The sequence below is a fragment of the Microbacterium hibisci genome, assembly GCF_015278255.1.
Classification (GTDB): Bacteria; Actinomycetota; Actinomycetes; order Actinomycetales; family Microbacteriaceae; genus Microbacterium; species Microbacterium hibisci.
Genome location: NZ_JADIJC010000002.1, coordinates 85,601 through 314,183 on the forward strand (window position 1 = coordinate 85,601; position 228,583 = coordinate 314,183).

General features: G+C 70.4%; 207 protein-coding genes, 3 tRNA genes and 2 pseudogenes (1 of these 212 only partly in view). 117 read left to right on the top strand and 95 right to left on the bottom strand.

Annotated features, from left to right (window positions below; genetic code table 11):
- Positions 1-752: glycoside hydrolase N-terminal domain-containing protein (locus IM770_RS04555; protein ID WP_239065819.1), on the bottom strand; the 752-nt coding region annotated here is incomplete at its 3' end.
- 118 nt (positions 753-870) lie between these two features.
- On the opposite strand from IM770_RS04555, the gene IM770_RS04560 reads away from it, so the two are divergent.
- From IM770_RS04560 to IM770_RS04575, 4 genes are all read left to right on the top strand, one after another.
- Positions 871-2,922 (top strand): beta-galactosidase, encoded by a 2,052-nt coding sequence (locus IM770_RS04560; RefSeq protein WP_203579958.1) that lies wholly within the window; start codon positions 871-873, stop codon positions 2,920-2,922.
- Entirely contained in the window at positions 2,919-5,270 is a 2,352-nt protein-coding gene (gene yicI / locus IM770_RS04565; RefSeq protein ID WP_203579959.1) for an alpha-xylosidase, read from the top strand. The genes IM770_RS04560 and yicI overlap by 4 nt, the downstream gene beginning before the upstream one ends.
- Entirely contained in the window at positions 5,267-7,819 is a 2,553-nt protein-coding gene (locus IM770_RS04570) for a glycoside hydrolase family 3 C-terminal domain-containing protein (RefSeq protein ID WP_239065790.1), read from the top strand. The genes yicI and IM770_RS04570 overlap by 4 nt, the downstream gene beginning before the upstream one ends.
- Positions 7,820-8,553: 734 nt before the next feature.
- Complete coding sequence (locus IM770_RS04575) at positions 8,554-8,832, top strand: GlsB/YeaQ/YmgE family stress response membrane protein (RefSeq protein WP_203579960.1); 279 nt, start codon at positions 8,554-8,556, stop codon at positions 8,830-8,832.
- Between the two features lie 117 nt (positions 8,833-8,949).
- On the opposite strand, the gene pgm is transcribed toward IM770_RS04575, so the two are convergent.
- Positions 8,950-10,593, bottom strand: coding sequence for a phosphoglucomutase (alpha-D-glucose-1,6-bisphosphate-dependent) (gene pgm / locus IM770_RS04580; protein ID WP_203579961.1), 1,644 nt, complete (start codon positions 10,591-10,593; stop codon positions 8,950-8,952).
- Positions 10,594-10,688: 95 nt separating this feature from the next.
- On the opposite strand from pgm, the gene pheA reads away from it, so the two are divergent.
- On the top strand, positions 10,689-11,666 hold the full coding sequence (gene pheA / locus IM770_RS04585; RefSeq protein ID WP_203579962.1) for a prephenate dehydratase: 978 nt from the start codon (positions 10,689-10,691) through the stop codon (positions 11,664-11,666).
- A 35-nt stretch (positions 11,667-11,701) separates the two neighbouring features.
- Here the strand turns inward: pheA and IM770_RS04590 are convergent, their stop codons facing one another.
- Complete coding sequence (locus IM770_RS04590) at positions 11,702-12,787, bottom strand: LLM class flavin-dependent oxidoreductase (protein WP_203579963.1); 1,086 nt, start codon at positions 12,785-12,787, stop codon at positions 11,702-11,704.
- A 50-nt stretch (positions 12,788-12,837) separates the two neighbouring features.
- Positions 12,838-13,479 carry an NADPH-dependent F420 reductase gene (locus IM770_RS04595; protein WP_203579964.1) on the bottom strand — a complete coding sequence of 214 codons (642 nt, stop codon included), beginning with the start codon at positions 13,477-13,479 and terminating at the stop codon, positions 12,838-12,840.
- A gap of 114 nt (positions 13,480-13,593) precedes the next feature.
- On the opposite strand from IM770_RS04595, the gene IM770_RS04600 reads away from it, so the two are divergent.
- Positions 13,594-14,580 carry an aldo/keto reductase gene (locus tag IM770_RS04600; protein WP_203579965.1) on the top strand — a complete coding sequence of 329 codons (987 nt, stop codon included), beginning with the start codon at positions 13,594-13,596 and terminating at the stop codon, positions 14,578-14,580.
- Between the two features lie 21 nt (positions 14,581-14,601).
- Here the strand turns inward: IM770_RS04600 and IM770_RS04605 are convergent, their stop codons facing one another.
- Positions 14,602-15,957, bottom strand: a complete 1,356-nt coding sequence (locus tag IM770_RS04605; RefSeq protein ID WP_203579966.1) for a cryptochrome/photolyase family protein — start codon at positions 15,955-15,957, stop codon at positions 14,602-14,604.
- Positions 15,958-16,199: 242 nt separating this feature from the next.
- Between IM770_RS04605 and IM770_RS04610 the strand changes: the two genes are divergently transcribed.
- From IM770_RS04610 to IM770_RS17835, 5 genes are all read left to right on the top strand, one after another.
- Positions 16,200-17,207, top strand: coding sequence for a LacI family DNA-binding transcriptional regulator (locus IM770_RS04610; protein WP_203579967.1), 1,008 nt, complete (start codon positions 16,200-16,202; stop codon positions 17,205-17,207).
- Between the two features lie 623 nt (positions 17,208-17,830).
- On the top strand, positions 17,831-19,507 hold the full coding sequence (locus tag IM770_RS04615) for a glycoside hydrolase family 13 protein (protein ID WP_203579968.1): 1,677 nt from the start codon (positions 17,831-17,833) through the stop codon (positions 19,505-19,507).
- Between the two features lie 86 nt (positions 19,508-19,593).
- The gene (locus tag IM770_RS04620; RefSeq protein ID WP_203579969.1) at positions 19,594-20,961 is read left to right on the top strand and encodes an ABC transporter substrate-binding protein; all 1,368 of its coding nucleotides are present in this window, start codon (positions 19,594-19,596) and stop codon (positions 20,959-20,961) included.
- Positions 20,962-21,026: 65 nt separating this feature from the next.
- Positions 21,027-22,013, top strand: a complete 987-nt coding sequence (locus IM770_RS17830) for a carbohydrate ABC transporter permease (protein WP_239065791.1) — start codon at positions 21,027-21,029, stop codon at positions 22,011-22,013.
- Complete coding sequence (locus tag IM770_RS17835; protein WP_307785377.1) at positions 22,010-22,939, top strand: carbohydrate ABC transporter permease; 930 nt, start codon at positions 22,010-22,012, stop codon at positions 22,937-22,939. The genes IM770_RS17830 and IM770_RS17835 overlap by 4 nt, the downstream gene beginning before the upstream one ends.
- 42 nt (positions 22,940-22,981) lie before the next feature.
- Here the strand turns inward: IM770_RS17835 and IM770_RS04630 are convergent, their stop codons facing one another.
- Positions 22,982-24,454, bottom strand: coding sequence for a diacylglycerol kinase family protein (locus IM770_RS04630; protein ID WP_203579971.1), 1,473 nt, complete (start codon positions 24,452-24,454; stop codon positions 22,982-22,984).
- 96 nt (positions 24,455-24,550) lie between these two features.
- Here IM770_RS04630 and serS point away from each other — a divergent pair, with 96 nt between their 5' ends.
- The 3 genes from serS (at position 24,551) to IM770_RS04645 (ending at position 27,015) form a co-directional block, all read left to right on the top strand.
- On the top strand, positions 24,551-25,834 hold the full coding sequence (gene serS / locus IM770_RS04635) for a serine--tRNA ligase (RefSeq protein WP_203579972.1): 1,284 nt from the start codon (positions 24,551-24,553) through the stop codon (positions 25,832-25,834).
- A complete protein-coding gene (locus IM770_RS04640) occupies positions 25,831-26,796 on the top strand; it encodes an HAD hydrolase family protein (RefSeq protein WP_203579973.1) in 966 nt (321 codons plus the stop codon). The genes serS and IM770_RS04640 overlap by 4 nt, the downstream gene beginning before the upstream one ends.
- Before the next feature lie 134 nt (positions 26,797-26,930).
- Positions 26,931-27,015 (top strand) — tRNA-Ser (locus IM770_RS04645).
- 16 nt (positions 27,016-27,031) lie between these two features.
- Here IM770_RS04645 and IM770_RS18140 read toward each other — a convergent pair.
- Positions 27,032-29,029 (bottom strand): DUF4012 domain-containing protein, encoded by a 1,998-nt coding sequence (locus IM770_RS18140; RefSeq protein WP_203579974.1) that lies wholly within the window; start codon positions 29,027-29,029, stop codon positions 27,032-27,034.
- 248 nt (positions 29,030-29,277) lie between these two features.
- Between IM770_RS18140 and IM770_RS04655 the strand changes: the two genes are divergently transcribed.
- From IM770_RS04655 to IM770_RS04675, 5 genes are all read left to right on the top strand, one after another.
- The gene (locus tag IM770_RS04655) at positions 29,278-30,570 is read left to right on the top strand and encodes an LCP family protein (RefSeq protein ID WP_203579975.1); all 1,293 of its coding nucleotides are present in this window, start codon (positions 29,278-29,280) and stop codon (positions 30,568-30,570) included.
- A 35-nt stretch (positions 30,571-30,605) separates the two neighbouring features.
- A complete protein-coding gene (locus IM770_RS04660) occupies positions 30,606-31,877 on the top strand; it encodes an LCP family protein (RefSeq protein WP_239065792.1) in 1,272 nt (423 codons plus the stop codon).
- A 171-nt stretch (positions 31,878-32,048) separates the two neighbouring features.
- A complete protein-coding gene (locus tag IM770_RS04665; protein ID WP_203579977.1) occupies positions 32,049-33,344 on the top strand; it encodes a GGDEF domain-containing protein in 1,296 nt (431 codons plus the stop codon).
- A 215-nt stretch (positions 33,345-33,559) separates the two neighbouring features.
- A tRNA-Ser gene (locus IM770_RS04670) sits at positions 33,560-33,648 on the top strand.
- 644 nt (positions 33,649-34,292) lie between these two features.
- Complete coding sequence (locus IM770_RS04675) at positions 34,293-35,273, top strand: hypothetical protein (protein WP_203579978.1); 981 nt, start codon at positions 34,293-34,295, stop codon at positions 35,271-35,273.
- A 178-nt stretch (positions 35,274-35,451) separates the two neighbouring features.
- Here the strand turns inward: IM770_RS04675 and IM770_RS04680 are convergent, their stop codons facing one another.
- From IM770_RS04680 to IM770_RS04690, 3 genes are all read right to left on the bottom strand, one after another.
- A complete protein-coding gene (locus IM770_RS04680; RefSeq protein WP_203579979.1) occupies positions 35,452-37,635 on the bottom strand; it encodes a family 16 glycosylhydrolase in 2,184 nt (727 codons plus the stop codon).
- A gap of 21 nt (positions 37,636-37,656) precedes the next feature.
- Entirely contained in the window at positions 37,657-38,346 is a 690-nt protein-coding gene (locus IM770_RS04685; protein ID WP_203579980.1) for a glycosyltransferase family 32 protein, read from the bottom strand.
- A gap of 182 nt (positions 38,347-38,528) precedes the next feature.
- Positions 38,529-40,130 carry a carbamoyltransferase C-terminal domain-containing protein gene (locus tag IM770_RS04690; RefSeq protein ID WP_203579981.1) on the bottom strand — a complete coding sequence of 534 codons (1,602 nt, stop codon included), beginning with the start codon at positions 40,128-40,130 and terminating at the stop codon, positions 38,529-38,531.
- Between the two features lie 235 nt (positions 40,131-40,365).
- Here IM770_RS04690 and IM770_RS04695 point away from each other — a divergent pair, with 235 nt between their 5' ends.
- Together IM770_RS04695 and IM770_RS04700 are read left to right on the top strand one after the other, a co-directional pair.
- Positions 40,366-40,860, top strand: coding sequence for a hypothetical protein (locus tag IM770_RS04695; protein WP_203579982.1), 495 nt, complete (start codon positions 40,366-40,368; stop codon positions 40,858-40,860).
- A gap of 1,064 nt (positions 40,861-41,924) precedes the next feature.
- A complete protein-coding gene (locus IM770_RS04700) occupies positions 41,925-46,028 on the top strand; it encodes a hypothetical protein (RefSeq protein ID WP_203579983.1) in 4,104 nt (1,367 codons plus the stop codon).
- A gap of 264 nt (positions 46,029-46,292) precedes the next feature.
- Here the strand turns inward: IM770_RS04700 and IM770_RS04705 are convergent, their stop codons facing one another.
- Positions 46,293-47,132, bottom strand: coding sequence for a hypothetical protein (locus tag IM770_RS04705; RefSeq protein ID WP_203579984.1), 840 nt, complete (start codon positions 47,130-47,132; stop codon positions 46,293-46,295).
- A 44-nt stretch (positions 47,133-47,176) separates the two neighbouring features.
- Positions 47,177-47,347: a PIN domain-containing protein gene (locus IM770_RS04710; RefSeq protein WP_203579985.1), complete on the bottom strand. Its 171-nt coding sequence runs from the start codon at positions 47,345-47,347 to the stop codon at positions 47,177-47,179.
- 268 nt (positions 47,348-47,615) lie between these two features.
- Between IM770_RS04710 and istA (IM770_RS04715) the strand changes: the two genes are divergently transcribed.
- From istA (IM770_RS04715) to IM770_RS04740, 7 genes and pseudogenes are all read left to right on the top strand, one after another.
- On the top strand, positions 47,616-49,295 hold the full coding sequence (gene istA, locus IM770_RS04715) for an IS21 family transposase (RefSeq protein ID WP_203579986.1): 1,680 nt from the start codon (positions 47,616-47,618) through the stop codon (positions 49,293-49,295).
- A complete protein-coding gene (gene istB, locus IM770_RS04720) occupies positions 49,292-50,104 on the top strand; it encodes an IS21-like element helper ATPase IstB (protein WP_203579987.1) in 813 nt (270 codons plus the stop codon). Before istA (IM770_RS04715) ends, istB (IM770_RS04720) begins: the two co-directional genes overlap by 4 nt.
- Before the next feature lie 131 nt (positions 50,105-50,235).
- On the top strand, positions 50,236-51,624 hold the full coding sequence (locus IM770_RS04725) for a DUF1214 domain-containing protein (protein ID WP_203579988.1): 1,389 nt from the start codon (positions 50,236-50,238) through the stop codon (positions 51,622-51,624).
- 178 nt (positions 51,625-51,802) lie between these two features.
- Positions 51,803-52,258: a hypothetical protein gene (locus tag IM770_RS04730; protein WP_203579989.1), complete on the top strand. Its 456-nt coding sequence runs from the start codon at positions 51,803-51,805 to the stop codon at positions 52,256-52,258.
- Positions 52,255-52,767: a DnaJ domain-containing protein gene (locus IM770_RS04735; protein WP_203579990.1), complete on the top strand. Its 513-nt coding sequence runs from the start codon at positions 52,255-52,257 to the stop codon at positions 52,765-52,767. Before IM770_RS04730 ends, IM770_RS04735 begins: the two co-directional genes overlap by 4 nt.
- 255 nt (positions 52,768-53,022) lie before the next feature.
- A pseudogene (locus tag IM770_RS17845) lies at positions 53,023-53,124 on the top strand (DUF2510 domain-containing protein); the annotation flags it as partial.
- A 165-nt stretch (positions 53,125-53,289) separates the two neighbouring features.
- Positions 53,290-53,976 carry a hypothetical protein gene (locus IM770_RS04740; RefSeq protein WP_239065897.1) on the top strand — a complete coding sequence of 229 codons (687 nt, stop codon included), beginning with the start codon at positions 53,290-53,292 and terminating at the stop codon, positions 53,974-53,976.
- A gap of 180 nt (positions 53,977-54,156) precedes the next feature.
- Here IM770_RS04740 and IM770_RS04745 read toward each other — a convergent pair whose 3' ends face one another.
- From IM770_RS04745 to IM770_RS04755, 3 genes are all read right to left on the bottom strand, one after another.
- Positions 54,157-54,594 carry a hypothetical protein gene (locus IM770_RS04745; RefSeq protein ID WP_203579992.1) on the bottom strand — a complete coding sequence of 146 codons (438 nt, stop codon included), beginning with the start codon at positions 54,592-54,594 and terminating at the stop codon, positions 54,157-54,159.
- A gap of 297 nt (positions 54,595-54,891) precedes the next feature.
- Entirely contained in the window at positions 54,892-55,206 is a 315-nt protein-coding gene (locus IM770_RS04750) for a hypothetical protein (protein WP_203579993.1), read from the bottom strand.
- Between the two features lie 248 nt (positions 55,207-55,454).
- Positions 55,455-55,847: a hypothetical protein gene (locus IM770_RS04755; protein ID WP_203579994.1), complete on the bottom strand. Its 393-nt coding sequence runs from the start codon at positions 55,845-55,847 to the stop codon at positions 55,455-55,457.
- A gap of 239 nt (positions 55,848-56,086) precedes the next feature.
- Here IM770_RS04755 and istA (IM770_RS04760) point away from each other — a divergent pair, with 239 nt between their 5' ends.
- From istA (IM770_RS04760) to IM770_RS04785, 7 genes and pseudogenes are all read left to right on the top strand, one after another.
- Positions 56,087-57,301 (top strand): IS21 family transposase, encoded by a 1,215-nt coding sequence (istA, locus tag IM770_RS04760; protein ID WP_203579995.1) that lies wholly within the window; start codon positions 56,087-56,089, stop codon positions 57,299-57,301.
- Positions 57,301-58,101: an IS21-like element helper ATPase IstB gene (istB, locus tag IM770_RS04765; RefSeq protein ID WP_203579996.1), complete on the top strand. Its 801-nt coding sequence runs from the start codon at positions 57,301-57,303 to the stop codon at positions 58,099-58,101. The genes istA (IM770_RS04760) and istB (IM770_RS04765) overlap by 1 nt, the downstream gene beginning before the upstream one ends.
- An 826-nt stretch (positions 58,102-58,927) precedes the next feature.
- Complete coding sequence (locus IM770_RS04770; protein ID WP_203579997.1) at positions 58,928-59,449, top strand: DUF1877 family protein; 522 nt, start codon at positions 58,928-58,930, stop codon at positions 59,447-59,449.
- Between the two features lie 68 nt (positions 59,450-59,517).
- A pseudogene (locus IM770_RS04775) lies at positions 59,518-59,907 on the top strand (DUF3375 family protein); the annotation flags it as partial.
- Positions 59,908-59,945: 38 nt separating this feature from the next.
- Positions 59,946-60,104 (top strand): hypothetical protein, encoded by a 159-nt coding sequence (locus tag IM770_RS18240; RefSeq protein WP_372430659.1) that lies wholly within the window; start codon positions 59,946-59,948, stop codon positions 60,102-60,104.
- 102 nt (positions 60,105-60,206) lie between these two features.
- Complete coding sequence (locus tag IM770_RS18145; protein WP_053547126.1) at positions 60,207-60,731, top strand: helix-turn-helix domain-containing protein; 525 nt, start codon at positions 60,207-60,209, stop codon at positions 60,729-60,731.
- 26 nt (positions 60,732-60,757) lie between these two features.
- Entirely contained in the window at positions 60,758-61,159 is a 402-nt protein-coding gene (locus tag IM770_RS04785) for a PIN domain-containing protein (RefSeq protein ID WP_307785378.1), read from the top strand.
- A gap of 181 nt (positions 61,160-61,340) precedes the next feature.
- Here IM770_RS04785 and IM770_RS04790 read toward each other — a convergent pair whose 3' ends face one another.
- From IM770_RS04790 to IM770_RS04800, 3 genes are all read right to left on the bottom strand, one after another.
- On the bottom strand, positions 61,341-62,690 hold the full coding sequence (locus IM770_RS04790; RefSeq protein WP_203579999.1) for a carboxylesterase family protein: 1,350 nt from the start codon (positions 62,688-62,690) through the stop codon (positions 61,341-61,343).
- Between the two features lie 299 nt (positions 62,691-62,989).
- The gene (locus tag IM770_RS04795) at positions 62,990-63,292 is read right to left on the bottom strand and encodes a putative quinol monooxygenase (protein ID WP_203580000.1); all 303 of its coding nucleotides are present in this window, start codon (positions 63,290-63,292) and stop codon (positions 62,990-62,992) included.
- Between the two features lie 38 nt (positions 63,293-63,330).
- A complete protein-coding gene (locus tag IM770_RS04800; protein WP_307785390.1) occupies positions 63,331-63,972 on the bottom strand; it encodes an alpha/beta fold hydrolase in 642 nt (213 codons plus the stop codon).
- On the opposite strand from IM770_RS04800, the gene IM770_RS04805 reads away from it, so the two are divergent.
- From IM770_RS04805 to IM770_RS04815, 3 genes are all read left to right on the top strand, one after another.
- On the top strand, positions 63,853-64,809 hold the full coding sequence (locus IM770_RS04805; RefSeq protein WP_307785391.1) for a TetR/AcrR family transcriptional regulator: 957 nt from the start codon (positions 63,853-63,855) through the stop codon (positions 64,807-64,809). The two genes, IM770_RS04800 and IM770_RS04805, sit on opposite strands and share 120 nt — an antisense overlap.
- 267 nt (positions 64,810-65,076) lie before the next feature.
- A complete protein-coding gene (locus IM770_RS04810) occupies positions 65,077-65,688 on the top strand; it encodes a class I SAM-dependent methyltransferase (RefSeq protein WP_203580003.1) in 612 nt (203 codons plus the stop codon).
- A gap of 82 nt (positions 65,689-65,770) precedes the next feature.
- Entirely contained in the window at positions 65,771-65,914 is a 144-nt protein-coding gene (locus IM770_RS04815; protein WP_307785379.1) for a tyrosine-protein phosphatase, read from the top strand.
- Between the two features lie 55 nt (positions 65,915-65,969).
- On the opposite strand, the gene IM770_RS04820 is transcribed toward IM770_RS04815, so the two are convergent.
- Positions 65,970-66,542 carry an SRPBCC domain-containing protein gene (locus IM770_RS04820; RefSeq protein WP_307785380.1) on the bottom strand — a complete coding sequence of 191 codons (573 nt, stop codon included), beginning with the start codon at positions 66,540-66,542 and terminating at the stop codon, positions 65,970-65,972.
- Between the two features lie 7 nt (positions 66,543-66,549).
- Here IM770_RS04820 and IM770_RS04825 point away from each other — a divergent pair, with 7 nt between their 5' ends.
- Entirely contained in the window at positions 66,550-67,164 is a 615-nt protein-coding gene (locus IM770_RS04825; protein ID WP_239065835.1) for a putative glycolipid-binding domain-containing protein, read from the top strand.
- 166 nt (positions 67,165-67,330) lie between these two features.
- Here the strand turns inward: IM770_RS04825 and IM770_RS04830 are convergent, their stop codons facing one another.
- Complete coding sequence (locus tag IM770_RS04830) at positions 67,331-68,302, bottom strand: dioxygenase family protein (protein ID WP_203580006.1); 972 nt, start codon at positions 68,300-68,302, stop codon at positions 67,331-67,333.
- A 187-nt stretch (positions 68,303-68,489) separates the two neighbouring features.
- On the opposite strand from IM770_RS04830, the gene IM770_RS04835 reads away from it, so the two are divergent.
- The 6 genes from IM770_RS04835 (at position 68,490) to IM770_RS04860 (ending at position 75,009) form a co-directional block, all read left to right on the top strand.
- On the top strand, positions 68,490-70,496 hold the full coding sequence (locus tag IM770_RS04835) for an ATP-dependent helicase (protein WP_203580007.1): 2,007 nt from the start codon (positions 68,490-68,492) through the stop codon (positions 70,494-70,496).
- 34 nt (positions 70,497-70,530) lie between these two features.
- Positions 70,531-71,265, top strand: coding sequence for an SDR family NAD(P)-dependent oxidoreductase (locus IM770_RS04840; RefSeq protein WP_203580008.1), 735 nt, complete (start codon positions 70,531-70,533; stop codon positions 71,263-71,265).
- A 97-nt stretch (positions 71,266-71,362) separates the two neighbouring features.
- The gene (locus tag IM770_RS04845) at positions 71,363-71,968 is read left to right on the top strand and encodes a GrpB family protein (RefSeq protein WP_203580009.1); all 606 of its coding nucleotides are present in this window, start codon (positions 71,363-71,365) and stop codon (positions 71,966-71,968) included.
- Between the two features lie 93 nt (positions 71,969-72,061).
- A complete protein-coding gene (locus tag IM770_RS04850) occupies positions 72,062-73,180 on the top strand; it encodes a LolA family protein (protein ID WP_203580010.1) in 1,119 nt (372 codons plus the stop codon).
- Between the two features lie 7 nt (positions 73,181-73,187).
- Positions 73,188-74,129: an ABC transporter ATP-binding protein gene (locus IM770_RS04855; RefSeq protein WP_203580011.1), complete on the top strand. Its 942-nt coding sequence runs from the start codon at positions 73,188-73,190 to the stop codon at positions 74,127-74,129.
- Positions 74,116-75,009: an ABC transporter permease gene (locus tag IM770_RS04860; RefSeq protein ID WP_203580012.1), complete on the top strand. Its 894-nt coding sequence runs from the start codon at positions 74,116-74,118 to the stop codon at positions 75,007-75,009. The genes IM770_RS04855 and IM770_RS04860 overlap by 14 nt, the downstream gene beginning before the upstream one ends.
- Positions 75,010-75,218: 209 nt before the next feature.
- On the opposite strand, the gene IM770_RS04865 is transcribed toward IM770_RS04860, so the two are convergent.
- Together IM770_RS04865 and IM770_RS04870 are read right to left on the bottom strand one after the other, a co-directional pair.
- Complete coding sequence (locus IM770_RS04865; RefSeq protein WP_203580013.1) at positions 75,219-75,812, bottom strand: VOC family protein; 594 nt, start codon at positions 75,810-75,812, stop codon at positions 75,219-75,221.
- A gap of 253 nt (positions 75,813-76,065) precedes the next feature.
- Positions 76,066-76,974 (bottom strand): helix-turn-helix transcriptional regulator, encoded by a 909-nt coding sequence (locus IM770_RS04870; protein ID WP_203580014.1) that lies wholly within the window; start codon positions 76,972-76,974, stop codon positions 76,066-76,068.
- 141 nt (positions 76,975-77,115) lie between these two features.
- Here IM770_RS04870 and IM770_RS04875 point away from each other — a divergent pair, with 141 nt between their 5' ends.
- From IM770_RS04875 to IM770_RS04890, 4 genes are all read left to right on the top strand, one after another.
- On the top strand, positions 77,116-77,271 hold the full coding sequence (locus tag IM770_RS04875) for a hypothetical protein (protein WP_203580015.1): 156 nt from the start codon (positions 77,116-77,118) through the stop codon (positions 77,269-77,271).
- Between the two features lie 42 nt (positions 77,272-77,313).
- A complete protein-coding gene (locus IM770_RS04880) occupies positions 77,314-78,357 on the top strand; it encodes a zinc-binding dehydrogenase (RefSeq protein ID WP_203580016.1) in 1,044 nt (347 codons plus the stop codon).
- A 276-nt stretch (positions 78,358-78,633) separates the two neighbouring features.
- Positions 78,634-79,857, top strand: a complete 1,224-nt coding sequence (locus IM770_RS04885) for an oxygenase MpaB family protein (protein ID WP_203580017.1) — start codon at positions 78,634-78,636, stop codon at positions 79,855-79,857.
- 210 nt (positions 79,858-80,067) lie between these two features.
- The gene (locus IM770_RS04890) at positions 80,068-80,679 is read left to right on the top strand and encodes a TetR/AcrR family transcriptional regulator (protein WP_203580018.1); all 612 of its coding nucleotides are present in this window, start codon (positions 80,068-80,070) and stop codon (positions 80,677-80,679) included.
- A gap of 7 nt (positions 80,680-80,686) precedes the next feature.
- Here IM770_RS04890 and IM770_RS04895 read toward each other — a convergent pair whose 3' ends face one another.
- Complete coding sequence (locus IM770_RS04895; protein WP_203580019.1) at positions 80,687-82,087, bottom strand: MFS transporter; 1,401 nt, start codon at positions 82,085-82,087, stop codon at positions 80,687-80,689.
- Between the two features lie 88 nt (positions 82,088-82,175).
- Positions 82,176-82,409: a hypothetical protein gene (locus IM770_RS04900; protein WP_203580020.1), complete on the bottom strand. Its 234-nt coding sequence runs from the start codon at positions 82,407-82,409 to the stop codon at positions 82,176-82,178.
- Between the two features lie 181 nt (positions 82,410-82,590).
- Between IM770_RS04900 and IM770_RS04905 the strand changes: the two genes are divergently transcribed.
- The 10 genes from IM770_RS04905 (at position 82,591) to IM770_RS04950 (ending at position 90,929) form a co-directional block, all read left to right on the top strand.
- Entirely contained in the window at positions 82,591-82,944 is a 354-nt protein-coding gene (locus tag IM770_RS04905) for an ArsR/SmtB family transcription factor (RefSeq protein WP_203580021.1), read from the top strand.
- Entirely contained in the window at positions 82,941-83,378 is a 438-nt protein-coding gene (locus IM770_RS04910) for an SRPBCC family protein (protein ID WP_203580022.1), read from the top strand. The genes IM770_RS04905 and IM770_RS04910 overlap by 4 nt, the downstream gene beginning before the upstream one ends.
- On the top strand, positions 83,375-84,736 hold the full coding sequence (locus IM770_RS04915; RefSeq protein WP_203580023.1) for an MFS transporter: 1,362 nt from the start codon (positions 83,375-83,377) through the stop codon (positions 84,734-84,736). The genes IM770_RS04910 and IM770_RS04915 overlap by 4 nt, the downstream gene beginning before the upstream one ends.
- Before the next feature lie 107 nt (positions 84,737-84,843).
- A complete protein-coding gene (locus IM770_RS04920; RefSeq protein ID WP_203580024.1) occupies positions 84,844-85,560 on the top strand; it encodes an ABC transporter ATP-binding protein in 717 nt (238 codons plus the stop codon).
- Entirely contained in the window at positions 85,557-86,303 is a 747-nt protein-coding gene (locus tag IM770_RS04925; RefSeq protein ID WP_203580025.1) for an ABC transporter permease, read from the top strand. Before IM770_RS04920 ends, IM770_RS04925 begins: the two co-directional genes overlap by 4 nt.
- A gap of 2 nt (positions 86,304-86,305) precedes the next feature.
- Positions 86,306-87,526: a sensor histidine kinase gene (locus tag IM770_RS04930; RefSeq protein WP_203580026.1), complete on the top strand. Its 1,221-nt coding sequence runs from the start codon at positions 86,306-86,308 to the stop codon at positions 87,524-87,526.
- Positions 87,523-88,152 carry a response regulator gene (locus tag IM770_RS04935; protein ID WP_203580027.1) on the top strand — a complete coding sequence of 210 codons (630 nt, stop codon included), beginning with the start codon at positions 87,523-87,525 and terminating at the stop codon, positions 88,150-88,152. Before IM770_RS04930 ends, IM770_RS04935 begins: the two co-directional genes overlap by 4 nt.
- Before the next feature lie 69 nt (positions 88,153-88,221).
- A complete protein-coding gene (locus tag IM770_RS04940; protein WP_203580028.1) occupies positions 88,222-89,358 on the top strand; it encodes a 3-oxoacyl-[acyl-carrier-protein] synthase III C-terminal domain-containing protein in 1,137 nt (378 codons plus the stop codon).
- Between the two features lies 1 nt (position 89,359).
- The gene (locus IM770_RS04945) at positions 89,360-90,055 is read left to right on the top strand and encodes an iron-containing redox enzyme family protein (RefSeq protein WP_203580029.1); all 696 of its coding nucleotides are present in this window, start codon (positions 89,360-89,362) and stop codon (positions 90,053-90,055) included.
- 22 nt (positions 90,056-90,077) lie between these two features.
- Entirely contained in the window at positions 90,078-90,929 is an 852-nt protein-coding gene (locus IM770_RS04950; RefSeq protein ID WP_203580030.1) for a DUF6999 family protein, read from the top strand.
- On the opposite strand, the gene IM770_RS04955 is transcribed toward IM770_RS04950, so the two are convergent.
- A complete protein-coding gene (locus IM770_RS04955; RefSeq protein WP_239065794.1) occupies positions 90,896-91,681 on the bottom strand; it encodes an MBL fold metallo-hydrolase in 786 nt (261 codons plus the stop codon). The two genes, IM770_RS04950 and IM770_RS04955, sit on opposite strands and share 34 nt — an antisense overlap.
- Positions 91,682-91,768: 87 nt before the next feature.
- On the opposite strand from IM770_RS04955, the gene IM770_RS04960 reads away from it, so the two are divergent.
- The gene (locus IM770_RS04960) at positions 91,769-92,113 is read left to right on the top strand and encodes a UBP-type zinc finger domain-containing protein (RefSeq protein ID WP_203580032.1); all 345 of its coding nucleotides are present in this window, start codon (positions 91,769-91,771) and stop codon (positions 92,111-92,113) included.
- 35 nt (positions 92,114-92,148) lie between these two features.
- On the top strand, positions 92,149-93,786 hold the full coding sequence (locus tag IM770_RS04965) for an FAD-dependent oxidoreductase (RefSeq protein ID WP_203580033.1): 1,638 nt from the start codon (positions 92,149-92,151) through the stop codon (positions 93,784-93,786).
- 12 nt (positions 93,787-93,798) lie between these two features.
- Here the strand turns inward: IM770_RS04965 and IM770_RS04970 are convergent, their stop codons facing one another.
- Entirely contained in the window at positions 93,799-94,899 is a 1,101-nt protein-coding gene (locus tag IM770_RS04970) for a DNA polymerase IV (RefSeq protein WP_443673270.1), read from the bottom strand.
- 169 nt (positions 94,900-95,068) lie between these two features.
- Between IM770_RS04970 and IM770_RS04975 the strand changes: the two genes are divergently transcribed.
- The 5 genes from IM770_RS04975 to IM770_RS18020 all read left to right on the top strand — a co-directional run bounded on the left by IM770_RS04975 (position 95,069) and on the right by IM770_RS18020 (position 100,828).
- Positions 95,069-96,682 carry a hypothetical protein gene (locus IM770_RS04975; protein ID WP_203580034.1) on the top strand — a complete coding sequence of 538 codons (1,614 nt, stop codon included), beginning with the start codon at positions 95,069-95,071 and terminating at the stop codon, positions 96,680-96,682.
- Positions 96,683-96,692: 10 nt separating this feature from the next.
- Positions 96,693-97,985 (top strand): hypothetical protein, encoded by a 1,293-nt coding sequence (locus IM770_RS04980; protein ID WP_203580035.1) that lies wholly within the window; start codon positions 96,693-96,695, stop codon positions 97,983-97,985.
- Positions 97,986-98,168: 183 nt separating this feature from the next.
- Positions 98,169-98,507 (top strand): sugar ABC transporter ATPase, encoded by a 339-nt coding sequence (locus tag IM770_RS04985; RefSeq protein ID WP_203580036.1) that lies wholly within the window; start codon positions 98,169-98,171, stop codon positions 98,505-98,507.
- A 285-nt stretch (positions 98,508-98,792) separates the two neighbouring features.
- Complete coding sequence (locus IM770_RS04990; protein WP_203580037.1) at positions 98,793-99,617, top strand: DUF1684 domain-containing protein; 825 nt, start codon at positions 98,793-98,795, stop codon at positions 99,615-99,617.
- Between the two features lie 89 nt (positions 99,618-99,706).
- Positions 99,707-100,828 carry a potassium channel family protein gene (locus tag IM770_RS18020; RefSeq protein ID WP_275403124.1) on the top strand — a complete coding sequence of 374 codons (1,122 nt, stop codon included), beginning with the start codon at positions 99,707-99,709 and terminating at the stop codon, positions 100,826-100,828.
- A gap of 199 nt (positions 100,829-101,027) precedes the next feature.
- Here IM770_RS18020 and IM770_RS05000 read toward each other — a convergent pair whose 3' ends face one another.
- Positions 101,028-102,038 (bottom strand): LacI family DNA-binding transcriptional regulator, encoded by a 1,011-nt coding sequence (locus IM770_RS05000; RefSeq protein WP_203580038.1) that lies wholly within the window; start codon positions 102,036-102,038, stop codon positions 101,028-101,030.
- Positions 102,039-102,203: 165 nt separating this feature from the next.
- Here IM770_RS05000 and IM770_RS05005 point away from each other — a divergent pair, with 165 nt between their 5' ends.
- The 4 genes from IM770_RS05005 to rhaS are packed head-to-tail and all read left to right on the top strand — an operon-like array spanning position 102,204 to position 106,971.
- Complete coding sequence (locus IM770_RS05005) at positions 102,204-103,745, top strand: sugar ABC transporter ATP-binding protein (RefSeq protein WP_203580039.1); 1,542 nt, start codon at positions 102,204-102,206, stop codon at positions 103,743-103,745.
- Positions 103,742-104,806, top strand: a complete 1,065-nt coding sequence (locus tag IM770_RS05010) for an ABC transporter permease (RefSeq protein ID WP_203580040.1) — start codon at positions 103,742-103,744, stop codon at positions 104,804-104,806. Before IM770_RS05005 ends, IM770_RS05010 begins: the two co-directional genes overlap by 4 nt.
- Complete coding sequence (locus IM770_RS05015; protein WP_203580041.1) at positions 104,803-105,861, top strand: ABC transporter permease; 1,059 nt, start codon at positions 104,803-104,805, stop codon at positions 105,859-105,861. Before IM770_RS05010 ends, IM770_RS05015 begins: the two co-directional genes overlap by 4 nt.
- Before the next feature lie 60 nt (positions 105,862-105,921).
- Complete coding sequence (gene rhaS, locus IM770_RS05020) at positions 105,922-106,971, top strand: rhamnose ABC transporter substrate-binding protein (RefSeq protein WP_203580042.1); 1,050 nt, start codon at positions 105,922-105,924, stop codon at positions 106,969-106,971.
- A 200-nt stretch (positions 106,972-107,171) separates the two neighbouring features.
- Here the strand turns inward: rhaS and IM770_RS05025 are convergent, their stop codons facing one another.
- Positions 107,172-108,416, bottom strand: coding sequence for an MFS transporter (locus IM770_RS05025; protein WP_203580043.1), 1,245 nt, complete (start codon positions 108,414-108,416; stop codon positions 107,172-107,174).
- 253 nt (positions 108,417-108,669) lie between these two features.
- Positions 108,670-109,659, bottom strand: a complete 990-nt coding sequence (locus tag IM770_RS05030; protein WP_203580044.1) for an ArsR/SmtB family transcription factor — start codon at positions 109,657-109,659, stop codon at positions 108,670-108,672.
- A 75-nt stretch (positions 109,660-109,734) separates the two neighbouring features.
- Here IM770_RS05030 and IM770_RS05035 point away from each other — a divergent pair, with 75 nt between their 5' ends.
- Both IM770_RS05035 and IM770_RS05040 read left to right on the top strand, forming a co-directional pair.
- Entirely contained in the window at positions 109,735-110,118 is a 384-nt protein-coding gene (locus IM770_RS05035; RefSeq protein ID WP_203580045.1) for a cupin domain-containing protein, read from the top strand.
- A gap of 13 nt (positions 110,119-110,131) precedes the next feature.
- Entirely contained in the window at positions 110,132-110,422 is a 291-nt protein-coding gene (locus IM770_RS05040) for a DUF4287 domain-containing protein (protein ID WP_203580046.1), read from the top strand.
- 78 nt (positions 110,423-110,500) lie between these two features.
- Here IM770_RS05040 and IM770_RS05045 read toward each other — a convergent pair whose 3' ends face one another.
- The 17 genes from IM770_RS05045 to IM770_RS05125 all read right to left on the bottom strand — a co-directional run bounded on the left by IM770_RS05045 (position 110,501) and on the right by IM770_RS05125 (position 132,179).
- On the bottom strand, positions 110,501-113,059 hold the full coding sequence (locus IM770_RS05045; RefSeq protein WP_203580047.1) for an Ig-like domain-containing protein: 2,559 nt from the start codon (positions 113,057-113,059) through the stop codon (positions 110,501-110,503).
- 214 nt (positions 113,060-113,273) lie between these two features.
- A complete protein-coding gene (locus IM770_RS05050; RefSeq protein ID WP_203580048.1) occupies positions 113,274-114,734 on the bottom strand; it encodes an aldehyde dehydrogenase (NADP(+)) in 1,461 nt (486 codons plus the stop codon).
- A gap of 2 nt (positions 114,735-114,736) precedes the next feature.
- Positions 114,737-116,215 carry an FAD-dependent oxidoreductase gene (locus IM770_RS05055; RefSeq protein ID WP_203580049.1) on the bottom strand — a complete coding sequence of 493 codons (1,479 nt, stop codon included), beginning with the start codon at positions 116,213-116,215 and terminating at the stop codon, positions 114,737-114,739.
- Entirely contained in the window at positions 116,208-116,513 is a 306-nt protein-coding gene (locus tag IM770_RS05060; protein WP_203580050.1) for a (2Fe-2S)-binding protein, read from the bottom strand. The genes IM770_RS05055 and IM770_RS05060 overlap by 8 nt, the downstream gene beginning before the upstream one ends.
- Positions 116,510-117,676: an NAD(P)/FAD-dependent oxidoreductase gene (locus IM770_RS05065; protein ID WP_203580051.1), complete on the bottom strand. Its 1,167-nt coding sequence runs from the start codon at positions 117,674-117,676 to the stop codon at positions 116,510-116,512. The genes IM770_RS05060 and IM770_RS05065 overlap by 4 nt, the downstream gene beginning before the upstream one ends.
- Positions 117,673-118,383: a GntR family transcriptional regulator gene (locus IM770_RS05070; protein ID WP_203580052.1), complete on the bottom strand. Its 711-nt coding sequence runs from the start codon at positions 118,381-118,383 to the stop codon at positions 117,673-117,675. Before IM770_RS05070 ends, IM770_RS05065 begins: the two co-directional genes overlap by 4 nt.
- Positions 118,380-119,381, bottom strand: a complete 1,002-nt coding sequence (locus IM770_RS05075; RefSeq protein ID WP_203580053.1) for an ornithine cyclodeaminase family protein — start codon at positions 119,379-119,381, stop codon at positions 118,380-118,382. The genes IM770_RS05070 and IM770_RS05075 overlap by 4 nt, the downstream gene beginning before the upstream one ends.
- Positions 119,378-120,379, bottom strand: coding sequence for a proline racemase family protein (locus IM770_RS05080; RefSeq protein WP_203580054.1), 1,002 nt, complete (start codon positions 120,377-120,379; stop codon positions 119,378-119,380). Before IM770_RS05080 ends, IM770_RS05075 begins: the two co-directional genes overlap by 4 nt.
- Positions 120,380-120,392: 13 nt before the next feature.
- Complete coding sequence (locus tag IM770_RS05085; protein ID WP_203580055.1) at positions 120,393-121,301, bottom strand: dihydrodipicolinate synthase family protein; 909 nt, start codon at positions 121,299-121,301, stop codon at positions 120,393-120,395.
- Between the two features lie 58 nt (positions 121,302-121,359).
- Positions 121,360-124,059: a beta-L-arabinofuranosidase domain-containing protein gene (locus IM770_RS05090; RefSeq protein ID WP_203580056.1), complete on the bottom strand. Its 2,700-nt coding sequence runs from the start codon at positions 124,057-124,059 to the stop codon at positions 121,360-121,362.
- On the bottom strand, positions 124,056-125,504 hold the full coding sequence (locus tag IM770_RS05095; RefSeq protein ID WP_203580057.1) for an aminopeptidase P family protein: 1,449 nt from the start codon (positions 125,502-125,504) through the stop codon (positions 124,056-124,058). Before IM770_RS05095 ends, IM770_RS05090 begins: the two co-directional genes overlap by 4 nt.
- Positions 125,501-126,784 (bottom strand): alpha/beta fold hydrolase, encoded by a 1,284-nt coding sequence (locus tag IM770_RS05100; RefSeq protein WP_203580058.1) that lies wholly within the window; start codon positions 126,782-126,784, stop codon positions 125,501-125,503. Before IM770_RS05100 ends, IM770_RS05095 begins: the two co-directional genes overlap by 4 nt.
- Positions 126,781-127,641 carry an ATP-binding cassette domain-containing protein gene (locus tag IM770_RS05105; protein ID WP_203580059.1) on the bottom strand — a complete coding sequence of 287 codons (861 nt, stop codon included), beginning with the start codon at positions 127,639-127,641 and terminating at the stop codon, positions 126,781-126,783. Before IM770_RS05105 ends, IM770_RS05100 begins: the two co-directional genes overlap by 4 nt.
- A complete protein-coding gene (locus tag IM770_RS05110; RefSeq protein WP_203580060.1) occupies positions 127,638-128,513 on the bottom strand; it encodes an ABC transporter ATP-binding protein in 876 nt (291 codons plus the stop codon). The genes IM770_RS05105 and IM770_RS05110 overlap by 4 nt, the downstream gene beginning before the upstream one ends.
- A complete protein-coding gene (locus tag IM770_RS05115; RefSeq protein ID WP_203580061.1) occupies positions 128,510-129,508 on the bottom strand; it encodes an ABC transporter permease in 999 nt (332 codons plus the stop codon). The genes IM770_RS05110 and IM770_RS05115 overlap by 4 nt, the downstream gene beginning before the upstream one ends.
- Positions 129,505-130,479: an ABC transporter permease gene (locus IM770_RS05120; protein WP_203580062.1), complete on the bottom strand. Its 975-nt coding sequence runs from the start codon at positions 130,477-130,479 to the stop codon at positions 129,505-129,507. Before IM770_RS05120 ends, IM770_RS05115 begins: the two co-directional genes overlap by 4 nt.
- A gap of 2 nt (positions 130,480-130,481) precedes the next feature.
- Positions 130,482-132,179 carry an ABC transporter substrate-binding protein gene (locus tag IM770_RS05125; protein WP_203580063.1) on the bottom strand — a complete coding sequence of 566 codons (1,698 nt, stop codon included), beginning with the start codon at positions 132,177-132,179 and terminating at the stop codon, positions 130,482-130,484.
- A gap of 161 nt (positions 132,180-132,340) precedes the next feature.
- Between IM770_RS05125 and IM770_RS05130 the strand changes: the two genes are divergently transcribed.
- Positions 132,341-133,477: an aminotransferase class V-fold PLP-dependent enzyme gene (locus IM770_RS05130; protein WP_203580064.1), complete on the top strand. Its 1,137-nt coding sequence runs from the start codon at positions 132,341-132,343 to the stop codon at positions 133,475-133,477.
- Between the two features lie 10 nt (positions 133,478-133,487).
- Here IM770_RS05130 and IM770_RS05135 read toward each other — a convergent pair whose 3' ends face one another.
- From IM770_RS05135 to IM770_RS05150, 4 genes are all read right to left on the bottom strand, one after another.
- Complete coding sequence (locus tag IM770_RS05135) at positions 133,488-135,434, bottom strand: glycoside hydrolase family 127 protein (protein WP_203580065.1); 1,947 nt, start codon at positions 135,432-135,434, stop codon at positions 133,488-133,490.
- Positions 135,431-136,324 (bottom strand): carbohydrate ABC transporter permease, encoded by an 894-nt coding sequence (locus tag IM770_RS05140; RefSeq protein WP_203580066.1) that lies wholly within the window; start codon positions 136,322-136,324, stop codon positions 135,431-135,433. The genes IM770_RS05135 and IM770_RS05140 overlap by 4 nt, the downstream gene beginning before the upstream one ends.
- An 11-nt stretch (positions 136,325-136,335) precedes the next feature.
- A complete protein-coding gene (locus IM770_RS05145; RefSeq protein ID WP_203580067.1) occupies positions 136,336-137,268 on the bottom strand; it encodes a carbohydrate ABC transporter permease in 933 nt (310 codons plus the stop codon).
- Between the two features lie 61 nt (positions 137,269-137,329).
- On the bottom strand, positions 137,330-138,631 hold the full coding sequence (locus IM770_RS05150; RefSeq protein ID WP_203580068.1) for an ABC transporter substrate-binding protein: 1,302 nt from the start codon (positions 138,629-138,631) through the stop codon (positions 137,330-137,332).
- A 161-nt stretch (positions 138,632-138,792) separates the two neighbouring features.
- Here IM770_RS05150 and IM770_RS05155 point away from each other — a divergent pair, with 161 nt between their 5' ends.
- Positions 138,793-139,821: a LacI family DNA-binding transcriptional regulator gene (locus IM770_RS05155; protein WP_203580069.1), complete on the top strand. Its 1,029-nt coding sequence runs from the start codon at positions 138,793-138,795 to the stop codon at positions 139,819-139,821.
- Between the two features lie 145 nt (positions 139,822-139,966).
- On the opposite strand, the gene IM770_RS05160 is transcribed toward IM770_RS05155, so the two are convergent.
- The 9 genes from IM770_RS05160 to IM770_RS05200 all read right to left on the bottom strand — a co-directional run bounded on the left by IM770_RS05160 (position 139,967) and on the right by IM770_RS05200 (position 149,795).
- Positions 139,967-140,551, bottom strand: a complete 585-nt coding sequence (locus IM770_RS05160; protein ID WP_203580070.1) for a DnaJ family domain-containing protein — start codon at positions 140,549-140,551, stop codon at positions 139,967-139,969.
- A complete protein-coding gene (locus tag IM770_RS05165; RefSeq protein WP_203580071.1) occupies positions 140,548-141,399 on the bottom strand; it encodes an NAD-dependent epimerase/dehydratase family protein in 852 nt (283 codons plus the stop codon). Before IM770_RS05165 ends, IM770_RS05160 begins: the two co-directional genes overlap by 4 nt.
- A gap of 55 nt (positions 141,400-141,454) precedes the next feature.
- Positions 141,455-142,402: an oxygenase MpaB family protein gene (locus IM770_RS05170; RefSeq protein WP_203580072.1), complete on the bottom strand. Its 948-nt coding sequence runs from the start codon at positions 142,400-142,402 to the stop codon at positions 141,455-141,457.
- Between the two features lie 79 nt (positions 142,403-142,481).
- Positions 142,482-143,516 carry a LacI family DNA-binding transcriptional regulator gene (locus IM770_RS05175; RefSeq protein ID WP_203580073.1) on the bottom strand — a complete coding sequence of 345 codons (1,035 nt, stop codon included), beginning with the start codon at positions 143,514-143,516 and terminating at the stop codon, positions 142,482-142,484.
- Positions 143,509-145,026, bottom strand: coding sequence for a sugar ABC transporter ATP-binding protein (locus IM770_RS05180; RefSeq protein WP_203580074.1), 1,518 nt, complete (start codon positions 145,024-145,026; stop codon positions 143,509-143,511). Before IM770_RS05180 ends, IM770_RS05175 begins: the two co-directional genes overlap by 8 nt.
- A gap of 60 nt (positions 145,027-145,086) precedes the next feature.
- Positions 145,087-146,103 carry an ABC transporter permease subunit gene (locus IM770_RS05185; RefSeq protein WP_203580075.1) on the bottom strand — a complete coding sequence of 339 codons (1,017 nt, stop codon included), beginning with the start codon at positions 146,101-146,103 and terminating at the stop codon, positions 145,087-145,089.
- A complete protein-coding gene (locus IM770_RS05190) occupies positions 146,100-147,149 on the bottom strand; it encodes an ABC transporter permease (protein WP_203580076.1) in 1,050 nt (349 codons plus the stop codon). Before IM770_RS05190 ends, IM770_RS05185 begins: the two co-directional genes overlap by 4 nt.
- Positions 147,146-148,696 (bottom strand): sugar ABC transporter ATP-binding protein, encoded by a 1,551-nt coding sequence (locus IM770_RS05195; RefSeq protein WP_203580077.1) that lies wholly within the window; start codon positions 148,694-148,696, stop codon positions 147,146-147,148. The genes IM770_RS05190 and IM770_RS05195 overlap by 4 nt, the downstream gene beginning before the upstream one ends.
- A 103-nt stretch (positions 148,697-148,799) precedes the next feature.
- Positions 148,800-149,795, bottom strand: coding sequence for an ABC transporter substrate-binding protein (locus IM770_RS05200; RefSeq protein WP_203580078.1), 996 nt, complete (start codon positions 149,793-149,795; stop codon positions 148,800-148,802).
- Positions 149,796-150,091: 296 nt separating this feature from the next.
- Between IM770_RS05200 and IM770_RS05205 the strand changes: the two genes are divergently transcribed.
- The 5 genes from IM770_RS05205 (at position 150,092) to IM770_RS05225 (ending at position 156,398) form a co-directional block, all read left to right on the top strand.
- Positions 150,092-151,090, top strand: coding sequence for a LacI family DNA-binding transcriptional regulator (locus tag IM770_RS05205; RefSeq protein ID WP_203580079.1), 999 nt, complete (start codon positions 150,092-150,094; stop codon positions 151,088-151,090).
- A gap of 178 nt (positions 151,091-151,268) precedes the next feature.
- A complete protein-coding gene (locus IM770_RS05210) occupies positions 151,269-152,021 on the top strand; it encodes an L-ribulose-5-phosphate 4-epimerase (protein WP_372430643.1) in 753 nt (250 codons plus the stop codon).
- Positions 152,018-153,670, top strand: a complete 1,653-nt coding sequence (locus IM770_RS05215; RefSeq protein WP_239065795.1) for a xylulokinase — start codon at positions 152,018-152,020, stop codon at positions 153,668-153,670. Before IM770_RS05210 ends, IM770_RS05215 begins: the two co-directional genes overlap by 4 nt.
- Before the next feature lie 122 nt (positions 153,671-153,792).
- Positions 153,793-155,304 (top strand): L-arabinose isomerase, encoded by a 1,512-nt coding sequence (gene araA / locus IM770_RS05220; protein ID WP_203580080.1) that lies wholly within the window; start codon positions 153,793-153,795, stop codon positions 155,302-155,304.
- A 149-nt stretch (positions 155,305-155,453) separates the two neighbouring features.
- Entirely contained in the window at positions 155,454-156,398 is a 945-nt protein-coding gene (locus IM770_RS05225; protein ID WP_203580081.1) for an aldose 1-epimerase family protein, read from the top strand.
- Positions 156,399-156,608: 210 nt separating this feature from the next.
- Here IM770_RS05225 and IM770_RS05230 read toward each other — a convergent pair whose 3' ends face one another.
- Positions 156,609-156,806 carry a hypothetical protein gene (locus IM770_RS05230; RefSeq protein WP_109211740.1) on the bottom strand — a complete coding sequence of 66 codons (198 nt, stop codon included), beginning with the start codon at positions 156,804-156,806 and terminating at the stop codon, positions 156,609-156,611.
- Between the two features lie 122 nt (positions 156,807-156,928).
- Between IM770_RS05230 and IM770_RS05235 the strand changes: the two genes are divergently transcribed.
- Positions 156,929-157,312: a DUF5684 domain-containing protein gene (locus IM770_RS05235; RefSeq protein WP_203580082.1), complete on the top strand. Its 384-nt coding sequence runs from the start codon at positions 156,929-156,931 to the stop codon at positions 157,310-157,312.
- Positions 157,313-157,370: 58 nt separating this feature from the next.
- Here IM770_RS05235 and IM770_RS05240 read toward each other — a convergent pair whose 3' ends face one another.
- Complete coding sequence (locus IM770_RS05240; RefSeq protein ID WP_203580083.1) at positions 157,371-158,219, bottom strand: SDR family NAD(P)-dependent oxidoreductase; 849 nt, start codon at positions 158,217-158,219, stop codon at positions 157,371-157,373.
- Between the two features lie 103 nt (positions 158,220-158,322).
- Here IM770_RS05240 and IM770_RS05245 point away from each other — a divergent pair, with 103 nt between their 5' ends.
- The 3 genes from IM770_RS05245 (at position 158,323) to IM770_RS05255 (ending at position 159,614) form a co-directional block, all read left to right on the top strand.
- The gene (locus tag IM770_RS05245) at positions 158,323-158,949 is read left to right on the top strand and encodes an asparagine synthase (RefSeq protein ID WP_203580084.1); all 627 of its coding nucleotides are present in this window, start codon (positions 158,323-158,325) and stop codon (positions 158,947-158,949) included.
- A gap of 162 nt (positions 158,950-159,111) precedes the next feature.
- Positions 159,112-159,426: an MmcQ/YjbR family DNA-binding protein gene (locus IM770_RS05250; protein WP_239065796.1), complete on the top strand. Its 315-nt coding sequence runs from the start codon at positions 159,112-159,114 to the stop codon at positions 159,424-159,426.
- Positions 159,427-159,541: 115 nt separating this feature from the next.
- Positions 159,542-159,614: transfer RNA gene (locus IM770_RS05255), tRNA-Arg, on the top strand.
- Between the two features lie 155 nt (positions 159,615-159,769).
- Here IM770_RS05255 and IM770_RS05260 read toward each other — a convergent pair.
- The gene (locus tag IM770_RS05260) at positions 159,770-160,297 is read right to left on the bottom strand and encodes a DUF1269 domain-containing protein (RefSeq protein ID WP_203580085.1); all 528 of its coding nucleotides are present in this window, start codon (positions 160,295-160,297) and stop codon (positions 159,770-159,772) included.
- Positions 160,298-160,550: 253 nt separating this feature from the next.
- On the opposite strand from IM770_RS05260, the gene IM770_RS05265 reads away from it, so the two are divergent.
- Entirely contained in the window at positions 160,551-160,781 is a 231-nt protein-coding gene (locus IM770_RS05265) for a YkvA family protein (RefSeq protein WP_203580086.1), read from the top strand.
- A gap of 91 nt (positions 160,782-160,872) precedes the next feature.
- Here the strand turns inward: IM770_RS05265 and IM770_RS05270 are convergent, their stop codons facing one another.
- Positions 160,873-161,685 (bottom strand): MBL fold metallo-hydrolase, encoded by an 813-nt coding sequence (locus IM770_RS05270; RefSeq protein ID WP_203580087.1) that lies wholly within the window; start codon positions 161,683-161,685, stop codon positions 160,873-160,875.
- Positions 161,686-161,697: 12 nt separating this feature from the next.
- Entirely contained in the window at positions 161,698-161,865 is a 168-nt protein-coding gene (locus tag IM770_RS05275) for a hypothetical protein (RefSeq protein ID WP_203580088.1), read from the bottom strand.
- Between the two features lie 111 nt (positions 161,866-161,976).
- Here IM770_RS05275 and IM770_RS05280 point away from each other — a divergent pair, with 111 nt between their 5' ends.
- Both IM770_RS05280 and IM770_RS05285 read left to right on the top strand, forming a co-directional pair.
- Positions 161,977-162,345, top strand: coding sequence for a VOC family protein (locus tag IM770_RS05280; RefSeq protein ID WP_203580089.1), 369 nt, complete (start codon positions 161,977-161,979; stop codon positions 162,343-162,345).
- A gap of 104 nt (positions 162,346-162,449) precedes the next feature.
- The gene (locus IM770_RS05285; RefSeq protein WP_203580090.1) at positions 162,450-164,042 is read left to right on the top strand and encodes an L-serine ammonia-lyase, iron-sulfur-dependent, subunit alpha; all 1,593 of its coding nucleotides are present in this window, start codon (positions 162,450-162,452) and stop codon (positions 164,040-164,042) included.
- 138 nt (positions 164,043-164,180) lie between these two features.
- Here IM770_RS05285 and IM770_RS05290 read toward each other — a convergent pair whose 3' ends face one another.
- A complete protein-coding gene (locus tag IM770_RS05290; protein WP_203580091.1) occupies positions 164,181-165,164 on the bottom strand; it encodes a DUF559 domain-containing protein in 984 nt (327 codons plus the stop codon).
- 482 nt (positions 165,165-165,646) lie between these two features.
- Between IM770_RS05290 and IM770_RS05295 the strand changes: the two genes are divergently transcribed.
- Positions 165,647-166,102, top strand: a complete 456-nt coding sequence (locus IM770_RS05295; RefSeq protein WP_203580092.1) for an Hsp20/alpha crystallin family protein — start codon at positions 165,647-165,649, stop codon at positions 166,100-166,102.
- Between the two features lie 92 nt (positions 166,103-166,194).
- Here the strand turns inward: IM770_RS05295 and IM770_RS05300 are convergent, their stop codons facing one another.
- Positions 166,195-166,779 carry a thymidine kinase gene (locus IM770_RS05300; RefSeq protein ID WP_203580093.1) on the bottom strand — a complete coding sequence of 195 codons (585 nt, stop codon included), beginning with the start codon at positions 166,777-166,779 and terminating at the stop codon, positions 166,195-166,197.
- 64 nt (positions 166,780-166,843) lie between these two features.
- On the opposite strand from IM770_RS05300, the gene IM770_RS05305 reads away from it, so the two are divergent.
- The 3 genes from IM770_RS05305 to IM770_RS05315 all read left to right on the top strand — a co-directional run bounded on the left by IM770_RS05305 (position 166,844) and on the right by IM770_RS05315 (position 169,702).
- Complete coding sequence (locus tag IM770_RS05305) at positions 166,844-167,962, top strand: DUF2804 domain-containing protein (protein ID WP_203580094.1); 1,119 nt, start codon at positions 166,844-166,846, stop codon at positions 167,960-167,962.
- A gap of 70 nt (positions 167,963-168,032) precedes the next feature.
- Positions 168,033-168,971, top strand: coding sequence for an ABC transporter ATP-binding protein (locus tag IM770_RS05310; protein ID WP_203580095.1), 939 nt, complete (start codon positions 168,033-168,035; stop codon positions 168,969-168,971).
- Positions 168,968-169,702 (top strand): ABC transporter permease, encoded by a 735-nt coding sequence (locus IM770_RS05315; RefSeq protein WP_203580096.1) that lies wholly within the window; start codon positions 168,968-168,970, stop codon positions 169,700-169,702. The genes IM770_RS05310 and IM770_RS05315 overlap by 4 nt, the downstream gene beginning before the upstream one ends.
- A 56-nt stretch (positions 169,703-169,758) precedes the next feature.
- Here the strand turns inward: IM770_RS05315 and IM770_RS05320 are convergent, their stop codons facing one another.
- The gene (locus tag IM770_RS05320) at positions 169,759-170,199 is read right to left on the bottom strand and encodes a MarR family winged helix-turn-helix transcriptional regulator (RefSeq protein ID WP_203580097.1); all 441 of its coding nucleotides are present in this window, start codon (positions 170,197-170,199) and stop codon (positions 169,759-169,761) included.
- 42 nt (positions 170,200-170,241) lie between these two features.
- On the opposite strand from IM770_RS05320, the gene IM770_RS05325 reads away from it, so the two are divergent.
- The gene (locus tag IM770_RS05325) at positions 170,242-172,044 is read left to right on the top strand and encodes a DUF2207 domain-containing protein (protein ID WP_203580098.1); all 1,803 of its coding nucleotides are present in this window, start codon (positions 170,242-170,244) and stop codon (positions 172,042-172,044) included.
- Between the two features lie 345 nt (positions 172,045-172,389).
- The gene (locus IM770_RS05330; protein ID WP_307785381.1) at positions 172,390-173,607 is read left to right on the top strand and encodes a putative hexosyltransferase; all 1,218 of its coding nucleotides are present in this window, start codon (positions 172,390-172,392) and stop codon (positions 173,605-173,607) included.
- 250 nt (positions 173,608-173,857) lie between these two features.
- On the opposite strand, the gene IM770_RS05335 is transcribed toward IM770_RS05330, so the two are convergent.
- Positions 173,858-174,310 (bottom strand): NUDIX hydrolase, encoded by a 453-nt coding sequence (locus IM770_RS05335; RefSeq protein WP_203580099.1) that lies wholly within the window; start codon positions 174,308-174,310, stop codon positions 173,858-173,860.
- 96 nt (positions 174,311-174,406) lie between these two features.
- Positions 174,407-177,043: a carbohydrate-binding protein gene (locus IM770_RS05340; RefSeq protein WP_203580100.1), complete on the bottom strand. Its 2,637-nt coding sequence runs from the start codon at positions 177,041-177,043 to the stop codon at positions 174,407-174,409.
- 208 nt (positions 177,044-177,251) lie between these two features.
- Between IM770_RS05340 and IM770_RS05345 the strand changes: the two genes are divergently transcribed.
- A complete protein-coding gene (locus IM770_RS05345) occupies positions 177,252-178,601 on the top strand; it encodes a hypothetical protein (RefSeq protein WP_203580101.1) in 1,350 nt (449 codons plus the stop codon).
- Positions 178,602-178,631: 30 nt separating this feature from the next.
- On the opposite strand, the gene IM770_RS05350 is transcribed toward IM770_RS05345, so the two are convergent.
- Positions 178,632-179,429, bottom strand: coding sequence for a response regulator transcription factor (locus tag IM770_RS05350; protein ID WP_203580102.1), 798 nt, complete (start codon positions 179,427-179,429; stop codon positions 178,632-178,634).
- A gap of 126 nt (positions 179,430-179,555) precedes the next feature.
- Between IM770_RS05350 and IM770_RS05355 the strand changes: the two genes are divergently transcribed.
- Positions 179,556-180,260 (top strand): DUF899 domain-containing protein, encoded by a 705-nt coding sequence (locus IM770_RS05355; protein ID WP_203580103.1) that lies wholly within the window; start codon positions 179,556-179,558, stop codon positions 180,258-180,260.
- Between the two features lie 59 nt (positions 180,261-180,319).
- Here the strand turns inward: IM770_RS05355 and IM770_RS05360 are convergent, their stop codons facing one another.
- The gene (locus tag IM770_RS05360; protein WP_203580104.1) at positions 180,320-181,213 is read right to left on the bottom strand and encodes an aggregation-promoting factor C-terminal-like domain-containing protein; all 894 of its coding nucleotides are present in this window, start codon (positions 181,211-181,213) and stop codon (positions 180,320-180,322) included.
- Positions 181,214-181,516: 303 nt separating this feature from the next.
- On the opposite strand from IM770_RS05360, the gene IM770_RS05365 reads away from it, so the two are divergent.
- Both IM770_RS05365 and IM770_RS05370 read left to right on the top strand, forming a co-directional pair.
- Positions 181,517-183,472, top strand: coding sequence for a GMC family oxidoreductase (locus IM770_RS05365; RefSeq protein ID WP_203580105.1), 1,956 nt, complete (start codon positions 181,517-181,519; stop codon positions 183,470-183,472).
- A gap of 169 nt (positions 183,473-183,641) precedes the next feature.
- Positions 183,642-185,762: a glucose PTS transporter subunit IIA gene (locus IM770_RS05370; protein ID WP_203580106.1), complete on the top strand. Its 2,121-nt coding sequence runs from the start codon at positions 183,642-183,644 to the stop codon at positions 185,760-185,762.
- A gap of 426 nt (positions 185,763-186,188) precedes the next feature.
- Here IM770_RS05370 and pgi read toward each other — a convergent pair whose 3' ends face one another.
- A complete protein-coding gene (pgi, locus tag IM770_RS05375) occupies positions 186,189-187,868 on the bottom strand; it encodes a glucose-6-phosphate isomerase (protein WP_203580107.1) in 1,680 nt (559 codons plus the stop codon).
- Positions 187,869-188,095: 227 nt separating this feature from the next.
- On the opposite strand from pgi, the gene IM770_RS05380 reads away from it, so the two are divergent.
- Together IM770_RS05380 and IM770_RS05385 are read left to right on the top strand one after the other, a co-directional pair.
- Complete coding sequence (locus tag IM770_RS05380; protein ID WP_203580108.1) at positions 188,096-188,911, top strand: Cof-type HAD-IIB family hydrolase; 816 nt, start codon at positions 188,096-188,098, stop codon at positions 188,909-188,911.
- Positions 188,912-189,100: 189 nt separating this feature from the next.
- Entirely contained in the window at positions 189,101-189,487 is a 387-nt protein-coding gene (locus IM770_RS05385; protein ID WP_203580109.1) for an HNH endonuclease, read from the top strand.
- Between the two features lie 598 nt (positions 189,488-190,085).
- Here the strand turns inward: IM770_RS05385 and IM770_RS05390 are convergent.
- Positions 190,086-190,841, bottom strand: coding sequence for an SDR family NAD(P)-dependent oxidoreductase (locus IM770_RS05390; protein ID WP_203580110.1), 756 nt, complete (start codon positions 190,839-190,841; stop codon positions 190,086-190,088).
- Positions 190,842-190,949: 108 nt separating this feature from the next.
- Between IM770_RS05390 and IM770_RS05395 the strand changes: the two genes are divergently transcribed.
- Positions 190,950-191,531: a TetR/AcrR family transcriptional regulator gene (locus IM770_RS05395; RefSeq protein ID WP_203580111.1), complete on the top strand. Its 582-nt coding sequence runs from the start codon at positions 190,950-190,952 to the stop codon at positions 191,529-191,531.
- Positions 191,532-191,680: 149 nt separating this feature from the next.
- Here the strand turns inward: IM770_RS05395 and IM770_RS05400 are convergent, their stop codons facing one another.
- On the bottom strand, positions 191,681-192,523 hold the full coding sequence (locus IM770_RS05400; protein ID WP_203580112.1) for an esterase/lipase family protein: 843 nt from the start codon (positions 192,521-192,523) through the stop codon (positions 191,681-191,683).
- A 35-nt stretch (positions 192,524-192,558) separates the two neighbouring features.
- On the bottom strand, positions 192,559-193,203 hold the full coding sequence (locus IM770_RS05405; protein WP_203580113.1) for a TetR/AcrR family transcriptional regulator: 645 nt from the start codon (positions 193,201-193,203) through the stop codon (positions 192,559-192,561).
- 111 nt (positions 193,204-193,314) lie between these two features.
- Here IM770_RS05405 and IM770_RS05410 point away from each other — a divergent pair, with 111 nt between their 5' ends.
- The gene (locus IM770_RS05410) at positions 193,315-194,871 is read left to right on the top strand and encodes an MFS transporter (protein ID WP_203580114.1); all 1,557 of its coding nucleotides are present in this window, start codon (positions 193,315-193,317) and stop codon (positions 194,869-194,871) included.
- 55 nt (positions 194,872-194,926) lie between these two features.
- On the opposite strand, the gene IM770_RS17855 is transcribed toward IM770_RS05410, so the two are convergent.
- Together IM770_RS17855 and IM770_RS05420 are read right to left on the bottom strand one after the other, a co-directional pair.
- Complete coding sequence (locus tag IM770_RS17855) at positions 194,927-196,171, bottom strand: C45 family autoproteolytic acyltransferase/hydrolase (RefSeq protein ID WP_239065797.1); 1,245 nt, start codon at positions 196,169-196,171, stop codon at positions 194,927-194,929.
- A gap of 11 nt (positions 196,172-196,182) precedes the next feature.
- The gene (locus IM770_RS05420) at positions 196,183-197,199 is read right to left on the bottom strand and encodes a GlxA family transcriptional regulator (RefSeq protein ID WP_203580115.1); all 1,017 of its coding nucleotides are present in this window, start codon (positions 197,197-197,199) and stop codon (positions 196,183-196,185) included.
- A gap of 127 nt (positions 197,200-197,326) precedes the next feature.
- Between IM770_RS05420 and IM770_RS05425 the strand changes: the two genes are divergently transcribed.
- The gene (locus IM770_RS05425) at positions 197,327-198,394 is read left to right on the top strand and encodes a class I SAM-dependent methyltransferase (protein ID WP_203580116.1); all 1,068 of its coding nucleotides are present in this window, start codon (positions 197,327-197,329) and stop codon (positions 198,392-198,394) included.
- A gap of 82 nt (positions 198,395-198,476) precedes the next feature.
- On the opposite strand, the gene IM770_RS05430 is transcribed toward IM770_RS05425, so the two are convergent.
- Positions 198,477-200,204, bottom strand: a complete 1,728-nt coding sequence (locus IM770_RS05430; RefSeq protein WP_203580117.1) for an amidase — start codon at positions 200,202-200,204, stop codon at positions 198,477-198,479.
- A gap of 283 nt (positions 200,205-200,487) precedes the next feature.
- Complete coding sequence (locus tag IM770_RS05435; RefSeq protein ID WP_203580118.1) at positions 200,488-201,525, bottom strand: agmatine deiminase family protein; 1,038 nt, start codon at positions 201,523-201,525, stop codon at positions 200,488-200,490.
- A 75-nt stretch (positions 201,526-201,600) separates the two neighbouring features.
- Between IM770_RS05435 and IM770_RS05440 the strand changes: the two genes are divergently transcribed.
- From IM770_RS05440 to IM770_RS05460, 5 genes are all read left to right on the top strand, one after another.
- Complete coding sequence (locus IM770_RS05440; RefSeq protein ID WP_203580119.1) at positions 201,601-202,230, top strand: TetR/AcrR family transcriptional regulator; 630 nt, start codon at positions 201,601-201,603, stop codon at positions 202,228-202,230.
- Entirely contained in the window at positions 202,227-203,162 is a 936-nt protein-coding gene (locus IM770_RS05445; protein WP_203580120.1) for a phosphotransferase family protein, read from the top strand. The genes IM770_RS05440 and IM770_RS05445 overlap by 4 nt, the downstream gene beginning before the upstream one ends.
- A 4-nt stretch (positions 203,163-203,166) precedes the next feature.
- The gene (locus IM770_RS18150) at positions 203,167-203,856 is read left to right on the top strand and encodes a M23 family metallopeptidase (protein ID WP_203580121.1); all 690 of its coding nucleotides are present in this window, start codon (positions 203,167-203,169) and stop codon (positions 203,854-203,856) included.
- A 90-nt stretch (positions 203,857-203,946) separates the two neighbouring features.
- Entirely contained in the window at positions 203,947-204,195 is a 249-nt protein-coding gene (locus tag IM770_RS05455; RefSeq protein WP_203580122.1) for a hypothetical protein, read from the top strand.
- 46 nt (positions 204,196-204,241) lie between these two features.
- Complete coding sequence (locus IM770_RS05460; protein ID WP_203580123.1) at positions 204,242-205,075, top strand: aldo/keto reductase; 834 nt, start codon at positions 204,242-204,244, stop codon at positions 205,073-205,075.
- A 225-nt stretch (positions 205,076-205,300) separates the two neighbouring features.
- Here the strand turns inward: IM770_RS05460 and IM770_RS05465 are convergent, their stop codons facing one another.
- Both IM770_RS05465 and IM770_RS05470 read right to left on the bottom strand, forming a co-directional pair.
- Entirely contained in the window at positions 205,301-206,047 is a 747-nt protein-coding gene (locus IM770_RS05465; protein WP_203580124.1) for an SDR family oxidoreductase, read from the bottom strand.
- 187 nt (positions 206,048-206,234) lie between these two features.
- Positions 206,235-206,978: an SDR family oxidoreductase gene (locus tag IM770_RS05470; protein ID WP_203580125.1), complete on the bottom strand. Its 744-nt coding sequence runs from the start codon at positions 206,976-206,978 to the stop codon at positions 206,235-206,237.
- A 118-nt stretch (positions 206,979-207,096) separates the two neighbouring features.
- Between IM770_RS05470 and sigJ the strand changes: the two genes are divergently transcribed.
- Positions 207,097-207,978 carry an RNA polymerase sigma factor SigJ gene (gene sigJ, locus IM770_RS05475; RefSeq protein ID WP_203580126.1) on the top strand — a complete coding sequence of 294 codons (882 nt, stop codon included), beginning with the start codon at positions 207,097-207,099 and terminating at the stop codon, positions 207,976-207,978.
- 47 nt (positions 207,979-208,025) lie between these two features.
- Positions 208,026-210,173, top strand: a complete 2,148-nt coding sequence (locus IM770_RS05480; RefSeq protein ID WP_203580127.1) for a S9 family peptidase — start codon at positions 208,026-208,028, stop codon at positions 210,171-210,173.
- A gap of 214 nt (positions 210,174-210,387) precedes the next feature.
- On the opposite strand, the gene IM770_RS05485 is transcribed toward IM770_RS05480, so the two are convergent.
- From IM770_RS05485 to IM770_RS05515, 7 genes are all read right to left on the bottom strand, one after another.
- Entirely contained in the window at positions 210,388-211,176 is a 789-nt protein-coding gene (locus IM770_RS05485; protein ID WP_203580128.1) for a siderophore-interacting protein, read from the bottom strand.
- Positions 211,177-211,205: 29 nt separating this feature from the next.
- Positions 211,206-211,958 (bottom strand): iron ABC transporter ATP-binding protein, encoded by a 753-nt coding sequence (locus tag IM770_RS05490; protein WP_203580129.1) that lies wholly within the window; start codon positions 211,956-211,958, stop codon positions 211,206-211,208.
- Complete coding sequence (locus tag IM770_RS05495; protein ID WP_203580130.1) at positions 211,958-212,950, bottom strand: iron chelate uptake ABC transporter family permease subunit; 993 nt, start codon at positions 212,948-212,950, stop codon at positions 211,958-211,960. Before IM770_RS05495 ends, IM770_RS05490 begins: the two co-directional genes overlap by 1 nt.
- The gene (locus IM770_RS05500; protein ID WP_203580131.1) at positions 212,947-213,903 is read right to left on the bottom strand and encodes an iron chelate uptake ABC transporter family permease subunit; all 957 of its coding nucleotides are present in this window, start codon (positions 213,901-213,903) and stop codon (positions 212,947-212,949) included. The genes IM770_RS05495 and IM770_RS05500 overlap by 4 nt, the downstream gene beginning before the upstream one ends.
- A gap of 82 nt (positions 213,904-213,985) precedes the next feature.
- Positions 213,986-215,023, bottom strand: coding sequence for a siderophore ABC transporter substrate-binding protein (locus IM770_RS05505; RefSeq protein ID WP_203580132.1), 1,038 nt, complete (start codon positions 215,021-215,023; stop codon positions 213,986-213,988).
- A 230-nt stretch (positions 215,024-215,253) separates the two neighbouring features.
- A complete protein-coding gene (locus tag IM770_RS05510) occupies positions 215,254-215,439 on the bottom strand; it encodes a DUF1918 domain-containing protein (protein ID WP_203580133.1) in 186 nt (61 codons plus the stop codon).
- Positions 215,440-215,567: 128 nt separating this feature from the next.
- Entirely contained in the window at positions 215,568-215,792 is a 225-nt protein-coding gene (locus IM770_RS05515) for a hypothetical protein (RefSeq protein ID WP_203580134.1), read from the bottom strand.
- Positions 215,793-215,886: 94 nt separating this feature from the next.
- Between IM770_RS05515 and IM770_RS05520 the strand changes: the two genes are divergently transcribed.
- A complete protein-coding gene (locus tag IM770_RS05520; RefSeq protein ID WP_203580135.1) occupies positions 215,887-216,804 on the top strand; it encodes an aldo/keto reductase in 918 nt (305 codons plus the stop codon).
- A 69-nt stretch (positions 216,805-216,873) separates the two neighbouring features.
- Here IM770_RS05520 and IM770_RS05525 read toward each other — a convergent pair whose 3' ends face one another.
- From IM770_RS05525 to IM770_RS05535, 3 genes are all read right to left on the bottom strand, one after another.
- Entirely contained in the window at positions 216,874-217,290 is a 417-nt protein-coding gene (locus tag IM770_RS05525; protein WP_203580136.1) for a VOC family protein, read from the bottom strand.
- Between the two features lie 151 nt (positions 217,291-217,441).
- Positions 217,442-218,452 (bottom strand): DNA-3-methyladenine glycosylase family protein, encoded by a 1,011-nt coding sequence (locus IM770_RS05530; RefSeq protein WP_203580137.1) that lies wholly within the window; start codon positions 218,450-218,452, stop codon positions 217,442-217,444.
- Positions 218,453-218,612: 160 nt separating this feature from the next.
- On the bottom strand, positions 218,613-219,353 hold the full coding sequence (locus IM770_RS05535) for a winged helix-turn-helix domain-containing protein (protein WP_203580138.1): 741 nt from the start codon (positions 219,351-219,353) through the stop codon (positions 218,613-218,615).
- Positions 219,354-219,824: 471 nt separating this feature from the next.
- Between IM770_RS05535 and IM770_RS05540 the strand changes: the two genes are divergently transcribed.
- The 5 genes from IM770_RS05540 (at position 219,825) to IM770_RS05560 (ending at position 222,231) form a co-directional block, all read left to right on the top strand.
- Positions 219,825-220,268, top strand: a complete 444-nt coding sequence (locus tag IM770_RS05540) for a PNPOx family protein (RefSeq protein WP_203580139.1) — start codon at positions 219,825-219,827, stop codon at positions 220,266-220,268.
- A gap of 63 nt (positions 220,269-220,331) precedes the next feature.
- Positions 220,332-220,625 carry a GNAT family N-acetyltransferase gene (locus IM770_RS05545; RefSeq protein WP_203580140.1) on the top strand — a complete coding sequence of 98 codons (294 nt, stop codon included), beginning with the start codon at positions 220,332-220,334 and terminating at the stop codon, positions 220,623-220,625.
- A 97-nt stretch (positions 220,626-220,722) separates the two neighbouring features.
- A complete protein-coding gene (locus tag IM770_RS05550) occupies positions 220,723-220,965 on the top strand; it encodes a hypothetical protein (RefSeq protein ID WP_203580141.1) in 243 nt (80 codons plus the stop codon).
- A complete protein-coding gene (locus IM770_RS05555; protein WP_203580142.1) occupies positions 220,965-221,729 on the top strand; it encodes a hypothetical protein in 765 nt (254 codons plus the stop codon). Before IM770_RS05550 ends, IM770_RS05555 begins: the two co-directional genes overlap by 1 nt.
- 61 nt (positions 221,730-221,790) lie before the next feature.
- On the top strand, positions 221,791-222,231 hold the full coding sequence (locus IM770_RS05560; RefSeq protein WP_203580391.1) for a DUF1622 domain-containing protein: 441 nt from the start codon (positions 221,791-221,793) through the stop codon (positions 222,229-222,231).
- A gap of 141 nt (positions 222,232-222,372) precedes the next feature.
- On the opposite strand, the gene IM770_RS05565 is transcribed toward IM770_RS05560, so the two are convergent.
- The 3 genes from IM770_RS05565 to IM770_RS05575 all read right to left on the bottom strand — a co-directional run bounded on the left by IM770_RS05565 (position 222,373) and on the right by IM770_RS05575 (position 224,005).
- Positions 222,373-222,600: a hypothetical protein gene (locus IM770_RS05565; protein WP_203580143.1), complete on the bottom strand. Its 228-nt coding sequence runs from the start codon at positions 222,598-222,600 to the stop codon at positions 222,373-222,375.
- Between the two features lie 109 nt (positions 222,601-222,709).
- A complete protein-coding gene (locus IM770_RS05570; protein WP_203580144.1) occupies positions 222,710-223,441 on the bottom strand; it encodes an alpha/beta fold hydrolase in 732 nt (243 codons plus the stop codon).
- Positions 223,442-223,444: 3 nt separating this feature from the next.
- Positions 223,445-224,005, bottom strand: a complete 561-nt coding sequence (locus tag IM770_RS05575; RefSeq protein ID WP_203580145.1) for a hypothetical protein — start codon at positions 224,003-224,005, stop codon at positions 223,445-223,447.
- Between the two features lie 139 nt (positions 224,006-224,144).
- On the opposite strand from IM770_RS05575, the gene IM770_RS05580 reads away from it, so the two are divergent.
- From IM770_RS05580 to IM770_RS05590, 3 genes are read left to right on the top strand one after another with little or no spacing between them, the layout of a single operon-like run.
- The gene (locus tag IM770_RS05580; protein ID WP_203580146.1) at positions 224,145-225,293 is read left to right on the top strand and encodes an exonuclease SbcCD subunit D; all 1,149 of its coding nucleotides are present in this window, start codon (positions 224,145-224,147) and stop codon (positions 225,291-225,293) included.
- Complete coding sequence (locus tag IM770_RS18155) at positions 225,290-228,352, top strand: AAA family ATPase (RefSeq protein WP_203580147.1); 3,063 nt, start codon at positions 225,290-225,292, stop codon at positions 228,350-228,352. The genes IM770_RS05580 and IM770_RS18155 overlap by 4 nt, the downstream gene beginning before the upstream one ends.
- Before the next feature lie 9 nt (positions 228,353-228,361).
- A complete protein-coding gene (locus IM770_RS05590) occupies positions 228,362-228,544 on the top strand; it encodes a hypothetical protein (RefSeq protein WP_203580148.1) in 183 nt (60 codons plus the stop codon).
- A 30-nt stretch (positions 228,545-228,574) separates the two neighbouring features.
- Here IM770_RS05590 and IM770_RS05595 read toward each other — a convergent pair whose 3' ends face one another.
- Positions 228,575-228,583 carry the 3' portion of a phosphorylase family protein gene (locus IM770_RS05595; protein WP_203580149.1) on the bottom strand. Its footprint extends 549 nt past the window's final position, so 9 of the gene's 558 nt are visible here — the last part of the coding sequence; the start codon falls outside the window, past its right edge; the stop codon is at positions 228,575-228,577.

A 228,583-nucleotide genomic window follows, 5' to 3' on the forward strand; every position in this document is an offset into this window, starting at 1 on the left:
CGCTCAACGGCCGGGGCGTGAGGCGTTTCGTTCCGCTCGTTCCTCGGTCGCTCAACGGCCGGGGCGTGAGGCGTTTCGTTCCGCTCGTTCCTCGGTCGCTCAACGGCCGGGGCGTGAGGCGTTTCGTTCCGCTCGTTCCTCGGTCGCTCAACGGCCGGGGCGTGAGGCGTTTCGTCTCCCTCGTTCCTCGGTCGCTCAACGGCCGGGGCTACCGACGTTTCATTCCGCTCGCGGTCCCTGAGCTCGTCGACGGGCGCTCGCTCGACAGCCGTGAGCTCAGGCCCTCGGCCGTTGAGCGAGGGAGCGCCAGCGACCGAGACGAAACGCCCCGGACCCGGCTGCGGCCGCGGGGCCGCGGCATCCGTCTCCACCGTCACGTCGATCCAGCCGAGCGGGAGGTAGGCCTGCACCCAGGGAGCCTGCAGGCCCCGCAGGAGCGCCTCCGCGGCGTCGAGGTCGCCCGCATCGATCGCCGCGCGCACCTCCGCGAGCGTCGTGGCGCCGCGCGCCGTCACACCCGCGAGCGGGTCGGCGTCGGCCTGCCCCGACCACGCGGTGATGTCGTTGAGCCACAGCCGATCACCGCCGACGAGGCCCGCGCACATCGCCCCGCGCAGGCCGTTGCCGACCGGGTACGCCTCCAGCCAGCGCGACGCCGGCGCGGACGCGCGCAGCGCGTGGAGCCCTTCGGCAAGCTCAGGGGCCGCGGCGGCCGGGGCCTGCGGGGCCGCGTCATCGCGGCGCGTGGACATCGTCACACCCTTAGTATATGGTCTCGGTGTTGAAGCGCTTCGAAAGTTCGACGCTCGACCCTTGACCGGCTCTCCGGCCCCGCCCACGAACGAAACTCAGCGAAGAGGTTCCCGCTCCATGGTCACCACGACTCCGCGCCGACCCGGTGCGTTCGCCGAGCTCACGCGCGAGCTCGGCATCGGCTTCGGCGGTGACTACAACCCCGAGCAGTGGCCGCGCGAGGTGTGGCGGGACGACGCCGAGCTGATGGTCCGCGCGGGGGTCAACCTCGTCACGGTCGGCGTCTTCAGCTGGGCACGGCTCGAGCCCTCGCCGGGGGAGTACGACTTCGCGTGGCTCGACGAAGTGCTCGACCTGCTGCACGCGCACGGCATCGCCGTGGATCTCGCGACCCCGACGGCCTCGCCGCCGCCGTGGCTCGGCATCCTGCATCCTGAGACGCTTCCGGTGAATCCCGACGGCGTGCGCCTCGCGGCCGGATCGCGCAACCAGTTCACGCCGGCCTCGCGCATCTACCGTGAGCGCGCGCTCGCGATGGCGACGGCGATGGCCGAGCGCTACGCCGCCCACCCCGCCGTGCGCCTGTGGCACGTCGGCAACGAGTTCGGGCAGATCGACTTCGGCGACGAGGCGGCCCGCGAGTTCCGGCTGTGGCTGCGCGAGCGCCACGGCACCATCGACGCGCTGAACGACGCCTGGGGAACGCTCGTCTGGGCGCAGCGGTACCGCGACTTCGACGAGATCGTGCCGCCTCGCCGCATGCCCTATCTCGTCAACCCGGCGCAGTCCCTCGACTTCCGGCGGTACACCTCGTGGGCGCTGCAGCGGGTGTTCGCCGAGCAGCGCGACGCGATCCGCGCGGCCGGGGCGACGCAGCCCGTCACGACGAACTTCATGGGATTCGAGCCGCTCACCGACCTGTGGGAGTGGGCCGGCGAGGTCGACGTCGTCGCCGACGATCAGTACCCCGACCACGCGTCGCCGACGGCGTCGTCCGACATCGCCCTGGTGCAGGACCTTATGCGCTCCCTCGGCGAAGGTCGCCCGTGGGTGCTCATGGAGCAGGCGATCAGCGCCACCTCGTGGCGCCCGCACAACCTGCCCAAGAGCGCCGACCGCGCCAGGTTGGACTCGCTGCAGGCGGTGGCCCGCGGCGCCGACGCCATCTGCTTCTTCCAGTGGCGGCAGGCGCGCACCGGCGCCGAGCGGTTCCACTCCGCGATGCTGCCGCACGCGGGGGCCGACACCGAGGTGTTCCGCACCACGTGCGCCCTCGGCGCCGACCTGCGGCGACTGCGCCCGGTGGTCGGCGGGCGGGTCGCGGCATCCGTCGCCCTCCTCTTCGACTGGCCGTCCCGCTGGGCGGCCGAGGAGCCGGGGCGGCCGACCGAGCGCCTGCAGACGCTCGAGCAGGTCGCGCGCTGGCATCGCGCGCTGTGGCGGCGCGGCGTCGCCGTCGACCTGGTGCGCCCGGGCGCCGACCTCGCCGGTTACGCCGCGGTGCTCGTGCCGCATACGTACATCGTGGAGACGGATGCCGCAGCCGCCCTGAGCCGCGCGGTCGAGGGTGGGGCGAGCCTCGTCGTCGGGCCGTTCTCGGGCGTCGCCGACGGCAACGCCGGCATCCTGACAGGGCGCTCGCCGGTGCTCCTGCGCGGCCTCGTCGGCGTGAGCGGCGAGGAGTGGGTCGGCCTGCCCGACGCTCCCACGCCGCTGGCGGTCGAGCCCGCCTGGGGGGCCGGGCTCGCCGCGGCGGCGACGACAGCTACGGTGCTGGGCGAGCGCCTGCGGCCCGAGGGCGCCGACGTGCTCGCACGCTTCGCGAGCGGCCATCTCGACGGCGCTCCCGCGATCACGCGGCACCGGGTCGGCGAAGGCACGGCCTGGTACCTCGGCGCAGTCGTCTCGGACGACGCCCTCGCCGCCGTCCTCGACGACGCGCTCGATGCGGCCGGCGTCGCCGGCGTGCTGCCCGACCGCGTGCTGCCCGACGGCGTCGAAGCCGTCCAGCGCGGCGAGGCCCTCTTCCTGCTCAACCACGGCGACGAGACCGGGCACCTCACGGTGCCCGGCGCGCGCCGAGACCTCTTGTCGGACGCGGACGTCGACGGCCAGGTCACGCTGGCCCCCGGCGCCGCCATGGTGCTCATCGAAAGGCACGCAGAGTGAAGTTCACCGATGGCTACTGGCTGACCCGCCCCGGGCTCGCCCCCCTCTACGCGGTCGAGGTCGATGACATCCGCCACGACGAGACGGCCGGCACGATGACCGTGTACGCGCCCACGGCTGTGATCCGCGACCGGGGCGACACGCTCAACCGGGCGATGCTCACGGTCGCGTTCTCGGCGCCCGCGCCGGGCGTGGTGAAGGTGCGGATCGAGCGCCACGCCGGCGCCGTGCACCGCGGACCCGACTTCGAGGTGGTCGGCGATGACGGCTTCCGGCCCGAGATCTCCCTCGATGACGAGGCCGGCGTCCTGCGCTCCGGCCCGCTGAGCGTGCGGGTGGCGCGGACGGCGGGGCAGTGGCGCGTCGACTTCGAGAGCGACGGCCGTGTGCTGACCAGCTCGCTGCCGCGCTCGATCGGGCACTTCACCGACACCACGGGCAAGAACGGCAAGACCGGCACGCCGGGCACGGCGGGGACCGCCGCCGGCGGCGCGCAGCCCACGTGGGTGCACCAGCAGCTGAGCATCGAGCCGGGCGAGCGCGTCTACGGGCTCGGCGAGCGCTTCGGGGCGTTCGTGAAGAACGGCCAGACCGTCGACACGTGGAACGCCGACGGCGGCACCTCGAGCGAGCAGGCCTACAAGAACGTGCCGTTCTACCTCACCAGCCGCGGCTACGGCGTGTTCGTCGACAACCCGGCGAACGTCTCGTTCGAGGTCGGCAGCGAGGTCAACTCGCGCGTGCAGTTCTCGGTCGACGGAGAGTCGCTCGAGTACTACGTCATCGCGGGCCCGGAGCCGAAGGACGTGCTGCGCCGGTACACCGCGCTCACCGGCCGTCCGGCGCGGGTGCCGGCGTGGTCGTTCGGGCTCTGGCTCACCACGTCGTTCACCGCGAGCTACGACGAAGACACCGTCAGCGCCTTCGTCGACGGCATGGCCGAGCGCGACATCCCGCTGTCGGTGTTCCACTACGACTGCTTCTGGATGCGCGAGTACCAGTGGACCGACTTCGAGTGGGACTCCCGCGCTTTCCACGACCCCGTGGGCCAGATCGCCCGCATGCACGAGCGCGACGTGCACGTGTCGGTGTGGATCAACCCGTACATCGCCCAGCGTTCCGCCCTGTTCGCCGAGGCCGCCGAGCGCGGCTATCTGCTCAAGCGCACGGACGGCAGCGTGTGGCAGTGGGACATGTGGCAGGCGGGCATGGGCCTCGTCGACTTCACCAACCCGGATGCCGCGGACTGGTACGTCGCGAAGCTGCAGGGCCTGCTCGACCAGGGCGTCGACGCCTTCAAGACCGACTTCGGCGAGCGGATCCCGGTCGAGGGCGTCGTGTGGCACGACGGCTCCGACCCGTACCGCATGCACAACTACTACGCGAAGCTCTACAACGAGGTGGTGTTCCGGGCCCTCGAGCGGCACCACGGGGTGGGCGACGCGGTCGTCTTCGCGCGGTCGGCGACGGCGGGGTCGCAGCAGTTCCCGGTGCACTGGGGCGGCGACAACGACTCGACCTTCCTCTCGATGGCGGAGTCGCTCCGCGGTGGGCTCTCGCTCGCGATGTCGGGCTTCGGCTACTGGAGCCACGACATCGGCGGCTTCGAGGGCACCCCCGACCCGGGGCTGTTCAAGCGGTGGCTCGCCTTCGGCCTGCTCTCGTCGCACTCCCGCCTGCACGGCTCATCGTCGGTGCGCGTGCCGTGGGCGTTCGACGACGAGGCCGTCGACGTCGCCCGCTCGTTCACGAAGCTCAAGATGCGCCTCATGCCGTACCTCGCGTGCGCGGCCGAGGAGGCGCACGCGGTGGGCACCCCGATGATGCGCCCGATGGTGCTCGAGTTCCCCGGCGACCGCTCCGGCTTCGACGCCGACACCCAGTTCATGCTGGGCGACGCGCTGCTGGTGGCGCCGGTCTTCACGGCGGACGGCAGCGTCGAGTACTACGTGCCCGAGGGCGAGTGGACCTCGCTCCTCGACGGCTCGGTCGTCGACGGCCGGCGCTGGGTGGCCGAGACCCACGGATACGACTCCGTGCCCCTGCGCGTGCGGCCCGGCACAGTGCTGCCCTTCGGTGCCGACGGCTCCCGCCCCGACTACGACTGGGCGGACGGCGTGACGCTCCGGTGCTTCCAGCTCCCCGACGGGTACGACCGGGTGACGACCGTGCCCGGCCACGACGGCACGGCGCCCACGAGGTTCCGCGTGCGCCGCGACGGCGACACGATCACCGCGAGCTCGGACGACGCCCGCGCCCCGTGGGCGCTGCAGGTAGGGGAGCGGATCGCCCGGGCCGAGGCATCCGGAGATCTCCGCATCCAGATCCAGGAGGATGGCGCGCGATGAGCGACACGATGACCCAGAACGCTCCGACGCCGGCCGCGGCCGCTGACCAGCCGCTGCCCCTGTTCCGGAGAATCGACCAGCCGCTCGAGGCGCGCGCCCGCGATCTGCTCGACCGGCTCACCCCCGACGAGCGCATCGCGATGCTGCACCAGGCGGCTCCCGAGGTCGAGCGCCTCGGGGTGTCGGCGTGGCACACCGGCTGCGAGGCGCTGCACGGCGTGGCCTGGCTCGGGCGTGCCACGGTGTTCCCGCAGCCCGTGGGGCTGGCCGCCACGTGGGACACCGACCTGGTCGAGAAGGTCGGCGAGGTCGCCGCCATCGAGGTGCGCGCCAAGCGGGCCGAGAACCCCCTCGTGAGCCTCAATGTATGGGCACCCGTCGTGAACACGCTGCGTCACCCCGGCTGGGGGCGCAACGAGGAGGGCTACTCCGAGGACCCCCACGTCACGGCGGTCTTCGGCACGGCGTACTCGAAGGGCCTCCGCGGCGACCACCCGCGGGTGTGGCGCACCGTGCCCGCGCTCAAGCACTTCCTCGCGTACAACAACGAGACCGACCGCTCGACGACGTCGTCCGAGATGTCGCTGCGCACGCTGCACGAGGAGGAGCTGCCCGCGTTCCGCGCGGCGATCGAGGCCGGCGTCGCGGGCGGCATGATGCTCGCGTACAACCAGGTCAACGGCATCCCCGCGCACACGCAGCCCGAGTTGGTCGCGGAGGCCCGGTCGTGGTCGGACGAGTCGATCGCGGTCGTGTCGGACGCCGGTGCCCCGACATTCCTCGTCACCACGCAGCGCGCCCAGCCCGACCACATCCACGCCGCTGCCGCGCTGCTGCGCTCGGGCCTGGACTCGTTCACCGACAACGAGGCGAACGCCGCCCCGACCATCGGGTACGTGAACGAGGCGCTCGCCGCGGGCCTGCTCACCCGCGACGACATCGACCAGGCGGTGCTGCGGCTTCTCGAGCTGCGCATCCGCACCGGCGAGTTCGACGGCGACGACGACCCCTACGCGGGCATCGGCGCCGACCAGATCGACGCGCCCGGGGCGCGTGAGCTGGCTCGGGAGGCGGTGGCACGCTCGGTCGTCGTGCTGCGGAACGACGCGGGCGTGCTGCCCCTCCCGGACGTCTCGAAGGTCGCGGTGGTGGGTCCCCTCGCCGATCTCGTGCTCACGGACTGGTACGCGGGCACGCCGCCCTACGCCGTCGGGATCGGTGCGGCCGCCGCCGAGCGCTTCGGTGAAGCCGAGGTCGTCACCGGCGCCGACACCGTCGCGCTGCGCGCGACCTCCAACGGCCGCTACGTCGTGGTCAGCGCCGACGGGGCGGTCGTCGAGGCGTCGGCCGACACCGCCGGCGCGGGCGCCCTGTTCGACCTGACGGACTGGGGTGACGGCATCCTGACGCTCCGCTCCCAGGCGAGCGGGCTGCTGCTGACCGGTGGGTCGTGGCCGGTGCGCGCCGACGCGACACGGGTCGGGGAGTGGGTCGTGCAGGAGAGCTTCCGCAGGCACGTGCACGCCGACGGCACCTGGTCGCTGCTGCACCTGGGCTCGGGCCGCTGGCTGCGGGTGTTCCGGGACTCCGGGCTTCTCGCCGCAGAGGCGGTCACGCTCGACAGAGCGGAGCGGTTCGGCGTGCGCGTCGTGCGGTCCGGCGCCGCCGCGGTCGCCGAGGCCGCGGCGAAGGCCGACGCCGTCATCGTGGCGGTCGGCAACGACCCGCACCTGAACGGCCGCGAGACCGAGGACCGCCCGCACCTGCGCCTGCCCGAGGCCTGGTCCGAGCTGTGGCGCGCCGCCCGCGACGCGAACCCGCGCGCGGTGCTCACGATCGTGTCGAGCTACCCCTACGTGCTGTCCGAGGTCGATGCCGAGACCGTGGTGTGGTCGAGCCACGGCGGTCAGGAGCTCGGGCACGGCGTGATCGACGTGCTCTCGGGCGACCGTGAGCCGGCGGGACGCGTCTCGCAGAGCTGGCCGGCGACCGAGGAGCAGGCGGGCGACCTGTTCGACTACGACACCCTCCGGCAGGGCGCGACCTACCGCCACCAGGCCGAAGCGCCCACGTTCGCCTTCGGGCACGGCCTGACGTACACGTCGGTCGCGTACGAGTCGGTGACGATGACGGATGCCGCGACCCCCGCGCCGGCGCCGACCCACCGGCACGCCGCGTTCGACGTCCGTGCCGACGAGGCCGCGGTGAGCGCGGTGGTGCGGGTGCGCAACACCGGCGATCGCACCGCGGAGGAGCTCGTGCAGCTGTACGCACTTCCCGCCGATGGCCTGGACATCGCGACCCCGCGCCGGCTGCTCGTGGGGTATGAGCGCGTACGGCTCGCGCCGGGGGAGACGCGCGACGTAGAGCTGTCGTTCTCGCCCGCGCGCCTTGCCGTGTGGGACGACGACGTGCGGCTCCCGGGAGCGGTCGACGACTGGCTCCACGCGGGCGCACTGCGGGTTCAGCCCGGGACCTATGCGCTCGCCGCGGGCCCGTCGGCCTGGGACCTCCCGGTGCGCGCGACGCTGGTGATCACGGCCGACTGAGGTTTCTCGCACACGCGAGGCGTTTCGTCTGCGGGCGCCAGAGCGCCCTCCGCTCAACGGCCGGGCCCCGGGCCCTCGAGCACCGGCCGTTGAGCGAGCGAGGTACGAGCGAGACGAAACGCCCCGGACGCGGGACCGAGTCCCTGAGCACCGGCCGTTGAGCGTGCGAGGTACGAGCGAGACGAAACGCACCGGACGTGGCGCTCAACGGCCGGGCCCCGGGCCTCGAGCACCGGCCGTTGAGCGAGCGAGGTACGAGCGAGACGAAACGCCCCGACGCGGGCCGCTGAGCGAGCGAGGTGCGAGCGAGACGAAACGCCCTGGGCGCGGCGCTCAACGGCCGGGCCTCGGGGCCCCGAGCACCGGCCGTTGAGCGAGCGAGGAACGAGCGAGACGAAACGCCCTGAGCGCCGGCCGCTGAGCGAGCGAGGTGCGAGCGAGACGAAACGCCCCGGACGCGGCGATCCGGCCCCTGAGCACCGGCCGTTGAGCGAGCGAGGAACGAGCGAGACGAAACGCCCTGGACGCGGCGCAAAAGCCCAGACGGGCGGCGGCCTGCGAGACCGGCCGGAAAGTGCATTCCTGGCGCGCGACCGCGGGATTTTGCCGCGTGCTCCGGGCGCTGTCAAGGGGGAGACCCGTTCCGGCCGTCAGGGCCGCCCGAGCGGTAGCGTCGTCGCATCTCAATGGAGACATCGCACCCCCCGCGGTGTCCACGAGACAAAGGAGAGATCATGCTCTGGACCATTCTCGGCCTCATCGTCATCGGCCTCATCGCCGGTCTCATCGCTCGCGCCGTCATCCCCGGCAAGCAGAGCATGGGCATCCTGCTGACCATCGTGCTCGGCATCGTCGGGTCGTTCGTCGGCGGCTTCCTCGGCTTCCTGATCTTCGGAAGCGACCCGGAGGGCGGCTTCCTGCAGCCCGCGGGCATCATCGGCTCGATCCTCGGCTCGATCATCGTGCTGGGCATCTACGTGCTCGTCACGCGCCGCCGCGGCGTCACTCGCTGACCGGGTCCGCGACTCCCCTCGCGAACCCGCGCCAGAAGCGCGGACCCACACGCTCCGGCGTGTGGGTCCGCGCTTTTCTGTTCGTGTCAGGGCTCGGCGGTGACGGGCGGGCCCGGTTCAGGCCCCGGCGAGTGCCGCCGACACCACGTCGCGAGCCTCGGCCTGCACCTGCGCGAGGTGCTCGGGGCCGCGGAGCGACTCGGCGTACAGCTTGTAGACGTCCTCGGTGCCCGACGGGCGCGCGGCGAACCACGCGTGCTCGGTCTGCACCTTCAGTCCGCCGATCGCCGCGCCGTTGCCGGGAGCGTGCGAGAGCTTGGCGGTGATGGGCTCGCCGGCCAGCTCGGTGGCGGTGACGGCCTCCGGTGCCAGCTTTCCGAGCGCGGCCTTCTGGGCGGGGGATGCCGGGGCATCCACCCGCTGGTAGGCCGAGGCGCCGAACTCGGCCTCGAGCTCCGCGTAGCGCTGCGAGGGGGTCTTGCCGGTGACCGCGATGATCTCGGCCGCGAGGAGGCACAGCAGGATGCCGTCCTTGTCGGTGGTCCACACCGAGCCGTCCTTGCGGAGGAACGACGCTCCTGCCGATTCCTCGCCGCCGAAGGCGACGGAGCCGTCCAGGAGGCCGGGCACGAACCACTTGAATCCGACGGGCACCTCGAGCAGCGCGCGGCCGAGGGATTCGGCCACGCGGTCGATGATCATCGAGCTCACGAGGGTCTTGCCGACCGCGGCATCCGTCGGCCACTCGGGCCGGTGCGAATAGAGGTAGTCGATCGCGACGGCGAGGTAGTGGTTGGGGTTCATGAGGCCCGCGTCGGGCGTCACGATGCCGTGGCGGTCGGCGTCGGCGTCGTTGCCCCCGAGGATGTCGTACTCGTCGCGGCGCCCGATGAGTCCCGCCATCGCCGAGGGAGAGGACGGATCCATGCGGATCTTCTCGTCCCAGTCGAGCGTCATGAAGCGCCAGGTCGGGTCGACGTCCGGGTTCACGACCGTGAGGTCGAGGCCGTGCACCTCGGCGATCAGCGCCCAGTACTCGACGGACGCGCCGCCCAGCGGGTCGGCGCCGATGCGCACGCCGGCGTTGCGGATCGCCTCGACGTCGATGATGTTCGCGAGGTCGCGGACGTAGGCGTCGCGGAAGTCGTACTGGCCGAGGGTGTCGGCATCGAGGTCCTTGAAGGGCGTGCGTGCGACGCCCTCGAGGCCCGCGCCGATGAGCTCGTTCGCGCGATCGGCGATCCAGCCGGTCGCGTCGGTGTCGGCGGGGCCGCCGTTCGGCGGGTTGTACTTGAAGCCGCCGTCGCGGGGCGGGTTGTGGCTGGGCGTGACCACGATGCCGTCGGCGCGGCCGGGGTCTGCGGCATCCCGGCCCCTGTTGTAGGTCAGGATCGCGTGACTCAGTGCCGGCGTCGGCACCCACGAGTCGCGGGAGTCGACCCGCACGTCGATGCCGTTCGCGACGAGCACTTCGATCGCGCTGCGCTCGGCGGGCAGCGAGAGTCCGTGCGTGTCGCGGCCGAGGAACAGCGGACCCTCGATGCCCTGCGACCGCCGGTAGTCGACGATGGCCTGGGTGGTGGCGAGGATGTGGGTCTCGTTGAAGCTGCCCGAGAGCGCTGACCCGCGGTGACCGCTCGTGCCGAACGCGACGCGCTGCTCGGCGACGGCGGGGTCGGGCTTGATGTCGTAATAGGCGGCGATCAGCTCATCGATGTCGATGAGATCGGATGCCTCGGCGGGCTGTCCTGCGCGACTCATGCGTCCAGTCTGCCCGTCCGGATCGACCTGCGCACGGTCCGTGACAAGCGGCGGCGCGGTCCGTATGATCGGCCGGGCCGAATAGGCTGGCACGCGTGACTTCCGAGGTCGTCGCCGATCAGGCTTCCGTTCCCGCCCGCCGTACCTACAGCTATCTGGGCCCCGCGGGCACGTTCACCGAGGCGGCTCTCGCGCAGGTGCCTGAGGCCCGGGGTCACGAGTGGCGGCCCGTGCGCAACGTCGGCGAGGCGCTGGCCGACGTCATCGCCGGTCGCTCCGACGCCGCCATGATCGCGATCGAGAACTCCGTCGACGGCGGTGTCTCGACGGCGCAGGACGCGCTGGCGACCGTGCCGGGGCTGCGCATCGTCGGCGAGTACCTCGTCCCGGTCGAGTTCGTCCTGGTCGGTCGCCCCGGCGCGCGCCTCGAGGACGTGTCGCTCATCGCCGCCCACCCCGTCGCATACGCCCAGTGCCTCGAGTGGCTCACGGCGCAGCTGCCCGCCCACGCCCACGTGCCGGCGGCGAGCAATGTCGCGAGCGCGATGGGACTGCTCGACGGGTCGAGCGACGCGGATGCCGCGATCGCCCCACCCGGGATCCTCGAGCATCACCAGCTCGAGCTGCTCGCCTCGAACATCGGCGACAACCCCAACGCGGTGACGCGCTTCGTCCTGGTGAGCCGCACGGTGGTGCCGCCGCCGCCGACGGGCGCCGACAAGACCTCGCTCATCGTCGAGCTCCCCGACGACCACCCGGGCGCGCTGCTCGAGATGCTCGAGCAGTTCGCGACGCGCGGCATCAACCTCTCGCTCCTGGCCTCCCGCCCGATCGGCGACGAGCTCGGCCGCTACCGGTTCGTCGTCGACGCCGACGGACATCTCGAAGACGAACGCATGGCCGACGCACTCATGGGCCTGCGCCGGTTCAGCCCGCGGGTGACGTTCCTCGGGTCGTACCCGCGCGCCGACCGCGCCGTGGTCCGCTACCCCGAGCGCTACGCGGACGACGTCTTCGTCGAGGCGCGCGACTGGCTGCGCGGACTCCTCTCCGGCGAGCCCGAGGACGCCTGAGGGCCGGCGCACCCGCGCCTGAACGGCGCCGGGGCTCAGCCGAGTCCCACCTCGCGCGCCAGAAGCTCGAGGGTCTGCAGGCGGCCGGGGGCGGCATCCATCGGCTCGTTCTCGTATGAGCCGGCGATCGGCGAGATCATGATCTCGTCGACGCCGTGCCGCGAGGCGAAGGTGCGGAGATCGGATACCACGGCCTCGGCGGTGCCGACGAACCACTTCGCGCGGGCCGAGGCCATGAAGGTGTCGCCGAGACCGGCGAAGTCGGCGGCGTTCGCCCGCGCGTGCTCGACCGTCTCGAGCGCGACCAGAGGCTTGTTGGTGCGCAGGCGCGCGGTCATGCGCAAATTCGGCAGGGCGCGCTCCTCGGCCTCGTCGTGGGTCGGTGCGACCAGCACGTTCGCGGTCAGGAAGGTGCGCGGGGCGGCGAGGGTGTCGGAGGGCTGGAACGCCGACCGGTAGAGATCGAGCGCCCGCTCGAGCCCTTCGCCCGAGAAGTGGTTCGCGAAGACGTAGGGGAGGCCGAGCGCGGCGGCGAGCTGCGCCGAGTAGTCGCTCGAGCCGAGCAGCCACACCTCCGGCGTCGTGGTGGCGGCGGGGGTCGCGTGGACGTCATATGTGCCGCCCGACGTGAAGCGCAGCGACGCGCCGTCGGGGGCGACGAGCGACATGATGTCGCGCACGTGGTCGGGGAACCGCTCGACGTCGCTCGTCGTGCCGCTCTGGCGCAGCAGCTGCGTGATGACGGGGTCCGACCCCGGGGCGCGGCCGAGACCGAGGTCGATGCGGCCGGGTGCCAGGGCTTCGAGCGCCGCGAACTGCTCGGCGACGACGAGCGGCGAGTGGTTGGGCAGCATCACGCCGCCCGACCCGAGCCGGATGCGCGAGGTGCGTGCGGCGGCGGCTGCGGCGAGCACGGGTGGGGTCGTCGAGGCGACGGCGGGCATGTTGTGGTGCTCGGCGAACCAGTAGCGCCGGTAGCCCAGCCGGTCGGCGGCGTCGACGAGGGAGAGGGATGCCGCGACCGCCTCCGCGCTCGTCTGCCCGGTGCGCACCGGCACCAGGTCGAGGACCGACAGCGAGAGGGTCAAGAGGGAGGCCGGGGCGGGGACTGTAGTGCTCATCGATGACTGCAACCCCGCGCCCCGGCATCCGCATTCCGGATCTTCGGGGATTACGGGAGGCGGTTGGCCTTCGCGAGGTTCTCGCGCAGCTCGTCGGCCGTCTGCGCGACGACGTAGGCGGGACGGTCGCGCTCCAGGCGCCACGACTCGCTGAGCGGACCGGCGCTGACGGTGTCGAAACCGAGGGCGTCGTAGACGCCGGTGACGAACTCGATCGCCTCGGGGAAGTCGCTCGCGGTGCCCAGCGCGCGGCGGCCCGTCGCGCCGGCGGGGGAGCTGCCGCTGTTGATGTCGGACGCGTACAGGTGGTTGAACGCCTTCACGACCTTCGAGCTCGGCAGGTGGTCCTGAAGAAGGCCCGAGGTCGTGGCCTCACCCCGGTCGAGCTCGTCGAAGTGACCGTCGCGCTCGAAGTAGTAGTTGTTCGTGTCGAGGACGATCTTCCCCGACAGCGGCTGCACGGGCACATCCTTCAGTGCCTTGAGGGGAACCGTCACGACGGCGATGTCGGCGGCCTCGGCGGCTTCCTGCGCCGTCGCGGCGGTCACCTTCGGGCCGAGCTCCGACACGAGTTCGGCCAGGCTCTCGGGTCCGCGCGAGTTCGAGATCACCACGTCGTAGCCGAGTCCCGAGAAGGCGCGCGCGAGCGCGCTGCCGATGTGTCCTGCACCGATGATTCCGATCGTTGTCATGAGGGTCGGCAACCACGACCACCTGTCGAGCATTCCGCGGCGGCGCAGAGGGACATCTGGGAAACGTTTTCGGAAACGGGCCGGGTACCCCGCACGGCGTGTGACGATGTCGGCATGGATTACGTGCATCTCGGACGAACCGGCACCTCCGTCTCGCGGATCGTGCTGGGGACGATGAACTTCGGCGACCGCACCTCGGAGGAGGATGCGTTCGCCATCATGGACCGGGCACTGGAGCTCGGCGTCAACTTCTTCGACACGGCGAACGGCTACGGCGGCGCCGGCGGTCGCGGGACCACCGAGGAGATCATCGGGCGCTGGTTCGCGGCACGCCCCGGCGTGCGCGACGACATCGTGCTGGCGACCAAGGTCCACTCGCCGATGGTCGACCCGGGGCCCGACGGCGACGTGGTGAACGCGCGCGGCGCGTCGGCGTGGCAGGTGCGCCGTGAGGCGATCGGGTCGCTACGGCGCCTCCAGACCGACCGCATCGACCTCTACCAGTTCCACCACATCGACCGGCACATCTCGTGGCAGGAGCTGTGGCAGTCGATGGAGGTGCTGGTCGCCCGTGGCGAAGTCGTGTACACCGGCAGCTCGAACTTCGCCGCGTGGAACATCGCCCAGGCGAACGAGATCGCGCAGCAGCGCCACTTCCTCGGGCTCGTCAGCGAGCAGTCGCTGTACAACCTGGTGCAGCGCTCGATCGAGCTCGAGGTGATCCCGGCGGCGCAGAACTACGGCCTCGGCATCCTGCCGTGGTCGCCGCTGGCGGGCGGCCTGCTCAGCGGCGGCTCAACCGACGCGAAGGCGCGTTCGGCCTCGGAGCGTGTGTCGGCGCAGCGCGCCGAGCGCAGCGACCAGCTCGCGGCCTACGAGAGGTTCGCGCAGGAGCGCGGCTGGACGCCGTCGGCCCTCGGCCTGGCGTGGCTGCTCCACCAGCCCGGCGTCACGGGGCCGATCATCGGTCCGCGTACCGTCGAGCAGCTCGAGTCCGCGGTCTCCGCGCTCGACATCCGCCTCAGCGAGGACGACCTGAACGAGCTGGACGCGCTCTTCCCCGGCCCGGGTGGCCAGGCGCCTGAGGCGTACGCCTGGTAGCGCCCGCAGCGGGCCGCGCGCTCACGGGCGCGGGGCCCGCTTGACGTGCTCGTAGGCGTCGAGCGCCGCTGTGCGCGTCTCGCCGAGGTCGACGATCGGCTCGGGCGGCTCGTCGCCGAGATGCTCGGGCGCCCACTCGCGCACGTAATGACCGTCCGGGTCGAACTTCTTCGCCTGCAGGTCGGGATTGAAGATGCGGAAGTACGGCGCCGCGTCGGCGCCCGAGCCGGCGACCCACTGCCAGTTGAACGGGTTGTTGGCGCCGTCGGCGTCGACCAGCGTGTCCCAGAACCACTCCTCGCCGCGTCGCCAGTCGATGAGGAGGTTCTTCACGAGGAAGGATGCCGCGACCATCCGCACCCGGTTGTGCATGTAGCCGGTGCGCCAGAGCTCCTTCATGCCTGCGTCGACAAGGGCCACGCCCGTGCGCCCCTGCTGCCATGCCTCCAGCCGGCTCGGCGCGAGCCGCGGCCAGGGGAACGCGTCGAACTCCGGCCGCAGGTTCTTCGTCGCCAGCTCGGGGAAGTGGTACAGGGTGTGCCACGCGAACTCCCGCCACCCGAGCTCCGACAGGAACCGCCCGCCGTGCCCGGCCTCGACCGTATCGTGCCACACCGTGTGCGGACTCACCTCGCCCCAGCGCAGCCGCGGCGACAGCAGCGACGTGGCGCCGGCCGCCGGCTCGTCGCGTGCGCGGTCGTAGCCGGCGAGGTCCTCGCTGAGGAACGTTCGCAGCCGCCGCCGGGCGGCCGGCTCGCCGGGCTCCCACGTCTCGCGCAGCCCGGCCGCCCAGTCGGGGTGCCGGGGCAGCAGCCCCCATTCTTCGAGGGAGTCGGATGCCGGAGCCCGCCGAGGTCCGTCCACCTGGCGCGGCTCGGGCAGCGGCGGCCGCGGTGCGGGCAGCGACAGGCAGGCCCGCCAGAACGGCGTGAAGACGGAGAAGTGCGTGCCGGCACCCGTCTTGACCGTCCACGGCTCGAACAGGAGCGATCCGGCGAAGGAGGCCACCTCGACGCCGTCGTCGCGCAGCGCGGACTTCAGTCCGGCGTCGATCCCGCGCTCGGGCCCGCCGTAGCGGCGGTTCCAGAAGACCGCGCCGGCCGCGGCATCCGTCACCGTCTCGCGGACCACGCGATCGGCCGGGCCTCGCCGCAGTACGAGGGTGGAGCCGCGCTCCTGCAGCCGCTCGGCGAGAGAGGCGAGGGAATGGTGCAGCCACCAGCGGGCGGCGCCGCCGAGCGGACGGATGCCGGGGCTCTCGTCGTCGAGCACGTAGAGGCCGATGACGGGTTCGCCGCGGTCGAGCGCCGCGCGCAGCGCCGGGTTGTCGGCGAGGCGCAGGTCGTCGCGGAACCACACGAGGGAGGGGCCGGCCATGGCTCCATCCTCGCCCGCCGGTCCCGGGCACCCGCGGTCTTGACAGTCCGGGCCGCGGGCGCTCTTCGCAGGCTCGGCGGTCAGGTCACGAGAGCCGGGATTCTCGCCGAAACCGAGGGCGAGGTCACATGTTTCGGCGGGGAATGCCTTGTCTCGGCGGGTGCTTCTCGCGGCTTGCGCACGGATCGTCCGTGCTTGCAGGGGCTTGCGGAATCCTGCAAGTTCTTGCGTACACTGAGCGCATGTCGAAGCGACTCGCAGAGGTGGCCCGCAAAGTCGGCGTCAGCGAAGCCACGGTCAGCCGGGTGCTCAACGACAAGCCGGGGGTGTCGGAGGCGACACGCCAGGCGGTGCTCACCGCGCTCGACGTGCTGGGCTACGAGCGGCCGACGAAGCTCCGCGGCGAGCGGGCGCGACTGGTGGGGCTTGTGCTCCCCGAGCTGCAGAACCCGATCTTCCCGGCGCTCGCCGAGATCATCGGCGGGGGCCTCACGCAGAACGGCTACACGCCGCTGCTCTGCACGCAGAACGCGGGAGGCATCACCGAGTCGGACTACGTCGACCTGCTGCTTCAGCAGCAGGTGTCGGGCGTGATCTTCCTCGGTGGAAACTACAGCCAGGCGGATGCCGTGCACGAGCACTACGACCGGCTCCGGCAGGTCAACCTGCCGACGGTGCTCGTGAATGCGCGGCTCGATGCGCTCGACTTCGCGACGGTCTCGACCGATGACGCGGCCGCGGCTGAGCAGGCGATCCAGCACCTGCACCAGCTCGGTCATCGTCGCATCGGGCTGCTGCTCGGTCCGGTGGACCACATCCCGTCGCAGCGCAAGCTCGCCGCCGCACGGCGGCTGCTCGAGCGTCTCGGCTCGCCGCTCGACGACGCCCGCGTCGTCCGCGGGCTGTACTCGCTGGAGTCCGGCCAGGCCGGCGCGACCCGCCTCTTCGCCGCGGATGCCACCGCGATCGTGTGCGCGAGCGACCCGCTCGCCCTCGGCGCCGTGCGCGCCGCCCGGCGCGCGGGCCTGCGGGTTCCCGACGACGTCAGCATCGTGGGCTTCGACGACTCGTTCCTGATGAGCTGCACCGAGCCCCCCCTGACGACCGTGCGCCAGCCGATCGAGTCGATGGGTCGCACCGTGATCGAGCTGCTGCTCTCGCAGATCGCCGGCACCACGGAGGCCGGCGACGAGCTTCTCTTCGAGCCCGAGCTCGTTCTTCGCGCCTCAACCGGACCCGCCTCCGCCTGAGCCGAGGGACGGGCGTGAGGCCCGCCGGTCGTTGAGCGGAGGAGCGACGTCGCCTCACGATCCCGGTCGTTGAGCGGAGGGCGCTCTGGCGCCCGCAGACGAAACGCGTTGGGGTTTCCGGGATCGCCGGGGCGTTTCGTCTCGCTCGTTCCTCGCTCGCTCAACGGCCGGGGGTACAGCGACGCCCGCTGGCGGCTCGCTCGTTCCTCGCTCGCTCAACGGCCGGGGTACGGCGACGCCCGCCGGTCGTTGAGCGGAGGGCGCTCTCGCGCCCGCAGACGAAACGCGTTGGGGTTTCCGGGATCGCCGGGGCGTTTCGTCTCGCTCGTTCCTCGCTCGCTCAACGGCCGGGGGTACAGCGACGCCCGCCAGAGGCTCGTTCCTCGCTCGCGCAACGGCCGGGGTACAGCCACGCCCGCCAGAGGCTCGTTCTTCGCTCGCTCAACGGCCGGGGGGGTACAGCGACGCCCGCTGGCGGCTCGCTCGTTCGTCATGCGCTCAGCGCTGAGCCTTGGTCGCGCTGGCATCACAATCTTGCAAACAAATGTCGAAGAGTTGCGTAGACGGGTGGTGAGCAATACATTGATCACACCCGATCCTTTCATCGCCGAGGAGAACGCCCCTTGGACACTGACGTCCTCACCCCGCACCGGCCTGCCGTCCCTGCGGGCGACGACCCCCTGTGGTGGCGGTCGGCGGTCATCTACCAGGTCTACGTGCGCAGCTTCGCGGACGGGAACGGCGACGGCACGGGCGACCTGGCCGGCGTCCGCGCCCGCCTCAGCTATCTCAAGGACCTCGGCGTCGACGCGATCTGGTTCAACCCCTGGTACCCGAGCCCGCTGGCCGACGGGGGCTACGACGTCGAGGACTACCGCGACATCCACCCGCAGTTCGGCACGCTGGCCGAAGCCGAGCAGCTGATCGAAGAGGCGCTGGCCCTCGGCATCCGCACGATCATCGACGTGGTGCCGAACCACATCTCGGATCAGCACCCGTGGTTCCAGGCGGCGCTGGCCGCCGGTCCCGGCAGCCCCGAGCGCGAGCGGTTCTGGTTCCACCCGGGCACGGGCGAGTCGGGCGACGGCATGCCGACGGACTGGGTCTCGAGCTTCCAGGGCGACACGTGGACGCGGACGACCAACGCCGACGGCACGCCGGGGGAGTGGTACCTCCACCTCTTCACGCCCGAGCAGCCCGACCTCAACTGGAACCACCCCGACGTGCGTCGCGAGCACGAGGACATCCTGCGGTTCTGGTTCGACCGCGGCGTCGCGGGCGTGCGCATCGATTCGGCCGCGCTGCCGGTGAAGGACCCGGCCCTGCCGCCGCTCGGTGACGGCGACCACGGTCCCGGCGACCACCCGCACCTCGACCGCGACGAGCTGCACGACATCTACCGCGCGTGGCGCAAGGTCGCCGACGAGTACGAGGGAACCCGCGTGCTCGTGGGCGAGGTGTGGCTGGACGACGCCGAGCGCTTCGCGCGGTACCTCCGGCCCGACGAGATGCACACGGCGTTCAACTTCGACTTCATGACGCAGCCCTGGAGCGCCGCGGCGCTGCGAGGCTCGATCCAGCGGACGCTCGCCGAGCACGAGCCGATCGGCGCCCCCGCGACGTGGGTGCTGTCGAACCACGACGTCACGCGGCCGGTGACGCGCTACGGCCGCGCGGACTCCGCGTTCGCGTTCGCGCGCAAGCGGTTCGGCACGCCCACCGACCTCGCCCGCGGCACCCGTCGCGCGCGGGCGGCCGCTCTCCTCAGCGCGGCGCTGCCGGGGAGCCTCTACATCTACCAGGGCGACGAACTCGGCCTTCCCGAGGCCGAGCTGCCGCGCGAGGTCATCCAGGACCCGATGCACTTCCGCTCCGGGGGAGTGGATCCGGGACGGGACGGATGCCGCGTCCCGCTGCCCTGGTCGGGCGTCCGGCCGCCGTACGGCTTCGGTGCGGCCGACGGCGTCGACACGTGGCTGCCGCAGCCGGCGGACTGGGCGCCGCTCACCGCAGCGGCCCAGAGCGCCGACCCCGACTCGATGCTGTCGCTGTACCGGGAGGCGCTGCGGCTGCGCTGCGACCTCGACGACCTTCGCGGCGAGAGCCTCGCGTGGCTCGAGCTCGGCGCCGACGTGCTCGCGTTCCGCCGGGGCGACCGCACGCTCTCGATCACCAACCTGGGCGCGGTTCCCGTCCCGCTGCCCGCACACCGCGCCGTGCTCCTGTCGAGCGCGGCGATCGAGGATGCCGCGGGCTGCGGCATCCTTCCCCCCGACTCCACGGTGTGGCTCACGTTGTGAGCACGAACACCCACCTCGAGGAGAGTGCGCCGCGACGCGGACGCACGAACGCATCACACAGCAGAAGAAGACGAAAGGACCAGACAATGACGTCCACGATCCGGCGGGCCGCCATCGGCGCGCTCGCACTGACCTCCACGGCGGCCCTGCTCGCCGGGTGCTCGACCACCGGCGGCGACGAGGCTGACGGCGTCACCCTCACCGTCGCGATCGACGCCGGCCTCGAACAGGAGGCGCGCGACAACTTCGACGCGCGCGTCGAGGCGTTCGAGAAGGACAACCCCGACATCACCGTCGAGGCCCAGGAGTACACCTGGACAGCGCCGACCTTCACGACCGATCTCGCCGGCGGCACGCTGCCGGACGTCTTCACCATCCCGTTCACCGACGGGCGCGGCCTCATCGCGAACGAGCAGATCGCCGACGTGTCCGAGCTCGTGGCCGAGCTGCCGTACGCCGACCGGTTCAACCCGAACGTGGCGCAGGCCGGGCAGGCAGAGGACGGCTCGCAGTGGGCGATCCCGATCGCCGCGTACGGGCAGGGCCTGCACTACAACCGCACGCTGTTCGAAGCCGCCGGCCTCGACCCCGACGCTCCGCCGACCACGTGGGACGAGGTCCGCGAGGCGGCAAAGGCGATTTCGGACGCGACCGGTGAGGCCGGCTACGCCACGATGACGTCGGGCAACACCGGCGGCTGGATCCTGACGACGCTCGTCAACGCCTTCGGCGGGCGCACCGAGGACGCCGACGCGGCTGCGCCGACGCTCGACTCCGACCCGGCCGTCGCCGAGGCGCTGGAGTACCTGCACGAGCTGCGCTGGAGCGACAACTCGATGGGCGCGAACTTCCTCTACGACTGGGGCACCATCAACCAGGACTTCGCGGCCGGCCGCATCGGCATGTACGTCTCGGGCGGCGGCAACTACGGCAACCTCGTCACGCAGAACGAGCTGAACCCCGACGACTACGGACTGACGGTCCTGCCGCTCCAGGGCGAGGACCCGGGCCTCCTGGGCGGCGGCACCCTGGCCGCCGTGAGCCCGAAGGCGGGCGAGGCGGAGCAGGCGGCCGCTGTGAAGTGGATCGACTTCTACTACCTCGCCAAGCTCGCCGACGAAGACACCGTCGTCGAGACCGCCGAGCTCGCGGACTCGCTCGGGCAGCCGGTCGGCGCCCCCGAGCTGCCGGTGTTCGACTCCGAGCAGTACGAGCAGTACCAGTCGTGGATCGCGCCGTACGTCAACGTGCCGATCGAGCAGATGGCTCCCTACACCGACGCGATCTTCGACCAGCCGCTGATCGCCGAGCCCCGCGTGGCGACGCAGGACGTCTACGCGCTGCTCGACACGGTCGTCCAGTCCGTGCTCACCGACGAGAGCGCCGACATCGCGGCACTGCTGGCCGACGCGCAGGCGCAGGCCGAAGCGCTGTACGACAAGGCCGGCGAGTAGGCAACGGGTTCTCCGGGGCGGCGTCGCCGCCGCCCCGGAGAGCCACGCGTGGAACAGGACCACCGATGACGCAACTGACGCCGACGACGGCGCCGCCGCCCGCGGCCGAGACCGCCGACACCATCGACCGGGCCGTGTCCGCCGCCCCGCGCCGTCGCCGCGGGCTGCGCGGCTGGGTGCGCGGCGACGGCCCGCACACCCTCGTCTTCCTCATCCCGCTGCTGGTGAGCTTCGTGCTGTTCTCCTGGAAGCCGATCGTGGATGCCGCGGTCATGGCGTTCCAGCACACCAACCTCATCGCGCCCGCGGAATGGGTCGGGCTCGACAACTTCGCCACCGTGCTGAGCGATCCGCTGCTGGGCACCGCGGTGCTCAACACGCTGTGGTTCGCGGTGCTCGCGCTGATCCTGGGGTACCCCATCCCTCTCGTCGTGGCGGTGCTGATGAGCGAGGTCCGCCGAGGGAGGGGGCTGTACAGCGCCCTGGCCTACCTGCCGGTGATCGTGCCGCCGGTCGTCGGCGCGCTGCTCTGGAAGTTCTTCTACGACGCATCGCCCAACGGGGTGTTCAACACGATCATCGGCTGGTTCGGCCTCGGGCCGCTGCCGTGGCTGCAGGACCCGGCGACCGCGATGCCCTCCATCGTGCTGTTCGCGACGTGGTCGGCCGCCGGCAGCACGGTGATCATCTACCTGGCGGCGCTCATCGGCGTCGCGCCCGAGCTCTACGACGCCGCCGAGGTCGACGGTGCCGGCGTGTGGCGAAAGGTGTGGCACGTCACGGTGCCGCAGCTGCGCGGCGTGCTGCTGGTCACGTTCATCCTGCAGATCATCGGCACCGCGCAGGTCTTCCTCGAGCCGTTCCTCCTCACCGCCGGAGGCCCCGCGAACTCGACCTTGACGATCCTGATGCTCATCTACAAGTACGCGTTCCAGAACAGCCTCGGCGGCGATTATGGCGCGGCGACGGCGCTGAGTCTCATGCTCGCCCTCGTGCTGGCGATCTTCTCCGCCGTGTACTTCCGCCTCACCAAGAGCTGGAGCACCTCGTGACCACCACCGCAGCCCCGCCGGTCACCCGCCGCCGAGGCCGTGCCGACGACGCCGATCGCGGCATCCTGTCGTCTTCCGACTGGCGCCGCCGGCGCGTGCGCGTGACGACCCGCGTCACCCATGCCGTGCTGCTGCTGTCGCTCATCGTCGTGGGACTCGGGCCGATCCTGTGGCTCGCGAAGTCCGCGGTCACCCCCACGCAGGACACGCTCCGGCAGCCGCTGGCACTGTGGCCCAACGGGATCGACTGGGCGAACCTCGGCGAGGCGTGGAACCGCGTCGAGATCGACAAGTACTTCGCCAACACCGTGATCATCGCCGTCGGCGTGTGGGTCGTGCAGGTGCTCGTCGCGACGACGGCGGGCTACGCGCTGTCGGTGCTGCGGCCACGCTACGGCAAGGTCGTGGTCGGCGCGGTGCTGGCGACGCTCTTCGTGCCGAGCATCGTGCTGCTGGTGCCGCTGTACCTCACCATCGTGCAGCCGCCGCTCCTCGGCCAGTCGCTCATCAACACGTTCTGGGCGGTCTGGCTCCCCGCCGGCGCGAGCGCCTTCAACGTGCTGCTGATGATGCGGTTCTTCGACTCGCTGCCGCGGGAGGTGTTCGAAGCCGCCCGCATGGACGGCGCCGGCCCGTACCGCCTGTTCTGGTCGGTCGTGCTGCCGATGTCGCGGCCGATCATCGGCGTGGTCTCGGTGTTCGCCGTGATCGCGGCGTGGAAGGACTTCCTCTGGCCGATGCTCGTGCTGAAGGATCCGGCCCTGCAGCCCCTGTCGGTGCGACTGCCGCAGCTGCAGCAGTACATCGAGCTCGACGTGTTCCTCGCCGCCCTGGCGATCTCGACGGTGATCCCGATCGCGCTCTTCCTGGTGTTCCAGCGCATCTTCCTCAAGGGCGCGGGCATGGGCGGCGCCGTGAAGGGCTGACGCCTGTGATGACGGATGCCGCGGCCCCCGGCATCCGTCATCTCACAGGTCGTCGGTGTCGTGCCCCTTGGGCACCACGACGACCAGTGCCGACGGCTCGACGCGGGTCTTGACCGAGAGGGCTTCGCCGAACTCGTCGCCGTCGAGCTGCACCGGGCGGGCCTCGTGCGTGGCGATCTCGATGCCGGCGCCGCGCGAGTAGATCACGGCGTTGTCCTTCGTCCGCAGCGACAGCACCCGCCGGCCGGCGCGGAAGCGGCGCAGGAAGCTGTTGTCCCATGCGACGCGACGCCACACGAAGAGCCAGCCGAAGGGCCCCTTCGGCTGGAAGATCACGATGTCGAGCGCGCCGTCGGCGACGGACGCCTCGGGGATGAGGTCGAGGCCGGCCGGCAGCTTGCCGCAGTTCGCGAACAGCACGCTCTGCACGCGCGAGGAGTGCAGGCGGTGGCCGGGGAGCTCGTAGACGACGCGGAAGGGCTTGGCCATCGGCAGCGCGCGAGCGGCGCCGTCGACGTAGGCGACCCAGCCGACCGTCTTCTTCAGCTGCGGGTTGGTGTTCGCGATCATCGCCGCGTCGAGGCCGATGCCGCCCATCACGACGAACGCGTGCTCGGCGGTCGTGCCGTCGGGGCGGGCGAGCTCGGTCCAGCCGACGTCCATCGACAGCGTGTCGCCGTCGAACACCGCCTTCACCATCGCCTCGGGCTCGGTGAGGGGGAGCTTCAGGTTGCGCGCCAGCAGGTTGCCCGTGCCGCTCGGCACGATCGAGAGCGGCACGCCGCTGCCGCTCATGGCCTCGGAGACAGCCCGGACGGTGCCGTCGCCGCCGGCGACGAGCACGGCGTCGACGCCCTCGTCGAGCGCCTGGCGGGTCACGTCGTCGCCCAGGTCGTCGACGGTCGTCTCGTAGAAGAGCGGCTCGGACCAGCCGGCATCGGCTGCCAGCCGCGTGACGATGTCGCGCAGCGCGTCGGCGTCCACCTTGATGGGGTTGTACACCAGCGCGGCCTTGGGGGAGGGGCGCCCGCCGTCGGACTCCATCGGGCGGGTCTCGCCGCCCGGGCCGACCCGGCGCGCCTCGCCGCTGTCGTCGTCGGTGGTGTCGGACTCCACGTCGTCGGGCTCGTGGATCACCTCGTCGGGCTCGGCGGCCTTCTCGGGGTCGGGCGCGCCGTCCGGATTCGCGCCGCGGGTGCCGTCGCCTCCCTCGCCGCCGGGCGTCTTGTCGCCGCCGGGCGTCTTGTCGCCGCCCGGCGTCTTGTCGCCGTCGGACGAAGCTGCGGGTGCGGCATCCGTCCCCTCCGCGGTGACGTCGGAGGCGTCGAGCTCGGCCGTCGAGGGGCCGTCGGCATAGATGGCGTCGGCCGGATGAGGATCGATGTCGGTGGGGATCTCGCCCGTGCGCAGGTCTTCGACGGGAGCGCCGCCCGTGGCAGCACCGTCCTCGGGAGCACCGTCGGCGGGAACGCCGTCCGTGGGAACGTCTTCGCCCGATCCGGATGCCGCCGCCATGTGCACCAGATTAGGGCGCGAACGGGCTCGCCGGGCACATCCGACGCGGGGCTTGACAGCCGGAGCGCTGCGGCACGCGCCGACTAAGCTTGCAGAGTGATCGATCCCGTGCTGCTTCGCGACAATCCCGAGCTGGTCAAGCGCTCGCAGGAGGCGCGGGGTGAATCGCCCGAGACCGTCGACGCCGCCATCGAGGCCGACCGCGCGCGCAGGGCCGCGATCACCGCCTTCGAAGAGCTCCGCGCCGCGCAGAACGCGCACGGCAAGAAGGTCGCACAGGCGCCGAAGGAGGAGAAGGCCGCTCTCGTCGCGCAGGCCAAGGAGCTGAGCGAGCGCGTGAAGCAGGCCCAGCACGCGGTCGCCGCCGCGGAAGAGGCATCCGCCGAGGTCTTCGGAGCGCTCGAGAACATCGTGATCGAGGGCGTGCCCGCCGGCGGCGAGGACGACTTCATCACGCTCCGCACGCACGGCGAGATCCCCGCATTCGGCTTCGAGCCGCGCGACCACCTCGAGCTCGGCGAGCGCCTCGGCGCGATCGACATGGAGCGCGGAACCAAGGTCTCGGGCAGCCGCTTCTACTTCCTCACCGGCATCGGGGCGCGGCTCGAGATCGCGCTCATGAATCTCGCCCTCGATCGGGCACTGCAGGCCGGGTTCACGCCGATGATCCCGCCGACTCTGGTGCGGCCGGAGGTCATGCGCGGCACCGGGTTCCTGGGCAAGCACGCGGCGGAGGTGTACCACCTCGAAGACGACGACCTCTATCTCGTCGGCACGAGCGAGGTGCCGCTGGCCGGCTACCACATGGACGAGATCCTCGACCTGTCGCGCGGAGCCAAGCGCTACGCCGGCTGGTCCACCTGCTACCGCAGCGAGGCCGGGTCGTACGGCAAGGACACCCGCGGCATCATCCGCGTGCACCAGTTCAACAAGCTCGAGATGTTCGTCTACACCACGCCCGAAGAGGCCGAGGCCGAGCACCTGCGGCTCGTCGCGCTGCAGGAGGGCATGCTGCAGGACCTCGGCCTGTCGTACCGCGTCATCGACGTCGCCGCGGGCGACCTCGGCTCGAGCGCGGCGCGCAAGTACGACGTGGAGGCATGGGTGCCGACGCAGAACGCGTACCGCGAGCTCACCTCGACGTCGAACTGCACGACCTACCAGGCGCGGCGGCTCGACATCCGCTACCGGACGCCGTCGCCCGACGGGAAAGGCGCCGGGAAGACGCAGCCGGTGGCGACGCTCAACGGAACGCTCGCGACCACGCGCTGGATCGTGGCCCTGCTCGAGACCCACCAGCGCGAGGACGGATCGGTCACGGTGCCGGAGGTGCTGCGGCCCTTCCTCGGCGGACTCGAGGTGATGGAGCCGGTCGCGTGAGCCCCGAGCCCGGGGACCTCGGACGCGCCACCGACGACCTCGAGACCGACGCCCACGTCGAGGAAGCCCTGCCGGAGACGGGCGAGATCGAGGTGGAGGCGCCGGCGGAGGCTGCCGAGCTCGTCGACGAGCTCGCCCGCGAGACGGAGCGCCCCGACGTGGCCGTCGCCCGGATGCTCATCGTGCTCGACATCGACGGCACCGTGCTGCTCGAGGACGAGTCGCTCAGCCCGGGCGTGGTCGACGCGGTCGCCCGCGCGCAGGACGCGGGCCACGAGGTCATGATCGCGACCGGACGCAGCTGGGAGGGCACGCGAGGAATCCTCCGCGTGCTCGAGCTCGCCCCCGAGTACGTCGTCTGCTCGAACGGCGCCGTCGTGCTCCGGCGCGTCGACGGCGACGAGCTGCTCTACGACCGGTGGCACGTCGAGACCTTCGATCCGCGCGAGGTGCTGAGGCTGCTGCGCGAGCACCTTCCCGAGGCCCGGTACCTCGTGGAGCTGCCGGACGGGAAGCGGCTGTACACGGAGTACCTCGAGGATTGGAATCTCGTCAACGCGCGCCGGGTGCCCTTCGAGGAGCTCGGTGCGGAGCGCGTGTGCCGTGTCGTCGTCGTCTCCCCGGAACAGGACGAGCACGACTACCTCGAGCTGGTGCGCGAGATCGGCCTGCACGAGGTCTCGTATGCGGTGGGCTGGACGGCGTGGCTCGACATCGCGCCCCAGGGGGTCGACAAGAGCACCGGCCTCGAGCTCGTGCGCACGGAGCTCGGGATCGAGCCCGAACACGTGCTGGTGATCGGCGACGGCCGCAACGACGTCGGCATGTTCGAATGGGCACGCGACCACGGCGGCCGCGCGGTCGCGATGGCTCAGGGACCGCAGGAAGTGCGGGATGCCGCGGGCGAGACCACCACCTCGGTGCACGAGGGCGGCGTCGCGGCGGTGCTGCGCGCGCTCTGAGCGCAGCGGGCGGCCGACGCGGTCGCGCGTCGCCCGCCGGATCGCCCAGCGGTCTGCGAAGGATGGCGACGGCGGTGCGGTCGGCTAGACTCGACGCCTGTTCGACGGATGCCTCGGCAACGAGGGATCGGTCGGGAGGGTTGTCCGAGCGGCCGATGGACCTGGTCTTGAAAACCAGTGGGCAGCAATGTCCCGTGGGTTCGAATCCCACACCCTCCGCAGTGTGCTGTCCGCGTCAGCCGATCTTCGACAGGCGGATGTTGGGGGAGCCTTCGGGGCTCGCGAAGAGAGCGCCGCAGTTCGCGTCGACGGTGACCTCGGTGTGGTTGGGTCCGGGCGAGTGGCGCAGCTCGAGCGGGCCGAGATCTCCCTCGGGGAGCTGAACCTCGTACGAGATCGTCCGCCTCTCACCCATCTCGAGGAGAAGCGTCCGGCTGAGTGCGGTGTTGTCGTGGTCGACACCGGAACGGTCGCGGAAGCGGTTGCCCTGCCAGTTCGCGGAGTCCTGCCAATCTCCACGCTCGGGGTCTGTCCACAGGATCTCCGCCCCCGGCGGCGCGAAGAACAGCACGTCCAGCATCATGGTCCGCGGATCGATCCCGCGGAACTGGTTGCGCAGGCCCAGGGTGTACTCGCTCTTGATGTCTTCGCTCATCCGGCTGTGCAGGTCCATCGTGACCGTGATCGTGCGCTGCTCCACGTTGCAGCTGGCACGCTGCGAGTAGTCCAGCCAGTAGTTGAGCTTGCCGACGGTGTAGTCGTTGAAGTAGATGCCGAGCTGCGTGGCCTCGGTGTTGTCCTCGCGGAGGGCTCCGTCCAGGCCGTACTCGTGCGCGAGCGCGTTCAGGCCCTCGTCTTCGAACCACACGAAGACGCGGCCTTCTTCGGCGCTTCTCACGAGCTGGTCCCACATGGCGGCGATCTCCCAATCGCCGCCGGTGAGGGCGTCGAACATGACCGTCGTGACCTCGCTGAAGAACGCGTCCATCGCGGCGTTGTCGGTTCCGAACCGCTCATAGGGCTCGCTCATCAGCAGAGCGGCGGTGTTCTCCGCGTCGACGACCTCGCCGGAGGCGAGCGTCAGCGGTCCTGTGGCCTCGATCAGGTGCGCCAGCACGACCGGGTCGATGGAGATCACCCCATCGAACTCCGCCTTGCCGGTCCACTTCCGCGTCGCCTGGAAGAGCTCGACGGCGCGGGGGAAGTGCGGCGTCATCGTGAAGTTCGACGACCAGTTCGTCAGCTCGAAGGGATAGAGCGAACGGGTCTCGGACGGCAGCCTGATGAGCGACCCGTTCACTGTGTCGAACCCCCGGTCGGGCAGCTCGCTGTACATCAGTTCGACGCCGTTCTCCTGACCGAGCAGCTCCGCCTGGCCGTTCTCGACTTTCAGTACCAGCCAGTGCGCGGGCCCGCCGCCCACCGCGCGGATCTCGGCCGGCGTCTGGATGACGAGCTGGTAGAGCATCGGGCCCTCGGACCCTGCGGCGCGCAGGATCTCCGGGAGATGGTCCTCGACGAGGTGCAGGGTGGGAACGGCCACCTCGATCAGGCCCACCAATCCGTCGAGCGGTTCGTACACGGCGGGGTACACGCCGGTCCGATCCAGATTCGCCGCGATCGCCGAGGCATCCTCGAGGGAGGAGATGACCGTGGGGAGGACGGTCTCGGCGCCGAGGAACGGTCGCAGGTCGATTCCCAGGCTGTTCTCGGTGCGCTCCTCCGTGCCGGCGGCGGACATCATGTCGACCAGAGGCGGAAGGGATTGCGAGGTGATCGTGTTCACGGCCTCCGCCACGGTGCGCACCGCGAGCACATTGTTCCCGACCTCGGGGAGTTCTGCGGCCAGATCCCACAGCACGCCGTTCGATGTCACGTGAGCGCGTTGCGTCCTCGTGACGACGTCCTCGCTGGCTCGCTGGAGCTCGGGCACGTCCATCGACACCGCCGCCTCCGCGATGACCTTCAGCTGATCCTTCGCGGCCTCCAGGTCGTCGCGCACCTGCAGGACCTGCTGCACGAACGCGCCGACGGCGAACAGCGCGACGAGAAGCGCCACAGCCACGGGGCCGCCGACCAGGCAGACCACGAGATACCTGCGCCGACGGCGGAGCTCGGCGTGCGTCTCGCGGGCGGCGTGGCGGGCGAGGGGTCGCCTCGTCCCGCGGCGCTTCCGCGCAGCAGGACTCTGCGTGGCGGAGTTCTGCGATGGCGAGGGCGCGGGGGCGGTCACGGCGGGATGCTACCGGGTGAATGTGGCGAGAGTATGACCGGCCGGAGTCGGCCGTCCGCGCAGGCATGGCGTGCCCACAGCGCACCCACAGGGGGTTGTGCCAGGATACATCGGTACTTCGACATCGGTCTGGCGTCGTCCTTGCCAAGAGTGGAACGTCTCGGGAACGCCTGTCGGCGGTGAAGCCCCGCAGGTTCGCCCGATGACCGTTTCCTCCCGCCGTGGCCCGACGCCTGGAAAGGAACCGCGTGAGCCCGACGCACCAGTCTCCGAGGCGGGGCCGCCGTACGGTGGCCCGGCACGGTGAGCTGTCGTCTCCGGGCCCGGTCGCGTTCCTGCTGAAGATCGTCGCCGTGGTGGTCGCCGTCGTCCTCGCATCGGGGGCCGGGGTGGCCGCGTACGCCGCGATCGACCTCGGCACGAGCCTCGCCGACGGCGCCGTCGAGCTGGAAGGCCAGGAAGAGCTGCCCCCGCCGACGATGGGCGCCATCGAGGGCGAGGCGAACTTCTTCCTCGCCGGCACCGACGCCTGCGAGCCGGAGTACGCGCACTTCTTCGGCAATCGATGCACCGGCCCCGAGGCCGAGGCGGAGCTCAACGACGTCAACCTGCTGGTCCACATCTCCGACAACCCGCGCCGCGTGACGGCGATCTCGTTCCCGCGCGACCTGCGGATCCCGATCCCCGCGTGCACGCGCGAGGACGGCACGATGACGTCGCCGATCAGCAAGGAATCCATCAACGCGGTGTATTCGCAGGGCGGGCTGTCGTGCATCGTGAGCGCCGTGTCGGAACTCAGCGGACTCAACATCCAGTACGCGGCGAAGATCACCTGGGGTGGGGTCATCGAGCTCACCGAGGCGGTCGGCGGCGTCGAGGTCTGCCTGGCCGCCGGCATCCGCGATCCCAACACCGGCATCGACTGGCCGGCCGGAACGCGCGAGATCGCGGGAATCGAGGCGCTGCAGTTCCTCCGCACCCGCTACGGCGTCGGCGACGGCTCCGACCTCGGCCGCGTCTCGAATCAGAGCGTGTACATGTCCAGCCTCGTGCGCAAGGTGATGAGCGAAGAGGTGCTGTCGAACGTCGGCACGCTGTACAAGCTGGCCACGACCGCGGTCGACAACATCACCCCGAGCCAGTCGCTGACGAACCCGGTGCGGCTCGCTCAGCTGGCGCTCGCCGTCAAGGACGTGCCGCTCGACGAGATCGTCTTCGTGCAGTTCCCGACGCTCGCCGACCCGAGCGACTCGAACAAGGTCGTTCCGAACGAGGCGGCGGCAGCAGAGCTGTGGGCGGCCCTCGCCGCGAACGAGCCGCTCCAGCTGACCGGCGACGTGGCCGCCAACGACGGCGTCGTCCTCTCGGACTCCCGACCCGCCGAGCAGCCGGCGCCGGAGGCGAGCGCGCCCGCGGCCGATCCCACTGCGACGACGCCCGCGCCGGAACCCGAGGCCCCCGTCGCGCTCCCTTCCGAGATCACCGGTTCCAACGCCTCGCAGACCACCTGCTCCAACGGAAACCTGCGGGGCCGCGGCTGATGTCGACGAAGAAGAGGCCCTCGGCAGAGGGCACGATGCCCCTTGCGCGTCACGGCGTGCTGCGGTCGCGGCATCCGTTCACCACCGTCTTCGCGTTGTTCGGAGTCCTGCTCGCCGTCTTCGGCGTGAGCGCCGCGGGCATCGCCGCGTTCAACGTCTGGGATGCCACGCAGGCGGTCGCCGCGAACGCCGTCGTGCTCGACCAGGACAAGCCGCTGCCGCCGTCGCTCGGCGCGATCGAGGGCGGCGTGAACGTCCTGATGGTGGGAACCGACTCCTGCGAAGGCGAGAACGCGAAGCTCTCGGGTGCGTGTCAGGCGCGCACCACCGAAGGAGAGCGCAACGACGTCACCATGCTCGTCCACATCTCGGACGAGCCGCGCCGGGTGACGGTGGTCTCGTTCCCGCGCGACATGCTCGTGCCGATCCCGTCCTGCCCGAAGGAGGACGGCAGCGGCGACTACTCCGCCATGTCGTCGCAGATGCTCAACGCGTCGTACGAGTACGGCGGGCTGGCGTGCACCGTGCTCACCGTCGAGTCGCTCATCGAGGATCAGATCGACTTCGCAGCCGCGATCCGGTGGACCGGCGTCATCAACATGTCCGACGCGATCGGCGGTGTGGACGTCTGTGTCGCCGGTGACATCAGCGACTCGCACACCGGCCTGCAGCTGACGGCGGGCACGCACACGCTGGAGGGGGTCCAGGCGCTGCAGTTCCTGCGGATCCGCCACGGCATCGGCGACGGCTCGGACCTCGGCCGCATCTCGAACCAGCAGCAGTTCATGTCGTCGATGGTCCGCAAGCTGCAGTCCGACGCGGTGCTCGCGAACCCGGCCACGCTGCTGAATCTCGCCACGACCGCCATCAGCCAGGTGCAGCAGGGACAGCTCGTGCTCAGCTCGGGGCTCACCAACCCCACGCTCATGGTCCAGATCGCCATGGCAGTGAAGGACGTGCCCTACGAGGACATCGTCTTCGTCCAGTACCCGACCGAGTACGCCGGTACCCGGGTCATGCCGGTGAAGGATGCCGCGACCGTGCTGTTCGACGCTCTCAAGGCGAACCAGCCGCTGGCCCTGACCGGTGAGGCCAGCCAGGGGCTGGGCGTCGAGGTCACCGGCGAGGCCACCAAGCCCGAAGCGACGCCCGCCACCGAGGAGGCGCCGGCGCCCGAGCAGACGGCGGCGGCTCAGACCCCCGCGCCGACGGACAGCGCCGCCGCTCCCGAGACACGGGTCGAGCTGCCGTCCGACATCGCGGGGCAGACGGCGGCCCAGACCACCTGCACGCGCCCGGAGGGGTAGCGGGCGCGGCGTCCGCCGCGCTTCGCGCGCGAGACCTGTGCGCCATCCACAGCGCCGCCCTGTCGGGGCCGAGCGCCCTTGTGCGTCTTGCGTATGATCCTGTCGCGTGAGCGCTCCATTGCGATACGTTTTCGGACGCAGACCGCGCGCCCGACGCGGGGGAGGAAGCCGATGACCGGCCCGGAGATCGACGCGCTTCCGGTGGGAGTCGTTCGCGTGGACGCGGACGACCGCATCGTCGAGACCAACGCGTGGTTCCGGCAGTGGGCGGGCGAGGAGACGGTGGGCCGCACGCTCTGCGACGTGCTGATCCAGGTCCCGGACTTCCTCGAAGGCACGGGTGCGGTCTCGACCATGATGTCGCGCGTCGGAGACCCCGAGCGCGCGGTGCTGGTCGCGCGAGCGGCGGACGGCGACGGCGCTGTGCTGACGGTGATGGATGCCTCGGACCGCTACGCCTCGGGCAACCGCCTGCGCCGGCTGCACAATCTCGCCGATCGCACCCAGATCCGGCTGCAGCTCATCATGGACGCCTCCATCGCGTTCGCAGCGGCGACCGACGAGGAGCGGCTGAGCGCGATCCTCGCCGCCACGGCCGCGCAGGCCTATCAGGCGGAGGAGTCGCTCGTCGTCCTCTTCGGAGACGACGGGCTGCTGCACCGGACCGCCGGGACGAATCCGCTGCACGGGATCTTTCCCGAGATCGCAGTGACGGGCCGGGCCCGCGAGCCGGATCACGTCGTCAAGGTGAGCGGAGACGCCGAGGCCGAGGCATTGTCGCCCGAGCTCGCCGCCGCGATGCGGCAGGCGGGGGTCGACGCCCTGATCGCCGCTCCGCTGCGGCTGGACGGCGTCGCGCTCGGCATGTTCGCCTGCTTCTTCCGGCACCCGCGCGCGTTCGACGACGAAGCGACGCCGCTCGCCGAGGCCCTCGCGGGCCAGGCGGCGCAGAAGCTCGACGCGGTGCGGCTTCAGCGGCGCCTGGAGCACGCCGCGATGCACGACGAAACCACGAACCTCCCGAATCGACGGGCCCTCGACGACCTCGCGGCCCTCGCCGACGTGTCGCACGCCTCGGTGATCTTCATCGACCTCGACGGCTTCAAGGCTGTGAACGACCGACTCGGCCACGAGCTCGGCGACGAGGTGCTGCGCGAGGTCGCCCGCCGCCTGCAGGGCAGCGTCCGCGACAGCGACGTCGTCGCCCGCTACGGCGGCGACGAGTTCGTCGTCGTCTGCGACACCGATGCCGACGGCGCCGGCGAGATCGCCGAGCGGCTGCTGCGAGCGGTCGAAGGGGGCTACGGGTTCCTCACGGAGGCCCTTCCGATCGGAGCGAGCATCGGCGTCGCCAGCGCCGGCGCCGGGCGGGGCATCTTCAGCGTCGACCACCTCATCCGTCGCGCCGACCAGGCCATGTACGTGGCCAAGAGCCGCGGCGGGCACCAGGTGGCGATCGCCGACTGACGCTGGGTCGGATCCTTGGGTTACGCACCGGATGCCCGGTGCGGGTGTGGTTCCGCAGGGCTCGGGTGGCGCGGGGCTCGGGTGCCGGTGCGGTTCAGCGAGGGCTCGGGTGGCGCCGAGCGCTCGGCCGCAGGTGTGACCGCGCGGGTGTAAGAAGCGGCTCCGGTCTCGGTTATGATTGCTGGGTGCATCCGCGCCTTCGCGGCCGGATGCCTGGAGACGTCGCATAGTCAGGCCTAGTGCACCACCCTGCTAAGGTGGAGTCCTCGCAAGGGGACCGAGGGTTCAAATCCCTCCGTCTCCGCAACTTTTCCCCCGATTCCGACGTCGTTCTGAGGCGTCCTCGGGCCGTTTCGTTCCTTGTGGATCTGCGTCGATCTGCCTCAGCTGTGGGCACGCTGAGCGCGGAGATGTCCCGATCCAAGGGTAGATCGGCGTCATGGGTGGACCCATTGAAAGACCTGCGCGCTATCCAAGCCACATGATGAGCAATCTGCTCGCGGATAGTGGCTTTCGTTGCTTCGCCCACGGTCTGCCCACGAGTGGAGACGGAGGGGTATTGGATTTGCGTCTCCACGGTGCGGGCTCGGGCTCCGGTCTCGTCGGGTGAGTTCGGCGTTGGCATTCTCACTGACTGGGGGATCGTGTTGCCGGTCGCCTCGTAGAAGCCGTGGTGGGTGTGTCGGGTCCGCCCGATTAGCGCGCGCCCTAGGCGCATCTCTGGGAGTGGGACAATCGGGCGTCGCAGGCTGCCATTCAAATGCCCCGATGCCTCGGGGGTGCAGCTTCCAACAGTCGACCGCAGGCTAGGCCTGCGGGCAGCAACGGGGCTCGACGACCGCCATCCGCGCGATGACCTATCGCGACTGCGGGCGGGGCTGACGCTTCTGAAACAATGATCTGGCACGCCGGCCAAGCGCTTCGGATGTGCACGACTGGGGAGTTGACTTGAGCGACGCAGAAGGTCGCGTGGTTTGCCGACGTTGCAGCCACGTGTTTGTGGGGACAGGGAGGTCCGCGTTCGCAGGCATGTGGTTGTTCGCGTGCCCCGAGTGCGGCAAGGCTGTCACCTATCCGTTGAGCCGAGGATGGCGGATCTTCTGGTGGGTGTTGGCAGTGATGACTGCGACTGCCGGAGTGGGCGCCAATGCCACGCTCCACGAGGGTTACTCGTGGATCCCAGCCGGGGTTGGATTGCTTTCCTTCGTCATTCTTTGCATAGATGTCGGCCTACAGCGCCGAGCCGCGCAGGCATACCGCCATATCGCACCGCTCCCGATCGTCGCGGACGACGACAACCGTCCAGCCGCTAACAGGATCGACCCGAAGCGACCTCGGGAAGCCGCTCCTGTTTACGTCGCCACACTCACCGTGGTGATCATGTTCTCCGTACTTTCGAGCCTTCTCGGAGCGCTGGCGGTTGCCGGTCTGAACAACGCCTACTCGTATGAGGTTGTGCTGCAGCAGGCCTCCCCGGCGACGACACAGGACGGTTATGGGAGTGCGATGAACCTCACCCAGAGTGGCGGTGTCCTCTGCGGTGACGATGAAGATTACAACGGCTGCCTAAACATGCACATCGCGATGTACAACAGCGTGTGCGTAGGCACGACGCTAACGTCCTCGGCTCAGTCGACCTGCGAATCACTGCTCGACTTCATCGACGATGTCCGGGCTCAGGTCGATACCTGCGGCGCCGGGTGCACGACTCAGGCGGACGCTGAGGGCCGCTGGGGCTGGGAGTATCTGCGACCTTCACCCGGCCGCGCGTCCATCTTGAACGACAACGCCGTGTCGGAGATCAAATACCAGGAGCACTGCCTATTCAGCCTTGGTCCGATCCAGATCGGCAGCTGCCCCGGTCAGCCTGGTTCTCTCGAAACGGCTGAGGGGGACGCGCGCGGTACGGATTCACAACGCCTCCCCTGAGAATCAGCCACGCCGAACAAGAGCACCGCTCGTGTACGCTCGCGCACCGCCTTGCGAGCGCCCGAGAACCGGCAACCGCGTGTGACTAGGCGGTGAATGCCACCTGCGTGACGATGACACGTGCATCGCCTGACGAGACCCCCACCGCGGAGCGGACTGATCGGGTCGCGGTCGCAACTCAGACGCTGTCAGCGACTTCGGAGCGTTGGTCAGTGAGCTCTTTGTCCTCATCGATCCGGCGCGATTGCCTCATCGTCGTTACAACGATATTCCGGAACATGGCGGAGGCTGGCAGAGCCTGGGTGTTGATCCGCCCGGCGAGCTCCAAAGACCGGGGCGCCCACAGGTTCGCGTGGAGCCGCATCGCGAGGTGAGGGATGGGTGTCGGCTCCCAGCTTGCCCGTTCATGCACGGGTCGACCGTCGACCAGCCAAACGATCCGGTCGGTGGTCCACCCGATGGCATATTCGTGGAAGTCCTGGGTGGCATCGAAGCCAAGGTCGATCCAGTGTGGCGCGCCGCGGTACCCGTATTCCATCGCCATACCCGCCTCACCTGGGTTGAAAAAGACGTTGGTCAGCATGCGGGTCGGATCAGCTCCAACTATCTCGATGTCGATCTCCTGACGCGGGGAAGCGCGGTGCAGAAAGAACCCTGTGATGAGGCCTGGGCCGGACGCCGCGCGGATCTCTGCCCGAAACCAACCGTGCGTGAAGGACCGAGATGAAGCGAACGCGCCAGACGTTAACCGACGACCATTGCCCGCTCCTTCGTCGAGAACAACGCGCACGCCCTCGTCGCTGAATGACATGCAGTGAGGTGAGAATGACGCCAGATTGCCTGGAAACGTCCCCGTCACGCTCGGGAACTGCTCAGATGCGCTCGTCATCGACGAGGCCACCAAGACCGTGTCGCCGTAACCTACGGGACCTATGCTCGGTTCAGCCGGTCGCCAGCGCGCGGAGGGTGGGAGTACCCACGGGGAGTTGTCCATCGGTACCGCCTTGCGCAGCACCTGACCATCCGTCACACGAGGCGTCGACTCGTTGCGGCGAAAGAGTCCAAAGGAGCGTGGCGCGCCGAGAGGGAATGCCTCGACTGGGGTGGCGATCTTCAGGAAGCCGCACAGTGCCTGCCAGGTGTTCTCCTCAGAACTCGTGGCATCAACTACTGCCACCCGGGAAGGAGCGACGCGCGTGCGCAGTGTCGTGGTCGGCCCTAGGTGAGGGCTCTCCAGGATGAACTTGGTTTCCTTTGTGGCCATGGCGGAGGTCAGCGCGGGCGGCAGCAAAGGTGGGTCGACGAGGGCGTCGAAGAGTTGCAGCTCACCCAAGAGGGCGGCCGGTGACAGTGCCGCCTCGTGTTGGTCGAATACACGAACTCTTAGACCCAGCATCGACAGCGCCATTGCAAGACTCTCGTGGTCGCCGCGACGAGTCCAGGCGAGAACCCGTTCGGAGCCTAGGACGCCCGAGTGCTTGATTGCATGGCCTCCGTCGACGACCCCGGCTCGCGCCAAGTAGGGCATCACGGAGTAGGCGTTGTCGGACTTTCCGTCGAGTCGCTGAGCGATTGCCGGCGAAGTCATCGCGAGGGCGTCAAGCTCAGCAAGCCGGTAGTTCATCCAGAGATCGACGGGGCCCTTGACCGGCATGGAACGCAGTAGCTTCATCGCACCCGCTTGCGTGAGTACGTACCCGGAGAGATGCCAGAGGCCGCGGACTGGTCGAAATACGCCGCTCCGCTCGTCCTCCCTCGATGCAGTTCCTCCGGCGTCCTCGTACGATATGAACACGATGTCTGGGTTCCCGGCCACATTCGAGCGCTGGTGTATCTCGCGCCAGATTCCATCGATCGAGGCTCGCGCCCTGGGCTTGAACCAAGCGTCATCTTCCAGGATCAGCACCAGCGAGTCTGGTCCGGTCGCGATTTCCTTCCAAGCCTCGATGTGTGATCTCGCGACGGCGACCTCCTGTCGAGACATGCGAACTGGCTCATCGGCCGAGAATGCCTGCGCGAGTCGCTCATCGGGTTGGACGAACAGCTGATCACCTATGTGGTAGACGGGGTCAACATCCGCGGTTGCCGCGACCGCCCGGCCGTCTCGCGCGTCAATCGCGGCAACACGGCGCACTATTGACATGAGGTTGTCGCCGTCGGACGTCGTGAAGCGTTGAAGCTCCCGGGCGATACGTCGCCATCGCTTTGGTTGGCGATCCAGATTGATCACGAGGATCGACTCAATCCGATTTCCTTCATGCCCAAAGGCCTCGATGCGACCGCCTGGGATTGCCGCGACGGTCGCGCGCCATACTCGGAATGCAGCCGCTCTGAGCGGGTCGAGCGCTTCTGCGAGATTCATGCGGGTCGAGCAGCCTTTCGTCTAGCGGGGGCGGATGTTGCGCCAGTTGCGGGAGTCGTTCCGATAATCGAGCTCCCAGAATGGTTCGGCAGTGGCGTACCAATCGAGCAATATGTGGAAGTCCGTAGGCTCGCCAGAGATCGCTAGAGCCCGAGCATGCGCGGCCAGGGAGGCTGTGAGGTTCCCTGGCCCAGTGGTCGACTGAATCTCGAGATCAGAGCCATCGCGCAGAAGCGCGTCGATTGCGCGATTAAGCGCGCGCTGCAGTACGGGGTGATGTGGCGGTGCTGCGATCGGGTTGTTGTTCACGTAGAAGATTCGATCGCGCGTCGGCAAGTCGACGTTCCGTAACTCGTTCATTGGGACCATCGAGTGAAGCTTCACGTCGTATGCCAGCGGCTGCACAAGCAGTCGATGATCCTCAAAGATCTCGCGCCAATCGTTTCCCAGAAGCACGTCATCAGCGTCGACGTAGAGTCCGCCTTCGATGAGGATGAAGCACATCCTGAAGAAGTCGCTACGCATTGCGGGGTGATGACACCGGTCGAATGCGGCGACTGCTCGCGGATCAAACCGCTCAGCGATGTAGTCACGCGCCGCGTCGTCCCCGAAGAACCGAAGTTCAACGCCTTCGTCGAGGAGTGGTAGCCAAGTCTTGAGGCACCGGACCACGTCGGGAGGGATGGCCGAGGGGTCGTGCCAGTAGCGCATCAGCGTTCGAGGGATGGTCGGTGGCGCAGCTATTGGGGCAACATCACCACAAATCGCTGCTCGCGAGATCTGGTCGATTGTCAGTGCTCGTATGTACTCGGAGCGGAGGCCGTCGTCCTCCTCAAACCCTTGAGGCGGCTGAAGCGATGACGCGTGATGGTCGGCGTCGGGCGGGGAACTCATTAGTGTGCCCGCTCACGAAAGCCGATGTAGGGGCCGGAGTCTCGTCGAAGGAACGCCTTCCCGTCCACGATGAATCCGTCCAAGCCGTGGTCCCACGCGTACGTGTCCAAGTCGACGAGGTTGTTGATAAAGCCCTTGCCGTTGAAGTTCAGCGAAGTGTTGCAGAGTACACCGAAGCCTGTGCGCGCCTTGAACGCCGTTAGCAAGTCACAGAGGGCCGGGTTCGTACTCTGACTGACGGTCTGCAGGCGTGCCGATCCATTGACATGCGTCACGGCCGGCAATGCATCTGTGGTTGCCTGCGAGGTATAGAGCATGAACGGGCTTTGCCGATTCATACCGAACCAGCGCGCCGCGTCATCCTCCAGGCAGACGGGGGCGATCGGGCGGAACTGCTCCCGCTGTTTGATCTCATTGAGGCGAATCCTCGTCGCGTCGTCGAACGGGGCCGCGAGGATAGATCGATTGCCGAGCGCTCTTGGACCGATTTCGTATCGGCCGTTCACCCAGCCGAGGATCAGTCCGCTGCTCAGCATTCCCGCGACGTCAGCCGCTGAGACGTCGAGGACGTCGTAGCGCCCGTCCGTGACGGCCCCATCGTTCACGAAGGGAAGCCCAGCGTAGACATCCCATTCAATCTTCGCGTTGCCCGTGAAGTGGAACTGCGCATCTATCGCCGTGCCGATTGCTGAGCCGGAGTCGTTAGGGACCGGAGGAACGAACACGTCGGAGAACAGTCCTGTTGCTTGCCACTTGGCGTTCCAGTCGCAATTGAGCCCGCAGCCACCTGCGATTACGAGCGGGAGCCCCCGTTGAAGGTTCGCTTCTGCGAAGCGGGTGAAGGTGTCGAAGATGCGATCACTGTAGATGCCCGCGAAGTTGCGGAACTCTTCATCCTCGACTCCGACGTCGTAGTGGGGCGACGAATCCAACTGGTCGTACTTGTCGAGCCGCACATCGATGGATCCCAGGAGGAACCTTATAAGTTCTTCTTCGGCATCGGTGGGGTCGGTCCTCTTGGAGTATGAAGCCAGAGCCATGAGTTTGCCGGCGTCCGAAAGTCGTGAGAACGGAGCATCCTTCGGGAACGTGGGGTCCGCAAGGCCGTAGATGGACGCATATCGATGGCCCGGCTGATTCATCACGTTGCCCAGAAGTTTGATGTTCACGTCGCTGTCGATCTCGTAGAACGCGCCTATCTCGCCTTCCCAGATGAGCGCGTAGCATGGTTCGCCTTGAGGGGCCGGCGACATTCCATACGCGCTGAGGAGATGGGATCTCTCGTGGGACGAAGAGAAGTAGTCCACATCTGTTGCCATGAAGGTGCTCCGGAGCATGATGACGTCGCTCCGATCGAGACCGCGATATCCGACGTGTCGGGTGCTCCCAGTGGGCCGCGCTTCGCGGGGCCACCATCCCCCCGCGGCAATTACCTCGGGAACCCGGTCGAGGCGAGCAATCGCGTCGAGCATGTCGGAGCTCGCTAGCGGTGAGTACCGGTAATTTGAGTCCTTCTCCGCCTCGATCGACGAGACGAGCTTGCCATCGCGCAGATGCGCGACGGCGCCGTCATGCCCGGGGTTGTAGGCGAAGATATCCACCATTGGCACCTTTCAAGACCGTTAGTCACAGCAGCTAGCCGGCAATGCGCAGGAGAGACCAACTATCCGGGCGCTCGCCCTGCTCAGTTGGGACCAGCCATGCGTTCGACGGCCGCCCCACTCTCGCAGGTCGCGGCTCCCGCTCGTCAGCGAGACACGGCTGCTACGGCAGTTGTTACGGCGGGAGTTCAAGCCGTGAGTCGTTATGTCGCAGGGCGTGGGTACGCTGAGCGGTATGGGCCCGATGGAGGAGATCACTCCGACGCCGAGCAACGTGGCCGAGTGGCGGAGCACCGTTTCGGAAGTTGAAAGCGCTCTGTTGTCCTATCCCGCGCGTGCCGACAACATGTGGCTAAGGAACTACCCCAACGGCTCCTGCTCGATCGTGTCGTTCACCGTCGGAAGTGTGCTGCTTCAGCGACAGGCACAGCCCTGGAGGCTACTTTCGAAGTTCAGCGGTCGACACTCGCACACGTGGCTCGTTGGGGGCACCGACGGCGCGGCGCAAGCATCAATCGACGCTACGATCCACCAGTTCCCGGAACTTGCAACCGGACCGTTCGTCGGGTCGGGCCCGTCACCAGCGGAACGACTGTTCGAGGGGTACGCTGGCACATCCGTCGCGGTCAATCAAGTGCCTCAGTGGTGGCATCACGGGGAAACCCTCGATGTCTACGAATGGGTCTTTCCTCGGCTAGGTATTTTGACGACGACTGCGGGAATCGTCTGAACATCCCGCCCGCAACGACCGGCCTGCGGAAACTGCACGAACGGCGCAGTGCCGCACCGACATGGATTGTGGTGTCGTAGCGCTCGCGTCCAGGCGGGGGTGGCTAGCCTGGTCGTCAGCCTAGGCGTCGGATATGGGATCCGGAGAATCAAGGGGACAGGCGGATGTCAGAGAGCGTCGACGGTCGCGACGCTGTTCCACCTTTGCCTGTGGGCGATTCGAATTTGCGTCAGGTCGGAGCGAGCCCGTACGCGACGGGCGGCGGGGGGACCTCGTTTGCTCACCGGGTCGCTGCCGCATATCTCGCAAGTGTGCTCACGGGCAGTCGACGTGCTGAACTGGGAGAGCAATCGGTCGACCGCATCTCATTCCAAACCGGCCCCAGTCACCCGGTCGACGATCTACTGGTCGCGTACTCGAGCGGGACTGTCGACGGCACGTTGGCCATTGCCTGCAGGGCGACGCCAAACTGGGTTCGAAGCCACCCAAGCACCGTTGACCTCGTGAAATCGTTGCTGTCCGAGCTTGCGGCTCATGATCGTGAGACTCATCGGGTCGCCGTCGCGGTGTCCGGACGTTCGAGCCAGAGCGATCAACTCGCGAGGGTGTGCGATATCGCTCGCGCGCACGCCGACGCGGATGCGTTCCATGCGTCTTTCGACGTTGACGGACGTTGGTCCGCGCCGGTCAGACGTCGCTACTCGCAGTTCTTGGACATGGTCGAGCTGGCTGTGGGAGCCGCACCGTCCGACCCTTCGATCGCGCGGCGTGCGTGGCACTTGCTTTCGCGATTGTACGTTCTCCCATTTAGGGTTCAGGGTCACGACGACGCAGATCGGGTGTCTCTCGCGACATCTCTGGATGCTGTGGCATCGCCACGGGGCGACGGTGTTGCTGTCAGGGACCGGCTCGAAGTTGAGGCGACTCGGTACGACGCGACCGGCGCGACTGTAGACCGGAACCTTCTCCGACGCGACCTTCATTCTGTCTTGGACTCGCCGCTCACCCGAAGCACCGTCGCGTGGGGTGTGCTAGCCGAACATCGAAAAGTAGCCACCGCCAGCGTGCGACTCACCATTGGAGACGACGCCTCTTCGAATAGGCCATTGACGTTGAGTTTTTCCGATCGTCGTGTCCAGCTCGCCACGCGGCTGGAGGCGAGCGCTGCGTCTGGCGGTGCCCTGCTGGTCGTCGGCGAGTCAGGTGCCGGCAAGAGCGCGTTGGTGTTGTCAACGGTCGCCGACCTAGAGGAGGCGAACGCCGACGAGTTCGAGGCGCTCGTCATCAATTTTCGCAACTTGCCCGATACGGGGATGGAACTTCGCGCCGCGCTCGGCATGTCCGTTCAGGACCTACTCGGCGAGCTGTCCGCAGCCCGCCGACTCGTTGTCATCGACGCTGCAGACGCCGCGCTAGAGAGATCTTCGGGGCTCCTGCAGGAGCTTGTCCACGCCGCCCGATCCGCTGGCATCGGGGCTGTCGCGGTCACCTCGGCATCCGCCGTCGACTACGTGCAGGAACAGCTCGCCGCTGCTTACTCATCCGAAGTTGACACGTTCGAGGTGGCGCCGCTCCGCGACGAGGACGTGCGAGAGGTGTCCGACCACTTTCCACTGCTGCGGAATGTCTTGCGCGACCTGCCAGCGTCCTCGTTGCTGCGGCGGCCGGTGGTCCTTGATCTCCTCGCGCGAACCGAACTGCAGGTCGAACGCTCTCTGGGGGAATGGGAATGCCTTGAGCTTGTGTGGCGCAAGATCGTGCGCGGAGAGGGGCGTACCGGGGCGGGCTCTTCGGAGGCGCGCGAACGGACCTTGCTCGCGACCGCCGCTGCCGCACTCAACCTACCCATCCAGTCGCGCCCGGAACTCGGTTTCGATTCAGCCGCGGTAGATCAGCTTCGCCGAGACCATCTCCTGTCCCCAGCCAGCCCGTATCGACATCGGCCCGAGTTCGCACACGACGAGATACGCCGCTACGCCACCGCGATCCTGCTCGTTCGTGCCAATGCGCCCACCGAGACCCTTGAATCGGCAGACGCGCCGAGATGGGCGCTGTCCGCGGCCACACTGGCTCTAAAGGGGCAACTCCTGGCGCCGGGCGCTCAGCCGCCCCGAGTCTTTACCGAAGCGTTGCGCGACTTCCATGGCTTCGCCGACCGCCACGGTGCACGATGGGCGGACGTCCCCATCGAAGCTGTCACCGAAACTCCCCACGCGTACGACTGCTTCAAGGCCGCTCTCACCACCGAGCACCCCACCCTGGTGCTCACCGACGTCGTGCGAGTCGTGCAACAACGCCACCAAGTCGCTGGCCGGCTCGACGCTGTCGCAGCGACGCCGGTGATCCGGGTTCTCTTGGACGAGGAGCGGCCCTGGGATGTCTCGAAGGACTCGTTCCAGCTTCTGGTCAGCTGGCTGCAAGCACTGGTCCTCGCGCAGCTCCCGTCCGGGAACCTTCTGCGCACGAGACTCCGCGACCGACTCCTCACCTTCTGGGAGCTCCATCCATCGCGGCAGGTCCCGGCCGTCGATCCCAGCAGCTATCTCGGTGAACATCGACGCCGCCGACGGCGAGCACTGGACTACCGCGTCACCTCCGAAGCGTATGTCGAGTCGCTAGCCCTTCTCGGCCCGGACCTGAACGAACGCGTCGAGGTATGCCTGCGTGCGATCGCAGCTGACGCTCCCGCGTTCCTCGCTCCGGCGGTCGACGAACCATTTAGCGCGAGGGCTCTTGCCCTGCATGACCCTGAGTTGCTGGCCGACCTGATCGAGGCCTACTACATCGACGACGACGCCGAGGATTGGCACCTCGACCACGGCGTGCGACGCCATCACAGCCGATGGACAGGGTTCGGGGTTCCTCTGTTCGCCTACTACTTCGGGGGGTTCTGGCCGCTGTTCCAAACAGCCCCTTTCACGACCTCGATTCGCGTGCTCAACAAGATCCTGAATCACGGCGCGGCCACTCGCCTCCAGAACCTCGCGCGGCACCGTAGTCGAGGCGAGATCGACAAGGACGACCGTGGCGTGACCATGAACCTTGATGGCGTCGAGCGAACCTACGTGGGTGATACCCACGTCTGGAGCTGGTATCGCGGCACCTCGGTCGGCCCTTATCCGGGGATGAGCGCGCTTCTGGCAATGGAACGGGTCGCCGAAGGGTGGCTCGATCAGGGGATCCCACCCGGAAGAGTAGTCGACGTGCTGCTCGCGGGGTGCGAGAACCTCGCCGTCCCTGGAATGCTTTACGGGATCCTCGTGCGGCATATCGAGAAGGTGGGTTCCGAGCTCGACTTCTTCCTAGCCGAGCCGGCGGTGTGGGAACTCGAGTTTGGCCGGGTCACCAACGAGTATTCGGGACTGCGCGCAAACACCGATGGCCTCCCGAACAATGACCGCCGTCAGTGGTCGCCCCGAGACGTCAGCGCCTGGTTCATCACCCATGGTGAGGAAGAGCGCATGACTTCACTCAAAGCTGTCGGAGAGACGCTAGTTCGAAACGCTGAGCGGGTCGGTGTCACCGACGAGCGTGCGAAAGGCTGGGCCGCCAGCCTCGATGCGTCCCGTTATCGGGTCACGCAGCACGGGAATCAGTACTATCTCGAGGTAGTGCCGCCACCGGAAGTCATCGCGGCACAGCGGGAGATGGCTTCCTACCAGGAGGAGGTACAGACATCACTCCGACTCCAGAATCGTTACTGGGGTCCCGCGAAACACGACCCCGACTATCAATCCCCGACCGTCGCCGAGATCGCTGCTGACCTCAGGACGGCCAAAGAGCTGCTGGAGTCGGACGGACAACAGCTGCCAAGCGACCGCATCGACGTCGCCGCACAGGTGGTGGCCACGGCCGTCTCTCGCGCCGCGGAAGGCGAGCCAGAGGCCTTCGGAGATGAAGGGCAGTTCGCCACCCGTCTCGTGCTCGATGTGGCGCTGTCGTTTCGGAAGGCACACAGTCAGCGCCACGAAGGGCAGTACTTCGACCTAGGCGCCGACCGCGCTGTCGCACGATGTCTTCCGGCGTACCTCACCACCCCCCTCAGACCAGTTCTTCACGAGGTCGGGGCAACCGACAAGGACGTCGCCGCGGGGGGACTGGCGATGGCGTCACGCGCAACATCGGAAACCCGCCTCTATCTTGCTCGAGGATGCGACATCGTCTGGGCAGCCCCGTGCCTGGGCAACCCCTGCGCCCACGAGATAGCGGTCGGCTGGCTTCTGGAGAGCGCCCGCGACGCGGAGATCGGGCCGTGGAGTCAAGAGAAGCAACGCCCCACCCATAAGCGCATCAAGGGCGATGTAATCGCCCGTCTGCAGCGCATCCCGGGCGATTCCATACGCATCGAAGCACTCGACCCGGCAATCCGAGGCTTCGGCGCTGCTTCTCGATGGCAGCACTGCCGTTCCAATGAGGCTTCAAGTGCGCTGAGCACGCTCCTTCATATCCAGCGGCACGCGATGATCGTTCATGAAGAAAAGGGCTGGACCGCCGACGACCGGGGCAGTCACACCCTGATCGCCGCGCGAGCCCTGCTCGACGCTGCGTCCGCAGTAACCGATTCAAGTGCGGTTCTTGACTACCTCGACACGCTTCGTGTTGACGCCGGTCTGATGACCAACTTCCTTCACGGTCTCGCCGCGGCCGGCGCAGAAACCCGGGAGCGCGCTGACACCATTCGTGAGCTGTGGCCGTCGCTGTTGGCTCACGCGTCGGGCTACACAAATGGCGGCACCAACACCTTCCGAGACAGACACTGGGGCGACTGGGCGGCGGCCGCGTTGCTACCGGACCCACTGACGTGGACGCATGGCCTCTACAACGAGGTTGTCGGGACGGCGATCGATTGGGTTCGGGCTGACGATTTCTCGGACCTGATCGATGGGTGGTTACCCGCCGGCCGCGGAAGCGTAAAGAGCGTGGACGCGTTGATCCGCATCCTTCGCCGGATGCCCATGGCCGATCAGGTTGTCCGCGGACTTGCGTGGATGAGCGAACTCTGCGTTCAAGACAACCGAGCGACCGTGAAGCAGACCTGGACGTCGGACGAATGGCTGAAAGAAGTTAGGAGCACCGCCGAAGAACACGGACGGCTCGGCCAATGGCAAATGCTGGTAGACGCGATGGTTGTCGCCGGTAACGAAGGTCTCGCCCCCTACAGCCGGTAATCCCCTCACTCCATCCGGCGCCGACTGCTCGCGACTCCGCTGGGGCAAGAACCCGCGCGGGGCCCACCGGCCGACGGTTCGGGCGCCCCCCTCTGCCGAGTCAGGTGACGCTCATCTCGCCACCGTTCGATGCCGGCCTTGAGCGGATAGCCCGCGCGCTGCCCGGATGCAGATAGGCCGCGCCAGAGACACTTGTGACAGTCCAAGCCAGCTTCGGGCCCTCAGCTGCGAGCCTCTGCGCCATGGATATTCCGTGGCCGGACATCACGCTCGGGCACCTGGTGGTCGAGCGGCCTGTTCGAGCGCCCCGGTCGCTTCGACGCAGGCCCCGTTCACCGTCCCAACGAACTGTGCCATCACGACATGAAGCAGCTGCACGGAAGAGCCTCGCACCTTTGACGTCGCCAGGTGCGCGAGTGTCATGTATGAGAAGTGAGAGAGGTCGCTGAGCATCCCCCACGTCATGAACTCCTGGCTCTGGTCACCGTATGCGCTGGTGATCGGCCTTCGTGTCGAGAGCGGGGCTTTGACAGCCTCATAATCCAGCGAGAGCAGTTCGGTGACTGCCCTGAAGTGCTCGCGGACGCTCAGCTTTTCACGGGCCATATGTTCTTCGAGCAACGCGCCCTTAGCGGCGGCTTCACCGCCTACGCCCGCGGCCGCCAGTGCCAGCCGATTCTGATTCGTCACGAAATGCTCGGACTCCTGGTGAAGCGCCTGGAGCGCTCGTGTCAGCCGCCTGTCTCGCTCCGTGGGCTTCTGGAGCCAAACGATCGTGCTCGCATCCTCGAGAGCCGCGCGCATCAGCGGGTACATAACCGTCGCGTCGAGATTGAATTGCCCGGGCTCAGTATCGAACACAATTCGATGCAGCGCGCGGAGCATTCTGGCGATGTTCCAGGCACGCTCCCGAAGGTACCGAGAGACAGCTGGCGGCGAATCGACGACCTTCACCGCCTCGTTGTCGCCGTGCCCACGTGAGCCAACGGTGAAGTCGTCGTCCGCGAGTTTCTGGATGCGAGCCGCAATGCTTTGCCACTCTTGACACCTCGTCCACAGCGCGATGGCGGTCTCTTCGGGATCGACGGGGCGCGGCTGGCTCACGTGGCCATCCTTCCGCACGCCGGGAGTGATACTAGGGTCTGCCATCAACCTTGCGCCCGCCTCGCCATCAATGCCTCCTCTGAGAGCCAGAGCGAAGCCCGCTTCACGGATGCTGTGCCGTATTGCGCGATCTCCGTCATCACGGCGCCGATGCGTGCGGGAGAGACGTTGTTTGCGTCGACGAGGACGGCGACGAGGTCGTTCTGCTGAGCCACAAACACAGCATGTCAGGGGCGTGATCGCGCGTTCGCATCGCGATTTCCCGGTGACGCTAGTCTGGCGTCGACGATGTCCCGTTTCCTGGGAGGACGACACCGTTGACCGGACGAGGGCCGCGAATTTGTTTGTGACAGGTTGAAGTGGCCCCGTTGTGACGGCTTGGTTTGGCCCCGCTTGCGACTTGCCGGGGTGGTTGTGACGGTTTGATTTGGCCCCACTTCATCGTGGTTCTCGTCTGGCAGGTTGTCGACGGGGAGGGCCGGGATGGTGTCCAGGGTGGATCTGTTTGCGAGTATCCGCAGGGATGCGCGTGTTGAGGGGTTATCGGTCCGGGAGCTCGCTCGTCGACATAGCGTGCACCGTCGAACAGTGCGGGCGGCGTTGGAGTCCGCGGTACCTCCGCCCCGGAAGACACCGGTCCGGACAGCGGGCCGGTTGGAGCCGTTTAAGCCGCACATCGAGCGGATGCTGATCGAGGATCTGGACGCGCCACGAAAGCAGCGGCACACCGCCCGCCGGATTCTGGCAAGGCTGATTGACGAGCACGAGGCTGCCGATTTGTCGTACTCCACGGTCCGCGATTACGTGCGGGTTCGGCGGTCTGCGGTGGAGGTCGCAGCGGGCCGGCGGGTGGAAGCATTTGTCCCACAGGAACACGTCCCCGGCTACGAGGCGGAGGTCGATTTCGGTGAGGTTTGGGTGATCCTGGCGGGGGTGAAGACGAAGTGTCATTTGTTCGCGTTCCGGCTCTGCTTCTCGGGCAGGGCGGTGCACCGGATCTATCCCACCCAGGCGCAGGAAGCCTTCCTCGAGGGTCACATCGCCGCGTTCCACACCATCGGGGGGATCCCGACGGGGCAGATCAAATACGACAACCTGACCGCCGCGGTCCAGTCCGTTCTTTATGGGCAGGGTCGGGCGCGGGTGGAGAACGACCGGTGGGTGCTGTTTCGTTCTCACTATGGGTTTGACTCGTTCTACTGCCAGCCAGGGATCAAGGGCGCGCATGAAAAGGGCGGCATCGAGGGCGACGTGGGCCGGTTCCGGCGGACCTGGCTCTCCCCGATGCCGGTGGTCGACTCCCTGGCCGAGCTCAACGAGAAGGTGATCGGCTGGGATCAGGCCGATGAGGACCGTCGGATCGGTTCTCGGATCCGGACCGTCGCCGCTGACTACGCCCTCGACCGTGACGCTCTCGCGGGGTTGCCGGTCGATGACTTCGACCCCGGTCTGCCGCTCTCACCGCGGGTTGACCGGTCTTTGTTGATCACGGTGAGGATGGCGAAGTATTCGGTCCCGTCCAGGTTCATCGGCCGGCAGGTTCGAGTCTCGTTGCGTGCGTCGGAACTGGTTGTCTACGACGGTCGCACGGTAATCGCACACCATCCTCGGGTGGTCGCACGTGGAGCGGACAGCATCGACCTGGATCACTACCTCGAGGTGCTGCAGATCAAACCGGGCGCCCTGCCCGGGTCGACCGCCCTGGCCCGCGCGCGCACCGCGGGGGTGTTCACCTCGGCGCATGAGGCGTTCTGGGCGGCGACAAGAAGAGTGAACGGCGATGCGGCCGGCACCCGGCAGCTGATCGACGTGCTGCTGCTGCACCGGTCGATGCCCGCCGACGACGTGATCGCCGGGCTGGTCGCGGCGGTGAGGATTGGGGCGGTGACGGCGGACGTCGTCGCGGTCGAAGCACGCCGACACGCAGCTGCCCTAGGCGGGGCCAGTTCGGGCCGTCATCTCCCCACACAGCCGCCGCTCGTCGAGCACCGTGTTGTCAGCCTGACCCAACGCCGGTTGCTGGATCCGGCCGCGGTGATCGCGGGCCTTCCCGTTGATACGCGCCCGGCACCCTCGGTCGCCGGGTATGACGACCTGCTCACCCTGCACCGACCCGTTGTTGATCCTGCGCTGTCTGCGTCTTGGAAGGAAACCGCGTCATGACCGTGACTTCTGCCGCCCCTGTTCCCACGTTTCATCGCCGACGCGGGTTGACGGAGGAAGCCGCGATGGTCGCTATCGACCAGGCGTGCCGGCGGTTGCGGCTCCCCACGATCCGGGCGGTCGTGGACGACGCGGTCGGAATCGCGCAGAAAGAGCAGCTCAGCTACCACGGGCTGCTCGCGGAGCTGCTCCTCGCGGAATGCGATGACCGGGATCGGCGCTCCTCCATACGGCGGGTGAAAGCCGCCGGGTTCCCTCGCGACAAGTGGTTGGGGGATTTCGATTTCGACGCGAACCCCAACATCAACCCGGCCACCATCAACACGCTCGCCACCGGCGACTGGGTCCGCCGCGGACAACCCCTCTGCCTGATCGGCGACTCCGGCACCGGCAAGTCACACCTGCTGATCGGGTTGGGCACCGCGGCGGCGGAGAAAGGGTTCCGCGTGAAATACACCCTCGCCACCCGCCTCGTAAACGAACTCGTCGAAGCCGCCGACGACAAAACACTCGCGCGGACCATCGCCCGATACGGCCGCGTCGACCTGCTCCTGATCGACGAGCTCGGCTACATGGAACTGGACCGCCGAGGCGCCGAACTGCTGTTCCAAGTCCTCACCGAGCGGGAGGAGAAAAACTCTGTCGCGATCGCGTCTAATGAGTCGTTCTCGGGGTGGACGAAGACGTTCACCGACCCGCGGCTTTGCGCGGCGATCGTTGACCGGCTCACCTTCGGCGGCAACATCATCGAAACAGGCACCGACTCCTACCGCCTCGCCCACACACGGCAACACACTGCGGCCTCCTGAGACCTCGTTTGCTGAACGTCTTTACCTTGCGAGAGTCAGATAAGCGTTGCCTCTGTCGCGAGCAGCAGCGGAGGTGACAGGGTGGAGGCAGCATTGGAACCACTGCGCGCGTTCGGATGAAGGAGAGCCCCGTGACGGTCGAGACCCCCTACGAGTTCACCGGCGGCTTCCCTACGGCGGCCACGATCACCGCCGCGTACAACGCGGCCGACTACGCACGTGCGGTGACCTGCTACAAGCACTTCTTCCCCGCCGTATCCGGAATGACGATCCTGGCCGGCACTGAAGCAGTCGGAGTCATCCCGAACCGTTCCTTCGGGACGATGGACACCCGGCCGGGGCAGATCGGGTTCACCTTGAACTCCGACACCCCCTACGCGCCGATCCTGCTCGATCTGACCGCGGGACCCCTGGTGGTCACCCTCCCACCCGGGCCGATCGTGGGAGCAGCGTTAAACGTCGACCAGAGCTGGATCTCCGACCTGGGCATTCCCGGCCCCGACGCCGGACACGGCGGGCAGCACATCTTCGTCGGACCCGCCGGTCACGATGGTGAGCTTCCCGATGAGAGCTTCCCCCACACCACCCTCGGCAACCGGGTCGTCGTCGGCCTGCGCGCCATCCCCCAGGGCGGGGACGTCGGCGCCGCGATCGCACTCCTCAGGTCCGTTCAGGTCCACCCCCTCCAAGAAGACGATCACTGGACGCCGCCGACCTGGGTGGATCTGACCGGCCGCCCCCAGGACACCACCCCTTTAAACGTGCAGGGCACGCTCGAGTATTGGCGGATCCTGCACGACTACATCCGCAGCGAACCCATCCACCCCGAGGACCGCTCCTACATCGGCGAACTCGCCGTGCTCGGCATCCGCGCAGACCTCCCCTTCGCCCCCGACGAACGCCTTCAGGGCATCCTCGCCGAAGCAGCCCAGGATGCTGACGCCCAACTGCGCGTGCAGTCCCTCGCGGACCGCAGACCCGACCGGGTGGTCTGGCCCGACCGGCACTGGGAATGGGTCACCCTCCGCCCCGAGAACGCCACCTTCGAGATCGACGGCCGACCCGACGTCGACGCAAGAGAAACCTGGTTCTACCAGGCCATCGCCTCGTCACCCGTCATGTTCCGCCGCCAGCCCGGCGCAGGATCGCTCTACTGGTTCACCGCCCGGGACAACACCGGCGACTACCTCGACGGGAGCAGCTCCTACCGACTCCGCGTGCCCCTGCCCGTGCCCGCAGGTCTGTTCTGGTCCCTCACCGTCTACGACGCCGAGACCCGCTCGCAAATCAGCACCGCACAGGACGCAGCCGCCGTCAGATCACTGTTCGAACTGAACGGGAAACTCGACGGGAACCACGTCGATATCGACTTCGGCCCGCAGCAACCCGACGACGACAATGCCACATGGGTGCAGACCTTGCCCGACCGGGGATGGTTCGTCTACTTCCGAATCTACGGACCCACCGCAGCCGCCTTCGACGGCACCTGGGCACTCGACGACATCACCCGCCGCAGCTAGAAACGCCACTGACACTCCGACCATCACCGGGCGCTCCGGTGCTTGGCGACGCGCAAGGACCCTAGACACCCGCCGTCCCTACCCGCGACAACGCCCGACGCGCCCCACCCCGGGGCCAGATCAAGCCGTCAGCCGGGGCCAAATCAACTTGACATAGTCACGAATTCGTGTGGCTGGGGTGCCCGCTGACTTCCGCGTGCCCAGGGGCTGGGCCACGCCGACCGACAAGTGGGTGCGTGACAACGCGTTTTGGCTGCCACCCGTGGACTGGTTGCCGACGCCGAGCACCCCGGCCGCGCCCGAGGGCTGGGAGTTCTGGACACCGAACAAACTCTGGTGGCAGACCACCGGTGCGTACTATCGGTCGGTCGCCATCTGGGGGCGCCTCTCGAACTGGCTCGCGCTCGTATTCCTTGCCACGCTGATCGGTGCCGCGATCATCGGGCCCTCGCCGCTTCTCGCGGTGGTCCGCATCTCGGCCGCGTTGGCATCGATCACCCTGCTGATCCTTCACGAGTCCCTCAAGGCGCGGCTCACAACCAAGCTGCTCGCGCAGTTCGCGGCCGTCGCGCAGCGCGGCAGGCAGGAGCGCCTCACCCGTGAGTACCAGCGTTATCTGACGGCGCTGGCATGACGCTCGACGAAGCACGCGCCCACCTCGGCGTCACCCCAGCCGCCACAGTGGACGAGATCCGCGACGCGTTCCGCCGACGCGCGCGAGCGCTCCACCCCGATCTGCACCCGAACGCTGACCATGACGATCGCGCCCGCCTCGGACGCGAGTTTAACAGCGCGCGGGAAGCCCGCGACATACTCGTCCGCTACACCAGCGACCCACTCCGAAAACCTCATCCGACCGCCCCATCACCGGGCGGCCCGAAGCAACCGGCTGAGTCTGAGCCGGAGGCTCGGCCGCACGCACCCCGGACCGGAACCCCGCCACAATCCACCTCGTCGGCACCACCCCCACGGGTGACGATGCGATTCGATGAGTTCGTCGCTTGGACCGACGCGGCCGGGTTCGGCGCGGGCACCCGATCACGTCGCTACATCGACTGGACGCGCATCATCGTGTGGTCAAGTCTCGGACTCCTCATCGTCGGACTAGTCGGCGGAGCCATCATCTACGCGAACCTGATCTAGTCACACCCCCGCAGGAGCGAAGCCGAAGCCGCACGGCTCGGCTGCAGTGAGCCGCCCGCCAGGCTCCTCTTCCGCGCATTGCCCGCATACGGATCCTGTCTTGGGTCGCGCGGGCGCCAGGCATGCCTTTGCTTGATTCGGCGCTTCTTTTCCTGCGCGACCGGCCCTTATATTGCGTGCAACTCTCCGCTAACCTGACGCGTATCTGCCGCAAAGACGCTGGCAGCTCGGACCCATTAGAGCTTGGGGGCTCATATGACCGACACTCCTCCTCCCACGCCCGCAGGCTGGTACCCAGCGCCACACGCGAACGGGGAACAGCGGTATTGGGACGGAACGCGGTGGACAGACTTGACACCGGAAACTGCTCCGGTGGTGTCATCCAGCCCTGAGCGTCCGCCAACGCCGGAGCCGGCAGCGGCGCCGACACCCGACCAACAGGCGGAACAGTCGGCCGCGCCAGTCGCGACTGCGATCGCAGAGCCTCCGCCAAGAAAGACGGGATTGCGATGGTGGGCATGGGTGCTGATCGGCTTGGCGGCGCTGATCATCCTCATCGTCATCATCGCTTCGATCAACGGCGCGAGCAGCGCGGACGACGACCCCGAGTCGGCGCCCTCGGTCTCCGAGCCAGCAGCAGAGCCGTCGGCGGAACCTGAGCCGGTGGAGTCGGAAGAGCCCGAGCCGCCTGCGGCAACGGCTGTGGAGCGGCAGGAGTGGTCGGGTACCGGCGACATGGTGATCGACGCGAACATCGCCGCACCGGCGACCGTCTGGTTCAACTGCAACCCGTGTGAGAGCAACACGGTGCTCGAGACGAACGGGCGAGAGTCCCTGCTCGTGAACACCATTGGGTCTTACACCGGAAAGCGCCTGATCAACGTGAACGATGGATCGGTGGTCACCCGCTTCACCATCACGGCGTCCGGGCCGTGGCAGCTCGTCGTCGAAGACCTCAGTTTGGCCAAGTCGGTTGCCGGGGCCGCAAGCGGTGCGGGCGACGACGTGATCTTGATGACCGACGAGTTTGATGTCGCCGCGATCACCAACGACGGCAGCAGCAACTTCGTCGTGTACGCCTACGGTGAGGGCAATTTCTCGCCACTGATCGTGAACGAGATCGGGGCCTACTCCGGCACGGTCCCCATGGTCGGCCCCGCCTTCGTCGAGGTCACATCGACAGGCAATTGGAGCATCACACCGCAGTAGACATTCACCAGAGCAGAGGCGGCATCTCCACTGGTGCCGCCTCTGTCTCTGAGGTCATGGAAAGGTGTGGGCGAGGATTCGTCTGCAGATGCGACTTCTGCTACCCCCGTCGCGACTGGGAGTTGAACCGCTCCCGAGATGGCAGTTTCCGGGTGCACTCCGGCCGACGCGGTGGATGTTCTAGTCGCTCATCTTGTAGCCCGCGTCAACGCAGTATTGAAGTAGTTCGAGGTTGCCGGACTTGAAGTCGTCGGTCGTGAAGCTCAGGCTGCCACCGCCATTTTCGACGACTGCCTGTACCTGGCGAATGGGATCTAGAAACTTCCCCACGATCGCTTTCGCATCGGCGGGAGCCGCGTTCTCGACCTCTCCCGCCCAGGCGTTGTATTCGTCGTGCACAGCGTCGTCGAACTTTCCCTCCGAGATGGCGAGTACGTAGTCGGGATAGTCCAGCAACCGTTCGCTCGCTACCTCGCAGAGCTGCAACGCGCTCGCCTGCGCGGCGGTGGGTGTGGGTGTGCGTGTGGGGGTGGGTGTTCCCGCGGTAGCGCCGGTGTCGCTCGCGCATCCCGTGAGCAACAGGGCCACCCCGATCAGAATCAGCCCGTTGAAGCGCATGGCGCGAGTGTATGCCCCTGCGCGTGCGCAGCGACAGGCGCCCGTAAGCGAGACGCAGCCGCACGACGGGGTGGCAATGACCGAGATCGCTGACTCGATACATGTCCGGAAGTGGACGTGACGCGACTGTCCGGCATAGTCGCGACGATTGCGCGACGAGCGTCCCGCTTCCGTTCGCTACCCGTTTGAGGATCGCGCTACGCAGTCAATCGCGGTGGAGGATCTGCTCGATCGTCGCCGCCCTGAAGATCAGCGCCGCCAGCGCCGCAAGTGGCTGAGCTGGTGGGGCCGACACCGCTAACGCGCGCGTCGGGTGCGCGGCTTCTTCGGCTCCTCTTCACGCGGCAGCCGTATCGGTGGCCGGCGGCGCGGGCGGCCGATCGGATCGAGCGCAACGTGGACCGCGACGACCCACACGAGGACCCACCCGGCGCCCGTCAGCACGCCGAATATGCTCGCGCTGACCGCACCGTCGAACGAGTAGATCAGCGCGAAGATGATCCCAAGCGGGATCAGTGTGAGATACAAAGCTGGCCAGAACCACGACCGACGCGGAACGCCCCACCCTGGCGCCGGTGGCAGCGGCTTCTTGTTCAGGTTCAGATTCGCCAAGTCTTCTCGATCCAGTCCGAAGGCGGAAGTCGACCTTATCGATGGACTGCGCGATTCGCGCGGTGTCCGCGTTGGGGATCGTCATTGAGGCAATTGCCCGCCCATGGTGCCCCATGCGTCCTACGCCCGCCCTGGGCTCAAGGACTCACCGCCGCAACCCCTCGAGCGGTCTGGCCCGGCATCGGGCCGCGATTGGTTCGAATGCTCGAGAGCGGGACGGCTTCCGCTCGTCGCCCGCTTAGGGATGCCTATCGGCGGTGCAGCCGCTCGACGAACCGCTTCCGGATGGACGCGTAGTCAGCCAGGGTGGGTGAGTATCCATCCTTCGGGTAGTCGGACAGGTCAAAGCTGCCGATGAAATTCCAAGCACCCGAGCTGTGTACCGAGATTTGCGTAATCGCGCGGTAGCTGTCGCCATCGGGCTGCTCGACATCGACCCACAAGACCCATCTCGGCTGGCGCAGGAACCCTCCAGCGTCTGGTTTCACGCCAAGGTCCGGCGCGGCCTGAGCGAACTCGGCAGCACACAAGTCGACGTCAACGAGCCAGCGTTCGCGACTCTTCGCCCTCGCTTGGTCGAACTTCTGCCGCGCGGCCGCCCTCGCGCTGATCGCTTGGCGGGCCTCCTCAGCCATCCCCATGAGCAGAGGCTAGCGGGATAGTCACGTGCAGAGCGCTTCTCACCACTTGACCTGGCGGCTCCCAAAGTGCTCACTGACCGCGGGTCGCAACGGAGCCGGTGGTGGAAGCGCTCGCGGATGGTCTCGCGAGTGACGCGGTTCGTGGCACTCACCCTGACGTCTGCAACTCCGCGGTGTCGACGGCGCTCGAAAACTGGTCAGTAACGGCGCGCGAAAAGTGAACACTCAACGATTGGAGAGTGATCACTTTGGAGGATTGGGCGCTCATCAGGCGGCTGGCCGCGGAGGGTGAGCCGAAGGCGCGGATCGCCGAGCGTTTGGGGATCTCGCGGACGACGGTGATCAAGGCGGTGAACTCCGACGCACCGCCTCACTACGAGCGAAAAGCGACGCCGACGTCGTTCACCCCGTTCGAGCCGCGGGTGCGTGAGCTGCTGGCGGAGACGCCGGATATGCCGGCGACGGTGCTGGCCGAGCGGGTCGGCTGGACCGGGTCGATCCGCTGGTTCCGAGACAACGTGAACCGGCTGCGGCCGGAGCAGCAGCGGATCGATCCGGCGGACCGGCTGGTGTGGGAGCCGGGTGATGCGGCGCAGTGCGACCTGTGGTTCCCGCCACGAAAGATCCCGCTCGAGGACGGGACGGCGAAGCTGCTGCCGGTGCTGGTGATCACCCCGGCGCACTCGAGGTTCGCGGCCGGGCGGATGATCCCGACCCGCAAGACCGAGGACTTGCTGCTGGGCATGTGGGAGCTGATCGAGCAACTCGGGCGGGTCCCGCGCCGGCTGCTCTGGGACAACGAGCCCGGCATCGGCCGAGGCAAGCGTCACGCCGACGGTGTCGACGCGTTCATGGGAACTCTCGCGACGAAGCTGGTGCTGTTGCCGCCCCGGGATCCGGAATCGAAGGGGGTGGTGGAGCGGCGCAATGGCTGGTTCGAGACCTCGTTCATGCCGGGCCGCTCGTTCACCTCGGCGGCGGACTTCAACGAGCAGTTCACCGACTGGCTGGCCTTCGCCAACCGACGGATCGTGCGCACTCTCGGCGCCTCACCGGTGGACCGGCTCGCGGCGGATCTGGCGGCGATGCTGCCGTTGCCGCCGATTCCGTTGCATCTGGGGTGGCGCAACCGGATCCGGTTGGGTCGGGACTACTACGTCCGCATCGACACCAACGACTACTCCGTCGACCCGCGCGCGATTGGCCGGGTCGTGGACGTCACCGCGGACCTGCACCGGGTGCGGGTGCGTTTGGAGGGCCGGGTCATCGCGGACCATCCGCGGCTCTGGGCGCGCGGTCGGGTGGTCACCGATCCTGCGCATGTCGACGCGGCCGCCGGGTTGCGCCGCCAGTTCCAGCAGCCCCGCGCCGCTGCTGCTGCCAGCGACGACCTCGCCCGGGACCTCGCGGACTACGACCGCGCGTTCGGACTCATCGATGGCGGGCTCAGCTGATGGCTGCCGCCAAGAGCGCCACCGAGTCGGTGAAGCAGATCACTTACCTCGCCGGCGCGTTGAAGGCACCTCGGATCACCGAGGCCGCCGCCCGGATGGCGGACCAGGCTCGGGATGCGGGCTGGTCGTTCGAGGATTACCTCGCCGCCGTGCTCGAACGCGAAGTCTCCGCCCGCAATGCCTCCGGCGCGGAGCTGCGGATCAAGGCGGCTGGGTTCCCGGCGCGGAAGACGTTAGAGGACTTCGACTGGGACGCGCAGCCCTCCGCCCGCCAGCAGGTCGCCGCGTTGGCCTCCGGCGGGTTCCTCCTCGAGGCGCAGAACGTGGTGCTGCTCGGCCCACCCGGAACAGGGAAGACGCACTTGGCGGTCGCATTGGGGATCGTCGCCGCCCGGCATGGGCACCGGGTGCTGTTCGCGACCGCGACGGACTGGGTCACCCGGCTCACCGACGCGCACCGGCAAGGGAACCTGCCCCGCGAGCTCACCCGGCTGCGCCGTTACGGGCTGATCATCGTCGACGAGGTCGGCTACCTGCCATTCGAGCAAGACGCCGCGAACTTGTTCTTTCAACTCGTCTCATCCCGCTACGAGCACGTGTCGCTGATCCTCACCTCGAACCTGCCGTTCTCCGGCTGGGGCGGGGTCTTCGGCGACCAGGCCGTCGCCGCCGCAATGATCGACCGGATCGTCCACCACGCCGACGTCCTCACACTCAAAGGCGCCAGCTATCGACTCCGCGGCAGGGGTATCGACAGCCTCCCCAGCATCCGCATCACCACCGACGAAACCCCTGGCTAGACTGCCCGCAACCGTTCAGTATTCGAGCGCCGAAAACGTTCAGAGTTCAAGCGCCGCCGACACCGCGGGACCGAGTCTTAACGCACGCTCGATGTCCCGCCGTCGTTCCTCGCCCGCTGAGGGATCCGTCGGGTGCCGGGGCGGCGCCGTGGCGAACTGGCGCTCCGTTCTCACGATTACTGGCGGGCTTCTAATCCGGTCCACGGTGTACCTCGACGAGGCGTTGGAGAGTTGCGCGTCCCGGATGCGGTGCTGGGCCTTTCGACGCGGTCAGTTTCGCGGCAATCTAGACAGTGCCGAGGCGCATCACGTCAGCCGTGAAGTGCTAGAGGTGGCGTCCGTGCGTGCCCACCTGGTGCCCACGGTCCAGCGAGATTCGCCAGGATCGACCAGGCACGAGAACTGAAATGGCGTGAGCGTAATTCGCGGATTTCCGCGGAGTACCGACTCAGACGGCGCGGCAAGGATCGGCGCGGATCCCCCGAGGCGAGATTCAAATCCCTCCGTCTCCGCCGAAAAAACCCCGGTCAGAGGTTCTCTATTCTGCTTCTGCCACGGAATCCGCCACTTCTGCCACGTTTTGCCAAGCGTCTCACGCTGGGCGATCTGAACTCGATCGGGCGCTCTTGTTCATCAACCTGCTCGGTTGCGGCCGGACCGGTCGAAGGTTCAGTGCCGCTGCCTGCGAGACCGCGTGCGCGAATCCCTCGGTCTCCACGGGCCATGCGAAGGCCCCCCGTCCTCCACAGCGGCGGATTCGGGCAGGCTGTCCCCAGTTCGTCGGATGCCGCCATCAGAGCGACGTCCTCGTCGAGATGCTGGCCGCATGGGAATCCGCTACTACGCATACGCCTTCGACGCCGACCTCGCTGAGCAGGCGGTCGATGACCCGCACAGCATCCTCTCCAGTGACCCGCTTGCTGACGCGTGGGGCCTGGAACCGCACGCAAGCGTGAGTGTCGCGACGTTCGAGCAGGTCTCGCCGAAGCGCGACATGCTCTATCTCGACAAGGCATGGTCCGCCCTGCAGTCCCTCACGTGTCCGACGACCGATGTTCCCGACGCAGGCTCCTGCTACCGGATGTTCGAGGGGAGCGTAACGATGCACGGGCTCGGGTGGGACCCGTGGGTGAGGACGATCCTCCCGGTGGAGGTGCCGGCGATTCGGGACGACCTCTGTGCGATCGACGAGGACCAGGTGCGAACGTGGGCGCGCACTTGGCGCAGCAGGCACGGAGCCGACGACGACGACGAGCTTCGCTACGTCCTTGACTACCTCAGGCGGGCGCAGACGTTCGTCGAGACGCTCGCAGCGGACGGCCGTGGAATGGTCTACCTGATCGGGTGACTCCGTCCGAACTATCCGCGGCTGTCGTCGCGTCAACGGATGTCGGTGTGTTCCTTCAGAATGGACGCGTGCCCGCCGTCGCCCAGGTCCTCGAGCTCGCCCAGCTTGCGGAGCGCGATGCGGCGTGGAAGCTGCTTCGCGCCGACAGCGCACCCGTGGTCGCCGGTCTTCTCGGCACCCACCTGGGCGGAGACGAGCGCCGAGTCGACGCTGAGGAGCTGTACGAGCGGATCGATGCCGACCTCGAGCGGCTCCGCGCACAGGGGCTGATCCTGCCGTTGACTGCGAAGGGGTACTGCGGGGAGTGGCGCTCGGCCGGCTTCCTGGTGCGTCGGCCGTCATCGGAAGCGCGGGGTGAGACGCTCGAGCTTTCCCCGGACGCGATCGCCGGGATCCGCTTCCTGCAGGGTCGCGCCGCCCCGCGTTCTAGTGTGACCGAGTCTCGGCTTGCGAGCCTTGCGGCGCGGATTCCGGGACTCTTTTCGACCACCGGGATCTGTGGGGGACCGATCCAGAACCGAATGTCGGCGTGCTCGAGCTGCTCGCGCCCGGTGAGCGCGCGACTCTTCAGTCGCTGAGCGCGGAGGGGAACATTCGCCTCGAGCAGGAGCGCATCCCGTGGAGCTACGCGCTCGCGCGACTCGGAGTGTCTTGACCGGGCAGTCGAGCTGCTAGCCCAGCGATCTGTCGGGGATATGTGCTACCGTAATCGCAACAAACGCAATCCCCTGCGTTTACCTGTATTGAGGTGATTCCCGTGTCTCGCGCTGCAGTCGTTGAAGAGACGTACCTTCCCAGCAAGGGCTACGAGCTTGCCCCTGTTCTGGACTTCCTCACCGCCCATGAGGCTGCCGGTAGAGCTCTTCCCGAGCCAAGGTACTTCCTTGCGGGAGCGCGTCCAGGCGATCAGGTAGAACTCCCGGAAGAGGTCTACCTTGCACTCCGCAAGATTGTTGATGCGATGCAAAGCGGGCTAGCCGTATCGGTTGTACCGCAGACGACGCGGCTGACCACTCAGCAAGCAGCGGATCTCCTAAACGTAAGCCGCCCGACCGTTGTAAAGCTCCTCGACGAGGGCGAGATCCCCTTCGAGAGGGCCGGAACGCATCGCCGTGTTCTCCTTGCAGATCTGCTCGAGTATCGGGAGCGCCGTCGTGAGCGTCAGTACGACATGCTCGCTGCCACGCGTGACGCTGTCGACGAAGACAACGTCGAACAGACGCTCGAGGACCTCAAAGCGGCGAGGAAGGCGGTCGCGTCGAGGCGGGCTGCCCGCCTCTAGCTCCGCAGCCTGACAGGATCGGGGTCGTGTTCACGGCGACCCTCGACACCAGCGTGCTGTGGCCGAGCCTGCAACGTGACTTCCTCCTTTCCCTCGCGGTCGAGGGCGCGTATCGACCGACCTGGAGCTCGGCGATCCTGGAAGAGCTCGAGTATCACGAGGAAGCCAAGCTCGTGAAACGGGGAATCCCCGTAGCGGAGGATGCAGGCCGCGCAGCGACCCTCATTGCAGCGATGCGGCGCGAGTTCGCCGATGCGGAGGTCGAAGGGTGGGAACCGCTGGAGGGCACGTTCGGTCTTCCCGATCAGGACGACGAGCACGTGGTCGCCGCGGCCGTCATTGCAGGAGCCGGCGCGATCGTCACTGAGAACCTCAAGGACTTCCCCGCAGACAAGATTCCGCCGACGATTCATCCGACGTCGTTCTGAGGCGTCCTCGGGCCGTTTCATTCCTTGCGGATCTGCGTCGATCCGCCTCAGATGTGGGCACGGCGCGGGCGAGGAAGTTCCGGTCGACGCGAGAATCTCGCGCATGCTTCGATCCGGTCAGCGCGGTGCGCGCCATTCTGAGGGCTGCCCGAGCATTCTGCTGATCGTGCGTCGAGGGCCCTCACGGCCGCGTGTAGCTGAGCATCCACGAATAGATGTCGTCTCCGCCGGCGCCGCTGTAGGCAGGGTCCCACGCGTTGTGGTCGACGCCTTCGTAGACGGAAAGCTTCGCGGTCTCCTCTGTCACGCCGGGGCATGTGCGGAGCGCCTCGATCGTGTCGATGGTGCCCCACGGGCTCACCTCGACATCCTCATCGCCGTGGATGCCCCACACCGGCACTTCGCTGAGACCGCAGCCGATGCTTCCCCACATCGGCCGGCCGTCGCCCGCGATCGGCACCGCCGCCGCGACCTGTTCATCGCCATACTCACCCAGGTACTCCCACGTACCGAACGCGCCGCACGACAAGCCGGTCACGTACACGCGGGCGGGGTCGATGTCGTAGTTCGCGACGGCGTAGTCAATGAAGGCATGCAACTCGTCGGGCGTGGTGCAGGGCGACTGCGGCGGGTGGCCCTGGTCGTGCTGGGCCTGCATCCAGCACGACCCGAACCACACGCCGTCCTCGCACGAGGTCGACAGCCCCGGCGGCGCTTCGATGTGCTGGGTCGACAGCACCACGAACGGCCGGTCGACGGGCCAGCCACCCACGTCGATGAACCTCGGGATGCCGGTGAACAGCAGCCAATCCAGGCGCTCGGCCGAGCCGTCGCCGTTCTCGCCGTATCCGTTGGCCACGACCAGCAGAGGACTCCCGCCCTTGCCGTAGGACGGAGGCAGGTACTCGTAGTAGCCCATGCCGGCGGCGGTCGTCCCGAGGGGCCGAGGCGTGTGGCGGTCGGCCGAATCGCTTCCGACGATCGGCGCGACGAGCTTGCACAGGTCGGTGTCGAAGCCCGCGTGCGGCCCGCTCACGCTTGCCCCGAGGAACTCGAAGAAGCCGGATTCCGGGTCTGTCCGGAAGCTGAGGCGGAGGTTCCCGCGATCCCGAACGAGCACCTCACCGTCGACGGAGATCACGAACGGCTGACCGGATTGCTGCACCGTCACCTCGTAGAGCGTCCCGCCGAGCGGTGTCGCGCTCATGTCCTTCGCGAGGAACCGGCCCGAGAGCGTGAACTGCTCCTCATCGGAGTTGGTCCAGGTTTCGGAGAAGTCGACGTTCTGCTGAGCAAGGATCGGCCCTCCACGCGGATTCGGGCGTGTGAGGAATCGGCTCGTCACCTCACCCTCGATCTGCAGTGGATACCCGCAGTCCCACGATTCGAACGCATACTGCTCGGTCGTGGTCTCGGGAGGCCCAGCCGCGGTGGATGAGCAGGACGCGCCAGCCATGGCCAGCACGGCGATCCCGGAACCGACGAGGAGAGTTCGGAATCGCAGGTTGTTCGACCGGGATGACGTGCGCATGATGCATGCACCACCTTCGTTGGACCGTAGATTCGGTCGGCGGAAACGGAGGCGGGTGGAGCATGCTCGGCCTGCGCCGAGTCGGGGCCAGCGCGCGGGCTACGCTGCCCGCATGAGTTGTCCTCGGCTGCTTCACTCCCCCCAGAGCAACCGTCGCGGGCTCAGTGTGCACCCACCGCCTGCGCCCGTCAAGAGCGTCAGGCGCGGGCGGGCGTGAGCCGCGCGCAGACACCGGGAACTTCGCTTCAGGGAGGAGCCCGCGCCCGCCCGTCCAAAGACAGGATCCAGAGATGTCGGGGTCAGTCGCGGAGCGGAGAGCCAGCTACCTCGAACTGGAACCCACCGAAAACGCCGGAAAGCAGAGGGCGTGCCTCTGCGATGGACGCGAGCACTTCCGGCAGCGCGAGCGACGCGTGGTGCGCAGCAGCGTCCTGCCAGAGTTCGATGACGAACACGGTGTCGGGCTCGGCCTCGTTCGTGCCCACCTCGTACGCGATGCAGCCCATTTCGGACAGAACGCGGCTCCTTCGTGTCAGGTGAGCAACGAGTTCGTCGCGCTTACCAGGGAGCGTGCCAAGTGTGCCAGCATTCGCAAAGACCATGCCACGAACGTACAGACGACCCCCTACAAGCCACCGGCTTACGGGCGCGTACTGCCACCCAGGATCGCCAGCACCCGCGATCGCAGTGCATCGGGTTCGACGCCGTGCCAGCCGCCGGGTTCGCTCCAGCTCGGCGCTCCCAGGCGCTCGGCGAGGCGGGCGCTCATGCCGGTGATCTCGTCGGGTGAACCGTCGCTCACGATGAGGTGGACTGGCGCGCGCACTTGGCTGATCATCGTGTCGTCCACGACGGCGACGTCGATCTCGGTCGGCAAGGTTGCGGCGCCTCGGACCACCGCGGGCCAGGATTCGGACGTGACGATCTGCTGGACGATGTCGTCTGGGACACCGGTGGCTTCGTAGAACATCCGCACAGCTGACTCGTCGTCGCCTGCATCGATCGCCGCGGTGAGACGTTCGCGCAACCCGGTGTCGTCCCGGGTTTCGTCCGTGGCCGGCTCGAGCAGGATGAGAGTCGAGTGCTGCAGCCGAGGTGCCGCGCGTAGCGCCACCGCTGCCCCCGACGAGAACCCGACCACCGCCGCGGCGCAGCCGACGTGATCGATGACGGCGGCGAGATCGCCGACTTCGTGATCGACCGACGACGCACCAGGAGCGTTCCGGCCGCGCCCGCGCCGGTCGTAGGTGACGACCTCGAAGTCGCGCGTGAGTACATCGATGGCCCCCTGCAGCGGCCTCATCGCGCTCGAACCCAGTGCGGGGTCGACCCACACCAGCCGCGGTCCGGTGCCGGCCTTCGCGACGTGCACGCGGTAGCCGTCGACATCGACGCTAGCCTCGATCCACGCTACTTCTGTACTCATGAGTACATGTGTACTCTCGAGTTCATGTTCACCGCAACCCTCTCCGTCTCAGACCGAAAACGGCAGGCGATCCTCGAGTGCGCCACGCAGAGCTTCCTCCGCGTCGGATTCACCGGCACGAGCCTGGACGACGTTGCGACGGCGGCGAACGTATCGAAAGTGACGATCTACCGTCACTTCTCCTCGAAGGAGAGCCTCTTCCGCGCTGTCATCGAGCGGGTGATCGCGCAACGCACGGAAGGCGGTCCGCCCCTCGACTCGGACGTCGGGGCGGCGAAGCTGCGCGCCGCAATGATTGCGTCGGCGACTGATCTCGTCGAGACGGTCCGCGACCCGGTCGTCATAGGGCTGCGCCGTGTGCTGATCGCCGAGCAGCCGAGGCATCCGTCGCTCGCCGCCGCGTGGCGTTCCGCGGCAGTGGTCGCGTCGATCGAGGAGTTGGCGGTCTATTTCGGCGCCTTGCAGGAGCGCGGGCTGCTGCGGCGATTCGAGACGACCGCAGTCGCCCGACAGTTCCTGTGGATGCTCGTCGGCGACGCGCTCGATGCCAGCCTGTTCGATCCTGCGTCACCTGCTCCGCCGGCGCACGAGTCGGCAGAGATCGCCGTGGACACCCTGCTCGCCGCCTTCGGCCGAGCACCAGCGGGAAGGGCGGGAGCAAGCCCAGCCGCGGCACCGCGAGCGAGACGATGAGAGCGACCACACGCATCGCGAGGTGACGAGTCGTCGGCCAGGTCGTTCCGGAGCTGTCCAGGCTCGGACCGGTAGGTCTCCGGCTCGACGCGATCCAGAAGATCCTCTGCATCGGCACGCTGCCAGCACCGAGCCCGATGCTTCTGGTCATCCGCCTTCACGCGGTCACGCACCCGGGGGTTTGCAGCGCCTGCGCGCAGAGTGGCGCGCTCGAAGACCGGCGCGGCGGCGCGTCGGAGCCGGTCCGGATCCTTCTAGGCTTCCGTCATGTCGTCGGATGTCCAGGCTGCGTACTCGAATCGGGCGGCGGAGTATGTGCAAGCGCTGGGCTCGACGGCGTCTGCCCACCCTTCCGACGTGCAGCTCATCACGTCGTGGGCGGCTCATGTCGGCGGCCCCATCGTGGACGCGGGGTGCGGGCCGGGGCACTGGTCCGCCTGCCTCACCGAAGAGGGCCACCGCGTCCGCGGTATCGACCAGGTGCCTGAGTTCATCGACCACGCTCGCGGCGCCTACCCCGGAGTGCCCTTCGACCTCGGCAACATCGACCGACTGCCGTTCGAGAACGGCAGCGTGGGCGGAATCCTGGCTTGGTACTCACTCATCCATCACGAGCCGAGCACGATCCGCGCCACGCTGGAGGAGTTCGCTCGAGTCGTTCAGCCCGGCGGCTCGCTGTTGGTGGGCTTCTTCATCGGACCCGTGGTGGAGCCGTTCGATCACAAGGTCGTCGCCGCCTACCGTTGGCCGCCCGAAGCGTTGGCGAACGAATTGGACATCGCAGGGTTCGACGTCGTCGAGACCCACACCAGAACGGGACGCGAGCCAAAGCCCCGACCCCACGGAGCGATCCTCGCCAGGCGCGCTCCAGCCGAGTGAGGCGCGAGCTCGACCGCTTGGTCGGGGAGCGGCCGGCCCGCAGCGCGACCCGGTTTCGCGCTCCGTGATCCGAGTGCCCGATGTGAGCGGACTGGCGAACGCCAGGGACCTGGGCGGCCTCCACCGCGAGGACGGCTCCATCACCCCGCACGGCGTCTTCGTTCGCACGGAATCGCTTGACCTCGTCGACGAAGATGGCTGGGACACACTGCGCCCGTCGCGATAGAAGACCGGCGACCGGGCCGCTGCCCTCACATCAGGCGATCCGACCGGCGGTGCAATCACGGCTCGAGATACGCCGCGAGGTTGGACAGGGATGATGTCAGTCCCTCGGCATGGTCTCGGGCTCGAACACCGTCCGGCACGTCTCGCGCCTCGAACTCGACCATCGTCCCTTCGTCCACGCTTCGCAGGCTCCACTGCATCCGCATCGTCCCCTGGAAAGCAGGATCATCCGAGTCGAAGGTGACCTGTTGCAGAACAGCCTCGTTGTGAACGATCCGTGTGATCATCACCTCGGACACGTCGGAGTCGGCCGACGTCTTACCGGGTGACGTCGACGCGTCGTCATAGGTGAGCACGAAGCGGTACGAGCCCCCTTCGCGCATGTCGAACCGCTCGAACCTGCCGCGCATCCCCTTCGGCGGGAGCCAGTCGGCGAGTGCGACGGGATCGGTGAGCGCGGCGAACACGCGCTGCCGGTCGACGTGGATGAGGAGAGACGCGCGGTCCGTTCGACCCATGGACCGATGGTAATCACGCCTGTCGGCTGTCGAACAGTGCACGCCGTCCCTCTCAGTCGCTTGCGCGCGTACCATCGCGCTCATGATGAGCGGCGGTCCGATCTCGATCACGACGCTGATGTGGCGACGACTTGACGTGCCGGGCACCGAGATCGCATTCGTCACGGAGCAGACGGGCCGGCTCGCCGTACGCGGGTCGCAGCACGCGTTGGATCCCGTCCCCTACTCGCTGACCTATCAGCTCCACGTGGGCGCGGAGCGCACCGCTCTGGCAGCACACGCCGAGGGCGCAGACTGGTCGCGGCGCCTCGAGCTCGCCCGCGTCGCAGAACGCTGGCACGTGACCACTGAGTCGCATGGCGCATCAGACCTCGCCGCGTTCGACGGAGAACAACTTCGGCCACCGGCGCCGCCTGGCATCGCGGACCCTGATCAGCTGCGTGACGCCCTGGATGTGGACCTCGGTGGATCGCCGATGACCAACTCCCTGCCCCTGCGCCGACTTCAGATGCTCCACCGCGAGCCCGGATGGTCGACCCGGATCCTCACCGCGTGGGTCCTGCCGCCGACACTGGAGGTCGTGCCGTCGGTGCAGTCTTACGCTGTCGAGGGCAGTCGCCTGATCCGGTACGGCGACGCCTCGTCGTCGCTGCTCGTTGAGTACGCCTCCGACGGGTGGGTGGCGCACTACCAAGGCGTCGCCGAGCGCGTCACCGCCCTTCCGAGGACCTGATCCCGGCGCCGGCGGATGCCTCTCGCCGCGCGCGTGCGGAATTGCCGCCTCGTTCTCGCGGTCGACCATGCCGGAACTTCGCCCTCTTCGCAGCATCCCCCGAGGAGTGGACGGGAGGGAATTCGAAATCAAGCTGTGGACAAGGGAACGAGTCGGATCGCGGTGTTCAGGGGCGGGGACCGCGGCCACCGTCAGCGCCGGGCGGCTGGGAGAGAGTCGCATCCGTGGTGGTGTCGACGCCGATGGCGAGCGATCCGGAATATCCGGATGCCGCGGTGCCGGTGAACGTGCCCAGCTGCAGGTCGTGGCCGTCGCCGAAGACGTTGTCGTTCCCGATGCCGCCGATTCGCGCGAGGTTGCCGGCCGAGCCGGGATAGGTATCGAGCGCGTAGACCGCATCGAGCATGTCCTGCGGGAAGGCGAGCTGCGAGATCGCGATGGCGTTGGCGCCGGTGGTCGCCGCGGCCGCGTTCTCGTAGATCTCGAAGTGGATGTGCGTCCAGCGTCCGGAATAGCAGCCGGGCACGATGGTCCGGAACGCGACCTGCCCGTTCGCGTCGGCGATCTGGACTCCGCGGAGGTATGTCTCGTCCTCGACGCCTTCGGAGTACATCGAGTAGCGGCCGTCGGCGTCGCACTGCCAGGCGTAGACGGCTACGCCCTCGAACGGCGCATCGCCGTTGGCCATGTCGGCCACGCTGAAGGTGAGCGACAGCGGGACTCCCTCCACGGTGGTTCCCCCGTCGAGGCTCGACGTGATGTCGCTGCGGACGATCCCTGACTCTTCGAGGATGTTGACGCCGTTCGTGCCGTCGGCCGGGTAGGGGCCGCTCGTCTCGTCGGGGATCTCGCCGGCGGCTCCCGTGGTCGCGTCCGTCGTGGACGACTCGCCTGGCGCCGGGGTCGACGATGATGCGCCGGTCGAGGACGAGCCGGTCGTCGCCGCAGCAGAGCATGCCGCCAACGCGACCGTCCCGACGCCGATGCCGACGAGACTGAGGACCGCGCGTCGGCTCACCAGTGTGCGGAGGTCGAAGCCGACGCCCTGGTCGACGATCTCGTCGTCGGGTCGAGCGAGCAGTCGGCCCTCGAAGGCGGGGCCATCCGGAGTCGCGTCGGGCTCGGGGATGCGGGCCATGTCGGCCTCCTTTCGGCTGTCCGCCTCTGGCGGATGACGCCAGCATGCACGCCGAATCTTGCCGAGGCCGGTGGCTTCTCTATGCCTCTGCTATGCCCGCTTCAGCCGGCATGCACGGACCCGTGTCGGCATCTCGCACGCCCACTGTGATGGCGGAATGTCCGGGGGTCTGGTTACCGTCGCCTGCGTGGCAGTTGGTGATGCGCTTGCGGGGCTGGATCCGGCACAGCTTGAGGCCGTCGAGCACGGCGAAGGGCCGCTTGTGATCGCGGCGGGGGCCGGCACCGGGAAGACGCGTGTGCTCACCGCACGGGTGGCGCGGTTGCTCGAGGCGGGGGTCGCACCCGAGCGGATCCTGCTGCTGACGTTCACGCGGCGCGCGGCATCCGCAATGCTCTCCCGTGCTGCAGTCATGTGCGGTGACGCGCAGGCGGCGCAGCGCATCGCCGGCGGCACGTTCCATGCCGTCGCGCACCGCATCGTCGCCGAGCACGCACAGTATCTGGGGCTGGAGGACGTCACTGTCATCGATCCCGACGACGTCATCGACCTGATCGACCTGCTGCGCGCCGAGCACGGGCTCGACGGCACCGAGGTGCGGTTGCCCACGACGCGCACCATCGCCGACATCGTCTCCCGCGCGATCAACACCGCGACCCCTGCCCGCGCCGTCATCGAAGCGCAGTTCCCCTGGGCGCTGGAGCAGGCCGACCAGGTCGTCGCCCTGTTGCGGCATTACCGCGAGCGCAAGCGCGAGCGCGGTCTGCTGGACCTCGATGATCTGCTCATCGCCTTGCGCGCGCTGGTGTCTGATCCGGATGTCGGTGCAAGGCTGCGGGGGCGCTGGGACTGGGTGCTGGTCGACGAGTACCAGGACGTCAACCAGCTGCAGGTCGACATCGTGCGCGGCCTCAGTCCCGACGGCCGCGGGCTCACGGTCGTCGGCGACGACGCGCAGGCGATCTACGCGTTCCGGGGTGCAAGCGCCGGGCACCTGCTCGACCTCGTCGAGGCGTACCCCGATGCCACGCTCGTGCGCCTGGAACGCAACTTCCGTTCCACGCAGCCGATCCTCGACCTCGCGAACCAGGTGCGACCGGGCGAGCTGAGGCTGCGGCTGGTCGCCGACCGTGCCCAGACGGGCGCCCGGCCGAGCCTGGTCGCCTGCCGCAACGCCGACGACGAGGCCCGCACGATCGCGGACCGCATCCTCGCCGCGCACGTCGACGGCACGCCACTGCGTTCGCAGGCCGTGCTGATGCGGACCGGGTCCCACAGCGCGCAGCTCGAGGTCGAGCTCAAGGTGCGGGGGATCCCGTTCCACAAGTTCGGCGGGATCGGCTACCTCGAGACCTCGCACGTGCGCGACCTGCTCGCCAGCTTCCGGGTGGTGCTCAACCCGGCCGACGAGGTGTCCTGGTACCGGCTCCTCACGCGGCATCGCGCGATCGGCAAAGCGAATGCGCGCGGACTGGCCGCGATACTCGCGGACGGTGGCGACGATTGCGCGGCCGACGCGGTCGCAGCGGCACCGGCGAAGGGGCGCACCGGGCTCGCGTCGACGCTGTCGCTGCTCGGCGCCGTCGACGCCACGACCGCCGTGGCGGAACTGGTCGAGGCGTGCCGGGGCGCGGTGGATCCGCTGTTGCGCGCGCACTACCCGGATTGGCACCGCCGCGTGACCGAAGTCGACTCCATCGCCCAGGCCGCCGCAGCGCAGAGCGACCTCCGCACCTTCGTGAGCGAGCAGGCGATCGACCCGGTGAACGTCGCCGGCGACTGGGCAAAGCAGCCGCATCTGGACGAGGACTGGCTGACGCTGTCCACGATCCACTCCGCGAAGGGCCTGGAGTGGGACGCGGTCCACCTGATGCGCGCCAACGACGGCGCGATGCCCTCCGACATGGCACTCACCTCGACCGCCGGGCTCGCCGAGGAGCAGCGCCTCTTCTACGTCGCACTCACCCGCGCACGCGACACCCTCGACGTGTACGTGCCCTCGCAACTGCCCACCCACCCCACCGCCTTCCTCGCCAAACACGTCGCCGCCAAACGCAGCAGGTTCCTCACCGAGTCCGCGCAGGCCCTCATGGAACAGGTCAGCACCACCGCCATCGCCTCGGAGCCCGCGATCAGACGAACCGTCGCGGCGCCGCGCGTGCGCACGGACTCGTTCGACGAACTCTTCGCCTGAACCCTCGGTGCGGATCGGTCGAGAGAATGGGGGCATGGCTGACGCTTCGTTCGTGGTGACCGGCGGTGCTGGCGGCGTGGGGCGAGCGATCGCTGACCGGCTTCGCGTGCATGGGCACGTCGTGGTCATCGACTCGACCACAGCCCGGGCGGAAAGCGATGTCGACCTCGTGGTCGGGGATGCGGGCGACCCTGATGTCGCGAGCGAAGCGGCTCGTCGTGCCGAGAATGCCGCACCCTTGCGCGGCTGGGTGAACAACGCCGCGGTCTTCCATGACGCCGGCATGACCACCGCTGCACCGGGTTTGCTCCTTGATCTCATCAACGCCAATCTCCGATTGGCGCTGACCGGCTGCCACACCGCGGTCAACCACTTCGCTCGGCATGGGCGCACGGGCTCGATCGTCAATGTGTCTTCTCACCAGGCGCAACGGGCGGTGCGGGGTGCTCTCCCGTACGCCACGGCGAAAGCAGCCATCGAGGGCCTCACCCGCGCGTTGGCAGTCGATCATGGGCCGGTCGGAATACGCGTCAACGCGGTCGCGCTCGGCTCGATCGACACCGAGCGGCTCGCGCACTACCGCCGGTCACACCCCCACGTTGATGCGGAGATGGCCACCCTGCACCCGCTGGGGCGCGTCGGGACCGTCGGTGAAGTGGCAGCAGCGGTCGACTTCCTGCTCTCCGACAGCGCGGGGTTCATCAACGGTGTCGTGTTGCCGGTCGACGGCGGACGGGCTGCCCAAGGCCTCGATCCGGAACAGCTCTAGCGTCCGCGCCCGCGACACGATCGCGCCGTCCCCCGATCGGGTAGCGCCTGCGCCCGCGGGCGTTCAGCGATGCCGCGCGGCATGGGATAGTGACGGGATGCCGAGCGCACAGGACATCGCCACCTTCTCAGACAGCCCGCCGCCGCCCGGCGCGAGCCCTTGGGTCGCGGGCGTGGAGACGCGAGAGGGCGACATCGCCATCGTCGAGCCCGACCCCGCCTGGCCGGACGTGTTCTCCCGCGTTGCGCGCGTCGTGCGGGATGCGCTCGGCGCACGGGCGCTGCAGGTCGAGCACGTCGGATCCACGTCGGTCCCCGGCCTGCCGGCGAAGCCCATCATCGACGTCGACCTGATCGTCGCGGACCCGGCGGACGAGGACGCGTGGCTCCCGGCTCTGGAGTCTGCGGGCTTCGTGCTGACCGTTCGCGAGCCGTGGTGGCACGAGCACCGCTGCCTGCGCCATGCGACCCCGCGTACGAACCTGCATGTGTTCGGACCGGAGGCGCCCGAACCCTGGAGGCACAGGATCTTCCGCGATCACCTGCGCCGCGACAGGGCCGAGCGCGAGCTCTACGCCGCGATCAAGCGCGAGGCCGCCGCCGTTGCGAATGCGCACGGCGAGACCGTTATGCAGTACAACGCCCGCAAGCAAGCGGTGATCCGCGAGATCTACGGCCGGGCGTTCGCCGCCGCGGGCCTCTGAGCCGACGAGGTCCCCGGCCCGCCAAGGCTCGCAGCCGCGTTCTCCTATCCACTTCCCAGCCCGCCCGGCGGCGCCCAGGCGTAGCATTTGCGCATGGATAGGCGGCATCCGCGCCGGTCACCTGCTCGTTGGCTCCCGATCGCCGGCGCGTTCGTCCTGGTTGCGGCCGTCGCCGCGGCCGTGGTCATCCCGACAGCCGCCGATGCCCAGGTGGATCTTCCCGACAAGACCCCCGCCGCGCTTCTGGACTTCGCCGCCGCGAGCGATGTCACCGCGATGACGGGGACGATCGAGCAGACGTCGGAGCTGGGCCTGCCTGACCTCTCGAGCCTCACGGGTCCCTCGGACGGTGGGGATTCGAGCGCCGGCGCCTCCGACGCGATCGACCTCCTGACCGGTTCGCACACGGCCAAGGTCTACCTCGACGGCGACAGGTCGCGGCTGCAGGTGCTCGATCGCCTTGCCGAACGCGACGTGTATCTCGACCGGTCCGCGGGGGAGGGCTGGTTCGTCGACTCCGAGACCAAGACCGCGACCCACTACACGGCGGGCGATGACGTGACATCTTGGGAGCGGCAGCCGGACGCGATGGTTCACACCCCGCAGCAGCTGCTCGATGACGCGCTCGCGAAGCTCGGCGACTCGACCGAGATCTCGGTCGGGACCGACGGGCGCGTGGCCGGACGGGACGTGTACGAGCTCGTGCTCGTGCCGAAGGACGCGGCCAGCCTCGTCGGTGAGCTGAGGTTCGCGATCGACGGCGAGACCGGCGCGGCGGTCGCGGCATCCGTCACCGCCCGCGGTGCCGACCTGCCCGCGTTCGACATCGCGTTCACCGACCTCTCGTTCGCGGCGCCCGACCCCGCGACGCTCACATACGACCCCGCGCCGGGATACACCGTCGAGAAGAAGACGCTGTCGTCGCCGCACATCGATTCCGGAGCAACGCACGACGGCGCGACGGATGCCGCGGCGCGGCCGGTCGTGCATGGCGAAGGCTGGGCCACCGTCGTCGAGCTGCCGCAAGCCGACCGCGGCACTCCGGATGCGGCGGGCCCGTACGCGGCGGCGCTCGAGCGCCTTGCCCGGCCGGTAGCGGATGGACGCGTGCTCGAGACCGCGCTCGTGACGGTGTACTTCGCCGACGACGGACGTGTATTCGCGGGTGCTGTCAGCGCTGATCACCTCGCCCGCGTCGCGGCCGGCGACTGAGCCCGCGGTGACCGACCTCGCCATCCAGACCTCCGGGCTGACGAAGCGGTTCGGCGCGCAGACGGCGGTGGATGCCGTCGCACTCGGCGTGCCGCACGGTTCGGTGTTCGGATTCCTCGGACCCAACGGGTCGGGCAAGACCACGACGATCCGGATGCTTCTCGGCCTGGTCCGCCCGACGGCAGGGGAGGCCCGCGTGCTGGGGCAGTCCGTGCCCGGCGCGCTCCAGACCGTGCTTCCGCGGGTGGGCGCACTCGTCGAAGGCCCCGCGTTCGCCCCTTTCCTCACCGGGAGGCAGAATCTGCATCGGTTCGACGCCGCGGGCCGGCACGCGGCATCCGTCACCCGCCGCAGGCGCATCGACGAGGCGCTCGAGCGGGTCGGGCTGACGTCGGCGGCCGACAAGAAGGTGCACGCGTACTCGCTCGGTATGAAGCAGCGCCTCGGCATCGCCAACGCTCTGCTCACGCCCCGCGAGCTGCTGGTGCTGGACGAACCGACGAACGGGCTCGACCCGCAGGGCACGCGCGAGGTGCGCGGACTCATCCGCTCCCTGGCCGGGGAGGGATCGACCGTGTTCGTCTCGAGCCACCTGCTCGCCGAGGTGGAGCAGGTGTGCACGCACGCCGGGATCATGCGTGCGGGGCGGCTCGTCGCATCCGGCACGCTCGACGAGCTGCGCAGCGGCGACGATTCGGGCCGCCTGCAACTGCAGACCCCCGATGTCGCGCGGGCGAGAGAAGTGCTCGCGAGCATGGGCATTGAGGCGACGGATGCCGCGCCCTCCACGCTCGCGGGAACGCTCGGTCCGCACGCGCCCGAGCCGGAAGCCATCGTTGCGGCCCTCGTGCGTGCCGAGGTGCGGGTGCGTGGCATTGCGGTCGAGCGGACGAGCCTCGAGGACAGGTTCGTCGAGCTGACGGGGCAGGGCTTCGATGTCGTCGCGTGATGCCGCCCCTGCCCCGACCGACGCGCCGACGGCGTGGTCGGCCCCGCTCAGCCCGGGCCGCGGGAGCGGCATCCCTGGTCTCCTCGGGAGTGAACTGGCGACGCTCTTCCGTCGCCTGCGGACGTGGATGATGCTCGGAGCGCTCGGCCTCGTCCCCGTTCTCCTGGGCGTGGCCGTGCGGATCGCGGGCGGCGCCCGCCCAGGCCGCGGGCCGGCGTTTCTCGATCAGCTCACCGACAACGGCGTCTTCGTCGGCCTCGCCGCGCTGACGATCGCGATCCCGCTCTTCCTCCCGCTCACCATCAGCGTCGTCGCCGGCGACACGATCGCGGGTGAGGCGAGCCTCGGCACCCTTCGCTACCTGCTGGTGGCTCCATCGGGGCGCGTTGCGCTGCTCGCGGTCAAGTACGTCGCCGCCGCCGTCTTCTGCGTGATCGCGACCTTCGCTGTCGTCGCGGTCGGCGTGATCGTCGGCGCGATCCTCTTCGGTGCCGGCCCGTTGACCCTGCTGAGCGGCACGCAGGTGAGCCTCGCCGAGGGGCTGCTGCGGTGTCTTGCGGTCGTCGCCTACGTGTCGGTATCGATGCTCGGGCTCGCCGCGATCGGCGTGCTGCTCTCGACCCTCACGACAGTGCCGGTCGGCGCCATGGCGGCTACCGCGATCCTCGCTGTCGCGGCGCAGATCGTCGGCCAGATCCCGCAGCTTTCGGCGCTTCACCCATACCTGTTCACCGATCGCTGGCTGGACTTCGGCGACCTGCTGCGCTCGCCGATCTCATGGGACTCGTTCCTCGACAACGCCCTCCTGCAAGCGGTCTGGATCGTGGTCGCCGGCGCACTCGCCGTCTGGCGGTTCACGACCCGCGATGTGCTGACCTAGCCGCGGTCCGCCCTACCTCGGGAGGCGTCCGCTCCGCCGTGCTAACCAGCTCTGCCATCGCAGGGTGCGCATGTGCGGGCGGTCAGCCTTGCCACCAGTGCTCAGGAGACATCCGCCCGGATCGGGACGATGCTGCGCCGTCGAGAGGCGATCCTCACCGCCGTCTGACGACCCCGTCTCGCGGCATCCGATTCTGTGCGCTCGACGGGTCAGCTGCTCTCGCGCGGGTCGCGCAAGCTGTCCATGGCGGCTATGAGGGTCGAGTGGATGTAGTCGAGTTCGGGTGTGGCGAAGTCCTCCCACGACTCGCCGGCATCGCCGGCATCCCAATCGCCGGTGGCGCCGGACGACTCGGCGGCGTCGGTGGAGTCAGGTGCCGCGTCCCATTCCTTTTCCGCCGGCGTGTGCTGGTAGACCCACCACAGGTGGCCGAACGGGTCGGCGAAACGGGAGAACACATCGCCCCAGAACTCGGTGGGCTCTGTGACGATCCGCGCACCGTGCGAGACGGCCCGCTCGAGAGTCGCCGACGCGTCGGCAACGTACACGCGCGTGAACGCGGGCGTATACGGCCACGTCGGCTTGCGGTCGGCGATGGTGAGGAGCGAGTCGCCGATGTGCACCTCGGAGTGGAGAACGAGCCCGTCCGCGTCGGCCGTGCGCGCGTCAGGGTTCTCGACCGCGTCGAAGACGGAGCGGACGAAGGCGATGAGGCCGGTCGCGTCATCCGTCATGATGAACGAGTTGACGGTGTTCGAGCCGGCGGGGGCCGGTGGGATGGGGCCGTAAGGCGGTGCGGACATGGGAATCTCCTTCGGATGACGGTCACACGATTCCCGACAACCCGGACAGCGTCGGTCCTCGGTACCCACCATTTCGCTGTCCCGGCTCGCCCGCAACGCTGGTCATGGATCGCGGCATTTCGGCACCGGGATCGGGCGGCCTGCGCGGGTGAGGGAACGCGCGCGAGGGAGCGCGCGTGTTCCTCGCCGCCTGCGGCGACCACTGATCGCCGAGCGGCGAGGCCGTTCGACGATCGCGACATGCGCGGGCGTGTCAGGTCGGCAGGTCCTCCGTGCGCTCGCCGGCAGGGCTCGGCGTGCTGGTGGCCGCCCAGCTCGCGAGCAGCTTGAGCCGATCCTCGTGCGGCGTGCCGGGCTCGGCGGTGTAGAGATTGAGGTTCCGCGCGGCGCGGTTGGGATCGGCGAGCTCTGCTGACTGATAGGTGAGCTCGATGTCGCCGACGACCGGGTGGCGGAGGCGTTTGAGGCCTTCGTGGCGAGTGCGGACCTCGTGCGACGACCACAGGCGGGTGAAGTCGTGACTTCTGGTGGAGAGCTCGCCGATGAGCTCTCGGAGTGCTCGGTCATCCGGCTCGCGTCCGGCCTCGGCACGCAGCAGCGCGACCGTGGCGGACGCGCCGCCTTCCCAATCCACGAAGAAGTCGCGCGCCGTGGGGTCGAGGAAGTGGAAGCGGGCGAAGTTCGCGCGGTCTCCGACAGTGGTCGGGCTGTCGAACATCGGGGCGTGGAGCGCGCGCGCGAGCGCGTTGGTCGCCAAGACGTCCAGGCGGCCGTTGCGGAGGAAGACGGCGCTGAGGGTGACGGAGTCGATCAGCCAGCGGACGGGGCCGTCGAGGGCACCGTCCTTCGGGCGCGGCAGTCGTCGGACGCTTGGGCGCGCGGCCTTGGCGAGGTCGAACAGATAGGCGCGCTCGTCGTCATTGAGCTCGAGAGCTCGCGCCACGGCCGCGAGGACCTCTTCGGAGACGCCCGTGATGTGGCCCTTCTCGAGGCGGGTGTACCACTCTGTGCTGACGCCCGACAGCACCGCGACTTCTTCACGGCGCAGGCCCGGAACGCGCCGTCGGCTGCCGGCGGGGAGGCCGACCTGCTCGGGGGCGATGCGCGCCCGCCGGCTGACGAGGAAGTCCCTGATGTCGTCGCGGTTGGTCGGGCTGTCCATGACCCCACGGTAACCCCGTCCGTCCGGCGGAGGGGGGTGGAGCCTGTACCCCCGATAACGCCGACCTCCCGCGCAGATGCGAGCCCGGCTGTGATGGGTGTTGTCGCCGCGAGATCCGCCGACATCCGGAGGAGCCACCAGATGACCACCGACAGCCACGCGGTCGCGGGTGCCGCCCTGTCCACTCCGCTGGGCGTGCAGGGACCGGCTGCCGTCGGCGCGATCATCGTGGCGCTCACGCTGATCCCCACCACGGCCCTCGCCGTGCTGCGGCGCCGCAGCCGCCGGCCGGTCTGATTCCTCCTGCCCGTCCTGAACCACCACCGAAAGGAAGCCATCATGCGCGCCACGCTCATGCACGGTCCCGGCGATGTCCGCGTCGAGAACGTTCCCGACTCCCGGATCAAGAACTCCACCGATGCGCTGGTGCGGATCACCGCGTCCTGCATCTGCGGATCCGACCTGCACCCCTACCACTCCATGGACCCGGCCGGAGGGCCGGCGCGGATGGGGCACGAGTTCATCGGCGTCGTCGAAGAGGTCGGAGCCGACGTCGTCACCGTGAAGAAGGGCGACCTCGTCGTCTCGCCGTTCGCGGTCTCCGACAACGTCTGCGGCATCTGCCGGGAGAATCTGCAGACCTCGTGCGTCCATCACGAGGCGAACTTCTGGGACGGCATCGCCGACGAGGGCGGACAGGCCGAAGCCATCCGCGTCCCGCTCGCGGACGGCACCCTCGTCAAGCTGCCCGTCGCGGAGGACTCCGCCCTCATCCCGTCGCTGCTGACCCTGTCGGACGTGTTCGGCACCGGCTACCACGCCGCCGTCGCCGGGGGCGTCGCGCCCGGCACATCCGTCACCGTCATCGGCGACGGCGCGGTCGGTCTGCTCGGTGTGCTCTCCGCCAAGCGGCTGGGCGCCGAGCAGATCATCCTGATGGGCCGCCACCAGGTGCGCACCGACCTCGGCCGCGAGTACGGGGCCACCGACGTCGTCTCGGCCCGGGGCGAAGAGGGCATCGCCCAGGTGCGCGACCTCACCGGCGGGATGGGTACCCATGTGGTCCTGGAAGCCGTCGGCTACATGTCGGCGTACGAGCAGGCACTCGGCGTGGTCCGCCGCGGCGGCACCATCAGCCGCGTCGGCGTGCCCCAGTACGAAGACGCGCCGATCGGGATGGGCAGCCTGTTCCGCCACAACATCCGCCTCGCCGGTGGACCGGCGCCCGTCCGCGCCTACATCGAGGTGCTCATGCCCGACATCCTCGACGGCACCATCCAGCCCGGCAAGGTCTTCGACGCCACCACCGACCTCGACGGCATCCCCGCCGGATATCAGGACATGGACGAGCGCAAGAGCCTCAAGGTGCTCATCACGCCCTGATGCCCGTCGGACCTCGGCGGCCCATCACCCCGCGCGGGTGGTGGGCCGCCGTCGTCGGGTGCCCCCACGGGAACGCCCTGCCGCTCGTCGGTCGCCGACCACGCATTTCGCCTCTGACCGGCGGCTTCAGGTGCCAGCGCGTCATTCGGCCACGGTCTGGCGTGGACCGGGCCACGTGGTCGCACGCGATGGTTGTCAAACGGTCGGTCTCCGCCCTACGATGCGAAGTGAATGGAGATTCACATTCTCATCCGTGCCGGACGAAGGAGTTCGAACGTGGCAGATATCAGCAGGCGCAAGCTTCTTCTGGCCGGAGGCGCGCTCGGCGCGGCCGGGGCCCTCGCGGCGGTCACGCCGGCACACGCGTGGACCTGGTCGTCGCTCGGGTCGATCGCCCAGACGAACACCACGCGCGACCCGCGGTTCGTATGGGACGACCCCGTCGACCCCGTGATGGCATCGCTCCTCGACCGCGGCGGGGTGCCCGAGGTCAACCGCATCCTCAAACCGTGGGTCTACAACGGGCAGTCCTTGCCGCCGGGGCTGCCTGCTGACGTGCACGGCATCGTCGACATGGCGCGGAAGCTGCCGGCGTGGGCCGATCTTCGCAAGCTCGACGTCGCGTACCGCTTCGCGACGAAGCGGGGACTCTACCTCGGCGTCCTCTACGGGATGAACAGCGGGATGATGAGCGCGGCCATTCCGCGCGAGGCGCGAGCGGTCTACTGGTCCAAGGGCGGCGCCGACATCCGCGACCGGATCGCCAAGACCGCGAAGCTCGGGTACGACATCGGCGCCTATCACGCGTACCGGCCGGACGGGAAGATGGTCGTGACCTGCGTGAAGACGCGCCTGACCCACTCCGCGGTGCGCCACCTCCTGCCGCAGTCGCCGCACTGGCGCGCGTCCGCCGACGAGCAGGTGCCCATCAGTCAGTACGACATCCTCGTCACCTGGCACAGTCTCGCCTCCAGCGTCATGCACAAGCTCAACGAGTGGGGCGTGCGGATTCCGCAGGACGAGTCGGATGCCTACCTGCATCTGTGGCAGGTGACCGCGTCGATGCTCGGCGTGAACGACGAGTTCGTCCCGGTCAGCTGGGAGCAGGCCGAGCAGCAGCGTCAGCAGGTGCTCGTGCCGCTCCTGGCCCGCACCGACGAGGGCGTGAAACTCGCCGACATGCTGGTCAATCTCGGCGAGTACATCGATTTCACGCTCGTGACCCAGCCGCTCTTCGAAGCGGTCACACGGTACATGCTGGGCGACACCGTCACCGACATGCTCGAGCTCACGCGGCGCCCGCTCGTGGAGAAGACCGTCTCGGAGGCCTGGCCGATCTTCATCAGGATCCGTGAAGCGGGTCTGCCGATCCCGCTCGCGCCGACGATCTACTCCGCGTTCGAGGAACTCATCCGCCTGTTCGCGTTGTTCTACCTGAACCCCTTCCAGCAGATCAACATCGACATCCCGACCGGGAACAACCCCGACTACCCCTACTGACGCGGGTTCTTCCCGTCGCGCGGCGCCGGCGGGTGCCGGCCTGGCGGACGAGGTTGATTCCGCAGTCGGTGTCTGCCCGAGGTCGACAGAAGCGCCCAACGGTCCGAACCTGCGAGGCGGTGAGCCCGTCGGATCGCGGTGGCGAGTGAGGTCGTCCGCCGGGAGCCACGCCGTAGGGTGAGAGGAAGTCTCGTCTCGAGGAGGGCGTCGATGTCCACCGCCGGCACCACTCGCAAGCGCGCTGATGCGATCCGCAACATCGAGTCCATCGTCGAGGCCGCCACCACGCTGCTTGCGGCGGATCCCGACGCCAGCATGCTGGCGATCGCGCAGGGGGCGGGGGTGGGCCGCGTCACGTTGTACGGCCACTTCCCGTCACGACCGGCGCTGGTCGCCGAGGTCGCCGCGCGGGCCATCGCGCACACCGACGAAGCGCTGAGCACCGTCGACACGGACGGCGATCCGCGCGAGGCGATGGAGCGCCTCCTCGCGGCGACGTGGCGACTGACGTACCGGTACGGGGGGATCGTGGTCGCCGCGAACCAGGCGTTGCCGCCCGAGGCGGTGCGGCGGGCGCACGATGAACCCGCGCGGCGCGTCCGCGCGCTGCTCGAGCGCGGTCGAGGGCAGCGCGTCTTCACCTCCGACATGCCCGTGGAGTGGCAGCTCACGACCATCCAGGCGGTTCTGCACGCCGCATCCGCTGCGGTTCATCGCCGCGAGATCACCGCCGAAGAGGCGCCTGGTCTCGTCACGGCGACGGTCCTCGCCGCCCTCACCCCACCCGGCCGAACGCGGAAGGCCGCGGGCCCGGGTCGCTGAGCCCGGACTACCCGGCGGCGGCCGCGGCCGAGGCCGTGCGCCCGGGCAGCAACGCGAAGGCCAGCACCGTCGAAGCCACCGCGACGACCACGAGCAGCCAGAACCCGTCGCTGTACGCGGCGTAGCTCTCGCCGCTGATCCCCGCGGCTACGATGCTCGAGACCGCCGAGACGCCGGTCGCCGCGCCGAACTCGTGGAACGTGCTCAGGGCTCCCGAGCCCACGCCGGCGTCCTGCGGGGCGACCGCCGAGAAGACGCTCGCCGCAGAGGCGACGAAAGCGAGCCCGATGCCGAGCGCCGCGAGGCTCATCCCGACGACGAGCAGGGTCATGCTGAAGGTCGTCGCGGCGAGCAGCGACGCCACGGCGGTGACCGCCAGGCCGGCGCCCCCGACGACGCGAGGGGAGAACCGGCCGAGCGCGCGTCCGCCGAGCTGCGCTCCCGCGATCGACCCGAGGGCGACCGGGAGGAAGACCAGGCCGGTGTCGAGTGCCGTGAATCCGTGCACGCGCTGGAAGATGAACGAGCCGAGGAAGAAAACGGCGATCATGAGCGCCGTGGCGACGAAGATGAGCCCGAAGCCGGTGGCGACCGGTCGGCGGGTCAGCATCGCCAGGTCGATCAGCGGGTTCTTCGCGACCCGCTGGCGCCAGACGAACGCTGCGTACCCGAGCGCGGCGACGACGATCGGAATCAGCGTCGCGAGACTGATCCATCCGGAATCGCCCGCGCTCACCAGTCCCAGGATCAACAGTGCGGTGGATGCCGTCACGACGACCGCCCCGATCCCATCCAGCCGTCCGCCCGCGGGCGTCCGCTGCGGCACCGTGCGGGGGAGGGCGACGAAGAGCACGACGCCGACGGGGACGTTGATCCAGAAGACCCACGGCCATCCTGGGCCCGAGGCGAGTACCCCGCCCAGCAGGACGCCGACGGCGGCGCCCGCGCCCCCGAGAGCGGACCACACGCCGAGCGCCTTGGCGAGCTCGGCGCCCTGGAAGGTGCGGGCGACCACCGACAGCGCGGCCGGCGAGAGCGCGGCTGCTCCCAGCCCTTGAGCGGCCCGCGCGGCGAGCAGGCTGAACGGATCCGAGGCGAAGCCGGCGAGCAATGAGGCGACGGTGAAGACACCGAGTCCGAGCAGCACGACCCTGCGGCTGCCGTAGACGTCGGCCGCCTTGCCGCCGAGGAGCATGAGGCCGCCGAACACGAGCGCGTAGATGCTGACGACCCACGTCAGCGTCTCGCGGCTGAGCTGCAGGTCGGCCTGCATCTGCGGGAGGGCGAGTGCCACGACCGTCACGTCGATGATGAGCATCAGCTGCGCTGTCGCCAGCAGCGCCAGCAGCAGCCAGCGCCCGGAGACGGTGCTGGGGGATGTCGTGGCTGGCCGTGTCGAGCGGGACATGCGTTCTCCTAAATCGGATGGTGATGTTCGAGTTGCGAAAGTAACATGAACACGCGTGTACGACAACGGTGCGGAGGGTCCATCGATATCAGAACGGGCGGAGGGCCATCCACATCGCCGTCTGCCGCAGCATCTCCGCCTCGCGATGACGGCGGGCTCTCTCGAGCTGGCGCAGGTGGTGCTGCTCTTCGTTCGTCAGTGGTTCGGGCGGCACCTTCCACCGGAGGAGTCGGTCGCGAAGGCGTGGGCGGCGAGCCGGCGCGCCGTCGGTGACACCGAGCGCGGGCGCGAGGTTCTGCAGGGACAGTTCGTCGAAGGCCATGCGCCCAGACTCGCGATCGTCGCCCCGCGCGACATCGCGCAGACCGTCAGAACTCGGCCTCATGTGTTCGAGTTGGGAATCAACCGATCGGTGGACGCCGTGATCGCCCGGGCCGGGTTGACTAGGCGTGCGCCCTGCGTAAGGCATTGCTTACATACGAATCGCAGACGAATGGAGTCGAATGAACGAGGCCACTGATCCCCTCAGCAGGATCTTCTTCGCGTTCGCGCATCCGCTCCGGCGCGACATCCTGGCGCGCCTCGAAGGAGGGGCCATCAGCGTGGGGGAGATCGCGAGCGCGTACGACGTGAGCCGGCCTGCCGTCTCCCAGCACCTCGGGGTGCTGGAGGCCGCCGGACTGATCGAGCGGACGGTGCATGCGCAATGGCGCGTCTGCAGCCTGCGGCCGGGCGGCATGGTCGACGCCGCCGCCTGGATCGCCGAACACCGCGCCGGCTGGAGCCAGCGCTTCGACCTCCTCGAGCAGCTTCTCGCACCCGGTGCGGACAGCCCCAAGAAAGGAACACCACGATGAAGACGCCCTCGTTCACCCTGACCCGCGAGTTCGCCGCAGGACCGGAAGCGGTATGGAGCGCCTGGACCGACCCCGTCCTCATGTCGCGCTGGATGCATCCGGCCGGCGTGACCACGCCGCTCGAGTCGGTCTCGTCCGACCCCGTCGTCGGCGGATCCTACGCCTACACCATGGTCGACGAGTCCGGCACGGAGTACCCGACGGCCGGGAAGTATCTCGAGCTCGTACGTCCCTCGCGGATCGTGTGCACGTGGGGGCCGGCGGGTGACCCCGCAGCCGCGTCGCGACTCACCGTCGAGCTGGAGCCCACCGCGATCGGCACGAGGATGACGTTCACGTGCGGCGTCGAGGCGGCGCCGGGCGACGACGTGCACGACGGCTGGGCGGAGGCGCTCGATTCCCTCGCCGCAACCCTCGGCACGCCGGTGCGATGAGCAGCTCGTCGCTCACCGAAGCGCCCGAGCGCGACGCGCCGCCCGGCGGAGGCAGGCGGACGTTCCTGCACCTCCTCGCCAACACGGTGCTGGCCAACACGGCCACCGGGTACCTCTGGTTCGCCGTGACGTTCTGGGTCTACACCGAGACGCGGAATGTCATGGCCTCCGGTCTCATCGGCGCGCTCTACCTTCTGCTCGTGGCGGTCCTCGCGCTGCCGATGGGGATGATCGTCGATCGGTTCCGCACGCGCCGCGTCCTCCTGGGTTCGGCCGTCGTCACGGTGGTGACGTTCGCCGGTGCCGGTGTCGTGCTCTTCACCCGCGCTGACACCGAGGTGCTGCAGCTCGGCGGGCCGTGGTTCTGGCTGTTCGCCGGTCTGGTGCTGCTGGGCGCGGTGTGCGAGCAGATCCGGGCGATCGCCCTGTCGACCCTGGTCACGCGGCTGCTCCCCGTCCCGGCTCATGCCCGCGCCAATGGGCTCGTGGGCGCCGCGCAGGGCGTGACCCTGATCGCGACGAGCGCGCTCAGCGGCATCACGGTGGCGTTCCTCGGCATCGGGTGGGCGTGGGCGCTCGCCACCGCGACGACGCTCGCGACGCTCATCCACCTCGCTGTGATCCGACTCGCCGACGGCGCTCCGACCGGAGCTTCGGGCGCAGCGACGTCGCAGGCTGCACCGCGCGCGCCCGCGGATCCGGGCGGCTGGCGCCTGATCCGCGGCATCCCGGGTCTTGTCCCCCTTCTCGCCTTCTGCATGCTGAACAACCTGATCGCTGGGGTCTACGTCGCGCTGCTCGACCCGTATGGTCTCAACCTGCTGCCCGCGCAGTGGTGGGGGCTGGCCTTCGGCCTCGCGTCGACGGGGATGGTCGTCGGTGGTGCGCTCGTCGCACGATTCGGGCTGGGGCGCCGGCCCGTCCGCACGATGCTGCTGGCCGTGATGCTCATGGGCGCGGTCGGCATGGTCTTCGCCCTCCGTGACTGGTGGATTCTGTTCGTCGTCGGGATCTGGGTGTATATGGCGCTCATGCCGGTCGTCGAGGCGACCGAGCAGACGGTCATCCAGCGCATCGTCGCCTACCGAGTGCAGGGGCGCGTGTTCGGGGCGGCGATGCTGCTGGAGTCCGCCGCGTCGCCGTTGATGGCGTTCCTCGTCGCGCCGCTCGCCGAGCTCGTGGTGATCCCGTACCTCGAGAGTCCGGAGGGGGCTCAGGCCTGGGGATGGCTGCTCGGTGACGGAGAGTCGCGGGGCATCGCCCTCATCTTCGTGTGCGCGGGCGCCGCGGCGGTGATCCTGGCGGGTGCGGCGTTCCGGACCCGGGCCTACGTCCTGCTGGCGAGGTCGGTGGCCTGACGCGGTGGCCGTGTCAACCGATCGGTGGACCGCAGACTCATCCGTCACCGACGCACGGCGCCTTCGCGGTCGATCCGCGGGGGAACGGATGCCGCGAAGCTGACGTCATGGCGATCATCGAGGTCTCAGAGGTCAGCAAGTCGTACGCCGGGCGCAGCGCGCTCGCCGACGTGACGCTGTCTGTCGACGCGGGCGAGGTCTTCGGGATCATGGGCCCGAACGGCGCGGGCAAGACCACGCTCGTGGAGATCATCGAAGGGCTGAGAGCGCCCGACGCCGGGTCGGTTCGCGTGCTCGGGCTGGATCCGCGCGCCGAGCGGCGCCGGCTCAACGAGTCACTCGGGGTGCAGCTGCAGCACACCCAGCTGCCCGACAACCTGAAGGTCGCCGAAGCCCTGAAGCTGTATGCCTCGTTCTACCGCGCGCCCGCTGACTGGCCCACCGTCATGCGGACGTGGGGGCTCGCGGAGCTTGCCGGCAGGCGCGTCGGCAAGCTGTCCGGCGGGCAGAAGCAGCGGCTTTTCATCGCCCTCGCCCTGGTCGGCGACCCGGATCTCGTGGTGCTCGACGAGCTCACCACCGGACTGGATCCGGGTGCGCGGCGGGAGACGCTGTCGATCGTGCGGCGGGTGCGCGACAGCGGGGTCACGGTCGTGCTCATCAGCCACTTCATGGAAGAGATCGAGGCGCTCTGCGATCGGGTCGCCGTCCTGAGTCAGGGGCGGGTGGTCGCGGTGGACACGCCGGCGGCGCTCGCGGCGCGGGTCGACGCTCGCACGCTCGACGGGGCGTTCGAGAAGCTCACCGGAGGGATCGAATCATGAGCTCGAATCTGGCCCGAGCCGACCGCCGGAGTCCGCGCGACACGGCCACCGCGCAGCTCACCATCGTCGAGACGAAGCTGCTGACGCGGGAACCGGGAGCCCTCTTCACGTTCGTGATCCCGGTGTTCATCCTGATCGTGTTCGGCACGTCGATCGGCCAGGGCGACACGACGCTCCTCCCGATGACCCTGGCCATCTCGGTCGCGCTGGTGGCGCTCTACCTGATGCCGACGACCCTGGCGTCCTACCGCGAGAAGGGCATCCTGCGCCGGCTGTCGACGACGCCGGTGCGGCCGGGAATCATCCTCGTCGTGCAGCTGGTGCTGCAGACCGTGGTCGCGCTGCTGACCGGCCTGATCCTCATCGCCGTGGCGGGGCTCGCCCTCGGGGCATCGCTCCCCGCCGACCCCGTCGCGTTCCTGGTCGTCTACGCCCTCGGCATCCTGTCGATGTTCTCGATCGGGCTCGTCATCGCCGCGGTGGCGCCGAGCGGCATGGCCGCGAACGGCATCGGAGTGCTCCTGTATTTCCCGCTCGCGTACCTGGCCGGGCTCCTGCAGCCTGTCGCGCTGATGCCCGCTACCATGGTGCGCATCGGGGAGCTCACCCCTCTGGGCGCGTTCCGCCAGGCATTGCAACAGGTCTGGCTGGGGCAGTCGCTCGAACTCGCGCCGCTGGGTCTGATGGCCGCATACGCAGTGGTGCTCAGCCTGGTGGCGGCCAAGCTCTTCCGCTGGGAGTGACGATGGACCAGCAAGACGCGAGACTGGTCGCCTTCGAGCAGCAGCTGGAGCGGGCGGTGACGGTCGTCCCCTACGTCATGCTGCTGCTGTCGACGGCGTTGTCGCTGATCGCGGGGCCGCAGTCCTGGGACGAGCGTGTGGTGACGCTCGGGCTCGCGCTGCTGGCGGCGCTGTGGATGTGGCTCCTCTCGAGCGTCCGACCGCCGGGACCGCTCTACGTCTGGGGTCTCATCGGGTTCATCGGTGTCCTGGCCTTCCGAGACCCGTGGTTCGCGGCGTTCTTCGGCTTCGTCGGCTACCTGCAGTCGTGGCACGTCCTGCGAGGGGCATGGCGGGTCGTCGGGATCGCCGCCACCGCGGTGGTCACGCTGACGCCACTCCTCAGAAACGTGATCCCCTTCACACCCCTGGGCGCGCTCGTGTACGCCCTCGTGATCGGCGCGCTCGTCATGCTGGTGGTGCTGTTCTGCCTGTTCGGCGACGTCACCGCCGAGCGGGCGCGCGAGCGCACGGGGATCATCGCGCAGCTCGAGGCCACGCTGCGCGAGAACGAGGAGCTGCAGCAGCGGCTCGTCCAGCAGGCGCGGGAGAGCGGGGCGCGCGACGAGCGGGAGCGGATCGCGATGGACATCCACGACACGCTCGCGCAGAGCTTCACGGGCATCATCACGCAGCTGCAGGCGGCGGAGAGAGCCGGCGATCGCCGCGATGAGCCCGCCGCGCGCCACCACCTCGACCTGGCGATGTCGCTTGCCCGCGGGGGACTCGATGAGGCGCGTCGGTCGGTGCGGGCGATCGGGCCGCGGATGCTGGATGCCGCGCGACTGCCGGACGCCATCACCACGCTCGCGGCCGAGTGGAGCGAGCGCAGCGGCGTGCGCGCGATCGTCCAGACCACGGGCAACGCGCAGCCGCTGCACCCGGAGGTCGAGACGACCCTCCTCCGCGTGGCGCAGGAGGCGCTTGCGAATGCGGCCAAGCACGCTCACGCGACGAGAGCGGGCGTCACCCTGTCGTACATGGGTGATCTGGTGTCGATCGACATCCGCGACGACGGCACCGGCTTCGACCCGGCGGCAGGCGCGAGCCCAGGCGGGTTCGGACTCACCTCGATGCGCGAGCGCGCGGCCCGCGTGGACGGGTCGCTGGCGATCGAATCCGCTCCCGGCGCGGGCACCGCCGTCTCGGCGACGCTTCCGGCGCTCTCACGGGACAGCGCATGACGGGCTCCGCCATCCGCGTCATGATCGTCGACGACCACCCCATCGTCCGCGACGGGCTGCGCGGCATGTTCGAAGGAACGACGGGCATCGAGGTCGTCGCCGAGGCCGGCGACGGCGCACGAGCGGTCGATCTCGCGCTCGTGCTGGAGCCGGATGTCATCCTGATGGATCTGCGGATGCCGCGCCTCGACGGCGTCGCCGCGATCCGCCGCCTCGCCGAATCCGGCTCGCAGGCAAGGGTCGTCGTGCTGACGACGTTCGACACGGAGGCGGAGGTGCTGCCCGCCATCGAGGCGGGCGCGACCGGATACCTCTTGAAGGACGTCGCGACGGAGGATCTGCTGCGGTCGGTCGAGGCCGCGGCGCGCGGGGAAGCGGTGCTGGCGCCGGCGGTCACGAGTCGTCTGATGGGTCGGCTCCGCGAGCCCGAGCCCGCCCTCAGCGATCGGGAGCTCGAGGTGCTGCGGCTCGTGGCGCAGGGGACGACCAATCGCGACATCGCGTCCGCCCTGTTCCTCAGCGAGGCGACGGTCAAGACGCACCTGCTCCACATCTACGCGAAGCTCGGCGCTGCGGACCGCGCGGCCGCGGTGGCGGTCGGGTTTCAGCGCGGTCTGCTCCACTGACTCTCGCTGCCCCGGGGACGGGGAGAAAGCCCCTCCGGGCGCGGGGCGGACTGGCCTAGTCTCATCACCATGGGGACGACGGCGCACGCCTATCTGACGGGGTTCGGGTCCTACCTGCCGGGGGAGCCGGTCGACAACGACGCGATCGTGACGCGCCTCGGCGGCGAGGATCCGGTCACCGACCGCATCAGACGCCGCATCCTCGAGTCCAACGGCATTCGTCAGCGCCATTACGCGCTCGACGCGCACGGCGAGCCGACCGAGCTCAACGAAGAGCTCGCGGTCAAGGCGCTCCGCGCCGCCCTCGACGACCGCGGCATCACCGCGGACGACCTCCGCATGCTGGCGTGCGCGACGACGATGGGCGATGTGCTCGTTCCGGGGTTCGCCTCCATGGTCCACGGACGCCTCGGCGGGGGCCCGATGCAGCTGCTGTCGGCGTCCGGGGTGTGCGCGTCGAGTCTCGCGGCCCTCGATGCGGCGGTGAGCAAGATCCGGCTCGGCGATCACCCGCGCGCCGCCGTCGTCGGCTCCGAGCTCGCGAGCCGGAGCCTGCGGCAACGCCGCTATGACGGCATCCGTGCGGGCATGGACTCCCACTTCCTGCGCTGGATGCTCTCGGACGGCGCCGGCGCGGTCGTGGTCGAGTTCCAGCCGCACCCGAGCAAGCCGTCGTTGCGGGTCGACTGGGTGCGGCACGTGTCCCTCGCCCACGAGCACGACGTCTGCATGCGGGCCGGCATGGTCGGTGCCGAGCCGGTCGTCGGCGGCACCTGGCAGGATCTCGACATCGACGATGCCGAGGCGGCCGGCATGTTCCTCCTCCGGCAGGACGTCGGCATGCTCGACGACCTCGCGGATGCCGGCATCCGGCAGTTCGAGGAGCTCGTCGACATCGGGCTCGTGGACGTCCGGCATCTCGACCACGTCGTGTGCCACTACAGCACGAACGTGTTCCGCGACGTCGCCTTCGACGCGCTGCGACGGCGCATTCCGACGCTCGACACCGACCGCTGGTTCTCGAACCTCGAGACCCGCGGCAACACCGGCTCGGCGAGCATCTTCATCGCCCTCGAAGAGGCCTGGCGCACCGGCCGGTTCGCCGTCGGCGAGACGGTGCTGCTGGCGGTGCCCGAGTCGGGACGCTTCTCATTCGCCTTCGCCCACCTCACGGTGGTCGGCCCGCCCGCACAGCAAGGAGCATGACATGACGACCACCGCCACGACCGCCGCCGCTTCGTCGGAGGATGCCGCGGACCTGTTCGAACGCCTCGCCGGCGTGTGGGTCGAGCTGGAGGAGCGCCTCGCCGACGTGCCGCTGCTGCGTCGGCTGGCCGACGGCGACGTGACCCTCCACGACTACGAGCGGCTGCTGTTCAATCTGCGACAGCAGGTCGTCGACGGGTCGCCGTGGATCTCGCGGGCGGCCTCCAGCTTCGACATCGACCACTTCGAGCTGCGCGCGGCGGCGATCCACCACGCCGAAGAGGAGCATCGGGACTACCTGATGCTCGAGCGCGACTACGTCGCCATCGGCGGATCGCTCGACGAGCTGCGCGCCGGTCGCAAGAACGTCGGGTCGGAAGCGCTGTCGGGATACATGTTCCACTACGCCGCGCAGCCGAACCCGGTCGGGCTGCTCGGCGCGATGTTCATCATCGAGGGCCTGGGCGCGAAGCGCGCCGCCGGCTGGGCGGCCAGGTTCCAGGAGGTGCTCGGCCTGGCCGACAACCAGGTGCACTTCATGCGCTACCACCAGGACGCCGACAGCGCGCACACCGGCGATCTCGAGGCGATCCTGACGTCGGGGATCATCGGCGAGCGCGACGCCGACGAGATCGTCCGCTGCGCGCAGGTGGTCGCACGCCTCTACGCGCTGCAGCTCGAGGAACTGGACCGCTGATATGGCGGCGCCTCGGCCGAGCATGCCGGAGTTCGTGCGCTCCGACCCCAGCATGTGGGAGGCGGTGTACGCCGACCCCTCCGTTCCGCTGGATCGCGCGGTGGTCCGGCAGATCATCAACGACCAGCGGCGGCTGTCACGACGCTGGCTCTATCCGATCGCGCGCATCGTCTCGCGCGTCCTGGTCGCGATCATCTCCATCATCAAGCGCGTGCTCCCGTTCCGCTGGATGCCGCTGCGCACGATGGACGCGCTGTGCGTCTGGTTTCTGCGGCGGTTCGTCGCGCCGGGGGCGGTCGAGCTGCTGATCCGCCACTTCGTGGTCGAGACGAACCTCGTGAACTTCATCATCCGCAACACCCCGGTCGACATGGCACCCGTCACGCTCCGGCCCGAGACCCTCTCCGGGTTGGGCGATTCCGCCGTGGTCGAGCACGACGTCAACGTGTACGACGTTCTCATCGCGCTGGACGGCGTCCCGCTCACCCGGCCCGAGGTGCTCGACTTCGCGCAGCTCGACATCCCGCCGCTCGATGCCGAGCGAGGTCGTCGGCGCTACCTGCGGCTCGACATCCAGACGGCGCTGTGCTTCATGAACATCCCGTTCTCGATGGCGCTGACGGTGGAGGAGTACCGCCGCGCGGTCCACTCGATCCGGTTCGACGATTCGTTCCTGGAGATCCTCGCCCTCGTCACCGGCGACGACACCTTCCGTCACTGGAAGCTCGCCGGCATGAGCCTGTGGATGGACTCGAACGTCGATGTTCCGCGCATGGTGTACCGTCACGCGCTGGTGTGCGAGTACGCCCACGCCCATCTGGTCAAGCTGGCCGGCGGGACCTATCCGCGCGAGACGGCGGCGGAATTCGACTGAGTCGGCACCACCATGCGGCGGAGGTGCTCGTACTCCTCGCGCATCCCCGGATTCGCCAGGCGGGGGTCGTCCGGCACGTGGCCGGCCATGACGGCGGCGAGGTAGCGCCGGTCTGCGGTGAGCCGTGCCCCGGGATCCGATCCCGGCGTCCCGTGCCCCGGGATCACCACCGCCGCCTGCGCGACGTACGGCTCGAGAAGATCGAGAGCCGCGAGGTACGAGGGCAGGTCGTCGGGATAGAAGGGGAGTGGCAGCTCGATGTCGCTGAGCATGTCGCCGGCGATCAGCACCCGCTGCTCGGGCAGCCACACCGCGGTGTGGCCGGGCGCGTGGCCGTCGTGGACGACGAGCTCGGGCGCGAAGCCGTGAGGAACCGACGACCCCGGGATCGCGGCATCCGTCCCCTCGACGCGCCCCATGAGATCGACCAGTGCGGGCGGGAAGTCCCCGCCCAGCTGGGCGACGAGGGTGGCGCGCTCGTCACGGGCCAGCACGGCCGTCGTCGTCGACGCCCACCGTGGTGGCGCGCCGAAGCGCGGGTGCCACAGCAGATGATCGTGATGCGCGTGGGTGGCGAAGCCCCCGACGACGCGGAGCCCGCGAGCCTCCAGTTCGTCGGCCAGGGCATCGAGCTCGTCCGGCCGCCACGCCGGATCGATCAGCAGCGCCTCGCCGGCACCGCAGAGCACCGTCGAGGTCGTCGACATCGCGCGGCTGGTCGCGACGAGCACGCCCTCCGCAACCTCGATCATCTCGCGCACTCCCGTCTGCCGGTCCCGCTGTTCCGCTGTGGCACTAGCATCGCACCGACGGAACGCGTGCGACGAGAGGCAGGCGCGATGAGCCTGGACGACATCGACCCCACCGTGCCGCCCTCGGGCGAGGGCTGCGCCGACTGCGACGACCTCGGCGGGTGGTGGGTGCACCTGCGGCGCTGCGCCGTCTGCGGACTGGTCCGGTGCTGCGACACCTCGCCGGGACAGCACGCGACCGCGCACTTCCGCTCGAGTGGGCACCGGTACGTCCGCAGCTTCGAACCGGGGGAGGAGTGGTTCTGGGACTACGTCGACGGCGATTACGTCGACGGTCCTGCGCTCGCGCCGCCCGAGTCCCGTCCGGCGACGCAGCCGGTGCCGGGTCCGGCCGGGCGGGTGCCGGCCGACTGGCGCGCGCTGATCCACTGAGGTCCCGCGTCGATGAGTGATCGCGAGATGGTTCGATGAAACAGCACGAGATCGAGCGGATGATGAAGCCGTCCCTCACCGATGCGCAGTGGGAGCGCCTGCTCGCCTTCGGAGAGCCGCACGACGTCGCGGAGGGCGAGTACCTCTTCCAGGCCGGCGATCTGGACTACGACCTGATCCTGGTCGACACCGGGGAGATCGAGCTCGTCCGCGTCGCCTTCGGCTGGGTCGACGAGACCCCGATCGGCCGGATGGGTCCGCGCAGCTTCGTCGGCGAGCTCGGCCTGCTCAACGGGCAGGGGGCGTTCCTGTCGGCCCGGGCCTCCCGCGCGGGCCGGATGCTGCGTGTCAGCCGCGCGCAACTGCGGCTGCTGATGGCCGAGGACGACGAGCTCTGCGACCTCGTGCTCCACGCCCTCTGGGCGCGTCGCGAGATCCTCCGGAGCGGCCCCGCCGCGCTCACGCTCAAGCTCGTCGGACCCCGGTCGTCCCGCGACTTCCTGGCGCTGCGGCGCTTCGCCGAGCGGCTCGACCTCGTCCACACCGCGATCGAGCTGGCACCCGGCGACCTCGGTCAGCTCGGCGAGCACGGCATCGCCCTCGACGACCTGCCCGTGGCCTTCATCCAGGGGGAGCCCCTGCGCCGCGCGACACCCGGCCAGGTCGCCGACCGCCTGGGGCTGAGCTACCAGGCCACCGCCGACGAGGTGGTGGATCTCGTCGTGGTGGGCGGCGGTCCCGCGGGACTGGCCGCCGCGATCTACGGTGCGTCCGAGGGGTTGAGCACGGTGCTGCTGGATGCCGTCGCACCGGGCGGACAGGCCGCCGCGACCTCGCGCATCGAGAACTTCCTCGGGTTCCCGTTCGGCGTGAGCGGCGGCGATCTCATCGGGCAGGCGTCGCTGCAGGCGCTCAAGTTCGGCGTGCGCGTCTACGCGCCCTGCGAGGCCGTGGATCTGCGCCCCGCCGGCGACCACATCGACATCGCCCTGACCGACGGGCGGGTCATCCGCACCCGAACGGTCATCGTCACCTCGGGCGCCGCGTATCGCACGCTCGATCTCGACCGCTGGAGCGAGTTCGAGGGTGCCGGCATCTACTACGCAGCCACGCCGCTCGAGCTCCGCCAGGTGCTGGAGTCGCCGGTCGTGGTGGTGGGTGGCGCGAACTCCGCCGGGCAGGCGTCGCTGTACCTCGCGGCGAACGGATGCCCCGTGCACCTGGTCGTGCGCGGCGCCGACCTCGGCACCCGGATGTCGTCGTACCTCGTCGACCGGCTTCTCGAGGACCCGCGGATCACCGTGCACACCGGATCGCGGGTCGTCGGCCTGAGCGGCGACGCGGCCCTCGACGGCGTCAGCATCGACTCGGTCGGGCAGGTCGCCGCGCGCGGGCTCTTCTGCTTCATCGGCGCGGAACCCGCGACGTCGTGGCTCGCGGAGCTCGACCGCGACGCCGACGGGTTCCTGCGCACCGGCACCGATGTGTCGGTGCAGTCCCTCGCGCGCTGGCAGGGCTTGGGCCGCGAGCCGCTGCCCTTCGAGACCTCGGTACCCCGCATCTTCGCCGCCGGCGACGTGCGACGCGGTTCGATGAAGCGCGTCGCCGCCGCCGTGGGCGAGGGCTCGAGCGCCGTGGCATCCGTCCACCGCGCGCTCGCCGACCTCCGCTGAGCCGCGGCGCGGTCACCAGCCGCCGCGCGTCGGCGTGTGGTCATCGCGGGCGTCATCGGGCATGGCCATCTCGGCGCGGACTCCGAGCAGCCGGAGCGGCCGGCCCGGCTCGATCTTGGCCACGAGCTCGAGGGCGCGCTCGACGACGACGGCGCGATCGGAGGTCGACGGGATCTTCTTGGTGAACGTCTTGGTGAGGAAGGGCGCGTAGCGCACCTTGAGGCCGAGACCGACGACCGGGCGATCGTCGGCGGCGACCTCGTCGAGCACCTGGTCGAGGAGGTGGCGGGCGGCCGCCTCGATGTCGGCGGGGTCGACGATGTTCGTCTGGAAGGTCGTCTCCTTGCTGTGCCCGCGCGCGACCCACGGGGTGTCGTCGACGACGGCACTGCCGTCGCCACGACCGAGCTGCCGATACCAGAGACCCATCTTCGGGCCGAACTCGGCGGTCAGCGCGTCGGCATCGCCGACGGCGAGTTGTGCGACCGTGTCGATGCCCAGGAGCGCGAGCCGCTTCGAGATCTTCGAGCCGACGCCCCACAGAGCGATGGTCGGCTTGTCGCCCATGACCTCCAGCCAGTTCTCGGCCGTCAGGCGGAAGGTGCCGCGGGGCTTGCCGAAGTCGGTCGCGTTCTTGGCGCGCACGAGGGTGTCGCCGATCCCGATGCTGCAGTGCAACCCGGTGCGTTCCAGCACGGCGGCCTGCGTGCGTCGCGCGTAGGCTTCCGGGTCGTCCGTCGACACGCCGACGAACGCCTCGTCCCAGCCGATCACCTGCACGACGGCGCCCGGCTGCTCGCGCAGCGCGCCCATGACCTCTTCAGACGCGGCGAGGTAGGCGGGTGCGTCGACCGGCAGGATGACGGCATCCGGAATCTTCCTCGCGGCGATGCGCAGCGGCATGCCCGAGCCGACGCCGTACTCGCGCGCCTCGTACGACGCCGTCGACACGACTGCGCGCTCGGTGGGATCGCCGCGGCCACCGACGATCACCGGCTTGCCGGCGAGCTCGGGGTTGCGCAGGATCTCGACGGCCGCGATGAACTGGTCGAGGTCGACGTGGAGCACCCACTGCCGCCGCGCGAATCCCTGCCTCACCGCGCTGTCGCTCACCCGCTCGCCCTCGCTGTCCGGCGCATGAGACGAGCGTATGCCCGGCGTCCGACGTGCGCGCGGTTCGCGGCGACCGGCGCCCCCTCGGCGCGACCCGACATGTATCACTGCGTCACGTCGTCCCCTCTTCGGACGAGCACCGTCACATCGACGAGCAGAGGAGCCTTCGATGGAACCCACACCGGCGCGGCCGGGAAGCCGCCGCAGTCTGAGCCGGGTCGCGATAGCGGCCGTCGCCCTCCTCGCGGGATCGACCATCGCCGTGCTCATACCGTCCGCCGCGAGCGGCGAGACCCTGACCAACGTGCGCGTCGTCATCGAGCGCGTCGAGGAGCGCGGCTGTACCGACACGTTCGACGGCTCGGACTTCTATTCGCGCGTCACGATCGACGGCAACGACACGAACTTCGGCGAGATCGAGGACGAGGACGAGATCTCGCCCAACTGGATCGCCGAGCACGTGGTCGACGCCGACGTGACGACATCCGTGCCCGTCGTCGTCAAGATCTCGGACTCGGACGGCTTCCTGAACTTCGACGACGATGTCTGCGACCTCACCGCGGGTCCAGGGGACGATCTGCACCTGACTGTCGATCTGACGCTCGGCGGCTGCACCGTGACCGGCGACGTGAGCGGGCAGTGCGACTCGCAGCTGACGACCACCGGCGGCGGCGACGAGAGCGTGTTCGTGCGCTTCCGCGTCGAGGCCGACGTCGACGCGCCGCCGCAGACGGCGTCCGATGCGCTGGTGCGCTGCACGCACTCGCCGCTGTGGCCGCAGCCCGGCGACACGGTGACCATCACCGCCGAAGCGCTGGACCCTGCGCTCAACGTCGGCGACACGATCCAGGACACGTCCACGGGATCGGGCCCGCCGCTGGTCAACCGCACCGTCCTGGTGGACCAGCTCGAGATCTGGGTGAACGACAAGGCCGGACCGGACCAGGTCGCGACCACGGCATCCACCACCACCTTCACGGTGCCCAATGTCAACGCGGGTGACCTCGTCTATTCGTGCAAGGTCGCGACAAACGGCGAAGAGAGCTTCACCGGCTGGCGACGCACGCGGGTCGGCCCGCCCGAGCAGGGGTCCGCGGTGCCGGTGCTCCTCACCGGTGGGCGCGCGAACCGGGTCGATGTGGTGCTGATCGCCGACGGCGACGACTTCACCGGCGCGGCTGACACGGCCTTCCAGACCGCCGTGGCGAGCACGATCCAGGGCGCGCACTTCGGGGAGGGCTTCTTCCTCGCGCGGCAGCAGGGCTTCAACTTCTGGCTGGCCACCGGCACGGGCGACTCCGAGGTCGCCGCCCCCACGCCATCCGACCCCAACGCGACGAAGTGCCAGCCGCAGGGGCCGGCGAACTGGGCGACCGACTACTCGTGGGCCGACACCGGTGCCGTCCTGCACGCCAACACGTTCCGCGACTGCGCCTCGAACGGCATGTTCACCAGCGAGCCGACGTCGCTCGGGACGGTGCTGCACGAGACGGGCCACTCGCCCTTCGGACTGCCCGACGAGTACTGCTGCGACGGCGGCTACTGGGAGAACACGCCCAACCCGACGATGTTCGACACGCAGGCCGAGTGCGAGGCCGATGCACCGAACCTCGGACGCACCGCGGCCGACTGCCGCTCGATCGCCGAGACCGACGGGCCGACGTGGTGGGTCTCCGAGCCCGATCCCGACGACCTCATGAACAGCGACAGACGACCACCCAGAGCCGGCGACATCCGGCGGATGGACTGGTTCCTGACCGAGTGCCTCGACGGAAACTGCTGAGGAGACGACGATGAACACCACGACGAAGCGCCGCACCGTGCTGGTGGCGGGCGCTGTGGCCGCAGCGACGGCTCTGACGCTGACCGCCGGCGCCATGACCGGGTACGCCGATCCGTTCAGTGACACCGACCCGGTGGCCGCCCCGATCCCCGAATACGACTACGACGACACGGCGCGCTCGTTCGTCGTCGAGGCCGACTTCGGCGCCACGACGGCGACGCCCACCGCGGTGGTCGTGGGCATGCAGCGGGCACGCACGCACATCGGCGACCCGGCGCTGCTCGAGCTGCGTCTCGAAGGCAACACGGGCGACCTGGTCGACAGCATCGACGCGTGGGACCCGCGCTGGGTCTTCGAGGAGACCGAGACCGGGGGAGAGCGTCGCGTGATCCGTCCCGGGCCCGGGATCCTGACGGTGCCGTTCGACGCGGACGCCGAGACCATGGTGGTGAACGACCTGCGGGCCGGCACGACGCTGGCCGAGATCGACCTCGCGCCCGCCGTGCGGGAGTACTGCCTGGAGCATCCCGAGGACGCCCAGTGCGTCGAAGCCGATCTGGCGGTCACGGCGATCGCCGCGGACGGCGTCGGGTTCAGCGTCGTCGGCGCGACCACGTCCTTCGAGGTGGCGACCGAGGTCGAGAACCTCGGCCCCGACGGCCCTGTCGACGCGGTCGTCGAAGAGACGGTCACCGCGGGCCCGGGTGTCGTCGTCGCCCCGGCTTCGGCGACATGGGATGCCGACGCGCTCGCCGTGGGGGTGCCGCGGGAGCACACCGGCTCGTACGACATCACCTGCACCGAGCCCGGTGTCCACACCGTGACGATCGCCGCCGTCGTAGCGCCGGTGCTCGCCAAGGTCGCCGATCCCGATCCCGCGAACGATCAGGCCCCGACCGACTTCTCGATCGACTGCGCCGTGCCGGTGAAGCTCGACATCAAGCCGGGGTCGGCGCGCAATCCGGTGAACGTGAAGGAGGCGAGCATCCCGATGGCGGTGCTGACCACCGCCGCCGGGGAATTCGGGCTGCCGCTCGCCTTCGACGCCACCGCGATCGACGCCGACAGCGTCCGCATCGGCGACCGTGATCCGCTCGTCGCGTCGGCTGACGGCGTGCCCGAGCGGCACGGCAGGGTGCACCTCGAAGACGTGACGACGGCCGACGGCGATCGTGACGCGATGCTCCACGCCGCAGGCCGCGACATCCCCGTGCGCAAGACCACCACGGAGCTGTGCGTGCGCGGCACGACCGCCGATGGGCTGAGCTTCTTCGGCTGCGACGCCGTCGACGTGGTGCCCTGACCCCGGTCACCTGAGGGGGACGGATGCCGCGGCCCGCGGCATCCGTCCCCCTTCCGTTGACGGTGCCGACGTCGAGGGACGAGAGTTCGCCTCGATGTACCCGGCCCTCCGGCCAGGCGTCAAGCCCCGTGCGACTGCCGCACGGCGCACCTAGCGTGGGCGGTCAGCGAGAGAGGAAGAACGATGTCGGACAACCTGCCTGATGACATCCCCCGAGCGCCGGACGGCCAGGTCGGCGTGCAGCCGCTGCGCGACGAGGACACGTCGATCGAGCCCGATCCCACGCGGGATCCGGCCCAGGTCGAGTGGGACCGGACCGCCGGCGCGGACGCCGACGTGTTCGAGGAGGACCCGGCGACGGCCACCGGCGACGACCCGGCGCACCTGCCCGCCGACGACGAAGAGGTGCCGCGCGCCGATCTGCCGCCCGCGGCGGTGCAGCCCGAGACGCAGGACCTCGACCCCACGATCGCCGAGCTCGGCGACGAGGGGCAGGGCGACCTCGCGCCCGAGGACTACTGACGATCCGCGCGGGCGGAGACGGATGCCGGGGCAGCCGTCTCCGCCCTCGCGGCTGCCTGCCAACTGCCGAAACGGCTGATGCACTTCCGGTTCACACAGCCTTCAGCCCGGGCCCCGTGTGAGCCCGCGCCGCGCGACCACGCGTGACGCCGCGCGACCACGCATAACGCCGCGCGACCGCGCATGACGCCGCGCGACTACGCACGACGCCAGGCGGGAATGAGGGCGCCCGCGAGCTGTTGGGATGGAGGGGCGATCCCGCGCCCCGACGCCCGAAGGACACCGATGAGCCGCCCCGCGAGCACGCCCGACACGATCACCGACGAGCGCTGGAGAGCCCTGTCGTCCGAGCACGGCATCGCCGCGCTGCGGCACACGCACTGGCTGGACCCGGAGGCCCGGGCGTACGAGGGCGCTCCCGGCGTCTGGCGCGCCGTGGATGGCCGAGTCGTGGGCACCGGGCTTCGCGCGGATGCATCGACCGGGCTTCGCACGGACGCACCGACCGGGCTTCGCGCGGACGCATCGACCGGACTTCGCGCGGACGCATCGGAGGTCGTGCCCGACGACGTGGTGCTGGCTCCGGGCGAGCACCTCGATGTGGGGCAGCTGCGACTGAAGGCGATCAGTCGCGAGGGCGCGCCGGCGTTGCGCGTCTTCGACCCCGAGACTCCCGGGCGTACCCGGCTGCGCGGCATCCTGTCGTTCCCCTTCGCCGAGGAGTGGGTGCTGCCGGGCCTGTTCCGCCCCGCCGCCGAGGGCGAGGTCAACGTCATCAGGAGCGTCGACGGCTACGAGCGCGAAGAGGCCGCCGTCGGCACCGTCTCGCTCGAGGTCGGCGGTGCGCCGGTCGAGCTCACCGTCACCGGCGACCCCGCACAAGGGCTGAGTGCCGTGATCGCCGACGCGACGAGCAACGTCGATTCGTACCGCTTCCGGTTCCTCCCGATCGACGGCCCGGCAGCCGACGGCTCGGTCACGGTGGACTTCAACCGGGCTTACCTGCCGCCGTGCGCGTTCAGCGACCACTACGTGTGCCCGCTGCCGCCGGCGAACAACCGTCTCGCGGTGCGCGTCGAGGCCGGGGAGCGCGTCACCGCACACGACTGAGAGTGGTGCTCGCATGCGGACCGCAGGTGCGAGCACAATGGGCCTGCATCCGGAGTGCGTCCGGATCCAGCCCGATCCGAGGAGCCGACATGGCCCGATCACTCTCAGAGATCCGTGAGCGCTCGCGCGCCCGTGCGCAGGCGCGTGCGGCAGCCCGCGCCGAGCTGAAGAACACCGCGTACGAGATCTTCATCGGCGCCCTGTCGATCCTGTCGATCGCGAACCTGGTACTGGTCTACCTCGTGGCGGGCGATTCGGCGCTCGAGCTGGTGCTGTCCGTGATGAATGCGCTTTTCAGCGTCATCTTCCTCGGCGACTTCATCTACCGCCTCGCCACCGCGCCGTCGGCCGGCCGCTACTTCTTCCGCGGCTTCGGGTGGGCTGACCTGCTCGCAAGCCTGCCGTTCCCGCAGTTCAAGATCCTGCGCCTGTTCCGGCTGCTGCGCGTCTTCCGCCTGCTGCGCGAGCTCGGGCCGCGCACCGTCTGGAACACCCTCGTCAAGGATCGCGCGAACAGCGCCCTGATGACGCTGCTGCTGCTGGGCGTGCTGGTGCTGCAGTTCGGGAGCATCTCGATCCTCGCGGTCGAGGAGAACGCCGAGGGCGCGAACATCACCTCCGCCTCCGACGCGCTCTGGTACACGCTCGTCACGATCTCGACCGTCGGCTACGGCGACCAGTTCCCGGTGACCAACGCCGGCCGGCTCATCGGAGCCCTCATCATCGTGGTCGGCGTCGGCATCTTCGGCACGTTCACGGGCTATCTCGCCAACCTGTTCCTCGGGCCGCGCAAGGCTGCGCAAGAGCTCGAGGAGACGGAGACGGATGCCGCGCCCCCGGCGTCGACCGAGGGTGCCGAGGTCGTGGCAGGAGAGCCGGCAGCGGAGCCGAGCGCGACAGTCGCGTCGTCCGCCGCCGCGGAATCCCAGCCGCCCTTGGCCGTGCACGCCGCGAAGGGCGTCGCCGCCGGCGCGGTCGCGGGTGCCGTCGCGGCGGGCGTGGCGGCCGGCTCGTCGGGGGCGGGGCCGCGCAGTGCGCCCGGCGCCCCCGTGTTCGCCGAGGATGCCGCCGCGTCAGGCGACGGCATGTCTCCGCGAGCAGCCGCGGGTGAGGCCGACGCGGCGACCGCCGAGCGGCTGCACGTCCTGCTCGCCCAGCAGGAGGAGACGCTCGCCGAGATCCGCCGACTGCTCGCCGGCGCCCCATCCTAGAGCGGCGCCCGAATTCCGCCCGGCAGCCGTTCGTGGGCCGTGCCGGTAGGCGGGTCGTGTCATCGGCCCATCGCCTTCTCGGCGCCGAAAACCTGGTCGATCACCTCGACGCGCCGATGACGGATGCCGCGAGCCGGCGCGTCGCGCGATCGGCCAGGTTTTCGGGCACCGTGCCCGCGGTCCGGGCGCCGCCGCGCCGTCACCGGGGTCGCGTCGATGCCCGCACGACGAGCTCGGGCGGGAACACCGTCTGCCGGGCGATGCTGTCGGGGTCAGCCGCCTCCTCGAGCACGATCCGCAGCGCGGTGCGTCCGATCATGCGGCTCGGCTGACGGATCGACGACAGCGGCACCGCGGCGGCGGCGGCGAACGAGATGTCGTCGAATCCGATGATCGCGATGTCGTCGGGCACCAGCATCCGTCCGTCCACCACCAGGGACTGCAGCAGGCCCAGTGCGAGCAGGTCGTTGGCGGCGAACAGGGCATCGGGCCACTCGCGGCGCGGGCGCGCGATGATGCGCGTGCCGGCCGCGACGCCCTCCTCGACCGTCATCGCGGCGGTCGCGACCACCTCGAGGTCGACGTGGTCTCCCGCGTTCTCGGCGGCGACGCGCGCCCCGGCGAGCCGGTCGTTCACTTGGCGGATGTCGAACGGCCCGCCCACGAAGGCGATGCGACGCCGGCCGCCGTCGATGAGGTGCTCGACGGCGAGTCGCCCGCCTGCGACGCTGTCGACCGACACGGAAGAGAAGCGGCCGTCGCCGCTGAATCGATCGACGAGCACCGTGGCGATGCCGCGCGCGTGCAGCCGATGCAGGCGCGAGGTGACGTCGCCGTACGGCGCGATGAGGAGACCGCGCACCTGCTGCTCCTCGAACAGGTCGAGGTAGAGGCGCTCGCGGCGGTGGTCCTCATCGGTGTTGCCGTAGAGGATCGCGATGCCGTGGCGGGTCGCCTCGTCTTCGGCGCCGCGGACGACGTCGTTGTAGAAGGGGTTCTGCCCGTCGAGCACCACGAAGCCCACGGTGGTGCTGACGCCCGCCCGGAGCTTGCGCGCGGCGTCGTTGCGCACGTAGCCGAGCTCTTCGATCGCGCGGATGACGCGGTCGGCCGACTCGGCCGACACCTCGTCGGGACGGTTGAGGACGTTCGAGACCGTGCCGACCGAGACCCCCGCGCGCTGCGCGACATCACGGATGCTCACTGGCACGTCATCGTCTCCACTTCGTCGTCGGATCTGCGTCCGGTCACGATTCGGTCAACCTCGCCGAGCGACTTGACCGCGATCGCACTGAACTTTAGAGTAGCCTGAACTTCACCTGAATCGATTCAGGAACTTTCAGAATCTTTGACTCACCTCGATGAGGAGGATGCCGTGGCCGCCGATGTCGCACCCGCCGCGCCCGCCGCACCCGACCCGACGCCCGCGCTCGAGCTGCGCCGCGTGGTCAAGTCCTTCGGTCCCGTCGTCGCCCTGCGCTCGGGCAGCCTCACCCTGGAGCGGGGATCGATCCACGCGCTGATCGGTGAGAACGGCGCCGGCAAGTCCACGCTGGTGAAGATCATCGCGGGCCTCTACCGCCGCGACGCCGGCGACCTGCTGCTCGACGGCGAGACCGTCGACTTCTCCAGCACGGCCCAGTCCAAGGCCGCGGGCATCGCCGTGATCTACCAGGAGCCGACGCTCTTCCCCGACCTCTCGGTGACCGAGAACATCTTCATGGGTCGCCAGCCCACCGGCGCGCTCGGACGCATCGATCGCAAGGCCATGCGCACCGAGGCCATGGAGATCTTCCAGCGACTCGGCGTCGCCCTCGACCCCGATCGCGTGACCGAGGGCCTCTCGATCGCCGATCAGCAGATCATCGAGATCGCCAAGGCCATCTCGCTCGACGCGCGCGTGCTCATCATGGACGAGCCCACCGCCGCGCTGTCGGGCGTCGAGGTCGAGCGGCTCTTCGCGGTCGCACGAAGCCTCCGCGACGAGGGCCGCGCCCTGCTGTTCATCTCGCACCGCTTCGACGAGGTGTTCGCGCTGTGCGACACCGTCACCGTCATGCGCGACGGGTCGTACATCGAGACCACTCCGATCGACGAGACCTCGGTCGACGAGCTCGTGCGCCTGATGGTCGGCCGCGACGTGACCGAGCTGTTCCCGAAGCTGCCGTCCGAGGTCGGCGACGTCGCCCTGAAGGTGGAAGGCCTCACCCGCAAGGGCGTCTTCCGCGACATCTCCTTCGAGCTGCGTGCCGGTGAGATCGTGGGCCTGGCCGGGCTGGTCGGCGCCGGCCGCAGCGAGGTCGCTCGCGCCGTGTTCGGCGTCGACCCCTACGAGTCGGGGCGGGTGACCCTGCTGGGCGCGCCGCTCCCCGGCGGCAACCCGCGCCTCGCGACCACCCGCGGCATCGCGCTCGTGCCCGAGGACCGCCGCAAGCAGGGTCTCGTGCTCGACGACGGCGTCTCGCGCAACATCACTCTGGCCATCCGCTCGAAGCTCGCCAAGTGGGGCCTGCTGTGGACCGGCCTCGAGAACGAAGCTGCCCAGGTGTGGGCGAGCCGCCTCGAGGTCAAGACCGCAGCGCTCGACGCCGAGGCCGGCACGCTGTCGGGCGGCAACCAGCAGAAGGTCGTGCTCGGCAAGTGGCTCGCCACCGAGCCCAAGGTGCTCATCGTCGACGAGCCCACGCGCGGCATCGACGTCGGCACGAAAGCCGAAGTCCACCGGCTGCTGTCGCAGCTGGCTCAGCAGGGGATGGCGATCCTGATGATCTCGTCGGAGCTCCCGGAGGTGCTCGGCATGGCCGACCGTGTGCTGGTGATGCGCGAAGGCCGCATCACCGGAGAGTTCGCGCGCCAGGACGCGACGCCCGAGGCCGTCATGCACGCCGCCACGGCCGACGCGGAGGTCACCCGATGAGCACCGCCACCGCCCCCGTGCAGCCGCCGGTCCAGCCAGGGTCCAGCGCGGCATCCCGTCTGGTGCGCCACCTCGCGACCGCGCGCGAGACCGGCATCCTCGTCGCGCTGCTGCTGGTGATCGTCGCCGCGACCGTCGCCAACCCCAACTTCCTGTTCTCGTCCGATGGCTTCCGCGACCTGCTGCTGACGCCATCGCTGCTGCTGCTGGTCGCGGTCGGCTCGGCGGTCGTCATCATCACCCGCAACGTCGACCTGTCGGTCGGCTCGATCGTCGGGCTCTCGGCGTATCTGACCGGCCGGCTCTTCATCGATGTGCCCGGCATCCCCATCATCGGCGTCTTCGTCGGCGGCGTGCTCCTGGGCGGTCTGCTCGGTGCGATCAACGGCGCGCTGGTCGCCTTCGCCCGTGTGCCCGCCCTCGTCATCACGCTCGGCACCATGTACATCTACCGCGGCATCAACGTCGCGTGGACGGGCAGCGATCGCATCAACGCGTCCGACCTGCCGCGCGACTTCCGCGGGCTGGGCACCGACCAGCTGATCGGCATCCCGATCCTCACGATCATCGCCCTCGTCGTGCTGGTCATCGCCGCCTGGTACCTGCGCAACATGCGCGGCGGGCGCGAGTTCTACGCGATCGGCTCCGACCCGGCCGCCGCACACCTCTACGGACTCAAGGTCAACCGCCGCATCATCACGGCGTTCGTGGTGTCGGGCGCGCTCTCCGGCCTCGCCGGCGTCCTCTACGCGGCGCGCTACGGCACCGTGAGCTCGGCGGCCGGCTTCGGCTGGGAGCTGCAGGCGATCGGCGCCGCGGTCATCGGCGGCGTCGCGATCTCGGGCGGTGTCGGCACGGTGTGGGGCGCGGCGATCGGCGCGTTCCTGCTGCTGACCATCAACCGTGCGCTGCCGATCCTCGGCATCGACGACTTCTGGCAGCGCGCCGTCGTCGGCGCGCTCATCCTCGGCGCCATCGTGCTCGACCGGGTGCTGGCCGTCCGTCAGCATCGACGACTCATCGCTCAGAGATTCAGCGAACAAGGGGAGGGGGCGCGATGACTGCCGTGACGGATGCCGTGACCACCCGCGTCTACAAAGCCCACGCTCGTCCTGCCTGGCGCCGCGCGCTCGTGACGCGCGAGGCCGCGATCATCGGGATCCTGATCCTCGTGATCGTCGTCGCCCTGGCGACCGTCGAGAACTTCGACAGCCCGCTGACGGTCACCTACCTGCTGCGCGAGATCGCACCGATCCTGCTGATCGCGCTGCCGATGACCCTCATCATCATCACCGAGGAGATCGACCTCTCGGTGGCGAGCATCGTGGGTCTGTCGAGCGTGATGACCGGCATCCTGACGCAGGCGGGCCTGCCGTTCCCGCTCGCGGCGCTCGCGGCGATCGTCGTCGGAACCCTCGCCGGGGTGTTCAACGGCTTCTTGATCACCGTGGTCGGGCTGCCGTCGCTCGCCGTGACGATCGGCACGCTCGCGCTGTTCCGCGGCATCGCGGTGGGCCTGCTCGGCACGACGGCGATCACCGAGTTCCCCGAGGAGTGGACCGACCTCGCCAAGGCGAACATCCCGGGCACCCCGATCCCGGTCATCATGATCCCGTTCATCGTGCTCGCGGTGATCTTCGCCGTGGTGCTGCACTTCACCCCGTTCGGCCGGTCGCTCTACGCCATCGGTCTCAACAAGGAGGCGGCGGCGTTCTCGGGCATCGACGTGGGCCGCACCAAGTTCCTGCTGTTCGTACTCTCGGGCGCGGTATCGGGCTTCGCGGGCGTGTACTTCACGCTGCTCTACTCCAATGCCCGCGGCGACAACGCCATGGGCATGGAGCTGCAGGTGATCGCGGCGGTGCTGCTCGGCGGCGTGTCGATCTTCGGCGGCCGCGGCGCCCTCCACGGCGTGATCGCCGGCGTCCTGCTGATCGGCGTGCTCGGCTCGGCCCTGCGCCTCGCCGGCGTCACGAGCGATGTCATCAACATCATCACGGGAGTGCTCCTCATCCTCTCCGTGGTGTCTTCCAGCCTCCTCGCCTGGCTGCAGCGCCGACGCGTCGCCGCCATCGGGAAGAGAAAAGGGCGGGGCGAGACGGTCGACGTCTCGTAGCCGCATCCATCCACCACCCGCAGCACTGCACCAGCACCTGCACCAAGAAGGGAAACAACGATGTTCGGACTTCAGCGCAAGGGCCGGATGGCTCTCGCCGCGGTCGCGCTCACGGTGGGCGTCACGCTCGTCGCGACCGGCTGCGCGGGCGGCAACGGCGGCGACGGCGGCGGCGACGGGGGCGATGGCGGCGACGCCGAGCTCTCGATCACGATGCTGCCCAAGAACCTCGGCAACCCGTACTTCGACACCTCGACCTCGGGCGCGCAGGAGGCCGCGGACGAGTTCGGCGGCACGCTCGAAGAGGTCGGCCCGACCGAGGCCAGCCCCACCTCGCAGGTCAGCTACATCCAGACCGCCGCGCAGCAGGGCGTCGGAGCGCTCGTCGTCTCTGCCAACGACCCCGAGGCGATCTGCGACGCACTCGACGAGGCGAGCTCGGCGGGCGTGAAGATCGTCACGTTCGACTCCGACACCAACCCCGACTGCCGTGACCTCTTCATCAACCAGGCCACCGCCGAGGGCATCGCCAAGGTGCAGGTCGACCTCATCGCCGAGCAGATCGGCGACGCCGGCCAGATCGCCGTGCTGTCGGCCTCGGCCAACGCGACCAACCAGAACGCGTGGATCGAGACGATGAAGGAGCTCCTCGCGGCCGACCACCCCGACATCGAGCTCGTCGAGGTCGTCTACGGCGACGACGACGACCAGACGTCGTTCGACAAGACCGCGGCTTTGCTGCAGACGTACCCCGAGCTGAAGGGCATCATCTCGCCCACCACGGTCGGCATCGCTGCGGCGGCGCGCTACCTCTCGACGTCGGAGTACAAGGGCAAGGTCGCGCTGACCGGCCTCGGCACCCCGAACCAGATGCGCGAGTACGTCGAGGACGGCACCGTCACCGCGTTCGCGCTGTGGAACCCGGCCGACCTCGGCTACCTCGCGGCGTTCGCGGCGCAGGCGCTCGCCACCGGTGAGATCGCCGGCGAAGAGGGCGACTCGTTCGAGGCCGGAAAGCTCGGCTCGTACGAGGTCGGCGCCGACGGGGTGGTGCTGCTCGGAGAGCCCTACGTGTTCGACGCCGACAACATCGGCGACTTCGACTTCTGAGTCGTGTCGCATAGAACGCCCGGCCCGCCTCTGCGGGCCGGGCGTTCGCTGTGTCTCCGTGCCGAAACCTGGTTCGTCGCCGGCTCGCCCGAACCGTCGGGTGCCGAAAACCTGGTCCGTCGCCCCGACACGCGGGTGACGGATGCCGTGACCCGGCGTGTTGCGCGACCGGCCAGGTTTTCGGACCGGAGCAGCGCGGCTCAGCGGCGCGAGGCGAGGGCGTTCCAGACGCCGGCGGCGAGCACCACCGAAGCCGCGAGGAGCGGGGCGACGAGCGCCGAGCCGGCACCGGCGGAATCGGCGACGACGCCGGTGAGGGCGGATGCCGCGGACTGGCCGACGACGACCGCAGAGCCGAGCATCGTCATGACCGTCGCCGAGCGCCCGTCCGGGCTGAAGGCGGCGGCAAGGCTGTACTGGGTGACGAGCGTCGGGCCGATGCCGACGCCGATGATGAGGAGGCAGACGGCGATCGCGCCCACCGTCGTCACGAACGGCAGCGCGACGGCGCCCGCGACCAGGATCACCGCGAAGGTCAGCCAGCGCGCGCCGAGCGTGAACCGCGCCGGGAACAGCGCGACGCCCAGGGCGAGCGCAGCCGACCCGATGCCCATCGCGCCGTAGACGAGTCCCGCCTGCTCGGGCACGCCACGCTCGGCCATGAATGCCGTGAGCGAGGTGAGCATCGCGCCGAAGAACAGGCCCATCCCGAGCGCCCCGGCGACCGGCGCCAGCACCCGGGCGCGGAACAGCTCCCGTGCGGGCGCCTGCGCGGGGCGGGCGGCGTCTCCGGAGGCACTCGCCGTCCGCGCCGTGGGGTGCAGCGCGAACGCGCTGACGAACACGAGGCCCAGTACCGCGGCCCCGATCACGGGTGCCGCCGGGTTCAGAGTGGTGGCCAGCAGGCCGACGATCACCGGCCCGAACACGAACACGATCTCGTCCGCGGCCGACTCGTAGGCCATCGCCCCGTTCACCACCGGGGTCCGGCGCTCGGCCGGGTACGCCCGCCCGATGATGCCGACCAGCCGGCTGCGCGAGAGCGGGGCCACCTGCGGCATCGACGCGCCGATGAGGAACGCGGCGCCCAGGAGTGCGGCATCCGGAACCGGCGCAAAAGCCAGCCACGCCATCATCGCGAGCAGCGCGCTGTTCGCCACGCCCGCCACCAGCAGCACGCGGCGCTGGCCGAAGTGGTCGGCCGCTGCGCCGAGGAGCGGTCCGACCAGCGCGGTGCCGAGTCCCGTCATGGCGCTCGTGGCTCCGCCGAGCGCGAGCGAGCCGCGCGCCGAGACGACGAGGGTCAGGATGCCGACCACCATCATGGCGAAGGGCAGCCGCGCGACGAGCGCCACGGGGAAGTACGCGAAGCCCGCCTCGCGGATGAGGCTCGGGCGGCGTGCGGCGCGCGCAGCGGTGTCGGTTTCGACGAGTGTCGTGTGCATCTCTCTCCAGGCCGTCCGCCGAGGGTCGGCGGCATATGGTGCCGCCTTGTCCGCAGCCGGAGCCGCAGACAGGTAGATGCACATCGAAATGGGCACTGCCAGTCTACCCGGCGGCACCTGAACGCCCCCTGGTGTCCAGACGCCTGGCTCGACTGCTTGAGGGCCCGGCGCGTGCGTTCGGGGCGTGCCCCGTGCGCGCCGAAGGCACGGCAGGCTCCCGAAGGCGCGGCAGGCGCCCCGAAGGCACGGCGGCTCAGAGCACGGCGCCGACCATCGCCTCGCCGAGCGGCGTGCGGCGATGGAGCACGCGCGCGCCCTGCCGGGTGCTGGCCAGCAGCCCGGCATCGGCGAGCACCGTGAGGTGATGCGATGCGGTCGACACGGCGATGCCGGTGTCGCCGGCGACCTGCGAGGTGGTGCGCGGCTCGTGCGCCTCGAGCAGGATGCGGGCGCGCGCCGGGCCCAGCAGGGCGGCCAGCGCGGTCATCACGTCGGCGGAGTCGCGCGCCCACGTGGCGGTCACGCCCTGCGCCGGGTAGAACAGCGTGGGCTGCGCCGGAGGCTCCGTCAGCACGAAGCAGCCGGTGCTCCCCATCACCGAGGGCACCAGCACGAGACCGCTGCCGCGGCAGTCGACGACTTCGCTCCAGATGCGCATCGTGACGCGAACCGCGCCGTCGGACCACTCCACCCGATCGTGCAGGGTCTGGATCATGGCGCCGATGCCGCTCTCGGCGATGCGCCGCGAGCGCACCGCGATGTCGGCGCGGAGCAGCCGCTCCAGCTGCGACCAGACCGGTGCGACTCCCGTCTGCCACACCGACAGCCACGCGTCCGCGATCATGGCCCGCGCGCGGTCGGGGTGGTCGAGCATGCGCTGCACCGCGTCGCGGCGCGAGCCCTCGCTGCGCACGAGCACCTTCGTCATGTCGACCTCGAAGCGCGCGTCGTCGATGTCGCGCAGACGCTCGGCCTCCGCCTCGGGCGTGAGCTCCCACGTGGGGGTCGTCGTGAGGAAGTCGGGGAAGTAGCCGTCCTCGCGGATCAGCAGCGCGAGCACCTCGAAGTCCGCCCGGGCGATCGCGCCGCGGGTCGCCCGCATCCATCCCCACTGCAGCGGATAGTCGTCGGGGCGCAACAGCGCGCGCACCGCATGGCAGAGCTCGTGGCCGGGGGAGATGCCGAAGCGGATCGCGGTCAGGTCGTCCGGCGCGAGCTGGAAGTCGACGAACTTTCGATCCACATCGAAACTATAGGGCGGGGCGCCGGTGCCCGCGAGGCTGGTCGCAGCACAGGCAACCTACGGACGGAGCATCCCATGAGCACTCTCATCCCGGCCGTCGTCCCTGCCGCCGACCTGGTCGTCGGCGGCGGGCGGCTGCGCCGATTCGTCGGCGCCGAGCACGGCGCCGCCGTGTCGTACTTCTTCGTCGACAACGAGCCGGGGCAGGGCCCCGACATCCACCGCCATCCTTACGCCGAGACGTGGGTGCTGCTCGAGGGCGAGGCCCGCATCACCATCGACGAGGAGGTGCTGCACGCACGCGCCGGCGATACCGCCACGGCTCCCGCGGGGGCCTGGCACGGCTTCAAGAACAGCGGCACCGGTCGGCTGCGGGTGCTGTGCATCCACGCCTCCGACCGCATCATCCAGGAGTGGCAGGACGCTCCCGGCATCCTCGACATCCCCACCAGCGACTGAATAGGAGACACCCATGTCGTTCCAGGCATACCTCGACAACATCGAGGACAAGACCGGCCTCACGCCCCGCCAGTTCATCGAGAAGGCGGACGAGAAGGGCTTCGGCGCGGGCACCAAGGCGGCGCCGATCGTCGAATGGCTCGCCGCCGACTACGGCCTCGGCCGAGGGCACGCCATGGCGCTCGTGCACGTGATCACGAAGGGGCCGCAGATCAGCGACAAGCACGTCGGCACCGACACCACCCACTCCGACCCGACGAACACGCTGTGGCTCGACGGCAAGGCGACCAACCCGAACCCCTGAGCGCAGCGACGGCCGGCGGTGTGCGTTCCGCCGGCCGTCGTGCGTCGGTGGTCGGTGTGCCGACCGCCGTCGCGATGCTCAATCCGCGAGCGTGAACCTCACCTCCGTGGTGTTGCCGGCGGCGTCCGTCACGACGAGCAGGTTGTCACCGAGCTGCGCGCCGCGCTCGCCGGGGACGATCCGGTCCACATCGCTCTTCTTGCCCTGCGACTGCTGCGGCACGCCGTTGACGGCCACGGAGGCGACGCGATCGTTGTCGCGGATCTTGAAGCTGACCGCGGCGTAGGTGCCGTCGCCGCCCTTGGTGAAGGCGGCCCCCTTCTTGACCGTCACGCTCGGCGCCGTGGCATCGATCGAGAACGCGAACGAGGTGGTCGCCGACACGTTGCCGGCCTCATCCTCCGCGTGGTAGCGCACCGTGTAGTCGCCGTCGGCGAGGCCGGTCACCGTCGCGGTGTGGGACGCCGCGGTCGCGCCTTCGACGTCGGTCCGGGTCCTCTCGACGAGCTTCCCGCCCTTGTAGACGTCGGCGACGATCTTCGCGAGTCCCGCGTCGTCGGTCGCGTCGACCTGGATCGAGAGCCCGCTCAGCGGCCCGGCGACGGCCGGCGAGACGAGGACGGCTCCGGGTGCCTCAGTGTCGGGCTCCCAGAGTGCGACGAGATCGACCGACGTCGTGCCCGCGGGGATCGTCCACTCCGCCGGCAGCGGCTCCGTCGAGCCCGCCAGCGCCCATCCGGCGAAGCGCTCGCCGGGGCGGGACCAGTCCGTCCCGGCCACGTCGGTGATGGAGGGCAGTGCGAAGCCCTGCGCCGGTGCGTCGACGGTCACCGACTCATCGCCCGAGGAGAGCGAGACCTTCACCGGAAGGATGTAGGCCGAGGTGCCCTGCGCCGCGGTGCGCGTCGTGTCTTCGAGCATCCAGCGTGTGCCTGCCGCGGCATCCGTCAGCGTCATCGACACCCCCGAGCCCGCGCGGCCGTCCAGCACGAGAGCGCGGCCGTTGGCCCGGTTCACGAGCTGGCCGTCGTAGGCGTTCGACGTCGTGGTGGCATCGGAAGCGAAGGTCCACGTCTGACGGGGGTCGGACGCGTCCCGCGTGATCCCGAGATAGCCCACCTCGGTGTCGGAGAGGGCGGTCAGCACGCCGCTGCCGTCCGAGGCGCTGATGACGAAGCCTCCGCCCTCGTAGGCGAGCTTCCACACGCCGCCGCCCCAGCGGAACCAGATGACGATGTCACGCGACGGGTGGTCCGGGTCTCCGGCGTAGCGGTCGATCTGGTAGTCCGAGCCCAGGCTTGTCGTCACGATGCGGAAGACGTCGTTCGCGTAGTCCACGTCGGTCGCCTCGACGCGCGCCGGCTGCGCCGGCTCCTGCCGGAAGTCGCCGTGATACACGTCGGGCCCGGGCACGTCCCACGGCGACGGCATCGCCACGTCGGCCGGGTAGATGGACGCGAAGAACTCGTACGCCATCGGGTCGTACTCCTTGAGCTCCGCTCGCGTGTTGATGGGGCTGCGCACGCCGTCGTTCCAGTCGGGCTTCTCCGCCATGTTGTCGAACCAGATGGTCGACAGAGTCGCGAAGAACTCGTCGCGGTTCGACATCGCGTAGGTGTTCGGCCAGCGCCCTGTCGTGTACGCGTTCTCGTACGCGGCGAAGAAGGCGTCTGCGAGGGTCTGGTCCTCCTGCTCCTCGATGCCGACCGACAGCACGGCGTGCCCGAACTCGTGCACGAGGATGTTCTCGTTCGGGTAGGACGTGTTGAGGAACGCGTTGGCGTCACCGCGCGTGCGCAGGACGTTGCGCTCCGAGATCGACGACACGCAGTTGTTCCACATGTTTCCGCCGTACCCCTCGACGTCGTACATGGTGGGGTTGTAGCCGCCGCGATGCTCGGGCACGAGATACGCGTTCTCGCGCGCGCCGTACACCGCGAGGGAGCACCCGTTGGCGGCCATGGTCCGGGCGATGCCGGTGGAGGTGACCGCGAGCTGGGCGTCGACCTGCGCGGCCGCCTTGACGAGCGTGTCCGCGGCCACGCGCTCGCCGGCCTTGACCTTGATCCCGGTGGCGGTCGTCACCGACTGCGTGTAGTAGTCGAGCTTCGGCACACCCGCGTAGGTCGCGGTCTTCGCGGTCTTGCCGGTGGCATCCGCGATCGCGGCGCCGTCGATCTCGAGGGTGAGCGGCAGGCTCGGGTCGATGGTGCCCGTGTAGGCGATGCTCGAAAGGTGGAGGTCCTCGGGCAGCCGCGCCATGCTGTTGGCCGCCGTCGCGGCGATCTGCTTGTTGTCCTTGTCGAAGAAGATGGTGTCGGTGCCGCCCTGCGCCGGCTTCGCCCGGAGCGAGACGGTCCGGTCGCCGTTGCGCAGCGTGATGTTGCCGGGACTCACCGCCGCGTTCTCGTCGACGTAGCGGTCCCAGTAGATCTCGAGGTACTTGGCCTCGTTGATCACCCGGACCTCGGTGACCTGCGGCCCGTCGAAGCTCGTATCGATCTGCACCGTGCCGTCGGCGCCTACGGCCACATCGCCGTCGGCTGCGACCGCCGCCGGGCCGGTCCAGGCCAGCGCCGAGGCGACGACCACGCCACCGACGGTCAGGCCGCCGATGAGGGTTCTCCTGCGTTTCATCTGCTCACTCCGTTGATCTCAGCCGGGCGACGACACTCGGCGAGCAGCCGGGGCTGCGGGGTGGAGCGTCGTCGCGTCACAATGCTTCCGCTCCTGATGGCCGCGGTAGTGGTGCAATGGTACTGGTGATGGTGCAATGGCACCAGAGATTTCATCGGATGGAAACACCTCGCGGCCCCTGGGTCTCCCTGGGGCCGCGATCACGCAGGGGAAGTCAGGACGTGGTCAGCGCCCCGTCGACGCGCCGAGGGATCCCGAGCGGGTTCGCTGCCCGCAACGCCGGAGGAAGCAGGGCATCAGGCATGTTCTGATAGCTCACCGGCCGCAGGAACCGGGTGATCGCGGCTGCTCCCACCGAGGTCGTGCCGACCGCGGTCGTGGCGGGGTAGGGTCCACCGTGCTGCTGCGCCCAGGTCACCGAGACGCCTGTGGGCCATTGGTTCCACAGCACGCGCCCCGCCTTGGTCGCCAGCACCGGGACGAGTTCGGTCGCGATCGTGTCGTCCTCCGACCCGACGACGGTGGCCGTCAGCTGGCCCTCGAGCACCTCGGCGACGGCGACCATCTCGGTCTCGTCCTCGTAGGTCGCCACGAGCGCGGCCGGACCGAACATCTCGGAGATCAGCGACTCGTGGTCGGCGCGGAGCGCCGCCGCCGTCGTCCTCAGCAGCACCGGGGCGGGATCGCCGGAGGCGCCGGTCGAGCCGGCCAGCACCTCGACCGCGTCGTGGGACGCCGTCGCCTCGACGGCCTCGCGGAAGCCGTCGGCGATCCCGTCGTTCAGGAGCGGCGCCGGTCCCGGCAGCGATGCGGAGGCGAGCAGGGCGTCCAGCCCGGAGTCTGCGGGCACCAGCAGCACGCCCGGCTTCGTGCACAGCTGTCCGGCGCTCCCGGTGACCGAGGCGACGAAGCCCTCGACGATGTCCTGGCCCCGCTCCGACGCGGCCGAGCGGGTCACGAACGCCGGGTTGACACTGCCGAGTTCGCCGTAGAAGGGGATGGGCTGAGGGCGGGATGCTGCGATGTCGAACAGCGCGCGACCGCCCGCGATCGACCCGGTGAACGCGGCCGCCTGGATCAGCGGATCCTTCAGCGCCTGCACGCCGGCCTCGGTGCCGTAGACGGTGTCGAACAGCCCGGCCGGCGCGCCGACGGAGGTCAGTGCGTCACGCACGACCGTCGTCGTCGCTGCGGAGAGCCTCGGGTGTCCGCGGTGAGCCTTCACGACCACCGCATTGCCTGCGGCGAGGGCGCTGGCGGAGTCGCCGCCGGCCACGGAGAACGCGAACGGGAAGTTGCTGGCTGCGAACACGAGCACCGGACCGATCGGCTCGAGCTGCCGCCGAAGATCCGGCCGTGGCGCGCCCATCGGCCAGTCGCCGTCGGCGTGGTCGATGCGGGCGTCGAGCCAGGTGCCCTCCTCGAGCACCTCGCCGAACAGTCGCAGCTGGAAACTCGTCCGGCGCACCTCGCCGCGCAGGCGCGGCTCGGGCAGGTGCGTCTCGCGCTGCGCCTCGGCGATGAGCTCGTCGGCGTGCGCGTCGAGGGCGTCAGCGACGGCGCCGAGCGCGCCGACCCGGTCGCCGATCGTGCTTCGACGCCAGAGGGCGGATGCCTCGGCCGCGCGTCGCACGATCGCGGCGACGTCGTCGGGGGTCGTGGCGGGAACGGTCATGGTCAGTCCTTTCGGTCGGCGAGAGCTGCGAGGTGGGCGACGGTCAGCGGGACCGCCAGCGGGCGCTTCACGAGCGGCTCGAGGTCGGTGGGCTCTGCGGGTCGCCCCACCTCGGCCGAGACGAGGCACGAGAGGGAGAAGCCGCACACGCGGCCCTGGCACAGGCCCATGCCGGGGCGCGCCGTGACCCGCACGTCGCGCGGGTCGTCGGCGGCCAGGGCGGTCACGGTGGTGCGCACCGCGGCGGCGTCCACCTCTTCGCACCGGCAGACGGTCGTGTCGGGCGAGAGCCACGTCGGCCACTCCGCGGGCACGGGCGAGGCCCGGTGCATGCCGACGGCGAACCGGCGGCCACGAGCGATGCGTCGACGCAGGCGCGCGCGACGGCGTGCGTCGTCGGCGCGCCCGGCGTCGACAGCGGCGGTGAGCGCCGCGAGCTCGCCCTCTGCGCACGACTGCACGGCGCCCCCGATACCGGTCACCTCGCCCGCGAGGTAGACCCCGGGCGAGGTGGAGCGCTGGTCGGCGTCTGCGACGGCGACCAGCGACGAGTCGACATCGACGCGGGTCCGCGCGCCGAGCCCGACCGCGAGCTCGAGCTGCGGGGTGAACCCCCAGCCCAGCGCGACGAGGTCGGCCTCGACGACGCGCTCAGTGCCCTGCCGGATCCGGCCCTGGGCGTCGACACGCGCGATCGTCACCTGCGAGACCCGGCCGGAGCCTGTCATGGAGGTGACGACGCTGCGGGTGCGCAGCGGGATCCGGCGCTTGAGGAACGTCGCGGCGTACCCGAGACCCTCCCACAGCTTGCCGGGCTCTTGAATCGCCCGGAGTGGCGTGGCGGCCCAGCGCGACAGCGCATTCGCGTCGCACACCGCGACGACCTCGACTCCGGCATCCGCGAGCCCTGCGGCCACCGAAAGGAGGAACGGACCGGTTCCCGCCACGACGGCTCGGCGGCCGGCCGCCACCTGATTCGCCTTCAGGAGCGCCTGCACCCCGCCGGCCGCCATCACGCCGGGCAGCGTCCAGCCGGGGACCGGCAGCTGGCGATCGTAGGCGCCGGTGGCGAGCACGACGCGCTCCGCGCGAACGTCCCGCGAGTCCGCTTCGGGAACGCCGGCGCCGGCGCGCTCGACGTCGGATGCGGGCGTCGTGCGCAGCACGAGCAGGCTGTCGATGCGGTCGATCCGCCACACGTGCCGGGCGGCGAGGTGGACGAGCCGCCCGCCGTCGACGGCCCGCCGGAGCCGTGCGCGAAGATCGCGATAGTGCGTCCAGTGGTGGTGGCCGGTCGACTCCGGCCGCGAGAAGGCCGAGAGGTGCTGCTCGTCGGGGTGGCGCCAGTACTGACCCCCCGTCTGCGCAGCCGCATCGACCAGCGCGACCATCAGGCCGCGCTCGGCCGCCGCGACGGCCGCCGACAGGCCGGCGGGCCCCGCGCCGACGACCGCGAGTTCGAAGACGGATGCCTCAGCCAACGTCTGCTCCTGTCACCGGCAGGGGCTCGCTCGGGTCATCGCTGCGTACAACCTGTCCGTCGCGTGCGGCCGTGACGCAGGCGCGCCGCGCGCGATGGCCGTCGACGGTCAGGATGCAGTCGTAGCAGACGCCGATGCCGCAGAACAGTCCGCGCTGCTCGCCGGTGCCGCGGGTGATCCGCCAGGACGAGACTCCGGCCGCCGTCAGCGCGGCGCCGACCGTCTGCCCGCGGCGGAAGGCGATCGGCCGGCCGTCGAAGGTGAGCTCTCCGGCGGTGTCGGGCTCTGCGGCGCTCATGCGGCGGGCCTCTCGTCGAAGCGATGGGGGCGGAACGGCTCGAGCGACAGGTCGGTGCGCTCGCCCCGCATTGACTGGACCAGGAGCTTGGCGGTCCCGACCGACAGCCCGATCCCGGCGCCCTCGTGACCTGCGGCGTGCCACAGCCCCGGCATCCGTCCGTCCTCTCCGATGACGGGGAGGTGATCCGGGCAGTACGGGCGGAATCCCGAGTACGTGCGCATGATCTGGACGTCGGCGAGGACGGGGAACAGCTCGATTCCCGCGCGTGCGATACGGCCCACCGCCTCGGGCGAGAACGTCGCGTCGAATCCGACCCGTTCGCGGCTGGCGCCCATGAGGATGGTGCCGCTCGGTGTGCCCTCGACGACGGACGAGACCTGCAGGCCTGCGTCGGAGCTCGCGACGTTCTCGACGTACTCCGCCGAGTACACCTTGTGGCGGACGGTCGGCGGCAGCGGTTCGGTGACGAGGACGAATCCGCGGCGGGGGAGCACCGGAACCTCGACGCCCGCGAGCGCGGCGACCTCGCCGCTCCACGGCCCGGCGCACACGACGACAGCGCCGGCGTCGATGCGGCCGGCGGAGGTGTCGATCCCGGTGACCCGGCCGCGACTGACCTCGATCCCGTGGACGACAGTGTGCGTCAGCAGCCGGGCGCCGCGGTCGCGGGCGAGCCGCAGCAGGTGGTGTGCTGCGAGGACCGGCTGCACCTGGGCATCGTCCGGGTAGAACGCGCCGCCGGTCATCGCGGGATTCAGATACGGCTCGATCTCGCGCAGCGCCGGCGAGCCGGTGACATCGTCGACGCGGATGCCGAGACCGCGCTGGTGCGCCACGAGCACGTCCAGCGCGCGCTTGCCGCGAGCTGTCGACGATACGACCAGACCGCCCTTCGCCTCGAACTCCCAGTCCGCCGCGTGCTCGGCAAGCTCGCCGCGCCAGATCGTCTGCGAGTACAGCGAGAGCTCCAGCTCGGGCCCGACCTCCTTGTCGGAGACCAGCAGGTTGCCCTCGCAGCGGCTCGTGGTCCCGGACGCGATCGAGCCCCGCTCGACCACCGTCACCGACAGTCCCGCGTGTGCGGCGAAGTACGCGACGGCCGCGCCGAGGATCCCCGCCCCGACGATCACGACGTCCGAGCGGGGTGCTGCCGCGCTCATGCCGGTCTCGGGACGCCCGCGGGCGCGGGCCCGGCGGCGGAGTAGTCGGACCAGTCGGTCAGGACATGCTCGATGTGGGCGTGTACGAGATCACGGGCGCGGACCGCGTCGCCGGCCTCGATGGCATCGAGCATGTCGTCGTGCTCGCGTGCCGAGGAGGTCAGACGACCCTGCTCGGCGAGCGCCGAGAGCCCGAACAGCCGTGTCTGCGAGCGCAGCATGGCCACGAGCTCGGTGAGGCGGGCGTTGCCGGCGTACTGCAGCAGTGCCAGGTGGAAGTCGCTGTCGGCCGTGAGGTAGCCGATCAGATCGCCGGTCTCGGCGCCCTGGACGATGGCCGCGGCCTGCCGGCGCAGCTCGGGCAGGGCCGCGGCGGGGACATGCGGGGTCGCCCGCTCGATGGCGGGCGGCTCGAGCATGAGGCGGAGCTCGGTCACCTCCCGGAGATCCTGCGGCGACACCTCGGTGACCTGGAACCCGCGGTTGGGGAGCGCGATGACCAGGCCTTCGCGGACGAGGTCGAGCATCGCCTCGCGGATCGGAGTGGCGGACACCCCGAACTGCTCGCCCAGGCTCGGAGCCGAGTACACGCGTCCGGGCTGCATCTCGCCGCTGATGATGGCGGAGCGAAGGGCTCGGGTCACGGTGTCGCGGATGCTCGGCTGCTTGCTGAGGCGCACGACGCTGCGCAGCTCGGGACCGGTCATGTGTACGCCTCCTCGGACGCGATCGGCTCGTCCACTCGCGTGGATCCCATGATGCTCTCCACCACGGCCAGGTCTTCCCACGCCATGCCGACCCCCGTGTACACTGCCGGCGCACCGGGACGTCTGACGACCTCGCCGCGGACCAGCTCGGCCAGGTTCGCGATCGGCTGGACGCCCGTGGCCCACTCGCCGTCGCTGCGGGCGGCGGCGAGATTGCCGTTCTCCCGGAGGGCGGACGCGCGCGCCTCGACCACGAGGTCGGCGGCGCGCACCAGCCGGTCGCCCAGCTCGCGGTGGCCGCGTCCGTGGGATCCGATCGCCGCCACCACGGTGCCCGCGCGGATGTCGTCGAGGTCGAGGATGGGGGCCGGCGACGAGGTGGCGGTGACCACGACGTCGGCGGCCGCGAGGTTGTCCCGCGATCCGGCGTGTGCCCGGACGCCGGCACCGCGCAGCGCGGCGACGGCGGACTCGACCCGGTCGGGCGTCCGCCCCATCACGCTCACGCGTTCGACCGGCAGCCGGTCGGCGAGCGTGAGCGCATGCTCGACCGCCTGGGGTCCGGACCCCGCGATGGCGAGGTGGCCGATCGAGGTCCGGGGGCCGGACGGATCGGCCGCCAGCAGCCCGGCGACCGCCACCGCCGTCACCGCAGGGGTGCGCAGCGTCGTGAGGCGTGCGCCGTCCAGGATGGCGCGGGGCGCGAGCGTGTCGCGGTCGAACAGCAGGTACCAGGCGTGGATCTTCGGCAGGCCGCGCCGGGTGTTGCCGGGCGCGATCGTCGCCACCTTGATGCCCGCCGAGGCCGAGGACTCGGCCGGCATCAGCAGGAACTCGCCGCCGGCGAGCGGGGCGAACAGGCGGTCGTGATCGTGCTCGATGTCCCAGCCGGCCCGGAGGGCCGCCGTGATCGCATCGACCGCGTCGCCGCGCGAGAAGATCGCGTCGATCTCGGCCGCCGTGACGACCGGGATGCCGAGCGCGGGTGAGGAGGTCACAGCAGGAACCCCCGCGGGAACGGGTCGGACGGATCGAGCATGTACTGCGCGGTGCCCGTCACCCATGCCCTCCCGGTGATGGTCGGGACGACCGCCGGGATGCCGTCGACCGAGGTCTCTTCGACGAGCCGGCCGGTGAACGACGTGCCGATGTAGGACTCGTTGACGAAGTCGGTGTCGAGCGGCAGGAGCCCCCGCGCGTGCAGCTGCGCCATGCGCGCGCTCGTGCCGGTGCCGCACGGCGAACGGTCGAACCACCCGGGGTGGATCGCCATCGCGTGGCGCGAGTGGCGAGCCGTCGAGCCCGGCGCCTCGAGGTACACGTGGTGGCAGCCTCGGATCGTCGGGTCGAGCGGATGCTGCGGGGCATCGGCTTCGTCGATCGCCGCCATGATCGCGAGCCCCGCGGCCAGCAGGTCGTCTTTGCGGGCACGGTCGAACGGCAGCCCGAGGCTGTCGAGCGACACGATGGCGTAGAAGTTGCCGCCGAACGCGAGGTCGTACGAGACCTCGCCGAAGCCGGGGACGTCGACCGAGCGGTCGAGCCCGACCACGAACGAGGGCACGTTGCGGATCGTCACGCGCTCGGCGTGGCCGTCGGTCACGGCGACGTCGGCGATCACGAGACCCGCCGGGGTGTCGAGCCGGATGGTCGTCACCGGTTCGACGACCGGCACCATTCCGGTCTCGACCAGCACGGTGGCCACGCCGATGGTTCCATGACCGCACATGGGAAGGCAGCCCGACACCTCGATGTACAGCACGCCGAAGTCCGCGTCCGGGCGCGTCGGAGGCTGCAGGATCGCACCGCTCATCGCGCTGTGGCCGCGGGGCTCGTACATCAGGAGGGTGCGGACGTCGTCGCTGTTCGCCATGAACCACTGACGACGCTCTTCCATCGTCGCTCCCGGGAGCACGCCCACGCCGCCGACGATGACGCGGGTGGGCATGCCCTCGGTGTGGGAGTCGACGGCGTGGAACACGCGCTTCGATCGCATTCGGGTCCTCGGATCAGCGGTAGCCCTTGGCCAGGACGGCCTCGGTGTCGGAGATGATACGCGCGCGGACGTCCTCGGGCAGAGGCAGGCGCGGCGGGCGCGTGGTGATGCCGGCGGGCGCGACGCCGGCGACCTCCTGCGAGAGCTTGATCGCCTGGACGAACCAGGTCTTCGAGTCCCAGCGCAGCAGCGCGTGCAGATCGCGGTAGATCTCGCGCGCCTTGACCCAGTCCGCGGGGTCGTCGGACGTCGACAGATTGTACAGCTCGACGGTCGAGGCGGGGATCGCGTTCGGGTAGCCGGCGACCCACCCGACGGCGCCGTTGATGCCCAGCTCGAGCACGACGTCGTCGGAGCCGATCGAGATGTCGAGGCCGGGTGCGAGCTCGCGGATCTCGAATGCGTGGCGCACGTCGCCCGAGAACTCCTTCACCGAGACGATGAGCCCCTCCTGGTACAGGCGTGCCAGCAGGTCGGGGCGCAGGTCGACCTTGGTGTCGATGGGGTTGTTGTAGGCCAGCACCGGCAGGCCGACAGCCGCGACCCGGCGGAAGTGGTCGACCACCTCGTCGTCGCTCGCGCGGTACGCGTTGGGCGGAAGGAGCATGACGGCGGGGGCGCCGTGCTCGGCGGCGTGCTCGGCGAGGCGGACGCTCTCGAGCGCTCCGTACGCGCCGACGCCGGGGATGACGGCCGTGCCCGCGGGGGCGGCCTCCACGGCGGTCAGATAGACCTGCCGCCGCTCGTCCTCGGTGAGCGTCTGATACTCGCCGAGCGACCCGTTCGGGATGATCCCCGTGACGCCGTGGGACGTCGTGAACCGCACGTGCTCGGCGTACGCGTCGTAGTTCACCGAGAAATCGGGATTGATGGGGAGGGTCGTGGCGAGGTTCACACCGTGCCAGGGCTTGCGGTCGGTCATCATGTCTCCATTGTCGATGGGTGCAATTGCAATTGTAATCACCGTGAGTCGGTTCCGTCTACGCCGGACGGCGTGGCGGCAGCACGAGCCGGCGGCGCGGCTCCTCGTTGCCCGCGCGGTCGGTCGCGGCGTATTCGATGATCTGCTCCTCATCGGTGAGCGCCCGCACGAAGGCCTCCTGGAACGTCGCCCAGAAGGTTCCCGGCCCCTCCCATTGGATGCGCTCCGCGCCCGACACGTCGTCGCGCGCGACGAACGTGATCTCCACGCTCGACCCGAGCGACTTCACCCGTGCCTCCGTCCGCGGCGGAGTCGTGTCGATGTGCAGCGTGCGCACCGCGAACCCCGTGCGCCCCTCGGCGCGCGCGCGTGCTTCCACGCGCACAGAGCCCTCGGCGCCGATCGCGAACGCGCCGGTGTACTCCTGCCACTCACCGCCGGCGATGCGCACCTCGACAGCGTCGAGCTCCCGCTGACCAGGTGCCGTGCGCACGCTGATCCGGGGCGGCAAGGTGTGCCAGCCGGACGCGGCGGGCTCGCCCACGAGGATCTCGACGATCGGGACGGATGCCGCGTCCTCGGCGTCCGCCGCCTGCTCGAGCCACGCCGCGGCCGCGGCGAGGTCGGGCGTGTCCTCCGGCTCGGCGTGCAGAGCGCCTGTGTCGAGCTCCATCGCGCCGCGCAGGACCGTGCGCGCCTCTGGGAGGGCGAGGAGGCCGTCGGCGTGACCGCCGCGCACAGCCCCGAGCACGCGCGCGACGAACGCGCTCCGGCTTCGAGGGAGCGGCTCGGCCCACACGTCGTTGAGGATCGTCGTTCCGTCTTCGCGACGGCGTGCGGCGACGCCCGTGTCGAAGCCCGCGAAGCCGATGGTGGCGTCAGCCGAGCGCACGTACATGTGGTACCTGGCGTCGGATCCTGTCCACACCGGCTCGAAGGGCACGCCGTCGACGTGCACGGCTCCCCGCGACGCCAGAGATCCGCCGGGGTCGGCATCGTCTGCGAGGATCGTGCCGTCCAGGAGGCGCCGGCGGTCGAGGGTCAGCTCCAGCCACGTCGTGCTGTCGGACCGTGCCGCCAGCACGCTCGGGCCGAACGCGAGGTGCCTCACCTGCGGGTCGTCCGGCGTCGGGACGGCCCGCAGGCTGATCGGCAGCTCGAGGACCAGCTCGTCGTCCGCGCTCCACTCATGCTCCACGACCGCATACTGCCCCGCAGGCGCGCGTTCCGCGACCGTCGTGGTGCCGATGTACGCGCTCGCATGGCCCGCGACCCACTCGGGGACGCGGACGTGCAGAGTGAGCGGCACCGGCGCGGAGGATGCGTCGAGCCGCTGCACCCGGACTCGCACCGCCGAGGCGAGAGGGAGATCCGAGTCGACGACCACCCGGATTCCCCGCTCGCGCCACGTCAGCGTCGCCGAGGTGTGGGGGTTGATCCACAGCTCGGCGTCGGCGCCCACGCCCCGGAAGAACACCGAGTCCTGATACTTGACGTGATTCTCCAGGCCGGTTCCGCCGCAGCAGGTGCCGACGTTGTCGTACTCGGGAAGGGCTCCCGGATGCACCGGGAACATGTAGGCGACCTCGGGGCTCGTGTCGGAGCGGGCGTCTCGTCGTGAGCCGAGGATGTGATTGAGCGCGCCGCGCTCGTAGTACTCCATGTACTTCGGGTCGAGCGTGTGCTGGAACAGCAGCCGGGAGAGCTTCAGCAGGTTGTAGGTCGCGCAGGTCTCGGCGTTGCGGTGTCCGATGTCGCCGGCGACCCGGCCCGCGGGACCCCACAGCTCGCTCTCACCGGTGCCGCCGTGCGCGTACATCCGGCCGGGGATCACCTGATCCCACAGCCCCACCGCGGCGTCCAGGTGATCGCGCTCGCCGGTCGCCTCGTACTCGTGGACGTAGCCGATGAGCTGCGGCAGGTGCTGGTTGGCGTGCATGCCGTCGAGGATGTCGCGGTGCGATGCGCCCGCGGCGACGAGCTCGTGCTGGTCGAACATGCGCGCCGTCTCGAGGAAGACAGGCTCGCCGGCGACGACGGCCAGTCGGGCCATCGTCTCGTTCATCCCCCCGAACTCGCCCGCGATGTACAGCGACCACATGTGCTGTCGGCGGGCGTCGTCGAGCCGCGAGAGGCGGCCGTGCACCCAGTGCCCCATCGCCGTCGCCACGGTGAGCGCCTGCGCGCTGCCGGTGAGCTCGTATGCGTCCAGAAGCCCGGCCATGATCTTGTGGCACGTGTAGTACGGCGCCCAGATCTCGCCGTACGGGGCGCCGTCCTCGAGGCGGGAGAACTGCCATTCGCCGTACGCGGCGAGGAAGCCGGGGTGCGAGTAGCGGCCCGTCGCCGCCAGCGCAGCCTGCACCTCGGCGAGCCCCGTCACGAACTCCTCGGTCTTCGCTTGCAGTGCCGGGTCGGACTCTCCGGAGGCGGCCATGGCGAGCATCGACAGGAAATGCCCGGCGTAGTGGCCGCGCAGCAGGTTGGCGGTCTGCGCGCCCTCCCGACCCGGGTAGTCGTGCTCGCTCCACGAGTCCTCCGCGGGGTGACCGAAGTCCTCCCATGACCCCGGCGGCAGCGCGCCGCGCGTGTCGAGCCCGGCATTGGCGCGGAACACCGCGAGCAGCCGATCCACCGGGTACACGCGGGCCAGATGGAGCATCTCGACGCGGGCGCGCTGGAACACGCTCGTCGCGCCCAGCCGGACGTCGGCGAGCGGGAAGTCGACTGCCCGCCGCGGGGCGGTCGCCGTCGTCATGCGGCGGATCCGAGGTGCACCCGGGTCCACTGCTCGACGCCCGCCGCGTCGATAGGAAGGGCGGCGGACAGCACCTCCGAGCCCGATCCGGTGACCAGCACATCGTCCTCCAGCCGCACCCCGATGCCGCGCAGCTCCGGAGGCAGCGTCAGATCGTGGGCGTGGAAGTAGAGTCCGGGCTCGACGGTCATGACGACGCCCGGCTCGAGGTCGGCGCCCATGTAGTCCTCGTAGTGCGCCTGGCTGCAGTCGTGCACGTCCAGCCCGAGGTGGTGCCCGATGCCGCACGCCAGGTACCGGCGGTGCTGCTGGCCCGCGGGGGAGAGCGCCTCGTCGACCGACACCGGGAGCAGCCCCCAGTCGTGCAGCCCCTGGGCGATGACCTCCATCGCGGCGAAGTGGAAGTCGAGGTACGGCGTGCCGGGACGGATCTGCGCGAGCCCGGCGCGGTGCGCCTTCTCGACGAGGTCGTGCACCGCCCGCTGAGACGTGGTGAAGGTGCCGGACGCGGGCACCGTGCGTGTGACGTCGGCCGTGTAGAGCGAGTGCGCCTCGACGCCCATGTCGAGCAGGAGGGCGGCGTGGGGAAGGATCGGCCCGTCGCAGCGCACCCAGTGCAGGATCGGGGCGTGCGCCCCCGAGCCGACGATCGTCGAGTACCCCGGGCCGTTGCCGAACGTGCGGGCATGCCGGTCGAACGTGCCCTGCAGCCAGCGTTCGCCGAGACCGTCGGTGATGGCCCGGGGCACCTCGGCGACCACGGCCGCGAACCCGCCGACCGTCGCGTCCACGGCGGCGCGCAGCTGCGTGATCTCCCACTCGTCCTTGACCATCCGCAGGCGCGACAGCGTGCGCTCGAGCTCCGGCGACACCGAGGCGCCCGTGGCCGCCGCCAGCGACGCTGCCGACCGCGCGGCATGCGCGCCGCGCAGATCGGCGTGCCGCGCCTCGAGCGCCTCGAGCGGCTCGACGGTCACCTGCAGGGCGTCGCTCCACTCCGGCAGCCCCGCCGAGGGGCCGACCCACAGCTCCCCGTGCAGGGCATCCGAGAAGAAGCCCGTGTCGCCGGGCCGGAACGGGCGCGGGAGGTACAGCACGGCGTCGTGGCCGCCGGCGACGGGCCACATCACCAGTACGGCGTCCTCGACCTGGCAGCCCGTGAGCCACACGAAGCTGCTGTCGGCGCGGAATCCGTATGCCGCGTCGTCGTTGCGGATGGGTGCGGTGCCTGCCGCGGCGACGAGCGTCAGGCCAGGCAGGGCCGCGCTCAGGCGCGCCCGGTGGGATGCCGCGGCCGCCGCGGTGCCGACGGGGAGCGCGGGGTGCACGGCGACGTCGTCCCACCCCGTCGCGATGAACTCCGTGAAGGCCGGGATCTCGGCGAGCCGCGGGTACCGCGAGCCCGCGTAGGGCGGCCGGACGTCGGCGGTGTGCTGGTGCGTCATCGTGTCTCTCCTCCGCGGTCGCGCACGAGTTCCCGCAGCGCGGTGAACGTCCGGCCCGAACCGATTCCGTCGTGCTCGAATTCGTTGGTGACCCAGTACTGGGCGTTGCCGATGCGCGACAGCGAGTCGAGCTGCAGCCCCGCATCCACGAACATGTCGTCGAAGTACACGGCCGCGGCGAGCGGCACCTGCGAGGCGGCCAGCCGGTCGGCGTCGTACAGCGGCGTCCACGCGCTCCGCGCGGCGAGGGAGTGCACCGCATCGCGGAAGCCGCGCAGCAGACGCACCTCGTCGAACATCCACGGGAACGCCATCTCGCCCGTGAAGAGCAGCGGTCGGCGATCCGGGTCGAACTCGGGCCGTGCGTCCCGCGCTTGCTGGGCCGCCCAGCCGGTGGGTCCGCTCTCCGGGTCGCCGTAGATCGACTCCTGCAGCGTCCAGAACAGCGGGCCGCCGGCGCTCGAGGTCAGCGACATGGCATCCTGCAGGAACCCCGTCGACAGCCGCCCCGGCCGGGTGAAGGCCTTCTCGATGAGCCAGTGCAGGCGCTCGTGCCCGGGCTTCATGCCGAGGTCGATTCCCAGCGACTGGAAGCGGTGGACCGTCAGACGGTCGCCGTCGGGGAGAAGCACCTCCTGCTGCGAGAGCACGTCGGCGATGCGGCCGACGGCCGCGGCGTCGTCGGGGAACCGCCGGTAGAGCTCGGCCGTCTTCTGCGCCACGCGGTCGAACGTGCGCGCGTAGACCTCGCTCGCGCGGGGCGGCGTGCCCGGGATTCCTCCGCATACGTAGCAGGCGGCCAGCGCCTCGGGTGCGAGAGAGAGGTAGGTGAGGGTGAGGAAGCCGCCGTAGCTCTGTGCGAGGGTCGCCCAACGGCGGCCCCCGTAGCGCGTCGTTCGCACGTGCTCGAGATCGCGGACGATGGAGTCGGCACGGAACAGCGCGAGGAGGTCGGCGCCGGCCTCGCCGCCCAGCGGTTCGACGTCGGCGGCCTCCAGCGGGTGGCTGCGCCCCGTGCCTCGCTGGTCGACGAGCACGACGCGGTAGTCGGCGAGCGCCTCGTCGAGCCAGCCGTCGCGTCGCAGCGGGCGCGGGTTGGCGCCGCCGGGGCCGCCCTGCAGGTAGGTGAGGAGCGGAAGATCGTCGCTCACCCGCGCGGGGTCGACGAGTTCGCGCACGAACACCTCGATCGAAGGGCTGCCTGGGTCGTCCCAGTCGAGCGGGACGTCGACGTAAGTCTCGGTCACGTGGATGCCGGGCAGGTGGTACGTGGTCGTCATGAGGCCTCCGATGCCATCGCCGTGCGGCGTCTCTCCGCCTCGCGTCGGCGCGCGTCCCACGCCGGGTCGATACGAGGGACGGCCGCGAGGAGCGTGCGCGTGTACTCGTCCTGCGGGTCGGTGAAGATGCGGTCGCGCTCGCCCTGCTCCACGATCCGGCCCCTGCTCATGACCGCCACGCGGGTCGCGATCTGGCGCACGACGGCGAGGTCGTGCGCGATGAACAGGTAGCCGAACCCCTCGTCGCGCTGGAGCGAGCGCAGCAGGTTGATGACCTGCGCCTGCACCGAGACGTCGAGCGCCGACACGGCCTCGTCGCAGATCACGAGCTTGGGGCCGACCGCGAGAGCGCGCGCGATGCCGATCCGCTGCGCCTGGCCGCCCGAGAACTGCGCGGGGTAGCGCCCGGAATGGTCGGGGTTCAGACCCACCCGCTCCATCAGACCGCGCGTGAACGCGCGCGCCCCGCCCGGGATCTTGCGCTTCTGGTAGCGCAGCGGCGCGGTCACCAGGCCCTCGACGGTGTGCCGGGGGTTCAGCGACGAGTACGGATCCTGGAAGATCACCTGGACGTCGCTGCGGAAGGAGTGCAGCGCACGGCCCTTGAGCTTCGTGACGTCCTGGCCCTCGAACTCCACCGTGCCGGAGGTCGGCTCCATCAGGCGTGCGACGATGCGCGCCGTCGTCGACTTGCCCGAGCCGGACTCGCCGACCAGGGCGAGGGTCTCGCCGCGGTGCACGTCGAACGAGACGTCGTCGATGGCGCGGAAGGTGGTGGCGCGGCCGAGCATCGCTCCGTGGCTGGTGAACTCCTTCACCAGACCGGTCGCACGGCACAGGGGCGTGGCATCCGTCATCGCTTCTCCTTCGCGGGCAGGACGGGGACGGCCGTCGTGCGGAGTTCGCCGATCTCGTCGTCGATGCGCGGCACCGCATCGAGGAGCCGACGGGTGTACTCGTGCTGGGGATCGCTGAAGACATCCTCGACGGTCCCCTTCTCGACGAGGCGCCCGCCCCGCATGACCACGATCCGGTCGGCCACCTCGCTCACCACCGCGAGATCGTGCGTGATCAGGATCAGCCCGGCGCCCGTCTCGCGGCGGATCTCGGCGAGCAGCGCCAGGATCTGCGCCTGCACCGTCACGTCGAGCGCGGTCGTCGGCTCATCGGCGATGATCAGGTCGGGCTCCATGCTGAGTGCCATCGCGATCATGATGCGCTGGCGCATGCCGCCCGAGAACTGATGCGGGTAGTGGTCCGCCCGGCGAGCCGCCTCGTGGATGTGGACACGCTCCATCGCCTCGATCGCGACCTTCTTCGCGGCGCGCGCCGACACCCCGGACCGGTGCGAGCGGTACGCCTCGGCGATCTGGACGCCGACCGTGTAGTAGGGGTTCAGCGATGACAGCGGGTCCTGGAAGATCATCGCGATGCGGTCGCCGCGGATGCGGCGCATCGCGCTCTCGCGCTGCGTCAGAAGGTCTTTGCCGTCGAATGCGATCGAGCCCGTCGCCGCGCCGCCCTTCGGCAGCAGGCCCATGATCGCGAGACTCGTCATCGACTTGCCCGACCCCGATTCGCCGACGATCCCGAGGGCGCCGCCGCGCGGCACGGAGAAGTCGACGGAGTCGACCACGCGGGCGACGCCGTTCGCCGTGCGGAACTCGACGCTCAGGTCTTCGACGCGCAGCAGGTCGCTGGTCGTAGGGTTCACGTTCTCTCCGGTCATGCGCGCGCCGCCGTCCGTACGCGAGGGTCGATCGCCGTGTACAGCAGATCCACGACGAGGTTGCCGACGATGACGAAGAACGCCGACAGCAGCGTCACCGCCATGATCACCGGCTGGTCGTTCGACGAGATCGAGTCGGCGGTGAGCTTGCCGACGCCGTTGAGGCCGAAGACGGTCTCGGTGATCACCGCGCCGCCGAGCAGCCCGGCGATGTCCATGCCGAAGATCGTCACGATCGGGGTGAGTGCGGGGCGCAGGGCGTGTCGGCGCCAGACCAGCGCGGCGCTCAGTCCCTTCGCGTTGGCGGTGCGGACGAAGTTCTCCTGCAGAGTCTCGATGACGTTCGCGCGGGTGAGCCTCGTGTACACCGCCGCGTAGCCGACGGCCAGCACGATCCACGGCATGAGGAAGTTGAGGAACCACTGACCGGGATCGTCCGCGAACGGCACCGCCTGGGGGAACGGAAGCCAGCCCAGCGCGACCACGAGGACGAACTGCAGCACGAGCGCGAGCACGTAGTTGGGGATCGACATCGCGCCGAGGGTGAGACCGGCGATGAACTTGTCGGTGAATCTGCCCTCGCGGACGGCGCTCAGCACGCCGCCGACGAGACCGCCGATGAGCCACAGGATCGCGGCGCCGATGGCGATCGTCGCCGAGATGGGCAGCCGCTGCACGATCATCTCGCTCACGAGCTGGCCGGTCTGGAACGAGTAGCCGAGACACGGGGCGGGGCAGCTCACGACGGCGCCGGCGACGACGTACTCGCGGCCGGTGAACAGGCCCGAGACGTACTCCCAGAACTGCTGCCAGAACGGCAGGTCGAGGCCCAGGTTGGCGCGGATCTGCTCGATGCGCTCCGGGTTGCAGTTCTTGCCGCAGATCTGCACCGCCGGGTCGGGCGAGAGGACGAAGAAGATGACGTAGGTGAAGAGGGTGACCAGGAAGAGCACGACGAGCATGCCCAGGACACGGGAGCCGACGTAGCGGATCATGCACGCACCTCCGAGCTGCCGATGAGCACGCGGATGCGGTCACCCAGCGTCGTGAACGACAGCACGAGCAGGAAGAGGAAGGTGCCGGGGATGATGAAGTACATCGGATCGACGGCGTACCAGGGCGCCGCCGCGGCGATCATCTGGCCCCAGCTGGGCGTCGGCGGCACGACGCCGACGCCGAGGAACGACAGCCCCGCCTCGGTGCCGATGTAGCCGGGCACGGCGAGTGTCGCCATGACGACGATCGTCGACATCAGATTGGGCAGGATCTCGCGGAAGATGATGTGCGCGCCCGAGGCCCCCGAGGCGCGCGCGGACTCCACGAACTCGCGCTCCTTGAGCGACAGCGTCTGGGAGCGCACGATGCGCGCGAGGTAGGGCCAGCCGAAGAACGAGATCACGATCACCAGCAGCACGACGCGGTTGTCGGAGGGCAGCGCCGACAGGATGGCGATCATGAAGATGAGGGCGGGGAAGGCCATCAGGAACTCCATCACCCGCGAGACGACGGTGTCGATCCACCCGCCGAAGTAGCCGGCGAGGAGTCCGAAGACCACGCCCAGGATCGTGGTGAGGAAGGTGGCTGACAGCGCGACGGTCATCGACACGCGTGCGCCGTAGGCGATGCGGGCGAAGATGTCGCGTCCGCTGCCGGGCTCGACGCCGAACCAGTGCTCGGCGCTGATGCCTCCGAGCGGGCCCAGGGGGATGGAGCCCATGTTCGGATCGATCGCGCTCTGGTCGAATTCGTACGGCCCCCACCCGCTCAGCAGCACGAGGAGCGGGGCGAAGATCGCCATGAGCAGGATCAGGACGATGTAGGCGAGCGAGAGCATCGCCGGCACATCGGCGAGGAATCCGTGGAGAAGCTTGCGGCCAGAGGCCGGGCGGTTCGCCAGTGACTCTTCGAGTACTGGGTCGCCGCCCGGCGTGGCCTCGACCTCGATGACGGTCGAGGGGATGGTCATGCTCAGCCCTTCGAGGGGTCCTTCAGACCGACGATGGTGAGATCGGTCATGTTGGTGCTGGGGTAGTAGCCCGCGATGTTCGTGCCCGGCAGGAAGATGCCGTTCTCGAACACGAGCGGCGCGATCGGAGCGAGCTCCATGATCTGCTCGTCGAGGTCGCCCCACGCGGCATTCGCCTCGTCGACGTCCGTCATCGCCCGCACCTCTGCGATCCGCGCGTTCACGGCCGGGTCGTTGAGCTGGGCGAGGTTCTGGTTGCCCTTCTCGGTGATCATGGCGCCGTCGAACAACGGGGGGATGAACGTGCTGGCGCTCGACGCCCAGTCGGGGCACCAGCCGGTGATGGCGGCGTCGTTCTGCTGCGCCGGCGTGGCGATCGTCTCGTAGTAGATCGCGGTGTCGATCACGTTGAGATTGGCCGTGATGCCGACCTTCTCCAGCGACTGCTGCACAGCCTCCGCCTGAGCCTGCATCGCCGGCTGCGAGCGGATGTCGAGCGTGAAGTCGAAGCCGTCGGGCAGGCCGGCCTCGGCGAGCAGGGCCTGGGCCTCTTCGACGTTGCCGCCCTCGTCGGTGGCGGGATACAGGTCGAACTCCCGGTGGCCGTTCACCGCCGGCGGGATGATGGTCGTGGCGACGTCTGCGAGCTGGTTGCCGCCCGAAGCGTTCTGCACGGTGGTGCGGTCCAGCGCCCAGTTGACAGCCTGACGCACGCGCACGTCGTCGAACGGCTCCTTGGTGGTGTTCATCGACATGTAGGTCGTGCAGAAGGCCGGCGCCTTGATGGCGCGCTCCTGCAGCTCGGGGGTCTGGATGCGCGGAAGCGCGGCGCCGGAGATCTTGCCCGCGATCGCATTGACGTCGTCGCCCTGGCCGGCGATCATCCGCTCCTCGATCGTCGCGCCGTCGATGCCCATGTCGAACTGCCAGGCGTCGGGGTACGCCTTGCGCACGTCGTCGGTCTCGGCGTTCCAGTGCTCGTTGCGGACGAGCTTGATCGTGCTGCCCGGCGTGTAGCTGTCGAGGGTGTACGGGCCGGAGGCGATCACGTCGTTGATGAACTCGTCGCCGCCGCCCGTGCCGAGGGGGAAGGGCACCGCGTTGGACTGCGCGAGCACGTTGTCGAACTCGGGGAACGGTGCCTTGAGGTGGAAGACGATCGTCTTCTCGTCGGGCGTCTCGATCGTCGGGATCTCGCCGGAGACGTAGGGACCCTCGTAGTCGGCGGGAGCGTCGATGACGTTCTTCAGGTAGGGCGAGCCGATGCCGATCTGCGGATCCCACGCGCGCGAGATGCCGAACTTGACCTCGGCCGAGGTGATCGGGTCGCCGTTGTCGAACGCGAGGTCGTCCTTGAGCGTGTAGGTCCAGGTCAGGCCGTCCTCGGACGCCTCGCCCAGCGACTCGGCGAGGTCGGGAACGATCGCGTTCGGGTCGTCGGCATCTCCGGCGGCCTGCATGGTGAGGCCGCGGTAGAGCAGGCGGTAGAACGCGTTGACCCCGCCGTCCCAGCCGCGCGCCGGGTCGAGGTACGAGAAGTCGGCGTTCTGGAGCATGTGCACCGTGCCGCCCTTCTGGGGCTGGTCCGACGTGCCCTGCGTCGGTGCCGAGGACGTCGTGTCCCCGGAGCATCCGGCCAGCAGCAGGGCTGCGCTCATGCCGACCGCGATTACTCCGGCGGCTCTCATCTTGGAGGTCATCTGGCGACCGTTCCTTTCCTCTTGCTCCGTTGCGTCGAGTGACTCAACAATGAAACAACATGACGGTGCAATGTACAACTGCACCTAATACCTAGAGTTTTCTATCGCGTCGCGCGCCCGTGCCGATGCGGTCGTGACCGAATCGTCATCCTGGAGGTCTGATGTTTACACCCGCGAAACACACGCCGAGCGCGACCGCGGTCGAGGAGTACCTCCACGCGTTCGCGGCGACTTCAGGACATCTCGACTTCGCGCGGTTCGGGCCGCCGTCGCTCGGCGTGGGCGCGGCGGCAGCCGGGTTCTGGAGCGCGGCCGCCGAGGGTGACGTCGACGAGGCGGCGGAGGATCTCCGCGCGCGCGAGCGGGTCGCGTGTCTCGTCGGCGTGCCGGCCACCGACGTGTCGCTGGTGCCCAGCACCTCGCTCGGGCTGTTCCACGTCGCCTTCGCGCTGCGCGGGGGCGAGGTGCTGGTGTCCAGGGGCGAGTTCCCCGCGAACCTGTACCCCTGGTGGCGCGCGGAGGAGCTCGGCATCCTGCGGGTGCGCGATCTGCCCGCGGCGCAGCTGACCGCGCCGGTCACGCCCGAGCGCATCGCCGACGCGCTCGCCCCGACGACGACGGCGGTCGCCGTCAGCGCGGTGGATTTCCGCACCGGATGGCGTGCCGACCTCGCGGGCATCCGCGGCGTGATCGGCGATCGGCTGCTCGTCGTGGACGCGATCCAGGCCGCCGGCGCGGTCGACATGCCGTTCGAGCACGCCGACGTGGTGATCGCGGGCGGCCAGAAGTGGCTGCGGGCCGGGTGGGGAACCGGGTTCGTCACCGTGTCGCCGCGCGCGCTGGCGGCGATGTCGCCGAGGCTGAGCGGGTGGACGGGAGTCGAGCGCCCCGGCGAGTACGACGGCACGCGGCATCCCGCGCTCGCCGGTGCGAAGCATCTCGGTCTCACCAACGGTTCGCCCGCCTCGGCGCGCATGCTGGCGGCCGCGCTCGAACTCATCGGCTCCGTCGGCGTCGGCCTCATCGAGCAGCGGATCTCGGAGCGGGTCGAGGCGCTGATCGCGCATCTGGACGCGGCGGGCGCCGAGGTCGTCTCGCCGCGGCCGCCCGCCGATCGCGCCGGGATCGTCGTCGCGCGGTGGGGCGACGGATCGGCGGGGGAGCGCCGCCGCCGGCTCGCCGCGCACGGCGTGACGGTCACGGTGCACGGCGACGACCGGCTGCGGTTCTCGCTGCACGCCACGACCGAGCTCGACGGGCTCGGCGCGGTCGCCGAGCTCGCGAGCGCGCCGCTGTGACGCCGCACGCTCAGTCGGCCACCGGGATCCACACGCGCATCGTCGAGGGTCCCCGCTCTGCCCACTCGTGATAGGGCACGAGCGGGACCTGGACGGATGCCGCAGCCTCGAGCGCGCCGCCGGGCGCGGTGTACGGCCAGCCGCCCCCGTCGGCCGTGAGCGGCACGACCTCGATCCACACGCGGCCGTCACGCTCGACGGGCACGGCGGCCGGCGCCAGCGCGACAGCGGCCACATCGTCGACCCCCGTCGCGCCGAGATCGACCGACTCGAGCGCGAACACCTCCGGCCCGCGCTCCACGACCAGGCATCCGCGCACGGCGTCGATGCGTTCGTCCGGGGCGTTGAGCCGCGGCGCCATCGGCAGGTCGAGCTCGACGACATCGCCGGCGCGGAACGCGCGCCGCACCTCCACCGAACCGGTCGTCGCCTCGCGGTCCTCGGCAACCGCCCCGTCGGCCGTCACCACCTGAACCCGCGCGCCCTCGGCCCACGCGGGCACGCGCAGCGTGAGCGTCCAGGGCGCGTCGGTGGCGGCATCCGCTCGCGAGATCACGCGGATCAGCCCCGAGACCGGATAGTCCGTCTCGACGTCGAAGGCGACCCGGCGGCCGTCGTCGAGGGTCGTTCGCACGATGGCGGGCGCGTACTGGTGCAGCTGCACGCCCTCGGCGTCGGCGGTGGCGACGTACGCGTCCAGACTCGCCAGCGTGCGGGCCACGTTCGGCGGGCAGCACGACACCTCGAACCACGGCGCGCGCAGCGACGACGAGGCGCGCGGCGACGTCGTGTCGGGGTCGGCGAGCACGCCGGGCACGCGCTGATGCAGCGTGTTGGCGTAGAAGAACGCGCGTCCGTCGGGCGCCGGCGAGGTGGCGACCACGTTGTAGAGCGTGCGCTCGATCAGGTCGGCGTGGCGCGGATCGCCGCCGGCGAGCAGCAGCCGCCACGAGAACATGATCGAGCCGACGCTCGCGCACGTCTCGGAGTAGGCGCGGTCCGCGGGCAGCTCCCAGTCCTCGCCGAAGGCCTCGTCCTGGTGATGGGATCCCTGGCCGCCCGTGACGTACGTGCGCCGCGCGACCGTGCGGTCCCACTGGCGCCGCAGGGCGTCGAGCAGCTCGGTGTCGCCGGTGTCGACCGCGACATCGGTTGCGCCTGCCGACAGGTAGTTCGCGCGCACCGCGTGGCCGCGCAGCACCTCGGCGTCGCGGACGGGGAGGTCGTCCTGGAAGTACTTGCGCCCCCACTCGATGTCGCGCAGCGTGCCGCGGCCGTGACGCTCGATGAAGAGCCGCGCCTGCTCGAGGTAGCGGTCGTCGCCGGTCGCGCGCGCGAGCTCGGCGAGTCCCACCTCGATCTCGGCGTGCCCGCAGATGCCGTCCCGGCCGTCCGCGCCGAACTCGCGGCACACCAGGTCGGCGGCGCGCCGGGCGATCTCGAGCAGGCCGTCGTCGGCATCCGGCCGAGTCCGTGCCCTGGCCACCGCGGCCTGGAACAGGTGTCCGAGGCAGTAGAGCTCGTGGCCCCACTCGAGGTCGGACCACCGCGCTCCTTGGCCCGGTCGGCCGAACATCGTGTTGAGGTAGCCGTCCGGCTCCTGGGCGGCGGCGACGCGGGCGACGACCGCACGGAACCGCTCCTCGAGCGCGGCGTCGTCGCTGCGGCCGATCTCCCACGCGAGCGCCTCGAGGTACTTGTACACCTCGGAGTCCGAGAACTCGCGTCCGCGCCGGCCTGCCGGGAGCGTGCCGGCGACGGCGAGGTCGAAGTTCGGCAGCCATCCTTCGGACTCGAGTCGGGAGCCGATGTGCTGCAGCGTCCCGGCCGCGTTGACCGCCTGACGGTCGCCCCAGAAGCCGCCGGTGATGCGGACGGCGTCCTGGCCGAGCGGGCGCAGGCGGCCGTGCGCCGGTGCGACGGGCGCCTGAGGTGTGGTGGTGGTCTGCATGGTCATCCCTTGAAGGCTCCCGACATGAATCCGCGGACGTAGTGGCGTTGGAGGATGAGGAACAGCACGACGCAGGGCAGTGCGAGCACGACGACCCCCGCCTCGGTCGCCCCGTAGTCGATGACGCCCTGCACCTGCACGCGGAGATTCGAGACGGCCAGCGGCAGCGTCATCCGATTGGTGTCCGTGATCAGGATGAGGGGCGCCATGAAGTCGTTCCAGGCGGCGAGGAAGGCGAACATGCCGACCGTGATCAGGCCGGGCTTCACCGCCGGCAGCAGCACGCGCCGCAGTGCGCCGAAGGTGGTCGCACCGTCGACCATCGCGGCTTCGTCGAGCTCGCGCGGGACCGACTCGAACGAGATGCGCATCATGAACATCGAGAACGGCAGCTGGAACATCGTGAGCACGATCGCGACGCCGACGAGCGAATTGCTCAGGCCGACGGCGTTGAGGATCACGTACAGCGGGATGAGCAGCGTCGTGTACGGGACCATGAGGATCGCGAGCACGGTGAGGAACAGCAGGTTCTTGCCCGGGAACGAGAAGCGCGCGAACGCGTACCCGCCGAGCGTCGAGACGACGAGGGTCAGCAGCACCGTGAGGAGGGCGACGAACGTCGAGTTGCCCAGATACACCCAGATGCCGGCCTGGTAGTTCGCCAGCGCGGCGTAGTTGCCGAGGCCCCAGCCCTCAGGCTGGCTGGTGCCGGCTCGCGGGGCGACGGACGAGACGGCCGTCCAGATGAGCGGGTACAGGAACATGATGGCGAGTGCGGTCGTGAGCACCGCATACGGGATGCCAAGCACGACCCGCGCGGCGGGCGAGCGGCGCCCCTGCCGAGAGGGCTTCACGGTGATGAGCGTCGTCGCCGAGGGAAGGGTCTGCACGGACATGGCGGGTCTCCTCAGTCCTCGTCGGTGCGGCGGAACGCGCGCAGCTGGGCGATGTTGATGAGGATCAGGGCGCCGAGCACGATGACCGACAGCGCGGCGGCGATGCCGAGGTTGTTCTGGCCCTGGAAGGCGACGTTGTAGATCAGCTGCACGATCGTCATCGTGCTGTTGTCGGGTCCGCCCTTGGTGAGGATGTAGAACTGCTCGAACGCGAGCAGCGACCCGGTCACGCACAGCACGATGGTCAACGCGAATGTCGGACGCAGCAGCGGCAGTGTGATGGTGCGGAACGTCTGCCATGTGGACGCGCCGTCGATGCGGGCGGCCTCGTAGACGTCGTCGGGGATCGCCTGCAGCCCCACGAGCATGAGCAGCATGTAGAACCCCGCATAGCGCCACACGATCAGGAACACCGTCGACCACAGCGCGCCCTCGGGGGTGCCGAGGAAGGTGAAGCCCCACGACTGCATCAGGTCGGCGAACGGCCCGGCGTACGGGGAGTAGAGCACGTAGAAGAGGAGGGATGCCGAGGCCAGGCCCAGTGCGCTGGGCACGAGGAACGACGTGCGCAGGATCGACTTCCAGCGCGTCGACTCCTGCACGAGCAGGGCGAGGCCGAGACCCAGTCCGATGAGCAGGATCGTCGTGATGACCGTGTACTTCAGCGTGAACCACGTGGCATCCCAGAAGAGCCGGTGGTCGACCGCGTCGACGTAGTTGTCGGGGAGGTTCCAGCCCTGGTTGCCCGACAGCAGCGGCCAATCCGAGGCCGACATCTGCAGCACGAGCGCCAGCGGCACGAGGAAGACGAACACCACGAAGAGAGCGGTCGGCGACGCGTACAGCCAGCCGCGGAGCGCCTCGCGGCGTGCGCGCGACGTACGGCGTTGCGGGGGCGGTGCGGTCGGCGGGCTGGTCGTCGGACTCAGCGTCTGAGCAGACATGGTGATCGTTCTCCGGTGGGGGTGGGGGCGGCGGCCCGGTCGCACGGGCCGCCGCCTCGGGTCACTGCGCGAGGATCTCGGTGATGCCGTCGTTGTCGGCGTCGACCGTGTCGGTGCCCTCGAGCACGGCATTGCGCACCAGGGTCAGCCACGGGCTGCCCGGGGCGTTGAACGCCTGCTGGAAGTTGAGGGCCACCGGGGTGTCGCCCTCGGACGCCACCTCGTTGATGGTGACCAGGCGCGGGTCCTCGGCCGCGTACTCGTTGTCGGCGAAGTCGGCGCGCGAGACCACGTCGTTGTTCTTCGCCAGCACCTCCACCTGGGCGTCCTCCGACATCAGCCACGTCAGGAAGTTCCAGGCCTGCGCGGCCTTCTTCGAGTCCTTCGAGATGCCGATGCCGTCACCGCCGACGAACGTCGAGGCGCCGCCGTCGACACCGGGGATGCCGGCGACGCCCGCGTCGAACGGGGTCGAGGACAGCAGCGTAGCGGGGTAGAACATCAGGCCGACGTTGCCCTCGGTGAAGCCGGCGGTCCAGGTCGGTCCGGCTTCGTCCTGCGAGCTCGGCAGCACGGCGCCGGACTCCCACAGATCCCGCCACGTGTCGTAGATCTCCTTGGCGGCGTCGTTCGCGAGCAGCGACTCGCGCCCGTCGTCGCTCAGGACCTCTTCACCCGATGCCCAGATGCTGGGGAACCAGGTGAAGACGAGGCATCCGCCGCAGTTCAGGCCTGTCGCCGTGCCGTAGACGCCGTCCTTGCCGAGCGCCTGGATCTTCTTCGCCGCGTCCGCATACTCGGCCATCGTGGCCGGCGCCTTGTCGGGGTCGAGACCTGCCTCTTCGAACAGCTCCTTGTTCCAGAACAGCATCGACAGGTCGAGCACGAAGGGGAGCACGTGCTCGTTGCCGTCGGCATCGGTGCCGGCCGAGAGGTGGCCCTTGTTGATCTGGTCCTTGTAGTCCAGCCCGTCGATCTGCGCGGTCAGGTCCTGGAAGAGGCCCTGCTCGACCCAGTTCGGCACGTAGACGATGTCGGCGGCGAACAGGTCGGGCAGACCGCCCGAACCGGCGGCCGCGCCGACCTTGGCCACGTAGTCGTCGTTCGGGACGACCGTCAGCTCCACCTGGTTCTCGTGCGTCTCGTTGTAGGCGTCCACCAGCAGGTTCGCCTGCTTCTCGAGAGGCGCGCGCGTCCACAGGGTGAGGGTGGTGCCGTCATCGGTGCCCTCGGTCGGGATGTCCTCCGGCGCGGTGCTCGCGCCCCCGGTGCCGGAGCAGCCGGCCAGGCCCACGAGGGCGCCCGAGAGGAGGAGTGCGGTCGCGGCCCGCAAGCCCGCGGCGCGACGTCGGGTGTGTGTCATTGCAGTCTCCTTGGCTCATCGTCGAGCGGGCGCCTGCGCGAGGCAGCGCCGCTGCTGTGTGGGATTCCGAAAACATCGAAATCGCTTTCGGCAAGGTATCGTGTGGGAACACGGGCGGTCAAGACGTTGGTTCGATAACGTTTCCGCTACGAGGAGGGGTGATGACGCCGAGCGATGGTGGCGGGGGACGCAGTGCGACGCTGAGCGATGTCGCCCGGAAGGCGGGCGTATCGATCGCGACCGCGTCGAAGGCCCTCAACGGCCGGGACGACGTGGCGACCGCGACGCGTCGCCGGGTCGTGGCCGCCGCCGAGGAGCTGTCGTTCACGCCGAACGCGATGGCCCGCGGGCTGCTCGCGGGGCGCACCGGAACCGTCGGCCTCCTCACGAGCGACCTCGAGGGCCGCTTCATGATCCCCATCCTGATGGGCGCCGAGGACGCCTTCGGCGCCGGGAAGGTCAATGTGTTCCTGTGCGATGCGCGCGGGGACGCGATCCGCGAGCAGCATCACCTCAAGGCGCTGCTGAGCCGCCGCGTCGACGGCATCATCGTCGTCGGGCGCCAGACCGATCCGCGTCCGTCGCTCGGGCAGGAGATCCCGGTGCCCGTCGTGTACGCCTACGCGCCGTCGGACGACCCGCGCGACCTGTCGCTGACGCCCGACAACTACGCCGGCGGGCGCCTGGCGATCGAGCACCTCATCGCGTGCGGCCGGAGGCGCATCGCCCACATCACCGGCGACCCCACCTACGCGGCCGCGCAGGACCGCATCGCGGGGGCGAGAGCGGCACTCGACGCGGCCGGACTCGAGCTCGTCGGCGATCCGATGTTCTCGGAATGGACCGAGCACTGGGGGAGGGATGCCGCGGCTCTGCTGCTCGAGCGGCACCCCGATGTCGACGCGATCTTCTGCGGATCGGACCAGATCGCGCGCGGCGCGCTGGACACGGCGCGCGATCTCGGCCGCAACGTCCCTGAGGACCTCGCCGTGATCGGCTACGACAACTGGGAGGTGCTGGCGACGAACTCTCGCCCCGAGCTGACGAGCATCGACGCCAATCTGCAGCAGCTCGGCCGTCAGGCGGCGCAGCGCGTGTTCGATGCGATCGACGGCGTCGACATCGGCGAGGGCACGCACCACCTGCCCGTGCGCCTCATCATCCGGGGCTCGACGATCCCCCGCCGCTGAGCCGGCCGGGCTGGCCGGGCTCGGGCGCACCGCGCCCACCGGGCTGGTCAGGTTGCGGGCCGCACCGCGAACGTTCGGAGCGCACCGCGGGCCTTCGGGGGCGCCACCCCGAGCGCAGGGCATACGCCCCGAACCGGAGGGGGACTCAGCCTCGCGGGCGCCGCCACCACGGCCGGCGGCGCCCGGGCGCGGCATCCGTCTCCGCCGTCGCATCGGCCGCACCGCGCGCGTCGCGGCGCTCCCGCCACGCCTCGAGCTCCGCCTCGACGTCGCGCGTGGGCGTCACGACCGGCGGGCCGCCGAGCAGCTGACGGCGGGCCTCGATGACGCGGCGGTTGAAGTCCTCGAGCGCGTCGCGCACCTCGTCCTCGCGCGACAGGTCGTCGAGCTTCGCGTCGAGCTCGACGTTCTCGACGCGCAGCATGAGCGCGGGCGGGCCGAGCCCGGTGAGCTGCTCGGTCTCGATCTTGCGGCGGATCCACCAGTCCGGATCGTGCGTCTCGCCGAGCCCGGGGATCGGCTTGCCCGCGCCGGGCAGGTCGTCGAACTCGCCGCGCCGCATGGCCTGCTGGATCGCCGTCTCGACCACGGCCGCGCGATCGGCCGCCGAATACGCCCGCGCGACCTGCGAGCCCGCGGGCGCGGCATCCGTCCCCTCATCGTCCGAGCCGTCCTCGCCCGACTGCGCCGCACGATAGCGGGCGGCGGCGAGACGCGGGTCGTCGCTCATGACCCCGCGACGTGGTCCCGCCAGGAGTGCTGCGGGTCGTAGCCGAGCAGACGGCGGGCCTTGCCGATCGACAGGAGCGTGTCGTGCTCTCCGAACTCGCGCGTCTCGACGCCCGGGAAGACCTCGGCGACGAGCTCGGCGTTGGGGCGCGACATCACGGTGTCGGCGGCGGCGATGATGTAGGTCTCGAAGCCCGGGGGAGCGACCTCGAGCGCGCGCTGCACCGCGTGCGCTCCGTCGCGGGCGTCGATGTAGCCCCACAGGTTCCACTTGCGCGTCGCGGCGTCGTCGTCGTACGACGGGAAGGCCTCGTAGTCCTCGGGCACCATCACGTTCGAGAACCGCAGGCCGGTGATCGACAGATCCGGGTGCCAGCGCACGAGCTCGACGGCCATGCGCTCCTCGAGGGTCTTCACGAGCGAGTAGACCGACTCGGGCCGCGGCGGGTACTCCTCGTCGACCGGGATGTACGGCGGCGGCACGTCGAACGGCAGACCCAGCACCGTCTCGCTCGACGCGTACACCAGGCGACGGATGCCGAGCCGCACCGCCGCCCAGAACACGTTGAACGTCGCGGTCATGTTGTTGTGGAAGGTCGCAACGTCGGAGCGGATGCCGGGGGCCGGGATCGCGCCGAGATGCACGACCGCGTCGAACCCGTCGTGGCGGTCGTTCACGGCGGCGAGGGCGTCGACGACCTGGCCGTAGTCGGTGAGGTCCACCTGGACGAAGTCGGGGCCGCGGGTTCCCACGAGGTCGAGGCCGATGACGTCGTAGCCGGCCGCACGCAGTTCGCGGGCGACGACGGTGCCGAGCTTTCCGGAGGAGCCGGTGAGGGCGATGCGCATGACTCCAGCCTGCCACTGCCCGGGCCCCGTCGGCTCGATCAGCCGGGCGTCTCGATCACGGCGCGGGGGCGGTCGCGGTGGTGGCCGGGGTTGCGGGGGCCGCCTCAGCCAGGCGCCGCAGACGCCGCCGGGCGAAATCCTGGGCACGCGGACCGCGCGCGAGGGCCTTCGCGGACACCGCCAGCACCAGCCGGGTGAGGGTGATCACCGGGAGCGGGGCTCGACGCAGGCCGAGCACCTTGCGGTACCGACGGGGAAGGCTCGCCACGGCCGCGGCGAACAGCACCCGGTAGGCGACCCGCATGACCCCCGTGAACGGCACTTCGCGCAGGAATCGGACGACCTCGTCCACGCGCGCGTCGCGGCGGAGCTCACCGCGGTCGAGGTAGCGGTCCATGCGCGCGAGCAGCTCGGCCTCGGTGACGGGAGGATCGGCGAGCCGCATGAGCCGTCCGGCCTGCGCCCACTCCCGCACGTAGGCGTCCGGACCGCCCGGTATCGCCCCGCCCCAGCGCTCGTGCGCGCCGAGGAAGGCCTCGGTGAAGGCGAGATGGACCCACTCGACGAGGTCGGAGTCGGCGGCCGAGTACTCGCGTGGGCCGTCCGCCGCGTCGTACGACCCTCGCACCCGCTCATGGAGCCGAGCGACACGGGCGGTCTCGCGCGCCGCCTGCTCCGTCGAACCGTAGGTGACGCAGATGATCCAGCGGACGGTCCCGGTGAGGCGCCCGATCGGGTCCTCGCGGTACCGCGAGAAGTCGTGCACGCCCGCGAGCGCACCCGGGTGCAGCGCCTGGAGGAGCAGCGCGCGGATGCCGGCGACGAACGAGCCGGTGCCGGCGTGGACGGTCCACACCGGACCGTTGTCGGCGAAGTAGCCGGCGTCGTCGCCGTCGGCGAGGGCGCGGACCCACGGCGGTGTTCCGTCCGGGTCGCCCGAGAGCGCGGTCAGCAGTCGGCCGCGCAGCGTCGGCCGCTCGGCGTTCCGGGAGCGTGCGCGCATGACTCCAGCGTGCCATCTCGCCCGACCGTGAGGGGCGGGCGTTCGCAGCCTTGTCACATCCGGGCGTGAGCTGCGGAGATCACGGCGAGGGGGCGCGCGTCGACGCACGCACGATCAGGTGCGTGGGGATCGGCGTGTCCTCGGTGACGCTGTCGGGCTCCTCGACCGAGACCAGCACCTTCTGCATGATGAGCTCGCCGAGGGTGTCGAAGTCCTGCCGGACGGTCGTCAGCGGCGGATAGAGGTACCCGGCCTCGGGCACGTCGTCGAAGCCGACGACGCTGACGTCCTCGGGCACGCGGAGTCCGCGCTCGCGGAGTGCCGACAGCAGGCCGATCGACATGTGGTCGTTTCCGACGAAGACGGCCGAGCCGGGACGGATGTCGAGCTCGAGACCGACGGCGTGGCCGCTCGCCGCCGACCAGTCGCCGTGGCGGGGCTCGATGATCTCGAGGCGGCGCTCGGCCAGCTCGTCGCGCCACCCGCGGATGCGCTCGAGCGCGTCGGGCGCCCGGGTGGGGCCGGCGAGGTGGAAGATGCGCGTGTGGCCGAGCTCGGCGAGGTGGCGCACGGCCGATCGCGCGCCGCGGTACTGGTCGATCGACACGATGTGCGGACTCCGCCGCGCGGCGGCGGTCGCGGCGACGAGCGGGATGCTGAGGTCGAGCCCGCGGACGACCTCGAGCACGCCGATGTCGTCGACGATGAGCACGATGGCGTCGACGCGCTGGCGCAGCAGCCCTTCGACGACGCCCTTGATCGCCGCGGGGTCGGGATCCACCGCGCTGACCGTGTCGACGCTGTAGCGCGCGGCGCGGGCGGCGAAGTTGAAGTGCGTCGCGATCGAGGTGGGGCCGAAGTCGGGGACGCCGGGCGTCACCAGGCCGATGGTGCGCGTGCGGCGGGTCACGAGCGCGCGGGCGGCGGGGGACGGGCTGTAGCGCAGCTGGGCGATCGCCTGCTCGACGCGCGCGCGGGTCGCGGGCCGCACGTTCGGCAGGTCGTTGATCACGCGCGAGACGGTCTGGTGCGACACCCCCGCGAGCCGGGCGACGTCGAAGATGTTGGCGGCGCGCGTCGATGCGTCGTCGGCCGCCGCCCGCGGGTCAGTCATCGAGCTCATCCGGTCGGGCGACGAGCGCGAGCAGCGAATCCACCGTGAGCGCGTCGGAGGGGAGCGTGTCGACGATGCGGCCGTCGCGCACGATCGCGACGCGGTGCCCGACGCGCAGCACCTCTTCGAGCTCCGCCGAGATGAACATGACTGAGAGGCCGTTCGCCGCCATCTCGCCCACGAGGTTCTGGATCTCGACCTTGGCCCCCACATCGATCCCGCGTGTCGGCTCGTCGAGCACGAGCACGCGAGGCGACAGTGCGAGCAGGCGCGCGAGCAGCACCTTCTGCTGGTTGCCACCGGAGAGCGTGCCCGCCGGGCGGTCGAGATCGGGCGGACGGATGTCGAGGGCCTCGACCCAGCTCGCCGCGAGCTCGCGCTGACGTGCGGGCGGGATGCGGCGCAGCACGCCGCGGTCGGCCTGGAGTGCCAGCGTGATGTTCTCAAGCACGCTGAGCTCGCTGATGATGCCCTCGGTGCGGCGGTTCTCTGACGAGTAGACCACGCCGAGAGAGATGGCCGAGCGGGGACCGGACGGGCCCCGGCCGTTGCCCTCGATGCGGATGACGCCGCTGTCGATGCGGTCGATGCCGGTGAGTGCACGGGCGAGCTCGGTGCGGCCCGCCCCGAGCAGCCCGGCGACCCCGAGCACATCTCCCTCGTGGAGGTCGACGTCGGCGTCGCGGATGCCGATGCCCGCGCTCACGCCGCGCGCCGACAGCACGGGTCGGTCCTCGTCGTCGGACGACTCGGTGCGCGGGACGGTGCGGAGCGCGGCGGCGCTCCGCCCGAGCATGGCCTGGACGAGGTCGATGCGCAGCAGCTCACGGGTCAGGTACTCGCCGATGAGCTTGCCGTCGCGGAGCACCGTCACGCGGTCGCACAGCTCGTAGACCTGGTCGAGGAAGTGCGAGACGAAGAGGATCGCGACGCCGCGGCTCTTGAGGTCGCGCACGACGCGGAAGAGCTCGGCCACCTCGTCGAGGTCGAGGCTCGACGTCGGCTCGTCGAGCACCAGCACCCGCACGTCCGTCGAGATCGCGCGGGCGATCGCGACGAGCTGCTGCACCGCCAGCGAATGCGTGCCGAGCCTCGACGCGGGATCGATGTCGAGGCCGAGGTCGGCCAGCACCTCGTGGGCCTCGCGCCGCATCCGGCGCCAGTCGATCGCTCCTGCCCGCCGCGGCTCTCGGCCCAGCGCGATGTTCTCGGCGACCGAGACGTTGGGGAGAAGGTCGATCTCCTGGTAGACCGTGCTGATGCCGGCCTGCTGCGCATCGTGCGGCGACGTGAACCGCATGACCTCGCCCGCGAGGGTCAGCACACCGGCGTCGAGTGGGAGCGCTCCGGTGATCGCCTTGATGAGCGTGGACTTGCCGGCGCCGTTCTCGCCCATGAGCGAGTGCACCTCGCCGGGGAACAGACGGAAGTCGACGCCGTCGATCGCGGCATCCGCTCCGAAGCGCACCGTCGCCCCGGAGAGCAGCAGCAGCGGCCGCGCCTCGTCCATCAGGCCATTATCCCGGTGGAGCGAGGCGCGGCCGCCGTGCGCGGACGTGGTGTCGCCGCTCTATCTGCGCCGCTGCGAGCGGGCGACGATCACGCGCTGCACGACGATGAAGACGAGCAGGAGGCCGCCGATGATGATCTGGGTCCACGCCTGCTCGGCGCCCATGAACGAGATCAGCTTCTTGATCGTCGCGTAGACCAGCACGCCCACGAGCGAGCCCAGGACGTAGCCCATGCCGCCCGTGAGGAGCGTGCCGCCGATGACCACGGCCGCGATGGCGTCGAGCTCGGTGCCGATGCCGTTGCGGGGGTAGCCGGCGCCCGAGTAGGCCGTGAGCAGCAGGCCGGCGAGGCCGCCGCACACGCCGCTGATGACGTAGACGACGATCTTCGTACGCGCGACGTTCAGGCCCATCAGGCGTGCGGACTGCTCGTTGCCGCCGATCGCGTAGACCGTGCGCCCGAAGCGGGTCCACAGCAGCACCGCGAACGCGATCGCCACGGTCAGCAGGGCGATGATGCCGGTCGGCGTGATGTACCAGCCGCCCACGCTGAACCGCGTGCGCTGCAGCCAGAGCACCGCCGGGTCCTCGACGCGGATGGACGACAGGCTCACGACGAACGCCAGTCCCCGCGCCAGGAACAGTCCCGCGAGCGAGGCGATGAACGGCTGCACGTCGAAGTACTGCACGAGGATGCCGACGAGGAGGCCGATCGCGGCGCCGGCCAGGAGCATGACGGGCACGGCGATCGCGGCCGGGATGCCCTGGGACAGGAGGCTCGCGCCGAGGATGCCGGTGAACGCCATGACCGACCCGACCGACAGGTCGATGCCCCCGGTGAGGATCACGAAGGTGAGGCCGACGGCCAGCACGACCAGGTAGGCGTTGTCGAGGAGGAGTGCCGAGATGTTGCCGGGGCTGAGGAACCGGGGGAACCGGGCCTGTGCGCCGATCAGCAGCACGATGAGGATCGCCACCGCCGCGAAGGTCGGCATGAGCGAGGCGTGCCGGCTCATGAAGGTCGTGTAGCGCGACGGCGCTGCGGCGCGCCGCACGGGTGCTTCGAGACTGGTCATGACGCCACCCCCGCTCGGCTGCCGGCATCTGTGCGGTTCCGTGCGCTCGCGGACCGCAGGGCGCCACGCGCCCAGCGGTGCAGGCGCGGAGACTGCACGAGGACGACGACGATCACGACGATCGCGAAGAACACGGGGCTCTGCGCCGAGGGCACGCCGAGGAACAGGATGGTGGCCTCCAGGGTCTGGATCGTGAGCACGCCGATGACCGTGCCGGCGATGGTGAACTTGCCTCCCATCAGGGAGGTGCCGCCGAGCACCACCGCGAGGATCGCGTAGAGCTCGATGAAGAGGCCGGCGGCGTTCGCGTCGGCGGCCCGGATGTTGGAGCTGTAGATGATGCCCGCGACGCCGGCGAGGCCACCGCTCAGCACGTAGGCGCCGAAGACGATCCCGCGCGCACGGACGCCGGCGAGCCGGCTCGCCTCGGGGTTGATGCCGACCGCCTCCGTCAGGACGCCGAGGGCTGTGCGCCGCTCGAACAGGGCGATCACCGCCACGGCGGCCACCCAGATGAGGAAGGCGAAGGGGAGGGCGAGCAGGTACCCGGTGGCGATGAACTCGTACGGTGCGCTGTTGACCGTCGTGATGAAGCCCTCGGTGATCAGCAGGGCGACGCCGCGGCCGGCGAGCATCAGCACGAGGGTGGCGATGATGGGCTGGATGCCGACGATCGACACGAGGAACCCGTTCCAGACCCCCAGCACGAGCGAGACTGCGAGCGCCACGGCCAGGGCGACCGCGACGGTGCCGAGATTGCCGGGGTCTGGTGACCCGTCGATGATCGTCAGCGCGACGGCGCCCGAGACGGCCATGATGGCGCCGACCGACAGGTCGATGCCGCGCGTCGCGATCACGATCGTCATGCCGAGCGCGACGAGCATGAGCGGGGCGCTGTTGCGCAGGATGTCGATCAGCGCGCCGTAGAGCTCGCCGTTGCGGACCGTCACGAGGATGAACTGCGGGCGCGCGATCGTGTTGATCGCGATCAGCGCGAGCAGCGCGACGACGGGCCAGAACAGCCGGTGCTTCAGGATCGCCTTCATGCGACGCTCTCCTCTGCCTGGGTGTCTTCTGCCTGGTTGGCGATGTAGTCGATGAGTCCGTCGAGGTCGACGTCGTGCGAGTCGAGTTCGCCGATCTTGCGGCGGTCTCGCATCACGACGATCCGCTGCGCGATGCGGAGCACCTCTTCGAGCTCGGATGAGATGAAGATGACCGAGAGGCCCTGCGCGCTCAACTCGGCGACCTTGCGCTGGATGTCGGCCTTGGCGCCGACGTCGATGCCGCGGGTGGGCTCGTCGAGGACGAGGAGCTCCGGCGCCGTGGCCAGCCACCGGGCGAGCAGCACTTTCTGCTGATTGCCTCCGGAGAGATTGCCGGCGAGCATCGCCGGGTCGGCGGGCCGTACGCCGAGCGCCGCGATGTACTCCGTGACGATCGCATCGACCTCGGCCCGGGGGATGCGGCGCATCGCGCCGCGGCGGGCCTGGATGCCGAGCACGACGTTCTCGGCGACGGTCAGATCGGCGATGATGCCCTCGGCGCGGCGGTTCTCGGACGAGAAGGCGATGCGGTTGTCGATGGCCTGCCTCGGCGATCCGTGCCTGGCGGCGCGGCCGTGCACCTCGATCTGGCCGGTCTCGGCGCGATCGGCGCCGTAGAGGAGGCGCACCAGCTCGGTGCGGCCGGAGCCCAGCAGACCGGCGACGCCGACGACCTCGCCGTCGTACACCTCGAGGTCGACCGGCTCGAGGAAGCCCCGCCTGCCGATATCGGTGGCCCTGAGCACCGGCGTGCCGGTGCGATCGATCGACCGGTCGGCGACCGAGGCGAGCGCTGTGAGCTCATCGAGCTCGCGACCGATCATCTTGGTCACCAGTGCGCCGCGGGGAAGGTCGCGCACGGGGTACTCGCCGACGAGGCGACCGTTGCGCAGGACCGTGATGCGGTCGGAGATCTCGTAGATCTGGTCGAGGAAGTGGCTCACGAAGAGGATCGCGACGCCCTTGCCGCGGAGGTCGCGGATCACGCCGAAGAGCTGCTCGACTTCGCCGCGGTCGAGGCTCGAGGTCGGCTCGTCGAGGATGAGCACCTTGGCGTCGAGCACCATCGCCCGTCCGATGGCGATCAGCTGCTGGATGGCGATCGAGTGGCTCGACAGCGTCGAGCGGGTGTCGATCGTGAGCCCCAGGCTCTCGAGGTGCTCGGCGGCCAGGCGGTGTACGGCCTTCCAGTCGATGCCGGCGGCGGTGCGCGGCTCATGGCCGAGCATGACGTTCTCGCCGACCGAGAGGTTCGCGCACAGGTTCACCTCCTGATACACGGTCGAGATGCCGGCGGCCTGCGCGTCGGCGGTGCTGGTGAAGCGCCGTGGCCGCCCGCCGACGGCGATCTCACCGGCGTCGATCGCGTAGACCCCGGTGAGGGCTTTGATGAGCGTCGACTTTCCGGCGCCGTTCTCGCCCATGAGCGAGTGGACCTCGCCGGCGCGCAGGGTGAAGTCGACGCCGTCCAGGGCGAGGACGCCCGGGAATCGGATGGTGATCCCGGTCATCTCGACGACCGGCGGGACTGCGGTGTCCGCGGACATGATGGCTCAGCTGCCTTTCCAGCATCGGCGCGGCCGCCGGGGAACCTCGCGATTCCCCGGCGGTGCGCTGTCTACCTGCCTCGATACAGGAGGGGTGGTGCGATCAGTACGGACGGCTGTCGATGACCTCGGCCGCCTGCTCCTGCGTGAAGGTCTGGTCTTCGACGTAGACCTCCTTCTCGACCTCCTTGCCGTCGAGGACGTCGAGCACGAGGCCTGCCGCGAGGTCGCCCAGGAGCGGGTTGCACTCGACGATGAAGTTGATCTTGCCGTCCACGAGGGCCTGCATGCCATCCTTCACCGCGTCGATCGACACGATCTGGATGTCGACACCCGGCTCGGCGCCGGCCGCCTCGATGGCCTCGATCGCGCCGAGGGCCATGTCGTCGTTGTGCGCGTAGACCAGGTCGATGCCGTCGACGCCGTACTTCTGGAGGAAGCCCTCCATGACCGTCTTGCCGCCGTCACGCGTGAAGTCGCCGGTCTGCGAGTCGATCTTCTCGATCGCGGTGTCCTTGACGGCCTCGTCGAACCCGGAGGCGCGGTCGTTGGCCGGCGCGGATCCGGTCGTGCCCTCGAGGACGACCATCTTGGTCGGGGTGTCGCCGAAGGTCTCGGCCGCCCACTCGCCGGCCATCACGCCTTCCTTTTCGAAGTCCAGTCCGACCCAGCTGGCGTAGAGGTCGTCCGACGCCGAGACCGTGCGGTCTTCGAGGACCACCGGGATGCCGGCATCCGCCGCCTCCTGCAGCACGTCGTCCCAGCCGTCCTCGACGATGGGGGCGATCACGATCGCGTCGACGCCCTGGTTGATGAAGTCGCGCACGGCCGCGATCTGCGCAGCCGTGTCGTTGTCGGCGGCGTTGAAGATCAGTTCGAACCCGTTGTCGGCCGAGAATGCCTCCTTCATCGACTCGGTGTTCGCCGAGCGCCAGCCCGACTCCGATCCCGTCTGGGCGAATCCGACGGTGACCACGCCGTCGTCGTCGCCGCCCGCTCCCGCGTCGCCGGTGGCATCGCTGTCGCTCGCGCAGCCGGTCGCGGTGAGGGCGAGTGCCCCCAGGAGCGCGAACCCGGCGAGAAGCGTCTTCTTCTTCATTCCAAAACCTCCTCGTTCTGGTCCGGCATCGCTGCCGGCTTGGTGTGGTCGGCACCACCGCTGTGCGGCGCCGACGGTGAGATGTTAGCCCTCACATTCCGGGTGTCCGCAAGTTGTTAGCGGTAACAGTTGCATAACGCGGCAGTCGTCCACAAGGTGAGTAGCTCGCCGGGTGTCCGCGGGAAGTCGAGTCGGAAGTGAGGGATCACATTCTCGTCACACCCAGCGATCTGCAGGCGGATGCCGTCACGACCCCGCGCGAGGAGCTCGCTCCGCGTGCGGATAGGGTGAGCGCGATGAGCGAGCCGCGCGATCGAAACGCCGCCCGGGTGGGGGTGCGCGACGTCGCGCGCGCCGCCGGGGTGTCGACGCAGACCGTGTCGCGGGTCATCAACGAGCACCCGAACATCCGCCCCGAGACGCGGGATCGCGTGCTCCACGCCATCTCAGAGCTGGGATACCGCGTGAACAACGCCGCGCGCACGCTCGGCACCCGCACGACGCGCACCCTCGGCGTCATCGCCTCGGATGCGACCCTGTACGGCCCGGCCGTCGGCATCGCCGCCCTCGAGGCGGCGGCTCGCGAGGCCGGGAGGTGGATCGCGACGGCGTACGCGGATGCCTCGGCCGAGGCATCCGTCCGCGACGCGGCCGATCGCCTGCTGGCGCAGGGCGTCGACGGGCTCATCGTGCTCGCTCCCCATGCTGCGAGCCTGACGGCTCTCGCCCAGGCGCACCCCGCCGTGGCGATCACGGCGCTGCACACCGATGAGGGCGCCGAGCAGCAGGAGGCGGGGGCGGCGCTCGCCGTCTCGCACCTCGTCGCGCTCGGACACCGGCGGATCGGTCGCGTGGCGGGGCCGGGGGAGTGGCTCGAGGCGCGCTCGCGCGAGCACGGGACGCTGCAAGCACTGGCCGAGGCGGGGCTCGAGCCCGGGCCGGGGTGGCGGGGCGACTGGACCGCCGCCGCCGGAGCGGCGCTCGCACCCGAGATCGCCGCGGCCGTGCGCGCCACGGGTGGGCCGACGGCGGTGGCCGCCGCCAACGACCAGATGGCGCTGGGTCTGATCGCAGGGCTCCGTGAAGCCGGCCTCGACGTGCCGGGCGATGTGAGCATCGTCGGCTTCGACGACAATCCGGATGCCGCGTACTACCGGCCCGCGCTCACCACGGTGGGTCTCGACCTCGGCGGCGAAGCGCGCCGGGCGGTGGCGGCGGTGCTGGGGGAGCCGGCATCCGTCCCCGCCGCGCCGCGGCTCGTCGTCCGCGCGTCGACCGCGCCGCCGCCGCGCTGACCCACCCGGCCAGCCGGGCGGCGCGACTGAGCTGTCGCAACACGCGGCATCGCCGCGCCGATTCGGCGTGTTGCGCCACATCAGGGCCGGGCAGAGGTTGGCAAAGGGCGATGTTACCGGTAACATCGACGCGCGCGGCCATGGGAGCCGCCCCACACGAGACCCGACGGAGGACCCCGTGACCAGCCCGGATCCGGTGACGCCCGCACCGACCTTCAGCCCCGAGATCGAGGAGTCCATCGCCGCCGTCCGCGCCGATGTCGCCGCGCTCCACAGCGAGCTGGTGAGGTACGGCCTCATCGTGTGGACGGGCGGCAACGTGTCGGGCCGCGTCCCCGGAGCCGACCTCTTCGTGATCAAGCCCAGCGGCGTGAGCTACGACGACCTCGCGCCCGAGAACATGATCCTCTGCGACCTCGACGGCACCGTGATCCCCGGCACGCTCGGCAGCGAGCGGAGCCCCTCGAGCGACACCGCCGCGCACGCGTACGTGTACCGCCACATGCCCGAGGTCGGCGGAGTCGTGCACACCCACTCCACGTTCGCGGTGGCGTGGGCCGCGCGCGGCGAGGAGATCCCGTGCGTCATCACGGCGATGGCCGACGAGTTCGGCGGGCCGATCCCCGTGGGCCCGTTCGCGATCATCGGCGACGACTCGATCGGCCGCGGCATCGTCGAGACCCTCACCGGTCACCGCTCGCGCGCGGTGCTGATGCAGAACCACGGTCCGTTCACGATCGGGGTCTCGGCGAAGGACGCGGTCAAGGCCGCGGTCATGGTCGAGGACGTCGCGCGCACCGTGCACTACGCCCGCGAGGCGGGTCCTCTCATCCCGATCCCGCAGGACGCGATCGACCGCCTGTACGACCGGTACCAGAACGTCTACGGCCAGGCCGGCGACGAGCGGCGCGACGAGGGGGACGAGCGATGACGGACGCAGCGATGACGGACGACGTGCAGACGGATGCCGCAGCCCGGGCGATCCGCGACGGCCGCACCGCACTCGGCATCGAGCTGGGCTCGACCCGCATCAAGGCCTGCCTCGTCGACGCGGACGACCCGGCGACGGTGCTCGCGGTCGGCTCCCACGCGTGGGAGAACCGCTACGAGGACGGACTCTGGACGTACGCGCTCGACGACGTGTGGTCGGGCCTGCAGGCCGCCTATGCGGATCTCGCAGCCGACGTGCAGCAGCGTCACGGCGTGACCCTCGAGACGTTCGGCGCGATCGGCGTCTCGGCGATGATGCACGGCTACCTCGCGTTCGACGAGGCGGGCGATCTGCTCGCGCCCTTCCGCACGTGGCGCAACACCAACACCGGCGCTGCCGCAGCGGAGCTCACCGAGGCGTTCGGTGTGAACATCCCGCTGCGCTGGTCGATCGCGCACCTCCACCAGGTCGTGCTCGACGGCGAGACCCACGTGCCCGACATCCGCTTCGTCACCACGCTCGCCGGGTACGTGCACTGGAAGCTCACCGGCGAGAAGGTGCTCGGCGTGGGGGACGCGTCGGGCATGTTCCCCATCGACTCCGCCACCGCCGACTACGACGCCGAGCTGCTCTCGCGCTACGACGCGGTGGCCGCCGGACGCCTGCCGGTCGCGCACGTGGCGGAGCTGCTGCCCGACGTGCGCGTCGCCGGAGCACCCGCCGGCGAGCTGACCGCCGCGGGCGCGGCACTGCTCGACGCGTCGGGAGCGCTGCGCCCCGGCATCGGGTTCTGCGCTCCCGAAGGCGACGCGGGCACGGGAATGGTGGCCACCAACGCCGTCGCGCCGCGCACCGGCAACGTCAGCGCGGGTACGAGCATCTTCGCGATGGTGGTGCTCGAGCGTCCGCTCGAGCGCGTGCACCACGAGCTCGACCTCGTCACGACGCCCGTCGGCGACACGGTCGCGATGGTCCACTGCAACAACGGCGCGAGCGAGCTCGCGGCGTGGGTGGGCATGTTCGCGCGCTTCGCCCAGGCGGCGGGCACGCCGTTCGCCGACGACGTGGTCTACGAGACGCTGTTCCGCGAAGCGCTCGCGGGCGAGGCCGACGGCGGCGGACTGCTCGCCTACAACCACCTCGCCGGCGAGCCGATCGCCGGGCTCACCGAGGGACGCCCGCTCTTCGTGCGCACGCCCGACAGCCGGCTCACCCTCGCGAACGCCATCCGGGCGCAGCTCTACGGAGTGTTCGGCACGCTCGCGCTCGGCATGCGCGTGCTCGACGACGAAGGTGTCGCGCTCGACCGCATGTTCGCGCACGGCGGCATGTTCCGCACCGCCGGGGTGGCGCAGCGCTTCCTCGCCGGCGCGCTCGGCGCCCCCGTGTCGGTCGGCGACACTGCCTCGGAGGGCGGCGCGTGGGGCATCGCGGTGCTCGCCGCCTACGCGCGGGCCGTGGCGGAGACGGATGCCTCGGCCGAGGCATCCGGAATCTCCCTCTCGACCTATCTCGACGACCGGGTCTTCGCGGACGCGGCGATCGTGACCGCCGAGCCCGACCCTGCCGACGTGGCGGGCTTCGCGACCTACCTCGACCGCTATCGCGCCGGCCTCGCCGTCGAAGCCGCCGCCGTCTCCGCTCTCTGACCCTTTCACGCCACCGTGTCCCGCTTTCGCGACGTCATGTCCCACTCTCGGTCGCATGATGCGCCCGGAACGAGCGAAATCGGGACATGGATGCCTCTTCCCCGACGAACGAAGGAAACCCCATGACCCGCACACCCCTGTCGTCCTCGCTCGACGCCTACGAGATCTGGTTCGTCACCGGCAGTCAGACGCTGTACGGCGACGAGACCCTGCGCCAGGTGGCCGAGCAGTCGCAGGCCGTCGCGGCCGGGCTGGACGGCCTCCCCGTCAAGGTGGTCTGGAAGCCGGTCCTGAAGGACTCGGACTCGATCCGCCGTCTCGCCCTCGAGGTCAACGCCCGCGACGAGGTCATCGGCGTCGTGGCGTGGATGCACACCTTCAGCCCCGCGAAGATGTGGATCGCCGGTCTCGACGCTCTGCAGAAGCCGCTGCTGCACCTGCACACGCAGGCCAACGTCGAGCTGCCGTGGGCAGACATCGACTTCGACTTCATGAACCTCAACCAGGCCGCGCACGGCGACCGCGAGTTCGGGTACATCCAGACGCGCCTCGGCGTGGCGCGCAAGACCGTCGTCGGCCACGTGTCGAACCCGGCCGTGCGCCAGCAGGTCGAGGACTGGCAGCGCGCCGCCGCCGGCTGGGCGGCCTCGCGCACGCTCAAGCTCGCGCGCTTCGGCGACAACATGCGCTACGTCGCCGTCACCGAGGGCGACAAGACCGAGGCCGAGCTGCGGTTCGGCGTGCAGGTCAACACGTGGGGTGTCAACGAGCTGGTCGCCGCGGTCGAAGCGCAGACCGATGCCGACGTCGACGCGCTCGTCGACGTCTACCTCGCCGAGTACGACGTCGCGGAGGAGCTGCGGCCGGGCGCCGAGCGCCACCAGTCGCTGCGCGACGGCGCCGCGATCGAGCTGGGGCTGCGCTCGTTCCTCGAGGAGGGCGGCTTCGGCGCCTTCACGACGTCGTTCGAAGACCTCGGCGCGCTGAAGCAGCTGCCGGGTCTCGCGGTGCAGCGTCTGATGGCCGAGGGCTACGGCTTCGGCGCCGAGGGCGACTGGAAGACGGCGATCCTGGTGCGGGTCGCGAACGTCATGGGCGCGGGCCTCCCCGGCGGCGCCAGCCTCATGGAGGACTACACCTACGACCTGGTCGCGGGCGACGAGAAGATCCTCGGCGCGCACATGCTCGAGGTCTCGCCCTCGCTCACGACGGCCAAGCCCCGCCTCGAGGTGCACGCGCTCGGCATCGGCGGCAAGGACGACCCGGTGCGCCTGGTCTTCACCGCCGACCCCGGGCCCGCGCTCGTGGTGGCGATGAGCGACATGCGCGACCGCTTCCGCCTGGTGGCCAACGTGGTCGAGAACGTCGACGCGCCCGACCTGCCGCAGCTGCCCGTGGGTCGCGCGGTGTGGAAGCCCGCGCCCGACTTCGCGACGAGCGCCGCGTGCTGGCTCACCGCGGGCGCCGCGCACCACACCGTGATGACCACGGCCATCGGCATCGAGGTGTTCCGCGACTTCGCCGACATCGCCGGCACCGAGCTCGTCGTCATCGATGAGGACACCACGGTGCGCGGCTTCCAGCGCGAGCTGCGCTGGAACCAGGCGTACTACCGCCTCGCGCAGGGCCTCTGACCCACCAGTCCTCGTCTCGTCGAGACCGGGGATTCCGCTCGAGACCGGGGGCGTCGCCCTCGGTCTCGGCGCGGATCCCCGGTTTCGAGGCCCTCGAACGTCGCCGCTACTCTGGTTGGCGGCATCCCCTCATTCCGCAAGGAGCCCCCATGGCACGTCCCCCCGCATCCGGAACCCAGCACGCGCTCCGCGCCGGCGACTACGAGGCCGTCGTCGCCAGCGTCGGCGCGACGCTCCGGTCCTTCACCTACCGCGGCCGCGACCTCGTGGTGCCGTTCGACGCCGACGAGGTGCGCCCCGCGCACCGCGGTGCGACGCTCGCACCCTGGCCGAACCGCATCGTCGACGGGAAGTACTCGTTCGGCGGACGCGACTTCCAGCTGCCGCTCACCGAGCCGGCCCGCTCGCACGCGCTGCACGGTCTCGCGACGTGGCTCGACTTCGAGGCGATCGACAAGGGTCCTGATCACGTCACCCTGGCCGCCGTCATCCAGCCGCAGACCTTCTACCCGTGGCGCCTCGTTGTCACGACGACGTTCTCGCTCGGTCCCGAAGGCCTCACGCAGTCGGTGACGGCGCACAACGAGAGCGACCAGCCGGCACCGTGGGGCACCGCCCCGCACCCGTACCTCGTCGCCGGCGAGGGCCGCGTCGACGGCTGGACGCTCGAGCTCCCCGCCGAGCAGGTGCTCGCGGTCACGCCCGACCGTCTCATCCCCACCGCCCTCGTGGCGGTCGACGCCGACGAGCCTGAGCGCTTCGACTTCCGCTCGCCCCGGCAGATCGGCGCGGCGGAGATCGACCACGCGTACACCGGCCTCGTCCGGGCTGCGGACGGCACCGCGACGGTGCGCGTGACGGATGCCGCGGGCTCCGGTGTCGAGATGTCGTGGGACGCCGTCTGCCCGTGGGTCCAGATCCACACCGCCGACAAGCCCGACGCCGCGCAGAGCCGCCTGGGCCTCGCCGTCGAGCCGATGACGTGCGCGCCCGACGCATACAACGCGGGGTCGTACGACTACGACGCCGGTCTCACCGTGATCGAGCCCGAGGCATCCGTCAGCGCTTCGTGGCGCATCGCCGCGATCGCCTGACCGCCGAGATCGTCTGAGCGCCGCGATCGGCTGACCGCCGCGGTATCGTGGTGCGCAGGCGGTGGTCGACCCCGATCGACTGACCGGCGCGGTCGCCTGACCGGCCGGATCGTCTGACCGCCGCGCGGTCGCCCGCGCATCGCGACGCCGCGCAGAAACGACGAATGCGGAGCCGGCCCCCCGGGCGGCTCCGCATTCTTCGTATGCGAGTCAGCTGTCTCGCAGATCTTCCTTGATGTCGTTGCGCGTCTTCACCGAGTCGCGCTCCGCCTCGGCCTTGCGCACTTCGGCGTCGGCCTTCATCTCGTCGACTTTGTCCCCGACTCGATCGGTGGTGTCTTCCCAGGCGTCCTTGATCTTCTCGCCGACGGCCTGAGCGGTCTCTTTCGCGTCGTCCATGAATCCCATCGATCTCTCCTCTCATGAGGGATGACATCGACGCTACGCCGGGCCTCCGGCCCGTGCACGGGGTTGCCAAGCGGCCGCCGGCTTGCTACACCGGTGCGGGAGCTGCCCCCTATGCTGAGCGCATGATCGAGGCGAACACCATCACGTCAGGGGCCGACCTGTCGGCGCTGTATTCCGTTTCGGGCATCATCGGCCTGATCTGGTACATCCTCGTGGCGGTCGCGCTGTGGAAGGTGTTCGACAAGGCCGGGTACCCCGGCATCCTGGCGATCATCCCGATCGTGAATGTCTTCGTGCTCGTGAAGGTCGCCGGCTACTCGGCGTGGCTGGGGCTGCTGTACCTGATCCCCATCGTCGGCTGGATCTTCAGCATCGTCGTCGCGATCCGCGTCGGGAAGGGCTTCGGCAAGGGCGGCGCGTGGTCGTTCTTCCTGCTCTGGCTGTTCGCCTTCGTCGGGTACTTCATCCTCGGCTTCGGCCGGGCGACGTACACCAAGCCGGCCTGACCCGCGAGCTACAGGCCGCATCCGCGCCGGCGCCGCGTCCCCCGGCCCGCACCCGCCGTCAGCGCACCGGGGTGGTGGTGTCGATGGCGTCGCGCAGCGGCCGGCGCATGGGCGCCCAGTAGTGGTTCGGGCTGATGCGGGCGAGCACGTCGACCAGGCGCGCCTCGCGGCCGATCATCGTGCGGGGCCGGCGTCGGATCGTCGCCTCGACGATGCGCTCCGCCGCGTCGGCGGGCTCGGTGTGGTACATCGACGCCTGCGCCGCCGCGGCGCGCTGGGCGACGGCGGGATCGATCGCCGCCGCATACCGGCCGTGCAGGATGATGCCGGTCTTCACCCCGGCCGGATACACCGCGCCGACTGTCACGGTGGAGCGCTCGAGCTCATGCCGCAGCGACTCGGTGAAGCCGCGCACGGCGAACTTGCTCATCGCGTAGGGGATCCGGCCGGCGGGGGCGGCGAGTCCGTAGATCGACACGAGGTGCGTGATGTGGGCGGCCGGCTCGCGGCGCAGCGCCGGCAGCAGCGCCTGCGTGATGTTGACGGTGCCCCACAGGTTCACGTCCATGAGCCACCGCATCTCGGCCATCGTCAGCTGGTCGATGTCGCCGAGCATGGACGATCCGGCGCATGTGATGAGGGACTGGATGCGGGGATGGGATGCCTCCACCTCCGCCGCGAGCGCGGCCACGGCGCCGTCGTCGGTGAGGTCGACGACGTGCGTGGTGTGTCCCGTGCCCGCGAGGGTCGACGCGACCGACTCGAGGCCGTCGGCGTTGCGGTCGACGAGGGCGATGTGCGCGCCGCGCCGGGCCAACTGGCGTGCCACGTCGGCGCCCATCCCCGCCGCCGCGCCGGTGATCACGGCGGTGCGTCCGCGCACGTCCAGGGGTCGCTGCTTGGCCATGTGCCGCCTCTCGCTCCGGGTCGTCGCCGTCGACGATCCGCGGCTTCGATTCTCGCTGATTCGCGAAGGTCCGCTGGACGCTAGCCTGTTCAGGGGAGGTGCGATGGGCAAGACCGCGGAGGCGATCGCCGAAGGCGTGTCCATCGCGTCCGCCGCCGCACGCCTGGCGATCCGCAACCGCATCCTGGTCGAGACGATCGCGCACGACGAGCCCTTCGAGGTGACGGCGTTCACCCCCTTCGCGCACGACACGCTGATCGGCCTCGCCGAGGAGCAGGAGCAGGCGGCCGACCTCGTCAAGCGCCAGCGCAAGAAGGCCTGGGGCAAGTTCACCGATCCTGACGGCACCCACGACTACCGCGACCGCGACATGCGCAATCTCCGTCGCCGTCGCCGACAGTACGCCGGCGTCGCGCATGCGCTCCGGCGCATGGCCGACGACCCGCATGTGGTCCGCACGCTGATCGAGCAGTCGCGCGACGCCGCGTGGGGCGACGTCGAGGCCAACCTCCAGCGCCGGCTGCGCGTCGAGGGCATGCGACCCGAGCTCGATCCCGACTACGACCGCATGCGCGCCGCCCGAATGCAGTCCATCCGCCTGGTCGACCTCCCGCGGCTCGCCGCCCACAAGCGGCACCAGGACGAGGGGGAGACGGATGCCGCGCCCGCCGAACCGGTCGCGCCGTCGCCGCGCGTGTCCGGTGTGGACGTGAGCGAGCTCGAGTCCTGACGGACCGACCTACGCGCGGTCCTCGCCCTCACGGCAGTCGCCGCTCCTGACAGGGACGGCGCCGACGGCTACGCTCGCCATGTGAACGGCGACGAGCCTTCGGCTCACCCGATGTGGTTCCCGTCCGAGCACCCGCTTCCGGTGCGGGTGCGGAGTCTGTGCATGTCCTACCCCGAGGCGGTCGAGGCGATCTCGCACGGGCGGTGCACCTTCCGCGCGGGCAAGCGCCAGTTCGCGATCGTGGGCGTCGGGCCCGAGCCCGCGGTGCTGTTCATCCCCGACGAGCTTGAGCGCCCCGCGCTCCTCGAGCGCGACGACGTGTTCGTGCCGCCCTATGAGGGCGCGTACGGCTGGCTCGCGCTGCGCGTGGAACCGGATGCCGGCGACTGGGAGCTTCTCGCCGAGCTCATCGACACCTCCTACCGGCATGTGGCGCTGCAGCGCCAGCTGCGCGCGCTCGACGGCGCCGGGGCCTGAGGGGGAGCGGCTCAGCGTCCGGACACGCCCGGGAATCCGGCATCCGTCCGCCGATTCGCGCGGCAGGCGTCCGTCAGGTATTCTTGACGACGTTGTGCGCGAGAGCGCGCGACATGCGCCCGTAGCTCAATGGATAGAGCATCTGACTACGGATCAGAAGGTTAGGGGTTCGAGTCCCTTCGGGCGCGCACTGTGTTGAGACAGTGATCGAGAACCCGCGGATCTCCGCGGGTTTTCGTGTTTCCGCGGGGAGACCGCACTCTTCCCTTCGGGCTGTCGCCTGGCGCGTGCCATCGCGGCACGGCGGCGACGCCGGGCACCGCCCGGCGTCGCGCAGCGCCGGCTAGGAGTTGAGCTGGTCCACCACGTCGTCGGCCGACTCCTCGATCGCCTTGCGCAGCTTCTCGTAGTCGTCCGCGTCGATCGCCTTCGTGATGCGCTTGTCGGCCCGCTGGAGCGCCTTCTCCACACGGTCGGCCCACCGGTCGTCCACGACCGCGACGATCGCCGACGAGCCGGGCGCGAGGTACTCGTCGACGTCGACGCCCATCTTCTTCTCCTCGCGGTTCTTCTTGATCTTCCCGAGGATCGCGCCGATGCCCGCGCCGACCGCGGTCGCCGCCAGCAGCGGCGGTGCGAACAGCCCGACGACGACGCCGGCGCCGGCGCCCCACGCCGCACCGTGGCCGACGGACTTGTCTCCGTGCTCCTTGACCTGCACCTTGCCGTCCTTGTCGCGGACGAGCACCACCGCGCCGATGATCTCGTAGCCGCCGGAGTCCTGACCGCTCCGGAGTGCCTGGTAGTCCTCCGATGCCGTCGCGGTGTCGTCATAAGAGCCGACCACCAGCGAGAGATTCTTCGTGCCCATCGATGTCTCCTTCGACTCGCTCTTGAAGCGGCGGGCGCGTGGCGCGGAACGTCGCTTCCCTGCAGTGGTGCGATCCTACGTCCGGGGTTCGGCCTCGGACCAGTGCACGACACGCACCGCCATCGTCCGTTCACGGACTCGTCGGGAGCGCGCCTCAGGAAGGCTGGACGGCGGCCTCCACCGCGGTCCGCGTCAACGTCACGACTTGGTATCGACGGCCCATCCTCACCCACCGGACCGCACACTGGAGTGCATGTGGTGGAGGTTCCTCAAGGCGATCAAGCGCCGCGAGCACCGTGTCGCACCGACGACATGGGTCGCGGCCATCGCTGCTGTCGTCTACACGTTCGCGCCGATCGATCTCATCCCCGAGCTCGTTCTCGGGCCGCTGGGACTCGCGGACGACGCCGGGCTCTGGGGCATCTTCGCCGTGCTCCTGGTACGCGAGCACCGCCGGTGGCAGGGCGGTCTCACCGCGCACTAGGTGTTCCGCGCACAAGGGGTCTGCGCACAAGGGGTGTTGCGCACATGGGGTTCTGCACGCAACGGGTTCTGTGACCTAGGGGTTCCGCGCGCTAGGGCTTCTGCGACCGCTGCGAGAGTCGCTTCCGCTGCCACTCGTGCACGTCGGTCAGCCAGTCCAGCGGTGCCCCGGGGCCGATCCGCGGATCCTCGGCGTCCCGTCCGTCTCGGAGCGCCTCGACGTATCGCCGGTCGAGCCCGATCCGCTCCCTGAACTGCGTCGCATCGCCGACGGAGCCGTGCCCCGGCACGACGGCATCCACCGTCCCCATCAGCTGCTCGAACGCGTCGAGCGCGGCGAGGTAGTCGTCGATGGGACTCGCCGCCTCCAGATCGAGGAACGGCATCAGGATGTCCGACAGCATGTCGCCGGCGATCAGCACGCCGCTGTCTTCGACGAGCAGCGCGGCGTGCCCGGGTGCGTGCGCGCGGTGCTCGATGATCCTGACCGCGGGCCCCTCCCACGGAACCCGCGTGGCACCGTCGGGCAGCCCGTCGATGAGACCGAGCAGCTCCATGGGGATCTCGTCGGCGTGTTCGGGCGGTAGCCCTTCGGCGATCTGCTGCGTCCAGTCGGGCTCGGCGAGAACCGCGCGGATGGATGCCGCGCCGCGCGCCGTGCCGTAGCGCGGTGGTTCGCCGAGCGCGGGGTGCCAGAGGACGTGGTCCCAGTCCGGGTGGGTCGAGAACCCCACCACGACGACGAGTCGGCGCTCGTGGAGGTCGGCAGCCAGCGCCGCCAGCTCCGCGGTGGTGATGCCGGGGTCGACCAGCAGCACGCCGTCGGAGCCCTCCACGATGACGGCGTTGCTCTGGAGGAACTCGCTCTCGTGGACGAGGACGCCCTCGGCGACGCGGGTCAGCATGACCGCGCGGCGCTACCTGCGCTGTTCGAACGCGCCGGCGGTGATGGGCACGGCGACCGCTGCCGCGATGCAGAGCACGCCCGCGATGAAGACCAGTCCCGGCAGGATCGGCGACGCGAACGAGATGCCCACCAGCCACATGCCGCCGATGAGCAGGATGCCGTAGATCACGAACAGCATGGTCCACCTCCAGGGGAAATCGTTGTCTCCTTGATACTCCGCACGAGACCCGCGGGGGAAGGGGTTGCGCAAACGTCGGCGCTTCGCCGAGGAGGCGACCACAATGGCGGTATGAGACTCGTGCAGGTCGCCCAGCGCGCCGATGACCCCGAGCGTGCCGCCGCCTTCTACTCCACGCTGCTCGGCACCGAGCCCACCGCGGTGTTCGATCCGCCCGGACTGCTGTTCTTCGATCTGGACGGCGTGCGGCTGCTTCTCGACAGGGGCGCGCCGACGTCGCTGATCTACCTGCAGGTCGACGACGTCGACGCCGCGCTCGCGCGCCTCGGCGAGCGCGCCGAGGTCGTCTCGCCACCGCACGTGATCTTCACGCACGGCGACGACGCACTCGGTCCGGCTGGTCACGACGAGTGGCAGACGTTCGTCAGGGACTCCGAGGGCAACACCGTCGGGCTGGTCGCGTTTCGACCCCGGCCGTGAGCCCGCAGGCTGCGCACTCACATAGAGGCGCAGCGTGCAGCCTGCTGCTATCGACTCGATAACGCCGTGCAGATTGCGCGAGCCGGCGGCGTAGCCTGGATGAGATGAGCGCCTACGTCTCGGCGTTCGAGCTGTTCTCCATCGGCGTAGGACCCTCGAGCTCCCACACGGTCGGTCCGATGCGGGCCGCCGTCGACTTCGTCGCGCGACTGCGCGACTCCGGCGAGCTCCCGCGCGTCGGCCGGGTCACGTGCACGCTGTACGGCTCCCTCGGTGCCACAGGTATCGGTCACGGCACCCCCGACGCCGTGGTGGCGGGTCTGCAGGGGCTGGAGCCCGAGACGGCGGACCCGGATGCCGTGCGCTCGGCGTGGAGCGCCTGGCCCGACGACCGGCCGCTCGAGCTCGCCGGCGTGCACGCGGTGCCGTTCGCTCGCGGCGACGTCGTCTTCGCGCCCCGGACCCGCCTGCCCGGCCACCCGAACGCGATGACGCTCGAGGCCTGGGTCTCCTCCCACGATGGTCCGCCGCGCGCGCTCGCCGCGACGCCGTTCCGAGAGACCGGCGCGGCCGCGCCCGCAACGATCGAGCAGGCGACGGATGCCGGACTCCTCGTCCGCGAGACCTATTACTCCGTCGGCGGCGGCTTCATCCGCCGCGAGGGCGACGCCGCCGCGGGCGGCCCGACGGATGCGCGGTCGTTCCCGCTCGCGTTCGACAGCGCCGAGGAGCTCCTGGCGCTGTGCGACGAGCGCGGCATCACGATCGCGGAGGCCGCGCGTGTCAACGAGGAGTCCCTGCGCCCCGACGAGGACATCGCCGAGGGCCTCGACCGGATCTGGGACGCGATGGCGTCGTGCGTCGAAGCGGGCCTCGAGGCCGACGGCGTGCTGCCCGGCGTCCTCGGGGTGAAGCGCCGGGCGGCATCGATCCGCGCGCAGCTCGAGGCGAGTGAGGCCGATGGCCGCCGCGAGCTCCCGGGCGAGTGGCTGGGCGCTTTCGCGCTGGCCGTCAACGAGGAGAACGCGGCCGGCGGACGCGTCGTCACCGCGCCGACGAACGGCGCCGCGGGCATCGTCCCGGCGGTCGCGATGTACTGGTGGCGGTTCCTCGCCGACTCGGGCCTCGGGGCGGGCAACGCCGTCACGCCCTACGGCGAGCTGGTCGGCAGCGCCCTGCTCGGCTACCACGGGCACGCGGCGAGCCTCGAGGAGGCCGCAGGCTGGGACGAGGAGCAGGTTGCCGAGGCGAACCGGCGGCGCGGCATCCGTCGGTTCCTTCTCACGGCGACCGCGCTGGGTTCGCTGTTCAAGGCCAACGCGTCGATCTCGGGGGCCGAGGGCGGCTGTCAGGCCGAGGTCGGCTCGGCGTGCGCGATGGCTGCGGGCGGACTGACCGCCGTCATGGGCGGCACGAATCGTCAGATCGAGAACGCCGCCGAGATCGCGATGGAGCACCATCTCGGCCTCACGTGCGATCCCGTCGGCGGGCTCGTGCAGATCCCCTGCATCGAGCGCAACGCCATCGCCGCGTCGACGGCGGTGACGGCGGCGCGGCTCGCGCTGCGCGGCGACGGATCGCACTACGTGTCGCTCGACGCCGTGGTCGAGACCATGCGGCAGACGGGCATCGACATGTCGCACAAGTACAAGGAGACGAGCGAGGGCGGCCTCGCGGTCAACGTCATCGAGTGCTGATGCGCCCGTCCGCCCCGCCCGGAACTCGAGTGTCCACGGCGAGACGGTGGCCCGACGTGCCGAGGTGGCGTTTGTGGCCGCCACCACCGCGGTGAGGCGGCACGAGCTGCCACCTTTCACCGCGCCCGGACGCACCGCTCACCCTGGCGTCCACCCCCGACGCAGCAAGACGGCACTGATGATCGAGACCGCCGAGGGCGGCGTTCCTCTGATGTGATCCGAGGTCAGGCGTACGACCTCCCAGCCCGCGGCGGCATACGCCGCATGCTTCTCGATGTCGCGATTCCATTGCCGACGACTCGTGCGGTGGTGATCGCCTTCCACTTCGACGATGGTGCGGTGCATCCGGTACACGGCGTCCGCGATGCCCAACAGCCGACCGTCACCGTCGCGGATCTCGACATCGAGCTCCGGCTCCGGCAGCCCGGCGGCTTCCGCATCGATGCGATACTCCGTCTCCAACGGCGAGGCGCTCCCCACTCGGATCAGATCGAGCGCCCGTCGCAGCTTGCCCGAGCCGCGGCGCCGGCCCGCGTACGCCGCGCGCCGCAGCTTCTCCGGCGTGGTCAGCTGCTTGTGGGGCAGCGGTGTGCCGCGGTCGTCGCGAGGGATCCGGACGAACGCGTCGCCGAGCACCACAAGCTGGCGCACGCTCAACTCGCGGGCGAGCATCGCCCATGTCGACGCGGGGCTGCTCACCCGCAGTCCATCGAATTCCTCGACGCTGACCAGGGTGGGCGAGATCTTGATCGCACGGATGCCGCGACGCCGAGGAGCGCGCGCCGGGGCACGCACGGCGACGTGGAGGTCTTCGCCGTGCTGGAGCGGGCCGCCCCAGATGACCGCCGCGGTCGTCCCCGCGAAGAAGGCGCTCGGCGACATGATCTTGCGGTAGGCGCGCGCCAGGCGCAGCACTCGCCGTCGCTGCGCGCGGTCGCGTGCCAAGGGCGTCTCCGTCTCGGCCGACGAGTCCTGGGGTTCTGGCCGAAGACGCACGCCGCGGAACGGGGTGTCGATGTCCTTGCCGCGCAGTCGCCGGCGTGTGGCCCCGGCGTCGAGGGCTTCGGAGCAGGTGAAACTCTCGCCGAGTTGAGGGGGAAGCGGGGCGGCGGGGCTCGGCATCCTTCCAATCTGCTGGTGCTGCGGGACCTGGCAGGTTCTTGATCGCGGAGATGTGGAGAGCCCGCCCCGACTGGGTGGCAGGGGAGGAACCGAGACGCTACTCCCCGCGCCACAGCTCTGGGGCGGTCGCTCGCGCGCAGGTGGCAGTTGTGGTCGCGTCACCACCGAGGCGGCGACCTGGCTGCCACCCCGAGCGCGGCGCTCAGGCAGAAGGTGACAGTTGTGGTCGCCACCCCGCCCAGGTGGCGACCCGGGCTGCCACCCCGAGCGCGGCGCTCACGCAGAAGGTGGCAGCTGTGGTCGCGTTCCCACCCGGGTGGCGGCCAGAGGTGCCACCTTCATCCGCGCACAGGCGCCGGCTCCGGAGCCATCCCGTGTTCGTTGTGAGCGAACACCGAGCACTTAGCACTCGCGCACCCCGAGTGCTAATCTGGACGTAGTTGAGCCGAGGCGGCTCAACTCTCGAACGAGAGGAGATAACCATGGCCACGTACGACCCGTTCCGCGATCTCGACCGCCTTGCGTCCGGTCTCTTCGACGCTCGCCGCGGCCCGCGCCGCATGCCGATGGACCTCTATCGCGACGGCGACCACTACGTGCTGACCGCCGACCTGCCGGGCATCGACCCGGGCTCGGTCGACATCGACGTCGACGGCCAGCTGCTGACGATCCGCGCCGAGCGCACGCTCCACAGCGGCGACGACGTCAAGTGGATCACCCGCGAGCGCGAGGCGGCGAGCTTCCTGCGCCAGCTGAACCTGGGCCAGGGCATCGACACCGAGCGCATCGCCGCGAGCTACAACAACGGCGTGCTGAGCGTCACGATTCCGGTGAGCGAGAAGGCCAAGCCGCGCAAGATCGAGGTGACGTCCGAGGGCTCTGCGCCGACCATCCGCGCGCACGAGTCGAGCGAGACGCCGCAGCCGATCGAGCAGTAGCGACGCGCCGCTTTCGAGATGACGGATGCCTCGCCCCGGGCCAAGGGGCGAGGCATCCGGCGCGTCGGCCACGAGGCATCCGCCGCGTCCGGCTAGGTGCGTGCGCCGCCGGTGAAGTGCCGCCGGCAGCGCGCCTGGTACGACTCGATGCCGCCCACCTGAGCCCGTGTGGGGATGCGCGGATCGCCGCCGCCCTCGTCCACGATCCGCTGGTGGAAGGCGGCGTCCTCGCCGCAGACGGCGCACACCGCGGTGAGCTTGAGCACGTCCTCGGCCATCGCCATCAGCGCGGGCAGCGGCTCGAACGGGCGGCCGTCGAATGTGATGCACAGCCCGGACACCACCACTGCGACCCCGTCCGCGACGAGCGCGTCCACCGCGGGCACGAGCTCGGGGCCGAAGAACTGCGCTTCGTCGATCGCCACGAGGTCCAGTCCTCGCCCGCGCACCGACGAACCGAGCGCCTCGGCGTCCGGCACCGACCGCGACGGGATGCTCAGTCCCGAATGCGAGCTGACGAGGCCCTCGCCCCGGCGGTCGTCGAGTGCGTGGCTGACGACCTCGACCTCGAGTCCTGCGATGCGGGCGCGTCTCACGCGGCGCAGCAGTTCCTCCGACTTGCCGGCGAACATCGGACCGGCCACCACCTGCAGCCTGGCCTGGGTGCGCGTGTGCATGGCGCCCAGACTACGTGCGGCTAAGCTCTCACCGACCCGCCCCGGACCGTCAGCAAGGATGCCGATGCCCGCAGATTCCGCCGCGCCCGTGCCCGCGGCATCCGTCCGTCCCGAATCGCACCCGCGCACCGCGCCCACCCCCGCGGACGCCGGGCGCAGGGAGCGGGAACTCACGGCTCCGGTGTCGCTGACGCTGCCGAACGGGCGGCTCGACCCCGACGCCATCGGCTTCGCCCGCCGGCCGCTCGTCGACACCTCAGGCATCGGACGAGGCCTCGGGCGCAACAAGCGCTGGGAATACTGGAACGTCACGACCCCGACGCACATCCTCGCGCTCACCGTGTCGTCGCTCGACTACGCGGCGGTGCACGAGGTGTGGGTGTTCGACCGCGCGACCGAACGCTCGTGGGGGACCTCGGCGACGGTGCTGCCCGCGCGCGACGTGCACTTGGCACTCACCGTGCGGGAGGAGCGGGGCCCGGACTGCGCGGCGCGAGCGCGCGCGAAAGACCTCGAGATCGACGTCGATCCCCGGCCCGCCACGGCGGGCGAACCCGCGGGCACGCGGCTGCGGGCGCGGATCCCGGAGGCCTCGTTCGACGTGTTCGCCGCGCTGCCCGAGGGGCACGAGAGCCTGGCCGTCGTGGTGCCGTGGAGCAGCCGCCGGTTCCAGTACACGGTGAAGGACGTCGCGCGCCCCGCGCACGGCTCGGTCACCGTCGAGGGGGTCACGTACGACGTCCCCGCCGGAGAGTCGTGGGCCGTGCTCGACCACGGACGTGGGCGCTGGCCCTACGCCATCGGCTGGAACTGGGGAGCAGGGTCGGGGGTCTCGAGCGGTCGCACGATCGGCATCCAAGTCGGCGGGAAGTGGACCGAGGGCACCGGCTCCACCGAGAACGCGTTCTTCGTCGACGGTCGTCTGCACAAGATCCACGACGAGCTCTCGTGGGACTACGACCTCGCCGACTGGCGACGGCCATGGCGGGTCGCGGGTGGCGGGCTCGCGGCATCCTTCACCCCCTTCTACGACAAGGTGACGCGCACGAATCTCGGCATCGTCGCATCGCGCACCGACCAGTGCTTCGGCCACTGGGCGGGCACGTTCACGCTGCCGGACGGTGAGATCGTGGCGCTCGAGGGGATCCTCGGATGGGCCGAAGAAGTGCGCAACCGCTGGTGACGCACGCGCCGTCTTCACGTGACGCGCGCGGGGACTGGTGCCGGGGCGCGGTGGGGTCCACTATTCATCCGTGACGAATGACACGGTGACGGATGCCGTCCACGTGCGTGATCTGCAGGTCCGGCGCGGCAGCACGGAGGTGTTCGCGAGCCTCGATCTCGACATCCCGCGCGGCCAGATCACCGGGCTGATGGGGCCGTCGGGCTGCGGCAAGACGACGCTCATGCGGTCGATCGTCGGGGTGCAGAAGGTCGCCGGCGGCCGCGTCACCGTGCTCGGCGAACCGGCCGGCTCTGCTGCGCTGCGCCGCCGGGTGGCGTACGACACGCAGGCCGCGTCGGTGTACGGCGACCTCACCATCCGGCAGAACCTGCGCTACTTCGCCCGGCTCGTGGGCGCGCCGCGCAGCGACGTCGACCGCGTCATCGACGAGGTCGGTCTGGCCGAGCAGCGCGACCAGACGATCGACTCGCTCAGCGGCGGGCAGGAGAGCCGCGTCTCGCTCGCGGTCGCGATGCTCGGCGCGCCGGAGCTGCTCGTGCTCGACGAGCCGACCGTCGGCCTCGACCCGGTGCTGCGGACCGAGCTGTGGGAGGTGTTCCGCGGTCTCGCCGATGCGGGGGCGACGCTCATCGTGTCGAGCCACGTCATGGACGAGGCGCTGCGCTGCGACCGCCTGCTGCTCATGCGTGCCGGTCGCATCATCGCCGACACGACCCCCGACGGCCTTCTCGCCGACACCGCGACCACGGATCCGGATGCCGCGTTCCTGGCCCTCATCGAGCGCGACGCCCTTCGACAAGCTCAGGGGCCGGGCGGTGCTCAGGGGCCGGGCGGTGTTCAGGGACCGCAGGAGTCGGTCGGTGAGCCTGTCGAACCGCATCCGCTCACGCGCCGGGAGGCCCGCGAGCAGGCGCAGCACCCGCACGGGCAGGCGCAGCACCCGCACGGGCAGGCGCAGCACCCGCACGAGCAGGCCCAGCACCCGCACGAGGGAGGCCGGCCGTGAACGGCGCGCTGACCCTCGCGACGGCGGGGCGCGTGCTGCGTCAGCTCAGTCACGACCCGCGCTCGATCGCACTCATGCTCGTCGCGCCGAGCCTGCTGGTCGGCCTGTTCGCGTGGCTGTTCAGCGATCAGGAGGGCGTGTTCGACCAGTTCGGCGGGCCTATCCTGGCGCTGTTCCCGTTCATCGTGATGTTCCTCATCACGTCGATCACGACGCTGCGCGAACGCCGGTCGGGAACCCTCGAGCGGCTCATGACGACCCCCATCGCCAAGGCGGATTTCATCCTCGGCTACGGGCTCGCCTTCGGTCTGATGGCGACGCTGCAGGCGGTCATCACGGTGACGTTCGCGGTGTGGGTGTGCGGGCTCGAGGTCGAGGGGCCGCTGTGGCAGCTCGGCCTCGTGGCCGTGGTGGACGCGATCCTCGGCACGGCACTCGGGCTGCTGGCGAGCGCCTTCGCGCGCACGGAGTTCCAGGCGGTGCAGTTCATGCCGCTCATCGTGTTCCCGCAGATCATCCTGGGCGGTTTGTTCATGCCGCGCGAGGACATGCCCGACGCGCTCTACCAGATCTCCAAGATCCTGCCGCTGAGCTACGCCATCGACACCATCAACGCGGTGACCGCCGGCGATGAGGGGTGGGACGTCTTCGGCCCGCTACTGGTCGTGGTCGCGTTCGCCGTCGGAGCGCTCATCCTCGCGTCGCTCACCCTCCGTCGCCGAACCCCGTAGCACCACTCGTCTCTGAGCCTGTCGGAGGCGCTTCGACAGGCTCAGCGAACGGGGGCTCAGCAGCTGGGCTGCTTCTTCCGCAGCTTGGCCGTGAGCTCGCGGAGCTGGGCGAGCTCGTCGTCGGAGAGCAGCGACATGCGCTCGGCGATGGCCTTGCCGTGCGAGCTGGCGACGCGGCGGAACAGTGCGGCTCCGGCATCCGTCGCGTGCACGAGCGCACCGCGGCCGTCGTCGGGATCCGCGCCCTTCGTGAGCAGACCGCGCGCGACCATGCGATCGACGAGGCGCGAGACGCTCGGCTGGCTGATCAGCATGTTGGCGGTCACGTCGCGCAGGCGGGCGGTGAGGTCTTCCGCGCGCGTGACCGTGAGGAGCACGTCGTACTCGGCCTGCGTCAGCGTGTCTTCGTGGAAGTCGTCGTTGATGTCGCCGAACACCTCGTGCTGGGCCCGGAAGAGGCTCTCCCAGGCATCGATGGCGAGTCGGCGGTCGGTCATATCGACAAGATTAGGGCAGGGGGCGGACCCTAGGCTGACCCCATGGGGTCTTCTGTCGTCGCTTCGTCGCGTCCGCGCGCGCTCGGGATTCTCGGCCTGGTGGCGGCTCTGCTGATCGGGATGGTGTTCACAGCCGTCGACACCGCTCCGGCCCGTGCCGACGTCGATGACTTCGCCTTCGAGAGCCTCGACGTCGAATACCAGCTCGATCGGGCGGAGGACGGCACCAGCACCCTCACGGTCATCGAGACGTTCGTGGCGCTCTTCCCCGAATTCGACCAGAACCGCGGCATGCGCCGCGCCATCCCCGACAGCTACCTCGGCGCGCCGCTGCGCCCGGAGCTCGTGTCGATCACCGACGAGAACGGCGCTCCGCGTCCGGCCGAGACGGAGTCCGAGGACGGCTTCTACCTGATGGTGTCGCGCGCCGATGACTTCGTGCACGGACGCCAGACCTACGTCTTCACGTACACGCTCGAGAACGTCACGAGGTACTTCTCCGACACCGGCGTCGACGAGTTCTACTGGGACGTCAACGGCACTGCCTGGCCGCAGCCGTTCGGTCGTGTCACAGCGCGCGTCACGATGCCGGACGACCTCGACGCAGCCCGCACCGGCGCGCAGGCCTGCTACTTCGGCTACCAGGACGACGAGCAGACCTGTTCCGTCGACGTCGAGTCCGACGGCGCGGTGACGGCGTCCGTCGAGAACGTGCAGCCCTTCCAGACGGTGACCATCGCGATCGGATTCGCGCCCGACACGTTCACGGAATTCGACACGTCGTACTTCGCGTCGCCGTGGGGCTGGCTGCAGAGCATCGTCGCGGTGCTGGGGCTCGGCACCGCCCTGGTGCTCGCCCTGGTGACGCGCCGGCGCCATCTGCGCGACGCGCCCGGGCGACCCGTGATCATCGCCGAGTACACGCCGCCGCGCGAGATCGATGCGCTCGAAAGCGCGGTCCTGCTGGGGCACACGACCAAGGCCATCCCGGCCGAGGTGCTCGAGCAGGCCGTGGTCGGCAGCATCCGCATCGAGGAGGGTCCGGCGAAGCGGTTCGGCGGCACGCGGCTGAAGGCCGTGCTGGTGGACCCCTCGCTCGCGGACGGGGATGGACGGATGCTGCTGCCCGGCCTCTTCCCGTCGGGAGTGCCCGGTGAGGAGTTCGAGTTCGGGCGCAGCGACACCAGGTTCTCCACCACCGCGCAGAAGGTGTTGAAGGCGGCATCGTCGGAGCTGAGGGAGCGGGGCCTCCGCCGGCACGTGCCCGCCGGCGCTCGTGCGTGGCCGATCGTGATCGCGATCGTCTCGGCGGCGCTGGTGGTGTTGTTCGGCATCGGCGCGCTCGTCTCGTACGTGGCGCCGCTCGTGCCGATCGTGCTGCTCGTCGCGGGCGTGCTCGCCGCGCTGGTGGTCGCGGGTCTCGTCTCGCGCAAGCCGCTCACGGCGGCGGGGGCGGAGGTGCGCGACCACCTGCAGGGCTTGAAGCAGTTCATCGAGTGGGCCGAGGCCGATCGCATCCGGATGCTGCAGTCGCCGCAGGGAGCGGAGCGCGTGCAGGTCGACATCTCCGATCCTCGGGTGAAGCTGAGGCTCTACGAGAAGCTGCTGCCGTACGCGGTCGTGTTCGGTCAGGAGAAGAAGTGGGCCGATGAGCTCGCCATGCTCTACGGCGAGGGCAACTCGCCGGGCTGGTACGCGGGAGGCTCCGGCTTCAACGCGGCCGCCTTCTCGGCCGGGATCTCGAACCTGTCGAGCTCGGCGTCGGCATCGTCGTCGTCCGGCGGCTCGTCGGGCGGCGGCTCCGCCGGCGGCGGAGGCGGCGGGGGCGGCGGCGGGGGAGTGTAGGCGCGAGGCACGAGGCACGAGGCACGAGGCACGAGGCGCGAGGCACTAGGCACGAGGCACGAGGCGCGGCGCGGAGGCGCGGGCGCGCGTCGGTCCGGGCGCAAGAGTAAGGGCCGGTCGGAGAGGCTACCGACCGGCCCTTGTCCCTTGCACCAAGAGTGTCCTGCAATCACATGCCGGCAGCTGCCACAGCAAAACAACTACCGTGCCAGCACTCTATAACGGCCAGATAACAGAGGCAAGGGTTTCTCGTTATGTTTTCGTGATGTCTCGGCTCCGGGCGTGGCCTGCTCTCGAAGCGGTTCCGTCACGGAGCGTTTCTCTGCGCCTGTCATACTGCGCCGCGTGCAGACGCTGACCCGGACCGAGAGAACGATCGCGCCCGTGCTCGTCGCGCCGGCGGCACGTATCGCTGCCGTCTACGTCGCGGCGCGGCTCGCCACCACCATGTTCTTCCTCGTCGCGTCGGCGTGGTCGCCGCAGGACTCCCGCTTCGGGAACCGCGCCGACCTGTGGACGTACATCGGCGCCTGGGACGCACAGTGGTACCGGCGCATCGCCGAGGAGGGCTATCCGGCGGTGCTGCCGCTGACAGAGGCGGGCGACATCGCGCAGAACGCGTGGGCGTTCATGCCGCTCTATCCCTGGGCGTCGGCCGGCGTGGGCGCGCTCCTGGGATCGTGGGCCGCGGGAGGGGTCGTGATCTCCCTGGTGGCGGGATACCTGTGCTGCCTCGTGCTGCGCAGCATCCTCGTCGAGCGCATCGGCGAGGCGGCGGCGCTGTGGGCGGTGGCGTTCTTCGCCGCGGCACCGCTGGCGGCGATGTTCCAGGTGGCCTATGCCGAGGCATCCTTCCTGCTCCTGGTTCTTCTCGGGATCCGGTGCCTGCAGCGGCGCCGCTACGGCTGGCTGTACGCGCTCGTGCCCGTGATGGCGTTCACACGGCCCGGCGTTCTCGCCTTCGCGCTGCTGCTCGCGCTGTTCGCCGGGTGGCGGTGGATGCAGCGCCGCACCGAGCCCCTGCGGCGCCTCGAACTCTTGCAGCTGGGTGGCGCGGCAGCGCTGGCCGTGGCTCTCGGGCTCGCGTGGCAGGTGATCGCGGCACTGGTGACCGGTCAGGCGGATGCGTATCTCGACACCGAGCTGTCGTGGCGGCGCCTGTGGATGGGCGACACCGGCGCGTTCGTGCCGGGCGAGGGCTGGCTGCTCGCGGCCGACTACTGGCTGCACGAGTGGGGTGTGGCGCCCGGTCTCGCGCCGGCGGCCGTTTTCGGGCTCGTCGCGATGGTCGCGATCGTTCTCACGGTCGAACCGCACGTGAAGCGACTCGGGGTCGAGATCCGTCTGTGGGTCGCGAGCTACCTGCTGTACCTGCTCGCCGTGTTCCTGCCGCAGTCGAGCATCTTCCGGCTGCTCTTCCCGCTTGCGCCACTGGCCGGCGCGCTGGCGCTGCCGGCGAGCACGGCGTGGCGCGTCGGCGTGCTGATCGCCTCGCTCGTGGGCCAGTGGTGGTGGATCTGGAACATGTACGGACTCGGCACCGAGTTCTGGCACATCCCCTGATCCGACTGCCGCATCGACTGGGGTTGCGGCAAGAGTCAGGGCCGGTCGGAGAGGCTACCGACCGGCCCTTGTCCCTTGCACCAAGAGTGTCCTGCAATCACATGCCGGCAGCTGCCACAGCAAAACAACTACCGTTCCTGAACTCTATAACGACGGGGTAACGATGGGAAGGGTATGTCGTTATCTTTTCGTGATGGATTTCCTGAGCATCAGCAGGGGCGTTCCGCGGGCCCCGGCCCTCGCCGAGGCGTCAGAATCCGACGTTGAGCAGCCCCACCGAGGTGTTGTCGCGGAGCCACTCCAACGCCGTGCGCTCGTACGCGGGCACCTCGGCGGGCAGGTCACCGAGCGCGAACCATCTCAGCTCGGCGCACTTGTGCGGTTCCCGGATCGTCGGCTCGCCGTCCCACGACGAGCACGTGAAGAACCAGTCGACGCGCTGCTCCCTCGGGTTCGACGTGCCGTCCGTGCGCTGCATGACGGATGCCGCGACCATCGCCGATGTCGGAACGACGAGGCCCAGCTCTTCCTCGAGCTCTCGGACGGCCGCGCGGACGGCCGTCTCGCCCGGCTCGAGGTGGCCGGCGGCGCCCGCCGTCCAGAAGCCGTCCATGTACCCGGTGTTCTGTCGCAGCTGCAGCAGCACCTCGCCGTCGCGCACCAGGTAGACGTACGCGGCGGGGATCAGGCTGTAGCGGGTCACCGGACGACCCTAGCGGTCGGACTCGACATCGACATCGAGTTCGAGAGCGCGTCCGGATCCGGGCTGTCGGCGGCGTGGCCGCCGACAGCCCGTGCCTCAGCCGAGGCGCTCCCAGGGGCCGTTCTTCTTCGCCCCGGGCTCGTCGCCTCGAGTCCACCATCGGGCGCGCCACAGCTCGCCGCCGAACGACGCGATGTCACCGGCGTCGAAGATGCGCGATGCCGTCCACACCGCGACGCCCGTCGGCGTCGCCGCGATCTCCTGCCACGCGCCGTTCTTCTTGCTGCCCGGCGCCTGGCCGCGCGTCCACCACGAGGCGACCCACGCCGCGCCGCCGTGCGCGACCACGTCGCCCTCTACGTACACCGATCCCGCGTTCCACGCCGCCGGCTCTGCGGCGGCGGTGTCGTCGCCGACGATGATGCCGCGGCCGTTCGTCGCGATGTAGACACGGCCGAACACATCGGGGTCTCCCTCGATGTCGGCGCCGATCCAGCCCCACTGGTGGGCGTCGTCGTTGATCCGCCACCAGCTCGCGCCGCCGTCCGTCGAGCGATAGACCCCGCGCTCGCCGTCCCGCGACGCCGCCGTGTAGATCGCGGGCGTCGTGGCACCCGGCGCCGCCTTGCCGAAGCCGACCGTGTCGGCCTCGTCGAAGCCGCTCGTGGCGGTCCAGGTCGCGCCGGCGTCCTGCGAGTGCCACAGTCCGTAGGCGCCGCCCTCGTCCGAACCGCCGGCCAGCCACACATCGCCGATCGACCCGGGCGTCGCTGCGAATCGCACCGGGCCCTCGTCGGGGAGCGTGCCCTCGCTCACGGCGGCGAACGTCGCGCCCCCGTCGTCGGAGCGATAGAACACGCCTCCCGCGAACGCGTACACGCGCCGCGGATCGACCCGGTCGCTCTCGACGCGGGCGCCCGCCGGCAGCCCCGCCACCTCGGCGAACGTCGTGCCGCCGTCGGCCGAGTGACGCACCGCGACGCCGTCGGGCGTCCAGACGATGCCCGAGCCGTCGGCGTTCACCGTGACCGTTCCCGACCCGGTGGCGCCGTCGGCCGCGGGTGACGTCGTCCACGAGTCGCCACCGTCGACGGATGCCGCGACCACGCGCGCGCCGCTCCCGTCGGTGCCCGCGCGCACGATCACGTCGGGCTCGAGCCCTGCCACGTCCACGCTCGTGCCCCCGCCGAAGTACGGCGCCTGGAAGCTCTGCGGCACGCTGTCGAGGTCGTCATGGATGAAGCCGCCGAGGTCGAGCATCGCCGACACGACGTCGATGTCGCCGGCGGGCGCGGCGAGATCCTGGATCGCCGTCTCCTCGATGCCGAACGCCTCGGGGGCGAGGTGGATGACGCCGCCGGGCTCGTCCCACGCGGTGAGGTCGTCGCTCCGGTAGATCGTCGCCCCGGTGCCGTACATCAGCTCATCGGAGTCGAACGGGTCGATCTCGAGCGCCGACACCATCCAGCCGAGCTTCGGCGTGGGCTCCGCCCACGGCACCGGCCCGCTGACCTCCTTGCCGAACGCCAGCCACGGCACGTCGTCGATCGACTGCGAATACCGCGCGGCCACGTACGAGCCCGACTCGTCGTACGCGTAATCCCAGATGGGCGTCCACGTCTCGCCCCGGTCGGTCGAACGGAAGATGAGGATGTCGGGCCACCACTGGATCTGCGACGCGACCATGATCGTGTCGGGATCGCTCCGGTCGATCGTGAGCCCGGCGAATCCGAAGTCCACGCCCACGGGCCGCAGGGTCGGCGTGACCTCGGTCCACGTGCCGTCGTCGATGCCGTAGCGCCACACCTGCCCGTCCGACCCGTCGTACGGGCCGGAGGTGTTGCTGGTGGAGAGGTAGAGGAACCGACCCGCCTCGTCGACGATGCCGTGGTGCGGCAGGAAGCCGGTCGGCGCCCCCGCCACCGGCTGCCACGTCGCACCGGCGTCGTCGGAGCGGTAGAGGATGTCGTCGGTGTCGGCCACCGCGGTGAACACCGTGCGCGTCGGGGCTCCGGCATCCGTCGTCGACGTGTCGAATGCCGTCCACAGCACGCCGAGGTTCTGCATGAGGTAGGAGTTGCCCGACCCCGCGTCGGGCACGAAGTCGCCGGCGTTCGGGAACGACTCGACGCGCGAGAAGGTGGCTCCGGCGTCGGTCGACCGCCAGAGTCCCTGCCCCTGTTCGGCACCGTAGTAGAGCACGTCGGTGTCGCTGGGGTCGACCTGCAGGCGCTCGCCGATGCCGCGGCCGGGCATGTTGCCGCCGACCTTGAAGGGGAGCGGTGACGCGTCCCACGTGGAGCCGTAGTCGTCGGATCGCAGGATCGCGCCGGGGGACGGATCCCACTCGTTCGTGTACATGCCGGTCGCGACGTAGACCCGGTTGGTCTCGATCGGGTCGGTCGCCAGGCTCAGCACGCCGAGCCGGTTCCAGTCGTCCCAGCCGACGTGGTCGAGGAGCGGCACCCACTCGTCGCTGTCGCGATCGAGCCGGTAGGCGCCGCCGATGTCGGTGCGGGCGTACACGAGGCCCGGCTCGGTCTGGCTGTAGACGATGCCCGGCACGTAGCCTCCGCCCGAGATGGCCGCGTTCGACCACTCGTATGAGGGAGGGACGGATGCCGCGAGCGCGGGTGCGTCGGTCGGCTGCGCAGTGGCCGGGGGGACGACCGAGAGGGGGATGACGACGCCGGTCGCGACGACGAGTCCGATGGCGGAACGCCTGAATCTCACGATGAAACACTCCTGTCGTGTTCGGTGATGGGTCTTCTTCGACCGAGGGCGACGATATCGAAGCGCTTCGAATCTGTCGAGGGTGAGCGTGCCCGCGAAGGCAAGTCCGGGGAGCGGGGGTGGCGCAAACGCCACCTATCCGCGCGGGCGGCCCCGCTCCACACTGACGAGAGGCGGCTCGCGCCGCACACGATGAGGGGAACATCGCATGCGGGGATATCTGGGGGCCGCGCTGACGGCGGCGCTCGTGGGGACGCTCGGGATCGCGCCGGCCGCCGGGGCGACGGCGGCGGGGCCGCCGTCGGCCGGCGCGACCGCCCTCGGCGGGTGCGAGATCCATGTGATGAAGGGTCCGGACGGCGCCTACGACGGCACCGTGATGGACATCGAGCGTGTGCCAGGCAAGGGCGTCGTCTACTACGGCAGCATGATCGTCCCGCAGGACGACGGCACCGAAGCCCGTCGCGCGTTCGTGTGGTTCGGGCTGGGCACCGAGCCGGTGCCGGTCGGCCCGGCCGGCACACTGTGGGACGTCGCCTTCGAGCTGACGCCGAGCGGCTGGATCAACGGCCAGAGCACCGTGGACGATTCCGGCCGCGAGCGCGCCTGGGTGCAGAATCTGCGCACCGGCGCGCTGACGTGGGTGGAGACGGGCGATGCCGAGGGGATCTACGTGCGGCGGATCAACGACCGCGGCGAGCCCGCGGGCACCCTGTACACCGGCGAGTTCACGGCGGACGCCGCGTGGTGGCCCCGGGCCGACCGTGCCCCTCGCCTGCTCGGCGGCGGAGACCTCGGATCGGCCGAAGCGTGGGCGATCAACCACCGCCGTGAGGTCGCCGGCTCGTACGCGGTCGAGGTGCCGGACGGCGTCGTGCCGCAGGGTGTCGTGTGGACCTCGAAGGGCACCGCGTTGCTGGGGAGCAACCCGGGCGTCGCGGCCGACACCTTCTCGCGCGTCCTGTCGGACGCCGGCCAGGCGGCCGGCGGTGCCTGGTACGGACCGTGGGACGGCGGGCACTACGAGGCGGCCCGCTGGCCGGAGCCCGCGACGATCGAGTCGCTGGGGCTGCTGCCGGGCGGCGGATTCAGCGGGGTGTACGGCCAGTCCGAGGGCGGCTGGGTGACGGGCGTCGCCGACGTGTTCGATCCCGAGAGCCCGGCGGCGGCGGAGTGGGGTGCCGTCGACCACAGCGTGCTGTGGACCGACGACGCCGACACCGTCCGGGTGCTGCCGAGTCCGTACGCCGCCGCGAACGGGCTGACGGACTGGCGCCAGTGGTACGGCGGCATCGCGCACGGCGTCAACGACGCGCTCGACCAGGTCGGCTCGGCCTCGCACGTGGGCTGGGGCGATGCCGGCGAGGTGCTGTACGGCGCGACGGTCTACGTCCACGCGAGTGCGTGCGGTGAGGCGGTGCCGACGACGCACGCGGCCTTCTGGGAAGAGCCGTCGACGGATGCCGCGACCCGGCGCCTCTCGGCCGCGTCGACGCCGCAGCCCGAGGCGTACCGCCACGAGGCGGTGCGCGATCGGGCCGGCGACCGACCCGAGTGACCGGGATCGTGTGCCGGGGCGCCGACCGGATCAGCGACCGGCCGGAGTGATCGCCGCGCCGCGCCGGGCGGGCGACGTCCACAGGACCGCCAGCTCGGTGCGCGACCTCGCGCCGGTGCGCGCGAACAGGTCTTCGACGTGCTTGCGCACGGTGCGGGGCGAGATGCCGAGCCGCAGCGCGATCTGCTGGTTGGTATGGCCGCGGGCCACCAGCGCGACGACCTCGGCCTGGCGGGCGGTGAGCTCCCGCGCCGCGACGGCTTCTCCGGACGCCTCGCCGTCGCCATCGACCGCGGTCGCCGCGACGGAGAGCCGGTCCAGCAGCGCGCGCAGCTGCAGGGCATGGCGGAGCGCCTGCACGATGGTCGCCGCCGGCTCCAGTTCGTTCTCGGTGAAGTCGCGCGACGACCGCCACAGTGAGACGAGTGCCAGCCCGTCCGGAGTGCGCGCGACGCGCATCGCCGCCTGGTAGCGCGCGCCCGTCGGCTCGAGGCACACCTGGAACACCTCCGTGGCGGCGAACTCGCGCAGGTCGACGACGTCGGTGAGCCGCGGCGCCGGGGCGTCGGCGGTCGCCACGTGATGGGCGTACGGGTGTGTCGGCAGCAGCCGCGCCCACTCCGCGTACTCGCCGGGGCTGAGCGGCGCCCGGCCGTGCTCGGTCACGACCGACTCCCGCGGGTGCACGAGCGAGATGTCGGAGAACGACGCGAAGTCCGAACCCACGAGGCGGGCCAAGAGTCCCAGCGCATCGGGCAGGCCGTCGTGGCCGTCGACCACCGCATGGCACACGTCGGCGACGCGGCGTGCCACAGCATCCCCCTGCATGCCTCGAGTATGAGCCGCCGTGCCGTGCCGCGCCAGAGCGGATCCGGCGGGGCGATCCGAAGACGCCCTTGACGCCGGCATCCGCATGTGTACAGTGTGAACATACGCAACCACTCGGAGGTTCCGATGCAGACCACCACCCAGAAGCCGCTGCCGCCGATCGTCGATGCCGCCGCGTGGCGCCGCGAGCTCGACGAGCTGCGCGTGCGCGAGAAGGCCGCGACGCGTGAGCTCGACGCGATCGCCGCGCAGCGGCGGCGCCTGCCGATGGTGGAGCTGCCCGAGTACACGCTCGTCGGCAAGGACGGGCCGGTGCGGCTGGCCGACGTCTTCGACGGCAAGTCGCAGCTGATCGTCTACAACCACATGTGGTTCGAGGGCAAGGAATGGCACTGCCCCGGCTGCACGGGCTACACCTCGCAGTTCACGCGCCTGGACTTCCTCGATCCGTACGACGCCCGCTTCGTCATCGTCACGCAGGGGCCGATCGACGAGGCGCTGGCCTACAAGGAGCGGACCGGCAACCGCATGGAGTGGTACTCCACCGCCGGCAGCCCGTTCGGCGCCGACATGGACGCGCCCGCCGGCGGCGGCTTCGCGGTCAACGTGTTCCTGCGCGACGGCGACACCGTCTACCGCACGTGGCACACCAACGGCCGCGGCACCGAGCAGCTGAGCCACACCTTCCCGCTGATCGACCTGCTGCCCTACGGACGGCAGGAGGAATGGCAGGATTCCCCGGAGGGCTGGCCGAAGACCGACGCCTACGACGGCTGGTTCTCGTCGCAGAAGATCGGGGAGCTCTACGGCTCCGACTCACGTCAGGGGTGACGGGTGACGGATGCCGCGCCCCGCGACTGCGGCCGGGCGCGGCATCCGTCGATCACTGATCAATACCAGTCGGTCGCCTGCGAGTGTCCCCACGCGGCGCACGGCGTGCCGTACGCGCGCTTGATGTAGTCCAGGCCCCACGCGATCTGCGTCGTGGCGTTGGTCTGCCAATCGGCGCCGAAGGTGGCCATCTTGCTGCCGGGGAGCGACTGCGGGATGCCGGTGGCGCCGCTGCTGCCGTTGTAGGCCTGGTAGTTCCAGTCGGACTCCTTGTCCCACAGCGACGCGAGGCACGAGAACTGGCCGTCGCCCCAGCCGTACTGCGAGGCGGCCATCTGCCGGGCGGTCGCCTTGGCGCCGTCGGGGGTGTTGGCCGCGGCGAGGGCGGCGGCCGCCTCCGCCTGGCGCTGGGCTTCCGCGGCTGCGGCGGCCGCTGCGGCTGCGGCGGCCTCCTCGGCGGCCTTCTGGGCCTGCGCGGCCTCGAGGCGCTCGCGCAGGTCGGCGACGCGCTCCTTGACGTCGGAGATGGCCTCGGTCGTGTCGGCGGTGATCGCCGGGACGAGCAGCACCGGGACCAGGCCGATCTCGGTCAGGCGGGCGGACGCCCGCTCGAGGTCGGCGGTGTCGACGGAGGTGTCGGCGACGCCGAGGTCGAGACCCGCGGCGGTGATGTCGGTGGTGAGGGTTTCGGCGTCGGCGAGCACGGCCCGCGCCGAGAGCAGCGAGCTCTGCGCGTCGGTGCGGATCTGGCGGAAGGTCTCGGCGCTGGCCTCAGGCGCGGCCACGGAGGCGATCGCGGCACCGGCGGTCGGTGCGGCGGCGGCGAGGGCGGGGGAGGCGAGCGTGAGCCCGGTCGTGGCGAGGATGCCGAGGGCGGTGCCGGCGGCGACGGCGGGGGCGAAGAAGCGGCGGCGGGTGCGGCGGGTAGGGGTGAGCGACTGGTCTGAATGCATGACGAACGTACGATCCTTCGGGTTGTGCGCCGCGGGTGGGGGCGCGGTGCGCCCTCGGGCGGGACGCACAAGTCGACGAGTCTGCCTCATCGTGTCTGGACGAGTCCCGGTGGTTTCCTGGACAGAACGTGGGAGCGCCTTTTCCAGAAAGCCCTGATCGGAGGATGAGAAACCTCTCACGGAGCGACGCGATGACCGGGCGCCCCGCTCTGGCGCCGCGTGAATCGCCATTCACTTGACTCTTGCCCCGCGGGCGGTGCGTCGTGCATGCTGGCCGCAGCAACGGCGCACCAGGAGGCCCCCATGACGTTGACCGCAGCGCAGCGGGCGACATTCGAGTCCATCTTCGACACCTTCGCCCCGGGCGACGGCAACGGCATCCCGTCGGCTACCCGGCTCGGTGCCGTGCCGATCGCTGAGGGCATGCTCGAGGCCAATCCCCGCAGGGAGGAGGCCGAGCTCCTCTCCCGCGTGCTCTCGCTGTGGGACACCCCTCTGGGCGGCGTGCTCCTCGGCATCGGCCCGCGCCGGTTCTCGAGCCTGCCGGCGGCCCGGCGCGAGGCCGCGCTCATCGCGCTGTCGGACTCGCGCGTGCCGCTCAAGCGGGTGCTGTTCCAGAACCTCAAGTCGGCGGCGATGCTGTCGTACTACGTCGCGCCGGGCGCCGACGGGCAGTCGCCGCTGTGGGCGGCGATGGGATACCCCGGCCCGCCCGGTCCGCGGCAGGATGCGGCCACTCCGCCGCTGCATCCCCAGACGCCCGTCTCGGATCTCAGCCTCGACTGCGACGTCGTCGTCGTGGGCTCGGGTGCGGGCGGCGGCACGGCGGCGGCGGTGCTCGCCGCCGAGGGCTTCGACGTGGTCGTGCTCGAGAAGGGCGCCTACTACGACGACCGCGACTTCGACGGCAGCGAGCTGGGCGGCCTCGCGCGCCTGTACGCGCCGGGACCGTCGGCGACCGCTGAGGGGCAGCTGAGCATCATGTCGGCGCAGTGCCTCGGCGGGGGCACCGTGGTGAACTTCTCCACGTCGTTCCGGACGCCCGACCACGTGCGCCAGGAGTGGGCGGCGCACGGGGCGACGCAGTTCGCGACCTCCGAGTACGACCAGGCGCTCGACGCCGTGTGGGCACGGCTCGGCGTGACCGGTGCGTACAGCGCACCGTCGCGGCGCGATCAGATCATGGAGCGGGGACTGCAGAGCCTCGGCTGGCACGTGGGAGCGCTCGAGCGCAACGTCATCGGCTGCGACACCGGCGTCGAGTGCGGCCGCTGCGGCTACGGCTGCCGCATCGGCGCGAAGCAGTCGGCGACCAAGACCTGGCTGGCGGATGCCGAGAGCAACGGTGCGCGGCTCATCACCGCCGTGGACGTGCGCCGGGTCGAGACCTCGAACGGCGTCGCGACCGCCGTGACCGGCCGAACCGCCGCCGGCCACACGGTGACGGTCCGCGCCCGCGCCGTGGTCGTCGCCGGCGGCAGCGTGCAGACTCCCGCACTGCTGCGGCGCTCCGGACTGTCGAACCCGAACATCGGCAAGCACCTGCGGCTGCACCCCGCGACCGCGGTGTGGGCCGAGTTCGAGGAGGAGGTGCGCCCGTGGGAGGGGGCCATGCAATCGCGCTACTCGGCCGAGCACGCCGACCTCGACGGCTCGGGCTACGGCGCCGTGTACGAGACGGCGGCGGCGAACCCGGGGCTCTCGGTGGCGTTCCAGTCATGGCGCGGTGCGCAGTCCCACCTCGAGGTCATGAAGCGCCTCGCGCACTACTCCAGCGTCGGTGTGATCACGCGCGACCAGGACGCGGGCGAGGTGCGGGTGGACAAGGCCGGCGAGCCGACGATGCACTACCTGCTCTCCGACCGCGACGCCGCGCGCGTGCAGGCCGGCGTCGCCGGCGCCTCGCGGATCCTCGAGGCCGCCGGCGCACTGCGGATGTTCTCGGGCCATCAGGCGGGCATCGAGTGGACGCGCGCGAGCGGTGAGCCGCTCGAGGACTTCATCGCCCGCTGCGGCGCGGCCGGGTACGGCCCCGGCCGGTGCTCGATGGCCGCGCTGCACATCATGGGCTCGGCGCGCATGGGCGGCTCGGCGGCGACGAGTGCGCTCGATCCCGACGGGGCCACGTGGGAGGTCCCCAACATCGTCGTGGCCGACGCGTCGACCTTCCCGACAGCCTCGGGCGTCAACCCGATGATCTCGATCGAGGCGATCGCGTACATGAACGCCACGCGTCTGGCCGGGCGGCTGCGCGCCTGAAGACGGTGATGACGGATGCCGCGACCCGGCGCGAAGCCGCGGGCGGGGCATCCGGAATCCGTGTTCTCACCGGGGTATATCGCTCGGCTAGATGCGGGCGCTAGCGTAGCGCTCGACGGGGCACGGGCGTGGAGTGCGTCGTCGACGCGTTCCTCGAAGGAGAGATCCCATGGGTACATCGTCTGCAGCCGACATCGTCACCGCCGTGGGCGGTGCCCAGAACATCGAGAGCCTCACGCACTGCGCGACGAGGCTGAGATTCCAGCTCCGCGACGCCTCGGGCGTGGACGCGAAGGCCGTCGAGGCGATCCCCGGCGTGATGGGAGCCGTGCCGCAGGCGGGCGAGCGGTTCCAGGTGGTGATCGGCGGCGGCGTGCAGAACGTCTACAACGACATCATGGCGCTGCCCGACATGAAGGACGGCGGCGGTGCGCCGGCCGACGACGACATCGACGCGATCAAGGCGCGCGAGCGGGCGAAGGGCGTGCGAGGCAAGGTCGCGTGGATCGACTCGCTGTTCGAGTTCCTCTCGGACTCCTTCCGCCCGATCCTCGGTGCGCTGCTCGGCGCCTCGTTCTTCATCACGTTCATGGCGCTCATGGCGACGCTCGACGTGATCCCCGACTGGAACGCGCCCGGCGTCACGCTCGATCCCTCGTGGGCGTTCATCAACCTGATGTGGCAGAGCGTCTTCGTCTTCCTGCCGCTCATGGTCGCCTACAACGCGACGAAGAAGGTCGGCGCCGACCCGTGGGTGGGCTTCGCGATCATGGCGGTGCTCATGCTGCCCGGGTTCACGTCTCTCGCCGAGGGCGTCGAGCCGACGGCGCTGTTCGGCATCGAGGCCGCGCAGGTCGCGATCGTCCCCATCTTCGGCATCCCGATGCCGATCGCGAACTACAGCTCGCAGGTGTTCCCGCCGCTGCTCATGGCGGCGGCGCTCGGCCCGCTGTACAAGCTGCTGCGGAAGATCATCGCGGCGAACCTGCAGCTCATCTTCGTGCCGTTCTTCGCGATGCTCATCATGATGCCGCTGACCGCTTTCGTGATCGGGCCGATCGGCGTCTACGTCGGTGCGGTGCTGGCTCAGGCTCTCGCGGCGATCAACAGCTTCTCGCCGTTCATCTTCGCGATCGTGATTCCGCTCGCGTACCCGTTCATGGTGCCGCTCGGCCTGCACTGGCCGATCAACGCGATCATGCTCCTCAACATCCAGACGCTCGGGTACGACTTCATCCAGGGCCCGATGGGTGCCTGGAACTTCGCGTGCTTCGGCGCCACCGCCGGCGTGCTCGTCCTGTCGATGCGTCACCGCGACACCCAGATGCGGCAGACCGCGACCGGCGCACTCGCTGCGGGCCTGCTCGGCGGCATCTCGGAGCCGTCGCTGTACGGCATCCATCTGCGGTTCAAGCGCATCTACCCGCGCATGCTCGTCGGCTGCTTCGTCGGCGGCCTGACGATCGGCGTCGGCAGCCTCATCATGGGACTGGAGAACGGCGTCACCACCCAGGCGTTCGTCTTCACATCGCTGCTCACGATCCCGGCGTTCCAGCCGACGGGGCTGTACGCGATCGCGATCGGACTGGCGTTCTTCACGTCGATGTTCCTGGTGATCTGGTCGAACTTCCGCACGCCCGAGCAGCAGGCCGAGTTCGAGGCGGCGCGTGACGCCGCCGAGGCCGCGGCGGCTGCCGAGCACGTGGCGCCGGCGGCGGTCGAGGCTGCGGAGCCCCGCACGATCGACGCGTCGGACGCCGCTCCGGCCGCCGCCGCGGCGACGGCTGCGCCGGCGACCACCACGGCCACGGCCACCGCCGTGCGCGAGGTCGCCGTCGAGGTGCTCGCGCCCCTCGCGGGCCGCGTGGTGCCGCTGTCGGAGGTGCCCGACCCGGTGTTCGCCGGGGGAGTCATGGGACCGGGCGCCGCGATCGAGCCCACCGGCGACACGGTGTTCTCGCCCGGCGCCGGCGTCATCGCCGCGGCCCAGCCGACCGGGCACGCGTTCGGCATCGTGCTCGACGGCGGCGTGGAGCTGCTGATCCACGTCGGCATCGACACCGTCAACCTCAAGGGCGAAGGCTTCGAGGTCAAGGTGAAGAACGGCGACCGCGTCGAGCTCGGCACGCCGCTCGTCACCTTCGACCGCGGGGTCATCGAGAAGGCCGGGTACCCGCTCATCACACCGGTGATCGTGCTCAACGCCGACGACTTCGGCGAGGTGTCGCCGGTGCTCGAGGGCGAGGTCGCCGTGGGCGCCTCGCTGATCACGGTCGAGAAGAAGGAGTAGGAGAGGACGGATGCCGCGACCCGGCGCGCGCCGGGTCGGGGCGTTTCGTCTCGCTTCGCTCGCTCAACGGCCGGGGGGATGAGGTTCCCGGTCGTTGAGCGGAGGGCGCTCTGGCCGGGTCGGGGCGTTTCGTCTCGCTTCGCTCGCTCAACGGCCGGGGAGGAGGTTCCCGGTCGTTGAGCGGAGGGCGCTCCCGTGACGCGGCGTTCGCGCCGGGTCGGGGCGTTTCGTCTCGCTTCGCCCGCTCAACGGCCGGGGAGGAGGTTCCCGGTCGTTGAGCGGAGGGCGCTCCCGTGACCCGGCGCGCGCGCGCCGGGTCGGGGCGTTTCGTCTCGCTTCGCTCGCTCAACGGCGGGGGACGAGGTTGCCGGTCGTTGAGCGGAGGGCGCTCCAGCGCCCGGAGACGAAACGCGTCGAGCCCGCGGGCTACTTGCGGTGGGCCGCGTAGTAGGCGAGGAGCGTGCGGGTCGAGGCATCCTGCGCGGCGATCGCCGCCTCGTCGCCCTCGATCGCGGGTGCGATCTGCAGAGCCAGCTGCTTGCCCAGCTCGACGCCCCACTGGTCGAACGAGTTGACGCCCCAGATCACACCCTGGGTGAAGGTGATGTGCTCGTACAGCGCCACCAGCTGGCCCAGCACCGCGGGCGTGAGCGCGGGCGCGAAGATCGAGGTCGTCGGCTTGTTGCCGGCGAACGTGCGAGCCGCGACGAGCGCACCGGTGGTGCCCTCGGCCTCGACCTCTTCGGCGGTCTTGCCGAACGCGAGCGCCTTGGTCTGCGCGAGGAAGTTCGACAGGAACAGGCCGTGCACATCGCGGCCGCCGTCCTCGAGCGGGTACGCGGGGTTGGCGAAGGCGATGAAGTCGGCCGGGATCAGGCGCGTGCCCTGGTGGATCAGCTGGTAGAAGGCGTGCTGGCCGTTGGTGCCGGGCTCGCCCCAGAACACCTCGCCGGTGTCGGTGGTGACGGGGGAGCCGTCCCAGCGCACCGACTTGCCGTTGGACTCCATGGTGAGCTGCTGCAGGTACGCCGCGAAGCGGCTGAGCTGCTGCGCGTAGGGGAGCACCGCGTGCGACTGGGCGCCGAGGAAGTTCGAGTACCAGACGTTGAGGAGACCCATGAGGACCGGCACGTTGTGATCGAGCGGCGTGGTGCGGACGTGCTCGTCGACGGCGTGGAAGCCGGCGAGCAGCTCGCGGAACACGTCGGGTCCGAGCTCGATCATGAGCGACAGGCCGATGGCGGAGTCCACCGAGTAGCGGCCGCCGACCCAGTCCCAGAACCCGAAGGCGTTGACCGGATCGATGCCGAAGGCGGCCACCTTGTCGAGCGCCGTCGAGACGGCGACGAAGTGGTGGGCCACGGCATCGGTCTTCTGCTCCTCGCCGCCGTCGATCGCCCCCGAACTCTCCAGACCCGCCCAGAGCCAGTCGCGTGCGAGGCGCGCGTTGGTGAGGGTCTCGAGCGTGGTGAAGGTCTTCGACGCGACGATGAAGAGGGTCGTCTCGGGGTCGAGGTCCTTGGTCTTGTGCGCGAGGTCGAACGGGTCGATGTTCGATACGAAGCGGGCTTCGATGCCGGCCGTCGCGTACGGCTCGAGCGCCGCCGAGATCATGACGGGGCCGAGGTCGGAGCCGCCGATGCCGATGTTGACGATGTGCGTGACCTTCTTGCCGGTCACGCCCTTCCACTCGCCGTCGCGGACGCGGGTCGCGAACTCGGTCATGGCCGTCAGCACCGACTGCACGTCGGCGTCGATGTCCTGGCCGTCGACGACGAGCGCGGGCTGCGCGCCCGCCGGGCGCCGCAGTGCGGTGTGGAGCACCGCACGGTCCTCGGTGGTGTTGATGTGCTCGCCGGCGAGCATCGCGGCGTAGCGGTCCGCGACGCCCGTCTGCTCGGCCAGGCGCACGAGGGCAGCGAGGATCTCGTCGGTCACGAGGTTCTTCGACAGGTCGACGTGCAGGTCGGCCAGCTCGAAGCTCAGGCGCTCGGCGCGGCGCGGATCGATCGCGAACCAGTCGCGCAGATCGGGGGCGAACGAGTCGCGGATCGAGCTGAGCTCGGCCCAGGCGGACGTGGTGGTGGCATCGACGGGAGCGGTCACGCCCCCTAAGGTACCCGCGCCGATGCGCCCGGTGGCTTCGTGTTGCTCACCGATGGCGGGTGTGCGTTGTGAGCCGGCCGTGCGCCCGTCGCAGCCCGGCGGTCGCCCGCGGCCCGCCTCCCATCGCAGCTTCGCGCTCGCCGCGGCCTGGGGTGCCGGCATCCGCCCGCCGTCCAACGCGCGCCGCCCGCCGCGCGTTCAGGTGCCGATCGTAGGCTGGGTGCGCCATGCCTTTCCCTTCTCCCGACCTCCGCCTGATCGCCGTCGACATGGACGGCACCCTCCTCGACGGCGCCGGCCGGATCCCCGATGCCCTGTGGCCCCTGCTCGACCGGCTGCACGCGCGCGGCATCCGCTTCGCCCCTGCCAGCGGGCGACAGCTCGCGACCCTGCAGCGCGCCTTCGCGCGGCATCTCGACGACACCGTCTTCATCGCCGAGAACGGCGCGTATGTCGTCGAGGGCGAGGCCGAGATCAGCTCTGACGCGATGGACGGCTCCTTCACGGCCGATCTCGTCGGGAGGGTGCGCGCGCTCGCCGTCGCCGGCCGCGACCTCGGCGTCGTCGTCTGCGGCAAGCGCTCGGCGTACATCGAGCGGGCCGACGCCGCCTCCCTCGCCGAGGCCGAGAAGTATTACGCGAGGCTCGAAGTCGTCGACGACCTTCTCGCGGTGGACGACCAGATCCTCAAGGTCGCCATCTTCGACTTCGCGGAGGCCGCTGTCACCGCGCCGGCGCTCGACGACCTGCGCGCGACGCACCAGGTGGTCGTGTCGGGCCACCACTGGATCGACGTCATGAACCAGGGTGTGAACAAGGGCGTAGCCCTCCGCCGGCTGCAGGCGGCGACCGGCATCACCCACGAGCAGACGGCGGTCTTCGGCGACTATCTCAACGACCTGGAGATGATGGATGCCGCGTCCCTGTCGTTCGCGATGGCGAACGCGCATCCGGACGTGACGGAGCGGGCGCGCTACCGCGCGCCGTCGAACCTCGACCATGGCGTCATCACCACCATCGAGAAGCTCCTCGACGGCGCCTGACCTCCGGCGCGGTCGCCGGGTCGCGGTCTTCTGCGCCGAGTGCACGGGGTCTGCTGCGCCGAATGCACGGATCGCCGTCGACCGCACGGGGTGGGCGCGTCCACACGTCGGGCATCCGGTGGAAACCCGTGCACTCGACGCGCGCCGCGTCGCCCGGGCCTCCGCCGCCCCAGTCGGTAGCGTGGCGGCATGGCGGTGAGTCAGACCAGGCGTGCGCGCGCAGCGCGGCGGCGGGCGCGCCGCGTCGCGGCCGCCGACAACGACCTCACCCTCGATGAGTGGGCCGCCCTTCTCGAAGCCTGGGGTGCCTGCGCCTACTGCGGGGCCGCCGACGGCCCGTTCCAGAAGGACTGCGTGCTGCCCATCTCGCGCGGCGGCCGGTACACCTTCGAGAACGTCGTGCCGGCGTGCCGCTCGTGCAACGCGAGCAAGTGCAACGACGAGGTCACCGGGTGGCTGCGCCGCAAGCGCCTCGATGAGCGCGCGTTCCTGCTGCGCCACGTCGAAGTGCTCGCCGCCTGGCGTGCGGCGACGACGGCGTCCGTGTCCGTCGCGCCTCACGAGCCCCGCGACTGAGAGGACGTCACGCGCAGCCACGCTGCCGCCCGCCGTGACGAGGATGATCCTCGCCGACACGGCGTTCTCGTTGTACAGCGGCACCTGGACGCACACCGACGGCGTCGCGGACGGGAGCGATCCGGGGACGGGCAGGCGCCTGCCTCGCCACAGGAACCCGATGCGCTCGACGAGGCCGGCCGCGAGGAACGCGGAGATCGCCCAGAAGGGCGCGTGCAAGGCGAGGGTGGCGGCCCACCAGGCCGGGCTGCCCGCGGTGGGCGCGGGGAGCACGGCGACCAGGGCTGCCAGCGACAGCATGGCGATCCCCACCCCGACGGCGATCCGCCACCACGGCCGCGCTTCGCGAGCGGTCGGTGGCGCCTGCTGCTCGGTGTGTGCCAAGCGGGTGTCTGCGAGCATCGGCGTTCCCTTCCTCGTCCGGGCGGGGAACACCGTTGTTCCGTGGCACCGACCGTAGGGAGCGGGCGTGTGCGGGCTCTAAGCCGCACATGAGACCTCGCTTTCCCGCGCGCGCGAACGACAGCGACCCGCGCGCGGGAAGGAGAAGCGGCCCGCGCGCTTCGGGTGCACGCGGGCCGCTGGTCCGTGGGACTGCTCAGTGCGCCGCGTAGCCGCCGTCGACGAGGTGGTAGCTGCCGCTGACGAAGCTCGCCGCGTCCGAGGCGAGGAAGGCGACGATGTTCGCGACCTCCTGCGCGTCGCCGAGGCGACCGAGCGCGTGCTGCGCGGCCAGGGCGGACTGCGCGTCGTCGTCGAGGTTCGCGTCGACGAGCGGCGTGTGGATGAAGCCGGGGCCGACCGCGTTGACGCGCACGCCCTGGGCGCCGTACTCGAGCGCCGCGTTCTTGGTGAGGCCGACGACGCCGTGCTTGGACGCGACGTACGCCGACGACATCGGGATGCCGACCGAGCCCAGCACCGACGAGATGTTGACGATCGAGCCGCCGCCGTTGCGGGCGATGGCCGGCGCCTGCGCGCGCGTTCCGTAGAAGACCGCGTTCAGGTTGATCTCGATGACCTTCTGCCACGAATCGATCGGGTACTCGCCGACCGGGGCGGCCGCGCCGCCGATGCCGGCGTTGTTGACCGCGATCCGCAGCGGAGCCATCGCCTCCGCGGCGTCGACGGCTGCCTGGCCGACAGCGGGGTCGGACACATCGCCCACGAACGCCGTGGCGGTGCCGCCCGCGCCGGCGATCTCGGCGACGACCGCGTCGGCGGCCTCCTGTCGCACGTCGGCGACCAGGACGGCCGCGCCGTTGGCGGCGAGGGTCAGGGCGACGGCCCGGCCGATGCCGGATCCCGCGCCCGTGACGATGGCGGAGCGGTCCGCGACATCGTACGTAGCCATGATGTACCTCCGTTGGTGGCGTCATCGCGTGGCGCCTGTTGCTTATCCGACAGATGTCGGTTACATAGGAGTTAACCTACACCTGTCGAAAAGATTCCCGGAGGCGCCATGGACCCGCGCAAGCAGCGCAGCCGCGACCGGCTCTATGCGGCCGCGCTCGATCTCGCTGCAGAGCACCCGATCTCCGACCTCACGGTGACGCAGCTCGCCGAGGCTGCGGGGGTGCATCGGTCGACGTTCTACGAGCACGCGGATTCGCCGGAGGCACTCGTCGAGGCGGCTCTCACCGCCGAACTCGACGTGCTGCGCGCCGACCTTCTGAAGGACCGGGCGGATGCCGCCACCGCCGTCTCGACGGTCACCGAGGCGGTGCTCCGCCACATCCTCGATCACGTCGGCCTCTACCGCCGCGAGCTCGCCGACGGCGGCGGCGGGCTCCACGCGATGCTGAGCCGGCACTTCCGCGGCACGACTGAGACGCTCCTGGAGCGGGGGCGGGTCGAGCTCGACGTGACGGTCGCCGGGATGCCGCGATCGGACGTCGCCGATGCCGCCGCCCGCTTCCTCGCGGACGGCACCGTGGGGATCATCGACGGGTGGCTGCGGCATCCGTCTCCCCGTGTGGAGGACTTCCTGCGCGTCTACGAGGCGCTCCTCCCGGACTGGTGGCCGCACCGCCCGGCGGCCTGACCCGCGGGACCCGTTGGTGCGGCGCGCCCGTTGATGTGGCGCAACACGCGGGATGGGTGGCGCGATGCCGCGTGTTGCGCCCACCGAACGCGGACCCAGAGCGGCTGGGGCCAGTGCCGAGGTCGAGCCAGGGCCGGGCGGTGGGAGGGTCAGGCGGCGTCGGGGCGGCCGAGCAGCGCGATGCCGTCGAGCACGGCCTTGTGCGTCTCGGGGGAGTCGAGCAGCCGGAAGTGCCCCGCGGCGGGCACCGCGATGTTCGTCGCGCCATCCAGCGCGCTGCCCTCGGGGATGTGCGGGTCGTACGGGCCGAACACCGACACGATGCGGCCGTTGATGGACGTCTCGCGGCCCAGCATGACGATCGTCTCGTCGTCGGGCAGGAACGCGCGGATGCTCGGGTCCACGAAGATCCGCGCACGCCGGGCGCCGCCGAACGGCGTCGCGACGGCCACGAGCCCCAGCAGGCCGAGCGGACGCTCGCCGGAGGGCGGTGTGGCGCGTGCTGCGGCATCCGTCGGATCCTGCCCGCGGGCCGCCGCCTGCGCCGCCTCGACCGCCGCCCCCGACGTGACCAGCACGTGCTTGCCGATGAGCCCGCCCTTGCTGTGCGCCACGATCACCCGTCCCGCGCTCGGCGCGGGGGTCTCGGCCAGCATGCGCGCGAGCCGGTCGGCGGTGTCGGGGATGCCACGCCGGTTCACACCGAGCCCGTGCACGACGCACACCCGATGGCCTGCGGCGGCGAGGGCGTCGCCGAGCGGGCGCAGGAAGGTCCAGTGCTCGTAGACGCCGGGGAGGAGGTACACCTCGGGCAGTCGGGGGTCGCCGCGGCGCCAGCGGTCCGGCGTCGGGCGGGGTCGGCCGATCGACCACGGGAATGAGAAGAGCGCGAGCTGACGACGCCCGGCGTAGACGTAGTCGGCGGCCCACCACAGTCCGCGCCGCAGCAGCGTGGGGCGGGGGGCTGCGACGGATGCCGCCACTTCGGCCATGTGCGGCAGTCTACGAGTGCGTGGGTGCCCGAGGGTCAGGCTGCGGGCACCGGGGCGCCCCGGACCCCGGTGATCGCCGACTCCACGACGGATGCCGCGAGAGCGTCGATGACCGAGGCCGACTGCCACCGCACCGGGCCGTGCACGGCGATGTCGGCGAACCCGTGGACGGCCGACCAGCACGCCCATTCGGCGTACGGCCGGCGCGCGGGATCGAGCGCTCCGGCATCCACCATGGCGTCGAGGGTGTCCATGAGGAGGCGGAAGGGCGCGACGATCTCGTCGTCGAGGGTGACGATCCCCTCGTTCGCGTGGGTGTCCTGCGTGAAGAACGCGGTCTCGAACCAGCCGCGCTCGGCGCGCGCGAAGTCGATGTAGGCGAGTCCGACCCGCCGCAGGCGCTCGATCGCCGCAGCCGCAGGGGAGGGGTTGTGCGGGGCCGCCTCGACCCGCTCGACGATCGCGGCGGCCAGCGCGAGCTGCGCCTCGCGGGCGACGGCCCGCACGAGCGTGTCGCGGTCGGCGAAGTGACGGTAGGCGGCGTTGGGCGAGACGCCGACGGCGCGGGTGGCCTCGCGCAGCGTCACGGCGGCCGGGCCGCCGGTGCGCGCGAGCTGAAGCCCCTCGTCGATGAGAGCACGTCGGAGGTCTCCGTGATGATAGGTGCGCGCGGTGCTCATTGCGTCCTCCCGCCCCGGTGTGTACGTTGTGAACACCGAATGTGAACAGTGTCCACATTCAGCTTAGGCCTCGTCACCCCTCCCTGATCGGAACACGCCGAAGGAAAAGCCATGACCCAGCCGAGCCCTGCGGGGCCCGCCGGATCCGAAGAGACTCTCCAGATCACACCCGGTCCGCGCACGCTGCGCGCGTTCTACCAGGTGCTCGTCAATACGGCGGTCGCGAACGTCACGACCAGCTACCTCTGGTTCGCGCTGACCTTCTGGGTCTACCTCGAGACGCAGTCGGTGCTCGCCACCGCGATCATCGGCGGCTCGTACATGCTGCTCGTGGCGGTCTTCGGCGTGGTGTTCGGCGTCATCGTCGACCACATGAAGAAGAGGGCCGTCATGCTGCTCTCGAGCGTCGTGACGACGGTGACCTACCTGCTCGCCGGCGCGATCTTCCTGGTGTTCCCCGAGAGCACCCTGCTGGACTGGACCGGCCCGTGGTTCTGGGTGTTCGCCGGCGTCATCCTCGTCGGCGGGGTGGTGGAGAACCTGCGCAACATCGCCCTGTCGACCACCGTGACCCTGCTGGTTCCGGCCGAGCGGCGCGAGAACGCGAACGGCCTCGTCGGGGCGGTGCAGGGGATCGCGTTCATGGTGACGAGCGTGTTCTCGGGGCTGTCGATCGGCCTCCTCGGCATGGGCTGGACGATCGCGATCGCCATCGCCGCGACCGGCGTCGCCCTCATCCACCTGCTGTTCGTGCCGATCCCCGAGCGCGGCGTCGCCCACGCCGAGGGGCAGGCGCCGCAGGGCTTCAGCTTCCGTGGTGTGATCCCCGCCGTCATGGCGGTGCCCGGCCTTCTCGCCCTCATCCTGTTCGCGACGTTCAACAACCTCGTCGGCGGTGTGTTCATGGCGCTCATGGACCCGTACGGCCTCACCCTGTTCTCGGTCGAGATGTGGGGCATCGTGCTCGGCGTCACGAGCTTCGGCTTCATCATCGGCGGCGCGCTGGTGGCCAAGTTCGGGCTCGGCAAGAACCCGGTCCGGACGCTGCTGCTCGTCAACATCGGCGTCGCGCTGCTCGGGATGACCTTCGCGATCCGCGAGTGGTGGTGGCTGTACGCGCTCGGCATCCTCGTCTTCATGGCGCTCATGCCGATCGCCGAGGCCGCCGAGCAGACGATCGTGCAGCGCGTCGTCCCGTTCGAGAAGCAGGGACGCGTGTTCGGCTTCGCCGCGAGTGTCGAATCGGCCGCCGCACCCGTGTCGGCCTTCCTCATCGGACCCATCGCCCAGTTCTGGCTCATCCCCTACATGGAGTCGCCCGAGGGGCAGGAGTCGTTCGGCTGGCTGCTCGGCGAGGGCGAAGCCCGCGGCATCGCACTGGCCTTCGTGGGCGCGAGCCTGCTCCTGCTGCTCGTCGTGCTGCTGGCGTTCTTCTCGAAGCCGTACCGCGAGCTCTCCGACGCGTATGCATCGGCCCCGCCCTCGCTGCACACCGACGGCGAGGCGGCGGGCGCCGAGCCCACGAGCGACGGCGACGGACGCGCCGGGGATGACGGCGACGGACGCGACGGCGACGGACGCGATGGACGTAGCGACGAGACGACGACGGATGCCGCGACCGCCGCGTCCGAGTCCGCCGGCGAGGATCTCCGGTCGGGCCGGCGCTGACCCCACCCCGCAGGCCGTCGCTGACGCCGTCGGGCGGGCGATGCGCCCGCCCGTGTCAGAAGCGGGTGAATCCCTCCGCCGCGGCCTGGTCCGGCCGCCCGGCGAAGACGTCGAGCCCGAAGCCGACGGTGTCGACGCTGACGGTCAGCAGGGTCGCCCACTGATCCACCCGCGGCAGCGTGAGGTCGGGGCTGATGCAGATCGCGGCGTCGGCGCCCTGCGCGCCGCACGCGGCGAGGGCGCGGTCGGCCGCGTCGAGGCCCGCGAGCTCGTGCCGGACGGTCTCGAGGTGGGCCAGGCGCTCGACGGTCGTCGAATCGGTGGACGGCATGAGGTCGCCCGCCGCCAGCGCGGGGTCGAGGAAGTGATTGGTGTGGAACAGCCAGCCGTCGGCGGCCGGCTCGACCACGCCGAGGCCGGCGGGGGAGAGCTCGAGCGACGCGGCGTGCGACCCCCGGGTTCGCGATACCGAGCCGGCCGGGTCCGCGGCGTGCGACGCCCGGCCCGACGACCCCGACGAGCTCGGGCCGGACGAGCCCGGGGCGGACGACCCAGACGAGCCCGGGCCGGACGACCCCCACGAGTTCGGGGCGGACGACCCCCGCGAGCCCGGGCGGGACGAGTCAGGGTCGTACGACTCGAACACCGTGAGCACCGTCGAGGCGCTCACCGCCGCGCTCGCCGCGAGGCGGCGTGCGTCGTCGATGGAGCGGGCCTCGTCGAGGATGCGCCGGGCGACGGCGTGCACGGGCACGCCGCCCGCGTCGGAGTCCGACGCGTGCGACAGGATGTTGAAATGCAGGCCGAGCCCGGCGCTGTTCACGCCGATCTTGCCCGGTGTGCCGAACTCCGTGAACGTCTTCACCCGCAGCCCGGTGCCGGACGTGTAGGCCAGCAGAAGCGCGTCGGGCACCAGGAAGTCGTGCCAGTCCCACGTCTGCAGCGTCTCGGCCGGGCCGGAGCCGACGTGCACGGCCGTGGAGCACTCGCCCTCGGTCGGCCTCGCGGCAGCTGCCAGGATCTCGGTGCGCGCCGCGACCGCGGCGACGCGCCACCGGTCGATCCCGGCGGCGGCGGCGACGGCGTCCGACTCCGCCGCGATCCCGGGCGCCCAGTCGGCCAGGGCGGCGCGACTGCGCTCCGCGATCGCCCGTGCGCGCTCCGGGGTGATGCCGAGCTCGGCGAAGTGCTCGAGGTAGAGCGCGGCTGCACGCGCGAACTGCGGCGCGAACGCCGCGCCCAGCTCGCGGCCGCGGGCGACGGGGTCGATCTGGGCCGACGTGGCCGTGCGAAGCAGCATCGCTCTCCTCCTCAGCGGATCGTGGTCCGGATGACCGGCACCCGGTAGCGCTTGCGATACACGCCGGGAGGCAGCCCGGTGACACGTTTGAACAGCCGCCGGAAGAAGGCCGGATCCTCGTAGCCGACGTGCCAGCCGATCGCCTCCACCGACTCCTCCGTCTGCTCGAGGCGCCGTTTGGCCTCCTCCACGCGCAGCCGCTGCACGTAGGCGAGAGGGCTCACGCCGGTCGCCTCGGTGAAGCGCCGTTTGAAGGTGCGCTCGGCGAGCCCGGAGCGCACCACCAGCTGCTCGACGGGTGCGGCCACCGAGTAGTGGGTGCGCAGCCAGTCCTGCGCGTCGGCGACCACGGCGTCGCCGTGACCGGTCCGACCCTCGAACACCATGTAGGGCGCGAGGCCGTCCTGGTGCCACTGGAGGGCGAACATGCGCGCGGTCTCCTGCGCGAGCGCTGCGCCTGCGAACCGCCCCGTCAGGTAGAGCACCAGGTCGTGCCACGTGGTCGACGCCCCCGACGTCACGAGCTCGTCGCGCGTCCCGGTGACCAGGAGCGCGCGCTCCGGGTGCACGCGCACGTCGGGGTGCGCCTGCCGCAGCTGCGTCGCGTAGTCGTAGTGCACGGTCACGTCGCGGTCGTCGAAGCGGCCCGTCTCGGCGAGAAGGAAGATGCCCGAGCACGCCGAGCACAGGAGTGCACCCTGCTCGTGCATGCGCGACGCCCAGTCGACCAGCTCAGGATAGCGTCCGGTCTGCCAGCCGTCGGCGCCGAGCACGATCGACGGCACGATCACGATGTCGGTGTGCGCGATGTCGCCGACGGCCTGCGACACCGGCACCGGCACCCCGCTCACGCCCATGAGCGGCCCCTCGTCGGCGCCGACGATCCGGGCACGGAAGGGAGCCGGCGCCGCCGCGTCACCGATGCCCATGACGGCGAACGAGTTCAAGACGTCGAGCACGCCGAACATCGTCGCCACCCCGGTGTCGGGCAGCGCGACGACGCTGACGTCGAGCGTGCGTGCGGTCATGTCGCCTCCTGGCACCACATCGTGGCACGAATGACCCGAACGAGGGTCGGGATGCCCCTGAACCCGAGGCTGCGGCATCCGGAGCATGGAAGCACAACGTCGATCGGACAACGAAAGGACCGACACCATGACGACGACCACCGTCGATGAGACAGCGCTGAATGCCTTCGTGCTGCGCGCCGTGGACCACCTCGGCGCCGGCTACCTCGGGGTGATGGTGAGCCTCGGGGCGCGCCTCGGACTCTACCGCGCGCTCGCCGAGGCGGGCCCGCTCACCTCGCAGCAGCTGGCTGACCGCACGCACTGTGCCGAGCGGTACGTGCGCGACTGGGCCTCTTCGCAAGCCGCCGCCGGCTACGTGACCTACGACGCCGAGGCCGGCACCTTCGCGCTCAGTCCCGAGCAGGCGATGGTGCTGGCGGATGAAGACAGCCCGGTCTACCTGCCGCCCGCCTGGAACACGCCCGCGGCGATGTGGAGCGACGAAGCCCGGGCGCTGCACGCGTTCCGCACCGGCGAGGGCATCGCATGGGGCGACCACGACCCGCGACTGGCGCACGGCACCGCCGCCTTCTACCGCAACGGGTACCGGGCGAGCCTGGTCTCGCAGTGGCTTCCCGCGCTGGACGGCGTCGTCCCCGCCCTCGAGCGGGGCATCGCCGTCGCCGATGTGGGCGTGGGGCACGGACACACGAGCGTGCTCATGGCGCGGGCGTTCCCGAACTCGCGATTCCACGGTTTCGACACGCACGCGCCCTCGATCTCGGAGGCGCGTCGCAACGCCCGCGAGGCCGGCGTCGAGGAGCGCGTGCAGTTCGCGCAGGTCAGCGCGAAGGACTACGACGCCCGAGGCTTCGGACTGATCTGCTTCTTCGACGCGCTGCACGACATGGGTGACCCGGTCGGGGTGCTGCGGCACGCGGCCGAGGCGCTCACGCCGGACGGCACGATCCTGCTGGTCGAGCCGAACGCCGCCGACCGCCTCGAAGACAATCTCCACGTCGTCGGCCAGACCTACTACGCGGCTTCGAGCATGATCTGCACCGCGCACTCCCTCGCGGACGGCGGCGAGCTCGTGCTGGGCGCGCAGGCCGGTCCGGCCCGCCTCACCGAAGTGCTGAACCAGGCCGGCTTCTCGCGCGTCCGCGTCGTCGCCGAGACACCGTTCAACCTCATCCTGGAGGCCAAGCGCTGACCCACGACGCACAGCTCTCTTCTCAGATGCACGCGGCGGCGGCCCCACCCGGGGTCGCCGCCGTCGGCCTGCCCCCGACGGATCAGAGCTCGGGCGTGCGCGGGGGAGCGGTGCGTCGCGCGCGCAGCGCCTCGAAGGCGGCGGCCCACGTCAGCAGCTCCGTATCGCCGTAGGCGGGCCCCGCGATGGTGAGGCCCACCGGCATCCCGATGTCGGCCATCGTGCCCATCGGCACGGTCACGGTCGGGATGCCGAGATGACGGATCGCGAGGTTGCCGTTGGCCACCCACACGCCGTTGCGCCAGCCGAGGTCGGCCGACGCCTCATTCACGTCCATGTCGGCCGGTCCGACATCGGCCACCGCTGGGAAGAGCACGGCGTCGAGGCCGAGTCCCGACATCCATTCCTCCAGGTCCCTGCGGCGGGTCTCCTCGAGGCCGCGCACGCCCGCCTCGAGTTCGGGGATGTCGGTGAAGGCCGCATACGGGTGCTCGCGCACCTGCGCCGGGTAGGTGGCGATGTCGTCGTCGAAGCCGGTGTAGCGGTCGGGCAGCGCGCCGTCGGGGTGCGGGAAGACAGCGGCGCCGTCGACGGCTTCGAGCCGGTCGAGCGCGGGATCGCCGTTCGCGCGCAGGAAGTCGTCCCACGCCCATGCGGACAGGTCGACGATCTCGCGGTGGAGGAACTCCTCGGTCACGAGTCCGCGGCTCTTGATCGTGGGTGCACCGGGGCGGTCACCCTCGTAGTTCGTCACCACGGGGAAGTCGACCTCGACGACCTCGGCACCGGCTGCCTGCAGATCGCGGCGCGCGGTCTCCCACAGCGCGATCACCGCGGCGCGCGTCTCGACGCGCGTGCCGGTCGGACCGCCGATGCCGCCTTCGGGGTTCGTCCCGGCGTCGGGGTCGGCGTTGATGTACATCCGCGGCACGCCGAACCGTCGACCCGCGAGCGTCGCGCGGGCGCTGTCGGCGTCTACGGCGCCGAGCGCCGGGTATGAGGCAGGGCGCAGGGAGGAGGCATCCGGAATCTCGATCCACGGTTGCGCGCGCCAGAAGTCGCCACGCGTCTCGGGGTCGTCGGCGACCATCACGTCGAGGATCTCGAGCAGGTCGGCCATCGTGCGGGTGTGCGGCACGACGACGTCCATCGTGGGCACGAGCGGCCAGTTGCCGCGCACCGAGATCACGCCGCGCGAGGGCGTGTACGCGCACAGCGCGTTGTTCGAGGCGGGCGCGCGGCCGCTCGACCAGGTCTCCTCGCCGAGGCCGAACGCCGCGAACGACGCGGCGGTCGCCGTGCCCGACCCGTTCGAAGAGCCCGAGCCGAACGCCGACGTCAGGAAGTCGGCGTTGTACGGGCTCTCGGCGCGGCCGTACACGCCGCGTTGCATGCCGCCGTTGGCCATCGGCGGCATGTTGGTCAGCCCGAGGAGCACCGCCCCGGCCTCGCGGAGCCGCTCGATCGAGAAGGCGTCGCGCTGGGCGACGAGGTCGGCGAACGCCGGCGACCCCGCCGCGACGGTCAGCCCCTTCGCCATGAACGAGTCCTTGGCGGTGTACGGGATGCCGTCGAGAGGCCCGAGCGTGCGGCCCTCGGCGCGACGGAGATCGGATGCCGCGGCCTCGGCCCGCGCGTCGGGATTGCGTACGACCACCGCGTTGAGTGCTGTCGCCGTGCCGGGGGCGTCGTACGCGTCGATGCGGGCGAGGTAGGCGTCCACGAGCTCGACCGCCGTGACCTCGCCGGCTTCGAGCGCGGTGCGGAGCTCGGCGATCGTCTTCTCGACGACGGGGAAGGAGCGGGTCATCGGTGTCCTCCGCGCTCGCGGCGTTTCGTCTCGCTTCGCTCGCTCAACGACCGATGCCCGGCGCGTTTCGTCTCGCTCCGCTCGCTCAACGACCGATGCCCGGCGCGTTTCGTCTCGCTCCGCTCGCTCAACGACCGATGCCCGGCGCGTTTCGTCTTGCTCCGCTCGCTCAACGACCGATGCCCGGCGCGTTTCGTCTCGCTCCGCTCGCTCGACCACCCAGGGCCGGTCGTTGAGCGAGCGAGGAACGAGCGAGACGAAACGCGCCGCGGGTCGCGCGCGCTCATCGGCCGGCCACCTTCGGCTGCTGCTGGGTGATGCAGTGGATGCCGCCGCCGCCCGCGAAGATCTGGCGCGCGTCGACCGTGACCGCCCGGCGCCCGGGGTAGGCGGCCTCGAGGATCTCGCGCGCCCGCGCGTCGGCGCGATCCTCGCCGAAACCGCACGCGATGATCCCGCCGTTCACGACGAGGTGGTTGACGTAGCTGTAGTCGACGAATCCCTCGTGGTCGCGCAGCGTCTCGGGGGCGGGGAGGTCGATGATCTCGAAGGCGCGGCCCGCGGCATCCGTCTGCTCCGACAGGAAGGCGCGCAGCGCGCGCGTCACCTCGAAGTCGGGGTGGTCGGGGTCGCGCTGGTCGTGCAGCAGGAGCCTGCCCGGGGTCGGGATGGTGGCCACGATGTCGACGTGGCCGTTGGTGCCGAACTCGTCGTAGTCGCGGGTGAGGCCGCGGGGCAGCCACACCGCCTTCGTGGCGCCGATGGTGCGTTGAAGCTCCGCCTCGACGCGCGCCTTGTCGGCGAACCGGTTGCGGCGCGGGTCGAGCTGCACGGTCTCGGTGACGAGCACGGTGCCCTCGCCGTCGACGTGGATGCCGCCGCCTTCGTTGACGAGGAGGGAGCTCACGAGCTCGGCGCCCACCAGCTCCGCGGTGAGGCGTGTGTGCGCGGCGGCCTTCTCCCACGACGCCCATTCGGGGGCGCCCCAGCCGTTGAAGACCCAGTCGACCGCGCCGAGGACGCCCGGACGATCGTCGTCGACGACGAACGTCGGCCCGTGGTCGCGGAACCAGAACTCGTCCACCGGCGTCTCGACGACCTCGATCTCGGACGACAGCCGGCGGCGCGCGTCGTCGACCCTGGAGGGGTCGACCAGCATCGTGACGGGTTCGAAGCCGGCCACGGCGTGCGCGACGGCGCTCCACGCGTCGTAGAAGCGCTCGCGCTCGGCGGGGTCGTCGCCGAGCGTCGGCCCCTCGTTCGGGAAGGCCATCCACGTGCGCTCGTGCGGGTCGCCCTCGTGCGGCATCCTCCAGGCCATCGTCGCCCTGTCCCTCCGTGTCCGTACTTAATTGATCTAGCGATCAATAGAGAAGCTACCTATGCTGGCGGGAACATGTCAAGCACAGCCGCACGACCTCGCACCCGCAAGGCTCCCGCCGAGCGTGCCGCCGAGATCGTCGCCGCCGCGACCGAGCTCGCGCGCGAGGACGGCCTCAGCGCGCTCACGCTGCGCGCGGTCGCCGAGCGGGCGGGCGTCGCATCGGGACTCGTCGCCCACTATCAGCCGTCGATGGACGACCTCGTGGCGCGGGTCTACACCGACCTCGTGGAGGAGGAGGTGCGCGACGTGGAGCGGGTCGTGGCGGCGGCCGACGAGCCGGCCGGCCGCCTGGGCGCGCTCATCGAGACGCTCATGGACGGCGCGCGCGAGGAGCTGACGGTGGTGTGGGTCGAGGGGTGGGCGCTGGCACGGCGCAATGAGCCGCTGGCACTCGCCGTCCGCGCGCAGATGCAGCGGTGGCAGTCCCTCGTCGAGAGCATCGTGGCGGACGGATGCCGCGCCGGCACGTTCTCGACGACGGAGCCCGGCGAGGTGGCGTGGGAGCTGATCGGCATGATCGACGGACTGAATGCGCAGTCCCTCGCGCGCGGCACCGACACGACGCGCTTCGCGCTGCGCACCGCCCGCGCGGCCGAGGCCCTCGTGGGGGCGCAGCCGGGATCGGTCCCGGTGCGTGCATGAGCCGCGTGCAGTGGTCGGAGATCCCCGCGGCGGTGCGCGCGGGGATCGAGGACGTGCTCGGCGACGCGGTCGTCGAGGCGACGTCGCAGTCCGGCGGCTATTCGCCGGGCTCGGCCGACCGTGTGGTGACGGCCTCCGGCCGTCGCGCCTTCGTCAAGGCGGCGAGCCCCGCCGTCAACGTCGATACACCGACCATCCACCGGCGCGAGGCCGAGATCTCCGCCCGCCTGCCCGCGGGCATCCCCGCGCCGGCCCTCCTCGGCGCGGTCGACGACGGCGAGTGGATCGCGCTGGTGCTCGAGGACGTCGAGGGCCGGCATCCCGTCACTCCCTGGGAGCCGCGCGAGCTGGACGCGGTCTTCGACGCGCTGCATCGGATCTCGGCGGTCGAACTGCCCGCCGACGTGCCGGTGACCGATGTGGCCGACGCGCTCGCCGGCGACGCCGCTGCGTGGCGCGGGATCGACGTCGACGCCCTGGGGTCGCTGCCGCACGGCCTCGACGACTGGGTGCGCGCGCATTTCGAGGGACTCGTGGATGCTGCCGCCCGCGGGGCCTCGGACGCCCGGGGCGACCGGCTCGTCCACTACGACACGCGTGCCGACAACATCCTGCTGCGCTCCGACGATTCCGTCGTGCTGATCGACTGGCCCTGGGGTGCGCGCGGGGCGGGGTGGTTCGATGCGCTCAGCCTGCTGATCAACGTGCGGTACTTCGACGCGGCTGCGGACGTCGAGAGCCTGATCCGCCGGCATCCCGTGTTCGACGGCATGCCGGCCGACGCGGCGACGAACGTGCTGGCCGGGTTCGCGGGCATGTTCCTGTCGTCGTCGCTGCGTCCCCATCCGCCGCGCATGCCGACGCTGCGCCCCTTCCAGCGCGCCCAGGCCGTCGTCACCCTGGACTGGGTCCGCGAGCGCTGGAAGGGTTGACCCCGTGGGCGAGCTCGACGATCCGGTGGTGGTGGAGTTCCCGCTGCGCGGCGAGGGCTGGATGGCGGTGACCACGCCCGCCGCCCGCATCCCCAGCCACGGGGTCGACATCCTCGGCCAGCGGTACGCGTTCGACTTCGTCCGCGTCGACGACCGCGCCGGCGTGCACGTGCACCCCGGGTCGACGTTCACGACCTCGACGGTCGGCGGGCGCACCGACGAGTGCTACGCCTGGAACGCCGAGATCCACGCACCGCTCGCCAGCGAGGTCGTCGCCGCCTCGGACGGGATGGCCGAGCGGCGGTGGATCAACCCGTTCCGGGAGGCGGGGCGGATGGTCTGGAACGGGATGACGTTCCGGCCGGAGAAGATCCCGGCGATCCTGGGCAACCATGTGATCCTGCGTGCCGGCGACGTGTACGCCGGCTTCGCCCACCTGCGGCCGGGCACCGTGGCGGTCTCGGTCGGGGAGCGGGTCGCCGCGGGCGACGTGATCGGCCGCGTCGGCCACACCGGCAACTCGACCTCGCCGCACCTGCACTTCCAGCTCATGGACTCGGCCGACCTGATGTCGGCGCGCGGCATCGCGTGCGCGTTCGCCGCCTACGACGTGCGGCAGGAGGACGGGTCGTGGCTGGGCGTGGAGCGCGGCATCCCGGGACCGCGCGAGCGGCTGCGCGCGGTCGACGGCTGAGCCGGCGATACCCGCTGGGCGCCGGCCCCGCAAGCCCCGTGCGCCGCTGCGCGCGCGCTCGTACGTTCGAGGCAGCGAAAGGAGAGCGCCATGACCAACCAGAACCCTCTCATCCCACCCCTCGGCGGCGATGACGACGACCGACCCCTCGACGACGGAGTCGACCGCCCCCTCGCCGACGGCGTCGACGACGCTGTCGATGACGGCGACGGTGTGCTGGGCCGGGGCGACGACGATCGACCCCTCGACCCCGACCTCGATGACGACCAGATCGACAGCGCGACGGCCGACGAGCGCGCGGCCACCGAGGGCACGCTGGACGTCGACGACCGCCCGTGAACCTGCGGGCCGCCCCGCGGGGTGAGATCCAGGCCAGGATGGAGCCATGAGCGCGATCCCCACCGTGAATCTCAACGACGGCTCCTGGTTCCCCGAGCTGGGCCTGGGCACCTACAACCTGCGGGGCGACGACGGCATCGCGGCCATGGTCGCCGCGATCGAGTCCGGCTACCGGCTCCTCGACACCGCCGTCAACTACGAGAACGAACGCGAGGTCGGTGAGGCCGTCCGCCGCAGCGGCGTCGCGCGCGACCAGCTCCTCGTCACCTCGAAGATCCCCGGCCGCCACCACGGCCGCCAGGAGGCCCTCGACAGCGTCAAGGGATCGATCGACGCGCTCGGCCTCGACCACATCGACCTGCACCTGATCCACTGGCCCAACCCCAGCGTCGGCAAATACGTCGACACGTGGCGCGGGCTCATCGAGGCCCGGAAGCAGGGGCTCGTCCGGTCGATCGGCGTCTCCAACTTCACCGAAGAGATGCTCACCGAGCTCATCGAGGAGACGGGCGTCGCGCCGGCCGTGAACCAGGTCGAGCTGCACCCGTACTTCCCACAGGAGTCTCTGCGCGCGTTCCACGCGACCCACGGCATCCGCACCGAGAGCTGGAGCCCGCTCGCCCGGCGCAGCGAGCTGCTGACCGAGCAGCTCCTCCACGAGCTCGCGACGGTCTACGAGGTCACCCCGACGCAGATCGTGCTGCGCTGGCACACGCAGCTGGGCAGCACGCCGATTCCGAAGTCGGCCGATCCGGATCGCCAGCGCGAGAACGCCGACGTCTTCGGCTTCACCCTCACCGACGAGCAGGTCGCCGCGATCAGCGCCCTCGAGCGCGGCCGGCTGTGGGACGGCGACCCCCGCACCCACGAGGAGATGTAGGCGACGGATGCCGCGCCCCGTCGCCACGCGCCGGGCTGCGGCATCCGTCCCCTCCGCGTCCCCTCCGCGTCCGCGCCGTTCGCGCCGAACCACGGTGTTTCGGTCGAGACAGGTGACGGGGCCCTCGGTTTCGGCGGGAACACTGTGTCTCGGCGGTCCGGGGCGCGGGCCGAGCGGGGGCGGGATGCCGGGCTGCGGCCCGCGCCGGGTTACGGCATCCGCCCGCTACGCGTCGGGGAGGGCGTCCAGCCACTCGTCGAAGGTCTGCGTGCCGCGGAGCGCCCCGGGGCCCGGCAGCAGCGCGCCCGAGCGGAAGGCGCGGCCGAGCGTGCCCGGCGTGTGGACGACGGGGAGCGGCCCGCGGTGGCCGATCGCGTGGGCGTAGCGCTGCACCATGTCTGCCAGGCTCTCCTCACGCGGTCCGCCGAGCTCTGGCGCGCGCCCGGCGGGCTCCTGCTCGGCCAGACCGACGAGGTGCGCGGCGACCTCGCGCACGGCCACCGGCTGCACCCGGCCCGCGGGGGCGACGTGGGCCCCGGCGTGCGTGCGGTGGAACATCATCGCCGCGAACTCGTGGAACTGCGTGGTGCGCAGGATCGTCCACGGCACGTCGCCCTCGGCGACGAGCCTCTCCTGCACGAGCTTGCCGGCGTAGTAGCCGTCGGGCGCGGCCTCGGCGCCCACGATGGTGAGCACCACATGGTGCGGCACGCCGGCCGTCCGCTCCGCCGACAGCAGGCTCTTGGTCGCGCCCGCGAAGAAGAGCACGGAGACGTCGGGCTTGGCCGTGGTGACGTTGGTCACGTCGACGACGGCGTCGACGCCGTCCAGTGCCCCCGCGAGGCCTGCACCGCTCAGCAGCTCCACGCCGGTGCGCCGCGACAGCACGACCACCTCGTGCCCGCGCCGGCGCGCGAGCTCGGTGACGTGGACACCGGTCATGCCGGTGCCGCCGGCGACGGCGAGTCTCACGGGTCCTCCTCGGTCCGGGGGCGGAGACGTCGTCAGCGTAGTCGCCCGTGCGACTCACGTCGCCCGGGCGACGGAATGAGCGGCCCGGACCCGATCGGGGGAGAGTGCGCGCCCGAGCCGCTCTCGAAGGCGATGCGGACCGCCTCCGAGGCGGAGGAGGCCGGCGCCGCCGGGCTGATACGCGGGCTCAGCCCTGTCGGCCGAGCCACTCCGCGAACGTCTCGGTGCCGAGCAGGGCGTCGTCCGCCGGCAGCGCGTAGCCGGCGCGCAGGCCCTTCATCTGTGCGCCGGGAAGACTGACCGAGGGGATCCAGCCGCGATGGCCGATGCGCCGCGCGTACGCCTTCACCATCTCGTCGAGCCGCTCCTCCCGCGGGCCGCCGAGGTCGGCCGCCCGCCCCTGCGGCGAGCCCGCGGCGAGGTCCGCCAGGTGCGCGCCGACCTCGCGCGCCGCGATCGGCTGCACGCGTGCGCGCGGCGCGACGTGCAGCGGCCCCAGCTTCGCCTGTCCGAAGAGCTGCCCCGCGAACTCGTGGAACTGCGTGGCGCGCAGGATCGTCCAGGGCACGGCCGCGGCCTCGACCACGCGCTCCTGGGCGAGTTTGCCGGCGTAGTAGTCGTGCGGAATCCGGTCGATCCCCACGATCGAGAGCAGCACCAGGTGCCGCACGCCCGCGCGCTCGCCCGCCGCGACCAGGTTTCCCGTCGCCGTCTCGAAGAACCGCGTGGCGGCGTCCGCCGACAGCGTCGAGACGTTCGCGGTGTCGACGATCGCGTCGACGCCCGCCAGGGCGGCGTCGAGCCCCGCGCCCGTGGTCAGGTCGACGCCCGTGCCGCGACTCAGCACGACCGCTTCGTGCCCCTTCTCGCGCAGCGACTCCACGACGTGGTGTCCGACGACGCCCGTGCCTCCGGCGACCGCGATCCTCATGACATGACTCCTCTTGTCCCGCACGATGCGGGAGCCTTCGCATCATCGACGACGCAGCGCGCCAGAATGTGAGTGCGAGATCGCGCCGCGAGGCCGGAGAAGCGAGAAGGAGCACCGGATGCCGCCCATCGACGACGTCGAGAGCGAGCGGCGTTCCCTGCTCGGCCTCTGCTACCGCATGCTCGGCACCGTGGCCGACGCCGAGGACGCGGTGCAGGAGACCTACGTGCGGTGGTACCGCCTGTCGGACGCCGAGCGGGCCGCGATCCGCAACCCGGGTGGGTGGCTCACCCGCGTCGCGGGCCGCGTGTGCCTCGACATGCTGGGCTCGGCGCGCGCTCGGCGTGAGCGCTACGTCGGCGAGTGGCTGCCCGAGCCGGTGCCGGGCGACTCGCCGCTCGCCGCCGCGGCGCCGGTCGATCCGATCGACCGGGTGACCCTCGACGATTCGGTGTCGATGGCGCTGCTGGTGATGCTGGAGTCGCTCACGCCCGCCGAGCGGGTGGCGTTCGTCCTCCACGACGTGTTCGCGGTGCCGTTCGGTGAGATCGCCGACACCGTGGGACGCAGTCCTGAGGCCGTGCGGCAGCTCGCCTCGCAGGCGCGACGCCGGGTGCGCGAGCACCGCGCGGGCGCAGCCACGCGCGCGCAGCACGACGCGGTCGCGCGCGCCTTCGCCTCGGCGGCATCGACGGGCGACTTCGACGCACTCGTGTCGGTGCTCGACCCCGACGTCGTGCTCCGCTCCGACGGCGGCGGGCGTGTCTCCGCCGCACGCCGCCCGGTGCAGGGCGCCGACCGCGTCGCACGGTTCCTGCTCGGGCTGCCGCGCCTGGAACCGGATGCCGTGCTCTCTCCCGTCGAGACCCCCGACGGCCTGGGTTTCCTCGTCACGCTCGACGGGCGACCGAGCGCCGTCTTCTCCCTGCGCGTGAGCGGCGACGGGATCAGCGACGTCTACGTGATGCGCAACCCCGACAAGCTCACGCAGTGGGCCTGACGATCAGGCGTTCCGCGGCCTGAGAGCGGTCGGTTAGCGTGGAGCGCATGGCGACCCCATCCCACCCCACCCCCTTCGACTCGCTCACCGACTACATCGCACTTCCCCGGGTGGAGGGCCTCGCCCTCTCGCCCGATGGAACGACGGCCGTGCTCACGGTCGCCGCTCTGAAGAAGGACGGCACCGGCTACGAGCGGGCGCTGTGGGCGGTGCCGGCGGCCGGCGGCGGCACGCCGCGCCGGCTGACGAGGTCGGCCAAGGGCGAGGCGGGCGCCGCGTTCACGGCGAGCGGCGACCTCCTGTTCGTCTCGGGCCGCCCCGACGCCGAGTCCGACGCCGACGACGAGTCGGGCCAGCTGTGGCTGCTGCCCGCGGCCGGAGGTGAGGCGCGTCCTGTGACGCGGCTCGCCGGCGGCGTCGACGGCATCACCGCGACGGCCGACGCCTCCGATCGAGTCGTCATCGCCGCCTCGCTGCTGCCCGGCGCCGACACCCTCGAGTCCGAGGCGTCGCTGCGCGCGAAGCGCAAGGAGAAGAAGGTCTCGGCGATCCTCCACGACACCTACCCCGTGCGCTACTGGGACCACGACCTCGGTCCCGCCGAGCCGCACCTCTTCGCGCTCGACCTCGGCGACCTCGAGGACTCGATCGCCGCGGTCGTCGCCGAGGCCGCGGCTGCGCGCGAGGAGGCCGCCGAAGCGCTGACGGATGCCGCGGACGCCGAGGCACCGGCATCCGCCACCGAAGACAAGCCCTACCCTGCGACTCTTCCCCGCCCCCGCGACCTCACGCCGAAGCCGGGCCGCGCCGCCGACCACGCCGAGGGCGCGCTCACGCCCGACGGATCGACGCTCGTGGTCTCGCTCGACAGGCGTGAGCAGCGCGCCGGCCGCCGCGTCATCGTCGCCGTCGACACCGCGACCCGCGAGCGCACCACCCTCTTCGATGAGGTCGGCGTGGACTTCGAGATGCCCGCCGTGAGCCGGGACGGGTCGCGGATCGCGTACCTCCGCACTGTCAAGAGCACCCCGGCCGCTCCCACGGACTACGAGGTGTGGGTCGCGGGAGTGGACGGCTCGGCGCCGCGCCGCATTGTTGCCGACTGGGATCACTGGGCGTCGTCGCTGTCGTTCGCCGCCGATGACACCGCTCTGATCGCGACAGCCGACGAGAACGGCCGCGGTCCGGTCTTCCGTCTGCCGCTGGACGGCGGCGCGGCCGAGCGCCTCACCGACGACGACTTCTCCTACTCGAATGTGCGGGTCGATCGTGCCACCGGCGACCTCGTGGCGCTGCGCTCGTCGTGGGTCGTGCCGCCGCACCCGGTCCGCATCGCGCGTGGCGGCGGCGTCACGCCGCTCGCGACCCCAGCCGCCGCACCGGTCGCGCCCGGCAGCATCACCGAGGTCGAGACCACCGCTGACGACGGCGCGCGCGTGCGCGGCTGGCTGCTGCTGCCCGAGGGCGCGTCGGCGGACACCCCGGCCCCGCTGCTGCTGTGGATCCACGGCGGTCCGCTCAACAGCTGGAACGCGTGGAGCTGGCGCTGGGCGCCACTCCTCGCTGTCGCGCGCGGCTACGCCGTGCTGCTGCCCGACCCCGCCCTGTCGACGGGCTACGGCCTGGACTTCATCGCGCGCGGCTGGAACAGCTGGGGCGCCAAGCCCTACACCGACCTGCTGGCGATCACCGACGCGGCCGAGGCGCGCGACGACATCGACCAGACCCGCACCGCCGCGATGGGCGGGTCGTTCGGCGGCTACATGGCGAACTGGGTCGCCGGGCACACCGACCGCTTCCAGGCGATCGTGACGCACGCCAGCCTGTGGGCGCTCGACCAGTTCTCGGGCACCACCGACAGCTCCGAGTACTGGCAGCGCATCTTCACGCCCGAGGCCATGCTCGAGCACTCGCCGCACCGGTTCGTCGCCGACATCCGCACGCCGCTCCTCGTCATCCACGGCGACAAGGACTACCGCGTGCCGATCGGCGAAGGGCTCCGGCTGTGGTCCGAGCTCGCCGAGCACCACGCCGACGAGGAGGGACGGATGCCGCACCGCTTCCTGTACTTCCCCGACGAGAACCACTGGGTGCTGAAGCCTCAGCACGCGGTGATCTGGTACGAGACGGTGTTCGCGTTCCTCGCCGAGCACGTGCGCGGCGAAGAGTTCCAGCGGCCCGAGCTGCTCGGCTGAGCGCCGGCGCACGCCGGACCGGCCGCGCACGGGCAGGCGCGGAGGCGCGCACAGCGTCGGAAGTTCTCCACGACACGCCGGCAGGCGGATGCCGCTGCCGGCGTGTCGGGAAAACCCTCCGATTCTGTGCGGGCGACTGGGCGAGCAGCAGCCGGTCCCTGAGCCTGTCGAAGGGCCTCTGCGAGCGGGGATCTCCGCCGACACGCGTCCGGCGTCAGTGCGGGGCGTGGTACTCGGTCTCGCCGCGCTTCCAGTAGCCCTTCACGGTGACCTGGTCGGCGTCCAGACCCCAGCGGTCGAGGAGGAGCGCCCGGCCCGGCTTCACGATCGACTGCTCGGCCGCGACGAACCCGAACACCGAACCCTCCGGCCGGTCGTGTGCGCCCAGGGCATCGAGCCGCGTCGCGAGCGCGGAGTCGCTGGGGGCGTCGCCCCGGTGCAGGTGCTCGACCACGACGCCCGACGGGGCGTCGATCGCGAGCTCGTGCGCGGCATCCGTCACCTCCACGACGATGCGTCCGACGGCGTCGGAGTCCATCGCCTGAGCGAAGCGGCGCATCGCGGGCACGGCCGTCTCGTCGCCGGCCAGCAGCCACGCGTCGGGGCGGCCGGTCAGCACCTTCGAGCCCCGCGGGCCGCCGATGCCGGCGAGTGCGCCAAGGGGCGCGGTCGCGGCCCACGCCGCCGCGACGCCCGCGGTCCCCGCCGCGGGGTCACCGTGGATCGCGAACTCGAGCTCGAGCCAGTCCTCGCCCCACGCGAGCGGCGTGTACTCCCGGCTGGGCGAAGCGCGCAGCTCCTCGACGGTCTGCGGGTCGCCGTCGGGGAAGAAGATGCGCAGGTGGTCGTCCGCCCCGAGTGAAGTGAAGCCCGCGAGGTCGGAGCCCTCCAGTCGCACGCGCACGTACGAGCGCGTCAGCCACTCGCGCGCGGCGAGCGTCACGCGACGGAAGCGCAGCTCGAGGCCGGTGGGTTCCAGGGTGAAGGTCGTGGTCGAGGTCATGGGTTCTCCTTCTGGTGAATTCTGCCGGGTCATTCCCACAGCACGATGGGGCGGCCGTCGATCTCGGCGACGCGTGCGGGGGTGTCGTAGAGGGCGGCGAGCCGCTCTTCCGTCACGACCTCGCTCACCGGACCGTGGTGCACGACGCGTCCCTCGCGCATGGCCACGATGTCGTCGGCGTACTGGGCCGCGACGTTGATGTCGTGCAGCACCACGACCACCGTCATCCGTCGCTCGTCGGCGAGCCGGCGCACGAGCTTCATGAGCGCGACGCCGTGGCGAGGGTCGAGATTGTTGAGGGGCTCGTCCAGCAGCAGGTGATCGGTGTCCTGTGCCAGGGCCATGGCCACGAAGGCGCGCTGGCGCTGTCCGCCCGACAGCTCGTCGAGGAACCGGTCCCGCACGGCGTCGAGGTCGAGCAGCTCGATCGCGCGGTCGACGTGCGCCCGGTCGTCGCGGGTGCGGCCCGAGCCGCCGTGCGGGAAGCGTCCGTACGCCACGAGGTCGTCGACGCTCAGCCGGATCGCGAGGTGGTTGTCCTGGCGGAGGATCGCGAGGCGCCGGGCCAGGTCGCGGGTCTTCGTCGTCGCGACGTCGAGGCCGTCGACCGAGATCCGGCCGTCGTCGGTGCCGACGAGCCGGCCGATCGCCGCGAGAAGGGTCGACTTGCCGGCGCCGTTGGGCCCGATGATGGCCGTGACGCCGGGACGGAGCTGGATCGACACGTCGTCGACGGCGACGAGAGCGCCATGACGCTTGACGACCGAATCGGTGAGGATCATCAGCGGGCCCTTCCGGTGAGAACGAGGACGATGAAGAACAGCCCGCCGACGAACTCGATGACGATCGGCAGCTCCGTGCCGAAGCCGAGGACGCGGGCGAGGATCAGCTGGCCGCCGACGAGCGCGATCACGCCGATGCTGATCGCGGCGGGGATGCTGCGCAGGTGCCGGTGGCCGGCGGCACCGTAGGCGAGATTCGCGACGATCAGCCCGAAGAACGTCACCGGGCCGACGAGGGCGGTGGATGCCGCGACCGTCGCCGCGATGACCACCACGACGTGCATCACGACGCGGCGGTGGTTCACGCCGAGCGAGATGGCGGCGCTCTCGCCGAGCGACAGCACGTCGAGCTCGCGGCGCACCGGCCAGAGTGAGGCGAGCGCGACGGCGACGAGGATGCCGGTGGGGATCAGCAGCTCGCGATCGACCGCGGTGAAGCTCGCGAAGGTGAGGTTCTGGAGGATCGCGAACGTGTCGGGGTCGAGCAGGCGCTGGAGGAACGCGGTGACCGACCGGAACAGCACCCCGAGCACGAGCCCGGCGAGCACGATCACGTGGAGGTCGAGCCGCCGCCGCTGGAAGAGCCACCAGTACAGCAGCACGACCGAACCCGCCATGAGCACGAGCTCCACGAGCCAGGAGGCGAGCGGCGGAGCCGACACCAGCAGCGCCGGGCCGATCGCGAACGCCACCAGGGTCTGGATCGCGAGGAAGACCGCGTCGAAGCCCATGATGCCGGGCGTGAGGATGCGGTTGGCGGTGATCGTCTGGAAGAGCACTGTCGCCGCCCCGACTGCCGCGGCGGCGATGACCATGCCGGCCACTGTGCGCGAGCGGAGACCGAGCGCGTACTCCCACTTGCCGGGCAGGTCGGTGAACAGGAAGAGCAGCACGATCGCCAGCGCAAGGGCGGTGAGCGCCACGAGCGCGCCGCTCGGGTGCCGGAGCGTCCGCGTGGCACGGCGCGCGCCGTCGAGGAAGGTCGCCGTCATCGCGCCACCGCCCGACCGGCGGGTGCGCGGCGGCGCCGTGGCGGTGCGGCGGACGCGGAGGGGCGCGCGGTGCCGAGCAGCAGCCACAGGAACACGATGCCGCCGAGCACGCCCATCACGATCGAGATGGGCAGCTCGAACGGGAAGCGCACCACCCTGCCGATGATGTCGCAGAGGAGCACGATCGCGGCGCCGAGCAGGGCCACGAGCGGCACCGCGCGGCGCATGTTGTCGCCGATCAGCCGGCTGACGATGTTCGGCGCGATGAGCCCGAGGAACGGGAGGGTGCCGGTCACGACCATGAGGATGCCGGTGACCACCGCGATGATCGTGACGCCGATGCCCATCACGGCACGGGTGTCGAGGCCGAGGCCGCGGGCGGCGTCGTCGCCGAGCCCTGCGACTGTGAAGCGGTCGGCCGCGATCCACGCGATGAGGGCGGCGGCGGCCGCGAGGTAGAGGATCTCGTAGCGCCCGCGGAGGATGCCCGAGAAGTCGCCGACGCTCCAGCTGAGGAGCTCCTGCAGCAGCTCGCTGCGGTAGGCGATGAACATCGTGACGGCGCCGATGACGCCGCCGTAGAGGATGCCGACGATCGGCACGAGCACGCTCGACCGCGACGGGATCCGCCGTGCGAGCGCCAGGAAGCCGAAGACGCCGACCAGCGCGCCGGCCGCGGCGAAGACGGCCTTGGCCCAGAGCGGCAGGCCCGGGACCGACATCAGCACGGCCAGCAGGGCCAGGCTCGCGGCATCCGTCGCTCCCGTCGTGCCGGGCTCGACGAACCGGTTGCGCACGAGCAGCTGCATGATGAGGCCGGTGATCGCGAAGGCGGCACCGGCGAGCACGAGCGCGACCGTGCGCGGGATGCGGCTCGCGAACAGGATGAAGGCGTCGAGCTCGGCAACGCCGATGAACAGCGAGATCGTCGCGAGGGCGGCCACGGTGGCCACCCCCGCGACGATCCACGTGGTGGGCGAGAGGCGGGTCAGGATTCGGCGCTCCCCACTCGGAGGTCGTGCGTCATGGAGCTGCTCAGGCGGCGACGGCCTCGTGGACCGTGGTGAGCACGTTCTCGATGGCGGTGAGCCCGTTGATCACGATGTAGAGCTCGCTCGCGGGGAGGGCGACGATGTGCTCGTCCTGCGCCGCGGCGGTCTGGGCGACGAGCTCGTTGTCGAGGGCCTCGTCGGCAGTCGATCCCTCGCCGACGGCGGCGCCCCGGTCGAACGCGAAGATCCAGTCAGGGTTCGCGGTGAGGATGAACTCGTTGGTCACGGTGTCGCCGTGCGGCGAGCCCTCGGCGCCGGGCAGGTCGGCCGCAGCGACGGCGGGCGTCCAGCCGAGCTCGTCGAAGAAGTAGCCGAAGCGCGAGCCCTCGCCGAACGCGCCGTACTCGCCGCCCGACACCGACAGCACGAGTGCAGTGCCGTCGGCCTCGGACTCGATGGCCGAGACGAGCTCTTCGATGTCTGCGGTGAGCTCGGCGACCTCGTCCTCCTTGCCGAAGATCTCACCCAGCTGTGCGGCGCGCTCCAGACCCGCGCTGGGGTCGAAGGTGCCGGCGTAGGCGCCGGTCAGATCGATCGTGGTGGCGATCTCGGACAGCTCGTCGTACTGTCCGGTGCTGCGCGCGGCGGTCACGATGAGCTCGGGCTCGAGCTCGGCGACGGCCTCGAAGTCGGGCTCGAACAGCGTGCCGACCTTCGGCAGGTCGGCGTACTCCGAGAGGTAGTCGGGCAGCACGACGTCGGGGATGCCGACGACGGCGTCGCCGGCGCCGATGGCGTGCAGGGTGTCGAGCGTGGCGATGTCGAAGGTGACGACCGACTCCGGATCGGCGGCGACCTCGACGGAATCGCGGGCGACCTCGGTGTCTTCCTGGTACGAGGACTCGCCGTCCTCCTCGACGAGCACCAGCGTGGGCTTGGCGTTCTCGACGACGACGGTGGTCGAGGTCTCGGCCGCCTGCGCAGCGTCGTCGGTCGCGGCCGGCGTGGCGCACGCGGTGAGGGCGAGAGCGGTGACGCTCAGAGCAGCGGCGGGCAGGAGCAGGCGCGTTCTCTTGTGCATGGGAGTTAGGTTAGCCTAACCAACAACGCGGTGCAGACTGATAGGGTCACGGGCGCGCGCGGAGGCGCGAGGCAACCGGGCGCGCATCACGTCGGAGGTTTTGCGCGACACGTCGGTTGACGGATACCGCTTCCGGCGTGTCGAGAAAATCTTCCGATTCTGTGCCCGGCGGCGCCGCCGGTGCGGGGACCGAGCGTCGGCAGCGCGCGTGTGACAGCCCGAACAGCAGCTCAGGAGGCGTGGCGGACTTCGCAGTCGCTCCCCGGCGACAGGATCGCCTCGTGGCCGTCGTCGTAGCGGACGACCAGCAGCGGATTGTCTCCGTTCCCGCGGACTTCGATGACCTCGCCGGCGCGTTCGACGGCCCCGACGACGCGCCCGTGGATGATCACGCGGTCGCCGACGTTCGCATGCATGCGGACCACCTCCTGAGGCTCACGATACGACGCGGGACGCCTCAGGGGTAGAGCGCAGGCGCGCGGATGCCGGCGGCCCGCCGCGCGGGCGCCCACCTGCGCGGCGAGCGGCTCGCGCGCGGGTGGGGCTAGAGCTGGGCGCCGTCGTCGTCGCGATTCTCGAGGCCGACGTTGCGGCCGCGCCACGACTCGTACGCCATCAGCCAGCCGATCGACACGGCAGCGGCGAGCACGACCCCGAGCAGCACGTTGCCCCAGATGAGGCCGAAGACGATGCCGAGGGTGAACATGAGCGCGGTGCCGAGCACCCAGCCCGAGTGGCCGCGCGTCCAGCCCTTCCGTGTCGTGGTCATGCAGAAAGCCTAGGGCCGTCCTCGTGTGCGCGGGCAGCCCTCGTGCCCGAGGCAGTCGGTAGGTTGGAGAGAGACCGCCTACGGAACGGACACCATGACCCTGAACGTCAGCCCGCTCACTCTCGGCACCTCCGGCCTCGGCCGTGACACCATCCCCGGTTCGCCGGAGGAGGACGCCGCCGTCGCCTTCGCCCTGCAGCTGTTCGCGAGCACGCACGCGTTCGTCGACACCTCGAACAACTACGCCGCGGGACGCTCCGAGGCGGTCCTGGGGCGCGCGATCGCGCGAGCGGGGGAGGAAGCCGCAACCCGTGTCATCTCGAAGGTCGACTGCGACCCCGAGACGGGTGCCTTCGACCGCGATCGGGTGCTGCGCTCGTTCGACGAGACGACGACGCGGCTCGGCGTGGACCGCCTTCCCCTGCTGCATCTCCACGATCCGTACACCGTGACGTTCGACGAGGCGATGGCCGCCGGCGGCGCCGTGGAGGGCCTCATCGAGCTGCGGGAGTCGGGCCGCGTGGACGCCATCGGCGTCGCCGCCGGACCCGTGCCGATGATGGCGCGCTACGTCGGCACCGGCGTCTTCGACGCGGTGCTGGTGCACAACCGCTTCACCGTCGTCGACAGCTCCGCGGCGCCGGTCTTCGCCGACGCCCGAGCGCGCGGCATGACGGTGTTCAACGCGGCCCCCTTCGGCGCAGGGATCCTCGCGACCGGCGCGCGCGAGGGCGCGATGTACGGCTACCGCCCGGCCACCCCGGAGCTCCAGGAGTGGGTCTCGCGGCTCGAGCGCGTCTGCGCGTCGTTCGGTGTGACGCTCCCCGCCGTCGCCCTGCACTACTCGCTGCGCTCGCCGCTGATCGACTCCACTGTGGTCGGCATCTCGACCGCGACCCGGTTGGCGCAGCTCGACGAACTCGCCGCCACGCCGATCCCGGAGGACCTCTGGGTCGAGGTCGAAGGGCTCGGGGCCGCGCCGTCCACGATCGACGACAGCGAGTACGCCTGACCGCACCGTTCTCGACCCGACCCTCGCCGGTGACCGGGCCACGGCCCTCCGCCGCGGCCCGGTCACCGGTCAGGACTGCGGTGCGTTGACCGCGACCATCCAGTCGATGCCGAAACGGTCGGTGAGCATGCCGAACTTCCCGCCCCAGGGCGGTGTGTCGAAGGGCATGGTGATGGTGCCGCCGTCGGCGAGCCGGTCCCAGAACCCCTGCAGCGATGGCTCGTCGTCGCCGCTGATCGAGACCGAGATGCCGGCCGGCTTCTGATAGTCCATGCCGGTCGGGGTGTCGGCCCCCATCAGCACGAATCCGTCGGGGCTGGTCAGCTGCGAATGCATCACGAGGTCGTTTTCGGCGGGATCCTGCACCATGCCCTCGAACTGCCCGAAGGTCGAGATGTCGAGCTCGCCGCCGAACACGCTCTGGTAGAAGGTCATGGCTTCCCGGGCTTCGCTCCGGAAGGACAGGTACGGGTTGAGGCTGGGCATGTCGAACTCCTGAGAGAGGGGGTGGATGCCGCGCCCGGCCGCGTGGCGCTCCCCAGTGTCGTCGCCCCCTCCGACATCGACAAGGTGCCTGCGTGACGACCTCCGCAACGCACCCGGGCCACCTGTCCGCGGCGTGCGCCGCAGACGGCGATCAGCGGTCGCGGTGGTCCTCGGGGTGCAGCCGCGGGCCGCGCCGGGCCTCGCGCACGCCGCTCGCGCCGATGAGCCGGATCACCCGCTGACGGTGGCCCGGCCAGGCGGCCAGCAGGCGCAGCATCCCGTCGTCATCGGTGCGATGCCCGGCGAGCGCGTGACCGACCTCGTGTGCGAGGTGGTAGTCCCCGACGCTCACGGCGTCGGGGTCGCCGAGCGCCCGGATGCGCGTCTCGGCAGAGGTCCACGGGCCGATGCCGTGCTGGCTCACCAGCACCCGGTCGACGGCCTCGCCGTCTTCCGCAGCGAGGACCGCCCGCACGATCGCGTCGCCGCAGCGGGCCGCGCGCACGACGGACTTCGACTGCGGCGGCTCGAGCCCGGCGCGATGCCACACCCACGACGGCACGTGCTGCCAGCCGTCGATCGTGGGGGGCGCGAACATGGGCGACGGCGTGGGGCCGGGCGCGCGCTCGCCGCACCACGTGACGATGCGCCGCCACGCGGCGAAGGCCTGCGTGCCCGTGACCTTCTGCTCGAAGATCGCGCAGGCGAGCGCGTCGAAGACGAGGCCGGTGCGCGACAGCCGCAGACCGGGGTTGCGATGGTGCGCGTCGGCGATGAGCGGATGCCGCCCCGCCTCGAACTCGGAGGCATCGTCGTCCGCACCGCACAGCGCCGGCAGCTGCGCGAGCGCCCACTCGCGGCCCGGACCCCAGGCGGCGCCCCGGATCACGCCGGGGTGCGTCTCGCGGATCGCGAGTGTGGCCACCCCGGCCGGCGTGCGGCTCGCGCGCCAGATGACTGCGCCCGCGACCGCCATCGTCGGATCGCCGGCGCCGCGTCGCTGGAAGAGCACGGTGCGACGGAGGTCGAGCGGATGCCGGGGGCGGTACTCCGTCTCGAGGGGCCGGCCAGGCTCCGGCCGGGGATCGCGACCCGTCGCCGCTCGCGGAGCGAAGCGCTCGGCGTCCCTCACGCGAGGGATGCGCGAGAGCGAGGTGGTCATGCCGCCCACCCTACGCCTCGGCCTCGGACATTCCCGCCGGCGCATGGTCGCGGCATCCGTGTCCCCGCTCGCCTGTCGCGCAGCGTCACCGGGTGCGGCTCGTCGCGACAGGTGAGCGGTGAGGATCAGCGGCTGCGCGCAGGTGCGACGCCGCGATGCGTCAGAAGCGGTCGGGCGACGGGGTGCCGTGGCCGTAGCGGATGACGACGTCGGCGTGGCGGTCGAACCGGTAGCCCACGCCGCGGACGGTGCGCACGATGTCCTCGTAGCGGCCGAGCTTGGCGCGCAGGCGACGGACGTGCACGTCGATCGTGCGCTCGCCGGGAGCGTCCTCGTCGGTGGCGCCCTGCCAGAGCGAGGTCACGAGCTCGGTGCGCTCGATCGTGCGGCCCTCGCGCAGCACGAGGTACTGCAACAGCTCGAACTCCTTGAACGTGAACGCGGCCGACTCGCCGTCGATGAGCACGCGCTTGCGCGAGATGTCGACGACGACGCCGCCCGAAGCCGGCTCTTCGTCCTCGGGTTCCTCGTTCTTGGTGCGGGCGACAGCAGAGGGCTCGTGGAGCGCCAGACGCACCACGTCGACGTCGCGACCGCCGGAGCCGACGGGGGCCAGTGCGACGGTCGCGTAGGTCTCGGCGGAGGGCGCCAGCTCGGCGATCGTGCGGCGCAGCGCGTCGACGAGGACACCGAGGTTGACGCCGGACGCGGCGGCCTTCGCCTCGTCGAGGCCGACGTAGAGGGCGAACCCGCGCGGGGCGGTGCCGGCCGGAAGAGCGCGGGCCTGCGCCGGCTCGGGAGCCGGGGCGGCGGGCGTCTCGACGGCGGCCGGGTGGTTCACGGCACGGAGGTGACGGACGGGGGCGGTGGCGGGACGGTCGAGGAGAGCGGTGGTCGACATGGTGATGGTCCTTGCGGGAGGAACCCGGGAGGCGGAGCCGGGTTGATGATGTGCTGCGGCCCTGTCGTCGGAGGCGAGGAGGCCGTAGGCCGGTAGTGGCCTGTGCCCGACGTTGGGCGGTGTGCGAAGCGGATCCGGGTGCGCGTGATCGACGCACGAAACCGGTGCTTCGGGGGACTCCTTACGATCCGTGTTCAGAAGCGGAGGAGGAGTCCGGCGGGGTCACCGTGCTAGTGGCACATTCGACAACACATGACAATGCGGCCGGCCATCATCATGCCGGCAGTCCTGTTCGCCTCCCGGGCGGACAGATACAGCGCGTTGTCAGTCATGAGCCCGATTATTACCGACTTTGTCGGAAAACGTCAAATCGCACGGCTTCTGGGGCGTGATCGTTTCGGAATGTGACAGATTGCTCAATCTCCGGGGTCGGAATCCCCGCCCCGGCGTCCGCGCGGTTGACTAAGTCATGTGACTGCGTCGTCCGCACATCGTTCCGGCCGTCTGAAGAGCTGGTGGCTGGGCTTCATCCAGCGCCGCCTCAATCCGTGGACGCTCGACCTCGCGCGAGCGGGCAAGGGAGGCTTCTCGCTCGTGCGGCACGTCGGGCGCAGGAGCGGGACGACGTTCGAGACGCCCTTGGTGCTCGGCGAGACCGATGACGCGCTGGTGGCCGAGCTGACGTACGGCCCCGACGTGAACTGGTACCGCAATATCGTCGCCGGCGGCGGCGAGGTGCTGCATCGGCGGCGCTGGTACCGGATTCTCGCGGTCGAGCCCTACCCCTCCGATCGCGGACGCCGGGCGTTCGGCCGCGGGCGGCGGGTCGTGCTGGCGATCCTGCGGCGGCACGAGTTCCGGCTGCTGCGCGTCGAACTGCTCGAGGCGCCTCCTGCCCCGTTGCCCGAAGCCTGAGCGATCGCCGCGACATCCACTCCGCTAGGCCCTCGTGGGGGAGGGCGGGCGTAGCCTGTCCGCGTGACCGAGCTGCGCTTCACCAAAGAGACGGATGCCTCGCGCTACACGCTGCACCGGGGTGACGACCTCGTCAGCGTGCTGGACTACCGCGACGACGGCCGCACGGTGGCCATGACGCGTGCGTACACCGTCCCGACCTTCCGCGGCCACGGCTACGCCGGTGAACTGGTCGAGCGTGCCGTCGACGAGCTCGAGCAGACCGGCGACCGCAAGGTCGTGCCGGTGTGCTGGTACGTCGCTGACTGGTTCGACGCCAACCCCTCGCGCCGCGGCATCCTGAATCCGCGTCCCTGACGCCTGCCCCTCCACGGCATCGACCGTCGTCCTTGTCAAGCCCATGTCGCCGGAAGCGGCGGTACCGGAGGCTGGAGACTGACGAGAGGAGCACGCCATGGATCGCGAGAGGTCGACCGACCCGGACCTCCCCGAGGGCGTCATCAACGCTGCCCCCGCCGGGGGCTGGGAAGCGGTGGACGACCAGGAGTCCCGCGAGCGCAGCGCCGCGACTGCCGAGGAATCGGAACTGCTGACGGATGCCGCGCTGCAGCCGGACGACCCGGTCGAGGGTGAGGCGGCCCGGCGCGGCGCCGATCCCGACATGGTGAGCGACAGCGAGCGAGGGGAAGAGCCCTGATGAGCACGACAGGCAACGAGTACGAGCAGCCCGGGGTCAACTACCCCGACCGGAACGACGCCGATGGCGCGACCGACACCCCGGGTGCCGGCGAGCCGGCTCGTGCCGAGCAGCCGGCGGCGGCGCCGACGATGGGCGAGCCCGCCGAGGACGCGGAGCCCGCGGGCACCTGGACCGAGGCGCCCGAGCAGGGCGGCACGGCAGCGCCGTCGCCGACGGAGGAGGGCGGGGGTGCCGGGTCGCCGACGCAGGACGGCGCGGGCGCCGGGTCGCCGACGCAGGACGGCGCGACGTCGTCAGCCTCCGAGGTCCCCGGCGCGCACTCGCCCGCACCGCCGGCCCAGGGAGCGGCCGCCACGGGGCCTTCTGAAGGAGCCCGCAGCGGTGAACCCAGCCACGAGGCCGTGGGGATCGGGGTCCTGGACGACGGCGCCGACCATCACGGCCACGACGAGGGCCGCGACACCATGACCGCGAGCGAGGCGCAGCAGACGCCCGGCGCCCTCGGCACCGAGCAGGAGCAGCGGCTGCCCGCCATGGCCCAGAACAACGCGTCCGACCTCGAGAAGGTCACCGGCATCGTGGCGCAGACGCGTCAGGACGTCGGCACCGAGCCGCTCGAGCGCATCGCCGAGGTCCTGCGCCAGCGCCTGGACCAGTCGGGCATCGATCTGCCCGACGCCGACGTGCAGGAGCTGGCGCGTCAGGTCTCGACCGGCGACGCCGACAGCCCGACCCAGCCGGGGCGAGACGACTCGGCCTGAGATCCGTCCGCGATTCCGGCGGCGATGGGGGCCCGGACGGCCCTAGGCTGAGCGCGTGCACATGGAGGCCGTGTTCACCGCCGTCGCCGTCGGATTCGAGGCGATCGGCGCCGCCGCCATGATCGTCGGCTTCGTCGTCGCCCTCGTGCTGGGAGCCCGTTCGCTCGCGCGGCATGAGGGCGGCCAGGCCGCGTTCACGACGTTGCGGACCACGCTCGGCGCCGCGATCCTGCTGGGTCTCGAGGTGCTCGTGGCGGCGGACCTGATCCGCACCATCACGTCGAAGCCGTCGCTCGAGGACGCCGCGATCCTGGGACTGATCGTCCTGATCCGCACGATCCTCTCGATCTCCATCCAGATCGAGATCGAGGGCACGTTGCCGTGGCGTCGCGCGCTGCTGCGCAGCGGCGGTCAATTGATGAGCGATGCCGTCGCACGCGATCGAGCGGCCCAGCAGGCGGCGCGGGTCAGCCCGCCCCGGCCCGACCCGAGCGCCCCGTGACCGGCTGCCTAGCGGCGGCGAACGCGACCGAAGCCAGCGGCCAGCCGGCCGCGCATGCGGCGCGCGTCAGCTCACCAGCCGGCCGCGCAAGGGGCCGAGGTCAGCCGGTCGCGGCCGGACCCGGCGCCCCGTGACGGCTGCCTAGGCGACGGCGCAGGCGGCGGGGTGCTCCTTCGCCGCGTGCAGTCCGATCGGCCGGGCCCACACCGCGCGCTGCGGGCGCGCCGTGGCGGCGACGACGTGGGTCGCGGGCTGCGGTGCGAGGGCGGCGAGCCTCCGCTCGCGGATCGCGGCCAGGACTCGCTGCTCGCGGTCCCTCGTCCAGGTGTCGTGGTGGTACTGCTGTTCGGCGGCGTATACAGCGAACATGGTTTCCTCCGTTGGTTCCGACACTGTGAAACCTACGCGGGGGTTCCGACATTGCCGGCTGCCCGGGGGATGGCAGGAATCCGCGGCCAAGAGGCAGTCGCGATGCCGGTCAGCCTTCTGCGGCGAACTCGCGGATGAGGCGGGCGACGGGTGCGGCATCCCGGATCATCGTCTCGTGACCGTGGTCGGGCACCTCCTCGAGCCGGCCCTGCGGCAGGCCGTCGGCGACCTGCCGGCACCAGTCCGGAAGCACGACGAGATCCTCCTCGCCGCGCAGCACGAGCGCCGGGACGTCCGCGAGGTGCAGGACGTCCTCGGGGCGGTGCACGAGCATCGCATGGAACTTCGCGCGAAGCCGGGGCCCCGCGCGCAGGTACTCGCGTGCGCCGCGCACGATCACCGTCGGGCTCTCGACGGCGATGTCGAGCAGCAGGCGCCCGATCTGGCGAGGCGCCGTTCGCGCCGCGGGGTCGACGGTCGGCCCGATGAGCACGAGGCGATCCACGACCTCCGGGTGTCGCACCGCCATCTCGAGCGCCACCTGCGCCCCCATCGAGTGCCCGACCACGACCGCCGGACGGGCGACGCGCTCCCGCAGGTACGCCGCGACCAGGTCGGCGGTGCGCTCCATCGTGAGGACGCGCGCGGGCTCGGGAGCATCCCCGTACCCGGGCAGGTCGATCGCGATCACCTCGCCGTCGCCCAGATGGCGCGCGAGGTCGGCGAACACGCTCCGCCCCATGCCGATGCCGTGCACGAGCACGTACACGTGCCCGCCCCGCCCGCGGCGCTCGGCGACGATCGTCGCGCCGGCGTGCGCGAACCGTTCCACCCTCGCCATGGATCAGGCGGCTCCCGGCTGATCGCGCAGGCCGACGCGATCGGGGATGTCGAACTGCACGCGCGGCAGCCACGACGACGGCTCTGGCCACGGTCGCGACGCGGGGAGCGCACGCAGCCGGGCGCGCAGCGCGGCGCCGGACGCCTCCACCGGCAGCACCCGCGACGGCGCGCGGTGGGCGAGCGCGCCGAGCCACCAGTGCCGCCAGGTGCCCTCGATCGCCTCGGGCCCGGCGACGACGTAGTAGTCGGGCATCACCGCTTCGCCGGAGGCGAAGAGCGACAGCAGCGCGCCCACCTCCGCCTCGAGCGAGCCGAGCGTCGCGCGCTCCTCGTACAGCTCGACCCACGCCGAGGCGACATGCTCGAGCGGATCGGCGTCGTGCACCACATACGGCATCGAGACAGAGGCGACGAGGTGGGCGGCGACCGCCGGCTCGGCCTCGCGCAGCGACAGCGCGACGAGGGCGGGGACGTCGGCAAGTCCCGTCAGCAGCTCGTCGCTGTCGGCGCCGACGAGCGCCACGACGGTCGATCGCGGGGCGGTGTCTGCGGTGTGAGCCATGTTCCACGATACGTCCGCGGCCTCGCCTACGGGGCGGCACCTCGCCGCGAGCCCTGGACTCGGCGTGGACAGGCCCGGCCTTGGCTGTTCCGCGGCCTGCCTGGGCGCCGATGTCCGCGGGCGAACGTACCGTGTGAGCATGCGGATCCTGCACACCTCGGACTGGCACATCGGGCGGTCGTTCCACGGCCATGCCACGCTCGATGCGCTGCGCGGTGTGCTCGGGGCGCTGGTCGAGCAGGTGCGCGAGCACCGGGTGGATCTCGTGATCGTGGCGGGCGACGTCTTCGACTCCGCAACGCCTGCCGCAGGCGCCTACACGCTCCTCTCCGACACGCTGCGGAGCCTCGCGGATGCCGGCGCCGCCGTCGTCGTCACCAGCGGCAATCACGACTCGGCCGCGCGCCTCGGCTTCCAGGCGCAGCTGCTGCGCGAGGGCATCCACGTGATCACCGACCCGGAGTCGGTCGGCACGCCGGTCACGCTGGCCGACGAGCATGGCCCGGTGCACGTCTACGGCATCCCGTACCTCGAGCCGGTGCTGCTGCGCTCGCTGTGGACCGGCGTCCGGACTCAGGCCGATGTCCTGGCGCACGCGATGGACCTGGTGCGGACGGATGCCGCGACCCGGGGCGGGCGCGCGGTCGCCGTCGCGCACTGCTTCGCCGCGGGCGTCGAGCCGACGCCCCACCTCGAGCGCGACATCCAGCAGGGCGGCCTCGACATCGTGCCGCTCTCCACGTTCGACGGCGTCGACTACATGGCCCTCGGCCACATCCACGGCCGCCAGCAGCTCGCACCCGGCGTGCGCTACGCCGGGGCGCCCCTGCACTACAGCTTCGACGAGGGCCACAAGCCGCGCGGCTCGTGGCTGGTCGAGCTCGGCGCCGACGGCCTCGGGGTCGTGGAGTGGCTGCCGCTTCCCGTGCCGCGCGCCCTCGTCACCCTCACCGGCACGCTCGACGAGCTGCTCGAGGACGAGCGCTTCTCCGCGCACGGCGGGGACTGGGTGCGAGCCGAATACACCGACCCGCTGCCGCAGCGCGACCCGATGCGGCGCCTGCTCGCGCGCTTCCCGCACTGCGCCGAGGTCCGTCACTCGCCCGCGGCGGCGCGGAAGGACGACGCCCGGACGTACGCGCAGCGCGTGCGCGCCGCCCGCAACGACGCCGAGCTCGTCGACGCTTTCCTCGTGCACGTGCGCGAGGGTGAGGGCGCGACCGAGCGCGAGGCCGAGCTCGTCGGCGAGCTCCTCGAGGAGCGCACACGGGTGGAGGCGACCGCGTGAGGCTCCACCATCTCGAGCTCACCGGCTTCGGTCCGTTCCGTGAGCGTCAGAGCGTCGATTTCGCCGCGTTCGAGCGCGACGGCATCTTCCTCATCGCCGGCCGCACCGGCGCGGGCAAGTCGAGCATTCTCGACGGCGTCTGCTTCGCCCTGTACGGCAGCGTGCCCCGCTACGAGTCCGGCGACAAGCGTCTCCGCAGCGATCACTGCGCCCCGGAGGATCCCACCGAGGTCCGTCTGGAGTTCACGGTCGGTGAGCGCCGCTGGCGCGTCACGCGCGCTCCGGAATACCAGCGGCCGTCGCGCCGGGGCGGCGGGCTGACGACCGAGCCCACGCGCGCGGAGCTCGATGAGCTCGTCGACGGCGAGTGGGTGGGCCGTGCGGGCAAGCCGCGCGAAGTCGGGCTGCTCCTCGACGAGGTGCTCGGCCTCAACGCCCTGCAGTTCCAGCAGGTGATCCTCCTCGCGCAGAACCGGTTCTCGCGGTTCTTGCTCGCGTCGGGCACCGAACGCCAGTCGCTGCTGCGGGCGCTCTTCGGCTCGCGGCGCTACGAGGAGTATGCGCGCGAACTGGGGGAGCGCAGCAAGGCCGCCCAGCACGAGCTCGACGCGCTGGGTGAGCGAGCCCGGACCCTTCTCGATCAGGCCGAGCGGCTCATCGCGACGCACGAGCTGCTGCCGGACGACGAGAGGGCCGACGATGCGCTCGCCGACCTGGCCGCGCGGCGGGCGGCTGTCGAGCTGGGCGAGCAGCGCGCCGCGTACCGGCTCGACACACTCGTGCGCGAGCGCGCGGCGGCCGATGAAGCGCGCGTGGCCGCCGAGGCGGCGCACGCCGCGGTGGTCGCGCTGGCGAAGGATCAGGCCGAGCTCGGCCGTGCTCGCGCGCGGCTGCAGGCGCTCGAAGACGCGGGCGACGAGATCGCGACCGACCGCCGCCGTCTGGACGCCGCCCGTGCCGCCGAGGTGCTGCGCGCGACGCTCGACGCCGTCGCGCGCGCCGACCGCGTCGCCGTGGCCGCGTCGGAGGCGGCCGCGGACGCCGACGCGGCGTGGGCGCGAGCGGCCGCGACCATCGCGGCCGACACCCACGACACCGACACCGTCACCGCCACCGGCGCCGCGGCCGACCTCGCGGCCGACCTCTCGGGCGTCGTCGAGCGGCTCACCGGAGTGCTGGCGGTGGCCACCGCAGCGCTCGCGCAGGAAGCGGCGCTCGCCGCGGACGAGGCGGAGCTGACGGATGCCGCGACCGCCGCGGCGCGCCTGGACGACGACATCGCGACCCTCGACGCGCAGCGCGCGGAGGTGCCCGGTGAGCTGGCGCGGATCGATGCCGAGCTCGAGACGGAGCGTGCGACGGCCGCAGGCCTCGAGCCGGCCCGCGTGCGTCACGCCGAGACGGCCAAGCGCCTCGCCGCCGCGGAGGAAGCCCATCAGCTCGCCGGCGCGCAGCGGGCGGCGGAGCGGGCGCATCGCGACGCCGCCGAGGCCGCCGCGGCCGCGGCCGCGACGGTCGCCCGTCTGCTGCAGCGTCGCCTCGACGGCTACGCGGGCGAACTGGCGACCAAGCTCGCCGACGACGAGCCCTGCGCCGTGTGCGGCTCGACCTCGCACCCCGCTCCCGCCGCACCTGCGGCCGAGCCTGTGACCGACGACATGCTCGCCGGGGCCGAGACCGCGCGCGACGCGGCCGCCCGGACCGAGCGGTCCGCCTCCGACGCCGCGAAGACCGCGCGCGAGCGCCACGCCCTCGCCGCCGCGCGCGCAGGCGGCGAGACCGTCGAATCGCTGCGCGACAGCCTCGCCGTGGCTGCGGACGAGCTCGCCGCGGCGCAGCGCGCCGGCGTGCGCCGCGACGGCCTCGTCGAACGGCGCACTGCGCTCGTGGCGCTCGATGCGGAGGCGGAGGCGTCGCGGGCGGCGCTCGGCGAACGGGCGGACGCCGCGCGCTCGCGGATCGCGGCACTCACCGCGACGGTCGACGCGGCGACCCGCGTGGTGATCGCCGCGCGCGGCGGTTTCGCCAGTGTGGCCGAGCGTGTCGCCCACGTCACCTCGGTCCGCGACGCCGCGCGCGCCGCGCGGGACGCCCGCGATGCGGCCCGTCGTGCCGACGAACAGGCCGCGCAAACGCATGCGGAGGCAGGCACGCGGATCGCGGCATCCGTCTTCGCGACCGCCGAAGAGGCGACCGCAGCCCTCCTGCCCTCCACTGCCGTCGACGCGATGGCGCAGCGGGTGTCGACGCACGACGCCCAGCTCGCCGCGACGCGCGCGCGGATGCTCGAGCTCGAGCTGCACCTGGCGGGAGCACCCGAAGAGCCCGCCGACACCGCGGCGTCGCAGGCGGTCCTCGAGGTCGCCGATGCGGCCCGCACCGTCGCCCTCCGCGCCGAGCGTGACGCGCACACCGTGGTCGCATCGCTCCGCGACCTGTCGATGCAGGTCGACGACGCGTACGCCGGCGTGGCGGCGCGCGCCGCCGATGCCGCCGTGGTCACGCGCCTCGCCGACACCGTGGCGGGCCGCGCCCCCAACACCATGAAGATGGACCTCGAGACGTTCGTGCTGGCCGCCGAGCTCGAAGAGATCGTGGCCGCGGCGAACCTGCGACTGAGCGACATGTCGTCGGGGCGCTATCGCCTGCAGCACACCGACGCGCGCGCGGCACGCGGTGCCGCCTCGGGTCTCGGCCTCGAGATCATGGACGCGTTCACGGGTCAGGCCCGGCCGGCGCAGTCGCTGTCCGGTGGTGAGACGTTCCTCGCCTCGCTCGCGCTGGCGCTCGGGCTCGCCGAGGTGGTCACGGCGCGGGCGGGCGGAGTCCGGCTCGACACGCTGTTCGTCGACGAGGGCTTCGGATCACTCGACGAGGAGACGCTCGACCTCGCCATGCGCACGCTCGACGAGCTGCGCCAGGGTGGCCGCACCGTCGGCGTGATCAGCCACGTCGCCGCGATGAAGGAGCAGCTGCCCGCGCAGCTCGCCGTCGAGGCGACGCCCGAAGGACCGAGCGTCGTCCGTCAGGACGCCGCCGTCGTCGTCGCGGCCGCATAGGCTGGGGTCGTGAACAAGGGCACCATCTGGACGATCCTCGGCGTCATCGCAGCGATCGTGATCGCGTGGTTCCTCGTCGACGTGCTGTTCTCGCTGCTGTGGTTCATCGGCAAGCTCGTGATCGTCGCGATTTTCGCCGTCATCGTGTTCTTCGTGCTGCGCAGCGTCTTCTCGCGCAGCAGCAGCGACTGAGCGCAGCCGTCGCCGGCTCCGCTGCGGGGGTCAGACGCC

Bases quoted from the DNA above. Each gene is read 5' to 3' on its own strand.
- IM770_RS05365 (WP_203580105.1), top strand. From the start codon at position 181,517: ATGACGTTGACCGCAGCGCAGCGGGCGACATTCGAGTCCATCTTCGAC.
- IM770_RS05085 (WP_203580055.1), bottom strand. From the start codon at position 121,301: ATGACCGACCGCAAGCCCTGGCACGGTGTGAACCTCGCCACGACCCTC.
- IM770_RS05285 (WP_203580090.1), top strand. From the start codon at position 162,450: ATGAGCGCCTACGTCTCGGCGTTCGAGCTGTTCTCCATCGGCGTAGGA.
- IM770_RS05530 (WP_203580137.1), bottom strand. From the start codon at position 218,452: ATGACCACCTCGCTCTCGCGCATCCCTCGCGTGAGGGACGCCGAGCGC.
- IM770_RS05580 (WP_203580146.1), top strand. From the start codon at position 224,145: ATGCGGATCCTGCACACCTCGGACTGGCACATCGGGCGGTCGTTCCAC.
- IM770_RS04665 (WP_203579977.1), top strand. From the start codon at position 32,049: ATGACCGGCCCGGAGATCGACGCGCTTCCGGTGGGAGTCGTTCGCGTG.
- IM770_RS05575 (WP_203580145.1), bottom strand. From the start codon at position 224,005: ATGGCTCACACCGCAGACACCGCCCCGCGATCGACCGTCGTGGCGCTC.
- IM770_RS05245 (WP_203580084.1), top strand. From the start codon at position 158,323: ATGGGCAAGACCGCGGAGGCGATCGCCGAAGGCGTGTCCATCGCGTCC.
- IM770_RS05300 (WP_203580093.1), bottom strand. From the start codon at position 166,779: ATGCACACGCGCACCCAGGCCAGGCTGCAGGTGGTGGCCGGTCCGATG.
- IM770_RS05555 (WP_203580142.1), top strand. From the start codon at position 220,965: ATGAGCACGACAGGCAACGAGTACGAGCAGCCCGGGGTCAACTACCCC.
- IM770_RS04825 (WP_239065835.1), top strand. From the start codon at position 66,550: ATGTGGCGACGACTTGACGTGCCGGGCACCGAGATCGCATTCGTCACG.
- IM770_RS04945 (WP_203580029.1), top strand. From the start codon at position 89,360: ATGACGACCACCGCCACGACCGCCGCCGCTTCGTCGGAGGATGCCGCG.
- IM770_RS05360 (WP_203580104.1), bottom strand. From the start codon at position 181,213: ATGCATTCAGACCAGTCGCTCACCCCTACCCGCCGCACCCGCCGCCGC.
- IM770_RS05280 (WP_203580089.1), top strand. From the start codon at position 161,977: ATGAGACTCGTGCAGGTCGCCCAGCGCGCCGATGACCCCGAGCGTGCC.
- IM770_RS05240 (WP_203580083.1), bottom strand. From the start codon at position 158,219: ATGGCCAAGCAGCGACCCCTGGACGTGCGCGGACGCACCGCCGTGATC.
- IM770_RS05050 (WP_203580048.1), bottom strand. From the start codon at position 114,734: ATGACCGTTCCCGCCACGACCCCCGACGACGTCGCCGCGATCGTGCGA.
- IM770_RS05180 (WP_203580074.1), bottom strand. From the start codon at position 145,026: ATGGACGAGGCGCGGCCGCTGCTGCTGCTCTCCGGGGCGACGGTGCGC.
- IM770_RS04745 (WP_203579992.1), bottom strand. From the start codon at position 54,594: ATGCGCTTCAACGGGCTGATTCTGATCGGGGTGGCCCTGTTGCTCACG.
- IM770_RS04900 (WP_203580020.1), bottom strand. From the start codon at position 82,409: ATGGCCTTCGACGAACTGTCCCTGCAGAACCTCGCGCCCGCGCTCGGT.
- IM770_RS04605 (WP_203579966.1), bottom strand. From the start codon at position 15,957: ATGGCCGGCCCCTCCCTCGTGTGGTTCCGCGACGACCTGCGCCTCGCC.
- IM770_RS05165 (WP_203580071.1), bottom strand. From the start codon at position 141,399: ATGCGCATCGCCCTCACCGGCTCCTCCGGAAAGCTCGGCACCGTCGTC.
- IM770_RS05025 (WP_203580043.1), bottom strand. From the start codon at position 108,416: ATGCACACGACACTCGTCGAAACCGACACCGCTGCGCGCGCCGCACGC.
- IM770_RS04895 (WP_203580019.1), bottom strand. From the start codon at position 82,087: ATGTCCCGCTCGACACGGCCAGCCACGACATCCCCCAGCACCGTCTCC.
- IM770_RS04845 (WP_203580009.1), top strand. From the start codon at position 71,363: ATGCCGAGCGCACAGGACATCGCCACCTTCTCAGACAGCCCGCCGCCG.
- IM770_RS05390 (WP_203580110.1), bottom strand. From the start codon at position 190,841: ATGGCTACGTACGATGTCGCGGACCGCTCCGCCATCGTCACGGGCGCG.
- IM770_RS05090 (WP_203580056.1), bottom strand. From the start codon at position 124,059: ATGACGACGGCGACCGCCCCGCGGCGGGCAGTCGACTTCCCGCTCGCC.
- IM770_RS05400 (WP_203580112.1), bottom strand. From the start codon at position 192,523: ATGGCCGAAGTGGCGGCATCCGTCGCAGCCCCCCGCCCCACGCTGCTG.
- IM770_RS05405 (WP_203580113.1), bottom strand. From the start codon at position 193,203: ATGAGCACCGCGCGCACCTATCATCACGGAGACCTCCGACGTGCTCTC.
- IM770_RS05380 (WP_203580108.1), top strand. From the start codon at position 188,096: ATGCCTTTCCCTTCTCCCGACCTCCGCCTGATCGCCGTCGACATGGAC.
- IM770_RS04600 (WP_203579965.1), top strand. From the start codon at position 13,594: ATGGATTACGTGCATCTCGGACGAACCGGCACCTCCGTCTCGCGGATC.
- IM770_RS04875 (WP_203580015.1), top strand. From the start codon at position 77,116: ATGACCACCGACAGCCACGCGGTCGCGGGTGCCGCCCTGTCCACTCCG.
- IM770_RS04850 (WP_203580010.1), top strand. From the start codon at position 72,062: ATGGATAGGCGGCATCCGCGCCGGTCACCTGCTCGTTGGCTCCCGATC.
- IM770_RS05065 (WP_203580051.1), bottom strand. From the start codon at position 117,676: ATGAGCGCGGCAGCACCCCGCTCGGACGTCGTGATCGTCGGGGCGGGG.
- IM770_RS05515 (WP_203580134.1), bottom strand. From the start codon at position 215,792: ATGACCACGACACGGAAGGGCTGGACGCGCGGCCACTCGGGCTGGGTG.
- IM770_RS05175 (WP_203580073.1), bottom strand. From the start codon at position 143,516: ATGACTGACCCGCGGGCGGCGGCCGACGACGCATCGACGCGCGCCGCC.
- IM770_RS04910 (WP_203580022.1), top strand. From the start codon at position 82,941: ATGAAGACGCCCTCGTTCACCCTGACCCGCGAGTTCGCCGCAGGACCG.
- rhaS (WP_203580042.1), top strand. From the start codon at position 105,922: ATGTTCGGACTTCAGCGCAAGGGCCGGATGGCTCTCGCCGCGGTCGCG.
- IM770_RS05195 (WP_203580077.1), bottom strand. From the start codon at position 148,696: ATGTCCGCGGACACCGCAGTCCCGCCGGTCGTCGAGATGACCGGGATC.
- IM770_RS05150 (WP_203580068.1), bottom strand. From the start codon at position 138,631: ATGACACACACCCGACGTCGCGCCGCGGGCTTGCGGGCCGCGACCGCA.
- IM770_RS04630 (WP_203579971.1), bottom strand. From the start codon at position 24,454: ATGGCGGCGGCATCCGGATCGGGCGAAGACGTTCCCACGGACGGCGTT.
- IM770_RS05495 (WP_203580130.1), bottom strand. From the start codon at position 212,950: ATGACGGCGACCTTCCTCGACGGCGCGCGCCGTGCCACGCGGACGCTC.
- IM770_RS04860 (WP_203580012.1), top strand. From the start codon at position 74,116: ATGTCGTCGCGTGATGCCGCCCCTGCCCCGACCGACGCGCCGACGGCG.
- IM770_RS05250 (WP_239065796.1), top strand. From the start codon at position 159,112: ATGTCCTACCCCGAGGCGGTCGAGGCGATCTCGCACGGGCGGTGCACC.
- IM770_RS05160 (WP_203580070.1), bottom strand. From the start codon at position 140,551: ATGAGCGACGACCCGCGTCTCGCCGCCGCCCGCTATCGTGCGGCGCAG.
- IM770_RS04880 (WP_203580016.1), top strand. From the start codon at position 77,314: ATGCGCGCCACGCTCATGCACGGTCCCGGCGATGTCCGCGTCGAGAAC.
- IM770_RS04560 (WP_203579958.1), top strand. From the start codon at position 871: ATGGTCACCACGACTCCGCGCCGACCCGGTGCGTTCGCCGAGCTCACG.
- IM770_RS04695 (WP_203579982.1), top strand. From the start codon at position 40,366: ATGGGCCCGATGGAGGAGATCACTCCGACGCCGAGCAACGTGGCCGAG.
- IM770_RS04960 (WP_203580032.1), top strand. From the start codon at position 91,769: ATGAGCCTGGACGACATCGACCCCACCGTGCCGCCCTCGGGCGAGGGC.
- IM770_RS04680 (WP_203579979.1), bottom strand. From the start codon at position 37,635: ATGAATCTCGCAGAAGCGCTCGACCCGCTCAGAGCGGCTGCATTCCGA.
- IM770_RS04660 (WP_239065792.1), top strand. From the start codon at position 30,606: ATGCCCCTTGCGCGTCACGGCGTGCTGCGGTCGCGGCATCCGTTCACC.
- IM770_RS05550 (WP_203580141.1), top strand. From the start codon at position 220,723: ATGGATCGCGAGAGGTCGACCGACCCGGACCTCCCCGAGGGCGTCATC.
- IM770_RS05010 (WP_203580040.1), top strand. From the start codon at position 103,742: ATGAGCACCGCCACCGCCCCCGTGCAGCCGCCGGTCCAGCCAGGGTCC.
- IM770_RS05535 (WP_203580138.1), bottom strand. From the start codon at position 219,353: ATGTCGACCACCGCTCTCCTCGACCGTCCCGCCACCGCCCCCGTCCGT.
- IM770_RS05570 (WP_203580144.1), bottom strand. From the start codon at position 223,441: ATGGCGAGGGTGGAACGGTTCGCGCACGCCGGCGCGACGATCGTCGCC.
- IM770_RS04735 (WP_203579990.1), top strand. From the start codon at position 52,255: ATGACGCTCGACGAAGCACGCGCCCACCTCGGCGTCACCCCAGCCGCC.
- IM770_RS05445 (WP_203580120.1), top strand. From the start codon at position 202,227: ATGAGCCGCGTGCAGTGGTCGGAGATCCCCGCGGCGGTGCGCGCGGGG.
- IM770_RS05385 (WP_203580109.1), top strand. From the start codon at position 189,101: ATGGCGGTGAGTCAGACCAGGCGTGCGCGCGCAGCGCGGCGGCGGGCG.
- IM770_RS05430 (WP_203580117.1), bottom strand. From the start codon at position 200,204: ATGACCCGCTCCTTCCCCGTCGTCGAGAAGACGATCGCCGAGCTCCGC.
- IM770_RS04570 (WP_239065790.1), top strand. From the start codon at position 5,267: ATGAGCGACACGATGACCCAGAACGCTCCGACGCCGGCCGCGGCCGCT.
- IM770_RS05440 (WP_203580119.1), top strand. From the start codon at position 201,601: ATGTCAAGCACAGCCGCACGACCTCGCACCCGCAAGGCTCCCGCCGAG.
- IM770_RS05190 (WP_203580076.1), bottom strand. From the start codon at position 147,149: ATGAAGGCGATCCTGAAGCACCGGCTGTTCTGGCCCGTCGTCGCGCTG.
- IM770_RS04840 (WP_203580008.1), top strand. From the start codon at position 70,531: ATGGCTGACGCTTCGTTCGTGGTGACCGGCGGTGCTGGCGGCGTGGGG.
- IM770_RS04755 (WP_203579994.1), bottom strand. From the start codon at position 55,847: ATGGGGATGGCTGAGGAGGCCCGCCAAGCGATCAGCGCGAGGGCGGCC.
- sigJ (WP_203580126.1), top strand. From the start codon at position 207,097: ATGCCGCCCATCGACGACGTCGAGAGCGAGCGGCGTTCCCTGCTCGGC.
- IM770_RS04575 (WP_203579960.1), top strand. From the start codon at position 8,554: ATGCTCTGGACCATTCTCGGCCTCATCGTCATCGGCCTCATCGCCGGT.
- IM770_RS05045 (WP_203580047.1), bottom strand. From the start codon at position 113,059: ATGAAACGCAGGAGAACCCTCATCGGCGGCCTGACCGTCGGTGGCGTG.
- IM770_RS04920 (WP_203580024.1), top strand. From the start codon at position 84,844: ATGGCGATCATCGAGGTCTCAGAGGTCAGCAAGTCGTACGCCGGGCGC.
- IM770_RS05510 (WP_203580133.1), bottom strand. From the start codon at position 215,439: ATGCATGCGAACGTCGGCGACCGCGTGATCATCCACGGGCGCGTCGTC.
- IM770_RS04810 (WP_203580003.1), top strand. From the start codon at position 65,077: ATGTCGTCGGATGTCCAGGCTGCGTACTCGAATCGGGCGGCGGAGTAT.
- IM770_RS04925 (WP_203580025.1), top strand. From the start codon at position 85,557: ATGAGCTCGAATCTGGCCCGAGCCGACCGCCGGAGTCCGCGCGACACG.
- IM770_RS05565 (WP_203580143.1), bottom strand. From the start codon at position 222,600: ATGTTCGCTGTATACGCCGCCGAACAGCAGTACCACCACGACACCTGG.
- IM770_RS05110 (WP_203580060.1), bottom strand. From the start codon at position 128,513: ATGACCGGAGAGAACGTGAACCCTACGACCAGCGACCTGCTGCGCGTC.
- IM770_RS05410 (WP_203580114.1), top strand. From the start codon at position 193,315: ATGACCCAGCCGAGCCCTGCGGGGCCCGCCGGATCCGAAGAGACTCTC.
- IM770_RS05155 (WP_203580069.1), top strand. From the start codon at position 138,793: ATGACGCCGAGCGATGGTGGCGGGGGACGCAGTGCGACGCTGAGCGAT.
- IM770_RS05525 (WP_203580136.1), bottom strand. From the start codon at position 217,290: ATGCCCAGCCTCAACCCGTACCTGTCCTTCCGGAGCGAAGCCCGGGAA.
- IM770_RS04610 (WP_203579967.1), top strand. From the start codon at position 16,200: ATGTCGAAGCGACTCGCAGAGGTGGCCCGCAAAGTCGGCGTCAGCGAA.
- IM770_RS05480 (WP_203580127.1), top strand. From the start codon at position 208,026: ATGGCGACCCCATCCCACCCCACCCCCTTCGACTCGCTCACCGACTAC.
- IM770_RS05235 (WP_203580082.1), top strand. From the start codon at position 156,929: ATGATCGAGGCGAACACCATCACGTCAGGGGCCGACCTGTCGGCGCTG.
- IM770_RS05215 (WP_239065795.1), top strand. From the start codon at position 152,018: ATGACGGACGCAGCGATGACGGACGACGTGCAGACGGATGCCGCAGCC.
- IM770_RS04980 (WP_203580035.1), top strand. From the start codon at position 96,693: ATGAACACCACGACGAAGCGCCGCACCGTGCTGGTGGCGGGCGCTGTG.
- IM770_RS05015 (WP_203580041.1), top strand. From the start codon at position 104,803: ATGACTGCCGTGACGGATGCCGTGACCACCCGCGTCTACAAAGCCCAC.
- IM770_RS05260 (WP_203580085.1), bottom strand. From the start codon at position 160,297: ATGGGCACGAAGAATCTCTCGCTGGTGGTCGGCTCTTATGACGACACC.
- IM770_RS04940 (WP_203580028.1), top strand. From the start codon at position 88,222: ATGGGGACGACGGCGCACGCCTATCTGACGGGGTTCGGGTCCTACCTG.
- IM770_RS05105 (WP_203580059.1), bottom strand. From the start codon at position 127,641: ATGACGGATGCCACGCCCCTGTGCCGTGCGACCGGTCTGGTGAAGGAG.
- IM770_RS05485 (WP_203580128.1), bottom strand. From the start codon at position 211,176: ATGACCTCGACCACGACCTTCACCCTGGAACCCACCGGCCTCGAGCTG.
- IM770_RS04955 (WP_239065794.1), bottom strand. From the start codon at position 91,681: ATGATCGAGGTTGCGGAGGGCGTGCTCGTCGCGACCAGCCGCGCGATG.
- IM770_RS04865 (WP_203580013.1), bottom strand. From the start codon at position 75,812: ATGTCCGCACCGCCTTACGGCCCCATCCCACCGGCCCCCGCCGGCTCG.
- IM770_RS05070 (WP_203580052.1), bottom strand. From the start codon at position 118,383: ATGACCGGTCCCGAGCTGCGCAGCGTCGTGCGCCTCAGCAAGCAGCCG.
- IM770_RS05370 (WP_203580106.1), top strand. From the start codon at position 183,642: ATGGGTACATCGTCTGCAGCCGACATCGTCACCGCCGTGGGCGGTGCC.
- IM770_RS05060 (WP_203580050.1), bottom strand. From the start codon at position 116,513: ATGAGCGCCGCAGAGCCCGACACCGCCGGAGAGCTCACCTTCGACGGC.
- IM770_RS04770 (WP_203579997.1), top strand. From the start codon at position 58,928: ATGGGAATCCGCTACTACGCATACGCCTTCGACGCCGACCTCGCTGAG.
- IM770_RS04790 (WP_203579999.1), bottom strand. From the start codon at position 62,690: ATGCGCACGTCATCCCGGTCGAACAACCTGCGATTCCGAACTCTCCTC.
- IM770_RS05230 (WP_109211740.1), bottom strand. From the start codon at position 156,806: ATGGGATTCATGGACGACGCGAAAGAGACCGCTCAGGCCGTCGGCGAG.
- IM770_RS05520 (WP_203580135.1), top strand. From the start codon at position 215,887: ATGACCCTGAACGTCAGCCCGCTCACTCTCGGCACCTCCGGCCTCGGC.
- IM770_RS05355 (WP_203580103.1), top strand. From the start codon at position 179,556: ATGCAGACCACCACCCAGAAGCCGCTGCCGCCGATCGTCGATGCCGCC.
- IM770_RS05345 (WP_203580101.1), top strand. From the start codon at position 177,252: ATGCGGGGATATCTGGGGGCCGCGCTGACGGCGGCGCTCGTGGGGACG.
- istB (WP_203579987.1), top strand. From the start codon at position 49,292: ATGACCGTGACTTCTGCCGCCCCTGTTCCCACGTTTCATCGCCGACGC.
- IM770_RS04685 (WP_203579980.1), bottom strand. From the start codon at position 38,346: ATGCGCTACTGGCACGACCCCTCGGCCATCCCTCCCGACGTGGTCCGG.
- IM770_RS04985 (WP_203580036.1), top strand. From the start codon at position 98,169: ATGTCGGACAACCTGCCTGATGACATCCCCCGAGCGCCGGACGGCCAG.
- IM770_RS05395 (WP_203580111.1), top strand. From the start codon at position 190,950: ATGGACCCGCGCAAGCAGCGCAGCCGCGACCGGCTCTATGCGGCCGCG.
- IM770_RS05425 (WP_203580116.1), top strand. From the start codon at position 197,327: ATGACGACGACCACCGTCGATGAGACAGCGCTGAATGCCTTCGTGCTG.
- IM770_RS04915 (WP_203580023.1), top strand. From the start codon at position 83,375: ATGAGCAGCTCGTCGCTCACCGAAGCGCCCGAGCGCGACGCGCCGCCC.
- IM770_RS18020 (WP_275403124.1), top strand. From the start codon at position 99,707: ATGGCCCGATCACTCTCAGAGATCCGTGAGCGCTCGCGCGCCCGTGCG.
- IM770_RS04590 (WP_203579963.1), bottom strand. From the start codon at position 12,787: ATGAGCACTACAGTCCCCGCCCCGGCCTCCCTCTTGACCCTCTCGCTG.
- IM770_RS05200 (WP_203580078.1), bottom strand. From the start codon at position 149,795: ATGAAGAAGAAGACGCTTCTCGCCGGGTTCGCGCTCCTGGGGGCACTC.
- araA (WP_203580080.1), top strand. From the start codon at position 153,793: ATGACCCGCACACCCCTGTCGTCCTCGCTCGACGCCTACGAGATCTGG.
- IM770_RS05145 (WP_203580067.1), bottom strand. From the start codon at position 137,268: ATGTCTGCTCAGACGCTGAGTCCGACGACCAGCCCGCCGACCGCACCG.
- pgm (WP_203579961.1), bottom strand. From the start codon at position 10,593: ATGAGTCGCGCAGGACAGCCCGCCGAGGCATCCGATCTCATCGACATC.
- IM770_RS05170 (WP_203580072.1), bottom strand. From the start codon at position 142,402: ATGCGCGCACGCTCCCGGAACGCCGAGCGGCCGACGCTGCGCGGCCGA.
- IM770_RS05095 (WP_203580057.1), bottom strand. From the start codon at position 125,504: ATGACGCACCAGCACACCGCCGACGTCCGGCCGCCCTACGCGGGCTCG.
- IM770_RS04990 (WP_203580037.1), top strand. From the start codon at position 98,793: ATGAGCCGCCCCGCGAGCACGCCCGACACGATCACCGACGAGCGCTGG.
- IM770_RS05130 (WP_203580064.1), top strand. From the start codon at position 132,341: ATGTTTACACCCGCGAAACACACGCCGAGCGCGACCGCGGTCGAGGAG.
- IM770_RS05080 (WP_203580054.1), bottom strand. From the start codon at position 120,379: ATGCGATCGAAGCGCGTGTTCCACGCCGTCGACTCCCACACCGAGGGC.
- istB (WP_203579996.1), top strand. From the start codon at position 57,301: ATGGCTGCCGCCAAGAGCGCCACCGAGTCGGTGAAGCAGATCACTTAC.
- IM770_RS04965 (WP_203580033.1), top strand. From the start codon at position 92,149: ATGAAACAGCACGAGATCGAGCGGATGATGAAGCCGTCCCTCACCGAT.
- IM770_RS05505 (WP_203580132.1), bottom strand. From the start codon at position 215,023: ATGCACAAGAGAACGCGCCTGCTCCTGCCCGCCGCTGCTCTGAGCGTC.
- IM770_RS05460 (WP_203580123.1), top strand. From the start codon at position 204,242: ATGAGCGCGATCCCCACCGTGAATCTCAACGACGGCTCCTGGTTCCCC.
- IM770_RS05560 (WP_203580391.1), top strand. From the start codon at position 221,791: ATGGAGGCCGTGTTCACCGCCGTCGCCGTCGGATTCGAGGCGATCGGC.
- IM770_RS05320 (WP_203580097.1), bottom strand. From the start codon at position 170,199: ATGACCGACCGCCGACTCGCCATCGATGCCTGGGAGAGCCTCTTCCGG.
- IM770_RS04950 (WP_203580030.1), top strand. From the start codon at position 90,078: ATGCCGGAGTTCGTGCGCTCCGACCCCAGCATGTGGGAGGCGGTGTAC.
- IM770_RS05455 (WP_203580122.1), top strand. From the start codon at position 203,947: ATGACCAACCAGAACCCTCTCATCCCACCCCTCGGCGGCGATGACGAC.
- IM770_RS04595 (WP_203579964.1), bottom strand. From the start codon at position 13,479: ATGACAACGATCGGAATCATCGGTGCAGGACACATCGGCAGCGCGCTC.
- IM770_RS05135 (WP_203580065.1), bottom strand. From the start codon at position 135,434: ATGACCATGCAGACCACCACCACACCTCAGGCGCCCGTCGCACCGGCG.
- IM770_RS05140 (WP_203580066.1), bottom strand. From the start codon at position 136,324: ATGTCCGTGCAGACCCTTCCCTCGGCGACGACGCTCATCACCGTGAAG.
- IM770_RS04935 (WP_203580027.1), top strand. From the start codon at position 87,523: ATGACGGGCTCCGCCATCCGCGTCATGATCGTCGACGACCACCCCATC.
- IM770_RS05115 (WP_203580061.1), bottom strand. From the start codon at position 129,508: ATGATCCGCTACGTCGGCTCCCGTGTCCTGGGCATGCTCGTCGTGCTC.
- IM770_RS05295 (WP_203580092.1), top strand. From the start codon at position 165,647: ATGGCCACGTACGACCCGTTCCGCGATCTCGACCGCCTTGCGTCCGGT.
- IM770_RS05120 (WP_203580062.1), bottom strand. From the start codon at position 130,479: ATGACCATCCCCTCGACCGTCATCGAGGTCGAGGCCACGCCGGGCGGC.
- IM770_RS05100 (WP_203580058.1), bottom strand. From the start codon at position 126,784: ATGACGACCACGTACCACCTGCCCGGCATCCACGTGACCGAGACTTAC.
- IM770_RS05290 (WP_203580091.1), bottom strand. From the start codon at position 165,164: ATGCCGAGCCCCGCCGCCCCGCTTCCCCCTCAACTCGGCGAGAGTTTC.
- IM770_RS05035 (WP_203580045.1), top strand. From the start codon at position 109,735: ATGAGCACTCTCATCCCGGCCGTCGTCCCTGCCGCCGACCTGGTCGTC.
- IM770_RS05325 (WP_203580098.1), top strand. From the start codon at position 170,242: ATGGGGTCTTCTGTCGTCGCTTCGTCGCGTCCGCGCGCGCTCGGGATT.
- IM770_RS04905 (WP_203580021.1), top strand. From the start codon at position 82,591: ATGAACGAGGCCACTGATCCCCTCAGCAGGATCTTCTTCGCGTTCGCG.
- IM770_RS04870 (WP_203580014.1), bottom strand. From the start codon at position 76,974: ATGGACAGCCCGACCAACCGCGACGACATCAGGGACTTCCTCGTCAGC.
- IM770_RS04620 (WP_203579969.1), top strand. From the start codon at position 19,594: ATGACGTCCACGATCCGGCGGGCCGCCATCGGCGCGCTCGCACTGACC.
- IM770_RS05275 (WP_203580088.1), bottom strand. From the start codon at position 161,865: ATGCTGTTCGTGATCTACGGCATCCTGCTCATCGGCGGCATGTGGCTG.
- IM770_RS05305 (WP_203580094.1), top strand. From the start codon at position 166,844: ATGCCCGCAGATTCCGCCGCGCCCGTGCCCGCGGCATCCGTCCGTCCC.
- IM770_RS05125 (WP_203580063.1), bottom strand. From the start codon at position 132,179: ATGACCTCCAAGATGAGAGCCGCCGGAGTAATCGCGGTCGGCATGAGC.
- IM770_RS05225 (WP_203580081.1), top strand. From the start codon at position 155,454: ATGGCACGTCCCCCCGCATCCGGAACCCAGCACGCGCTCCGCGCCGGC.
- IM770_RS04830 (WP_203580006.1), bottom strand. From the start codon at position 68,302: ATGGCCCGCATCCCCGAGCCCGACGCGACTCCGGATGGCCCCGCCTTC.
- IM770_RS05350 (WP_203580102.1), bottom strand. From the start codon at position 179,429: ATGCAGGGGGATGCTGTGGCACGCCGCGTCGCCGACGTGTGCCATGCG.
- IM770_RS05270 (WP_203580087.1), bottom strand. From the start codon at position 161,685: ATGCTGACCCGCGTCGCCGAGGGCGTCCTCGTCCACGAGAGCGAGTTC.
- IM770_RS04890 (WP_203580018.1), top strand. From the start codon at position 80,068: ATGTCCACCGCCGGCACCACTCGCAAGCGCGCTGATGCGATCCGCAAC.
- IM770_RS17830 (WP_239065791.1), top strand. From the start codon at position 21,027: ATGACGCAACTGACGCCGACGACGGCGCCGCCGCCCGCGGCCGAGACC.
- IM770_RS05420 (WP_203580115.1), bottom strand. From the start codon at position 197,199: ATGACCGCACGCACGCTCGACGTCAGCGTCGTCGCGCTGCCCGACACC.
- IM770_RS04795 (WP_203580000.1), bottom strand. From the start codon at position 63,292: ATGGTCTTTGCGAATGCTGGCACACTTGGCACGCTCCCTGGTAAGCGC.
- IM770_RS17855 (WP_239065797.1), bottom strand. From the start codon at position 196,171: ATGCTGCTTCGCACGGCCACGTCGGCCCAGATCGACCCCGTCGCCCGC.
- IM770_RS04975 (WP_203580034.1), top strand. From the start codon at position 95,069: ATGGAACCCACACCGGCGCGGCCGGGAAGCCGCCGCAGTCTGAGCCGG.
- istA (WP_203579986.1), top strand. From the start codon at position 47,616: ATGGTGTCCAGGGTGGATCTGTTTGCGAGTATCCGCAGGGATGCGCGT.
- IM770_RS05435 (WP_203580118.1), bottom strand. From the start codon at position 201,525: ATGGCCTGGAGGATGCCGCACGAGGGCGACCCGCACGAGCGCACGTGG.
- IM770_RS05265 (WP_203580086.1), top strand. From the start codon at position 160,551: ATGTGGTGGAGGTTCCTCAAGGCGATCAAGCGCCGCGAGCACCGTGTC.
- IM770_RS05040 (WP_203580046.1), top strand. From the start codon at position 110,132: ATGTCGTTCCAGGCATACCTCGACAACATCGAGGACAAGACCGGCCTC.
- IM770_RS05490 (WP_203580129.1), bottom strand. From the start codon at position 211,958: ATGATCCTCACCGATTCGGTCGTCAAGCGTCATGGCGCTCTCGTCGCC.
- IM770_RS05470 (WP_203580125.1), bottom strand. From the start codon at position 206,978: ATGAGGATCGCGGTCGCCGGAGGCACGGGCGTCGTCGGACACCACGTC.
- IM770_RS04930 (WP_203580026.1), top strand. From the start codon at position 86,306: ATGGACCAGCAAGACGCGAGACTGGTCGCCTTCGAGCAGCAGCTGGAG.
- IM770_RS05185 (WP_203580075.1), bottom strand. From the start codon at position 146,103: ATGACCAGTCTCGAAGCACCCGTGCGGCGCGCCGCAGCGCCGTCGCGC.
- IM770_RS05205 (WP_203580079.1), top strand. From the start codon at position 150,092: ATGAGCGAGCCGCGCGATCGAAACGCCGCCCGGGTGGGGGTGCGCGAC.